The sequence below is a fragment of the Trinickia sp. Z7 genome (assembly GCF_056498045.1).
Genome location: NZ_JAUEQW010000004.1, coordinates 112,471 through 343,156, shown reverse-complemented (window position 1 = coordinate 343,156; position 230,686 = coordinate 112,471). Strand labels below are relative to the sequence as shown.

Below are 230,686 nucleotides of genomic sequence, written 5' to 3'. Positions count from 1 at the left end.
GCCAAGATCTATCCGAACGGCAAGGCCGATGTGAATCACTACCACGCAGCCGGCGGGATGGCCTTCCTGATCCGCAACCTGCTGGAAGGCGCTTTGTTGCACGAGGACGTCACGACCGTGATGGGCAAGGGCTTGGGACGCTATACGGAAGAGCCCCGGCTCGTCGACGGGCAACTGGCGTGGGTGGCAGGTCCCGAGCAGACGGGCGACGCCAAAGTGCTGCGGCCGATCGGCGAGCCGTTTCAGCCCGACGGCGGCCTACGCCTCATGCAGGGCAAGCTCGGCCGCGGCGTCATCAAAATCTCCGCGGTCGCACCCGAGCATCGCACCGTGCGGGCGCCAGCGCTCGTGTTCGATTCGCAGGAGGCCGTGCAGGAGGCGTTCGACAAGGGCGAGCTCAAGCGCGACTTCGTGGCCGTCGTCCGGTTCCAAGGCGCGCGCGCGAACGGCATGCCCGAGCTGCACCGCCTGACGCCGCTGCTCGGCGTGCTGCAGGACCAAGGCTTTCACGTCGCGCTCGTCACCGACGGGCGCATGTCGGGTGCATCGGGCAAAGTCCCGGCCGTGATTCACGTGTCTCCCGAGGCGCTGCTTGCCGGGCCGCTCGGTAAAGTGCGCGACGGCGACCCCATCGTCATCGACGCCGAGCGCGGCATTTTGGACGTCGAACTCGATGCGGCGCAGTGGGACGCACGCGAGGTCGAGCAACCGAAGCATCAAGCGCACAATGAAGTCGGCTTCGGCCGCGAGCTGTTCGGCGTCTTCCGGGCGGCGGCCGCGCCGGCCGAAATGGGCGCCTCGGTGTTCGGTCCGCTCGTGCACGAGCCGGCCGAGCGTTTCGATCCGATCCACGCAAGCAAGCAATAAGGAGCCAGCATGAAAAAGGTTGAAGACATCGTCCGCCTCGGTCCAGTCATCCCCGTGCTGGCTTTCGACACGGTCGAGCAGGGCGAGCATGTGTCGCGCGCGTTGCACGCGGGCGGCGTCAAGGTGCTCGAGATTACGTTGCGCACGCCCGCGGGCATCGGCGCGATCGAGCGCGCGGCGCAACTTTCGCCGGACATCGTCGTCGGCGTCGGCACCATCACGAAGCCCGAGCACTGCGCACAGGCGAAAAAAGCCGGGGCCCAGTTCGGGGTTTCGCCCGGGTTGACCCGCGACATCCACCAAGCTGCGCAGGACGCCGGCTTGCCGCTTTTGCCGGGCGTCATGACGCCGAGCGACATCTTGCTTGCGCTCGAGCTCGGCTACGAAACGGTGAAGTTCTTCCCGGCGCAGCAAGCCGGCGGCATGCCGATGCTGCAGGCGTTGTACGGACCGTTCCCGACGCTCAAGTTCTGTCCGACCGGCGGCATCACGACCGAGACGGCGCCAAGCTTCCTCGCATTGCCCAACGTCGTGTGTGTGGGCGGCTCCTGGCTCACGCCCAAGGCCGCGCTGGCCGCGCAAAACTGGGATGAGGTCACGCGCCTCGCCCGCGCCGCATCGGAACTGGCTGCCCACCAGCACTGATCCGCCGAGCCGCGGCAACGGGGGCTTCGCAACGTGCGCGCTCCCGCCGCCGCGGTGGGCGAATTCCATTGCCGCTGATCCCGAAGCTCGCCCTTATGCGCGCGGTGCTAGGCGCGAGATATAGGGGTTCTCGTCGATGGAACCGGTTCTATCGCCCGTTCGCGGCGCCGACTACAATGCAACGTCCGTATCGGGGCGGCGGGGCCAGCGATGCTCGCCGCATTTGTCCACCTGCCTCGCTTCAAAACAAGTAAAGGAGACTCTTCATGGGATCGGTCCACGGCGGCCTCTTGTTGCTTTACGCCCTCATAGCGATTGCGGCGCTCATCCTGCTCATTGCGCGGTACAAGGTCTATCCGTTTCTGGTCCTGATCGTGGTCTCGTTGCTGCTCGGCCTCGCGGCCGGCATGCCGGTGGGCCAGATCGTCAAATCGTTCGAAGCCGGCAACGGCGGCACCTTGGGCCATATCGCGATCGTCGTGGGCTTGGGCACGATGCTCGGCAAGATGATGGCCGAATCGGGCGGCGCGGAGCGCATTGCGACCACCCTGATTCGTTGGTTCGGTGAGAAGCACATTCACTGGGCGATGATGTTCGTGGCGATCATCGTCGGTTTGCCGGTGTTCTTCGAGGTCGGTTTCGTCTTGTTGATCCCGATCGCCTTCAACGTCGCCAAGCGCACGGGCAAATCGCTGCTGCTGATCGGTTTGCCGATGGTAGCGGGGCTGTCGGTCGTGCATGGGTTGATCCCGCCGCACCCAGCCGCGTTGCTCGCGGTGCAAGCCTACGGCGCCGACATCGGCAAAACCATCGCATATGGGCTCATCGTGGGCATTCCGACCGCGATCGTGGCAGGCCCCTTGTTCGCCTTGCTCGTCCATCGGCATGTCAAGCTGCCCGAAAACAACCCGCTTGCGGCGCAATTCATCGAATCGGCCGACGATGCGGCCGAGAATCGGCGCGATATGCCGGGGTTCGGGATTACGCTGTTCACGATTTTGCTGCCGGTGCTGCTGATGCTCGTCGGCAGTTGGGCCGATCTGGTTTTCGCGCCCAAGTCGATGCCGAACGATCTGCTGCGTTTCATCGGCAATTCGGACGTGGCGCTCTTGATCGCGGTGATCTTCAGCTTCTGGACCTTCGGCGCGCAGCGCGGGTTCACGCGCGAGCAGATCCAAAAGTTCTGCGGGGAATGCCTAGCGCCGATCGCCGGCATTACGTTGATCGTGGGTGCGGGCGGCGGCTTCGGTGGCGTATTGCGCGACAGCGGCATTTCGCGCGAAATCGTGGCGGTCGCCACGCAGGCGCATTTCTCGCCGCTGCTGTTCGGCTGGTTCGCCGCCGCGCTGATTCGTTTGGCGACGGGTTCGGCCACGGTGGCCATGACGACCGCGTGCGGCATCGTCGCGCCAATCGCCAAGGCCGGCGTGATTCAAGTGCGGCCCGAATTGCTCGTGCTCGCGACCGGCTCCGGTTCGCTGATTTTCTCGCATGTGAACGACGGCGGCTTCTGGCTGATCAAAGAGTATTTCGGCATGACGGTGGGGCAGACCTTCAAGACGTGGTCGTTGTGCGAGACGATCATCTCGCTGCTCGGTCTCGGGTTGACCTTCGCGTTGGCCGCGGTTTTGTAATTGGAACGAAAATGATCCTGATCGTGATGGGCGTCTCGGGCGCCGGCAAGACCCTTATCGGCGAGTTGTTGGCCGAGCGCCTCGGTTGCAGCTTCGTGGATGGCGACGTGTTTCATAGCGCCGCCAACAAAGAGAAGATGGCGCAAGGCATCGCGCTGACCGACGACGACCGCTGGCCGTGGCTGGCGTCCATTCGCTCGGCGATCGAGGACAAGGTGCGTGCGGGCGAGTCGCTCGTCGTGGGCTGCTCGGCGCTCAAGCGCGTGTATCGCGACGTGTTGCGCGGCGGGGCGCAGGGCGATGGCGTCGTGCGCTTCGTGTACTTGAAGGGTTCGTTCGAGGTGCTGCACGAGCGCCTCGCTACGCGCGGCCGGCATTTCTTCAACCCGTCGCTGCTACAAAGCCAGCTCGATACGCTCGAGGAACCGGGCGACGACGAAGCGATCACGGTCGGGATCGAGCTGTCGCCGGAGCAGATCGTCGAAGAGGTGGTGAAGCGGCTCGGTTCAGCCGCTTGAATCCGATGCTCGCTGCGAGACCGGCGAGCCGCCGACGGGCTCGAGCGGGCCTTCGCGGCACGTCAGCCAACATCAAACGCAGCCGAGCATGCAACCCCGGGCGAAATACCGCGCAACGAGGGAGTAGGGCATCCCGACCCTAACCGCCGCAGCCCGCGCCGTGGGAAACGAAGATGGCCGAACGGCGTAACGCGCAATCGCCGCCGCCGCTCGAGCCTTGTCGATCACCCGATCCGTTTCGCCAACTCGGCCGCCTTGCCCGTATACGACGCGGGCGTCATTGCGCTGAGCAGCGCCTTCGCATCGTCGGGGATCCCGAGCGTGGCGATGAACTGCTGCAGCGCTTCGCGGGTGATGCCCTTGCCGCGCGTGAGCTCTTTCAACTGCTCGTACGGGTTCTCGATGCCGAAGCGGCGCATGACCGTTTGCACGGGCTCGGCCAGCACTTCCCAGCAGGCGTCTAGATCTTCGTTCAGGCGGGCCGGGTTGACTTCGAGCTTATCGATGCCGCGGATCAGCGCATCGTAAGCGAGCAGCGAGTAGCCGAGCGCGACGCCCATGTTGCGCAGCACCGTCGAGTCGGTCAGGTCGCGCTGCCAGCGCGAGACGGGCAGCTTTTCCGCGAGATGGCGCAGCAGCGCGTTCGCGAGCCCCAAGTTGCCTTCCGAATTTTCGAAATCGATCGGGTTGACCTTGTGCGGCATCGTCGACGATCCGATTTCGCCTGCTTTGGTCCGCTGCTTGAAATAGCCGAGCGAAATGTAGCCCCACACGTCGCGATCGAGATCGAGCAGGATCGTGTTGGCGCGGGCGAGCGCATCGAACAATTCCGCCATGTAATCGTGCGGCTCGATCTGGATCGTGTACGGATTGAACGCGAGCTTGAGCCGTTGTTCGATCACGTTGCGCGAGAACGCTTCCCAATCGAAGCTCGGGTAAGCCGACAGGTGCGCGTTGTAGTTGCCCACCGCCCCGTTCATCTTGCCTAGGATTTCGACGTTTGCAATGCGCTCGATCGCGCGCGCGAGGCGCGCGGCGACATTCGCGATTTCCTTGCCGAGCGTCGTGGGGCTGGCCGGCTGGCCGTGCGTGCGCGAGAGCATCGGCTGCTCGGCCTGTGCGTGCGCGAGCGCCACGAGGCGGCCATGCACCGAGCGCAGCGCCGGCAGGATGACGTGCTCGCGCGCGCCGGCGAGCATCATGCCGTGCGAGGTATTGTTGATGTCTTCCGAGGTGCAGGCGAAGTGAATGAACTCGCTCGCGCGTTCGAGCTCGGGCTGGCCTTTCACCGATTCCTTGAGCCAATATTCGACGGCTTTGACGTCGTGATTGGTGACGCGCTCGATGTCCTTGATGCGCGCGGCGTCGTGCGCCGAAAAGCGCGCGACGAGATCGAGCAGGAATTGTTCGGCGGCAGCGGAGAAGCGCGGCATTTCCGCGAAGCCGGCTTGCGACAGCGCGATGAGCCAATGGACCTCGACCGTCACGCGGTGGCGCATGAACGCGGCTTCGGAAAGCCAATCGCGAAGCGCTTCGGTCTTGGCGGCGTAGCGCCCGTCGAGCGGTGACAGGGCGGTGAGGGCAAACAGCGTTTCGGCGCGGGTATCGGACATGATCGGACGTAGCGCTCGAAGGCGCGGGTTCGGGGCAGGAGAGAACCCGCGATTTTACCACCGCTGCGACCGGCCTTCGGCGCTTCGTCCCGGCGGGCGCGCACGCGAGTGCGCCCGCCGCCTCGCATTATTTCCCTGCGGCGGCCGGTTGTCCGACGCGCGCCGGGTTGGCCACGTGCGCGAGTTCCGACGCCGCGGCGGCCGGGTTGGCCCAGACCAGCCACTGTGCACGCAACGCAAGCATCGCGACACACGCGCAGGCTGCGAGCGCGCCGAACGTGGCGAAGCCCATTTGATAGCTGCCGGTGCTTTCCTTGGCGATGCCCATCACGACCGGCAGATAGAAGCCGCCGATGCCGCCGGCCGCGCCGATCACGCCGGAGAGCAAGCCCGTCTTGCCTTTCCAACGATGGGGGACGAGTTGAAACGTCGCGCCGTTGCCCAGGCCGAAGGCGAGGTAGAGGCACACCAGGACGGCGATGCCGCCCGCGAGCGGCGGCATCCAGGCGGCGAAAGCGAAATCGGCGAGCGAAATCGCCGCGAGCAAGCCCGTCAGCGCCCGTACGCCGGTGATGCGATCGGCCAAATAGCCGCCCATCGGACGCACGATGGCGCCGAGAAACGCCAGCAGCGACATGAACAAGCCGGCTTCCAGTTTCGGCATCTGATAGAGCGTCGTCAGCAGCAGCGTCACATACGACGACATTCCGACGAACCCGCCGAACGTGATGCTGTAGACGAGCATCATGACCCACGTGTCGCGCTCGGTGAGCACGGCTCGATAGCGGGCGGGCAACAAGGCGATGGCGCCGGCCGCGCCGAGCACGGGCAGCAGCAGCACGCCTGTTTTGCCCGAGCCGAACACGCCCGCGTGCACGGCCAGCACGAGCACGATCAAGCCCGCGAGCATCGTCGCGAAGCCCGCGAGCGCCCGGACCGGGCTGCCGGCCTTTTCACCGCGGTCGTCACCCCAAGCGAACAGCGCGATGCCTGCAATGGCCAGCAGCGGCAGCGCGGCCGCCGTGGCGTACTGCCAGCCGAACGCGTCGGCTACGTGCGGAAACAGGAAGCCGTCGAGCACGGCGCCGATGTTGCCCGCGGCGGCCAAACCCAGGACGAGCCCTTGGACCTTGGGCGGATAGCTGCTTCCGGCCATCGGCAAGGCAACGGCGAAGCTCGCGCCGCCGACGCCGAGGAACACGCCGAGCACGAGCAGCAGGGTGTAGGACGGCGTCGTCGGCAACAGCGGCAACACGATCGCCGGCAGGGCCGAGATCACCACGCCCATCAACGCCACGCGCCGGCCGTCGGTGGTCTGATAAAGGTTGCCGAGGGCGACGCGCAAAATCGCGGCGGAGAGCACCGGCACCGCCACCAAAAAGCCTTGTTGAGCAGCCGTCATGGCGATGCTCTTGCCGATGAAAGGCGCGAGCGGTCCGTACAGGACCCATACCGTGAAGCCGGTGTCGAAATAGAGGAAGCAGGCGACGAGCGAGCGCCAGTTGCCACTGCTCAACGCGTGTTTCAGGTTCTTCATGGTCGTCCTCGCATCGAAAGTCGGATGAAACGTTTGGGGGCGATGAGCTACGGCGCCCGGCTGCAGCGCAGCGACGGCTCGCCAATGCAAGCCCCATGCCATCGGCGAGCGCGCCGTTCGCGGCGCTCGGCTGCGCGCCATGCGCCATCTGCCGTTGCGCCTTTCGAACCCCTTGCTCGGCCGTCGGCGATTGGGCCGGCGACGATCGCAAGCGGTGCGCGCCTGCGCACCTGCGTCGCGCCCAGGGCACTGTCGATGTGCCCCGAGCGCGTCGATGGTGCACTGCATCAACGTTGCCACTGGAATGACGCAAACGGAGCGTGTCTGCGTCGTTGCACCGCGCGGCATGGTGGCCGCGGATTCGCGCTGCGGTGCGTCATACGAACTCCATGCACGCTCGGGGCGCGCACGGAAGGGGAAACGGGCGGGAGGCAGGCAGGAGCGGGAGCATGCCTCGCCGCCGAACGGGCGCGCGGCGCCCGCCCGAACACGTCCCGGTACAATGCGGGCGTCGCTTCACGCTCGGCCTTGCCCGGCCCATTCGCATGGAACTCAAATGGCTCGAAGATTTCGTTTCGCTCGCTGAGACGCGCAGCTTCAGCCGTTCCGCCGAGTTGCGGCACGTGACGCAACCTGCGTTCTCGCGTCGCATCCAAGCGCTCGAGGCATGGCTCGGCACCGAACTCATCGATCGTTCGGTCTATCCGACCCGGCTCACGCAGGCGGGCGAGGTGTTCCACGAGCAGGCGCTCGCGATGCTCTCGCACATGCACGAGTCGCGCATTCTGCTGCGCGGACACGTGCGCTCGCCGGCGCCGACGATCGAATTCGCCGTGCCGCACACGCTTTCGCTGACCTACTTTCCGCTGTGGCTGCAACGGATCGAAGCGCAGATGGGGCCGATTCATACGCGCTTGCGCGCGCTCAACGTTCACGATGCCGTGCTCTCGCTCGTCGAAGGCGGGTGCGACCTCGTGATGGCCTACCACCATCCGAGCCAACCGGTCGCGCTCGATCCTGGCCGCTACGACATGCTCACGCTCGGCGCCGAGCCGATCAGCGCGTTTTCGGCGCCGGTGCGTGCGGGCCGCGCTCGCTATACGTTGCCCGGCGCGGCCGATGCGCCCGTTCCGTACTTGTCCTACACGCCCAATGCGTACCTGGGGCGCATGACGGAAGTCATCGTCGCCAACGCGCCGGAACCGCTCTATCTCGATCGCATCTACGAAACCGATATGGCGGAGGCGCTCAAGGCCATGGCGCTGGCCGGCCACGGGGTCGCCTTCTTGCCGCACAGCGCCGTCGAAGACGCCGTTGCGGCGGGCGATCTGATTCGCCTGGACCGCACCGCCTCGCGCGCTTTGCCCGCCGATCGCTTCACGCTGACGATGGAAATCCGCCTGTACCGCGACAAACTCGCAGGCACCAGCGACGATCCGCGCCAGCAACTCGTGCGTCGCCTATGGCAAGTCGTGGCCGAGGAACTGGGCGTCGACCGCCCCTGACGGGGGATAGGGAAAACGGCGGCCGCATGCACGTTATGCAAGAAATGCATAATGGGATGACCAAACGGCATTGGATTTCAAAATGGGCTTTTTCGACAATGGCGCACAATTTCCGTGACCGTTGGAGTGTCCATGTCCTCGCAATTGCAGTCCACCACGTCTGCACAATCGATCCCCTCGTACCTTCATGCCGACGATCTCGGCCCGTGGGGAAACTATCTGCGTCAAGTCGATCGCGTCGCGCCGTACCTCGGTTCGTCGTCGCGTTGGCTCGAAACACTCAAGCGTCCGAAGCGTATCTTGATCGTGGACGTGCCTATCGAGCTCGATGATGGCACGGTGGCGCATTTCGAGGGCTATCGCGTTCAGCACAATGTCTCGCGCGGCCCCGGCAAAGGCGGCGTGCGTTATCACCAGGACGTCACGCTGTCCGAAGTGATGGCATTGTCGGCGTGGATGTCGGTCAAGAACGCGGCCGTGAACGTGCCGTACGGCGGCGCGAAGGGCGGCATTCGCGTCGATCCGCGCAAGCTCTCGCGTGGCGAGCTCGAGCGCGTGACGCGCCGCTACACGAGCGAGATCGGCATCATCATCGGACCGAACACGGATATTCCCGCGCCTGACGTCAACACGAACGAGCAGATCATGGCGTGGATGATGGACACCTACTCGATGAACCAGGGCCAAACGGCCACGGGCGTCGTGACGGGCAAGCCGATCGCGCTCGGCGGCTCGCTGGGCCGCCGCGAAGCGACGGGCCGCGGCGTATTCGTCGTCGGCACGGAAGCGGCGCGCCGCGTGGGACTCGAAATCAAAGGTGCGCGCGTTGCGGTGCAAGGCTTCGGCAACGTCGGCGGCATTGCCGCACGTCTGTTCGAAGAAGCGGGCGCCAAAGTCGTGGCCGTGCAGGATCACACGGGCTCGATCTACAAGTCGAGCGGCATCGATACGACGGCACTGCTCGAGCACGTGGCGAACACGGGCGGCGTGGGCGGTTTCAAGGGCGCCGATCCGATGGCGAACGACGAGTTCTGGACGATCGAAAGCGACATCCTGATCCCGGCCGCGCTCGAAAACCAGATCACCGAGAAGAACGCAGCCAAGATCAAGACGAAGATCATCGTCGAAGGCGCGAACGGCCCGACCACGACGGCGGCCGACGATATCCTGCACGACAAGGGCGTGTTGATCATCCCCGACGTGGTGGCCAACGCGGGCGGCGTGACGGTTTCCTACTTCGAGTGGGTGCAGGACTTCTCGAGCTTCTTCTGGACCGAGGACGAGATCAACCAGCGCCTGGAGCGCGTGATGCGCGAAGCGTTCGGCGCGGTCTGGCAGGTGGCGAGCGACAACAAGGTGTCGATGCGCACGGCGGCGTTCATCGTCGCATGTAAGCGGATTTTGATGGCGCGCGAAATGCGTGGCCTGTATCCCTGATTCCCTCTTCGCCACAAGCGAAACGGGTTTGACTTGCCGGTGCGCCTCACGGCGCTTCCGGCTTCCCCTGGACGGGCGGCACCGACAAGGTGTCGCCCGTTTTTAACGCACGGTTTCCTCGCATCGAGCGTTGCAGTTACGCGCGGTCGGTACCTGTGCGGATGCTTTCAAATAGATAACTTGGTACACTGGCGCCGTTTTTAGGCCACGGAGACTCCTGGAATGAAGATCATGAAGACGGCGCTTCTTGTCGCCACGTTGTCCGCGCTTGCCGCGGGAAGCGCATTTGCGCAGGAATCGGGCACACTGAAGAAGATCAAGGACACGGGTGTCATCGCGCTCGGTCATCGTGAATCGTCGATTCCGTTCTCGTATTACGATGACAAGCAGCAAGTCGTGGGCTACGCGCGCGACTTCCAGATGAAGGTCGTCGATGCCGTGAAGAAGAAGCTGAACCTGCCGAATCTGCAAGTGCGCAACATCCCCGTGACGTCGCAAAACCGCATTCCGCTGGTGCAGAACGGCACCGTGGACATCGAGTGCGGCTCGACGACGAACAACAAGGAGCGTCAGCAGCAGGCGGCCTTCTCGAACACGATCTTCGTGATCGGCACGCGCCTCATGACGAAGAAAGAGTCGGGCGTGAAGGATTGGGCCGACCTCAAGGGCAAGACCGTCGTGACGACGGCGGGCACGACGTCCGAGCGTCTGCTGCGCAAGATGAACGAAGACAAGAAGATGGGCATGTCCATCATCAGTGCGAAGGACCACGGCGAATCGTTCCAAACGCTCGAGACGGGCCGCGCGGTCGCGTTCATGATGGATGACGCGCTGCTCGCGGGCGAACGCGCGAAGTCGCGCACGCCGAACGATTACGTGATCGTCGGCGCGCCGCAGTCGAAGGAGGCCTACGGCTGCATGATGCGCAAGGACGACGCCGAGTTCAAGAAGGTGGTGGACGAGGCCATCGCGCAGGTCGAGAAGTCGGGCGAGGCGGATCAGATCTACAAGCGGTGGTTCGAATCGCCGATTCCGCCGAAGGGCCTGAACTTGGCCTTCCCCGAAAGCGACGACATGAAAGCGCTGTTCAAGAATCCGAACGATAAGGCAATCGATTAAACGTCTGTCGGCAATCGGAAGTTGAATCGAACGGAAGAAGGGCAAACCAGCTTCTTCCGTTCTTTTCGTTGGAGGTCACATCATGTCGTATCACTGGAACTGGGGCGTTTTGCTTCAGCCGGTCGCAACGGGCGAGGCCGCGACCTACCTCGGATGGCTGCTCTCGGGCATGCGCGTCACGGTGACGGTGTCGCTCGCCGCATGGGTGATCGCTTTGGTCGTCGGCTCGCTGTTCGGTGTGCTGCGCACGGTGCAGGACCGCCGTCTCGCGGCGCTCGGCACCGTCTACGTCGCCGTCTTCCGCAACGTGCCGCTCATCGTGCAGTTCTTCGTCTGGTACCTGGTCGTGCCCGAGCTCTTGCCCGTGTCGATGGGCGACTGGTTCAAGCAGTTGCCGCCGGGCGCACAGTTCTTTTCGTCGTCGATCATCTGCCTGGGCCTTTTTACCGCTGCCCGCGTATGCGAGCAAGTGCGCTCGGGCATCGAGGCGCTGCCGCGCGGCCAGCGCGCCGCGGGCTTCGCGCTCGGCCTCAGTCAATGGCAAACGTATCGCTACGTGCTTCTGCCTGTGGCGTATCGCATCATCGTCCCGCCGCTGACGTCCGAATTTCTCAACGTCTTCAAGAATTCGGCCGTCGCCTCGACGATCGGTCTGCTCGACCTGTCGGCTCAGGCACGCCAACTCGTCGATTACACTGCGCAAACCTACGAATCGTTCATCGCGGTGACGCTCGCCTACGTGTTGATCAACCTCGTCGTCATGGGCGTCATGCGCATCATCGAGCAGAAGAGCCGCCTACCCGGCTACGTGGGAGGCAAGTGATGCATCATTTCGATTGGAGCGGCATTCCCGGCGCGCTGCCGACATTGTGGAGCGGCGCCGTCATCACGCTGGAAATCACGGTGCTTGCGATCGTGGTCGGCGTGGTCTGGGGCACCGTGCTCGCGCTGATGCGCTTGTCGGGCTTCGCGCCCCTCGGTTGGTTCGCGAAGGCGTACGTTACCGTGTTCCGCTCGATTCCGCTCGTCATGGTGCTGCTGTGGTTCTTTTTGATCGTGCCGCAGTTCCTGCAAAGCGTGCTCGGGCTTTCGGCGAATATCGACATTCGACTCGCTTCGGCCATGGTTGCGTTCTCGCTTTTCGAGGCCGCGTACTATTCCGAAATCATCCGGGCCGGCATCCAGTCGGTATCGCGTGGGCAGGCCAACGCGTCGTTTGCGCTCGGCATGACCTACGGGCAGTCGATGCGCTACGTGATCCTGCCTCAGGCGTTTCGCGCAATGGTGCCGCTCCTGGTGACGCAGGCGATCGTGCTCTTTCAGGACACCTCGCTCGTCTACGTCATCAGCCTCGCGGATTTCTTCCGCACGGCCACGAATATCGGGGATCGCGACGGCACGATGGTCGAAATGGTGCTGTTTGCCGGCGCCGCTTACTTCGTTGTTTGCACGGTCGCATCGAGCATTGTGAAAGGACTTCGGAAAAAGGTCGCATGATGATTTCAATCAAGAACGTATCGAAGTGGTACGGCACCTTTCAGGTGCTGTCCGACTGCACCACGGAAGTCGCGAAGGGCGAGGTCGTCGTCGTTTGCGGGCCGTCCGGATCGGGTAAATCGACGTTGATCAAGACCGTGAACGGCTTGGAGCCGTTTCAGAAAGGCGAAATCATCGTGAACGGCCAATCGCTCGGCGACAAGCAAACGAACTTGTCGAAGCTGCGAGCCAAAGTCGGCATGGTGTTCCAGCACTTCGAATTGTTTCCGCATCTGTCGATCATGGAAAACTTGACGCTCGCGCAGGTCAAGGTACTGGGCCGCGGGAAGGACGAAGCGGCCGACAAGGGCTTGAAGCTGCTCGATCGCGTGGGGTTGAGAGCGCAGGCCGACAAGTTTCCGGCTCAGTTGTCGGGCGGCCAGCAACAGCGCGTGGCGATTGCACGCGCGCTGTCGATGGACCCGGTGGCGATGCTGTTCGACGAGCCCACCTCGGCGCTCGACCCGGAGATGATCAACGAGGTGCTCGACGTCATGGTCGAACTCGCACAAGAGGGGATGACGATGATGTGCGTCACGCACGAGATGGGCTTCGCGAAGAAAGTCGCGCATCGCGTCATCTTCATGGACCGCGGCGCCATCGTCGAGGATGATCGTAAGGACGCGTTCTTCGCGAACCCGAAGTCCGATCGGGCAAAGGAATTCCTAGCGAAGATTCTTCACTGAGCGAAGCGGCGACGCGCCGCTTCGCTCAGGATTCGAACGCGGCGATGTCGTCGGCGTCCGCGTCGGCACCGAACGCGGCGGCACAGGCGCGCGTCGACGCAGAAGCGCTCGGATCGCAAGCGGGGTTGCGCGCTTTTTCGAGCACCGACGCGGGCACGGGAAAATGCGCCCGCGCCGCCACTTCGCCGTCTTGGAACATCAGCAGATCGCCCGGAGCGAACGCCGTCCAGGTCTCGTCGTCGGTGAGCGGTTGCGTCGCTATGACGGCGACCCGGTCCTCCGGCGTGGTGTATTGCGCGAAATCGATCGACATATCGGCGTCGATCAGATGGGCGGTCGAGAATGGCCAACGCCGAACGATGTAATGCAGATGCGTCGAACAATGCGCGAATAGCGCCTGTCCGTTGGACATCAAGAAATTGAATACGCCGTAATCGGTGATGTCCCGCGTGAGCGCGCCCACGGCGTCGAACAGCTCCTGCAGGGGCGGCTGAGCCCCCGGAAACGCGCGGCGCAAGCCCTGCATCAAGGCACAAAACGCCACTTCGCTGTCGGTCGTGCCTACCGGCTGATAAACGCCGGTGATCTCGGGGCGATAGTCCTGCAAATCGCCGTTATGGGCGAAGATCCAATGCCTGCCCCACAACTCGCGCATGAACGGGTGGCAGTTCTCGAGCAGAATGTGCCCCTGCGTCGCCTTGCGGATATGCGCGATCGTGTTTTTCGATTTGATCGGATAACGCTTGACCATCTCGGCGATCGGCGAGGTGGCCGACGATTGATGGTCGATGAACAGGCGGCAGGCTTTGTCTTCGAAGAAGGCGATGCCCCAGCCGTCGGCGTGGTGATCGGTGATGCCCCCGCGTGCGGCGAAGCCCGTGAAGGAGAACGTGACGTCCGTCGGTGCGGCGCAGTTCATTCCGAGGAGTTGGCACATGGTACGGGCTAGCGGTGCGTGTGAACGTGCGGGTGCGCAATCCGAACCCGCTACAATATGTTTTTTTGAAGCATATACCGAGCCGTCGGCCGAAAAAAGCGAAATGGCGGGCCCGAGCGGGCGTCCGTTGCTGTTTTTCCACGATGGGTGGGCGGCATGCTTCGTTCGATCGTACTCGCTGCTCGTCGCGCAGCGGCATTCTTGCCGGCTTTCTTGCCAGATCCATCGCCATGACCGTTTCCGATTTGTCCCCGAACGCCCCTCAACAGCCGGGCGCGCCGTCCTCGCTCACCTTGGCCCGCCCTGACGATTGGCACCTGCACTTGCGCGACGGCGAAATGCTCGCGGCGGTCTTGCCGCATACGGCCCGCCAGTTCGGCCGCGCGATCGTCATGCCGAACCTCAAGCCGCCGGTGACGACGGTCGACGCCGCGCGTGCGTACCGGGAGCGCATCCTCGCGGCGCTGCCGGCGGGCGCTACGTTCGAGCCGCTGATGACGCTGTACTTGACCGACAACACGCCGCCCGACGAAATCCGCCGCGCCAAAGAGAGCGGTTTCATCCATGGCGTGAAGCTCTATCCGGCTGGAGCGACGACGAATTCGGACTTCGGCGTGACCAATCTCGCCAAGTGCGCGAAAGCGCTCGAGGCGATGCAAGCCGTCGGCTTGCCGCTGCTCGTCCATGGTGAGGTCACCGATCCCGCGATCGATTTATTCGATCGCGAGATGGTGTTCATCGATCGCGTGATGACGCCGCTGCGCCGCGATTTCCCGGCGCTCAAGGTCGTCTTCGAGCACATCACGACGAAGGACGCCGCTCAGTATGTGCGCGACGATGGTGCGCCCGCGGGCCTGCTTGGCGCGACGATCACGGCGCACCATCTGCTCTACAACCGTAACGCGATCTTCCAGGGCGGGATCCGCCCGCATTATTACTGCCTACCGGTGCTCAAGCGTGAGACGCATCGCGTCGCGCTCGTCGAAGCGGCGACTTCCGGCAATCCGCGTTTCTTCCTCGGCACCGATAGCGCGCCGCATCCGAAGGGGTTGAAGGAGCACGCGTGCGGTTGCGCGGGCTGCTACACGGCGTTGCACGCCCTCGAACTCTACGCCGAGGCGTTCGACGCCGCCGGTGCGCTCGACCGGCTCGAGGGGTTCGCCAGCTTCTTCGGGGCGGATTTTTACGGTCTGCCGCGCAGCAGCGAGCGCGTGACGCTCGTGCGCGAGGCCTGGACGCTGCCGGCCGAGATCGTGGCGGGTGAAGCCGCGGTGGTGCCGCTGCGCGGCGGCGAGCCGATCGGTTGGCGTCTGGCCTGAGCGTCGGCTCGACGGGGAAGGCGGTGAATACCGTGGCGGCGGTTCGGCGAGCGAGCGGGATCGAGATGACACCCATTGCGAATCTGGAGCGGATCGACTGGTCCGCGCCTTGGCTCGAGCCGCTAGCCGAGCGCGGCGTGCGCTGGCAACACTGTGCGCGGCACGACAGCGCAGATTTCGTCGCCATGCTCGCGCGCGAGGCCCGCTCGTGCGGTCATGTCACGGGCAACGGGTCGCCGCTAACCTTCATCGAGCAATGGGAGCTTCCGGACGCAACCGCATACGAGGCGCACATCGCCGCGACGGGCGGCGTGCCGACGCGCCGCAATCTGCATGACTTCTTCAACGCGCTCGTTTGGTTCGCCCATCCTCGCGTGAAGTCGACGCTCAATGCACGCCAGGCACGGGCGATCGAGCGTGACGGCATTGCCGGGGCGCGTGGCGCGGAACGCGATTTTCTGACGCTGTTCGACGAAAACGCGGTGCTCTTCGTTTCGTCGGATCCCGCGTTGAGCGCTGCGTTGATCGCATTCGACTGGCGCGGCTTGTTCGTCGATCAGCGCGCGGCGTGGGGGGGCGCGGTGCGAAGCGCGCGTGTTCGGCCATGCGTTGCTCGAAAAGCTCGTGACGCCGTACAAAGCTTGCACGGGGCATGCGTGGATCGTCGCCGCGCCGGCCGACTACTTTGGCTGGCCGCCGGCGCGCAAGGCGGCATGGTTGGACCAAGCGGTGGCGGCCTCGCTCGCCGAGGGCGAGCTGGAGAACGGCCGCTACGCGCCGTTGCCGGTCCTCGGGGTGCCCGGATTTTGGCAGGACAATGCCGATCCGGCGTTCTACTCGGATCCCGCGGTGTTTAGGGCGGGACGGCGCTCGCGCAGCGCCGAAGGGGCGCGCGAGCAGGGCAATGCGCGCGCGGCGGCGGTGGGTGCCGAGGTGGTAGACTTCCAGGTTGCGAAGTAGGCCAGGCAGTCGCGGCTTTCCCGGTTTGCGCCGGGAGGGGCGAGGAAAGTCCGGACTCCAACGGGCAGGGTGATGGCTAACGGCCATCCGTGGCGACACGCGGAACAGGGCAACAGAAAGCAAACCGCCGATGGCCCGGTGCAAGCCGGGATCAGGTAAGGGTGAAACGGTGCGGTAAGAGCGCACCGCGGCTGCGGCGACGCAGCCGGCACGGTAACCTCCACCCGGAGCAATTCCAAATAGGCAGGCGCGCATCTCCGGATGCAGGGCGGGGCCCCCGTCTCGCCTGCGGGTAGGAAGCTCGAGCGCGTCAGCAATGGCGCGCCTAGAGGAATGGCTGCCACGTTCGGGGCGCCTTGCGGCGCCGCGAACGCACAGAATCCGGCTTACCGGCCTGCTTCGCTCCCCAATTCGAAATGAAAAAACGCCGGCCCCGCTCGGAGGCCGGCATTTTTTTAGCTTTCCACGATCTCGAACGAATGCGAGAGCTCGGCCGTCTTGGCGAGCATGATCGAGGCGGAGCAATACTTGTCGTGCGACAAATTGATCGCCCGCTCGACGGTGTTCGGGTTGAGATTCTTGCCCGTCACCGTGAAATGGAAGTGGATCTTCGTGAAGATCTTCGGGTCTTCGCTGGCGCGCTCGGCCTTGAGCGTGACAGAGCAGCCGGCAATTTCCTGGCGGCTCTTCTTCAGGATCATGACGACGTCGTAGGCCGTGCAGCCCCCTGTGCCGAGCAGCACCATCTCCATCGGCCGGGGGGCGAGATTGCGCCCGCCGCCTTCCGGCGCGCCGTCCATCATCGCCAGATGGCCGCTACCGGTCTCGGCCGCAAAGGCCATGCCGTCCGGCCCCATCCAGCTCACTTTGCATTCCATAGCGACTCCACTGTTGTACGCCAATACTAGTGTCGGACTGGCATTGTAGCCTCGCCCAATGCGATGGGCAGGGCTCGCCTTTCGCGCCGCGCCGCCCTCACTCGATTTGTCACATTATGAGATGCGTTTTCGCGATGCAAATTTTCTTGCCTGCTCGCCATTCGGTCTGTACAATGCCTCACATTGATTGTCGCTTTTGGCAATCTCCGCATGTCTCCTCCACCCTCCTCCTTAGGTGGATTAAGCCCGAGCCCAGAGTTCGGGCTTTTTTTTGCGCAGCGGCGCGCGGCACGCCCGTGAGCCTTGTCACGCGGCGCAGCGCCCTGGGACCGTCACATTGGGCGGCTACCGGCAGAGCTGGGCCATCGCCCGGCTCGCGGGCGGCGAGCGAGCCTTTCGCCATGCGCTTTAGGCTTGCCTCGCCCGCTGTTTGCCGCAGTGATCGCCGCCTTTGACGGCGCCTCCCAAATTCCTTTATAATTCAGGGCTTTTCCGCATCTATGCCCGCGGAAGAAGAACAGGGAGAGCCTGCACGGCGCCTCGATGCGCCAAACTAAGCAGGAAAAATACGAAGGGCAGGTCAATTTTTTGGATCGATCATGAAGACGTTTTCCGCCAAAGCCGAAGAGGTGACGCGCGAATGGTACGTGATTGACGCGACGGATAAGGTTCTCGGCCGTGTCGCCAGCGAAGTGGCACGCCGTCTTCGCGGCAAGCACAAGCCTGAGTTCACCCCGCACGTCGACACCGGTGATTTCATCATCGTCATCAACGCCGGCAAGCTGAAGGTCACGGGCAACAAGACCACGGACAAGAAGTACTACCGTCACTCGGGCTACCCGGGCGGCATTTACGAAACGACGTTCGGCAAGATGCAAGAACGCTTCCCGGGCCGTGCGCTCGAGAAAGCGGTCAAGGGCATGCTGCCGAAGGGCCCGCTCGGCTACGCCATGATCAAGAAGCTGAAGGTCTACGCTGAAGCCACGCATCCGCATTCGGCGCAACAGCCGAAGGCACTCGAGATCTAAGGGGAGCCCATATGATCGGTAATTGGAATTACGGTACGGGCCGCCGCAAGAGCGCTGTCGCTCGTGTCTTCATCAAGGCTGGCAAGGGCGACATCGTCGTCAACGGCAAGCCCATCGCGGATTACTTCTCGCGCGAAACGTCACTGATGATCGTGCGTCAGCCGCTCGAGCTCACGAACCACGGCACGACGTTCGACATCAAGGTCAACGTCTCGGGCGGTGGTGAAACGGGCCAAGCCGGCGCAGTTCGTCACGGCATCACGCGTGCGCTGATGGATTACGACGCAACGCTGAAGCCGGCTCTGTCGAGCGCTGGCTTCGTGACGCGCGACGCGCGCGAAGTCGAACGTAAGAAGGTCGGCTTCCACAAGGCACGTCGCCGGAAGCAATTCTCGAAGCGTTAATCGTTTCGATGCGCCCGCCTCCCGGCGGGTCGCTGCCGAAAAAGCCGCCGCTGCGCATGCACGGCGGCTTTTTTCGCTTTTTCGCTCCCTTCGTTTTTTTGCTTTCTGCGCGATGGCCGAGCTTCGCCGCTGCGCCTCCCTTCTGCGCCAGGCTCAGCGGGCCAGCGCTCAATTCACGGGTAAGCTAGAATCCATTGCAATCATAGGGTTACCGGATCGCGGTACAGCACGAGTCGGCGAACAGCCATACAATAGCGCTTAGAAGCTTTTTTTGGAGATTCCGAATGACCGCCGTCACCGACACCCCTGTGACCGAAATGCCGAGCCCCTTCGTCTTTACGGACGCGGCGGCCGAGAAGGTGAAACAACTGATCGACGAGGAAGGCAATCCCGATCTCAAGCTTCGTGTTTTCGTGCAAGGTGGCGGCTGCTCGGGCTTCCAGTACGGCTTCACGTTCGACGAAGCGATCAACGAAGACGATACGGTCATGAACAAGGCCGGCGTGCAATTGCTGATCGATTCGATGAGCTATCAGTATTTGGTCGGCGCCGAGATCGACTATAAGGACGATATCAACGGCGCGCAGTTCGTCATCAAGAACCCGACCGCGGCGACGACATGCGGCTGTGGCTCGTCGTTCTCGGTCTGACGCTAGATTTCGAGTGCATGAGCGAAGCGGCACGACCCGCTTCGCATCGCTGAACGGGGCTGCGGCCCCGTTTTTCGTTGGGTGCGGCGCGCCGCACGCTTTCCTACCGCGGGTAGATCGCGCCGAGCACGCGCTCGCCGGCTGCGCCCGTAACCGTCGGCAAGTTGCCTGCCGCGCGCTCCACACACCGCATCGCGAGCCACGCAAATGCGAGTGCCTCGACATGATGGGGAGGCACCCCGAGGACTTCGGTCGTCATGACGGGTACCCCGCTCACGCCGCTTTGGTCGAGCGCGCGCTCGAGCGCCTTCAACAGTTCGGGATTGCGGGCGCCGCCGCCGCAAACGTAGACGGCGCGACACCCAGGCGCGTGCCGCTCGATCTCGCGTGCCACGCTCACGGCGGTGAGCGTAGTGAGCGTCGCTTGCACGTCCGCGGGAGCGAGCGATGCGAAGCCGGCGAGTTTGGCATCGAGCCATTCGCTGTTGAATAGGTCTCGCCCGGTGCTCTTGGGCGGCGCTTGCTCGAAAAAGGGCTCGTCGAGCAGGGTGTTCAGCAGCGCTTGGTTCACAGCCCCACCTGCCGCGAATCGTCCTGCTTCGTCGTACGGGGTTCCCAGATGGCGATGCGCCCATTCGTCGAGCAGCACGTTTGCCGGGCCGCAATCGAAGCCGCGCACGGCATGGCCGTCCGCCGCTGTCACTGGCTCGCCGCCGCGGGACTGCGCTCGTGCGCGCGCGGGCGGCAACACGGTGATGTTGCTGATGCCGCCCAGATTGCAGACAACGCGCGTTTCGTCCTCGGCGCCGAAAACCTGAGCGTGAAAGGCGGGCACGAGCGGTGCGCCTTGGCCGCCTGCAGCGACGTCGCGGCTACGGAAATCCGCCACGACATCGATATGGGTCATTTCCGCGAGCAAGGCGGGGTTGTTGATTTGGCGTGTGTAGCCTTTCTCGGGACGGTGGCGCACCGTTTGTCCGTGCACGCCGATCGCCCGCACGCTAGTGGGCGCGAGGTTGGCGCTACGCAGCAGTTCGTGGCAGCAGACGGCGTACCGAGCCGCGAGCGCCGAGGCGGCCAGCGCTTCGCGCTCGATTTCGTTGTCGCCCGGCTGCTGCAGTGCGAATAGCGCATCGCGCAGGCCGTCGGCAAAGCCGACGAACGCATCGGCCAGCACGCGCGGCGCCTCGCCGGTGCGCAATTGAACGGCGATGCCGTCGACCCCGTCCATGCTCGTGCCCGACATCAGGCCGAAGTACACGCCGTCGGCGCCCGTTTGCTGCGTGCTCGCCACCAATTGCCGCTCCTCGTCGTGATTACGGGCCATGATCTGACCCGAACAAGGCGTCCCGCGCCCGTTTGCCAGGCCGATTATCCGCGAGATCGAGAGGGCGCGCTAACGGCCGCGCATCGTTGCACGTGCGACCCGGAACGCTAGCAGGCGGCCCAGATATGGGACAATTACGGCTTTTGCACTATCCGCCAGCCGGATCAACGCGGACCAACCGATTTCAAGATGAGCACCGAGTCTTCCTCCAAGCCTGCCATGCCGCTGCCGATCACCGATGAAGTGCGGCACGCGCTCGCCGTCGCCAAACGCGGCGCCGATGAACTCCTGATCGAAGACGAGTTCGCGCAGAAGCTCGCGCGCAGCGCGGCGACGGGTACGCCGCTGCGCATCAAGCTCGGGCTCGACCCGACTGCGCCCGACATCCACATCGGGCACACGGTCGTGCTGAACAAGATGCGGCAGCTGCAAGATCTCGGCCATCACGTCATTTTCCTGATCGGCGATTTCACCTCGTTGATCGGCGATCCTTCGGGCCGTAACGCAACCCGTCCGCCGCTCACGCGCGAGCAGATCGAATCGAACGCCAAGACGTACTTCGAGCAGGCCGCGCTGGTGCTCGACCGGGAAAAGACCGAGATCCGCTACAACAGCGAATGGTCGATGCCGCTCGGCGCCGACGGCATGATCAAGCTTGCTTCGCGCTACACCGTGGCGCGCATGCTCGAGCGCGACGATTTCACGAAGCGCTTTCAAAGCGGCGTGCCGATCTCGGTCCACGAATTTCTCTACCCGCTGATGCAAGGCTACGATTCGGTTGCGCTCAACGCCGACCTCGAGCTTGGCGGCACCGATCAGAAGTTCAACCTGCTCGTCGGGCGGGAATTGCAAAAGCAGTACGGGCAGGAACAGCAATGCATTTTGACGATGCCGTTGCTCGAAGGCCTCGACGGCGTCGACAAGATGTCCAAGTCGAAGAACAACTACGTCGGCATCAGCGAAAAGCCGGGCGACATGTTCGGCAAGCTCATGAGCATTTCCGACACGCTGATGTGGCGCTACTTCGAATTGCTCTCGTTTCGCAGCCTGGACGAAATCGCGCGCTTTCGGCGCGAAGCGGAAGAGGGACGCAACCCTCGCGACTTCAAAGTCATGCTCGCCCAGGAGATCGTCGCCCGTTTTCATTCGCAAGCCGACGCCGAGCGCGCGCTCGAGGATTTCAATCACCGCGCCAAGGGCGGGGTGCCCGATGACATCGTTTCGGTCACGCTCGGCGGCGCGCCGCTCGGCATCGGCCAATTGCTCAAGCAGGCCGGGCTCGTGCCGTCCACGAGCGAGGCGCTGCGCAATATCGATCAAAGTGGCGTGCGGATCGATGGCACGGTGATTTCCGATAGAGCGCTCAAGCTCGAAGCGGGCGAATACGTGGTTCAGGTCGGCAAGCGCCGCTTCGCGCGCGTCACGCTGACCGCATGAAGGGCTGGGGCGCGATGACGATCCGCCGTTCGAGCAAGCGTCGCGGCACGGGCGCACATCGCTGCGGAGCGGGGCGATGATCGCGCTGATACAGCGTGTAGCCGAAGCCAGCGTGCGAGTGGGCGAGCGCGTCACCGGGCAGATCGGCCCGGGCCTGCTGGCGCTCGTCTGCGCCGAGCGCGGCGACACCGAGGCAAGCGCCGACAAGTTGCTTGCCAAAGTTCTCGGGTACCGGGTCTTCAGCGATGCGGCCGGCAAGATGAACCTGCCGGTCACGAACATCGATGGCGCGGGCCAAGCCGGCGGCTTGCTGCTCGTGTCCCAATTCACGCTGGCAGCCGAAACGAACAGCGGTTTGCGGCCGAGCTTCACGCCGGCCGCGGCGCCGGAGGAGGGCAAGCGACTGTTCGACTACTTCGTCGCGTCCGCGCGCGCTCGCCATTCGATCGTCGAAACCGGCGAATTCGGTGCGATGATGCGGGTTTCGCTCGTCAACGACGGCCCCGTGACGTTCTGGCTGCAAACGCGGCCCTGACTTCCCCCCGTTCGCTATTTTCCCGCTGGCGCTGCCGATGCCTACCCAAGTGCTTTTCATTCGACATGGCGAGACGGACTGGAATCGTATCAAGCGCATTCAAGGCCATATCGATATCCCGTTGGCCGAAAGCGGTATCGAGCAGGCGCAGCGCCTGGCCGAACGGCTGGCGCGCGACGCCCGCGATGTCGCGCGCCTCGATGCGATTTATTCGAGCGATTTACGGCGTGCTAAGCAAACGGCGCAGGGCGTGGCAACTGCGCTCGGCTTAAGTCTGAGGCTGGTCGAAGGGTTGCGCGAGCGCGCATACGGCGTGTTCCAAGGGCACGACAGCCGCGAGATCGCGCAACGCTATCCCGACGACTATGCGCGCTGGCAAACGCGCGACCCGGGGTTTGCGCCGCAGGGCGGCGAATCGGTGCGCTCGTTCTACCACCGAGTGCTGCATGCCGTGGACGAGATCGTGCGCGCGCATCCTGACAGCCGTATCGCCTGTGTGACGCATGGCGGGGTGCTCGATTGCGTGTACCGACATGCCTGCGGCCTGCCGCTCGACGCTGCGCGCAATTATCCGCTGCTCAATACGAGCATCAACACCGTCGAGTATGCCGAAGACGGCACGGCGCGTGTGCTGGGTTGGGCCGACATCGCGCACTTGTCCGCCGCGAGCGATGACGACGGACTGGCGAGGCGGGAGGGCTAGGGCGATGACGCCGCTGCCCGCCGCCGCGCGCGCTTGGAAACGGCATTCACGTGCGCCCATCGAATGACGGGCGCCACCATCCGCACGCCGGGACGCGCCAGCGCTGCCCGCATCCGTGCCAACGAGTTGAAACCGAGCATCGCCTGAGCCCAATCGGGCAGCAGATCGACGCCGGCGTTCAGCATCAGCTTCACCGCCGGCCGCATGAGCGGACGGTCGGGCGGCGCGGCGCGCCGCAAAATGCGCACGACTTCGAGCGTGCGCGAGTTGGCCTCGAGCTGCGGCCGCATCGATTCCAGGTAGGCGGCCACCTGCTCACGCGTTTCGGGCACGTCGGTCGCACCGAGCATATTGGCGATGGAGGCCACTTCCGCGTAGTAGCGGTCTTGCTGCTCGGCGGAAAGCGATGGGTCCACGTAACGCAGATACGCCGCCAGAAAGCTCGACACTTCCGCGACATGAACCCAGGTCAAGAGCGCCGGGTCGCTCGCGCGGTAGGGGCGGCCGTCGGGCGCGATGCCTGTCACCGAGAGATGGATGCGCTTGACGCGTTCGATCAGTGCGAGGGCGTCCTTGCGCGCGCCGTAAGTCGTGCCCGCGATGAAGGTGGCCGTGCGCCGCAGACGCCCACGCATGTCGGTGCGAAACGACGAATGGTCCCATACCCCGGCCAGTGCGAGCGGATGCAGCGCCTGAAGCATCAAGGCGCTCACGCCGCCGATCATCATCGATGTGAAATCGGCATGCACGCGCCAGCAGACGGAATCGGGGCCGAACAGGCCGGGATCGCCCGGCGGGTTCGCATAATCGAGCGTGGGGCCGCTGCCGCTAGTCACACTGAGGACGCTTTGCGAGACACGCTCGCGCATGCGCATGATCCAGGGGGCCTGCGCCATGTGGTGCCGGTCTCGGTGGCGGTTTGCCTGCTCGTACATGGCGATACGGCCTCGCGGGTTTGAGCGGGACGACGTGAGAGACGCGCGCCTATCCGTTCGCTTCGTCGTCCCACAGCGTACGCACGGTGCTCGATGCATCGGGCGCGGCGAGGCCGAAGTGGCGATAGGCGGCCAGCGTCGCGACGCGCCCGCGCGGCGTGCGCTGCAAATAGCCTTGCTGGATTAGATAAGGCTCGAGCACGTCTTCGATCGTGTCGCGCTCTTCGCCGATAGCGGCAGCGAGATTGTCGACGCCGACAGGGCCGCCGTCGAACTTGTGCAAGATCGCTTCGAGCAACTTGCGGTCCATCAGATCGAAACCGACCGGGTCGACGTCGAGCATGGCCAACGCCGCATCGGCTACGCCCGCCGTGATCGTACCGTCGGCCTTGACCTCGGCATAGTCGCGCACGCGGCGCAGCAGACGGTTGGCGATCCGCGGCGTGCCCCGGGACCGCTTGGCGATTTCGAACGCGCCTTCGGAATGAAGTTGCGCACCGAGCAGCGCTGCGGAGCGTCGTACGATGCGCGAGAGTTGCTCGGCGTCATAAAACTCCAGCCGCGCGACGATGCCGAAGCGATCGCGCAGAGGGTTCGTCAACATGCCAGCGCGCGTCGTCGCGCCGACGAGCGTAAACGGCTGCAGATCGAGCTTGACGCTGCGCGCGGCCGGCCCTTCGCCGATCATGATGTCGATCTGGTAATCCTCCAGCGCCGGGTACAGGATTTCCTCGACCACGGGCGAGAGCCGGTGAATTTCGTCGATGAACAGAACGTCGTTCGCTTCCAAATTCGTGAGCAGCGCCGCCAAATCGCCCGCGCGTTCGAGCACCGGCCCCGACGTTTGGCGCAGGTTGACACCCATTTCGCGCGCGATGATGTGCGCAAGCGTGGTCTTGCCTAGGCCGGGCGGCCCGAACAGCAAGACGTGGTCGAGCGCTTCGGAGCGTCGTTTTGCCGCTTCGATGAAGATTTCGAGCTGCCCGCGCACCTTTTCCTGGCCGACGTATTCGTCGAGTTGACGCGGACGCAGCGCCCGCTCGAAGGCCTCTTCGTGCGTTGACGCGGGTGTCGCGGAAATGATGCGCTCGGCGGCGAGCTTGTCGGTTTCGATCATATGGGCGATTGTACCGCGCGCGCCGGCTGCTTAGCCGAGCGCGTGGGAAAGCGCTTGCGAGCGCTTTCCTGGCCGCATGGCGCAGCTATTTGCGCTCGGCCCAGGCGCCCAAGGCGAGCGGCCCGGCGTGCGCGCGGGGCCGCCCGGCGCTACGCCTTCGACAGCGCCTTGAGGGCGAGCTTGATGCCCTCGGAGACGCCGGTGCCCGCCGGTACGTTTTTGATCGCCGCGAGCGCTTCCTTCTCCGAATAGCCGAGTGAGAGTAGGGCGTTCAGGATGTCCGACGCGTGATCCGACTGCGATGCGGCCGCTGCTGCCGCGCCTATATCGGCGCCGAGCTTGCCCTTCAGTTCGAGTAGCAGCCGTTCGGCCGTTTTTTTACCGATGCCCGGAACGCGCGTGAGACGCGCAGCATCCTGCAACGTGACCGCATGAGCGAGCTCTTGCACGCTCATGCCCGAGAGCACCGCCAACGCCATGCGTGCGCCGATGCCGCTGATCTTGAGCAACTCGCGGAACGTGGCGCGTTCTTGCGCCGTGCCGAAGCCGTACAGCAGGTGCGCGTCTTCGCGCACGATGAGCTGCGTCAGCAGGACGACTCTCTCGCCCGTGGACGGCAAGTTGTAAAAGGTGCTCATCGGCACGTCGACTTCATAGCCGACGCCGTTGCAATCGACGAGCAGGTGGGGCGGGTTCTTTTCGAGCAGGATGCCGGCGATACGACCGATCATGGCGGGGAGCGCTTAGCGTGACGTGACTGTGATTGAAGGCGATCGCTTCGAGCGTGACGATGCATTGCTGGTTCGTAGGATAACGAAAGGGGCACGGTCAGGCCGGTGGCGAGCACGAACTGTAGCACCAGACGTTTCACCTGAGCTCGGCGGTCCCGAAATATTCGACCTCGCGCCAGGGCCGCGAACGAGCCCTAGCCCACCAGCCGCCCGCGACGCACGCGCAAGCCTTTCTTGGCGAGGGCGGGCGCAATGCCCCCCAGCGTTTCGAGCGTGCTGCCCCCGTGCGCGTGGCAAATGGCCATGCCCAGTGCGTCGGCGGCGTCGGTTCCCGGCATGCCCGATAGGCTCAGCAAGCGCACCACCATTTGCTGCATCTGCTCCTTCGTTGCGCGGCCGTAGCCCACGACAGCCTGTTTCAGTTGCAGCGCGGTGTATTCGGCCACCGGCACCCCGCCCGCGACGAGGCCGCAAATCGCGGCGCCGCGCGCTTGACCGAGCAGCAGCGTCGATTGCGGGTTGACGTTGACGAACACCTTTTCGATGGCCGACTGATCGGGGGTGTGCTGGCGGATCAGCGCCGAGATGCCGTCGAAGATCGTGCCGAGGCGGGACGGCAGATCGCCGTCGGTCGTGCGAATGACGCCGCTCGTCACATAGGTGAGCCGTTGCCCCGTTTGCTCGATGACGCCAAAACCCGTCACACGCAAACCAGGATCGATGCCGAGGATTCTCATGAATAAAAATCGGACGAAGTGCCTGAGATACTACAGGGAACCGCGCGGCGCGCCTATTGCGGCGCCGGATACCGATGGCGTTACGCCACGGTAGCGGGGGAAGCATCGGACCGACAGATGAAGGCGACGACGTATTGCGGGCATAAAAAAACCCGGCGGTTCGACTGCCGGGTTTCGTCACGCTGCGATGCGCTGTTTGGCAACGCCGTCTACGGCTCGTCAATGACGGAAATGTCTGACGCCCGTCACCACCATCGCGATATTGTGTTCGTCGGCCGCGGCGATCACTTCGTCGTCGCGCACCGAGCCGCCCGGCTGGATGACGCAGCTCGCGCCGGCGGCGACGACAACGTCGAGGCCGTCGCGGAACGGGAAAAACGCATCGGATGCCACGGCGGAGCCCTGCAACGAAAGCCCCGCGTTTTCCGCCTTGATGCTCGCAATGCGCGCCGAATCGACACGGCTCATCTGACCCGCGCCTACCCCGAGCGTCATGCCCTTGCCGCAGAACACGATCGCATTGGACTTCACGAACTTGGCGACGCGCCAAGCGAACATCAGATCGTCCATCTCCTGCGGAGTCGGATGACGCTTGGTCACCACGCGCAAATCGCGCGGCAGGACGTTCTTCGCATCGGGCGACTGCACGAGCAGGCCGCCGCCGACGCGCTTGAAATCGAACGCATTTTGACCGTCGCCCAATGCGATCTCGAGCACGCGCACGTTTTGCTTGGCGGCGAGCACTTGCTTGGCACCGTCGCTCAGCGACGGTGCGATCAGCACTTCGACGAACTGTTTCGAGACGGCCTGAGCTGCCGCTTCGTCCACTTCGCGGTTGAACGCGATGATGCCCCCGAACGCGGAGGTGGGATCGGTCTGGAATGCTTTTGCGTAGGCCTCGGCCGGGCCCGCGGCAACCGCCACGCCGCACGGGTTCGCGTGCTTGATGATGACGCAAGCGGGCGCATCGAACGTCTTCACGCACTCCCACGCCGCATCGGCATCGGCGATGTTGTTGTACGACAGCTCTTTACCCTGCAATTGGCGATAACCGGCTAACGCGCCGGCGGGCACCTTCAGCTCGCGATAGAACGCCGCGCTCTGATGCGGATTCTCGCCATAACGCAAGTCCTGAACCTTGTCGAACGCGAGGTTCAGCGTGTTCGGATACGCCACGCGCGACGAATGTTGCAGCGTGTCGGTCAGGCTCGTCAGGTAGTTCGTGATCGCGCCGTCGTATTGCGCCGTATGCGCGAACACTTTCGTCGCCAGACGGAAATTCGTGGCGTAACCGACGGTGTTGCCGTTCGCGCGCATCTCCTCGAGCACCGTCTCGTAGTCGGCCGGATCGACGACGACCGTGACGTCGCGGTGGTTCTTGGCCGCCGAGCGCAGCATCGTCGGGCCGCCGATATCGATGTTCTCGATTGCGTCTTCGAGCGTGCATTCGTCTTTCGACACGGTGGCGACGAACGGGTACAGGTTCACGACGAGCAGATCGATCGTCGGAATCGAATGGGCTTCGAGCGCGGCCATGTGCTCGGGCAGATCGCGCCGCGCGAGGATGCCGCCGTGAACTTTCGGGTGGAGCGTTTTCACGCGGCCGTCGAGCATCTCGGGAAAGCCGGTGTAATCGGCCACTTCCGTGACCTGGAGGCCGGCGTCGGCGAGCAGCTTCGCCGTGCCGCCCGTGGACAGAATCTTGACGCCGAGCGCCGACAACGAACGAGCGAATTGCACGATGCCGGACTTATCGGAAACGGAAATGAGCGCTTGCTTGATCATGATGAGAACGAAGGCCGAAAGGGAACGAGGCGGCGCACGTCACAGCAGCCCATGCTGCTGCAGCTTCTTGCGCAACGTGTTGCGGTTGATGCCGAGGTAATCGGCGGCCAGCGACTGATTGCCGCCGGCCCGCTCGAGCACCACCTCGAGCATCGGTTTCTCGACGCATGACATCACCATGTCATAGACGTCGTGCGGATTGGCGCCGTCGAGGTCCTGGAAGTACATGCCCAGGCTGTCGCGGACGCATTGTTCGATATTGTGCTTGCTCATGCTGCTAAGGGTTCGTTTCGGTTCGGCTCGGCGCGTTCGGCGGCTTCATCGACATAGACGAGGCGGTCCGACAAGGCCTCTTGCTCGTCGAAAAATCCGTTGACGGCATCGAGCTGGTCGCGTGTGGTATCGAGCGTGTTCATCCGGTGCCGGAACGAATTGGCGCCGGAAAGGCCGCGAGTGTACCAGCCGATGTGCTTGCGCGCCGTGCGCACGCCCGTGAACTCGCCGTAAAACGCGTAGTGATCTTCGAGGTGCTCGTTCATCACTTGTCGGATTTCGGCGATGCGCGGCGGCGGCAGCAACTCGCCCGTCGCCAAGAAATGCTCGATTTCCCGAAAGAGCCACGGCCGTCCTTGGGCCGCCCGGCCGATCATGATCGCGTCGGCGCCCGTCGCGGCCAGCACGGCGCGCGCCTTGGGCGGCGAATCGATGTCGCCGTTCGCGACGACTGGAATGCGCACGGCCGCTTTCACGGCCGCGATCGTGTCGTACTCCGCCTCGCCGTGGTAGAGATCGGCGCGGGTGCGGCCGTGGACGGTCAGCATCGACACGCCGGCGGCCTCGGCCAGTTGCGCGATGCGCACCGCATTGCGGTTCTCGCGGTTCCAACCCGTGCGAATCTTCAGCGTCACGGGCACGGCGTCGGGGCCGACGCCCACTGCATTCACCACGGCCTCGACGATGCGCACGACGAGCGGCTCGTTTTGCAACAACGCCGATCCGGCGGCGACGTTGCACACCTTCTTGGCTGGGCAGCCCATGTTGATGTCGATGATCTGCGCGCCGTTTTGAACGTTGTAGCGGGCCGCCTCGGCCATCATCGAGGGATCGGCCCCGGCGATTTGCACGGCGATCGGTTCGACCTCGCCCGCATGGTTCGCGCGGCGCATGGTCTTCTCGCTTTTCCAGAGCTGGGCGTTGGAGGCGACCATCTCCGATACCGCATAGCCCGCGCCGAGCCGCTTGCACAGTTGACGGAACGGCCGATCCGTCACGCCCGCCATCGGGGCGACGAAAAGGTTGTTGCGCAGAGTGTGCGAGCCGAGGAGCGTAGGCATCATGGAAAGGAGCGGCTGCCCGCGCGGCGGTGGCGCGGGCGCGGGAAGGCGACCAGGGAAACGTGCATTTTACCGTTAACCGCGGACCGGGAGCGCGCCGGGCCGGTACGAACGACATAGCCGGGTGGCGGCCGGCCGCAATATCGGACCGGGCGGGCTAACGCCGCTGGCCGAACATCATCTGCCGCGCGAGCGCCGTTTTGGCGGCAGGCAGGCACTCGAGGGCGGTCAGGGCAACGCCGCGCAAGGCCGCGAGCGGGCCGAAGTCGACGGTGAACAGCCGCGCGAGCGCATCCGTTGCCCCGATCGTCAGGCGGCGGTCGAGCGCACGTCTGCGCGCGAATTCCGCCAGCGCTTCGGGCGTCGCGCCCGCGTGGGCCAGCGCATCGGCAAGGGCGTGCGCGTCGCGCAGACCCAAATTGAGCCCCTGTCCGGCAACGGGATGCAGCGTTTGCGCCGCATTGCCGATGAAGGCCATGCGCCCCTCGACCAACGTTTGCGCCGCGACGAGTCCGAGCGGAAACGCCGCCCGCCCCTTGATCGATTCGAAGCGGCCCATGCGCTCGCCGAAGGCTGCGCCCAGTTCGGTCAGTAGCTGCGCATCGGATAGTGCGCCGCGGCGCGCCGCCTGCGCCGGCTGCATACACCAGACGAGCGCGTAGTCTGCCTGCCGCACGCCCCCCATCGGCAGCAGGGCGATGGGGCCTTCGTCCGTGAAGCGCTCCCACGCCACGTGCGGTTGCGCAGCCGAGACGCTGACGATACCGACAATGGCGGTTTGGCCGTAGTCGCGCGCAGCACGCTTGGCGTTCGAGGTCTCGCCGTAAAGCCCCCCTTCGGCGTTGATCAGCACTCGCGTGCGCAGCGTTCGCTGCACGTGCGCGCTTTGGATCGGCAGCGTCGCGAATTCGTCGCCGGCGTCAACCTGCGGCGGCAACGCGCGGCATGGCGTGAACCAATGCGTTCGAGTGCGGCGCACGGCGAGCGCCAAGGCGTGAACGATCGAACCGTAGCGTGCCACGTAGCCGAGCGCCGGCAAGCCGTGCTCGGCGCGCTCGATCAACGTTCGGCCGAAGCGGCCGCGCTGGGATACATGGATGCGCTCGATCGCGTTGGCGTCGGCCGGCCAGGCGCCGAACGGCTCGAGCAGCATGCGGCTGCCCTCGGAAATGGCGATCGCGCGTGGATCGCCCGCGGCCGCCTCGGGCTCGCGCGCGTCGACGAGCGCAACCGAAAGCGACGCACTCGCGCCGCGCCGCGCGAGCCAGGCTGCCAGCGCGAGGCCGACCGGCCCCGCGCCGACGATCGTCACGTCGAATTCATGCGGACTGGGCAAGGGGCGAACGTCGCTCATGGTTCACGCCGCGCCGGGTTCCTGGACGGCCTCGCGCATGAGCGCTTCGATCGCGTCGGCTTCGACCGGGACGTCGCGGGTAAGCAGCACGCAGCCGCCTTCGGTGACGATCGCGTCGTCCTCGATGCGGATGCCGATGTTCCAATAGGCTTCGGGCACGTCGGCCGCGGCGCGCACGTACAGTCCCGGCTCGATCGTCAGCGCCATCGACGCACGCAACGTGCGCCAGGGCAGGGCGCCTTCGGCGTCGGGCAGGGCCGTGCGCTCGCGGTAGTCGCCGCAGTCATGCACGTCCATGCCGATCCAATGGCCCGTGCGATGCATGTAAAAGCGCGAATAGGCGCGTTCGGCGACCACATCGTCGACCGTCGAGAACTTGCTGCGATCGACGATGCCGGTATCGAGCAGCCCTTGCGCGAGCACGCGCACGGCCGCGTCGTGCGGCGCTTCGAAGCTGACGCCGGGGCGTGTGGCGTCGATGGCGGCCTGCTGCGCGGCGAGCACGATGTCGTACAGCTCGCGCTGCGGCCCCGAGAAGCGGCCGTTCGCCGGAAACGTGCGCGTGATGTCCGAAGCGTAGCCGTCGAGCTCGCAGGCGGCGTCGATCAGCACGAGGTCGCCGTCGCGCAACACGGCATTGCCCGCGGGGTAGTGCAGCACGCACGCGTTGGCGCCTGCCGCGACGATCGACCCGTACGCCGGCGCCTGGGCGCCATGGCGGCGGAACGTGTAAAGCAGCTCGGCTTCGAGCTCGTATTCGCGCATGCCCGGACGGCATGCCTGCATGGCCCGCCGATGCCCTCGAGCGGAAATGCGCGCGGCCTCGTGCATGATCGCCAGTTCGTGCTCTTCCTTGATGAGGCGCATGTCGTCGAGCAGCGGCATCAAGTCGATGAGCTTCAGTGGCGGGACGACACCGCTGCGGCTCTGCCCGCGAACGGCGTCGAGCCAGCGCCGCACTTGGCCGTCTAGCTCCCCGGAGCGGCCGAAGCCGTAGAAGAGCGCCGGTGCGTTGCCGATGATGCGCGGCAACTGTGTGTCGAGCGCCTCGATCGGAAACGCGGCGTCGAAGCCGAATGCTTCGCGCGCCGCCTCGGGGCCGTAGTGGAACCCCTCCCACGTTTCGCGCTCGGCGTCTTTCGTTCGGCAAAACAGGATCGAGGCCGGCTCCCCTGCCTGCGCGGTCGCATCGAGGACCACGAACGACTGCGGCTCGGTAAAGCCGCTCAGGTAGTAGAAATAGCTGTCGTGGCGGTACGGATAGTCGGTATCGCGGTTGCGCAGCGCTTCGGGCGCCGTCGGCACGAGCGCGACGCCGCCGCCCGCGGCGCGCATGGCGGCGAGCAGGCGTTCGCGCCGTGCTTGGTAGACGGAGACGGCAATGGGGAATTCGGTCGGCGTGTTCATGGCGCGATTGTACTGCTCAATTGGGGCGGGTTAGCCAGGCACGCGCGGCGCCTAGGTGGCGGCCGAATAGACATGTTGGCGCGGGCACACGCCGTTTTGGGCGTCGGCGACGTTATACTCTTTCTCGCACTTCAGAGGGCCTGCCCGACTGGCGTTGCGCGAGGCCCCCGTCGCCTGCGCAGCGCAAGCGCGCCGCGCGCACGACGCGGCGGACGCGAAAGCCGTTTCGAGGGCGGTCCGGTGTTTTCATGAGAGAAAGGCAGATGATGAAATTAATCGGTTCGCTGGCGAGCCCCTTCGTCCGTAAGGCGCGGATCGTGCTCGCCGAAAAGAAGATCGACTATCAATTCGTGCTCGAGGATGTCTGGTCGCCCGAGTCGACCATTCATACGTTCAATCCCATCGGCAAGGTGCCGTGTCTCGTGATGGAAGATGGGGAAGCCGTATTCGATTCGCGCGTGATTTGCGAGTATGTCGATATGCTTTCGCCCGTCGGAAAGCTGATTCCGCAGTCGGGCCGAGAGCGGGTCGAAGTGCGCTGCTGGGAAGCGCTCGCCGACGGCATGCTGGACGCGGCCGTGCTGATCCGGCTCGAGGGCACCCAGCGCGAGGCAAGCCAACGCAACGAAGGCTGGGTGGCGCGCCAGCAGCGCAAAATCGACGAGGGGCTCGTGGCCATGTCGCAAGGGCTCGCCGGTCAGCCGTGGTGCGCGAACAACCACTACACATTGGCCGATGTCGCCGTCGGCTGCGCACTCGGTTATCTCGATTTCCGCATGCCCGATTTGGATTGGCGGGGGCAGTATCCGAATTTGGACAAGCACTTCGCCAAGCTTTCGCAGCGGCAATCGTTCGTCGACACACAACCCAATCCCAATTGACGCGCATCGCCCGGCGCTAGCCGGTGCGATTGCCCGCGTCGCGCTTTCGCTAGCTGGATGCGCGGCCTTGGCCGACACCTATCGACCCTCACGCCTAAACCCATGCCTCACTTGATACTCGAGTACTCAGCAACCCTCGGCGCCTTCGATGCCGAGGCCACTTTGCTTGCGCTCAACGAATCGCTGGCTACCTCCGGCCATTTCCCCGTCGAGATCGACATCAAGAGCCGGTGCGTTCGGCGCGACGCCTTTCTTGTGGGCACGTCGAGCGAGCCCCGCGCATTCGTTCATACGACGCTCTCGATACTGAGCGGGCGGACGCTCGAGACTCGGCGCGCGTTGTCGGAGCGAGTGCTGTCCGTCTTGAAGGCGCGCTGCGGCGCGCCGTCGGGCGTTCACCTTCAGCTTTCCGCGCAAGTCGTCGAAATCGAACGCGAATCGTACGCGAAGGCATCCATCGAGCCGGCGGCTTGATCGTCGCGGCTCACCCCGCAGCCGGCATCGCCACTCGCGCGTTGGTGCTTGAAGGAGCGGTCGCGCCGGCGCCCGTTTGCGCCGATTCGATGATTCCTCCGCCGAGGCACACGTCGCCGTCGTAGAGCACGGCGGACTGGCCGGGCGTGACGGCCCATTGCGGTTCGTCGAATGCCAGAGTGAAGCGTTCGCCGTCGCCGCTCGCATCCAACCCGGCGAACGCGCACGCGGCGTCGGCTTGCCGATATCGCGTTTTCGCGCCGAAGCGCATGCCCGGCTCGGGCGCGGCGCCCGACACCCAGCTCGTATTGCCGGCAACGAGCGTGCGCGAGAGCAGCCAATCGTGGTCGTGGCCCTGCACGACGTACAGCGTGTTGCTGGCCATGTCTTTGCTCGCGACGAACCACGGTTCCCCGCTGCCAGCCTTGCTGCCGCCGATCCCGATCCCCTTGCGCTGCCCGAGCGTATAGAACGCGAGCCCGACGTGCTCGCCCACGATCGTGCCGTCCGGCGTCTTCATCGGGCCCGGCTGGGTGGGCAGGTAGCGATTGAGGAAATCTCGAAACGGCCGCTCGCCGATGAAGCAAATGCCCGTCGAATCCTTTTTCTTCGCATTGGGCAGGCCGATCGATGCGGCGATCGCCCGCACTTCGGTCTTCGGAATCTCGCCTAGCGGGAACAGCGTCTTGGACAACTGGGCCTGGTTCAGCCGATGCAGGAAATACGACTGATCTTTCGTGAGGTCCTTCGCCTTGAGCAGCTCGAAGCGGCCGCCCACCTCGCGCACGCGCGCATAGTGGCCCGTTGCGATGGTCTCGGCGCCGAGCGCCATCGCGTGATCGAGGAACGCCTTGAACTTGATTTCGGCATTGCACAGCACGTCGGGATTCGGCGTGCGGCCGGCCGAGTATTCGCGCAGGAATTCGGAGAACACGCGCTCCTTGTACTCGGCCGCGAAATTGACGGCTTCGACATCGATGCCGATCAAATCGGCCACCGAGACGACGTCGATCCAGTCCTGCCGCGTAGAGCAGTACTCGCTGTCGTCGTCGTCTTCCCAGTTCTTCATGAACAGGCCGACGACGTCGTACCCGGCTTGCTTGAGCAGCCACGCGGTCACCGACGAATCGACGCCCCCCGACATGCCCACCACGACTCTTTGCTTACCCATTGAACGCATGACCGACTGCTTGGCTGTTACTTGCCGTTGGAAGGCCCGACCGAGTGCGTATGCACGAAGTCGAGCGGAAAACGCCGGCCCGCGAGGTAATCGTCGAGCGAGCGCATGACGAGCGGCGTGCGATGCCGCTCGCGACAGGCGCGCAGCTCGTCGGCCGTGAGCCACAAGGTGCGCACGATGCCTTCGTCGAGCGCACCCGCGGCAGCCGCCGGCTCCGGCTGGCCGCAAAACGTGAAGCGCAGGTAGGTGGCGGCTCGGCCGTCCGAGCGCTCGACATGCATCATGTAAGCGCCGACGAGCGCTTGCGGCACGAACCGATGCGCGGTTTCCTCGATCGTTTCGCGCACGACGGCCTGCGTCAGCGTCTCGCCCGGCTCGAGGTGCCCGGCTGGCTGATTGATGCGCAAACCTTCGGACGTTCGTTCCTCGACGACCAGAAAACGGCCTTCTCGTTCGACGACTGCCGCCACGGTCACGTGGGGCGCCCAGCGTTCCTGTTTCATGGGCGCCATTTTACCGGTTGACGGACGGCGCTGCCGGGCAGGCTCGCGCCCGGCCCCGGTCCGGTGCCCGTCGATCACCGAATGACGCGAATCACGCGCGCCACTGCTTGCGAGAGCGGCGGCGGCTTGGGCGGCTCGGCACCGCTTCAGGCCGCGTTCGGCTGTCTCCTGCTTTATGGCACCGATTTTTTTCGAGTCGGGGCGACTTCGGTTAAAGTGACGCTCAGCGTGCCGTGGCCGTGCCAGGCGCGCATGGCGCCATCGCCAAGGGGGCCTGCCCGCGAGCAGAGCGCCCGCTTGGCGCGGCCCAGCGTGTTCTTGCAGCCGTGTAATCGTATTCAAACGATGGAGTCGGCGCAGCATCGTCGGCCCATCTTCGCTTCAATCACGAGCAGGTGAGGAGGATTCAACGATGCACATCGGAGTGCCAGCCGAGACGCATGCGCACGAAGCGCGCGTCGCCGCGACGCCCGAGACGGTCAAGAAGTACGTCCAGGCAGGGCATCGCGTCACGATCGAGCGCGGCGCGGGAGCGGCCGCCAGCTTCACCGACGACGCTTACGCAGCCGCCGGTGCCGAACTTGTCGAAGCCGACGCGGCGTTGGGCGCCGATCTCGTCCTCAAAGTGCAGTCGCCCAGCGAAACCGAGCTTGCATTCGTCAAGCGCGGCGCCGTCTTGGTGGGCATGCTCGATCCGTTCAACGCCTCGAATGCCGAGCGCATCGCGCAAGCGGGCCTCACGGCGTTCGCGCTCGAAGCCGCGCCGCGTACGACGCGCGCACAAAGCCTCGACGTCTTGTCCTCCCAGGCGAATATCGCGGGCTACAAGGCCGTGCTGATCGCGGCGGATCTCTATCCGCGTTTCATGCCGATGCTGATGACGGCCGCGGGCACCGTCAAGGCCGCGCGCGTGCTGATTCTCGGCGCCGGCGTCGCGGGCTTGCAGGCGATCGCCACGGCGCGACGCCTGGGCGCCGTGATCGAGGCGTCCGACGTGCGCCCCGCCGTCAAGGAGCAAATCGAATCGCTCGGCGCGAAGTTCATCGACGTGCCGTTCGAGACGCAGGAGGAGCGCGAAGCGGCCGAAGGCGTCGGCGGCTACGCTCGGCCCATGCCGCCCTCGTGGCTCGCACGCCAGTCCGCGGCCGTTCACGAGCGCGCCAAGGCGGCCGACATCGTCATCACGACGGCATTGATCCCCGGGCGTGACGCTCCCACGCTGTTGCCGCCCGAAACGGTGCAGGCCATGCGTCCCGGCTCGGTCGTCGTCGATTTGGCCGCAGGCCGCGGCGCCGAGCTGGCGGGCGTGCCGGGCGTGCGCGGCGGCAATTGCCCGCTCACCGAGCCCGATAAGGTCGTGACCAAGCACGGGGTCACCATCGTGGGCCATACGAACCTGCCGGCGATGGTCGCGGCCGACGCTTCTTCGCTCTATGCGCGCAATCTGTTCGACTTTCTGAAGTTGATCGTCACGAAGGAGGGTGCGCTGAACATCGACATGAACGACGACATCGTTGCGGCCACGTTGCTGGCCCGCGACGGCGCCGTGACCCGCAAGCCGGCATAAGGAGCGAGGCGATGGAACTCATCAACCATACCGTCATCAACCTGATCATCTTCGTGCTGGCCGTCTATGTCGGCTATCACGTGGTCTGGAACGTGACGCCCGCGCTGCATACGCCGCTCATGGCCGTGACCAATGCGATTTCTGCCATCGTGATCGTCGGCGCCATGCTCGCAACCGGTCTCACCATCGGCGGCCCGGGTAAGTTCTTCGGCACGTTCGCCGTGCTGCTTGCGGCCGTCAACGTGTTCGGCGGCTTTCTCGTGACGCGGCGCATGCTCGAGATGTTCAAGAAAAAAGAGCCGAAGAAAGAGACGAAGAAGGGGGGTGCGTAAATGAGCATGAACCTCGTTACGCTGCTGTATCTGCTCGCGTCGGTCTGTTTCATTCAAGCGCTCAAGGGGCTGTCCAACCCGAAGAGCGCGCGCGCCGGCAATCTATTCGGCATGGCCGGCATGGCGATCGCGATCCTGACCACGATCGCGCTCATCGTCAAACAAGCGGCGCTGCTCGGCTCGAACCTCGCGCTCGGGCTCGGCTTGCTGTTCGCGGCGCTCGTCGTGGGCGGGGCGGTAGGCGCCTATGTGGCCGCGCGCGTCGAAATGACGAAGATGCCTGAACTCGTTGCCGCCATGCATTCGCTCATCGGTTTGGCCGCCGTGGCGATTGCCTATGCCGTCGTCAGCGAGCCGGCTGCGTTCGGGCTCGTGCCGCCCGATGCGCCCGATGCGAGCTTCCTGCCGTACGGCAACCGCATCGAGTTGTTCATCGGCACGTTCGTTGGCGCCATCACGTTCAGCGGTTCGGTCATCGCGTTCGGCAAGCTGTCGGGCAAATACAAGTTCCGCTTGTTTCAGGGCGCGCCGGTGGTCTATCCGGGCCAGCATCTGATCAATCTGATGCTCGCGCTCGGCATGCTCGGCTTCGGCATCATCTTCTTCCTGACGCAATCGTGGCTGCCGTTCATCATCATGACGCTCATCGCGTTCGCGCTCGGGGTGCTCATCATCATCCCGATCGGCGGCGCGGACATGCCCGTCGTCGTGTCGATGCTCAACTCCTATTCGGGGTGGGCCGCGGCCGGTATCGGCTTTTCGCTGAACAACGCGATGCTGATCATTGCGGGCTCGCTCGTCGGCTCCTCGGGTGCGATCCTGTCGTACATCATGTGCCATGCGATGAATCGCTCGTTCTTCAACGTGTTGCTCGGCGGGTTCGGTGCAGAGCCGGGTGCGACGGCTGCCGGCGGGACGGGGGAACAGCGGCCCGTGAAGTCGGGTTCGGCCGAAGACGCCTCGTTCATGCTCGGCAACGCGGAGTCGGTCGTCATCGTGCCCGGCTATGGGTTGGCCGTGGCGCGCGCGCAGCATGCGCTCAAGGAGTTGACCGACAAGCTCATCGAGAAGGGCGTGGACGTGCGTTACGCCATTCACCCGGTCGCGGGCCGGATGCCGGGACACATGAACGTGCTGCTTGCCGAGGCCGAAGTGCCGTACGACCTCGTCTACGAGATGGAGGACATCAACAACGAGTTCGGCCAGACCGATGTCGTGCTGGTGCTCGGCGCCAACGACGTCGTCAATCCCGCGGCCAAGAACGATCCGAAATCGCCGATCGCCGGCATGCCGATCATCGAGGCGTACAAGGCACGCACGGTGATCGTCAACAAGCGGTCGATGGCGGCGGGCTATGCCGGGCTCGACAACGAGCTGTTCTATATGGACAAGACGATGATGGTCTTCGGCGATGCGAAGAAAGTCATCGAAGATATGGTGAAGGCTGTCGAATGAGGCCCCTGCGCCGGCTGCCGTTCGGGCGTTGACCGGCGCCGCGACGAGGGTCCCGTTCCGTCAGCCGGTTCGGACCCGCAGGTTGGCGTGAGCGCGCGCTAGGTTTTCACCGACGCGCGCGCGTGTGACGCCTTTTGCTCCGATGGCGCTTCGACCCGCCGTAGGTAATCGGCGAGCCGCCGTCCTTCGATGTCGGGAAACGACTCGTTTTGCTCGACGCTCGTCATTTGCGCGATGTCGAAATTGCGGAAATCGCCGCGTAGCTCGCACCAAGCGCCGACGGTCCAGCGTCCGCCCCAATAGACGAGGCTGAGCGGCCAGATCCGCCGCTGCGTGCAAGCGCCCTGCCGATCGCGGTAGGCGAAGCTGACGATATGGCGCGTATCGACGGCGCGGTGCAGCGTGTCGACCTTCTCGGAAAACTCGCGGTCGATGTGAAACGACGGCGCGAAGACGGCAAGTCGCTCGAGGGTCGCGCGTTTGTCGGCCGGCATGGCCGAAGCCACCTTCGCCAGGGCGCTGCGCGCGCCGCTCGCCAGCGCGGCGCCGCCCCAGGTCTCGATCATGCGCGCGCCCGCCGCCAGCGCCGCCAGCTCCTCGGCCGTAAAGGTCAAGGGCGGCAGGCTGGCCGAGCGGCTGAGCCGGTAGCCGATACCGGCTTCGCCCTCGATCGGCACGCCCGACAATTGCAGGTCGCGCACGTCCCGATACACGGTGCGCTGCGATACCCGCAGCCATTCGGCCAATTGCTGCGCGGTCGTCAAACGCCGGCCGCGCAGCAATTCGGCGATTTGGAACAAGCGATCGGCGCGTCGGCTCATGGCGCAAGTGTAATGCTCAACGCAGATGACGCGAATGCAGGCCGACCCGGTTGCCCTCCGTATCGATGAAGAAGGCGATGTACCCGATGTCGTTCGGCAATTCGACGATCGAGCCGTCGATCTTGCCGCCGGCCGGCTCGATTCGATCGAGTGTGGCCTGTAGCGTGGGTTCGGCGTTCAGGTAGACGGCAACGCCGTCACCCGTCACCGACGGTCGCATATCGCGCGGGTTGCAGACGATGGCGCCGCCCGTCGCTTCGTGTTCGTGCGCGAACACGGCCATCGGCATGCCGCCGAACACTTCTCGCCGCAGCGGAGCGTCGAGTGCGGCCTCGTAGAAACGCACGGCGCGCGCGAAATCGAGTGCGGGAATTTCGAACCAGGCAAGCACGCGCGTGGCAGTGGCAACAGCTGTCATGACAGTCTCCGTCGAAGGTGGGAAAGCAAGCTGGGCAAGGCGCCGGTTGGCGTAAGAGAGAGTCTGCGCCGGCGCTGCTGACAACGTTCTGTCAGCAGCTTGTCCCTATTTCGCGGAGCGTGTCAGCCTGCGGGCGGTGTCACTGGCCGGCCGCGTCCTGCGGGTCTTGCTGCGCCGGACGCGCCTTGACGCTGCCCGCCACGAGATCGAAACGGAACAACCGGCATTCGAGCGCGCCGTTGAACAGCGGCGTCTTCGTCGATTCGCGCAACCGCATTTGTCCCGGCAGGGAGCGATCGACAGTCAAGACGAAGGCGCGCCAGCCGGTGAAGCGCTGCTTGAGCGCATCGCCGAAGGCGCGGAAGAATTCGCTGTCGGCAGCATCGGGCTGAGCGCGGCTGAACGATTCGACGCCCGGTTCGCGGCCGCCGTGACGCGGCTCGCGCACTTCGCCGCGCGGACCGCGTCCGCGCACCGCAATGCGCTCGCCGTAAGGCGGGTTCGCGACGATGATGCCCGGCTCGTCGGTTGGCGGCACGATCGCGCGCGCGTCGAGCTGCTTGAGCCAAAGGCCGGGCACCCCGGCGCGCGCCAGGTTCGCTCGCGCTTTCTCGAGCATGTCGCCCGAGATGTCGCTGCCGAAGATCGGCAGTTGCGCGCGGTTCGCGCCGGCGGCGCGCTTGGCGTCCAGGGCGGCCACCTTCATCGCCTGCCAGGCCGACACGTCGTACTGCTTGAGCTTTTCGAAACCGAAGCGGCGCTCCACGCCGGGGGGCACGCCGAGCGAGATTTGCGCGGCTTCGGCGATGAACGTGCCGCTGCCGCACATCGGATCGTAGAGCGGCGTGCCGGGCGTCCAACCGGTTACGCGCAAGATTCCTGCTGCCAAGTTTTCGCGCAGGGGCGCGGCGCCTTTGTCCAGGCGCCAGCCACGCTTGAACAGCGGTTCGCCCGACGTATCGAGGTAGAGCGTGCAGGCCGTCGCCGTCAGGAATGCGAAGACGCGCACGTCCGGCTGCGCCGTGTCGATGCTCGGCCGCGCGCCGCTGACGCCGCGCAGACGATCGCAGATGGCGTCTTTCACGCGCAGCGTCGCGAATTCGAGGCTGCGCAGCGGCGATTTGATGGCGGTGACGTCCACGCGCAACGTTTCGTTCGCCGAAAACCAGCGTTCCCACTGCTGCTCGGCTGCCAGCGCGTAAATGTCTTGCTCGTTGCGATAGGGCCGCTCGGCAATTTTGAGCAGCACGCGGCTCGCGATGCGCGAGTGCAGATTCGCCGCCATGCCCTCCGTCCAACCGCCGCGGAAGTGGACCCCGCCGGGCACTTGCGCGCCCGGTGCGAAGCGCGGCGCGCCGGCTGCGCTCGGCAAGCGCTGCGCAATCTCCGCAAGTTCGGCGGCGAGCGCGGCTTCGAGCCCGCGTGGGCAGGGGGCAAAAAAATCGAACGCAGTGGGGGAGGACATGGGGGAAACCGAGCGTGCAAAGGCGTCATTGTACGCGGCGGCGCTCGGCGCCGGCCGCCTTGCTGCTAGGTCCCACCGCCCTTCGCCGCGGAGGGCGCTCCTATTGCGCAGGTGTTCGCGCCGGACACGGGCTGGCGCCCGCCCGAGGCCAAGGCCCGCACGGTCGATGCAATCGTATCCGCGAGCCGGCCGATCGCGCGCCGGTGCCCCGCAACGAGCGCGTCGTAGCCGGGCCCGACGGTTTCCGTTTGGACGGTGTTGCACGTCACCAAGGCTTGCGTGCTCAGTGAGCGCACACTCCAGACGGTGTCGAGCACGGCCCGCGAGCCGGGCCACGATTCGAACCGGCGCACGTTCACCGCGATCCGATAGACGGGCACGTTCTCCGGGTGCGGCGAGCCGAAAACGTCCAAGGTCCTGAGCCGCGCCGCCAGATCGCCCGAGAGCGCCCGTCGCAGTTCGTCGGCCGGGGGCGAGGCCCAGCGTTCTTGCTCGAGGACGGTCACACGCGTCGCGTCGTCTTGCACGACGAGCTGATTGCGCGCGACCTGTGCAGGCATCTGCACTGTCGGCACTTCGATCAGAAGCGCGGGCTGGGTCGCTTCGTCGGCGGCGGGCCGCGCGGCATCCGTGTCCGTGCCGAGCGTATAGAACCGGCTTTCGGGCGGCGAGGCGCACCCCGAGAGGAGCGTCGCGCCGATCAGCGCGGCGCAGACGGCGGCCGATCCGGCCGGGCGCGCGAGGAGAGCGAATCGGTCGAGCTTCATGGCTGTTTCGGATCCTTGTTTTTGCCGCGCAGCAGCGATTCCGGATGGCGTTCCAAGTAGTCTGCAAGCGCATTGAGCGTTTGCAGCGTCTGCGTGAGTTGCGTCAGCGCCTGATGCATGTCCGACTGCAGCGGGGAGTCCTGTTGCAGCGTGGACTGCGCCGCGCCGAACGTGCGCTGTGCTGCCGCCAGCGTCTCGCGCGCCTGCGGCGCCAACTGCGTGTCGAGCTGCTTGAACAGGCTGTTCGCGCTTCGCAGCGTGCCGTTCAGGTTCTTGCTCAGTTGGTCGAACGGAATTTGGTCGAGCTTTCTCGCGATGTCGGCCACTTGCACTTGTAGTTCTTCGAGCGCATTGGGCACCGTCGGCAGCTCGAACGGCACGCGGTTGACGTCGAGCGAAACGGGCGCGGCCTTCGGGAACAGATCGAGCGCCACGTACAGTTGGCTGGTCAGCAAGTTACCGGTGCGCAATTGGCCGCGCAAGCCGTGCGCGACGAGCGTGCGCAGCAACTCTTTGCCCGCCGCTTCGCCGCCGCGCTCGACCGATTCGCGGAACTTCTGGCCGAGGCGGTCAGGGTACAGATTCATCGTGACCGGCATCGTGAAGTCGCGCGCCTTCGGATCGTACTGAACGCCGATGCCCGTGACCTCGCCCAGCTCGATGCCGCGGAAATCGACCGTTGCGCCGACCGACAGGCCGCGCAGCGACTGATTGAAGTTCATGACCACGGTGAGCGGGGGGCCGTCGGGCGCGCGCATCGCATCGCCCTCGTTCGCCGCCAGCGTGAAGACCGTATCGTCGGGCGCTTCGTTGCCGACGCGCTCACCGGGCGGAGATTGAAACGCGAGCCCGCCGATCACGACCGTTGCGAGCGATTGCGTGTTCAGCTTGAGCCCGTTCGAGTCGAGCCGCAGATCGACGCCGCTTGCGTGCCACCAACGCGAATTGAGGCCGACGTACTGATCGTAGGGTGCATCGACGAACACATCGATCGACACGCCCGTGCCGTCTCGATCGAGCGCAAAGCCGACCACTTGTCCCACCTGCACGCGCCGGTAATAGACGGGCGAGCCGATGTCGATCGATCCTAGCGAGGCGCCGTGCAACGAGAAACGGCGCCCTTTCAAATCGCCCGTGACGGCCGGCGGCTTCTCCAGACCGACGAAGTCCGATTGCGATTCGTGCGAGCGGCCCGCATCGACGCCGATATAGGCGCCCGACAGCAAGGTGCCGAGCCCCGTGATGCCGGTCGTGCCGATGCGCGGGCGCACGATCCAGAACCGCGTGTCTTCCACCGCGAAGTCTTCGGCTTCCTTGGTGAGCTGCACCGAAACCAGGACGCGCGAATGATCGCGCGAGAGCCGAATCGTCTTCACCGAGCCGATGTCGACGTCCTTGTACTTGACCTTCGTCTTGCCCGGTTCGAGCCCCTCGGCGGTGGTGAAGCTGATGGTGATCGTGGGGCCGCGATCGAAGACGGATTTGGCGACGAGCGCGATACCGATGAGCGCAGCGACGAGCGGCACGAGCCAGACCAGCGACGGCAGCCAACCGCCGCGCGGCGCGACGACCGGTTCCGGCAGGTCGGGCGGCAACTCGGGGCCTTGCGGCGGGCCGCCGTTGGAGGAAGGGCTTTGACCTTGCGGGCTATTCATGTGGGGGGTCTCGTCGAAAAGCGTCCGTGCCGCGCGTCTGCGCGCAATCCCAGATCAAGCGCGGATCGAATTGGAGCGCCGCCATCATCGTGAGCACGACGACACAGGCGAAGGCGAGCGCGCCCCAGCCCGCGGTGATGACCGCTAGCGACTTGAAGCGCACGAGCGCGACGGTCAGCGTCACGACGAAGACGTCGAGCATCGACCATCGTCCGATGCGCTCCACGATGCGATAGAGCTTGGTGCGCTCGAGCGGGCGCCAGTCGGAGCCGCGCTGCGTCGTCCATGCGAGCAGCGCGAGCACGCTCAGTTTGAGCATCGGCACGAGGATGCTCGCGACGAACACGATCACGGCGAGCGGCCAATCGCCCGATACCCAGAAGTAGACGACGCCGCTCATGATGGTGTCGTCTTCGTTGCCGAACAGCGAAGCCGTGTGCAGCACCGGCAGCAGGTTCGCGGGGATGTAGAGAATCGCGGCGGCGATGAGCAGCGCCCAAGTTCGCCTGATGCTGTCGGGGTTGCGCGCATGAAGCGTCGCGCCGCATCGAGCGCAGCGCTGCGGGGGGCGCCCGCGCGCCGCCGCCTCGCGCGCCTGCACTTGTCCGCAGGCGTGGCAGCCGATCATGCCGGAACGGACGGCGCTCAGATATCTCATGGGGCGCGCGTGCCTCGACGAGGGGCGCCCGCCGTCGCGTCGTGCCGCCGCTGGGCGTTGCGAGACCTGCGTTGCTCGATGCCGTCGGCGATGTCCCACAGGGCGCGCGGATCGAACAGCACGACGACGGCCAGCATCAGCGTCAACGCGCCGAACGCGAACAGCGCGGCTTCCGGGACCACGCGCGCAAGGCTCGTCATTTTCACGATGGTCACTAGGATGCCGAGCATCAAGACTTCGATCATCCCCCAGGGCCTCACGAATTGGATTGCCCGCAGCACGAGATTGAAGCCGGGCGGCACGACGCCGGCACGGATCGGCATCAACACGTAGAGCAGCGCGGTCAATTCGATCAGCGGAAACAAGATCGTCGAACAAAACACGGCTACCGCGACGAGCTCCATCCCTTCGCTCCATAGGGCGACGAGCGCACCGGTGAGCGTCGTCTGGGAGGTCACCCCGTTCAGTTCCAACTCGACGATCGGAAAGCCTTGGGCGATGAGAAACGTGAATAAGGCTGCGAGCGTGAGCGCGCTGATCCGCTCGAGTTGAACCGCGCTCGGGCGATAGAGCAATGCGTCGCAGCGCGGGCACCGTGCGCTTCCCTTCACGCAATGAAGCGATTTTCGCAACAGTGCGTCGCAGTCGTGACATGCAATAAGGTCGTTTCGGTTCATAAGGGTTGCGTGTCGCCTTCATAGACCGGAGCCTTCGGTGCGCGGCTCGGAAAACGCGCCGACGCCCCGCAAACCCGCGCCCATCTTACCAAATGGGGTGCAATGCGCACGCGCGCGGGGCGATCCGCGCTGGGCAGGCCATTACATCGCAGTGTGGACGGGGCAACTTTCGCGCCACGCTCGGCCGTCACTCGAACGCTTTGCATGCCGGGCGCGGCTCCACAAGAATTAGCGGCTTCGGGTAGCATGGCAACCGTACCCTATTCGCAGCACGGCAATGACACACCGCGATTTGTTTACCGTCGATTACGACGAGCGTTATACATCCACGGCGATCGGCCTGCATTGGCTCATCGCCGCGCTGATGATCTGCGGCTTCGCGCTCGGCTGGATCATGACGAGCATCCATGGCTTCACGCCGGCCAAGCTGCGCTACGTCTCCTGGCACAAGTGGATCGGGGTGACGGTGTTCGCGCTCGCGACACTGCGCATTCTATGGCGCGCCACGCACCGCGCGCCGCCTTTGCCGCTCGGCATGCCCGCGTGGCAGCGAGCGGCCGCGAACCTCGTTCATGTGTTGCTGTACGTGCTGATGATCGTCATCCCGATCACCGGGTACTTGTTCAGCTCGGCGTCGAACGTGCCCGTCGTGTATCTGGGCATCGTACCGTTGCCGCGGCTGATCGCGCCCGATCCGACGCTCAAGGTGGTGTTCAAGACGGCGCACCTCGCGCTGAACTATACGTTGGCGGCGCTCGTGCTGGCCCACGTCGGCGCCGCGCTCAAGCATCAGTGGGTGGATCGAGACCGCTTGCTGTCTCGGATGCTGCCGTTTTTGAAATAAAGCAGAGATAGAGCGGGTTCGCTATCGAGATCGATCAATCCGATTGCGCCGCCCACAAGCAACCTGAAAGCAAAACGACGTCAACCAGCAAGGATCGTTATGAAAGCTTCGTTTTACCGCTACATGATCGCCGCATTCGCGGCCGCGTCGATGGCGGCCACGGGCCTCGCCTTTGCGCAGGTCGATGCGGCCAAGAGCACGATCAGCGCCACCTCCAAACAAATGAACGTGCCGGTCGAAGGCAAGTTCAAGAAGTTCGACGCCAAGGTGAGCTTCGATCCGGCCAAGCCGGCGGCGGCAAACGCGCAGTTGAGCGTCGACGTCGGCAGCTACGACCTGGGTGACGACAGCTACAACGAACAGGTGCGCGGCAAAGAGTGGTTCGATGCGAAGACGTATCCGAAGGCGACGTTCGTGTCGTCGTCGATCGCCTCCGCGGGGCCGAACAAATACAACGTGACCGGTACGCTCACGATCAAGGGCAAATCGCAGGCCGTCACCTTCCCGATGACGGTCGCTCAGCAGGCCGGCGCGCAGACATTCGACGGTGCCGTGCCGATCAGCCGCTTGAAGTTCGATGTCGGCACCGGCGAGTGGAAGGACACGTCCACGGTTGCCGACGAAGTCACCATCAAGTTTCATATCGTCGTACCCAAGAAGTCGTGAAGCCGCTGCCAAGATCGCACTGCATCGGACTTGCATCGTGATCGTTTGCTCGCCGCCCGGCCGGGCGGCTACCCATTAGGAGAATTCATTGAAGATCCATACGCTCGTTAGCGCAGCGCTGGCCGCTGCTTCGATCGGCTCGCTTACCCCGGCCTTCGCGGCCGACACGTATCAACTCGACCCGAGTCATACGTACCCGAGCTTCGCCGCGGACCACTTCGGCGGCCTGTCCGTCTGGCGCGGCAAATTTACGAAGACCACGGGCACGGTCACGCTCGATCGCAAGAGCAAGACCGGCACGGTGGACGTGACGATCGACGCCGCTTCGATCGACACCGGCAATGCGACGCTCAACGAGCATTTGCAAGAGGCCAATTTCTTCGACGTGAAGGAATATCCGACGGCAACTTACAAAGGCACGCAAATCAAGTTCGATGGCGACAAGCCCGTCGAGGTGATCGGCACCTTGACGTTGCACGGCGTGAGCAAGCCCGTCAATCTGAAGATCGGATCGTTCAAGTGCATGCAGCATCCGATGCTCAAGCGTGAAGTGTGCGGCGTCGAGGCGGCGGCCGATTTCCCGCGCGATGAGTTCGGCCTCGATTTCGGTAAGACGTACGGTTTCAACATGGACACCAAGCTCGAGATTCAAGCGGAAGGCATCAAGCAGTAACCGCCGAACTTCGCTCCGGCCGCCGGGCCGGGCGTGGCTGCGGCGGTGCGCAGCCGCCCCGGCGCGCCGCGTTGCCGCCACGCAAACGCGTAGTCGAGAACCGCCCGCGAGTCCTTCGCTTCGGGCGGTTTTTTTCATCCCGTGAGAATCGGCGCGTTGCATGTGTCATTTTTGCGGGCGATACTTGGCGCCAGCCGCCAAGCGGGGTGCGTTTGGTTGCGTACGCACCTAATTCGGCGCAACGGCGAAGCGCTCGCTGCACGCGGCGCTACGCCGATGATTCCTTTGAGGGAGACAGGCATGAGTGATACGTTGGCGGCAGCATCGATGACTTCGCGCGGCCATATTTGGCGCGCCGTCGTGGCTACCTCGATCGGCAATGCGCTCGAGTGGTTCGATCTCGTCGTGTACGGTTTCTTCGCAGTCGTCATCGCTAAGTTGTTCTTTCCCGCGGGCAGCGACGCCGTCTCCCTCTTGCTCACGCTCGGCACCTTCGGCGTGTCCTTCTTCATGCGCCCGCTCGGCGCGATCGTGATCGGCGCTTATGCCGATCGCGCCGGCCGCAAAGCGGCTCTCACGCTCTCGATTCTATTGATGATGCTGGGCACGGCGATCATCGTCGTGTTGCCGACCTACCGGCAGATCGGCATTGCGGCGCCACTCATTCTCGTCCTCGCGCGTTTGATGCAGGGCTTCTCGGCCGGTGGCGAGTTCGGCAGCGCGACGGCGTTTCTCGCCGAACACGTGCCGCATCGACGCGGTTTCTTCGCGAGTTGGCAGGTGGCGAGCCAAGGGCTCACGACCGTGCTGGCGGCTGTGTTCGGCACCGTGCTGACGAGTACGCTCACGCCCGACCAGTTGATGGCTTGGGGCTGGCGCGTGCCGTTCGCGTTCGGATTGCTGCTCGGGCCGATCGCTTATTACATTCGCACTCGTGTAGACGAATCCCCCGAATTTCTCGCCGCGGAAACGACGCAATCGCCGCTGCGAGATACCTTAGCCGGGCAGAAGGTGCGCCTCTTGATTGCGATCGGCATCGTCGTGCTCGGGACGGTGGCGACTTACTTGGTGTTGTTCATGCCCACCTACGGGGTGAAGCAGTTGGGCTTGCCGCCGTCGGTGGCGTTTTCGGCCGTCGTGCTGACGGGACTGATCCAGATGGTCGGTTCGCCGATAGTCGGCCATTGGTCCGATAAGATTGGCCGCACAGGCCTGATGCTGACCTCGGCCGCCCTCATGCTCGTGCTCGTCTATCCCGCGTTCGCCTGGCTCGTTGCGCGGCCGAGCGCAGCGGCGCTGATTGCCGTGCAAGTAGCCATGGGCGTGATGGTCACCGGCTATTTTGCGGCGTTGCCGGGCCTGCTGTCGGAGATCTTCCCCGTGGCGACGCGCACGACCGGGATGTCCCTGGCCTATAACATCGCCGTGACGATCTTCGGCGGCTTCGGGCCGTTCATCATTGCTTGGCTGATTCGAGCGACCGGTGAGAAGGTCGCGCCCAGCTTTTACTTGATGTTCGCCGCGCTGGTGAGCTTCGTCGCGCTCGTTGCGGCGCGCAGGACGCTTGGGTTCAGGTAAGGGTGCGCTTGGGATCGGCGAATAATAAGAGATGTGAAGAGTGTGACTTGATGAGACGGCCGACGCCGCAAAAACCGCCGCTCCATATAAGAAACTGCGCCGTCGGCGTTCATCCTGTTGCGTCCCGAAACAACCCGTAACTTGTGAGAGCGAAGCGTCTTCATAGAATCCACTCACCGCAACTTGTTTTAGGAGATTCGGATGATGAAGACGAAGCGTTGGACGCTCTTGGCGGCAACCGGTGTGACGGTGCTTGCATCGACGATGGCATTCGCTGCGGGCAGCGATACGGGCAGCACGGCGGCTCCCGGCACACTGGGCGGCCAAACCTCGCTCAGCGCGACCTCGGGCGCCGATACGAGCGGCACGGGCGGCATGGCGACCGGCGCGGGCGCCGGTGCAAAAGCAGGCGTGGATTCCGGCGCGAATGCAGGGGTGAAGACGCCGGGCGCTGCCGATACCGGTGCCGGTGCGACGACATCCGGGCAAATGGGAGCGCAGGGCGCCGTTCAGCCGAACGGGCAGGACGCGGCGAATACGGACAAGAGCGCCACCGGCGCCGACGCCAGCACGCGCACGCACGCGGCAGGAAAAGCAAGCAGTCACGCCCGCACTTCGGCCAGGCATCACCATCACGCCGCCAAGTCGGCCACCACTGACCCTAGCGGAACTTAATCGCTGAGCGTGCTTCGCCGAAAGAGCGGGCAAAGAAAAACGGCGCGCAGCGGTAAGACCGCATTGCGCGCCGTTTTCACATCTTTTTCGCAGTAGTGCCGAAGCTTTTGTGTCGAAGCTTTTAGAACAGGCTACGGGTTAGCTAGCGCCCAGAGAGGTCAGCGCTCAAACTTCCGCACCGGCGTTCGGATCGCTCGGGTCGTGGCGAGGCTTCTTTTCCTTGAGCAAATCTTCACGTTTCACGCCGAGCCACATCGCCAGCGCCGCGGCGACGAACACGGACGAGTAAATGCCGAAGCAGATACCGATCGTCAGCGCGAGCGCGAAATAGTGCAGTGTCGGCCCGCCGAACAAGAACATCGACAGCACCATCATCTGCGTGCAACCGTGCGTGATGACCGTGCGCGACATCGTGCTCGTAATCGCGTGGTTGATGACTTCCATCACCGTCATCCTGCGTTCGCGGCGGAACGTCTCGCGGATCCGGTCGAAGATCACGACCGATTCGTTCACCGAGTAGCCGAGCACGGCCAGCACGGCAGCGAGGACCGACAGCGAGAACTCCCATTGGAAGAACGCGAAGAAGCCGAGAATGATCACGACGTCGTGCAAGTTCGCGATGACGCCGGCCACGGCGTACTTCCATTCGAAGCGAAACGACAGATAGATGACGATGCCCGCTACGACGCACGCGAGCGCGAGCAAGCCGTCGGTGGCGAGCTCCTTGCCCACCTGAGGGCCGACGAATTCGACGCGCTGCAGTTGCACGGACGCGTTTTGCGTCTTGAGCGCCGTCATGACCTGCTCGCTCTGTTGCGAGGAGGTCAAGCCTTGCTTCAACGGCAGTCGAATCATGACGTCGCGCGACGTGCCGAACGTCTGCACTTGCGCGTCGCCATAGCCCAGCGTGCCGAGCGTCGCGCGGACCGGTTCGAGCTGTGCGGCTTGCGGATATTGAACTTCAATGACGGTGCCGCCAGTGAATTCCACCGACAGGTGCAGCCCGCGATGCAGCAGAAAAAACACCGCCGCGAAGAAGGTCAAAAACGAGATCGCGTTGAAGATCAACGCGCGCTGCATGAAGGGAATATCTTTGCGGATGCGGAAAAATTCCATGTTCCTTGTCTCCCGGTCCTCGTGAACCGATTAGCGGGACGAGCCCGGTTTGCGCGGCGCCGCGTTCTCGCGCGCGCGATTGCGCAGGACCGGCTTCGGGCCGCTGCGTCCGCCTTTGCTCTTCGGTTGCGCGGCGATCGCTTTGGTTGCTCGCATCGTGTCCGTATCCGCATCGGCTTCCGCGCCGAGGCTTGCTTGCGGTTGCGAATAACCCATCGCTTCGGCGCCTGCCGGGCGCCACACTTGGCCGATCGCGAGCGTCTTCAGCTTTTTCTTGCCGCCGTACCAGGCGTTGACGATACCGCGCGAGAAGAACACGGCCGAGAACATGGACGTCAAGATGCCGATGCAGTGGACGATGGCGAAGCCGCGCACCGGGCCCGAGCCGAAGGCGAGCAGTGCGAGGCCGGCGATCAGCGTGGTCACGTTCGAATCGAGAATCGTCGCCCAAGCGTGCGCATAGCCGTTCTGAATCGCCAACTGCGGCGGTGCGCCGTGGCGCAGTTCTTCGCGCACGCGCTCGTTGATGAGCACGTTCGAATCGATCGCCATACCGAGCGCGAGTGCGATAGCGGCGATACCGGGCAGCGTGAGCGTCGCTTGCAGCATCGAGAGCACGGCGATCAGCAAGAGCAGGTTCACCGACAGGCCGATCACCGAGACGAGACCGAACAGCAGGTAGTAGGCGACCATGAAGACGGCGATCGCGGCAAAGCCGTAAATGACCGAATCGAAGCCCTTCTTGATGTTGTCGGCGCCGAGGCTCGGCCCGATCGTGCGCTCTTCGATGATATCCATCGGTGCGGCGAGCGAGCCCGCGCGCAGCAGCAGTGCGAGATCGGTGGCCGCTTGCGGCGTGGGCTGGCCGGTGATTTGGAAGCGATCACCGAGTTCCGACTGGATCGTCGCGACCGTCAGCACCTGGCCCTTGCCCTTCTCGAACAGCACCATCGCCATCGGCTTGCCGATGTTGTCGCGCGAAACGCTCGCCACCGCACGGCCCGCCGACGAGTTCAGGCGGATGTTGACGGACGGGCGCTGGTGCTCGTCGAAGCCGGCCGAGGCGTCGATGATGCTGTCGCCGGTGAAGATCACTTGCTTGCGCAGCAGCACCGGCGCTTGGCTGCCTTCGGTGAAGAGCTCGTCGCCCGGGGGCACCGCCTCGCCGGGGGCGGGATGGGTGTTGACCGGATCGGCCAAGCGCGCCTCGAGCGTGGCCGTGCGGCCGATGATTTCCTTGGCCTTCGCCGTGTCTTGCACGCCCGGCAGTTCGACGACGATTCGATCGGCGCCTTGCTGCTGGATCACGGGCTCGGCCACGCCCAGCTCGTTGACGCGGTTGTGCAACGTCGTGATGTTTTGCTTGACGGCCGCTTCCTCGACCGCGCGCTGCTGCGCCGGCGCGAACGTGCCGACCACCTGCACGCCGCCCGCGGCGGCCGCTTGCGTGGTCCATTGCAATTCCGTGACCGCGCGGGTGAGCTGAGCGCGGGCTGCGTCGGCCGTCGCTTGGTCGGCGAAGGCGATCACGATCGATTGACCGACGCGATTGACGCCGCCCTCGCGGATGTTCTTGTCGCGCAAGAGCGTGCGCGCATCCGATGCGTCGGAGTCGAGGCGCTTGTTCAGCGCGCCCGCCATGTCGATCTGCATCAGGAAGTGAACGCCGCCGCGCAAGTCCAGGCCGAGGTACATCGGCAGCGCGTGCAGCGCCGTGAGCCAGCGTGGCGACGCGCTTTGCAGATTCAGCGCAACGACGAACTGCGGGTCGTTGGGATCGGGGTTCAGCGCTTTTTGCAACACGTCCTTCACGCGCAACTGCGTGTCGGTGTCCTTCAAGCGAACGCGGATATTGGCGTTGGCCGAAGCCGTGTCGACCGTGATGTCGTCGGGCTTGATCTGGTTGGCCGCGAGCGCCGCTTCGACTTCAGCGAAGGTGGACGTGTCGAGCTTGACCGTCGCCTTGCCGCTGAGCACCTGCACGGCCGGCGCTTCGCCGTAGAAGTTGGGCAATGTGTAGAGAAGGCCGATGACGAGCGCCACGGCCATCAAGACATATTTCCAAAGGGGATAGCGATTCATGAGGGAGCCGAACGGGTGGGTTGGCGTGGTGGCGGTGCGCGCCGCTCGCCCGCCGGGCCGTGGGCGGCGCGCGAAGCGCTAGGCGCGCCGCGCCGCATCGGGCTGGGCAGGACGGGCGGTGAGCCGCATTAGAGCGACTTGATCGTGCCCTTCGGGAGAATCGTCGTGACGGCCGATTTTTGCACGGTGATTTCCGTGCCTTCGGCGATTTCGACGCCGACGTATGCTTCGCCGACCTTCGTCACCTTGCCGACCATGCCGCCGCTCGTCACGACTTCGTCACCCTTGGCCATCGCGGCGAGCATATTGCGATGCTCCTTTTGACGCTTCATCTGCGGGCGAATCATGATGAAGTACAGCACCGCGAACATGAGGATGAGCGGCAAAAAGCTCATCAGGCTCGACTCGGCGCCGCCGCCGGTTGCGCCTTGCGCGAATGCGTTGGGAATCAGCGACACGTTGGTTTCTCCGTAAGTGACGATCGGAACGATCTGAAGCGATCGAAAAATAGCCGCGTATTTTACCACCGAGACTGAATCGGGCGGCCGCGAAGCCTGGGTGCGCGTCCACCCGGCGCCGCCGGCCCGCTTTGCGGCGCTGGGTAAGCACGATTTCGCCCGGCGCCGCTATTCGACGCCGCGTGCGCGCTCGTCTCGAAAACGCTGACGAAATGCCTCGAAAGCGCCCGTTTCGATGGCGTCGCGCATTTCGCTCATGAGTTCGAGGTAGTAATGCAGATTGTGGATCGTATTGAGCTGCGCGCCGAGAATTTCGCCGACGCGATGCAAATGATGCAAATAACCGCGCGTGAAGTGCTGGCAGGTGTAGCAGCCGCACGTTTCGTCGAGCGGGCGCAGCGAGTTCTTGTGGGTTGCGTTGCGGATTTTCACGTCGCCGAAGCGCGTGAATAGCCAGCCGTTGCGCGCATTGCGCGTGGGCATCACGCAATCGAACATGTCGATGCCCGCGGCCACCCCGGCGACCAGATCCTCGGGTGTGCCCACGCCCATCAGGTAATGCGGTTTATCGGCCGGCAGCTTCGGGCCGATGTGCTCCAACACGCGCAGCATTTCCTCTTTCGGCTCGCCGACCGACAGGCCGCCGACAGCCAGCCCGTGAAAGCCCGCGTCCGACAAACCGGCGAGCGATTCGTCGCGCAGGTCTTCGAACATGCCGCCCTGGACGATGCCGAACAGCGCGTTCGGATTGCCGAGCCGGTCGAACTCGTCGATCGAACGCTTGGCCCAGCGCAGCGACATGCGCATCGACGCGGCGGCGTCCTCGTGCGTCGTCGGCACGCCGTCGGTTGCGTACGGCGTGCATTCGTCGAATTGCATGACGATGTCGGAGTTCAGCACCTTTTGAATTTGCATCGAGACTTCGGGCGAGAGGAACAGCTTGTCGCCGTTCACCGGAGAGGCGAACGTCACGCCGTCCTCGGTGATCTTGCGCAGATCGCCGAGCGAGAAGACTTGGAAGCCGCCCGAATCGGTCAGAATCGGGCGCCGCCAGCCCATGAAGCCGTGCAGGCCGCCATGCGCGGCGACGGTCTCGAGCCCCGGGCGCAGCCAGAGATGAAAGGTATTGCCGAGGATGATCTGCGCGCGAATCTCTTCGAGCTCGCGCGGCTGGACTGCTTTCACCGTGCCGTAGGTGCCGACCGGCATGAAGATCGGCGTTTCGACCACGCCGTGGTTCAGCGTCAAGCGGCCGCGGCGCGCGCGGCCGTCGGTCCGAAGCAGCTCGAACTTCAAACCCCCTAGGCCCGGTACGGGCGAGGGCGCGTTATCAAGGGTATGACCGTCGGTCATATTGGACTCCTATCGCAGCCGGGATACGCTTGGCGTGCGTGCCCGGCGCAGGGAAAGGGTCGCGGCCGGATCTAGGCGACCGCGTGTTAAGTAAATTCGGTCCATCTCGAGACCAAGAGACGAACGGCTTGTGTGTGCGCTGCATGCGCGCGCCGTTCGCCCTACTGGCTTGAGGCCTTCGTCAGCAACATGGCATCGCCGTAGCTGAAAAAACGATAGCGTTGTTCGATCGCGTGCCGGTACGCCTCGCGGATCGTCTCGACGCCGGCGAACGCGCTCACGAGCATGAGCAGCGTCGACTTCGGCAAATGAAAGTTCGTCACGAGCCGGTCGACCACACGGAAACGATAGCCGGGCGTGATGAAGATGTCGGTTTCCGCGCAGGTGGCGCAAAGCGGCCGGCCGGCGGCATCCGCGTCTCGCGCCGCGGCTTCGAGCGCGCGCATGGAGGTCGTGCCCACGGCGATCACCCGGCCGCCTCGCGCCTGCGTGGCAGCGATTTTATCGACGAGCGCCTGCGGCAACTGATACCACTCGCTGTGCATTTTGTGCTCGGCGATGTTCTCGACGCGCACGGGCTGGAAGGTGCCCGCGCCCACGTGCAGCGTCAGCGTCGCGCGCTCGACGCCCTGCTCATCGAGCCTGGCGAGCAGCGCCTCGTCGAAATGCAGGCCGGCGGTGGGCGCAGCCACGGCGCCGGGGTTCTGCGCGAACACCGTTTGATAGCGCGTTTCGTCGGTGGCGTCGGGATCGTGCTCGATGTAAGGCGGCAACGGCAAGCGGCCGTAGCGCTCGATGAGCGTCAGGCAGGCCTGCGGAAAGTGCAGCGTGTAGAACGGTTCGACGCGCTCGCCGACGGTCACGTCGAACGCGTCGGCCAGCCTGAGCGTGGTGCCGGGCGCCGGGCTCTTGCTCGCGCGAATTTGCGCGAGCGCCGTATGCTCGCCGGTCAGGCGTTCGACGAGCACCTCGATCTTGCCGCCGCTCGCCTTTTGACCGAAGAAGCGCGCCTTGAGCACTTTGGTATCGTTGAACACGAGCAAATCGCCGCGCCGCACGCAGTCGGGCAACTCGGCGAAACGCCGGTCGACGAAACGCGGCGGCGAGGCCGTGGCATCGACTTCGAGCAGACGGCTTGCGCTGCGCTCGGGCAGCGCCGTCTGCGCGATGAGTTCGGGCGGTAGATTGAAATCGAAATCGGAAAGCGTGAACATGCTGCGTTGATGATCGGCGGCGGGGCGCGGCGAGACGGCTCACGAGCCGCTATGATCGCAAAGCGGCGCCGATGCGGCCCGCATGCCGTTCGTCCAGAGAAAACCGTCATTGTACTTGCCAGGAGCGTAATGCCGTTGCCCCGATCGCGTCCGACCGATTCCGCCGCAGAGGCGCCGCCGGCCGCCAAGACCACCGCTAAGGCCGTCGAGACCGCCAAGGCCGCCAAGCCGGCCAAGCCGGCCAAGCCGGTCGATAAGCTCGCCAAGCTGGGGTTGACGCGCGACATCGATCTCGTGCTGCATCTGCCGATGCGCTACGAAGACGAGACGACGCTCACGCCGATCGGCGAACTGCTGCCGGGCGAGACGGCGCAAACGGAAGGCGTCGTCGTCGACAATGAAATCGCTTATCAGCCGCGCCGGCAGCTCGTCGTGAAGTTGCGCGACGCCGAAGGCGCGGAGCTGGCGCTGCGTTTTCTGAATTTTTACGGTTCGCAGGTCAAGCAAATGGCGCTCGGCGTGCGGCTACGCGTGCGCGGCGATGTGCGCGGCGGTTTCTTCGGGCTCGAAATGGTTCACCCGACGGTGCGTCCCGTCGAAGAAGACACCCCGTTGCCGCAAGCGTTGACGCCCGTATATCCCAGCACCGCGGGCGTCTCGCAGGCGTATCTGCGCAAGGCGATCGACAATGCGCTCGCCCGCACGCCGCTACCGGAAATCTTGCCCGAGCCTATCGCCAAGCAGTACTGCGCGCCGCTCGCGCTGCCGCCGCTCGAGCAGGCCGTGCGCGTGCTGCATCACCCGAGCGCGAGTGCGGACGAGGCAGCGTTGATCGACGGGACGCATCCGGCGTGGACCCGTATCAAGTTCGACGAGTTGCTTGCGCAGCAGCTCTCGCTCAAGCGCGCTCATGAGGAGCGGCGCGCCCGTTCCGCCCCGGCCATGCCGCCGGGCCGGGCCGAAGGTGCGGACGGTACGCTCGTCGCCAGGCTGTTGGCCGCGCTGCCGTTCGAACTCACGCGCGCGCAGGTGCGCGTCGTGGGCGAGATCGCGGCCGATCTGGCCGCGCCTCATCCGATGCAGCGGCTGTTGCAGGGCGACGTGGGCAGCGGCAAGACGGTTGTCGCCGCGCTGGCGGCCGCGCAGGCCATCGATTGCGGCTACCAGGCGGCCATGATGGCGCCCACCGAAATTCTCGCCGAACAGCACGCGCGCAAATTGCGCGGCTGGCTCGAGCCGCTAGGCGTAAGCGTCGCCTGGCTGGCGGGCAGCTTGAAAGCGAAGGACAAACGCGCGGCCGTGGAAGCGGCAGCTTCCGGCGCGGCGAAACTCGTGATCGGGACGCACGCGATCATCCAAGATACGGTCGAGTTCGCGCGGCTCGGTCTCGTGATCGTCGACGAGCAACATCGTTTCGGCGTCGCCCAAAGGCTGGCGCTGCGGGCCAAGGCCGATCGCGCGGCCGACGGCGCCACTGGGTTTCAGCCGCATCAGCTGATGATGTCGGCCACGCCGATCCCGCGCACGCTCGCCATGACCTATTACGCCGATCTGGACGTCTCGACGATCGACGAACTGCCCCCGGGACGCACGCCGATCGTGACGAAACTGATTTCGGACGCGCGCCGTGACGAGGTCGTCGCCCGCGTGCGCGACGCCGCATTGACGGGGCGGCAGGTGTATTGGGTGTGTCCGCTCATCGAGGAAAGCGAGACGCTGCAACTGCAGACGGCGATCGAAACATACGAGACGCTCGTCGCCGCGCTGCCCGAATTGCGCGTGGGCCTCGTGCACGGGCGGCTGCCCCCCGCCGAAAAGGCGTCCGTCATGGAAGCGTTCTCGCGCAACGAGGTGCAGTTGCTCGTGGCCACCACGGTCATCGAAGTGGGCGTGGACGTGCCCAATGCATCGCTCATGGTGATAGAACATGCTGAGCGGTTCGGCCTTGCCCAACTGCACCAGTTGCGAGGGCGCGTGGGGCGCGGCAGCGCCGCCTCGATTTGCGTGCTGCTCTACAGCAACCCGCTGTCGCTGACGGCGCGCGAGCGCTTGAAAACGATGCGCGAGACGACCGACGGCTTCGAGATCGCGCGTCGCGACTTGGAGATTCGCGGCCCGGGCGAATTCCTCGGGGCACGCCAGTCCGGCGCAGCCATGCTGCGTTTCGCCAGCTTGGAAAACGACGCCTGGCTCATCGAGCCGGCCCGCGAAGCGGCGGCACGGCTCATCGAACGTTATCCCGATGTGGTGCTGCAACACTTGGCGCGCTGGCTGGGCGGACGCGAGCACTTTTTGAAGGCGTGAGGCCGCGGCGCCGCAACCCTTTGGTAGGCGCCGGCCAATGAGCGATCGGGCTCGAGCACCGGCCCCGAAGGGCGCGTATGCCGCGCTCAGGCGCATGGCTGCTGCGCCGGGGTGGTCGACCGTGCCGGGCGGCTGACACGACCTGGCCCCCAGTTGGCGAATCGGCGTCTCGGGTGTATAAGATAAACCTATCGATTTCAATGTCCTGATTGGTCCCCCAATGACGCTCACTGAACTGAAATACATCGTGGCGGTTGCGCGCGAACGGCATTTCGGCCGCGCCGCCGAGGCGTGCTTCGTCAGCCAGCCGACCCTCTCCGTGGCTATCAAGAAGCTCGAAGACGAACTGAACGTGCAGATTTTCGAGCGTGGGACGAGCGAAGTCAGCGTGACGCCGATCGGCGAGCAAATCGTCACGCAAGCGCAGCGGGTGCTCGAGCAAACGATCGCCATCAAGGAAATCGCGAAGCAGGGCAAGGACCCGCTCGTCGGACCGTTGCGCTTGGGCGTCATTTATACGATCGGGCCTTATCTGCTGCCCACGCTCGTCAAGCAAATGATCAAGCGCGTGCCGCAGATGCCGCTGATGCTGCAGGAGAATTACACGCTCAAGTTGATCGAATTGCTCAAGCAGGGTGAGATCGACGTGGCGATCATGGCGTTGCCGTTTCCCGGGACGGGACTCATGGTGCGCCCGCTCTACGACGAACCGTTCGTGGTCGCACTGCCCGCGGGGCACGCCTGGGAGTCGCGCACGAAGATCGACGCGAGCGACCTCAAGCAAGAGACGATGCTGCTGCTCGGCACGGGACATTGCTTCCGGGACCACGTGCTGGGCGTCTGTCCCGAACTCATGCGGTTTTCCCAAACGGCCGACGGCATTCAGAAGACGTTCGAAGGGTCCTCGCTCGAAACCATACGCCATATGGTGGCGAGCGGCGTCGGCATTACGGTGCTGCCGCGCATGTCGGTATCCGAGGTGCGAGCGCATGCCGGTGGCCCCGATGCCGGGCTGCTCAGCTATGTGCCGTTCGACGAGCCGGTGCCGGATCGACGCGTCGTCCTCGCTTGGCGCAAGAGCTTCACGCGCATGCCGGCCATCGACGCCATCAGCGACGCCATCGCGGCCTGCGAGTTGCCGGGCGTGAACAAGCTCGACATGCCGGCCGTGGTCAATTGACGGACGCAGGGCCAGTCGGCAATCGGCTTGCCGAACCCCGATCCACTAAGCATCAGCTAAATCCTCCGATGTCCGGCGGCGCCTCGGCCGCAGCGACATGCCGCTTTGCCGCCCTGCCGAGCCGCGGGCGGCCGCTTCGAATGACTGCGGCTATCGAATAGATAAAAACAATTGAATTTCAATATTCAATAGCATTCTTTATTCTTCTCTCCATACCGCGCCCGCTGGAGCGCCCACGCAGAGGGAGAAAGTCATGTCGCAATTGCTTGCTCGTGTCGTTTCGTCGAGTGCCCGCGCCCGAACTGGCGCTCGGCTCGCCATCTCGCTGCGCCGCTCACGAGCGGCGGCCGTGTCGCTGCTGGCCGACCGCGCGCTTGGGGCTTGAGCCCGTGCGGCCTCCGCTTGCAACTCGCATTTGCCGTCCGGCAAGCGCCTAGACCTTGCGCGCGGCGGATGTACTTCGCCGCGTCCCTAATCCACGACACCCCGATTACCTGCTTTGCTGAGGAGCACACGATGTCCGACCGAAAATTGACGACCGCCGCAGGCGCCCCCGTTGCCGATAACCAAAACTCGTTGACCGCGGGCGTGCGCGGACCGATCGCGCTGCAGGACGTTTGGCTGCTCGAAAAGCTCGCCCATTTCGATCGCGAGGTGATTCCCGAGCGCCGCGTGCATGCGAAGGGCTCGGGCGCCTTCGGCCGATTCGTCGTCACGCACGACATCACGCAGTACACGAAGGCGAAAGTCTTCAGCGAGATCGGCAAGGAAACGCCGCTCTTCATGCGCTTTTCGACGGTGGCGGGTGAGCGCGGCGCCGCCGATGCCGAGCGCGACGTGCGCGGCTTTTCGATCAAGTTCTACACGGAGGAGGGCAACTGGGACGTCGTCGGCAATAACACGCCCGTGTTCTTCATTCGCGATCCGCTGAAGTTTCCGGACTTCATTCACTCGCAAAAGCGCGACCCGTACACCAATCTGCGCAGCAACGTCGCCGCGTGGGATTTCTGGACCCGCCATCCCGAGTCGCTGCATCAAGTCACGATTCTCATGAGCGATCGCGGTATTCCGAAGAACTACCGGCAGCAGCACGGTTTCGGTTCCCACACGTTCTCTTTCGTCAATGACAACGGCGAACGCTTTTGGGTGAAGTTTCACTTCAAGTCGCTGAACGGAATCGACAACTATACCGATGCGCAAGCTGCGCAGGTGATCGCCGGCGACCGAGAGAGCGCTCAACGCGACTTGATCGCCAGCATCGAGAGCGGCGACTTTCCGAAATGGGCGTTCCGCATTCAAGTCATGCCCGAAGCGGACGCGGCGACGCTCGCATACAACCCGTTCGACATCACGAAGGTGTGGCCGCACAAGGACTATCCATTGATCGATGTCGGCGTGATCGAACTCAATCGGAACGCGGGCAACTATTTCTCCGATGTCGAGCAGGCTGCATTCACGCCGGCCAACGTCGTGCCCGGCATCGGTTTTTCGCCCGATCGCTTACTGCAGGGGCGGCTGTTCTCGTATGGCGATGCGCAGCGCTATCGCCTCGGCGTCAATCATCATCAGATTCCCGTGAACGCGCCGAAATGCCCCGTTCATCATGCGTTCCATCGCGACGGGGCGATGCGCACGGACGGCAATCTCGGCGGGACGCCGAACTACGAGCCGAACCGCTTCGGCGAATTCGCTCAGGACGCGCGTGCGGCCGAACCGCCGCTCGCCGCCGGCGCGATCGATCGATACGACCATCGCGACGACACCGATTACTACAGCCAGGCCGGCGCGCTGTTCCGTTTGTTCGGCGAAGGCGAGCGCCAGCGGTTGTTCGACAACATCGCCCGGCATATCGACGGCGTGCCTGCCGACATCGTCGCGCGTGCGCTCGAGCATTTCAACCGCGCCGACGAGGCTTACGGTTTAGGCGTTGCAGCGGCAATCGAGCAGCGCCAGGCCGCGCGCGAAAAATAAGCCGGCGTGGAAAGCGGATACCTCGGCCCTTGTCGGGTCGGGGCCCTCACGCTCACGGGCTATCGCTGATGAAATGCAAATGAAGCGTCGCGTCGATCATCGCGTCGACTTCTGCAAAGACGGAGGCAGAAAGCCGGGCGGCGGCAAAGAGCTTGCACTTTGGGTGTCACGGCGTTGTCACGTAACTGGCGCCGTTTTATGCGCCTGGGCTACACTGGCGATCGTTCGTGTCCTACCGAGTTTCGTCGGTCCTTTCGCCGGTTCGCTCGCGAAAGGGTTATCGACGCGTTGAGCTGTTTCGCCGTTTCGCTTCATCCTTCGAAGGAATCGCCATGGCAAAGAAAAACACCGCAGTGCAAATCGACATCGGCATCAATGACAAGGACCGCAAAAAGATCGCGGAAGGTTTGTCGCGGTTGCTTGCCGATACCTACACGCTTTATTTGAAGACCCACAACTTCCATTGGAATGTGACCGGGCCGATGTTCAACACGCTGCACCTCATGTTCGAAGGCCAATACAACGAGCTCGCGCTGGCCGTCGACGCGATTGCCGAGCGCATCCGCGCGCTGGGCGTGCATGCGCCGGGCAGCTACAAGGACTTCGCGAAATTGTCGTCGATTCCGGAGGCCGACGGCGTGCCCGCGGCCGAAGAGATGATTCGCCAACTCGTGCAAGGGCAAGAGGCGGTCGCGCGCACCGCACGCGACGTCTTTGCTGCCGCGGATGCCGCCAATGATCAGCCCACGGCCGATCTGTTGACCCAGCGCCTGCAGACGCACGAGAAAACCGCATGGATGCTGCGTTCGATGCTGGCTTGACCCGCCGCGCGCGCCGTCATCATCGTTGACGAAGGCCTCCCCAACCGGGAGGCCTTCGTCGTTTCGGTGCCACGGCTCTACAATACGGCGTTCGTTTTTCGTTTACGGCCGCTTCGCCCATGTCTGCGCCCATGTTCGCCCGTCTTCCCCTTTATTTGCGTTTGATCCGCATGGATAAGCCGATCGGCAGCCTGTTGCTGCTGTGGCCCACGCTCAACGCGCTGTGGATCGCCTCGAATGGTAGGCCGTCGCTTTCGCTGTTCGCCATCTTCGTCGTGGGCACAGTGCTGATGCGCTCTGCCGGTTGTGCGATCAACGACTACGCCGACCGCGACTTCGACCGTTACGTCAAACGCACCGAATCCCGACCGATCACGTCGGGCAAGATACGCGCATGGGAGGCGCTTGCGATTGCGGCGGCCTTGTCGATCGTTTCTTTTCTGCTGATTCTGCCGCTCAATGGCTTGACGAAGGCGTTGTCGGTGGCGGCGCTGTTCGTGGCCGGGTCTTATCCGTTCACGAAACGTTTCTTTGCGATCCCGCAGGCGTATCTGGGCATCGCGTTCGGCTTCGGCATTCCGATGGCGTTCGCTGCCGTGCAGGGGCGCGTGCCGATGCTCGCGTGGGTCATGCTGCTCGCCAATGTGTTTTGGTCGGTGGCGTACGACACGGAATACGCGATGGTGGACCGCGACGACGACGTCAAAATCGGCATTCGCACGTCGGCGCTCACGTTCGGCCGATTCGACGTGGCAGCCGTGATGCTCTGTTATGCGGCCACGCTGGGCATTTACGCGGCGATCGGCGTCGTGCTGCGGTTCAACGCATTCTATTGGGCCGGATGGGTGGCTGCGCTCGGCTGCGCGCTTTACCACTACACGCTCATTCGCGGCCGCGAGCGGATGGCTTGCTTCGCGGCGTTTCGCCACAACAACTGGCTCGGCGGCGTGCTGTTCGCCGGGATTGCCGCGCACTATGCGGTGACGGCGTTCTGACGCCAGCGCGTTCGAGGAAGCCGACGGCGCGTCGGCTTCTGCGAGGCTGGTCGCGTTATTGATTGCCCAACTCGTCGCCCATTTCTTTCGCGCGGGCATCGGCCGCGAGTGCGCCTTTGACGATGGCTTCCTTGACGCCTTGCGCCTCGAATGCAGCCAACGCTGCGGCTGTCGTGCCGCCCTTCGAGGTCACGCGCTCGCGCAAAACGGCGGCGCTGTCATCCGATTGCACCGCCAGTTGCGCCGCGCCCGCGAACGTGCCGAGCGCCAGGGCGCGACCTTGTTCGTCGCTCAATCCGAGGCGGCGCGCCGCTTCCTGCATCGCCTCGATGAAATAGAACACATAGGCCGGACCGCTGCCCGAGATTGCGGTGACGGCGTCGATCTTTGCTTCGTCGTCGAACCATACCGTCGTGCCGACGGCCCCGAGGACCGCGGATGCGAGCGTACGTCCCGCTTCGTCGACGCCCGCAAGTGCGACCAGCCCCGTCACGCCTTGTCCGATCAGCGCCGGCGTGTTCGGCATGGCGCGCACGACGCGCGTATAGCCGCCGAGCCAGCGCGAGAGATCGGCGCCGCGAATGCCCGCTGCGATGCTGACGACGAGCTGCGTCGACAGATGCGGCGCGAGCGAAGCGCAGACGGCTTTGAGCACTTGCGGCTTCACCGCCAGCACGACGGCATCGTAGCCACGCAACGTTTCATCGGCTTGCGCGCCGGTCGCGACGCCGAACTGCGCGTGAGTGCGTGCCCGGGCGTCTTCGTTGACGTCGATGGCGTAGAGGCCGGCGGGCGCGACGCCGCGCTTGATCAAGCCGCCGATCAATGCCGCGGCCATGTTGCCGCCGCCGATAAATGCGATCTTCATGATGATGTCGAGCAGGAGGAAGGGGTAGGCGTAGCGGGCGATTATAGACCGCCGTCGGTTGGCGTTCCGTCGGGTGCAACCCGGAGCAGGTGCAACCGTGAGCGTGGAGTATCCGGTGCGAGGAGGCCGGGGACGCCGTCGAAGCGTCGTTCAGTGAGCGTAGTCGCGTTTGCCGAAGATGGCCGTGCCGATGCGGACCATCGTCGCGCCTTCGAGCACGGCCGCCTCGAGATCGCCCGACATGCCCATCGATAGGGTATCGAGTGCAACGCCTTGCGCGCGCAACGTTTCATACAGTTCGCGTAGGGTGCGATGTGGCTCGCGCTGCGCTGCCGAATCGGCGGCGGGCTCGGGTATCGACATCAGGCCACGCAGACGAAGCTTGGGCAGACCCGCGATTTCGCGTGCGAGGGCCGGGGCGTCTTCAGGCGCGACACCGCTTTTCGATGCCTCGCCGCTGACGTTCACTTGCAGGCATACGTTCAAAGGGGGCAGCGTATCGGGGCGTTGCTCGGACAAACGTTGAGCGATCTTGAGGCGATCGATCGAATGGACCCAATCGAAATGCTCGGCCACGGGCCGCGTTTTGTTCGATTGCAGCGGGCCGATGAAATGCCACTCGATTTCGGAGCGCAGATCGGCAAGCGCTTCGATTTTGGCGACGGCTTCTTGCACGTAGTTTTCGCCGAAGGCACGCTGTCCCGCGGCGAAAGCGGTGCGGATATCGTCGGCCGGGAACGTCTTCGAGACGGCTAGCAGGCGAACGGCGTCCGTCGACCGCTGGGCGGCCTTAGCCGCGCGTTCGATGCGGGCGTGCACTTCCTGAAGATTCTCGGCGATATGGGACATGGACGGTACGGGAGCGAAGGCTCGAAGTCAGTTGCGGATTATACGGCGCACAGGTGGGCGGGGCGTTGCGTCGCGCGGCCGAGCAGAAGACGGTGCGTTTCGTGCGCACGGGCTTGCGTGACGAGTTGTCCCTCCGGCCGCGCATTTCGTCACCGCTCACCCATAAATCAAATGCTCGACAAGCTCGACCCAATGCGCGACGGGCATCGACGTCCCGCTTTGCAGATGGGCGATACAGCCCACGTTAGCCGACACGATCATCTGCGGTTCGAGCGCCTCGAGGTTCCGCACCTTCCGATCGCGCAACGTGTAAGACAAGGCCGGCTGCGTGACCGAATAGGTCCCGGCCGAGCCGCAACAAAGATGGCTGTCCACCGGCAACCGCGTCTCCACCCCGAGCGTCGCCAATAAGTGCTCGACGGTCCCGCGAATCTGTTGCCCATGCTGCAGCGTACACGGCGGATGAAACGCGATCGTATGCACGCCGCGCCGACGCGCAAGCCCCGCGAGTTCCGCTTCGTAACCGCCGAGCACCTCGGCGATGTCGCGCGACAACTCGGTGATCCGCTGCGCCTTCTCCGCATAATCGGGATCGTTGCGCAGCAAATGGCCGTACTCCTTCACCGTCGCGCCGCAACCGGACGCGTTGATGACGATCGCGTCGATCCCCGCCTCGACATGCGGCCACCAGGCGTCGATGTTGCGCCTCACGTCGTCGAGCGCTTCGTCGCGGTACCCTAGATGCAGGCGAATCGCCCCGCAGCACCCGGCCTCGGGCTCTATGACGGCCTCGATGCCCAACGCATGAAGCACGCGTGCCGTCGCAATATTGATGTTCGGCAGCATGGCCGGCTGCACGCAACCCGCGAGCAACAACATGCGGCGCGTGGTGGCGGGCGCATCCGCGATGGCGCTACTCTTGGCGGTGAGCGGCGCTCCGTTGGCCGGCCATTCGAGCAGACGCTGGCGCGGTGGAATCTTGTCGCGCAGCCGCCGCGGCAAGAACGGACGCACGAGTTGCCCCAGACGCAGCGCCGGTGCAAACACGGCGCTGTTCGGCAGCACGCTCGCCAGTAGTCGCCGCAATAGTTGTTGACGCAACGGCCGTTGCACCGTCGCTTCCACGTGCTGCCGCCCGATCTCGACGAGCCGCCCATACTGCACGCCCGAAGGGCACGTCGTTTCGCAACTGCGGCAAGTCAGGCAGCGATCGAGATGAAGTTGCGTGCTGCGTGTGACCGGCGCGCCTTCCACCATCTGCTTGATCAAATAAATGCGCCCGCGCGGGCCGTCGAGTTCGTCGCCGAGCAATTGATAAGTGGGGCAGGTGGCCGTGCAAAAACCGCAGTGGACACACTTGCGCAGAATCGCTTCGGCCTCTTCGCCGTCGGCGGTGTTGCGGATGAAGTCTGCGAGTTGGGTCTGCATCGCTGCGCTCTTATCCCTTGCTCGGTCGCATGGTTCGTGAAGGCTCGGCGCGCCCTCGGGACGAAAAGGCCCGCGGCATCAGAAGTCGGGATACATGCGCGCGCGATTGAACACGCGCGCCGGGTCGAAAGCCGCCTTCAACCCTCGATGGATCTTCATGATCGGCGCGGGCAGCGGCGTGAAGACGCCAACGCTGCGGTCGAACGCGCGACCGGCGCGGAAGATCGTCGCGTGTCCGCCCGCTTGTTTCGCGCTGATACGCACCGTCTGCGCGTCGGTATCCGTCACCCACCAGCGCTGCGCGCCACCCCATTCCATCAACTGAGCACCGGGCAACTGCAGCGGCTCGGTGATCGATGGCAGCGCGAGGCGCCACAGCGCCGCGTTCGGGGGAATCGAGGCGAAGAACGGGTCCGTTTGTTCCCGCAATCCTTCCCAAAAGCGCTCGGCCTCGACGGCGTCGACAACTTCTCCCCCAATCGCACTGCGCGCCGCTTTAACGCCGCTTTCGGCGCCCGACAACCGTACGGCGAGCGTGCCGTTGCGCCATGCGCTAGCCGTGATGGGCAATGGCCGGCCACCCCATTCGTTCAGCTTGCGCACGGCGTCGGTGCCGTTCATGTCGAACTTGAGCGTCGCTTCCACCGCCGGGCGCGGCATCACCTTGATCGATAGATCGAGCATCAACCCCAGCGTGCCTAGCGAGCCGGCCATGAGCCGTGAAACGTCGTAGCCTGCGACGTTCTTCACGACCTGGCCGCCGAAGCGCAGGACTTCGCCGGCCCCGTTCATCATCGTGACGCCCAATAGGAAATCGCGCGCCGCGCCGGCCTGCGCTCGGCGCGGCCCGGCAATGCCGGCGGCGATGCAACCGCCGAGCGTCGCCGCACGGCCGAAGTACGGAGGCTCGAACGCCAGCATTTGATCATGCTCGGCGAGCGCCGCTTCGACTTCGGCGAGCGGCGTGCCGCAGCGCGCCGTCATGACGAGTTCGGCCGGGTCGTACGCAATGATGCCCCGATAGGCACGCGTATCGAGTATTTCGCCCTGCAATTGCTGACCGTACCAGTCCTTCGTGCCAGCGCCGCGTACGCGCAACGGACGCGCCTCTGCCGTGGCCGTCCGAATCCGTTCGGACCAGTAGGCCACGATCTCTTCGTCTTGCATGCCTTCCCGCTTCGTCGTGTCGTTCATCCGGTTGTGCCGGCTTTTTGCAAGTCATGCCGTCGTTCACTTCGTTCCAGATTGTACCGACCGAGCGCCCCGAGACAAGCCGCTAGGCGCTTGCCTAGGGGTAACTACGCGTATGAGCCGATGCCGCCGGCTATTGCGGTGGCAGCCGGCAGCGACGAACCGCGCGCCGAACGAACGGGTGGTTGCGGCGACCCGGCCCTAGAATCGAGGCAACTCCGGGTGCGGCAACAAGCCGCCGCTCACGCGCATCTTCCCGTATTCGGCGCAGCGTGCGCGCGTCGGAATGCCTTTGGTGGGGTTGAGCAATTCGGCTGGATCGAATGCGCGCTTGACGGCGAAAAATGCATCGCGTTCGGCCTGCGAAAACTGCACGCACATCGAGTTGATTTTCTCGATGCCGACGCCGTGCTCGCCCGTGATCGTGCCGCCGAATTCGACGCACGTTTCGAGGATCTCGGCGCCGAATTCCTCGGCCCGTCGAAGCTCGTCCGGGTCGTTGCCGTTAAATAGGATGAGGGGGTGCATGTTGCCGTCGCCGGCATGGAACACATTGATGCAACGCAGGCCGTACTTGCCTTCCAGCGTTTCGATGCGGGCGAGCAAGGGGCCGATGCTGCGGCGTGGGACCGTCCCGTCCATGCAGTAGTAATCGGGCGAGATGCGGCCAGCGGCGGGGAATGCATTCTTGCGGCCGGACCAAAAGCGCAGGCGTTCCGCTTCGCTGCGCGATATCTGCAGGCGCGTCGCGCCATGCTCGCGCAGCACCGCCGTCATGCGCACGATCTCGTCGGCCACTTCTTCGGGCGTGCCGTCCGACTCGCACAGCAAGATGGCGGCGGCATCGAGGTCGTAGCCCGCGCCGACGAACGCTTCCACGGCCTGCGTGGCGGGCTTGTCCATCATCTCGAGGCCGGCCGGGATGATGCCGGCGGCAATAATGCCCGCCACGGCTTGCCCGCCTTTGACGACATCGTCGAAGCTCGCCATTACGACCTGCGCGGTTTGCGGCTTGGGGATCAGCTTGACCGTCACTTCGGTCACGACCGCGAACATGCCTTCGCTGCCGATCATGACGGCGAGCAAATCGAGCCCCGGCGAATCCGGCGCGAGCGAGCCGAATTCGACGATGTCGCCATCCATGGTGACGGCGCGCACACGCATGACGTTGTGAACCGTCAAGCCGTATTTCAGACAGTGCACTCCGCCCGAGTTCTCCGCGACGTTGCCACCGATCGTGCAGGCGATTTGCGACGAAGGATCGGGTGCATAGTAGAGCCCATACGGCGCTGCGGCTTCGGATACGGCCAGGTTGCGAACGCCTGGCTGGACCGTGGCCGTGCGCGCATAGGAATCGACTTCGACGATTTTCGTGAAGCGCGAGAGCGAAAGCACGACACCATGCGCGATCGGCGTGGCGCCTCCCGAGAGGCCCGTGCCTGCGCCACGTGGCACCACGGGCACGCCCAGCCGCTTGCAGATTTGCACGACGCGCTGCACTTGCGCTTCGGTTTCGGGCAGCGCGACGGCGAGCGGCAACTGACGATAGACGCTCATGCCGTCGCACTCGTACGGCGCGGTATCTTCATCGCGGTAAAGCAGGCAGTGCGCGGGCAGCGTGGCCATCAACGCTTGCACGACTTCTCGCTGGCGCTCGGCGCGGATGGCGGCGGCCGGCAAGGCAACGGCTTCCATAGGTTCCCCCGTCGGTTGGATTAGGCCGTGTACGAAAAAATCTTGCCCGGATTCATCAAATTGCGCGGATCGAACGCATGCTTGATGGCGCGCATCGCGTCCACGGCTGCGAGGCCGTGCTCTTCGAGCAGGAAATCCATCTTGTGCAAGCCTATGCCGTGCTCTCCCGTGCATGTGCCGCCCATCGACAGCGCCCGCTCCACCACGCGCCGGTTCAGCCGCTCGGCTTCGGCCAGCTCTTCAGGCTTGGCCGGATCGATCAGCATGGCGACATGGAAGTTGCCGTCGCCGACGTGGCCGACGATCGGGCAGGGCAGCGGCGAGCCGATCAGGTCCTCTTCGGTTTGAACGACGCAATCGGCGAGCCGTGAAATCGGGACGCAAACGTCGGTGGTAACGGCGCGGCACCCCGGCTTCAATTGCAGCATCGCGAAGAACGCCGTATGGCGCGCGTTCCACAGGCGGCTGCGCTCTTCGGGGCGCGTCGCCCAGGCAAAACCGCTGCCGCCGTGCTCGGCGGCCAGGGCCTCCACACGTTCGGCCTGCTCCGTGACGCTCGCCTCGGTACCGTGAAATTCGAAGAACAGCGTGGGCGATTCGGTCAGCGTGAGGTTCGAGTGCCGATTGATCGCGCGAATGGCCAGCGCGTCGACGAATTCGACCCGCGCGATCGGCACCCCAAGTTGAATGGTTTCGATGACGGTGCGCACGGCCTCGCCCATCGACGGGAAGGCGCAGACGGCTGCCGATACCGCTTCGGGCTGCGGGTAGAGCCGCACGGTGACTTCGGTGATGACGCCTAGCGTGCCTTCCGAGCCGACGAATAGGCGTGTGAGATCGTAGCCGGCCGACGACTTGCGGGCTCGCGTGCCGGTTTTGACGATCCGGCCATCGGCGAGCACGACGGTGAGCCCAAGGACGTTTTCACGCATCGTGCCGTAGCGCACGGCGTTGGTGCCCGAAGCGCGCGTGGCCGCCATGCCGCCGAGACTGGCGTCGGCGCCCGGATCGATCGGAAAGAACAGGCCCGTGTCGCGCAGCGCTTCGTTCAATGTCTTGCGTGACACCCCCGCTTGGACGGTGGCTGTCATGTCCTCGGCCGCGACCGAAACGATGCGGTTCATGCCCGATACGTCGATCGTGACGCCGCCTTCGACGGCAAGCAGTTGCCCCTCGAGCGAGGAGCCGTTGCCGTAAGCGATGATCGGCACATCGTAGCGCGCGCATAGTTCGACGGCGGTTTTCACGTCTTCGGTGCTTTGAGCGAAGACGACGGCGTCGGGCAACTGCGGGTCGAACGGCGACTCGTCGCGCCCGTGATGCGCACGCACCGCTTCCGAAACCGACACGCGCTCGCCGAACGCGGCTTGGAGCGCCGTGAGCAAGGCGGGCGGAAACGGCCGGCGAGCGGCCACGGCGGCGGGGGGCGCGGGATGGTTCACGAAGGTGTCTCCTGACGCGCGCATACCGAAACGGCTCGCGCGTCGATGTCATGCAGCTAGTGAGGCCAATCAAGCTACGAAGCGGCGCGTGCCGCGATCGCACATGGCGCGTGCACTCAGTTCAAAGGTCGGTTCATTCTACGCCCATCGCCGGCGCACCAGAATTGGCCGAACGGCCGATCCCGAGCCGGGCAAAAGGGCATCGCGGCGCGCCTATAATGATCCGCTTTCAGCTGTCGCGGCCCGCTCGCCCGTCTTCGCGGGCGCCGAGCGCCGAAGCGAATCGACCGCTGATGCCCCGGCAACGGCAAGTCAACGGCAACAAAGTCAACGGCAACAAAAAAGGGAGCAACGATATGGGCCACCGCTTGAGCAAAATCGCCACGCGCACGGGCGACGACGGCACGACCGGCCTTGGCGATGGCAGCCGCGTGCGCAAGGACGACGCACGCATCGTCGCCATGGGCGACGTCGACGAACTGAACTCGAACATAGGCGTGCTCTTGACCGAGCCGCTGCCGGAGGATGTGCGCGACGCGCTTACTGCCATCCAGCACGATCTGTTCGATCTAGGCGGTGAAATCTGCATCCCGGGCCACGTCGTGATCGGCGATGCCCATCTCGCCCGCATCGACGGTTGGCTCGCGCACTACAACGCGAGCTTGCCGCCCCTCAAAGAGTTCATCCTGCCCGGCGGCTCGCGCGCCGCCTCGCTCGCGCACGTCTGCCGCACCGTTTGCCGCCGGGCCGAGAGAGCAATCGTCACGCTCGGCCTTACTCAATCGCTCGCCGATGCCCCGCGTCGCTACGTGAACCGCTTGTCCGACCTGCTGTTCGTGCTCGCCCGCGTGCTCAATCGGGCGGATGGCGGCGCCGATGTCCTGTGGCAGCCCGAACGCCGCGTTCAATAGCGCAGCCGCAGCAGAGCGAATGGATCGATTCTGAGCAAACGACGAGCGGTTGCCGCCTGCGCGGCATGCTGCCCTGCGACAAAGTGTCGTATGGAGGCGGCGGTCTATTAAAATGTATTCTTGATACATCTTAACGACGAGCGCGAATCGATGACCTCCGCCCTTACGCCCGACCAAATTTCTCGCGTCAAAGCGACCGCCCCGGTGTTCGCCCAACATGGCGCCACGATCACCAAGCATTTCTACCGCCGCATGTTCGCGAATCGTCCCGAGTTGAGGAACTTGTTCAACCAGACGCACCAGACGAGCGGCAGTCAAGCGGACGTGCTCGCCCACGCCGTGTACGCCTATGCCGCGAACATCGACAACCTCGGCGCGCTCGGCGCCGCGGTGGGCCGCATTTCGCACAAGCATGCGAGCCTGAACATTCGTCCCGAGCACTACCCGATCGTCGGTGAGAACCTGCTTGCGTCGGTGGTCGAGGTGCTGGGCGATGCCGTGGACGAAGCGACGCTCGAAGCTTGGCGTGCCGCATATGCGCAGCTAGCCCAGATCATGATCGGGGCCGAGGCGAAGCTCTATGAGGGCGCGGCATGGAGCGGCTATCGCCCGTTCGTCGTCTCGCGCAAAGTCGTGGAAAGCGACGAGATCACTTCGTTCTATCTGACGCCCACGGACGGCGCCCCGGCAGCGAGCTTCCAGCCGGGCCAATTCGTGTCGGTGAAGCGCTACGTGGGCGAGCTCGGCGTGGATCAGCCCCGCCAATACAGCTTGTCCGACGCGCCCCACGGCAAGTGGCTGCGCATTTCGGTGAAGCGGGAAGGCGGTAACGAGGCGGTGCCCGCTGGCCGTTTGTCCACGCTGTTGCACGACGGAGTGGAAGAGGGCGCGATCGTCGAAGTGACGGCGCCGATGGGCGATTTCCGCCTCGATCGGTCGAAGTCGACCCCGGTTGTGCTCGTTTCCGGTGGCGTGGGCATCACGCCGATGGTATCGATGCTCTCGACGCTCGTCGCCGGCGGTAGCGAGCGCCGCGTCGCGTTCGTGCATGCGTGCCGCTCGGGCAATGTCCACGCGTTCAAAACGTGGCTAGCCGAAGTCGTGGCGACGCGCCCGAACGTGTCGCGCGCGGTGTTCTACGAAGAAGTGGGCGTGGCCGACCGGCCAGGCGTCGACTACGACTTCGAAGGCCGCATCGACTTCGCGAAGATCGCCGAGCAAGCCGTCGTGCCCGACGCCGATTACTACCTCTGCGGCCCGATGGGTTTCATGGAGGCGCAGCGCGACGCGCTCGTGGCCCGCGGCATCGATCCCGCGCGCATCCACAGCGAGGTGTTCGGCACGGGCGCACTCGCCTAAAGCGCGATCAGCGATCAAGGTCGCGCTACAAGCGACCGCTCGCGATGCGACGGGCCGCCAGCCTTAGGGGAAACGAACAACCCCAAGGCTGGCGGCCCGTTCGTCATGGCGGGCTCGCCTCGATACGAGTCAGTCGCGAGTCAGTTGCCGCTGCCGCGTGCGATGCGCCGTTGCTTCACGCTTTGCGCCAACCCTTCGAGCACGGCGACGCTCTCGTCCCAGCCGATGCATGCGTCGGTGATGCTTTGGCCGTATGTGAGCGGGCAGTTCGGCTGCAGGTCCTGGCGTCCGGCCACGAGATGCGACTCGACCATCACGCCCACGATGCGCTCATCGCCCGCTGCAACTTGCCGGCCGATATCGGCGCAAACCGGAATCTGGTTTTCGTGTTTCTTCGAGCTATTGGCGTGGCTCGCATCGATCATCAAGCGCGCCGCGAGGCCGGCGCGGCCGATATCGGCGCAGGCCGCATCGACGCTCGCCGCATCGTAGTTCGGCGTCTTGCCGCCGCGCAGGATCACGTGACAATCCTCGTTGCCCGCGGTGGAGACGATGGCCGAGTGGCCGCCCTTGGTCACCGACAGGAAGTGGTGCGGCTGTGAAGCCGCCTTGATCGCATCGACGGCGATCTTGACGTTGCCGTCGGTGCCGTTCTTGAAGCCGACCGGGCAGGAGAGGCCCGATGCCAGCTCGCGGTGCACTTGCGATTCGGTCGTGCGCGCGCCGATCGCGCCCCAGGACACCAAGTCCGCAATGTACTGAGGGCTGATCATGTCGAGGTACTCGGTGCCGGCGGGCAGCCCGATCTCGTTGATGCCGACGAGCAGTTCGCGTGCGGCGCGCAGCCCATCGTTGATCTTGAAGCTGTTGTCGAGATACGGATCGTTGATGAGCCCTTTCCAGCCGACCGTCGTCCGCGGCTTTTCGAAGTACACGCGCATGACGATTTCAAGCTCGCCGGCAAAGCGCTTGCGTTCGCCCACGAGCCGGCTCGCGTACTCGAGCGCGGCCTTCGGGTCGTGAATCGAGCACGGGCCGATGATGACGATGAGCCGATCGTCCATGCCGTGCAGGATGCGATGCATCGCGCGCCGCGCGCTGTAGATCAGATCGGAGACGCCCTCGCTGCACGGAAACTCGCGGATCAAATGCGCGGGCGGCGTGAGTTCTTTGAGTTCTCGAATACGGACGTCGTCGGTATTGTGCGGGGGCATGCTGCGGTTCTCCTCATCGGTTCGGTACGGTTTCGCCGGCGATCGACTGAGCCAAGGCGAAAAAAAACCGCCAGGTTCGCTGGCGGTTTTTCGGGAATTCGGGTTTGCGTTGAGCGCTAACACCCCTCTCGATCCGCCAGCGGACTGAGATGCCAAAAGAAGTAAAAATAAAACTTCGTGGACATAGCGGGGGTAAGGCTCGTCATCAAAAGGTGTGTCCCACTTTATACGCCGGTTGAGCGCGGTCTGCAACCGCCAGGCCCGAAAAATGCGGGCACCTTGCACAAAATGCCGCAGCCGCGCAAAAAAACCGCATGGGTGCCGCGACGGCCAATCGATAGGTCAGGCCGTTCCGCCCACGGTCAGGTTATCGATGCGCAAGGTCGGTTGGCCCACGCCCACGGGCACGCTTTGGCCTTCCTTGCCGCAGACGCCCACACCCGTATCGAGCGCCATGTCGTTGCCGATCATGCTCACGTACTTGAGCGACTCCGGGCCGCTGCCGATCAAGGTTGCGCCCTTGACGGGGTAGGTGACCTTGCCGTTCTCGATCATGTAGGCCTCGGACGCCGAAAACACGAACTTGCCGTTGGTGATGTCGACCTGGCCGCCGCCGAAGTTGACTGCGTAGATGCCGTGTTTGACCGATTCGATGATTTCCTGCGGCGCCTTGTCGCCGGCCAGCATGTACGTGTTCGTCATGCGCGGCATCGGCAGGGCCGCATACGATTCGCGCCGCGCGTTGCCGGTGACGGGCATCTTCATGAGCCGCGCGTTGAGGGTGTCTTGGATGTAGCCTTTGAGCACGCCGTCTTCGATCAGCGTCGTGCATTGCGTCGGGTTGCCTTCGTCGTCGATATTCAGCGAGCCGCGGCGGTTCGGCAGCGTCCCGTCATCGACCACCGTCACGCCCTTGGCCGCGACGCGCTCGCCGATGCGCCCGGCGAATGCGGACGACCCCTTGCGGTTGAAGTCGCCTTCGAGCCCGTGGCCGATCGCTTCGTGCAGCAAGACGCCGGGCCAACCCGGCCCGAGCACGACCGTCATTGCTCCGGCCGGGGCCGGGCGCGCTTCCAAATTGACGAGCGCGGCCTTGACGGCATCGTCGACGTAGCGGGCCAGGATGTCGTCGGTGAAGTATGCGTAATCGAAGCGGCCGCCGCCGCCGCCGCTGCCGATCTCGCGCCGGCCGTTCTGTTCGGCGATGACCGTCACCGACACGCGCACGAGTGGGCGGATGTCGGCCGCGAGCGCGCCGTCGCTGCGCGCGACGAGCACGACGTCGTATTCGCCGGCCAGCCCCGCCATCACCTGGGTGATGCGCGTATCGCGGCTGCGGGCCATCTGTTCGATCCGCTCGAGCAGCTTGACCTTCTCGGTCGCATCGAGCGAGGCGAGCGGATCGGCCGCCAAGTAAAGGTCACGGCCCGTCACGCCCTTGAGCGAAGTAGCCACTTGGATCTTGCGCTTGCCGCCGCCCATTTTGGCGATCGAGCGCGTGGCATGCGCGGCCTGCGCCAGGGCTTCGGGCGAAAGGTCGTCCGAGTACGCGAATGCCGTGCGGTCGCCCGCCACGGCGCGCACGCCGACGCCTTTGTCGATGCTGAAGCTGCCCGACTTCACGATCCCTTCCTCTAGGCTCCATGCCTCGCTGCGCGTCGCTTGGAAGTACAGGTCGGCATAGTCGACACGATGCGTGAAGATCTCGGCGAGCGTGCGCGTGAGCCGCGCTTCGTCGAGGCCATAAGGGGTGAGCAGGACGTCTTTCGCGGTCGCGAGATTGCGGATGCCGGGTTCGATGAGATTCATGCGGTCGTTCGATGCCAAGAAGGTTAAGCAAGCGCGCTTTAAGCCAGCACGCGGTGGCGCCACGCAGGCAGGCTGCGTCTCACCTCGTCGATGCGTGCGCGGTCGATGTCGCCCGCTACCACGCCGGGGCCTTCGTCGAGGACAGCCATGATCTCGCCCCAAGGGTCGATCAGCATGCTGTGGCCCCACGTGCGCCGCCCATTTTCGTGCGAACCGCCTTGGGCCGCGGCGAGCACGTAGCACTGATTCTCGACGGCCCGCGCGCGCAGCAACATCTCCCAATGCGCGCGGCCCGTCGTATAGGTGAAGGCCGAAGGCACGACGATCAGCGCGACATCGCCCATGCGCCGATAAAGCTCCGGGAAGCGCAAATCGTAGCAGACCGACAGCCCCACGCGTCCGAACGGTGCGTCGAAGGCGCGAACCTCGCCGCCGGGGCGGATCGTGCGGGCTTCGTCGAACGACTCCGCGCCTTTTTCGAAATTGAACAGGTGGATCTTGTCGTAGCGTGCTTTTTCCGTGCCGCTCGGATCGAATACGAGCGTCGTATTGAGCACGCGCGAGGCGTCGGGCGCCGGCTCGGTGACGGCAAGCGGCAGCGTGCCGCCTATGATCCATACGCCGTGACGGCGCGCGCTGTCGGCGAGGAAGCGTTGAACCGGGCCGTCGCCGTAAGTCTCGCGCACGGCCAGCTTGTCCGCATCCTTATGGCCCATGAAACAGAAGTACTCGGGCAGCAGCACGAGTTGGGCGCCTTCGGCCGCGGCCTGCGCGATGAGCCGTTCGGCGTCGGCGAGATTGCGCTCGCGCTCCGGCGTGCTCACCATCTGCAGCGCGGCGACGCGAAAGGGTGTCGTAGGGGCAGGTCGATCGCTCATCGATTCGATATCGGATGCTGCCGGGCAACCCGAGCGCGTGGCCCCGCGGGGAGGTCAGTGGCCCGTCGCCTCGGCCGGAGCAGCCATCTTACCCCGATCGGCCGTGAGCCGCTCGACGAGCGGATGCGACCACGACCCCGTTACCGAATAATCGTGCGCGAATGCGCGCGCGATCGACTGCGAAAGCGCGACATTGGCGACGAGTGCGCCCAAGCCGAGCAGTGGATTGACGACCGTCGCTGCGATGACGGCCGAGCCCGCGTTCAGCGTGGGCGTCAGAACCACGTGCAAATGCTGCGTCTCCTGAGCGAGATCGACGGAGCCCGACAGATCGGCGCGCATCGGTGCCGTCACGACCCGGAAGTCGTCGGTGCTGGCGATGCCGTTCGCAATCAGCGCCTTGCCCGTCACGCTCTGGAACGGAAGCCCCTCGCCGATGACGTCGCGGAAGTTCAAGGTGAGCACGCGCGTCAGGCTCTGCAGGCTCAGCACGCCGAGCAGCTTGGCGACGGCCGGATCCACCTTGAGGATTTGACCGTGATGCAGATCCATCGTGAAACGGCCGTTCAGCGTCGGGTAGTCGATCGCGGTGGGGCCGCCGCGCCAGACGACCTTGCCCGCGAGGGTGCCCGCTCCGGCCTTCACCGTTCGCGGCAGACCGAAGCGGTCGAGCAGCGCGCCCGCATCCTCGACGTCGAGCTTGAAGTCGACGATCGTGCGGCGCGGCGTGTCGGCGTCGACCTCGCTGCCGAGCCGGCGCGAAGTGCGCCAGTTCGCCGTGGCGAGCAGGTGGGCGGCCGGGTTCGAGACCTCTAGTTTGTCGACTTGCCAAACGGGCACGCCGTCCTCGTCGAAGTTGCGCGCATTCAAGGCCAGACGGCCGATGTCGTGCTGACGCACCTGCAGAGCGTCGATGACGAGATCGATCGCCGGCATGTGCTCGTTCGCGCCCGGCGTGAGCTGCCCGAGCAGTTCGTGCCCCACGGCAACCGGGATGGTGGCCTTCTGCAGTCGCGCGCGCAGCAGGCCGCCGGGGGAATCGGCGTCTCCAGGCTGCCACGATAGGTTGCCCGCGAGTTCGCCGGAAGCGACATCGGCTTGCCAGCGCTCGTCCGCGTGAGTCGCATCGATCGAGACGTTCGACCATTGGCGGTTCATGAGCTTGAGGGTTCTGAAGCGCGCGGCGATGCGGCTTGGCAGGAACGGCGATTGAACCGCCCCTGCATTCTCCCTCTTCTCTTTTCCGCGGGGCGGCCCGGCTGGCGCTTGCGCCATGACGGCTGAATTCCCCGCGGCCTGCGCGCTCTGCAGGCGGCTGGCGCGTAGCTCGTTGACCAGTGCGCGCCAGGCGTCGGCGTCGAGCGAGTCGGCGGTCAGCGCCGCCGTGACGCCGTGCGGCGGTAGTTCGGCCGGTTCGCCGAGCCCCACCGCGCCTTGCAAGACGGTCAGCGGCGAGGCGCCCTTGCCGTTTGCCGCTGCGCGCTCGACGACATAGGCTGCTTGCAACGGGCCGAGGCGCAGATCGGCGCGCGCCCGGCCGCCGTCGCTCAGCGAAGAGGCCTCGCCGTTCGCGGCGCCGAGCGGTTCGACGTCGAACGAAAACGGCATCGGGGCGCCGCGCGGCTTGCCGAGCGGCGCCGGCAGATCGAGCGCGAGACCCGACAGATCGGAATGGGCGGACACGGTCGGCAGCGACCCGCGTGCACCGCGCACGTCGATCGCGTAGGGCGCGTCGCCCGAGAGATGGCCGAGCAGCTTTGCGGCGGGGCCTTCCAGGTCCAATTGCCGAGTGCTGTCGGCGGCGATGCGGCCGGCGATGTCGAACGCATAGGTACCGTTCTCGCGCAGCGCGCCGTTCGCGCGTATGTCGCCGCCGAGCCAGCGGCCCGCGACGCGTTCGAGTGCGAGCGTCTGCTTCGTGAAATGCACGCGGCCCTTCAGCGCTTCGAGCGGCGGAAGCTGCGGCGTCGACAGCGTATTGCCTTCGAGTCCCACCGTGCCCGTGACGCCCACATGCGGCTCGTGCGTGCGCGGCACGGTCAGCGTGAGCGCCAGCGTGGCAGGCCCGCTTGCGCTCACTTTCTCGCCGATATGGCCGGACATGCCGGCGAGGGCGCTGCGGTTGACATAGTCGAGCATGTCGGCGAGGGGGCCACGGGCGTCCCCGTCGATGACGAGATCGGATCCGTGGTTGCCGAGATCGTCGATGCGGCCCGCAACGCGCGTGATCGCGACGCGTTGATAGCGCGCGCGCGTGATGTCGAAGCGCAGCAAGTTTTCCTTCAACGTGAAGACGCCGTCGATGCCGTCGAGTGCCGGCCAAACGTCCGGTGTGCCGTTCTTGAGCGTTTTCAACGGGTAGGGGGAGGGGTCGAATTTGCCTCCGGAGAACGGCGCGACGATGCGGAAAACGCCTGCCTGCGGCTCGCGCGAGTAAGGAAATTTGTCGAGGCCGCCATGGACTTCGATCGTCGCGTTGCGCGCAACGCCGTCTTGCAGCCCGTGGCTCAAATAGTGACGCAAGTGCTCGCCGATGCTCGTCGGCAAGTAGCGAGGAATCATCGGCGCTTTGGCGCGCGCGATCGTCGCCTTCAGATCGAGCGCACCGCGACCGTGGCCCGGATTGGTGTAGGTGGCCGCCAGCGTGCCCGCCGTATCGGCGTTCTCGAGGCTCAGTTCGGGCACCGTCACCGAAAACGCCTTGTGCGCCTCGCCCGGCGCACGCGCGGGGCCGACCGTCCAATTTCCGCGTGCTCGCAGCCGATCGAAGGTGAGCCTGGGATCGTCGAATTGCCCGGGAATCGTGACGGCGGCATTGACGGTGTCGATCGTCAGTTCGCCGTGCCGCTCGTCGGCATCGATACTGCCCCAAAGGTTTTCGAAGCCCGGCAGGCCCGCGCGAGGATGGCCCGCGGGCGAAAGACCGGGCGGCGGCTCCTGCGCGGCGAGGCTGATGCCCTGAAGGTCTCCCTTGAAGCGGTAGCGCACGACCGGCGCTTGCCCTGCGACGCGCTCCTCGCTTGCGGCGAGCGCACTCTCGGGGCGGGCACGTTCGACCGCGATCGTGTAATTGGCGACCATGCCGCGCGGATCGAAGCGGACGAGCTCGTCGAGGAAACGGCGCGGCACGGGCAATGCACGGCTGAACTCCGCGAGAATGCCGAGATCGACGCGATCCCCGGTCACGCTCATCAGTTGGCCGTGCTCGGTCGTCGGCACCCGGTATTCGCCCGTCAGCGTAGCGAACGTGAGCGTGCGCGAAACGGGCGTGCCGTCGGCGAGGGGCGGCTGGCCGAGCTCGGCGTGCAAGTCCGTGAGCCGCAGCTTGTAGTCGCGCTGCGCTTGGATCTGCAGCGCCCAGCCGAAACGGGCGACAGGCAAGTCGAGCTTGGGCTGCGTCGGCCGAACGCGCAATGCGATGTCCGAACCTTGAAGCGCGCCGTGCGCCGAGAGGATGTGTCCATTGCCGAATCGCGCCCAGATCGCATTGTCGACCCGGCCCGCGTAAGTCTTCACGGGCAACTTCACATAGGCGGCGAGCATCGGCAATTCGACCGGGCCCGTGGAGAGATACGCCTGGCCCGTCCAATTTTGCGGCTTGCCGACGGCCATCAACGGCGTATGGCGAAAGCGCGCGCGAAAATCGACCGGGCCTTTGAGCAAGGCGCCTTCGCCCGGGGCCTGCAGGGCGACCCGGTGCGTGAAGCCGTCGTTGAGCATGGCGATGCGCACGTCGTGCAGCGCGAGCTCGGGTGCGCCGCGCTGCGCATCGCGCCAGCGCAGCGTACCGCCGCGCAAGACGATCGCTCGTTGCGAGAGCAGCCAGCTCGAGAACGTGTCGTTGCCGTTGTGCGTGGTCGGCACGCCCACGCCGCCCACCCATAGCGAGCCGTCGCTCTCGCGCGCCGCCAATACGTCGGGCCGCTCGATCACGAGGCTCGCGAGCGCCGGCTCGAGCCGCAGCGAGGAGGCCCATGACAGGTTGGCGGTCGCATGCGGCACGGACAACGCGAGGTTGCCATTTCTATCGCGGATGGTCAGGCCGGAGACGTCGATTCCGGGCTCGAGCCCCGACCAGAACGGCGCGAGCTTGTCGATTCGCACCTGGGCGTGGAGCCGCTGCGAAACGATCGCCTCGATGCGCGGGCGGAAATCGTCGATGCGCGGCAGTACGACGTAGCGTAGGCCGATGAATAGGGCCGCGACGACGAAGTAGACGATGCACGCGATGACCAGCGCGAGATGCAGGACCCGGCGCAGCCGCCGATGTTCGTGACGCGCGTGTCCGGCAACGGCGGCTTCGGCGGATTCCTTGCTGTCGGACATACTGCGGCGAATCGGGATATGAATATGGTAGTTTGGCGTCTAGGACGACGAAATGTATCACAGCGGCCGGTCGAATCCGAGCGGGCCTCGCCCGCCGGGCGGGTGCGGCGGGCTACTCGCCGCGGCTCGCGGCAAGCGGGCACGCAGCGATCGTGCCCGCTTGCCCGGAGCCGGCGCTCGGCCTCGCGCCGATAGCCGCTGCAACACGCGACCCACACCTTCTCATGACTGCTGCCGATCTGCTGAGTTCCGCCTATTCCTCCTATGTCGCGCGCGCCATCGCCGCGCGCCCAGAGCTTGCCGAGCGCATCGCCGCATGGGCCGAAGCGCCCGTCACGCGCGAGCGCATCGACGCCCGGCTGCGCGAGCTGAGCGATGAGCATGGCGACGCGCGCGGAGAGGAGCCGTTGCGCTGCGTCTTGCGCCGCCTGCGCACAGAGGTGTTTTGCGCGGTGATGGAGCGCGATTTGGGCGGCCGGGCCGATATCGCCGAAGTGACGGGCGCGATGACCGACTTGGCCGAAGCGGCGATTCAGCATGCGCTCGCGGTGCTGTCCGCCGAACTGGAGGGGCTCTACGGGGCGCCGCGCTCGGCCGGGGGCGAGCGGCTCACGCTCGGCGTCGTCGGCATGGGCAAGCTTGGCGGCCGTGAGCTGAACGTGTCCTCCGACATCGACCTCATCTTCGTCTATGAAGACGACGGCGAGACGGCGGGCGGCAGTCGCGCCGCCATTTCGACGCAGGAGTTCTTCACCCGCCTCGGACGGCGCCTGATCGGTGCGTTGGCCGAGCCGACGGCCGACGGCTATGTGTTTCGCGTGGATATGCGCCTGCGTCCGAATGGCGACTCGGGTCCGCTCGTCTGCAGCCTGGGGATGCTCGAGGAATACTTCTACGTCCAAGGGCGCGAATGGGAGCGCTACGCGTGGATCAAGGGGCGACTCGTCTCGGAGCCGCACAGCGACGCGGCCCGGCGGCTGGCGGCCCAGCTCGAGGCGCTCGTCAAGCCGTTCGTCTATCGGCGTTATCTGGATTTCGGCGTCATCGGCGCGATTCGCGCGCTGCATGCGCAGATTCGAGAGGAGGCCCAGCGTCGCGCCACCATGCGGCCCGACAAAGCCGACGACATCAAGCTGGGGCGAGGCGGCATCCGCGAGATCGAGTTCAGCGCACAGGTGTTTCAGTTGATACGCGGCGGCCAGGACGCGGGCTTTCGTATCCGTCCCACGCTGGCCGTGCTGCGCCATGCTGCGGCGCGGGGCCTGATTGCGCCTTCCGTTTGCGCCGATCTGTCCAACGCCTATCGTTTCTTGCGCGAACTGGAGCATCGCCTTCAATACCGCAACGATGCGCAGACGCACGCGCTGCCCGTCGATGTCGATGAACGCGCGCGCCTGGCTGCCTCGCTGGGTTTTGCGGACCACGCTGCGCTGCGTGGTGTGCTGGACGGCCACCGAGAGCGAGTCGAAGCGCAATTCGATCAGATTTTTGCCGACAAGGCGCGTGCGAACGGGCTAGCGGCCGGTGCCGGCGGCCCGGACGCTCGTGCGGGCGAACTGTGGAACGGCGCGCTCGAGGACGACACGCAGGACGAGACGGCGGTCGCGCGCTTGAGCGCGGCTGGCTTCGGCGATGCAAACGAGGTGTTTGCGCGCTTGAGCGCAGTGCGCCGCTCGTCGCGCTACCAGCGGTTGCCCGAGCGCAATCGCGAACGCTTCGACAAAATCGCAGCCCGCGCGCTCGACGCCTCGGCTGCGATGGAGCCGCCCGACAAGCGCGGTCCCACGCTCGCGCGCATGCTCGATTTGCTCGAAGCGGTGAGCCGCCGCGGTGCGTACCTCGCGCTGCTCAACGAATACCCGGCGGCGCTCGATCGCGTCCTGGCCGTGCTCTCGGGCTCGCGCTGGGCGGCCGGCTATTTGATCCGGCACCCGCAACTGCTCGATGAATTGCTCGACGACGAAGCGATCGGCAGCCCGTTCGATTGGCCCGAGTTCAAAACCTCGCTGCGCGCGCGCTTGGCCGCCGCCGACGGCGTCGAGCAGCAGATGGACTTGCTGCGCCATGCGCATCAAGCCGAGGTCTTTCGCATCTTGCTGATCGATTTGGCCGGACGGCTGACGGTGGAGCAAGTCAGCGATCGCCTCTCGGACCTGGCCGATTCCGTGCTGGACGTGGCGATCGATACGGTCTGGCAGCAGTTGCCCAAACGCCATCGAGAGGCGCCGCGCTTTGCCGTCATCGCCTACGGCAAGCTAGGCGGGAAAGAGCTCGGCTATGCCTCCGATCTCGACCTCATCTTTCTTTACGACGACCCTGACGACGCGGCGGCGGATATCTATTCGACCTTTACGCGCCGGCTCATTACGTGGCTGACGACGGCGACGGGCGCGGGCACGCTGTTCGACGTCGATCTGCGGTTGCGGCCAAACGGCGAATCGGGCTTGCTGATCACCGATCTCGACGCGTTCCGGCGCTATCAATTGCGCGAGGGCGACGCGGCCAACACCGCGTGGGTGTGGGAGCATCAGGCGCTGACGCGGGCGCGCTTTTGCGCGGGCGAGCCGGAGATCGGCCGCGAATTCGAGCGAATCCGCGAACGCGTCTTGACGATGCCGCGCGAGGCCGCGCCGCTTGCGGCCGAAATCGTCGCGATGCGCGAGCGCGTGGCGGCGGGCCATCCCAACCGGAGCGAGCTGTTCGACGTCAAGCACGACCGCGGCGGCATGGTCGATATCGAATTCATCGTCCAGTACTGGGTGTTGCTGCACGCGGCGCAGGACCGCGAACTGGTGCGCAATACCGGCAACATCGCGCTGTTGCGGGAAGTCGCTCGCTTCGGGCTCATGAGTGCCGAGGAGGCCGATACGGTCGGCGCCGCCTATCGGACCTACCGCAAGCTGCAGCACCAATTGCGGCTCGACGGGATGGAGACGGCGCGCGTGCCGCATGCGCTCATCGAGCGTGAGCGCGACGCCGTGCTCAAACTATGGCAGCGCGCGTTTGCGGGAAGCGGGGCGGGCGGCGACGTTGCTTGATTCGCTCAGCAACGCAAGGCAACGCAGCGCAACGGCGGCAACGCAGCGTCGCGACGGCAACGCGGCGCCGTCGCCCATGTAGCAAACGATCAAGCCGCGAGCATTTCCTTGGCGTGCCGGCGCGTCGTGGCGGTGATCTCCAATCCGCCGAGCATACGGGCGACCTCTTCGATGCGGCTCGGGTGGTCGAGCGCGATCACGGTCGATAACGTTGCGCCTCCATTGGCAGCCGCTTTGACGACTTGGAAGTGATGATCGCCGCGCGCCGCGACTTGCGGCAGATGGGTCACGCAGAGCACTTGCCTATCGCGTCCCAATTGATGCAACAGGCGTCCGACGACTTCCGCCACGCCGCCGCCGATGCCGGTATCGACCTCGTCGAAGATCAACGTGGGGGTGGGGCTGGCGGCGCTGGCAATGACCGCCAGCGCGAGGCTGATGCGGGCCAGTTCGCCGCCCGAAGCAACCTTGGCGAGCGGCCGCAACGGAACGCCGGCATGGCCGGCGACGCGAAACTCGATCTGTTCCAGCCCGTGCACGCTGCCTTCGGCGAGCGGCACGAGCGCGACCTCGAAGCTGCCCCCCGCCATCGATAATTCCTGCATCCCGGTTGTGACCGCGGCTCCGAGCGCCTTGGCAGCCTTCGCCCGCGCCTTCGACAACTGCTTGGCCTCGGCCATATACGCTTGGCGCGCTTTGTCGACGGCGGCAGTGAGCGCATCGAGATCGGCTGCGGCATCGAGCGCCGCCAGTTGTGCGCGGCGCGCCTCGTGTTCTTGCGGCAGCGTCTCCGGTTGCAGGCGGAACTTGCGGGCAAGGGAATGCAGCGCGTCGAGACGTTGCTCGACTTGAGCGAGACGGTCCGGATCCAGGTCCAGGCGCTGTGCGTAGTGCGTGAGCGAATAGACGCCTTCGCGCAGTTGGATTTCGGCCGGCTCGAGCGCGGCTAGGGCATCGCCGAGCGCCGGATCGATCTCGGCCAGATCGCGCAACTTCGAAATGAGCGAGCCGAGCTGGCCCACCATGGCGCCGTCGGCCTCGGACAGTGTGTCGAGCGCGCCGCGCACGCCTTCGATCAAACTGGCCGAATGGGCGAGCCGCCGGTGTTCGGCGCCGATCTCCTCCCACTCTCCGGGTTGCGGCGCGAGCTTATCGAGCTCGGCGAGCTGCCAGGCCAGGCGCTCGCGCTCGAGTTGCAGTTCGCGGTCGCGCGTGGAGGCGAGTTCGAGCGCCTGCACCGCATCGCGCCACGCGCGGTGAGCTCGCGCGACGCCTGCGGCGGTCGCGGTCAAGCCCGCATGCGTGTCGAACAGCGTGCGCTGTGCGTCGGGCCGCATCAGCAGTTGGTGCGCATGCTGGCCGTGGATGTCCACCAGCATCTCGCCAACCTCGCGCAGTTGCGCAAGTGTCGCCGGGGTGCCGTTGATGAAAGCGCGCGAGCGCCCGTTGGCGTCGACGACGCGGCGCAGCAGCACGCGGCCCTCGTCGTCAGCGCCGGCCGGCTCGCCACCGAGCGCATGATCGTGCAGCCAGCACGCGAGCTCCGGGCCGGTTTCGAACTCGGCCGTCAGATCGGCGCGGGCGGCGCCCGTGCGAATGACGTCGGCGTCCGCGCGCGCGCCGAGCGTGAGTGCGAGCGCATCGATGAGAATCGATTTGCCTGCGCCGGTTTCGCCGGAAAACACGGTGAAGCCGCGGTCGAACTCGAGATCGAGCGCGGCGACGATCACGAAGTCGCGTATCGAGAGGTGGCGGAGCATGGGAATCGGGTTAACGGCTTTTTTCAGAGAGCGCCGGGCAGCGTCGAGGTGCCGCGGCTACACGGTGTTTGCATCGTTGCCTTCCTCGTCGGACGGGTGCTCGTTCCAGTGGAGCTTTTGCCGCAGCGTTGCGTAGTAGCTGTAGCCGACGGGGTGAAGGAACGGCACGGTATGCCGCGAGCGGCGCACTTCGATCGTGTCGTTGAGCTTGAGGGCGGTGAACGACTGCATATCGAAATTCACGTTCACATCGCGCCCGCCGATGATCTGAATGCCGACGTTGCAGTCGTCGGGCAGCACGATCGGACGATTCGACAGCGCGTGCGGCGCGATGGGCACCAGCACGAGCCCTTGCAACTGCGGATGCAGAATCGGCCCTTGCGACGATAGAGCGTAGGCGGTCGAGCCTGTCGGCGTGGCGACGATGAGCCCGTCCGAGCGTTGGATGTACATGAAACGACCGTCGACCGACACGCGCAATTCGGCCATACCGGAGAAGCCGCTGCGATTGACGACGACGTCGTTGAACGCAAGCGCGTGATAAATCGGCTCGCCCTCGCGCACGATGCGCGCCTCGAGCAGCGTGCGTTCCTCGCGCTCGAAGCTGCCGGTCAGCATTTGCGGCACGCGCTGGCTCATTTCGGCCACCGGGATATCGGTGATGAAGCCCAAACGCCCCAGGTTCACGCCGATGAGCGGCGTGCGATACGGGGCGAGCTGGCGGCCGATGCCGAGCATCGTGCCGTCGCCGCCGAGCACGACGGCGACGTCGGCGCGGGCGCCGATCTCGGCGGCCGTGAGCGCGACGTAATCCGTCACCCCGAGATCTTTCGCCGTATCGGCCTCGAATACGACTTCGAAGCCGCGCCTGGCGATGCAGGCGGCGAGCGCCGTCAGCGGCTCGCCGATGCCTGGGGTGTTGCTGCGCCCGACGAGCGCGACGGTCTTGAATTGGCTGCCAATTTCCATGCCGGCATTACACCATAGCTGGGAGTCGAAAAGAACCTTCGTCATCGAGGGGTGTGGGCCGGCACAACGGGGCGCTCGTCCCGCGCCGGCGATTTGTCGCTAGAATGGCGTTGTCCCGAAAGACGCCGGCGGCCTGGCGCGCCCGTCGCCGGTGCGGCGTTGCACGCGTCCGGCTCATTGATCGAGCGCGGTGCGCGGGCGAACGTTCGAGCGTCGCCATACGCTCGCGGGGGGCACGCCGTTTGGCTAAAATTTTGCGTCATGCTAGAACCCCGCGCACAAACTCTCCTCAAAACGCTGATCGAGCGCTATATTGCCGAAGGTCAGCCGGTCGGCTCGCGCACATTGTCCCGGTACTCGGGGCTCGAACTGAGCCCGGCCACGATTCGCAACGTGATGTCGGATCTCGAGGAGCTCGGGCTCGTCGCGAGTCCGCATACGTCGGCCGGGCGCATCCCGACGCCGCGCGGTTATCGGCTGTTCGTCGATACCATGTTGACTGTCGAGCCCGTCGCAGACGAACAGGCGGTCGAACGCGTGGTGCGCAAGACACTCAAGCCGGGCGAGCCGCAAAAAGTGGTCGCGGCCGCCGCGAGCGTCTTGTCGAACCTCTCGCAGTTCGCCGGCGTGATCATGACGCCGCGCCGCAGCCACGTGTTCAAGCAGGTCGAATTCATGCGCCTGTCGGACAAGCGCATTTTGCTCATCATCGTGACCCCCGAAGGGGACGTGCAAAACCGCATGATGGCGACCCAGCGCGACTATTCGCCTTCGCAGCTCATCGAAGCCTCCAATTACATCAACGCGCATTTCGGCGGCCTCTCGTTCGACGAAGTGCGTCGGCGCTTGCGCGAGGAAATCGACCAGCTGCGCGGCGATATGACGGCGCTCATGCATGCGGCCGTCACCGCCAGCACGGAGGAAAGCGACGATAGCGAGACCGTGCTGATTTCGGGCGAGCGCAATCTGCTCGAAGTGGCGGATCTGTCCTCCGATATGGCGCGCCTGCGCAAGTTGTTCGACGTATTCGACCAAAAAACCAGCCTCCTTCAATTGCTCGACGTATCGAGCCACGCACAAGGCGTGCAGATTTTTATCGGCGGCGAATCGACGCTCGTGCCGATCGAGCAAATGAGCGTCGTGACGGCGCCGTACGAGGTGAACGGCAAGATCGTCGGTACGCTGGGCGTGATCGGGCCCACCCGCATGGCCTACAACCGCGTGATCCCGATCGTCGACATCACGGCGCGTCTGCTTTCCACCGCGCTCAGCCAACAATAAGCCGCCGCTGGGCGGCCGCGGGTCGCCGGCTCGATCGGCCACGCTGCGCTGGCACCGGCGCCGGTTCGATCTTTGCGTATGGTGCCCTCGTTCGAGCGCGCCGGCCATCGTCCGAACGGACGAAGGGGCCGCGCTCGGGGCCGCCGCTATAATGGCCTTCACGTTCACTTCACCCAAGCCGGGCGGCTTCGTTGCCGCGCGTCGCTTTGCCCTCGGGCGCCTTATATCGCACATGCGTTTCGATCTCGAGTTGCCGTCGCAGCCTGCTACTTCGCATCGCGTCGCGGTGCTATTGATCAACTTGGGCACGCCGGACGCGCCCACCCCACGCGCCGTGCGGCGCTATCTCGCCCAGTTCTTGTCCGACCCGCGCGTCGTCGAAATTCCCGCGCTGGTTTGGCAACCGCTGTTGCGTGGGTTGATCTTGCCGCTGCGGGGCCGTTCGTCGGCGAAAAAGTACGCCTCCGTCTGGATGCAGGAGGGTTCGCCATTGCGCGTGTACACCGAGAAGCAGGTCGAGGCGTTGCGCCAATTGCTTCATGTCAACGGCTATCCGGTGATCGTCGATTACGCCATGCGCTACGGCACGCCCAGCATCGGCGCGATGCTGGGGCAGCTCAAATTGGCCGGCGCCGAACGGGTGTTGTTGATGCCGATGTATCCGCAATACTCGTCCTCGACCACGGCGACGGCTTTCGACGCCGCGTTCGCCGCCCTGGGGCGCATGCGCAATCAACTGGAAGTGCGCACGGTGCGTCACTACGCCGATCATCCGGCTTATGTCGCCGCGTTGGCCGAGCAGGTCCGGCGCTACTGGGCCGCGCACGGCCAGCCGGATTTCGCAGCCGGCGACAAACTCGTGTTGAGTTTTCACGGCGTGCCCAAACGTACGCTCGACTTGGGCGATCCGTATCACGATCAGTGCCGCACCACCGCGGCGTTGTTGATGGCGGCGCTCGGCCTCACGCCTACGGAGTGCCGCGTGACCTTCCAGTCGCGTTTTGGCCGCGCCGAATGGCTGCAACCGTACACGGCGCCCACCTTGCGCGAATTGGGCGCGGCGGGCGTGCGCCGCGCCGACGTGTTTTGCCCCGGCTTCACGGCCGATTGCCTCGAGACGATCGAGGAAATCGGCCTGGAAGTGCGCGATGAATTCTTGCACGCGGGCGGGAAGGAATTTCACCGTATCGCGTGCCTGAATGCCTCGCCGGCGTGGATCGCCGCGTTGGGGGAAATCGTCCTCCAGCAACTGCAGGGCTGGCCGGTGCAGGCGAGCGTTCCGGTCGGGGCGCCGGCATGATCGGCGGCACGACACCTGGCGCAAGACGGCGGCAGGCGCAATCGGCGGCGGCCGCTCGTGCTCTTGCTTGCGCTCGCGCTTCCACAAAATGGGGCTGCAGCGCTGGCCGCCATAGGCGCTGGGCGGGCAAGCTCATTGCGGGCCCTCGCGCGTGTTCGGGCGGTTTCCTTTTCGTCTCTGCACTGTCATGAATCACAAGATTTCGACCGAACCCGACGCCCGCATGCGCATAGACAAGTGGCTGTGGGCAGCGCGCTTCTTCAAGACGCGCTCGCTGGCGGCCGATGCTGTCGAAAAAGGGCGTGTGCGCGTTGCAGGCGCCACGGTCAAGCCGGCAAAGGACGTGCGGCTGGGCGATCTCGTTCAGGTCGAGATCGAGCGAATCGTGTGGGAGGTGCGGGTGCTGGGAACGTGCGAAGTGCGCGGCCCCGCGAGCGTCGCGCAAACGCTTTACGCGGAAACGCCCGAGAGTAAGACCAAACGAGCCGCGGAGGCCGAACGCCGCCGGACCTACCGCGAGCCCGCGGCGGCGTTGCAAGGGCGGCCGACCAAGCGCGACCGGCGCATCATCGACAAGCTTTCGGGTGGGGATTGAACAGCGTATCGATGGTTGCGTGGGCGCCGCCGTATTCCGTCATACAGTCGGTCAGTGCGCCGGACAAGCAGATGGTCGTGGTTCCCGCAACGAGCACCAATGCGACCACCGCGACGGCAAAGGTCAGTTTCACGGTACTCCCCTTCGCAGGAAGGCGACACGGACACGAACGTTTCGGGTGGGTGGGGCTGGCGCATTTCGCCGCCGGGCCGCCGGCACGCGAAACGCTTGAACCCAGTTTAGGGCAAACCACGATGGTGCTCAACGCACATTTAGGGCTGACGCGGTAACCGGTGTTACCGTTCGTTTCGGCCATGCTCAAATGGTGCAAAAAACGGGCGCCGGGGCTTGAAAAGACCCGTGGGCGTCCCCAATTGCCCACGCGACGCGCGGTAGCGCGGTCGTTCTCGGTTGTATGTCGGCAACGGTCGTCGGGCATTTCGGCTGCGGCGGCTCGCTCGGCCCGAACCGCGAATCGACCGGGTTACCGCTTCGATTTCACTTTTTGGACGATTTCAGCGACATGGAACCTACGCAAGACAATCCGGCCAGCTATCCGCAGCAAGCTCCCGAAGGAGCGATGCAACAACCGGCGGCCGAGAACGTCGCAGCGCAAACTGCCGCTGCGCAAGGCGAGCCGCTCGACGCTGCCGGCACTGCCGATGCCGCGCTGGCCGATGCCCAAGCGAAGCTCGCGGCGCTCAACGAGGACTTTCTGCGGGCGAAGGCCGAGACCGAGAACGTGCGCCGCCGCGCCGCGGAAGACGTGACCAAAGCACGCAAATTCGCGATCGAAAGCTTCGCGGAACACCTTCTGCCGGTGCTCGATAGCCTCGAAGCCGCGCTGGCGGATACGTCCGGCGATGCGGCCAAACTGCGCGAAGGCGTCGAATTGACGCTACGCCAGCTGTCGAGCGCGATGGAAAAAGGGCGCGTCGTTGCCGTCAATCCCCTCGGCGAGAAATTCGATCCGCATCGCCACCAGGCCATCTCGATGGTGCCTGCCGAACAGGAGCCGAACACGGTCGTTTCGGTGCTGCAAAAGGGTTATGTGATCGCCGATCGCGTGCTTCGTCCCGCGCTCGTCACGGTAGCGCAGCCGAAGTAGGCGCGCGGCGCCGCCCCGAAGGACCCATGATGAGCGCGCACGAGATCGACGCCACCGCATTCTCGGTATTCGACATGCGGGAAGTCACGGCGGAGACGATCGAAGAGGCGCTCGCCTCGAGCGGCGATGCGTTGGCCGTGGTCTTCTTCTGGGGCGTGGATTGCTTCAATTGCGAGATCGCGAAAAAGGCGATGCTGGCGCAGCCGGAGGCAATCCGCGCGCTGGGCCTCACGTGGTTTCACGCCAACGTCTACGAGCATCCCGAACTGGGGCGCCGGTTCGTGCTGCATGGCGTGCCGACTTGGTTCTTCTTTCATCGGGGCGAGCGGCTGGGGCGTGCGACGGGTTGGCACGGGCTGGCGCAATTCGCGGCGGCGGTGGCTGCGGCAAGGGCAAAAATCGAAAAAAACGGATGACCGCATGGGCCTTAGGGGCTTGAAATCGGTGCGGCGGCACTCACCTTGGGTGCAGGTATGAATTGAGGGGCGGCCGCGCGAACGAAGCGCCGTCTCGTCGAAGCGATCGGATATCTAGGAGATTACGAAAAATGGGCAAGATTATCGGTATCGACCTCGGCACCACGAACTCGTGCGTGGCGCTGATGGAAGGCAACCAGGTGAAAGTGATCGAGAACTCGGAGGGTGCACGCACGACCCCGTCGGTCATCGCTTATATGGACGACAACGAAATTCTCGTCGGCGCGCCGGCCAAGCGTCAGTCGGTCACGAACCCGAGGAACACGCTGTTCGCCGTCAAGCGCCTGATCGGCCGTCGCTTCGAAGAAAAAGAAGTGCAGAAAGACATCGGCCTGATGCCGTACAAGATCGTCAAGGCCGAGAACGGCGACGCCTGGGTCGAAGCGCACGGCCAGAAGCTTGCGCCGCCGCAGATTTCCGCGGAAGTGCTGCGCAAGATGAAGAAGACGGCCGAGGACTACCTTGGCGAGCCGGTTACGGAAGCCGTGATCACGGTGCCGGCCTACTTCAACGACAGCCAGCGACAAGCCACGAAGGACGCGGGCCGCATCGCGGGCCTCGAAGTCAAGCGGATCATCAACGAGCCGACGGCGGCCGCGCTCGCGTTCGGTCTGGACAAAGCCGAAAAGGGCGACCGCAAGATCGCGGTGTATGACCTCGGCGGCGGTACGTTCGACATCTCGATCATCGAGATCGCCGACGTTGACGGCGAGATGCAGTTCGAAGTGCTTTCGACGAACGGCGACACGTTCCTCGGCGGCGAGGATTTCGACCAGCGCATCATCGATTACATCATCGGCGAGTTCAAGAAGGAGCAGGGCGTCGATCTGTCCAAGGACGTGCTCGCATTGCAGCGTCTGAAGGAAGCCGCGGAAAAGGCGAAGATCGAGCTGTCGTCGAGCCAGCAGACCGAAATCAATCTGCCGTACATCACGGCCGATGCTTCGGGTCCGAAGCACTTGAACTTGAAGATCACGCGCGCCAAGCTCGAAGCGCTCGTCGAGGATCTGATCGCGCGTACGGTCGAGCCGTGCCGGATCGCGATCAAGGATGCCGGCGTGAAGGTCAGCGATATCGACGACGTGATTCTCGTCGGCGGCATGACGCGTATGCCGAAGGTGCAAGACACCGTCAAGGAGTTCTTCGGCAAAGAGCCGCGCCGCGACGTGAACCCGGACGAAGCCGTGGCTGTCGGCGCCGCGATCCAAGGGCAAGTGCTCTCGGGTGACCGCAAGGACGTGCTGCTGCTCGACGTGACGCCGCTCTCGCTCGGCATCGAAACGCTTGGCGGCGTGATGACGAAGATGATCAACAAGAACACCACGATTCCGACGAAGCACTCGCAGGTGTATTCGACTGCGGACGACAACCAATCGGCCGTGACGATCAAGGTGTTCCAAGGCGAGCGCGAAATGGCCGCGGGCAATAAGCTACTCGGCGAGTTCAACCTCGAAGGCATTCCGCCGGCACCGCGCGGCGTCCCGCAGATCGAAGTGACGTTCGACATCGACGCGAACGGCATCTTGCACGTAGGCGCGAAGGATAAGGCGACGGGCAAGGAAAACAAGATCACGATCAAGGCGAACTCGGGTCTGTCCGAAGCCGAGATCGAAAAGATGGTGAAGGATGCCGAGGCTAACGCCGAGGAAGATCACCGTCTGCGCGAGTTGGCCGATGCCCGGAATCAAGGCGATGCGCTCGTGCACAGCACGAAGAAGGCGCTGACCGAGTACGGCGACAAGATCGAAGCGGGCGAGAAGGAGAAGATCGAGTCGGCGCTCAAAGAACTGGAAGAGTCGCTCAAGAGCAGCTCGGCCGATAAGGCCGCGATCGAAGCGAAAATCGAAGCTGTCGCCACGGCGTCGCAAAAGCTCGGCGAGAAGATGTACGCCGACATGCAAGCGCAGGGCGCCGCGGGTGCGGCGGCCGGCGGGGCATCGGCGGGCGCGGCAGGTGCGGCCGGTGCGAGCGCGGGCCAAGGCTCGAGCAAGCCCGAAGACGACGTGGTCGACGCCGAGTTCAAGGAAGTGAAGAAGGACTGACCGACGGCTGCGGTATCGCGCCGTGAGGCGGCGGGCGCTTCGTTCTCGATCGAGAGGCGAAGCGCCTGCCGAACCAACGCCTGGCGGGCCTTCGGGTTCTCCGGGCACATTTGTTTTATGGAGGGCGGGGCTGTTGGCCGGTGGATGCGGCCGCGTGGCGCCCGCCTAACGAGTCGCAAGACTCCACAGTATGCAAAAGGAGCGGTCGCGCCCCAAAGCGCGAGCCGGCGGTATACCGATGGCGAAACGGGATTACTACGAGGTTCTGGGCGTTGCGAAGAACGCGAGCGACGACGAGATCAAGAAGGCGTATCGCAAGCTCGCGATGAAGTACCACCCCGACCGCAACCCGGACAACAAGAAGTCGGAAGAGCATTTCAAAGAGGCGAAGGAAGCCTACGAAATGCTCTCCGACGCGCAAAAGCGCGCAGCGTACGACCAATACGGCCACGCGGGCGTCGATCCGAACATGGCCGGTGCGGGTGCGCAGGGTTTCGGCGGCTTCGCGGACGCGTTCGGCGACATCTTCGGCGACATCTTCGGCCAGGCGGCCGGTGGCGCGGGGCGAGGCCGCACCGGCCCGCAGGTGTATCGTGGCGCCGATCTGCGCTACAGCATGGAGATTACGCTCGAGCAAGCTGCGCACGGTTGCGAAACGCAGATCCGTGTGCCGAGCTGGGTCTCGTGCGAGATTTGCCACGGCTCCGGCGCCAAGCCGGGCACGAAGCCGGAGACTTGCCCGACCTGTGGCGGCTCCGGCGCGGTGCGAATGTCGCAGGGCTTTTTCAGCATTCAGCAAACTTGCCCGAAGTGCCACGGCAGCGGCATGTACATCCCCGATCCCTGCACGAATTGCCACGGCGCGGGCAAGGTGAAAGAAACGAAGACGCTCGAGGTCAAGATTCCTGCCGGGATCGACGACGGCATGCGCATTCGCTCCTCGGGCAACGGCGAGCCGGGCGTGAACGGCGGGCCGCCGGGCGATCTGTACGTCGAAATTCACATCAAGCAGCATTCGGTGTTCGAGCGCGACGGCGACGATCTGCATTGCCAAATGCCGATTCCGTTTACGACGGCGGCGCTTGGCGGCGAGATCGAAGTGCCGACGCTCGCCGGACGTGCGACTTTCACGGTGCCCGAAGGCACGCAATCGGGAAAGACGTTCCGCTTGCGCGGCAAGGGTATCAAGGGCCTGCGGGCAAGCGTGCCGGGCGATTTGTACGTCCACGTGCAAGTCGAAACACCCGTGAAGCTGACCGACACGCAACGCGACCTGCTCAAGCAGTTCGAGAAGTCACTCGTCGAAGGCGGCCCGCGCCACAGCCCACAGAGCAAGAGCTGGTTCGATCGCGTAAAGAGTTTCTTCGATTGACGGGTTTATCGACCGGGCGAGCCGTTGCATGATGCGCCTTCGCACAGCGCCGATGGAAGGGTAGATGAACGCAGGAACATGCAGCGCGCTTTTCGCGCTGCTCGACGATTGCGACGCGAGCGCTGCGGCCGCCACGAGCCGCCTTTACACGGGGTTCGTCCGCGAGCACGTCTGCACCGACGCAGCGATGCTCGACGCCGTATGCGCGGCGGCCGAATGCGATATGCGCGCGGGCCTGCACGCTGTCGTGCTCGGCGACTACGAGTTCGGGCGCGATCTCGAATTGCGCGGGCGCACCGCCGCGCGTGCGGTCGTCCCCCGGCAGCGGGGCGATGCCTCGCTACGCTTTTTGTTGTTCGAACGGTGCGAAAAGCGCTCGCGCGCACAGGTCGATGCATGGCTGGCCCAACTGGACGCCGAGGCGCACGCCCCCGATGCCAGCCGGTCGGCCCCTAGGGGTGCCGCCATGCCGGCGCCTCACGATACGCCGCTGCCAGCCCCCTCGGTGGCCGGTGCGGCCAATATCGTCGAAAGCGTGACGCCCGAAGCGTTCACCGCCGCGATCGCCGCAGTGCACGATGCGCTGCGTGCCGGCGAGTCCTATCAAATCAATTACACTTACCGCCTGACGTTCGACGCATTTGGATCGCCCATCGCGCTGTATCGGCGGCTGCGTGCGCGGCAGCCCGTGCGCTATGGCGCGCTCATTGCCTTGCCGGGCGACGAGTGGGTGCTCTCTTGTTCGCCCGAGCTGTTCGTGGAGAAAGTAGGTGAGCGCTTGCGCACGCGGCCGATGAAGGGCACCACCGCGCGCGGTACGTCCCCCGGCGACGATGCGCGAGCGAAGGCGTTCCTCGGGGCCGATTCGAAAAATCGCGCCGAAAACCTGATGATCGTCGACCTGCTGCGCAACGACGTTTCGCGCGTCGCCCAGACAGGCTCCGTATGCGTGCCGGCGTTGTTTTCCATCGAAGCGTATCCGTCGATCTGGGCGATGACATCGACGATCGAGGCAAACGTGCGCGAACGAACCTCGTTCGCAGACATCATGCGGGCGCTGTTCCCCTGCGGATCGATCACAGGCGCGCCTAAGCATCGGACGATGCAACTCATCGACGAAATCGAGACGACGCCGCGCGGACTCTATACCGGGATGATCGGCTGGATCGACGCGCCGGGCGCTGCAACCGCGCAGGCGGAGCCGTGCTGCGGCGATTTCTGCCTATCGGTTGCGATTCGCACGCTCACGCTCGGCGGCGCGCCGCGCAACGATGCCGGTGGGGCGCGGCGCGGGACGATGGGGGTGGGCGGCGGCATCGTGCTCGATAGTGTGGCCGCGGACGAATACGCGGAATGCCGGCTCAAGGCGACATTCCTGACGGGTGCCGACCCGGGCTTCCAGATTTTCGAGACGATGCATGCGACGCGTGAAGCGGGTGTTCGCTATCTGGATCTCCATCTCGCGCGGCTGGGCCGCAGTGCGGCCGAACTCGGCTTTCCCTTCGATGCCGATTCGCTGCGCGCCCGACTAGCCACACACTGCGGAAATTTGCCCGAAGACACCGCTCATCGCGTGCGGCTGGCATTGAGCAAGAGCGGCGCGGTCGAGATTACGGGTGGCCCTCTGGCCGCGGTAATCCGTCTTCCGCAATCGGCGGTAGGGCAATCCGATGAGTCGGCCCCGGTCGGGGTCCTACTCGCGCGCGATCACGGCTTCGCCGCTACGCGTTCCGGCGAGTTTTTGCTGCGGCACAAGACCACCGCGCGGGCCGAATACGATCGGGCGTGGCGGTTAGCGGAAGCGAAGGGCGGCTTCGATATGCTGTTCTTCAACGAACGCGGAGAGTTGACCGAGGGCGCTCGCTCGAATGTTTTCGTCAGGCTCGACGGACATTGGTACACGCCGCCGCTCGTTGCCGGGTTGCTGCCGGGTGTGATGCGGCACGTATTGCTCGAGGACCCGGTCATGCAGGCGCGCGAGCGAACGCTTACGCGCGAGGACCTGCTATGCGCAGAAGCGCTCGTGATCTGCAACGCGCTGCGGGGTGCGTTGCCGGCGCGGCTCATCGCTGACTGCGCAGCATAGCTGGCTGCCGAGCGCCGCTTCAGCGCGCCGCCTGGTGCCGCCTCGTGCGCCTGGTGCGTTGCTGCGATTCGATATGCAACGGCGATCCTACGCGTGCGCTCACCGTCGAACCGGCTTTCAGTGGAAGCCGCTGCGCCACAGCGGCGGCAAGCCCTCGCCCTGTGCCGAAGGCGCATCCGTGCCCCCGCCCGAGCGTCGCAGCAACGAGCGCGAGCGCACGGCGACGCGTAGCGAACAGCCTCAGAAAACGTGCTCGGGCCCGGGGAACGTGCCGTCCTTTACCGCCTTCACGTAGGCCTCGATGGCAGCGCCGATGCTCGGAGCGCCTGCCATGAAATCCTTCACGAACCGAGCCGGCTTGCCGGGAAAGATACCCAGCATGTCGTGCAGCACGAGCACTTGGCCGGAGCAGTCGGCGCCCGCGCCGATGCCGATGGTCGGAATGGCGAGGGCGTCCGTGAGTTTCGCCGCGAGGGCCGGCGGCACGGCTTCGAGCACGAGCAACTGCGCGCCGGCCGCTTGCATCGCCTTGGCATCGGCGAGCAGGCGCTTCGCCCCTTCATCGGTCCTGCCCTGCACTTTGAAGCCGCCGAACGCGTGCACCGATTGCGGCGTGAGGCCTAGATGCGCGCACACGGGCACGGAGCGCTCGACCAGGAAGCGAACGGTTTCGCCGAGCCATTCGCCGCCCTCGAGCTTGACCATATGCGCGCCCGCCCGCATGAGCTCGACCGAGCTGGCGAAGGCGTCCGCCGGCGTACCGTAGGTGCCGAACGGCAAGTCGGCGACGATTAGGCCGCGCGGCTGCGCGCGCGCGACGCAGGCGGTGTGGTAGGCAATATCGGCGAGCGTCACGGGCAGCGTCGTGCTTTGACCTTGCAAGACGTTGCCGAGCGAATCGCCGATCAGCAGAACGTCGACGCCGCAGCGGTCGAGCAGCGCGGCGAAGCTTGCGTCGTAGCAGGTGAGCATCGCGATCTTTTCGCCGGCTTCACGCATTGCTTGCAGTTTCGGCACGGTGATTTTCGGCCGATTGGAGTCCTGCAAATAAGTCATCGGAAGTCTCGTATTCGGGGAAGAGGACATTGGCGCGGGCGCGCCGTCGGGCCGGATATTACTCGGCTTTGACGAAGCTCGTCTTGCGCCCGCGCATCGTCTCGATCTGCTCGAGCAGCAGTGCGAAGTCGGCATCCGATCCGAGCAAGTTCAGATGCTCGGTGTTGATGGTCAACACGGGGCTCTCGTCATAGTGATAGAAGAACTGGTCGTAGGCGTCGCTCAATTGGCGTAGGTACGCTTCCGAAATTCGACCTTCTTCGGCACGGCCGCGCTTTTCCACGCGGGCGTGCAGCGTCGGCGCGCTCGCTTGCAAATGGATCACGAGATCCGGGGCGCCCGCCGCGGTCGTATCGATCGGCGCGGTCACCGCCTGATAGAGCCGCCATTCGTCATCCGAGAGCGTGAGACGCGCGAACACCGCGCTTTTCTGCGGGATGAAATCGGTAATGACGGCAACGCCCTGGGCGAGCAAATCCGCCGTTTGACGGCTTTCTTCAGCGCGTTGCAACGTAAATTGCAGCTCGGTCGCGAGCGCATACCGGGGCATATCGGCGTAAAAGCGCGCTAGGAACGGGTTTGCCTCGGGCCGCTCGAGCAGCGTGCGCATCGGCCAGCGTTCGGCGAGCCGGTGCGCGAGCGACGTCTTGCCGGCGCCGATCGGCCCTTCGATCGCGATGTAGCGGTGCAAGGCGCGCAGATCGGGCGCGGTCACGGTGACAGGCGTTGCGTTCATGGCCCTCCCGTCTTGCCGGCGCCCGTCGCGGCCCCGCTCGCCATCGCGTCGATCTTCGGGCAGCAACAGGTTTTCACTTTCTCGATGCGCTGATGCGCCACCGCCGGCAGTAGGGCATCGGCGCGCCCGTGGCCGGGGATCGAAATGTCCGGATCGATCTCGATCAACGGCACGAGCACGAATGCACGCTCGAACGCGCGCGGATGCGGAACGACGAGATCCGGGAAGTCGATGCACGCATCGCCGTAAAGGACGATATCGAGATCGAGCGTGCGCGGCGCATTGTGGAACGGGCGCTCCCGGCCGAACTGATGTTCGATCCGATGACAGAGCGCGAGCAGCGCTTGCGCGCTGAGCGACGTTTCGAGCTTGACGACTACGTTGTAGTAATCGTCGCCGCCTGCATCGATGGGCGCAGTGCGGTAAAGGCTCGACTTCGCGAGTACGGTGATGGCGTGCTGCTGGGCGAGGCAGACGACCGCGTCCTTCAAGGATTGGCGAGCATCCCCGAGGTTCGCGCCGAGACCGAGATAAGCAACCGTCATGGCATGGCTTCCTACGACTTCATGACTTGGCAATTCTTGGCAATTGCCCGGCGCGCCGCCGCCGGGTCAGTCCTCTTGCTGGCGCGGCGCGTTCTCTGCGCCAGCCGATTCCGCTTCGCCGCCCGTGCGCGCGCGTCCGCCGCGCCGCCGCCGTTTGCGCGGCGCCCGCTCGCGGCCGCCTTGCGATAGCAGTGCTTCGCGTTCGGCAGCAGTGCCTTCGATGAAGGCGCCCCACCACGCGCCGATTGCGGGATCGAGTTCGCCCGATTCGCACCGTAATAGGAGGAAATCATAACCCGCTCTAAATCTTTGGTGTTCGATGAGCTTGAGCGGGCTGCGTCCGGAGCGTTTTTCGAGGCGTGCCTGCAAGCCCCAGATTTCGCGCATGTCGGCCGAGAATCGCTTGTGGATGGCAAGCTTCTCGGTTTGCATCTCGAGCACGTCGTCCATCGCGTGATGAAGCGCGGGCACCGCAAATTCGCCGCCGGCCTCGTATTGCTGCGCGCGCTGCTGGACGTCGTGCCAGAGCAGCGTGGCGAAGAGGAAGCCCGGCGAGATGGGCTTGCCGGCTTTGACGCGCGCGTCGGTGCTGTTCAGCGCGAGCGTAATGAACGATTCGCCATGAGGCTGCTCCAGCACGACATCGAGCAGCGGCAGAAGGCCGTGATGCAGCCCTTCCTTGCGAAGCTGCTGCAGGCACGCCAACGCATGGCCGGAGAGCAGCAGCTTGAGCATTTCGTCGAAGAGGCGAGCCGCCGGCACGTTGTGCACCAGATCGGCGAGCGGTTGGATCGGGGCACGCGTGGCCTCGTCGATTTCGAAGCCGAGCTTGGCCGCGAAACGCACGACGCGCAGCATCCGCACCGGATCCTCGCGGTAGCGCGTGGCCGGATCGCCGATCATGCGCAACACGCGGGCACGGATATCGGCCATGCCGTTGTGATAATCGAGCACCGTTTGCGTTGCCGGATCGTAGTACATGGCGTTGATCGTGAAGTCGCGCCGCGTGGCGTCTTCATGCTGTTCGCCCCAGACGTTGTCGCGTAGCACCCGCCCGCTCGCATCGACGGCGTGGGTGCGGCGATCGAGCTCTTCGCGGCGTAGGCGCTTGGGCGCCGCCGCCGCTTCGCCCTCTTCGGCGGGGGCCTGCTTCGGCGCATCCATCAGCGCGCGGAAGGTCGAGACCTCGATGATCTCTTGCCCGAACTGCACGTGCACGATCTGGAAGCGCCGGCCGATCAACCGCGCGCGGCGGAACAGGCGCTGCACTTGTTCAGGCGTTGCGTCGGTGGCGACGTCGAAATCTTTCGGGGCGATGCCGAGCAGCAGATCGCGCACGGCGCCGCCGACGATGAACGCGCGGTAGCCCGCCTGTTGCAACGTGTCCGTCACGCGTACCGCGTTGCGCGAGAGCAGTGTGGGATCGATGCCGTGGATGTCGGACGACAGGATGACGGGGGCGTCGGGGCCGGGCGCGGCGGCGCGTTTGTCGGCGCGGCCCTTTTTGCGGCGCGGCTGCTCGGGTGCCTGATCGGCGAGCTCGGCGGCGGCATCGGTCCAAACCGCTTCCTCGGCGAGCGAATCGTCTCGGACTGCCGCATCCGTATCTTGGCCGAATAGCTTGCGAATGAGTTTCTTGATCACGACGGTTGGAAAAGATCGAGGATGCGCCAGCCCTTTGCTTGCGCGTGGGCGCGGAGCGTGGCGTCGGGGTTGGTCGCGATCGGATCGGTGACTTTCTCGAGCAACGGAATGTCGTTGTGCGAATCGCTGTAGAAATAGCTGTGCTCGAAGTCGGCCCAGGTCTTGCCCAGCGAGGCCAGCCATGCCTCGACGCGCACGATCTTGCCTTCGCGATAGCTCGGTGTGCCCATGCCGCGCCCTGTGAACGGCGAATGCGGCTGGCCGTCGACGGTTTCGACTTCGCAGGCGATCAGCATGTCCACGCCGAAGGCATCGGCGATCGGGCGCGTCACGAATTCGTTCGTCGCCGTGACGATGCAGCACAGATCGCCCTTGTCTTGGTGTTCGCGCACGAGTTCGAGCGCGACCGGGACGAGGGCGGGCCGGATGACCTCATGCATGAATTGCTCGTGCCAAGCTGCGAGTTCGGCGCGCGAGCGATGCGCGAGGGGCGCGAGAATCGTCTCGAGATACGCGTGGATGTCGAGCTGCCCACGCTTGTAGTCGGCATAGAAGCGATCGATGTCACGCAGATAGCTTTCGGCATCCACGATGCCGAGCTTCACGATGAAGCGGCCCCATTCGTGGTCGCTGTCGGTCGGGATGAGCGTGTGATCGAGGTCGAAGAGTGCAAGGTTCGTCATGGAGCGCATTTTACTTGAAGCGGCTCGGCGGGGCCGGCGAGCCTTCGGGGACGGCGTCGGCGCCCGGCAAAGCGAGCATCGTGCGCAGCAGCGGCAGCGTAATGGCGCGCTTTTGCTCGAGCGAGAACCGGTCGAGCGCATCGAGCAGCGCCATGAGGCTCGGCATGTCGCGCCGGAAGTGGGTGAGCAGGTAGGCCGGGACATCGTCGGCGAGCGCGATGCCGCGCTCCTTGGCCGCGTGCTTGAGCACTGCCGTCTTGCGCTCGTCTGGCAGCGGCGCGAGGTGAAAGACGAGGCCCCAGCCGAGGCGGGTGCGCAGATCTTCGCGCACGGCGAGCCCGATCGGCGCCGCGTTGCCGGTGGCGACGAGGGCGCTCGTCGGATGGGCGCGCACCTCGTTGAACAAATTGAACAGGGCGATCTGCTGCGCGCCCGAGAGTTTGTCGCAATCGTCGACGGCGTAAATGGTCACGCTCGGGTTGAACGCGAACGCCGTCAACGCGCTTTGCGGCCCGAGGAACGAGGCGCGCCCGGGGGCGGCGCTATGCACCAGCGCCGACAGCAAATGGCTGCGGCCGCTGCCTGGCTCGCCCCAGACATAGAAGGTCCGATCGGCGAGCGGGCCCGCCGCGAGCGCGCCGTCGAGCTCGGCGAGCCGCGCCACGAGTTCGGCATTGGCGCCGGCGAAGAAATTGTCGAACGTCGACGGCGGCGGCGTGCCGAGGTCGAGCGTCAATTGGCGATGCACAGTCACGATGTAAAACGCAATCGGTCGGTTTCTTTCGAATCAGTTCTTGTAGAGCGCGCTCGCGAGATAGCCTCGGCGCATCTCGCGCAGCGCGGTGGAAATGATCGCGCTGACGGGCAGAGCGAGCAGCACGCCGAAAAAGCCGAACAGTTGGCCGAACGCGAGCAACGCGAAGATCACGGCGAGCGGATGCAGGCCGATGCGTTCACCCACGAGCCGCGGCGTGAGAAACAGGCTCTCGAGGATCTGTCCGACCCCATAGATGATCGCCACGGCCACGAAGCCGTAGAGACTGCCGAACTGCAACAGCGCCGCGAGCAGCGCGAGCGCGAGCCCGGTCGCGAAGCCGACGTATGGGATGAAGACGGCGAGCCCCGTGAAAATGCCGATCGGCAGGGCGATCTCGAAACCCGCGATCGTCAACGTCAGCGCGTAGAACACGGCCAGGACCGCCATCACCACCAACTGGCCGCGCAAGTACTGCGACAGCGTGCGGTCCATTTCGACAGCAAGCTCCAAGGTCTTGGGCAGCCAGCGCCGCGGGACGACGGCGGCGAGCCGCGCGAGCATCGTGTTCCAGTCGTAAAGCAGGTAGTAGAGCACGAGCGGCACCATGACGACGTCGCCGATCACGGTGATCATGACGTTGCCGCTCGTGCGCAGCGACTTCCACGCCGCGAGCGCGACGGTTTGCGCGCTGCTCTCGAGTTGCGTCGTCAGCATGTCGCGCAGGCTCGAGAAATCGAATACGTCGGCAAACCCGAGCAAGGCGAGCTTGGGCTGGGCCCAGTCGTGCAGATGCGAGATCAGCACGGGGATTTGCGCCTTCAATTGCGGGCCTTCTTTTTGCACGACCGCGAACACGAGCAGCGCGAGCAGGGAGACGAGGATCGCGAACACCAGCATCATCAAGAGCGCGGCGAGGGCGCGCGGGACGCGGTGGCGCACGAGCCAGGCCACGCCCGGCTGCAGGATGTAGGCGAGGATCGCGCCGAGCAAGAACGGCGTGAGCACGGGGCTGAGCAGCCAGAGCAGGATGCCCAGGCCGAGCGCGACGGCGCCCCAAAAGAGGGCTTGGCGCTGATAGGGCGTAAGAAGCGGAGAACTCTGCGACAAGGGGTGCCCCTGGTTTTATCGGATCGACGGAGAGGGAGCCGGCCGCCCGGCTGCCGCGTGTCGAGCGCCGGAAGCGAGCGGCCGCGCGAGCGCCGACTCTGGATCGGCAATCGACATCGGTTAAAATCGCATTTTACCGACCTTCTCGCCCTTCCCCATGAATCAACCGAAATCCGCTCCGGACGCCCAGGCTGGCGCCCAGGGTCTGTCCTACCGTGACGCGGGCGTCGATATCGACGCCGGCGATGCGCTCGTCGACGCCATCAAGCCGTTCGCGAAAAAGACGCTGCGCGAAGGCGTGCTCGGCGGTATCGGCGGTTTCGGCGCGCTGTTCGAAGTGCCGAAGAAGTACCGCGAGCCCGTGCTCGTGTCGGGCACGGACGGCGTCGGCACGAAGCTGAAGCTGGCGTTTCATCTGAATAAACACGATACGGTCGGCCAAGATCTCGTGGCGATGAGCGTGAACGATATCCTCGTTCAAGGCGCCGAGCCGCTGTTTTTCCTAGATTACTTCGCCTGCGGCAAGCTCGATGTCGGCACGGCATCGACCGTGGTCAAAGGCATCGCGCAAGGCTGCGAGCTGGCCGGGTGCGCGCTGATCGGCGGCGAAACGGCCGAAATGCCGGGCATGTACCCCGACGGCGAGTACGACCTCGCCGGCTTTGCGGTGGGCGCGGTGGAGAAGAGCAAGATCATCGACGGCAGCACGATCGGGCCGGGTGACGTCGTGCTCGGGCTCGCATCGAGCGGCATCCATTCGAACGGCTTCTCGCTCGTGCGCAAGATCATCGATCGTGCGAACCCCGACCTGTCGGCCGACTTCCATGGGCGCTCGCTGGCCGACGCGCTGATGGCGCCCACGCGCATCTACGTGAAGCCGTTGCTCGCGTTGATGCAAAAGATCGCCGTCAAAGGGATGGCGCACATCACGGGCGGCGGGCTGGTCGAAAACATTCCGCGCGTGCTGCGCGAGGGCCTGACGGCCGAGCTGCAGCAGTCGGCTTGGCCCATGCCGCCGCTGTTCGCCTGGTTGCAGCAGCACGGCGGCGTTGCCGATGCCGAAATGCATCGCGTCTTCAATTGCGGCATCGGAATGGCCGTCGTCGTGGCGGCAGCGGACGCCGACGACGCGGTGCGCGAGCTGACGGCGGCGGGCGAGCAGGTCTGGAAGATCGGCGTCGTGCGTGCGAGCCGCGAAGGCGAGGCGCAGACCGTCGTGGTGTGAGTGCTACGGCCTCGGAGCTCAGAGCACTGAGCTCCGAGGCGTGACCCTCGTGCGAGGGCGCGCGTCGTCGTTTCGATCCGCACTTTTGTTTTGCATAGCCGTCAAAAAAACCGCTTGGTATCGCGCCAAGCGGTTTTTTGTTGCGCTGCGCACGCCATGCGCATGAAAACGCGTTCGAGTTGGAGGCTATGCCGATGCGCTGCCGGCGTTTTCCCGGGCGATGGCTTCCAACACCCTCACCGCATCGTCGGTCGCGCTCGGCGCGCAGCAGTCGAGCGAAATCCGCTCGGGCATCGAGCGCAGCCACGTCAGTTGCCGCTTGCAGAGCTGACGCGTGGCAAAGATGCCTTTGTCGCGCATCGTCGCGTAATCGATCGAACCGTCCAGATACTCCCATACCTGCCGGTAGCCCACGCAGCGCATCGACGGCAGGCTCGGATTCAAATCGCCGCGCGCGCGCAACCGGCGAACCTCATCGACGAAGCCTGCCGCCAGCATGGCGTCGAACCGCTGGGCGATGCGATCGTGCAGCACGGCGCGATCGCTCGGCTCCAGCGCGATCGGCACGAAGCGGTAGGGGGTCTCGGCGCCGCGTTCGTGCGCAGCCAGCAGGGCCGACATCGGCTGCCCCGTCAACATGAACACTTCGAGCGCACGTTGGATCCGCTGCGCGTCGTTCGGCGCCAAGCGCGCTGCCGTCGCGGGATCGACGCCCGCCAGCCGGGCATGCAGCGACGGCCAACCGTCGCGCGCGGCATCGGCCTCGAGCGTTGCCCGAACCTCCGGGTTGGCGCAGGGCAAGTCGTTCAGCCCTTGCGTCAGCGCCTTGTAGTAGAGCAGGGTCCCGCCGACGAGCAGCGGCACGCGGCCGCGCGCGAGGATGGCCGCGATCGCCTCGAGCGCATCGTCACGAAAGTTGGCCGCACTATACGCTTCGGTCGGATCGCGGATGTCGATGAGGTGATGCGGCACGCGCGCGCGCTCCTCGAGTGTCGGCTTGGCGGTGCCGATGTCCATCTCGCGGTAGACGAGCGCCGAATCGACGCTGACGATCTCCGAAGCATGCTTGGCCGCGAACGCGAGCGCGGCAGCGGTTTTCCCCGATGCCGTCGGGCCCAGCAAACAGGCGACGGCGAGGCGGCGCGACGCATTCACGTGCTTACTGCCCGCGCAGGAAGAGCCGGTCCAGATCGGCCAGCGTCAACTGATACCAGGTGGGCCGCCCGTGATTGCATTGGTCGGCGCGCTCGGTCGCTTCCATTTGGCGCAGCAGTGCGTTCATCTCGTCGAGCGTCAGGCGCCGGTTCGCGCGCACGGCGTGGTGGCAGGCCAGCGTGCCCAGCAATTCGTGCTGGCGCTCGGTCAGCACACGCGAGCCGCCGTAGGCGTGCAAATCGGCCAGCACCGCGCGCGCGAGGACGGGCAGGTCGGCATCTTTGAGCAGCGCCGGCACCGCGCGGATCGCGAGCGTCGTGGGCGAGAGCGGGGCGAGATCGAAGCCGAGCGCTTCGAGCGCCTCGCGTTCTTCCTGAGCGGTGCCGATTTCGACCGAGTCGGCCGTCATGGATACAGGAATCAACAGCGGTTGCACGGCGATCGTGCGTTCGGCGAGCGCCCGCTTGAACTGTTCGTAGAGAATGCGCTCGTGTGCCGCGTGCATGTCGACGATGACGAGGCCGCGCGTGTTCTGGGCGAGCACGTAGACGCCATGAATCTGGCCGATGGCGAAGCCGAGCGGATGATCGAGATCGGCCGGCAGCGCGTGCGGCGATGTCATCCCGTAGGGCGGGGCGGCGCTTTCGCGCGCTTCCAAGTTCGACGCGTTCCCAACCGAGGAGGAATCGCGCGCCGGCGCGCCGCCTGTGTCCGAGGCGCTGCCGTCGGCACGCGCGGCGTCCTTGCGGCCGAACAGGGCATCGTAGAGCGCTAGCGGTTGCGCGACGGGCAGCGTGCCTTGCGTCATGCGCGAGTCGCGCATCCAGGTGGAGCCGCTGCGATTTGCCGCCGAAATCGAGGCATTGCCGTGCGCAGGGATGGTGGCGCCCGCCGCACCGCTTGTGTTCGCCGCGCCGTCGAAGGCGGCGCCCGCCCGCGGTTCGATCTGGGCGGCATGGCCTAGCGCCGTCGTCTCCGGCGACGCGCCTGCGTGGCGGGCGAGCGCGCGCTGCAGCGCGTGGAACACGAACTGATGGACGGCGCGCGAATCGCGAAAGCGCACTTCGATCTTCGACGGATGCACGTTGACGTCCACCGCTTCGGGCGGCAAGTCGAGAAACAACACATACGAGGGATAGCGATCGCCGTGCAGAACGTCTTCATACGCGGCCCGCACGGCATGCGTGAGCAACTTGTCGCGCACGAAGCGGCCGTTGACGAAAAAGTATTGCTGATCGGCGCGGCCGCGGCTTGCGGTCGGCAGGCCGGCGCAGCCGTAAAGGGCGATTTCGCCGGCGTCTTGCTCGAGCGGCAAGTGAGCGCTCGCGAAAGCCTCGCCGAGAATCTTGGCGACACGCACGGTCGGTTCGCTCGCGTTCCAATGCTCGAGCGCGCGGCCGTTGTGCATCACGGAGATGGCGACATCGGGGCGAGCCAGCGCGGCGCGCCGGATCATCTCGACGCAATGGCCGAGTTCCGTTTGTTCGCTTTTGAGGAACTTCCGGCGCGCGGGCGTGTTGAAGTAAAGCTCGCGTATTTCGATCGTCGTGCCCACGCCGCCTGCGGCCGGCGTCAATGCGCCCGTTTGCGCGTCGATGCGGGTGGCATGGGCGGCGTCATGGGTGCGGCTCGTAATGAACGTTTCGGCCACCGAAGCGATCGAAGCGAGCGCTTCGCCGCGAAAGCCGAGTGTGGCGACCGCTTCGAGTTCGGCCAGCGAGCGGATTTTGCTCGTGGCGTGGCGCATCAGCGCCAGCGGCAGTTCGGCGGAGGGAATGCCGCACCCGTCGTCGGCGATCGAAATGCGTTTGACGCCGCCTGCGTCGAGCAGAATGCGTAGCGTTTTGGCGCCCGCATCGAGCGCGTTTTCGAGCAGTTCCTTGACGACCGAGGCTGGGCGCTCGACCACCTCGCCGGCGGCGATCTGGCTGATCAGTTGGTCGGGCAGCGGCGCAATCGCGCGGCGCGCGCTCGCCGTGGCTGGCGTAGCGCGCTCGGCGCCGGCTGGCGATTCGGGGAATTCGGACATGGCGGGATTATAGCGATTCGGCGCGCCCCCAAGACCGTCGGGCGACGCTCGCACCGGGTCGTTTCGAGATCGGCCACGGGGTTTCGCGGGGTTTCGGTATGATGGCGCGATGGCGCCGGGCGGGCAGGCTTGGCTGCGCGCAATCGTGAGACGTTTTGCTCGTTTCTACTTTTTGGAAGGAAAGCCTTTGGACACGCTGCTTCATTTCGTCGCCTTGATTTTGCACATCGACAAGTTTCTCGGCGATTTCGTCCATCAATACGGCGCGTGGGTGTACGCAGTGCTGTTCGCGATCGTGTTTTGCGAGACGGGCCTCGTGATCTTGCCCTTCCTGCCGGGCGATTCGTTGCTCTTCATCGGTGGCGCATTCTGCGCGGCCGGGCAGATGAATCTGCCCTCGCTCATTGCGCTGTTGCTGGTCGCGGCAGTGGGCGGCAACACGGTCAACTACATCGTGGGGCGCGCGATCGGGCCGAAGGTCTTCAATACGCACGTTCCATTCTTAGAGCGCTTCCTCGATCGTGCCGCCTTGCAAAAGACGCACAACTTCTATGAACGGCACGGCGGCAAGACGATCGTCCTCGCCCGCTTCATCCCGGTCGTGCGCACCTTTGCTCCGTTCGTCGCGGGCGTGTCCGAGATGCGCATGGGGCGCTTCCAACTCTTCAACGTGACTGGCGCCGCGCTGTGGGTGCTGCTGCTCGTGCTGGCCGGCTATTTCTTCGGCAATATTCCGTTCATTCGGCAATATCTGAACCTGATCGTGCTGGTCGGAGTGGGCGCGGCGGTCGTGCCCGTTGCGCTCGCCGCGCTGTGGAAGCTCATGCGCAAGAAGTCGGGGGCCGGTGTGGCGCGCAATAGCGGCACGCATTAGCGGGGGCACGTGCGCGCCGCGCATTACTGGCGACACGGGTCGGACGTCGTTGGCCCGCGTGGCGCACCGGTCGTGCGTGGCTGACTAGGGAAAACGAAGAGGGGTTCACCGTGAATGGTTCGACCGCCGATGTTCGCTTGATCTCGGCCAAGCTCGAAGCACTGCGGCCCACCCAGATCACCGTGGGCTATCACGAAGTGCGCGCCAAGCGCGCGCATTGGCAATCGCTCGGCAAGAAGGCGCGCGGCCAGGCCATTGCGACGCATTGGTTCCCGGCCGTGCTGGGGCTGGGCGGGCAGCACTTCGTCGTCGATCACCATCATCTCGGGCTGGCGCTGATCGAGGAAGGCGTGAGCGAGGTTCAGATCATGGTGCTGCGCGACCTGTCGTGGCTCGAGCCCGTCATCTTTTGGCGCATGATGGAGCACTATCAGTGGGTGCATCCGTTCGGCCCCGATGGTACCCGGCACGATTACGCGCGCTTGCCGCAGAAGCTGTCGGAACTCGTCGACGACCCATATCGCAGCCTGGCCGGCGAACTGCGCCGCCTCGGCGGCTACGCGAAGGACATGACGCCCTTCAGCGAGTTTCTCTGGGCCGATTATCTACGCTTGAAGATTCCCGAAAAGCGCGTTCGCAAGGACTTCGACAAGGCGCTGGCGCAAGCGCTCGCCTATTCGCACGATGCCGACGCGCGTTACTTGCCGGGCTGGTCTGGCGCGTTGCCGGCGGGTTGAGCGCGCTCGACGCTATGACGATCGATACCGGACACGCGGCCGCCGCTCACCTGCAAGACCCCGCGCACTACGCCACGCGCCGCGCGCCGAAGCCTCCCGCACTGCGGGCCGCGAGGGACGCGCTCGCCGGCATCTCGATTGCGGGCTTGCTGTTGCCCGAGGCCGTCGCCTATGCGGGCATCGCCAATTTGCCGCCGCAGGCAGGCCTCGTCGCGTTGCTGGCCGGGCTTACCGTCTACGCCATACTCGGCAGCAGCCGCTTTGCCATCGTCTCGGCCACGTCGTCGTCGGCGGCAGTGCTCGCCGCGACCGTCAGCGCGCAGACGGGCGGGGGCGGCGCGCAACTCGCGTACGCGGCGGCGCTTGTCGCGGCGACGGGTATTTTATTCGCGCTGGCGGGCTTTGCCCGTCTCGGTGGAATGTCGGATTTCGTCGCCAAGCCCGTGCTTCGGGGCTTCGCGTTCGGCCTCGCATTGACGATTGCCGTCAAGCAATTGCCGAGCATCCTCGGCGTGACCCCGCACTTCGCCGACGTGCCTCGCGTCGCGTTCGATCTTGCCCGGCAATGGGACCGATGGAACGTGCATAGCGTTGCGCTCGGCGGTCTCGCGCTGATGATCCTGTTCGTGCTCGGCCGTCGCGCGCGTATTCCCGCGACGCTCGTCGTGATCGTGCTCGGCATCGGCGCCGGGTACTTCGTCGATTGGCATCGCTGGTCGATTGCGGTGGTCGGGACGATAGACGTGCGAGACGTGCGCGTCGGGCTGCCCGCGTTGGCGCGCGCGCAATGGCTGCAAACGGCGGAACTCGCTTTCGCGCTCATGCTCATCCTCTATGCCGAGTCTTACGGCTCCATCCGCAGTTTCGCGCTCAAACATGGCGACACCGTATCGGCCAGTCGCGACCTCGTCGCGCTCGGCGGCGCGAATATCGTTTCGGCCTTGCTGCAAGGCATGCCCGTGGGCGCTGGCTACTCGGCGACATCGGCGAATGAAGCGGCAGGCGCGCAAACACGTTGGGCGGGGCTCGTCGCCGCGGCGGTCGTCGCGCTGATCGTTGCCTTCTTGCGTCCGCAACTCGGGCGCATTCCGGAGCCGGTTTTGGCGGCGATCGTCATTTACGCCGTCAGCCATTCGCTGCATCCGGACGTGTTTCGCCCGTACTGGGTGTGGCGACGCGATCGGCTCGTTACCGTCGCATCGCTCGCGGGCGTATTGCTGCTCGGCGTGCTGCATGGGCTGCTCGTCGCGATCGGCGTGAGCCTGCTCGTCACGCTGCGCGATTTTTCCGAGCCGATGGTGAGCGTGCTTGGGCGGCTGCGCGATAGTCACGATTTCGTCGATCTCTCGGCGCATGCCGACGCGCAGCCGATCGAGGGCATCATGATCGTGCGGCCCGAGGCGCCGTTGTTTTTCGCCAACGCCGACCGCGTCCTGGGCGAGGTGCGCAAACTCGCGGCCAGCCAGGCGAACACCCCAGGCACCATCATGCTCAGCTTGGAGGAGACGCCCGATGTCGACGGCACGGCCATCGAGGCGCTACGCGTCTTCGCCGCCGAGCTGCGGGCGCACGATCAGAGGCTCGTGCTGGTGCGCCTGAAGCCGCGCGCGCTCGCGGCGCTCAGACGAGCCGTCGACGAGACGCTGCCGCTCGATGCGCTGCGCGAACTGAGCGTCGACGAATGTGTGCAATCGGTTCTCGCGGGTTCGCAGCATGCGCGATAGTGCGTCGCGGGGACGCTGTCGGCGGTCTAGAAGACCGGAAAACCAGAAGACTAGAAGATGAGCGAATTGCGCGCGGCGTCGTTCGTCGCTATGTTCACGCGTACGACGCGCATCGTTTCGTTCTTCAAACAGGACATCGCCTTCAATGAAAATAACCGAGACCCCGTTCGGCGTGACCGATTGGTCCGACGTCGATCCGCAAGCCCATCCCGGCGAGGCGGGCACGGCTTTCTGGCGCACGCGCCGGTTCGGCGATATCCGCGTTCGCCAGGTCGAATACACCCCCGGCTACCTGGCCGATCATTGGTGCGTGAAAGGGCACATCCTGTATGTGCTCGAGGGCGAGCTGCACACCGAGCTTCAGGATGGTCGCCGCTTTGTGCTCAAGGCGGGCCAGAGCTACCAGGTCGCGGACGATGCCGAACCCCATCGTTCGAGTACGCCGGTCGGGGCGAAGCTGTTCATCGTGGATTGACGGCGATCGCCGGGGCACGGCGAACGCCCAGCTGGGCGACACATAGAGACGAAAGAGGAGACCCGTACACATGAATCATCGGTTCCCCGGCAGATTCGGCGAGGTTCGACTCGCTGCCCGTGAGCGCGCGCACACGCGCTTCGCCTTATCCTCCGCATGGCGCGCTCGAAGGTGGAAGGCCGTTTGCATCGGCGTGTCGGTCTTCGCTGCGCCGGCGCTGCCGACGGCAGCGGCCGAGGCCGGCGCGACGCCAATCGCTGCGCCGAACGGTAGCGCCACGCCCACACTCACCGCCGAGACCCTGGAAGCACGACTCGCTGCATTGCCGGCGGGGCCCGACAAAGATGCCGTCATGCTCGGTTATCACCTGAGCGTCGACACGCCGCACTATGCGCAAGGCCACGTGCCCGGCGCCGCGGTGTCGTGCGCGAGCTGCCACATCGGCGCCGGCACGACGCCGCATGCGTCGCCCTGGTACGGCATGACCGGCGTCACGCCTGCGTACACGGCGCGCAGCGCCATGGTCGAGTCGCTGGCGCAGCGCATCAACAACTGCTTCCGCCGCTCCGAAAACGGCACGCCGCTCGCACTCGATTCGGCGGAAATGAACGGTTTTCTGGCCTATATGACGTTCGTTTCGCAAGGGGTGCCGAGCGGCGCGTTCGGCCCGGGGCGCGGCATGGGAAAAATCGAGAACGTCGCAAAGATGACCCCGGACCCCGTGCACGGCAAGGCGATTTACGGTGAGCGCTGCGCCTCGTGTCACGGCGCCAACGGGCAGGGCGTGCAAAGCGACGGCCGCTATGTCTTCCCGCCGCTGTGGGGCGACGCCTCGTTCAATATCGGTGCGAGCATGGCGCGCATCGGCACGGCTGCGGCGTTCATCAAGCACAACATGCCGCTCGGCAATCCGAACCTTGGCGATCAAGACGCGCTCGACGTGGCGGCTTATGTGACGCATCAGCCGCGCCCCGATTTCGTGGGCAAAGAGAACGATTGGCCCAAGGGCGGCAAGCCCGCGGACGCCAGGTACTGACATCGACATCGAGGCCCGGATCGAGGCGGATCTAGGGCCCGCGTCGTTCGCGGGCCGCGTTTTACGGCAGAGAAATCGTGAGATTGGCCGATTCGGCCTCGGGCTTGACGAGTTGCGAATAAGGCGCGAGCGTGCGCATGGTGGAGTCGCGCAGGTACGTGTTCAGCCCGAGGTACGCCAGTAGCCCGACGAGAGCGAAAACGGCGCCGATCGTCCACAGCGGCAACTCGTGCTTGAGCCGGTGCGCGATTTGATCGGGCAGTGGCCAGTGCGGCGCGAACTGCGCTCGCTTGCCTTTCATTTGCGCGATTTCATCGCCGAGCCGCCCGGTGAGATAAGCGAGCTTTTCCGGTCCCTCGAGCAAGTACTTGCCTTGGAAGCCGAGCAACAGGCACATGTGGAAGACCTCGAGCGACTGCAGTCGCGCGGCGCCTTGCGCACGGCACTCTTCCAATAGCTCGAAAAATTTCTCGCCCGCGAGTTGTTCGCCGAACAGCACGAGTTGCAGCGGGCGGCGCTCCCATTCGGCGCGGATCTTGAACGAAGAAGCGAGCACGGCTTCGTCGATCGCCGCGCAAAACGCGAACTTCGAGGCGTAGACATCGTCGGCGGGCACGTTGAGCTTTTTGGCGCCGCGTTCGAAATCGGCGAGAAACGCTTGCACGCGCGAGACGAATTCGCCGGCGCCCTCGGGCTCCCGGCCCTCTTTGAGCAGGAACAGCATGAAGAAGCCGTCGTAGAGCAGATCGCGCAGCGAACGCGCCTGAAAGCCGCCCTCGGTGGGAGCCGAGGCCGGGGACGGCGCGGAAGGCGCGTTCGCGCCGAACAGCGAAGGCATTTGAGTCATGACGTGACCGCGATGAGTTCGAGTTTGAGATCGTTGATGCCCGACGGCGCGTAGATCATGGCCGACTGCGCTTGCAGCATGCGGTCATACAGGCCGCTGCGCGATTCGAACGCGAAGTAGCATGCGCCGGGGCGCACGGGCACTGCCGGCGGCACTTGCGGCGTATAGACGAGCCGCACGCCGGGCATGGCCGAGAGCACGAGCTTGTCGACATCGTCGGGTGCGCCCACCTTGAAGCGTGCGGGCACGGCTTCGACGAGTTCCACCGCCGGCATGTCGGCCGACACGGCCAAGAAGAACGTGGTTTTCTCGTCGATCTTGCCCGAGTCGAGCCGGCCCGCATAAAACGACGGGCGCACTTCTTCGAGGGCGATCGCGAAGTAGCGCGTCGAGATCACGGTTTCGAGCAAGTCGCGCACGATGGTGTCGAGTTGTGCGAAACCGGGCCCGGGGTCGTCATGGCGGTACGCGGGCAATTCGGCGAGCGCATAGCGCTTGGAGAACGTCATGAGTTGCCCGGCGAGCCGCAGCAGTTCTTGAAAGAGCCGCTCGGGGTGCAGCGTGGGCTGCTGCAGTAAATGGACGAGCGAGGCGACGGCGCCGTTGGCCGTATGCAGCAGCCAGAACGAGGCGATATCGCCGGAGCGGAATTCGATGATGTTCTTCGTCGGTTCGCGATGAAAGCCGTAGAGCGCGCTCACCTTCGCCTGCAGCGCGTCGATCAGTTGCCGCAGCCGCTGATGGAGGACGGGCGATGCTTCGACGGCGAGGCACGGCGGCACGAAGTTTTCGTCGATCTCGAAACCGGAGGTGGCCGTGCGCCGCAACCGCGCGAGCGGCACCGCCAGCAATTGCGCGCGCGGCTCCGTGTGGCTGATCAGCTTCACGCGCGTTTTGAGAAACGTCAGATTGGCGACGGCCGCGTCGGTGAATTGATCGGCGACGTTTTGCTGCTTGGGCGCGTAACGCGAGACGAAGGCGTCGGCCGATTCGTTCGCGTAGTTGCCGCCCGTTTCGCGCAGCGGATGCAGCGCGAGATAGAAGGTGAATTCGCCCACGCCTTCGGGCAACGTGTCGAGCGCGACGGGCTGCGGCAGTTCGTCGGCGAGCGGCGCCGCGTAGAGCGTGCCGTCGGGGAAGACGAGCGAGAGCTCGGTCAGCCGCAGCAGATTATTGCCGAGCGAATCGGTATCGAAGCGCACGCTGCGCACGCCCCAGTTGAACGGCTGGATCGCCCGTATCGACTCGAACAGCCGCGCCTCGTGATACGCGTCCTGTTGCTGGAAATGCTGGGGCCGCAAAAATAGGCCCTCGCCCCAAAGCAATTTCGCCGAATAACTCATCTCAATTTCACTATCTAGGTTTTGTGTATCCGCGAGCGTGCTTGCATGGCGCCGGCATTGACCTGCGCCTTACGGCTCAATGGCCATGCGCTAGCCGCAACTGATGGACGAAAGCATATTGAGCTGCTGCATCGGCAATCGCGGATCGGGCGCAATGACCGCACCGCTCGTAACGGTCATCGCACAGTTGTGAAGGCCGATCATTATGCCGGATTTCTCGGATTTAGCCGGATCGAAGGCGAATTTCCAGCGCTGCAGCGCTGGGTCGCGAAACAATGCGACGACACCGAATGCTTGGGCCTCGCGGGTGACTTTCTCCGTCATCTGGTAATGCTGCCCAGGAATTAGAGTGACCTCTCGCACGCTTAGCAAATCCGCGCCGAGCGCTGTCTTTTCCTTGGCCGGATCGGTAAAAGTGTCGAACGGCGCTTGCTGGAACGAGGTCGGATCCTTGAGCGCATAGAGCCGCACCACGAGCGCGAGGGGATGATGGTCTTGGGCCGCATTCAGATTGGACGCGGCCGCTAGCGTCAAGGGAATGTCGCGCGGTGGCTTTTGCGAATCGGGCACGGGCGGCTTGCCGATCCCGGCGGCCTGCAGCGCGGTCGAGGCGGCGGCCCCCAGCACGGAGATGCCCGCCGCGCACCCGCTCAGCAGCAACGAGAGCGCGAGCGGCCAGGCGAAGCGCGATAGATACCAATAACCAAAAGCTCGACGACTCACACTGCACCCCGTCCAAGATGATCCATTGCTCGAATGCTCGATTCCCGATGCGCGTGAACGACTGGCGACGTTCGATATGCGTCGTTGCGCGGAGAATAACGTACAACTTTGTCTAGTTGGTTGGCAGGAAATTTTTCCCGATATTTAATCTTCCTGTCATCGAGTCGGAAATTATTTCAGCATTACTTGCCTGGGATATCAAACGTTTCAAAACAGGACGAATCTGATTCGAACTCAGCCCTGTTGAATTATGGAAAATTGGCCGGTACTATACGCCGCACTCGCCGCAAAGCAAAGTTGCGGTTTCCCTCGGCGAATTAATAAACGGCTTCGCTGTAAGAAGAAAGAAACGATGAAACAACGACTTTCCCTATTTTCCGCGACGGTGCTCGTGTGTGCCGCTATGGTTGGCTGCGCGACGCAAAACGGCAACCCGGCCGCTTCTTCTCCCGAAGCCTTCAACAAAGCGCTGGCCGACGCCGACGCAGTGGCGAAGGGGGGCGACCAAACGCGCGCGCTTGCGCTCTACGATCAGTTGACGAAGGCCGATCCCACACGTGAGGAGCCGTGGTCGCGCATGGCGCAGATCCAATTCTCGCAATCGCATTACGGGCAGGCCATCGTCGCCGCGCAGGAAGCGCTCTCGCGTGACCAGACCGATCGCGCGGCCAAGAGCGTGCTGGCCGTGAGCGGCCTGCGCGTGGCCACCGAATCGCTCGGGCAATTGCGCCAGGACGCGGGGCTGACCGGCGATGCGAAGGCCGACGCATCCGTGCTCGCGCACCAACTGCGCGATACCCTCGGCGAAAGCACGCTCTTTCCGGAAGAAGCCGACGAGAAAAAACCGGTGGTGAAGAAGCGGCGCGTGGTGCGCCGCCCCGTCGCCGCCGCGCAGAAACCGGCTGAAAAGGCCGCGGAAGGCGCCGCGGCTGCTGCGCCGAGCGCGCCCGCGCCGGCTCAAAAAGCTGCGCCGGCTCAGGCTGCGAAAAGCGGCGGTGCGGCGGATCCTTTCAGTGCGCTTCGCTGATCGGCCCGTGTGATTCAGATTCCTTTGGGAGCCATCGATGGCGAAGAAAGAAAGCATCCAGAAGCGCCTGCAGAAGGTGCGGCCGCCGCGCGTCCAACTGACCTACGAGGTCGAGCGCGGCGATGCGATCGAAGTCAAAGAGCTGCCGTTCGTGGTCGGCGTCATCGCCGATCTGGCCGGGCAGTCCGAGGTGGAGCAACCGAAGCTGCGCGACCGCAAGTTCGTGAGCGTCGATCGTGACAATTTCGACGATGTCATGAAGGGCCTCGAGCCGCGCGCCGCTTTCCAGGTCAAGAACGAGTTGACCGAGGCGGGCGGCTCCTTCGGCGTCGATCTGCGATTCCGTTCGATGGACGACTTCGGGCCCGATGCGGTGGTCCAGCAGATCGAGCCGCTGCGGCGCTTGCTCGATGCGCGCTCCAAGCTTGCCGATCTGCGCAACAAGCTGGCCGGCAACGACCAGCTCGAGAGCCTGCTGAGCGAAGTGCTCGCCAATACCCAGCAATTGCAAACGCTGGCGGGCGAAACGGGCGCGAGCGGCAACGGCGAAGACAAGCAAGGCGAATAACGTAAGCGGGGTGTGAGGATGAATCAGCAAACGGCTGCGGCCCCCGTCGGGGCGGCGCAAGCAGGCGCCGCACCGTCGTTGCTCGACGAAATCGTCGAAAAGAGCAAAGTTGCAAAATCCGAGTCCGAGCACGCGCGTGCCAAGGATCTGATCGGCGAGCTCGTGCATCAAGTGATGGACGGCACGGTCGTCGTCTCCGATAACCTGTCGGCGACGATCGACGCCCGCATTGCCGAGCTCGACCGCCTCCTCTCGGCGCAGTTGAGCGAAGTCATGCATGCGCCCGAGTTCCAGCGCATGGAAAGCACCTGGCGCGGGCTCAATTACCTGTGCAAGGAGAGCAACACCGGCTCCACCATCAAGATTCGCGTGCTCAACGCGGGCAAGCGCGAGATCGTTCGCGATTTCAAGGCTGCCTCGGAATTCGATCAGAGCGCGCTGTTCAAGAAGATCTACGAAGAAGAATTCGGCACCTTCGGTGGTGCGCCGTTCGGTGCGCTGATCGGCGATTTCGAGCTCACGCGCCAGCCCGAGGACATGTATTTCATCGAGCAGATGTCGCACGTCGCGGCGGCCGCGCATGCGCCGTTCATCGCGTCGACTTCGCCCGAATTGCTCGGTCTCGAATCGTTCGCCGACCTGGGCAAGCCGCGCGATCTCGCCAAGGTGTTCGATACGGTCGAATACGCCAAGTGGAAGTCGTTCCGCGAATCCGAAGATTCGCGTTACGTGGGCTTGACGCTGCCGCGCTACCTTGGCCGGCTACCGTTTCACCCGCGGGACGGACTCGTTGCCGAAGCGTTCAATTTCGTCGAGAACGTCGACGGCTCGGACCACAGCAAGTATCTGTGGTGCAACGCGGCTTGGGCGTTCGCAGCACGGCTGACGGCGGCGTTCGACGATTTCGGCTGGTGCGCGGCGATTCGCGGCGTGGAAGGGGGCGGGCTCGTGGAAGACCTGCCCACGCACACGTTCAAAACCGACGATGGCGAGATCGCATTGAAGTGCCCGACCGAAATCGCCATTACCGATCGGCGCGAGAAGGAACTGAGCGATCTGGGCTTCATCCCGCTCGTGCACTGCAAGAATTCCGACTATGCGGCGTTCTTCGCCGCGCAGTCGGTGCAAAGGCCGAAGAAGTACAACACCGACAGCGCCAATGCCAATGCCGTGCTGTCGGCGCAGTTGCAATACATTTTTTCGGTCTCTCGCATCGCTCATTATTTGAAGGCGATGATGCGCGACAAGATCGGCAGTTTTGCCTCGGCGCAAAACGTCGAGCAGTTCTTGAATCGCTGGGTCGCACAGTACGTGTTGCTCGACGACAACGCTTCGCAAGAACAAAAAGCGCAGTTTCCGCTGCGCGAGGCGTCGATTCAGGTATCCGAGATCCCCGGCAAGCCCGGCTCGTACCGGTCCGTCGCCTTCCTGCGCCCGCATTTCCAGTTGGACGAGTTGTCGATTTCGCTGCGGCTCGTTGCCGACCTGCCGAAAACCGCTGGCGCATAACCACAAGTTATTCCGAGCGCGGCTCGGGCCGACAGCTCGAGCCGCATATAACCGCTACCTGGGAGTCGCGAAGTCATGAAAGACATTTACTTGAAGTTTGGCAATCCCGCCATCAAGGGTGAATCTGCCGATAAAGATCACAAGGACTGCATCGAGATCAACTCGTGGAGTCATTCGATCCGGCAGCCGCGCTCCGCTACGTCGGGCACCGCTGGCGGCGCGACGGCCGAGCGTTGCGAGCATGGCGACATGACCTTCTCGAAGGATATCGACCTCGTTAGCCCGCTCCTGTATCAACATGCTTCGGGCGGCACGACGTTCGACGAAGTGACGGTCGACTTCATGCGCGCGGACGGCGAAGGCAACCGCGTCAAGTACCTCGAGATCAAGATGAAGTACGTCATCATCTCGTCGGTTACGCCGAGCGTGGTCGGCGAAGGTTTGCCCACCGAAGAGTTCTCGCTGAAGTACGCCGCCATCCAGTGGAAGTACACGCAGCAAAAGACGGGCGGCGGCGTGGCCGGTAATGCGCAAGGCGCATGGAGCCTGACGAAGAACGACAAGACCTACGCGGTCTAAGCCTTCGGTGTTGCGCCGCCCGCTTCGGCTGCGAAGCGGGCGGCTCGTTCGTTCTCCGTCAGCATGATTCGCCCCTTTACATGGTTCCATGAAGCGCTTTGAACCGAGCTTGCTCGATAAGCTCTTCGATGACGATCCGCGCTCGCCGGCGCCTGCCGCGATGCGTCAGTGGTCGCTCGACGAGCTCAAGGGCCGAGTGGCGCGCGATGTCGAGGCGCTGCTCAATACGCGGATCGTCCTGACGGAGCACGATCTGGCGGCGCTCCCGCAGTGTCATCGCTCCGTGCTGACCTACGGTCTGAATGATTTCTCCGGCCTGAGCCTCGCGAGTCACGTCGATCGCACGTTCATTTGCGATTCCATCACGCAGGCGATCGCGCGGCACGAGCCGCGCTTGCGCGACGTGCGTGTTTCGCTGGAAATCAACGAGCAATCGACGAACGTTTTGTATTTCGTCATTCGCGCCAAGCTCGTCGTTCATCCTGCCGAAGAGCCGGTCAGCTTCGACGCGATGCTACAAGCCTCTACGTTGCAATATTCGGTCACGCGGTCGCGGCGTGCGACGGATGCCACCCGCTCCCGCGTACGCGAACCCGGACTCAGCTAGTTGAGATAGCGAGAGAAGAGCGAGCACGCTCGGGGAAGATTGATGGAAGCGTTGCTGCCTTACTATGAGCGCGAGTTGGCGTTTTTGCGCCGCTATTCGCTCGAGTTCGCCGAGCGGTATCCCAAGATCGCTGCCCGCCTCGCCCCTCAGGGGGCGCACGGCGACGATCCGCACGTCGAACGCATGATCGAAGGGTTCGGGTTGCTCACCGCTCGCATCAATAAAAAGCTGGACGACGACCTGCCGGAATTCACCGAGGCGCTCGTCGAGGTGTTGTATCCGCACTATCTGCGGCCGTTTCCTTCATGCTCGATCGCGCAGTTGAGTTCGCCCCGCGACGCGCTAGCGGCGCAGCCCGTCACCATCGCGCGCGGCACGCCGCTTGCCGCCCGCGAAATACGCGGCGTTCGGTGCCAGTTCCGTACGGCCTACGAGGTCTCGCTGGCGCCCGTGCGTTTGGCACACGCGCGGTATACGCCGCTCGCCGAGGTGCCCGCGTCCGCTGTCACGCTGCCGGGGGACGTTTCCGCGTTGCTCTCGTTCACCTTCGAGGCGACGGGGCCGGACGCGACGCTGGGCGCGCTGAACTTGGGCGCGCTGCGCGCCTACCTGCATGGCGAACAGTCGTTCGTCGCGGCGCTGACCGATTCGCTGTTCATGAAGGCGATCGGCGCCTATATCCAAACGGAGGAGAGCCGCCTCTGGCGCCCGCTAGCCGATATGCCCATTGTGCCGGCGGGCTTCGCCGAAGCCGATGCGCTCGTCGACTATCCGGCCAAGTCGCACCCCGCCTACCGCGTGCTGGCGGAGTACTTCGCCTTTCCCGAAAAATTCGATTTCATCGATTTCGACATGGCCGAGATGGTTCGCGTCGCGGGGCGCTGCCGGCGCCTGACGTTGCACGTGGCGCTCGGCGAACTGCGTGACGAGCCGCATATCGAACGGCTCGTCGAATCGCTGAGCGCCAACCACGTCCGGCTCTTCTGCACGCCCGTCGTCAATCTGTTCGAACGGCGCGGCGAGCCGATCCACGTCAGTCACGAGACCGTGTCCTACCCGGTGGTCGCAAACGCGCGCCATGCGCGCGCGTACGAGGTCTATTCGATCGATGACGTGCGCTGTGTGCGAACGCGCGAGCAAGGGCAGACCATCACCGAATTTCGGCCGTTCTATTCGCTCCACCACGATGAACCGGCTCGCGTGGGCCGTTACTGGTTTGCGCGCCGCAACGATTGGGTGGCGCAGCATAGCCCCGGCTACGAGACCGAAATTTCCGTCGTCGATGCCGATTTCGACCCGCTCGATGCGCGCACGGACACGCTGAGCGTTGCGCTGACCTGCACGAACCGCGATTTGCCGGCACAGTTGGCGGTCGGTCTCGAAGGCGGCGATTTGTTCGCGTCGCCCGATGTGCGCGTCGGTCCTATCGCTTTGCTGTCCCGGCCCAGCCCGACGCTGCGTGTGCCGCGCGGCGCCGCGTTGCGCTGGCGGCTCATCTCGCATTTGGCGCTCAATCGAGTCTCGTTATCGTCCAACGGCCTCGCTGCGCTCAAAGAGTTGCTCGCGCTCTACGACGCGCGTCGCACGGCCGTATCGGCTCGGCACATCGCGGGCATCGTCGGCATCGAGCAACGGCCGGCCGTGCATTGGCTGGCCGGCCGGCCTTTCGCCACGTTCGTGCGGGGTGTCGAGATCCGCTTGACGTTCGACGAGGCGCATTACGTCGGCACGAGCCTCGCCACCTTCGTGCGCGTGCTCGATACGTTCTTCGGCCTGTTCGTACGCTTGAACAGCTTTGTGCAACTCGTGGCCGTGGCAGGCCGCACAGGCGAGGAGATCATGCGATGCAAGCCGCGCAGCGCGGAATCGACGCTGGCGTAGTCGAGCGCTTGCTCGACGAGCCGTACCGGTTCCAATTCTTTCAAGCGGTCAGGGTGCTCGACACTTGGTTTTCGCGCGAGCGCGTGAACGCCGGCGGGCGCCGGGCCGGCGAACGCAGCACGACTTCCGTGGCGTTTCGCAATAGCCTGACCGTGACCTTTCCGCCAAGCGAGATCGAGCGGGCCGTGCCGTACGACGAAGCCGGGGAGGCCTTGGCCGAGCCCGATGCCCGGCGCGCCGCGCTCGCGCAGCGCCAGGTCGGGCGCGTCGAACTCACGCCCGCGTTCTTTGGCTTGCTGGGCGGGCAGGGGGCGCTCCCGTTGCATTACACGGAGCAGTTGATCGGGCGCGCGCACCTGCAGCGCGATCATGCGGCGCGCGAGTTTTTCGACGTCTTCGCCAATCGCGCGACCGCGCTCTTTTATGCCGCGTGGAAAAAGTACCGGCTGCCGCTTCACTACGAACTGAATCGCGACGAGCGCTATGTGCCGCTATTGCTTGCGCTGGCGGGCGCGCCCGACGCGCCGACGCGCTCGCACTTGCAAGGCGGCAGTGGCGCACTGATCGACGAAGCGCTGGCCGGCTATGCGTTGCCGGCCCGCCACCGGCCGATGTCGGCCGCCTTCCTTCAGCGTGTGCTGGCCGACTACTTTCGCGTCAGGGTGCGCGTCGATCAATTCGCCGGCCGGTGGTACGCCGTGCCGCAAGAGCGCATGACGGTGCTCGGGCGCGTGAATGCGATGCTTGGCGCAACGGCATTGGCCGGCGAGCGTGTGTGGCAGCGCGATATGCGTGCGCGCATCGTCGTCGGCCCGCTGACCAAGCGCGACTACGAAGGCTTTTTGCCCGGCGAGGCGCGCGCCATTGCGCTCGAACGCATGCTGACGCTGCTCGCGGGCACGACGATCGAGTATGAAGTGTCGCTCGTCCTCGCACGAGAGGAGGTTGGTGCGAGCTGTCTCGGCGCCGGCGCCCGGCTCGGCTACGACGCGTTCCTTTGCACGCGCGAAGCCGAGCGCGACCGCGACGACGCGCGCTACGAGTTGAACGTCATTCATTGAACGAACCCTGGCCCGCGCAACGCGCGGAGCGACATCCGGAACCCCAATCCAAAGCGAGAAGCGACCGAACATGAGCACCCCACTGAAGACTCTCATCGCCAAGCTCGATACCTTGTGCTTGAACGCCGCGACGCGCGCGGCGAGCCTTTGTCTCGGGCGCGGCCACTACGAGGTCGATCTCGAGCATTTGCTGCTGGCGCTCATCGAGCAAAGCGCGAGCGACCTGTGCGTGGTATTGCGCGGCAACGATCTGAGTACGGAAACCCTGCGCGCCGATCTAGAACGCGAACTCGGACGCATGAAGACGGGCAACACGCGCACCCCCGTGTTTTCGCAGCACCTGATCGCGCTGTTCGAGCAAGCGTGGCTCATTGCGTCGCTCGATTCGCACGTCGCACGCATTCGCTCGGGGCACCTGTTGCTCGCACTGCTCGCCTCGCCCGAACTTGCTCAATTCGCCGAACGCATGTCGCCGGTTTTAGCGCGCGTGCCGGTCGAGCAACTCAAGCATCGATTCGACGAGGCCACGGCCGGTTCGATCGAGGTCGAGCGCGTCCCGCACGAGGCCGCGGCGAATGCGGAAGCGGGCGAAACGGCACAGCCCGGGCCCTCGAAGACGCCTGCGCTCGACACGTACACCACCAATTTGACGCAGCGCGCGCGCGACGGTCACGTCGACCCGGTCATTGGCCGCGAGGCCGAGATTCGACAGACGATCGACATCCTCATGCGCCGCCGCCAGAACAATCCGATCCTGACGGGGGAAGCGGGTGTGGGCAAAACCGCCGTGGTCGAGGGGCTCGCGCTGCGCATCGCTGCGGGCGACGTGCCGCCCCCGCTCGTCGGGGTGGCGTTGCATGTCCTCGATATGGGCTTGCTACAGGCTGGCGCGAGCGTGAAAGGCGAGTTCGAAAATCGCTTGAAGAGTGTCATCGACGAAGTCAAGAAGAGCACGGTGCCGATCATTCTCTTCATCGACGAAGCGCACACGATCATCGGTGCAGGCGGGCAAGCGGGGCAGAACGACGCCGCGAACTTGCTCAAGCCTGCACTCGCTCGCGGCGAGTTGCGCACGATCGCGGCGACGACGTGGAGCGAGTACCGCAAGTATTTCGAAAAGGACGTCGCGCTGGCTCGCCGTTTCCAAGTGGTGAAGATCGACGAACCGAGCGAGGCGCTTGCTTGCGCGATGGTGCGAGGCCTCGCCGCGCGCATGGAGTCGCATTTCAACGTGCGCATTCTCGACGAAGCGATCACCGAAGCCGTGCGCCTGTCGCATCGGTATATCACCGGCCGCCAGTTGCCCGACAAGGCGATCGGCGTGCTCGATACCGCCTGTGCGAAGGTCGCGCTGGCGCAAGGTTCGACCCCGGCCCTCATCGACGACACGCGCAAGCGCATCGAGCGGACCGACGTCGAGATCGCGGCGCTCGAACGCGAGCGGGCGACGGGCACCAGCGATTGCGCGCACGAGGAGCGGCTCGCACAGTTGCGCTCGATGCGCGAGGCCGACGTCGCGGCGCTGACGGCCGACGAGGCGCGCTACGAGCAAGAGCGTACGCTGGCACAGCGGATCGAGCGCCTGCGTAGCCAACTCGCTCCTGCAAAAAAGGCCAATGAACGCGGTGAAGGCGGCAAAGGCGATGAAGGGGGCGAAGGCGGCCTCATGCGCGAGCAGGCCAGCGCGGTCGACACCGGCGCTTTGCGCGACGAACTGGGCCGCCTCACTGCCGAACTGCAAGCATTGCAACAACCCAGCCCTATGGTGCCGCTGCAAGTCGACGGGCATGTCGTCGCGGAAATCGTTGCGGCCTGGACCGGCATTCCGCTGGGCCGGATGATCAAAGACGAGATCGACACCGTTTTGTCGCTGAAGGATCTGCTCGCCGCGCGCGTGATCGGCCAGGACCACGCGCTCGAGGCGATCGCGCAACGTGTGCGAACGGCGAGCGCCAGTTTGGAGGACCCCAACAAGCCGCGCGGTGTGTTCCTGTTCGTGGGGCCGTCGGGCGTCGGGAAGACCGAGACTGCACTCGCGCTGGCCGATATCCTCTATGGCGGCGAACGCAAGCTCATCACCATCAACATGAGCGAGTACCAGGAAGCGCACAGCGTTTCGGGCTTGAAAGGTTCGCCGCCGGGGTATGTCGGCTATGGCGAGGGCGGCGTGCTCACGGAGGCCGTGCGGCGCAATCCGTATTCGGTGGTGCTGCTCGACGAAATCGAGAAGGCGCACCCCGATGTGCTCGAGATGTTTTTTCAGGTGTTCGATAAAGGCACGCTGGACGATGCCGAAGGGCGCGAGATCGATTTTCGCCATGCGCTGATCATCCTCACGTCGAACGTCGGGTCGGCTGCCGTCATGCAAGCCTGTTTGAATCAGGAAGCCGAAGCGCTGCCCGATGCACAGGCGCTGACGGAACTGCTGCGGCCGCAACTCTACAAGGCGTTCAAGCCCGCGTTCCTCGGGCGCGTGAAGGTCGTGCCGTACTATCCCATCTCCGACGACGTGCTTGCCGAAATCATCGAGTTGAAGCTCGAGCGAATTCGCGCACGGGTCGCCGCGAACCATCGCGCCGCATTCGCATGGGACGAATCACTCGTCGATGCGGTTCACGCTCGGTGCACGGAGGTCGACTCGGGCGCGCGCAATGTCGACCACATTCTGAACGGCACGCTTTTGCCCGAACTCGCGCAGCACGTGCTCGGCCATATCGCTCAAGGCGAACGGATCGAGCGCATCGATGTGCGCGCGCTGGAGTCGGGCGACTTCGAATACAAGGTTTGCTGACATGCCGATCGACCTCGCACCGCTTATTGCCCCGCTTCAAGGCGCATCGCCCTGCGGCGACGACCTGCTGTTTTCTTCCGACTTCGATGCGATCCAGCACGCGCGCCGCTTCGACGACCCGACGCTCGATCAGGGCGAGTGGATCACCGATATCAAGGAAGCCGATTGGGGCTTCGTGATCGAGCGTTGCACGCTGCTGTTGAAGACGCAGACGAAGGACCTGCGTCTGGCCGCATGGCTGACCGAAGCGCTGGCGATGAAGCAGGGCCTGGCCGGCCTATCGCAAGGTTATGCGCTGCTGGCAACGCTGAGCGAACGCTATTGGGACAGCGTGCATCCGCTTCCCGAGGGCGACGACGCCGAATACCGGCTCGGCAATGTCGCATGGCTCGTCGGGCGCACGTCGCAGTTGCTGCGCGAAGTGCCGCTCACCCAGGCGGCGAGCGGCGCATTCACGGGGCTCGATTGGGAGGTGGCGACGAACGTCGCGCAGGGGATCCGTCGCGACCCGGATCGTGCCGACGATCTCGCCCGGGGCAAGCCGTCGATCGAGCAGATCGATGCGGCCAAGCGTGGGACGCCGCCTGCGTTTTACCGCACCCTGCTCACGGACTTGAAAGCGTTCGAGGCCGCGATGCTCGCGCTCGAACGCGAACTGGACACGCGCGCCGGCACGGCGGCGCCCAGCTTCCGGCAAGTGAAGGATGCCTACGAGTTCGTCTTTGCGCTTGCCGAGCGATTCGCGCGCGACGTGGGCGCGAAGATAGAGCCCGTGACGGAGCAACCCGCGCCTCCGACCGAGCGCGCCGAGCCCAGTTTCAAGACGGCTCTTTCTCTCGAGACTTCGATGCTAGCCAACGCCGATGCACCTGCTGCCGTGCGCCCGACAGGCCCGATTCAAACCCGTGCCGACGCCGTAGCGCAACTGCGCGCGGTCGCGCGTTTCTTTCGCTCGACCGAGCCGCACAGCCCCGCTGCCTATCTTGCCGAGAAGGCCGCCGAGTGGGCCGACATGCCGTTGCATCAGTGGCTCTCCGCCGTGGTCAAGGACGACGGCTCGCTCGCGCATATTCGCGAGTTGCTCGGGGTCAAGCCGGACGACGCGAGCTGAACCCCGAGGCGACGCTGGGCGGCGATAGGCCGCCCTTCGCCGCTACTGGCCGACGCGGAACTCGATGCGCCGGTTGCGCGCCCGGCCGTCGTCGGTGCCGTTCGATGCGATGGGCTGGTCGGGGCCGACGCCCATCGTCGTCATCGAGCGCGGCGCAACGCCCTTCGTCACGAGATAGCCTTTAACGGCATCGGCGCGCGCCTGGCTCAGCGTAATGTTCGAGGCGCGATTGCCCGAGTTGTCGGTGTGGCCGATGATCTCCACCGTCTTGCCCGAGATTTTGGCGAGCACTGTCGCCATCTGGTCGAGGATCGCGCGGCCCTGCGGGGTCAAGGTCGCGCTGCCGGTTTCGAATTCGATCGTGCGATTCGCGAGCGTGTTGTCGAGCAGGCCTTGCTCCGACGCGCTCACGCGCAACCCGTTGCGGATCGTATAAGTCGGGTTCAGCGCGTTGGCCATGTCGCTCGCGATTTGCTGGCGCTGCGATTCGTTCGGCACCTCGCCCTTCACCTCGATTTGCGTGCCGTCGATCTTCAGTTGTCCTTTGCTGATCTGCTTCAGTTGCGGACCGAGCAGCTTCTGCACGTTCGCGCTCCAATTGGGCGGCGTCGCGACGCCGCCGACCTCGATCTGATCGACCACATTGCCCGCGCCGTACGTCTCTCGCAAGCGCTGCAGGACGGCGCTGTGCGTGGCTTCGTCGGGCACCTTGCCGCTCGCGACGACTTGGCCGGGGGCCGCATCGGCGGGGGCGGGAACATGCGTGGGACCGCTCGTCGAGCCCGACGTGCTCGCGCCCCCGATCTGCCCCTGCGGGGGCAGCGTCGCGACGCGAACGCGTACGCCGTTGTTGTCCACGGGCGACACCATGGCCGGGCTGCCGTTCTCGGCAAAGGCGGCGCCGGCCGTCAAGCAGCCGGCCGCCGTGATCACCGCGGCTACCACGGTGAGCGCGAAGCGGCTCAAACCCGTTCGCCGCGGCTCGCTCGCAAGCCGCGGCGAATCGCGATGCCGCTGCTCGATCGATGCGCTCGTGCGCACGTCACGCCCCGACATACGCTTCGCGGAACGTATCGATCGCGATGCGCAGCGACAGTTGCGGCTGTTCGAGATAGCTGACGAGCTTGCTGATTCCATGTTCGTTCTGGGCGTGGTCGTCGACCCATTCCGGGTCGTCGATGTCGATGTTGTGAGCCGCATAAGCTTGGGGATCGATGACGCTGTGCAAGGTCTTCGCCGAGGCGCCGTTGAAGCCGACGACGAGCCGCTCGCGTTCGGCGATCGTGCCGATGAAGATCGCCAGTTCGAAATCGGCCTGCGCGAGGAACGGTGCGATCAGTTCGAGCCAGAATGCGGCCACGAGGCTGCGGTAGAACATGTCGCTCGGCAGGGGCAGCGTGAGGCCGCGCTCGAGGTTCGGCGCATGGCTGAGCATGACGGGCTTGAGCAGCGAGCCGAGCGCGAGCATCGCGCCGCGAAGCCGCACGGGATGGCCGCTGGCGAGCAGCATCTGCTCGAGACCGGCGAGCGTTTGATGCTCGACGAAATCGGAAAACGTGCCGTCATGCGAGTTCGCGGTGCCGACGTCGATCGACACCTGGGTATCGCCCAGCGCTTGCAGCGCCGCGGCGGGTTCGTCGCTGTCATAGACGGTGCGCATTTGCGTCGAGGCGCGCGCCCATAGCCGCGCGAATGCAAGCGGGCTGCGCGCAAGAAAGGCGAGGGGGCGCTCGACTTCGAGCGCCGTCGCGGCGAGCAGCGGAAAGCGGCGCGAGGAGACGTCGTGGCTCGACATCATGTGGCCTGCAATCGCCAGCCGGCTTTGCGAGCCGAGGAACGCGAAATGCATGGGCTTCGCGTTCTCATAGACGATCTTCCAGCGTGGATCTTCGGCGAGCAACTCCATGGCCTGCGCAACCCAATGGTCGAGCGTCTGCAGCAGTTGCGGATTGTGTGTGCTCTTGACGAAGTCCCCGCGCGAAGGAATCTTGCCGAAGTAGGCGAGTTGCGCCTGCACGGTTTGCGTCATTGCGCGGCTCCTGTATTCGAGACGGCCGGATTGGCGGCCGAGGGCGTGAGAGTGTTCGACGGCGCCGCGGCTGCCGCGTCCGACGCGGCGAGCGCCGGAGCCGCGCCGCTCGCTTGCGCGGCGGCCGTGCGCGCCGCCGCGGCGTCGGCGACCGACTCGGGCAGGCGTGTGCCGCGCAGGCTCTGCTGTTGCGGGGCGTCGCCGCCGCCGCTGCCGCCGTTCGAAGGCTGCGACGTGCTGATGATCCGCATGCTGAGCGCCACGGTCACGCTGCCCTGGTTCCACGTCAGCGAGAACGTGCCGTCGGGGTTGCGCGTGCGCTTGGCCGAATTGATCAGCTTTTCGAGCCCGTAGCGGCCGGGCTCGTTGACGAGTTCGATCGTCCGGCCGTCGAACGACGTGGCCGTCAGCGTGGCCCCGGGGGCGCCTTGCGGGTTCGGCCAGACGAAGTTCGTCCATTGCGGCGGCGTATTGCGATAACGCAACTGCTGGCCGTCGATGGCAATCGTGTACTCGGTCGTGCCTTGGCCCGGCTGCGGCAGGATCTGGAACACCGTTTGCGGTTCGGCCGCCGCGCCGCCGCTGGCGGCCGCCGCACCCGAGAGCGGAGCGACCCAGCGAGCGAAGCCGCTCGTGAATTCGGGCGAAAGCACGATGCCCATCCCGCCCCACGTGCGCGGCGAGAGCGTATCGCCCCGCCGCACGGCGAGCGGCCCGAGGGTCGTGCCGACGAACTTGGAAATCGCGCCGTCCGGACCGAACACTTGTGCAATCTCGCTTGCACCGGCTTCGACCTTCGCGTCGCCAGAGAACGGATACTTGTTCGCGAGCGAGGTTTGGAAGGTTTGGTACACCTGCGCGTTCCAGACTTTATTGACCTCGTTGCTGGCCGGCTCGATCGCGACCGCGAACGCTTGCATCAGCGGCCTGACCAGCAACGGGCGCAGCGCCTTGCGCTGATCGTCGGTCAGCCCCGTGAGCATTTGCTCGTCGACGAACTTGAGCGAATCGGCAAGTTCGGAGCCGTTGCCGTCGAGCGTCTGCTGCATGAGCTCGCGCGCGCCGGGGCCGGGATCGCCTTGATTCTTGAGGACGTTAAAGCGCGTGCGCACCTTCGATAGCGTATCCATATAGCCGTTCAGCAAGGACGCGTTCTCTTGCTTGGCCACGATGCGTGCGAGCCCGCTGAAGGCAATGCCGACGGGGCCTGCCGTGGGCGAGCCGCCGGCCAAATCGACGTCGATGCCGGCGTTTTGCGCCGCCTGCGTCTTCGACGAAAACAGCCGCTTGAACCATCCCGTGACGCCGTTCTGCGCCTTCTGCAAGGTGGTGGATGCAAGCGCCGGATTGTCCCAGGCCGTTTGGGCGTAGGCCGTTTCGAGGATCTTGCGGATCGGCGAATCCTGCGGATCGCCGAGCCGGTTCATCGCATCGACGGCCTGGCCGAAGCTGCCGAAGTCGCGCACGGCAATGCCTTGCATGAAGCGCTGCCAATGCTGAGCGTACTCGGTCTTGTACATACCGACCAGCGCCTTTTGGATCTGCTCGGGGCTGCCTTCGAGCGTGAGATCGTCCTGCGAAGACGTGTTCAACACCCAATCCTTCGCTTGCAGCTCCTTCGTGGCGGCGTCGCGAATCGCGGGCTTGACGTAGTCGAACCACGCTTCGCGCGTGAACGTGCCGGGGATCGCATAGCTGCCGCCGACGAGGCCGGTGTTGTTCTCCCCGACGATGCGCGCGATCGTCATCGGCGCATAGCGTGTGGAGGCGCGCGCCTTGATTTCCTCGTAGACGCGTTGACGCGCCGGCATGCCGCGCACGACGTGGCGCAAGTTCTCGCGCGTCTGGTCGATCAGCGAGAGGTTGGCGTCGATCATCGGCCAATCGTCGTCCGACACGCGCGCGAGATAGAACGTGATCATGCGCTCGGCGCTCTTGATCATTTCGTCGCGCGACATGTTTCCGCGATTCGTCTCGAGCCAGCCGCGCCAGAAGCGTGCGAGCTGATCGGTGAGGTGCGCCGCTTCGACATGACGCTTGTCCGACAGCATCAGGTAGGTCTTCAACGCGTTGTAGGCGTCTTCCACGTTGGTGGGCGACGCATCGCTATAGAGGCCACCCTGCGCGCCGTTGGCCGCGGGAGCTTGCGTGCTTGCGCGCGCCGACACGGGAATGGCCCCCGATTCGGGCGGACGCGTGAGCGGGGCGAGTTGATCAGGGTGTGCGTCGACCTCCTTGAGGAAGGCGGCCAGATTTTGCGAGACCGGGTCGAGCATCAACTGTTTGACGCCGCGGTAGTACTCGGCCAGAAGACGCTGCTCGATCCGATCGCCTTGGTACAGGCCCAGCGAGACCGAGATTGGGCGGTCGTGGCGGAACTGCTCGAGTTGCGTGATGCGATCTTCGAGAATGTCCATCGCTTGCAGCCGCGACTGCAGATCGTTGCGGTTCTGCTGGAGGCGCACGATGTTGTCGAGGTCGGCTTGCACGTTCGAGGCGAGCTGTTCGTTGCCGAGCGCGGACCATGTCCACCCCCCGAGCGCCAGCGCCAGTGCGGCGACGAACGCGAAGAACGTGCCGTAGCGGAACCGCGTTTTCGCGGGGCTGGCGAATTGGCGTACGGTCTGGCGATCGGCGAAGATGACCTTCGAGAACAAATCGCGCAAGAAGAACCCGTTCTTGGAAGAGGCCGCTTGCGGCTTGGGCAGGTTGTCCACCGCAAGCCCGAAGCGGGCGCCGATGCGCTGCGCGGCGGCGCTGCTCGTCTCGCCTTCCTGCAGGGCGCTCGTGAAGTAAAAGCCGCGCAGGATCGGCTTGTATTGGAACGGGTTGTTTTCGAACAGCGTCGCAAGGAACACGCGCAGCGCGGGCTTGATGGCGAGAAATTCGAGCGGAAAGCTCAACTGCCCCGGCGAGAGCATGTTGCCGCGATTGATCGACATCTGCGCGACGCTGATTTCCTTCAGGCCCTCGTAGAGTTCTTCGAAGCGCTCGTCGAACAGGCCGACGATGTCGCGCTTCTCGTCGGGCTCGTACGGCAGCGTGGCGCCCCAGACGCGTTCGTACTCGTGACGCTCGCCCCCGCTGAAGAATTCGGCGAAGCCCGTGATCAGATCGGCCTTCGTGAACATCACGTAGACAGGCGCAAATACTTCGAGCTTCTCGGTCAACTCTTGGACGCGCTGGCGCAGGCTGCGCGCGAGGTTGATCGTGGCGTCGGGGCGGCTGCTCGTGAGCTCGGCGATGCTGGCCGTCACGATGATGCCGTTGATCGGCGCCTTGGGCCGGTAGCGCTTGAGCAGATTCAAGAAGCCTAGCCACTCGGTGCGGTCTTCCTCGTGGACCGAATAGCGGCCCGCCGTATCGAGCAGGATGCCCTCGGTCGTGAAGAACCAGTCGCAATTGCGCGTGCCGCCGATGCCGTGCACGACCGCGTCGTTCTTTTCCGCGAACGGAAACTGCAGTCCCGAATTGAGCACGGCGCTGCTCTTGCCGGCCGCCGGATTGCCGATGACGATGTACCACGGCAAGTCGTAGAGCGCCGAGCCCCCCGAGGCCTGACCGATCTTCGACGTTTTGATCGTGCGCACGGCCTCGGTCAAGCGCGTGCGCAGGACATCGAGATCGGCCGGCTTGGCGCCGGCGGCCTGGGGCGCCTTGCCCGTTTCCGCCTGTTGCTCGAGCATATCGCCCAGCTTGCGGCTGGCGCGGCGCGCGGCAACGCGCCGCCAGAGCCAAGCGACGAACAGCAGAACGAGCAAGCCGGCCACCGCGAGCGCGGGCCAAAGCGGCGGGAGGTCGAGCCAAGAGGCGAGGCCGAACAGAATCGCCGCGATGACGACCACCCCGACCACAGTCATCGTCCGTTTGCTGATCAGCGCATTGAGGAAGCGTTGCATAAGGCTTTAACTTTCTTGAGTCTTCGAATGGCCCGGCGCACGGCGGCGAAAGGCATTGCGTGTCGGTGCTCGGCGGACGAGCTTCGCATTATTGCCGGGCGACCGTACCGCTTGGCGGCCGTCCTAGGACGAATCCCGGCTTGTGATATTCAACGTGTCCGAAATCCATCAATTTCCATCGTCCGCCCCATGTCAAGCCGACTTGCTCGGCCGTTTTCCCATAAAGCTCATAGCCTCGCATGGCCCAGGGATCTTTCTCGGAAATGACGATCTTGCCGTCGCGCAAAAACGCGTTGTCGGCGGCAAGGCCGTATTGGTGATAGCTCTGAAATGCTGCCGCATTGGTCACGCCCCCCAGCTGCGCGAGTCGGTTTTGCCTCTCCGGGCTTCGATATCCTTCCAACAACGCCATGTCGTACCCGTACTGCTCGTGCATGATCTTATAGACGAGCAATAGGCGTGTTCTGAAATCGGCATCAAGCAAATTCCAATCGCGGCTGGCGTCGCGCAATGCTGGACGGACCTGTTCGACTTCCCGTGTCGCGAATACCTCGGGCGGCAGCGGCGGCGGTGGAACGAGCTGCTCCCCATTGAGCAAAGCGGCGATTTTCTCGTCCGGCACGCGGGCTTCGCCATCAAACTGAAATAATTGGCGACCGCCCAACGCAATTGCGATCAATGGAGGCGCCGCAAGGATACCTGCGGTAATCAAAATCAGCAAGCGTTGCCGAATCAGTATTTTTTGCGCGTCTTTAAAGGTGATGCGAGAAATTCTTACTGATTCATCGATGCCGTTACGCGCATGAGAGAGGCCGCGGGCGGCGCGCTTCGATATGTGCCGGTGAAATTGGGCGGCCGCCGACATTAGTGCGGCGCGTGCAGGCGGCAATAGGAACAACGCCGCGATGGTCACGGCGACGGCGAAATAAGCGGCGAGTGCAACGGCAATCAAGATCGGCCCCGGGAGGGAAATAAATTGTATTTTGTAATGCTTGCTCTTAGAATCTGGCCTGCTTGCGAGGGAGGCCGGATCGTATTATCGCGGCGAATTAAACAAAGAGCTAACGAGATACTGAATGAGTGCGCCGGAAAGTTCCAGTTCCAAAGGGCGGCCGAGCCTGCTTTCCGAGACGGCCCCCGGGCCCGTAGACAACAACTCCCGCATTTTGGCGAGTCTGGAGGGGCGCGTCGTCGCGCAACAGCCCCCACGGCGCCGTTCGAAGAAGCCGGCGATCGCCGCCGGCGCGGCTGTCGTCGCCTTCGCGGCGCTCGGCGCCTGGCAGTGGTTGCGCGGTCAACAGAATGAGCCACCGGTAGCCGCGGCGGCGCCCGCGGCCACCGTTGTGGCAAAAGCATCTCCTGCTAGCGGTGCCGCACCGAGCGCGGGCGCCGCTTCGTCGGTGCAAGCTGCACAGGCAGCGGCGGCTTCGGGGCCGCAGGCTGCCGTGATCGTCGCCGACGATACCGTTCGAGTGGGCGCCGATGCCGGTAGCGCCGGCGCGGGCGCTTCGTCGCCACACAGCGCCGATGCAGACCGGCTATCCCAGGCGCTCGCGAGCGGCGCGGCGCCTGTCCAGAACGTGGATAAGGCGGCCTCCGCTGCGGTGGCGGCCGCGGCGGCGAGCGCGCCCGTTGCCAAACAACAGGCGCCGGTCAAAACGATGGCCGGGCGGACGCAGCGTGAGAGCGCCAAACAGAACCCGAGAGACAGCGCCAAAGCACGTCATACCGAGAAGCTGGCCGCTGCGCATGCGAGCAAGCATGTCAAAGCGCGGCCGAGCGCAGCCAAAGACGATCCCGATGTCGATCTGCTAGCGGCGCTCGTCGCGCGCACGAAACGCTACGATGCCAAGGCGGCCAGCGCCCCTGCGGTCGCCGGCAAGACGGCCGCGTCGAAGGCCGGCGCAGCGAGTCTGGCCGATCAGGTGAAGGCGTGCGACAACGGCAATTTCTTCGAAGCGCAAAGTTGCCGCTGGCATGCGTGCTCGGGCCATTGGGGCAAAGATCCGGCCTGTCCGAGCACGGCTTCCGCAGCGCAGGCGCAACAGCAGGCGCAGTAGTGGTGGCAGTGCACGCTTGTCGACGCCGCCGCGCACCTGCCGATGCGACCGCATCGCGTTCGGCCCGATGCGCTCACTTGGCGCGACGAGCGGCTTTTGTTAGCGTGAGCGGATGCGCATCGATCCGCCTCTTCCCGAAATTTTATTGATCACGCCCGAGCCGCCCGAGCCGGCACGGTTCGATGTGTTTCTCGAACGCTTGCGCCACGCGGTTTCGTCGGGCGTCGCGCTCGTGCAGCTGCGCGCGAAACACCTCGATGCCGTGGCCTACTGCGAGTTGGCCGAGCGCGCGTGCGCGATATGTCACCGCCACGCGGCGCGCCTCGTCCTGAACGGTCCGCTGGACGATCTGCCGAGCGCCCACGCCGACGGCGTGCATTTGCCGAGCGCCCAGCTCATGCGATGCCAGGCGCGCCCGAGCGGCGCACGCCCCAAGCTGCTATCGGCGGCATGCCATTCTCGCGAGCAGCTTCTGCATGCCCAAGCGATCGGCGTCGATTTCGTCACGCTCTCGCCCGTCTTGCCGACCGCAAGCCACCCCGGCGAGCCGACGCTCGGCTGGGCGCGATTCCAAGCGCTTACCGCGCAGGTGTCGATGCCCGTTTTTGCGCTCGGCGGCATGACGCGGGAGGCGCTGCAGACGGCTCGCGCCCGCGGCGCCTACGGGATTGCCGGGATTTCTGCCTTTTGGTGATTGCCTCTTGGCGGATGATGCGTGGCAGACGACGCGCGAGCGAGTCCGTCCGCACCACAACCTAAGTGCGCAGAGGGGCACCGGCGCACCGGCGCGACGAGTGCCTGCCCGCGACAGTCGCCCATCACCCGCCCACCACCCACTCACGGCATTTGTTCGATGGCCGCGTGTCCTTGCAATTTCGCGCAGGATGAAAAAGAAACAAGTGCAGTGTGCGGTTTCGAGGGGCGGCGCAGCAGGCGGCAACGGCCGTTGCCCTGCGTTGCAAGACCCGCGGTGAAGGCACGTGCGTTGCGGTAGTGCGGCAGGACTTCGCTCCGGCCCTCGGCTACGCACTGTTTCACCGGCGCCGGCGCGAAGAGGACTCACGCTTGACATAGAGGACTCGCATCATGGCACGCAAGACACTCGAGGATCTTTTCATTCATTCGCTGTCCGATATCTACAGCGCAGAGAAACAGTTGACCAAGGCGCTCGGCAAACTCGCCCGCGCGGCGACCAACGAGCAACTGTCGCAAGCGTTCGAGACCCACCTGCAAGAGACGCATGGCCAGATCGAGCGCATCGATCAAGTGGTCGAGAAATGCGGGCTTCGTCTGAAGAGAATGAAGTGCGCGGCGATGGAGGGGCTGATCGAGGAAGGCGCCGAGCTCATCGACGAAATCGAGAAAGGTTCCGTGCTCGATGCAGGGTTGATCGGCGCGGCGCAGAAGGTCGAGCACTACGAGATCGCGTCGTACGGAACGCTGTGCGCGCTCGCCAAGCAGCTCGGTAAGCCCGAGGCCGTGACGCTGCTCAAGGAAACGCTCGAAGAAGAGAAGGCAACCGATAAGAAGCTCAGCGAGTTTGCTGAAAAAGTCGGCAATCCCGAAGCGGCGAGAAAGTAGTGCGGCGCTTCGATCCCAATTCGTTTCACCTTCCGATGGAGTCAAAACGATGAGCTCACCTGCAATGGGCTACCCCGTCGAGGCCGGTCATGCCGGGCGAGCGGCCTTCACTTCGCTGGCCGACATCGCCAATCAAACGTTCGACGGCTTCGAGCGGCTCGCGCGCCTCAATCTGCAAACGATGAAGACGACGCTGGCCGAGCAACACGGCATTGCGCTGGAAGCGGTCGATTCGCGCTCGTTCGACTGGCTCTCGACGTTGCCCGTGGCGCAGGCGCAAGCCGGCTTGAAGAAGACGCTCGCCTATTGGCAGCACGTCAATGCAATTGCTGTCGAGACGGCGGCGAACAATGCCGGGGCCGGTTGGGAGGGCTTCACCGAATGCACACAATGGTGGAGCACTGCGCTCGCGGATGCGGGACGGGCGCGAGCGGGTTCACCGCTCGTGTTGACCTCTCCGGAAGCGAACTTGCCGGTTTCGACAGGCTCCGATTCGGCGGAAATGCCGAGGACGGGCGGTAAGAAACGCTCGGTCGATATTGTCGACAGCTCCGGGAATGTCGTTTCGTCGGTGAAGCAATAAAAGAGAAACGTTCACGCGATGGTAATCCAGCGGCGGCCCTAGGGGCCGCCGTTTCTCGTGCCGGACCGAGACCGTGGTTTCTGTGCGGCGACCGCCTAGCGTCGCCGGTCGCGCTCAACGGCCAGACGACGGGAAAGTCGATTCGGGTATGTACGGAGGCAACGGTCCGTAGGCTCAGTTGCTAGTGCACATTGTCTAGACTAATATCCACGGGGCGATTACAAGCTTTTCATAAGCCGATCGACATGGATTAATCGATTGGCCCCTCCTTTTGCGAGGACTGGAGATTTCAAATGGCCAACGGATCCAGCCCTGCTGTCGAGGAGCGGCGTGCTCGCGTCGAGGGTGCGGGCGGTGCCGTCCGGCTTCGCGGTGCATGTGAAAGCGATCGGGCCTTTTTACTGGAGGTTTTCGAAAGCACGCGCGTGCATGAGTTTGCGCAACTCGAATGGAATGGCGAGCGCATATCGGCGCTGCTGGCAGAACAGTTTGCGATGCAGGACGCCTATTACCGGCAGCATTACCCCCATGGCCGATTCGACGTGATTATGTTGGGGGAGGCGGCGATTGGCCGGCTGTATCACGACTGGCACGGCAATGAGGCGCGCCTGATCGACATCGCACTGTTGCCGGTATATCGTGGCGCCGGGATTGGCACGCAGCTTTTGCATGCGTTCGTCGCGCGCGCGGCAGCCCGAGCGATGCCGATCGTGCTCTACGTCGAAATGAATAATCCGGTGCAAGGGCTTTATCGCCGGCTCGGGTTTGAATCGGTCGGAGAGAACGGCGTGTATCTGAAGATGCGCCGTCCCGCGGCGGCCTTCGAGCATGAAAGCGGTATATCGATCGAAGGGCTCGTATCGAGGAACTAGCATGAGCGACGCGCAGCGATGCGCGAGCGTAGATGCGATTCGCCGGTGCGCGGGTCGTTCCGATAAGGCGGTAACGATAGAGACCATGGTCGGCAGCATCGACCACACACAATGAACAACGAGCGGGGCTTGCTTGCTGTCGATCCCAACCCACGAAGAAATGCTCGACGCGCTCGGGCAACGATTCACCTTCGCCTTGGCCGACGGGCAAACCGTCGACGCCGTGCTCTCGCATGCGCCCGCGGGCGTTGCCATGAGCGACAGTTTCGTCTGCTACGCAGCGACCTTTGAGCTGCCCGCAGGCGTTGCGCTGCCTCAGGACGTTTATCGCATCGGTTCGCCGACCGGCCGAACCTGGGATCTGCTCGCGACGCCGACGCGACCGACCGAGGACGGCCGATCGACGCTCACTGTCGTCGTGCATACGCATACCGATGAGCTGGACAAAGCGGCCGGCTCGCCGGACGCGAAATAGGCGCTTTTCTCTTTTTCGACAGGAGGCGTGTGATGAGTGATCCGTTTTTGGGCGAAATCCGCATGATGGGGTTCAACTTTGCTCCCACTGGCTGGGCGCAGTGTCAGGGACAACTGATGCCGATCTCGCAGAACCAGGCTTTGTTCGCGCTGCTCGGCACGTTCTACGGCGGTAACGGCACGTCGAACTACCAACTGCCGAACCTGCAGAGCCGCACGCCTGTGGGCATCGGGCAGGGGCTCGGGCTCTCGACCATCGACATCGGCGAGCAAGGCGGCACGGAGAGCGTCACGCTGACGACGGCGAACATGCCGCAGCATACGCACGTGGCGACGCAAGGGCCTGGCACTGCGACGGGCAACATCGCGCTACCCGCAACGACATCGACCGACACGACGGGCGACGGCGGCGTGCCCGGCCCCACCGCCGTGCTGGGACCGGTCAGCTCCGGCGGGCGCCCCCTTGGTCTGTACAGCACCGCAACCGACCACGCCACGACGCTCAAGCCTTTCAGTGTGACGCTGCAGACCACGGCGCCGACGATTACCAACAGCCTTGTCGGGAACAATATTCCCGTTGAGACGCGTAATCCGTATCTGGGTGTCAATTTCTGTATTGCGCTGCAAGGGGTTTTCCCGTCGCGCTCGTAATGAAATGAGTGCGTGCCGCGCGAGCGGCACGCCTTTAAGGATGTGAAGCGATGAAACTCGCCGCCGGCCTCTCCAAACTTCTCGGCGCCATGCGCTCGCCTGCCACCCACGCACGCAGGGAACGCGCAGCGCTTCCCGCGCCGCTGCTCGTTGCGCTCGAGCCGCGCATCGTCTATGACGCATCGGCTGCGTCCATCGGTGCGGCGGCGGTGGTCGCGCAGCATCACGCGAATGTCGATGGCCATCCGGCGAGCCTTGCGCAAGAGGGGGCGTCCCCGGCTGCCCAGGCGCAGAGCGCGACGGCAGCGCGCACGTCGAACCTGTCGGACGCGACGCCTCGTCATGGGTATATGACGCCGGCTGCGGGCGACACCACGGCTGCTTCGTCGACGATGCGGGCGGTGCACGGTTTCACCGATGCGGTGGCCCAGTCGGCGGACAAACAGGTCGTCTTCATCAATTCGAACGTCACCGGCTACCAGACACTCGTCGCGGGCCTGCCGCAGGGCACGCAATATGTGATCCTCGATTCGACGAAGGATGGCCTCGCGCAAATCGAGCAGTATCTGCAGCAGCACCCGGGTGTCAGCGCGATCCATCTCGTTTCGCACGGTTCCGACGGCAACGTGCAGATCGGCGGCACCTGGCTCAACCAAGGCGATATCGCGACGTATAGCGCGGAACTGGCGCAGATCGGCGCGGCGATGCGGCCGGGCGGCGACTTCTTGATTTACGGCTGCGATGTCGCCCAAAACGCCGACGGCAAGGCGCTCGTGCAGCAGATTGCCTCGATCTCGGGATTGAACGTGGCGGCATCGACCGATGCCACCGGGGCGGCCGCGCTCGGCGGCGACTGGGCGCTCGAGTACGACGCCGGCGCGGTCCGTACGTCGGTGATTTTTTCGCAGGCTGCCGAGCAGCAATATGCCGGACTATTGGCCGTCACCGATGAAACATACGATGGACTGGTCGGCTTTGACACGGCCGGCGGTGCGGCGGGCGTCACATCGTTCGACCTGGACGGCATTCACTACACGTTGGACCAGGCTGCGGAATTTGCCGTCGACACCACGACCGTCAACCAGTTCGGCCCTCCGCCGCTCAGTACAGGCCCCAGCGATGGGGTGTTGTTCGGCAACGTGCAAGGCACTTCGCTGACATCGATGACCATGTCGCTGCAAAACGGCGACAAGATGGCCGTGCAGAGCTTCGATATCGACATCAATGCGCCGTCGGTAGTCGCGGTCGAGGCGCTGAATTCCTCCGGAGTCGTGGTAGGCACGCTCACGCTCGATACGTCGGCGAATGGCGGCAGCTCGGTGTTTCACGTCAATTTGTCGGGCAACGCTGCTTTCGCAGGCGTCACGAGCCTGAGATTGCGCGAGACGGATTCGGCGTTTCTCACGCCGACGCTCAACAACTTTACGTATGTCGACCTTTCTTCACCACCGGCCTTGACGGCTTCCGGCGGCAGCACGTCCTTCGTCGAAGCGGATAACGCCACCTCCACGCCGGTCGCGGTCGACAGTGGTATCACGTTGACCGACGGCGATACAACGACTGCGAAGCAGGGAACGGTCAGCATCACGGGGAACTTTTCGAGCGGCCAGGACGTGTTGGCGTTCACGAATACGAGTGCCGCGACGTACGGCGACATCAGCGCTTCGTACTCTGCCGGCTCCGGTATCCTGACGCTCACTTCGGCGAGCGGCACGGCCACGATTGCGCAATGGCAGAACGCGTTTCGCGCGGTGACCTATACCGATACGGCTGTAACGCCGACCACTAGCACGCGTACGGTCAGCTTCCAACTGACGAGCGACGCCTACCAATCGTCCAGCAATGCGGTCACGAAAAGCGTGACCGTCACGGGAACCGATCAAACGCCGATTGTGACGACGACGGGGGGCACAACGAGCTTCAGCGGTGGGGCGTCCGCTATCACCATCGACGGCGGTATCACGGTCAGCGATCTCGACAATACGACACAATCGTCGGGAACGGTGTCGGTTTCGGGCGGCTTCCATAGCGGCGACACGCTGAGCTTCACGAACGATGGCGCGACGATGGGCAACGTCTCGGCCTCATACAACGCGGCGACGGGTGTGTTGACGCTGACCTCGGCGGGTGCGACGGCGTCCGATGCGCAGTGGGCCGACGCGCTGAAAGCCGTGAAGTTCTCGAGCACGAGCACGACGTACGGCAGTCGCACGATTTCGTTCGCGACGAGCGACGGCACGAAGACGAGCACCGCGGCGACCGATACGATCAATGTCGTGAACCCGGTGCAAGTGACGACCGATTCGGGCTCGGCCGCGTTCGTGGCCGGCGACAACACGGCATCGACGCCGGTGGCGATCGATTCCGGCTTGACGGTGAGCGACACTGCCGCCACGACGCTCGGTTCGGCGACGGTGGCCATCACGGGCAACTTCCATAGCGGTGAGGACGTGCTCGCGTTCACCAACAACGGCTCGACGATGGGCAACGTCTCGGGTTCGTACAACGCGGCGACGGGCGTGTTGACGCTGACGTCGGCGGGTGCGACGGCGACGCTCGCGCAATGGCAGAGCGCGCTCGATTCGGTGACTTACACCGACACGGCGGTTACGCCGAACAATGCGACACGCACGGTGAGTTTCACCGTCGTCGATAGCGCGAGCAACACGAGCAATGCGGCGACGCGCACGGTGACGGTGACCGATATCGATCAAACGCCGATCGTGACGACGACGGGCGGCACGACGAGTTATGTTGGCGCATCGGGGGGGGTAGTCATCGATACCGGCGTGTCGGTGAGCGACCTCGATAATGCGACGCAGTCGGCCGCGACCGTGTCGATCGGCGCGGGCTTTCACAGCGGCGACGTATTGAGCTTCACCAACAACGGTTCGACGATGGGCAACATCGCCGCCTCGTACGACGGGAGCTCCGGTGTGTTGCTGCTGACATCGATAGGTTCCACCGCGACCGACGCTCAGTGGGCCACGGCCTTGAGCGCCGTGACTTTCTCGAGCACGAGTACGACCTACGGCAGCCGCACGATTTCGTTCGCCACCAACGACGGTTCAAAGAACAGCGCCTTCGCGAACGATACGGTCAACATGACCGCGCCGCCCGTCATCACGACCGATGCGGGCTCGGCGGCATTCGTCGCGGCAGACAATACCGCATCGACGCCGGTCGCGATCGATCCGGGCTTGACCGTGACCGACGGTAGCGCCACGACGCTCGCGTCGACGACGGTGGCGATCACGAGCGGTTTCCATCCAACGGAGGACGTCCTCGGGTTCACGAACGACGGCTCGACGATGGGCAACATTGCGGCGTCGTACAACGCGGCGACTGGAGTGCTGACGCTCACGTCGGCGGGCGCGACGGCGACGCTGGCGCAATGGCAAAGCGCGCTGCGCGCGGTCACGTATACCGATACGCTCGTTACACCAGCTACTCCCACACGCACGGTGAGTTTCTCGACCGTCGATGGCGCCGGTAATACGAGCGCCACGGCCACGCGCACCGTGACGGTGACCGACACCGATCAAACGCCGATCGTCACGACGACGAGCGGCACGACGAACTACGTCGGCGGCACCTCTGCCGTCACGATCGACGGTGGCATCACGGTGAGCGATCTCGACAATACGACGCAATCGGCGGCGACGGTATCGGTAACGGGCGGCTTCCACAGTGGCGACACGCTCACGTTCGTCAATACGAATTCGACGACGTTCGGCAATATCGTGAGTTCGTTCAACTCCGCGACGGGCGTGTTGACGCTGACGTCCTCGGGCGCGACGGCCACCGACGCGCAGTGGGCGAGCGCATTGTCGGCCGTGACCTTTTCCTCCGGTTCGAGCGCCACGCCGGGCAACCGCACGATATCGTTCGCAACCAGCGACGGCACGAAGGCGAGCGCAGGAGCTACCGACACGGTGGCGGTGCTCGGCCCGCCGACGATCACGACCGATTTGGGTTCGGCCTCGTTCATAGCCGGCGACAACACGGCATCGACACCCGTCGCGATCGATTCCGGGCTGACCGTGACCGATGGCGCGGCCTCAACGTTGTCGTCGGCGACGGTTGCGATCACGGGCAACTTCCATTCGGGCGAAGACGTCCTTGGCTTCGCAAACACGAATTCGACGACGTACGGCAACATCGCCGCTGCGTACAACTCGGCGACGGGCGTGTTGACGCTTTCGTCCTCGGGCAATACGGCGACGCTCGCCCAATGGCAGGCTGCGCTCGATGCGGTGACGTACACGGACACGGCGGTGACGCCGAATGCTGCGACGCGCACGATCAGCTTCTCCGTCGTCGATACGGCGAGCGTCACGAGCAATACGGCCACGCGCACCGTGACGGTGACCGACACCGATCAAACGCCGATCGTCACGACGACGGGCGGCACGACGAACTACGTCGGCGGCACCTCTGCCGTCACGATCGACGGCGGCATCACGGTGAGCGATCTCGACAATACGACGCAATCGGCGGCGACGGTATCGGTAACGGGCGGCTTCCACAGTGGCGACACGCTCACGTTCGTCAATACGAATTCGACGACGTTCGGCAATATCGTGAGTTCGTTCAACTCCGCGACGGGCGTGTTGACGCTGACGTCTTCGGGCGCGACGGCCACCGACGCGCAGTGGGCGAGCGCATTGTCTGCAGTCACGTTCTCGGCGAGTGCTAGCGCCACGCCGGGCAATCGCACGATATCGTTCGCAACCAGCGACGGCACGAAGACGAGCGCAGGAGCTACCGACACGGTGGCGGTGCTCGGCCCGCCGGCGATCACCACGGATGCCGGTTCGGCCGCTTTCGTGCAAGCCGATAACACGGCGTCTACGCCGGTGGCGATCGATTCGGGGTTGACGCTAACCGATGGGACATCGCCGACGCTGGCCTCCGCTACCGTGGCAATCACGGGCAACTTCCATAGCGGCGAGGACGTGCTGGCGTTCAACAATACGAGCGCGGCCACGTATGGCGACATCGCCGCTTCGTACAACGCGGGGACGGGGGTGCTCACGCTGACCTCGGCCGGCGCGACGGCTACGCTGGCACAGTGGCAAGCGGCGCTGGAAGCGGTGACGTACACCGATACCGCGCCCCTACCGAACACGGCGACGCGCACGATCAGCTTCGCGGCCGTCGATACGGGCGCGTTCACGAGCAATACGGCAACGCGCACGGTAACGGTGACGCGCACCGATCAAACGCCGATCGTGACGACGACGGGCGGCACGACGAACCATGTGGCGGGCACGTCGGCGACGACCGTCAATCCGGGCGTGGGGGTCACCGATCTCGACAACCCCACGCAGTCCTCGGCGACCGTCGCGATCACGGGCAACTTCCACACCGGCGAGGACGTGCTCGCGTTCACGAACGGCAGTGCCGCGACGTTCGGCAACATCGCCGCGACCTACGACGGGGCAACAGGCGTGCTGACCTTGTCTTCGGCTGGCGCCACGGCCACGGATGCTCAATGGGCGAGCGCGCTCTCGGCCGTGACGTTCTCGAGCAACGGCACGCACTTCGGCAATCGCACGATTTCATTCACGACCAACGACGGCGTCAAGACGAGCGCGGCGGCGAGCGCTACGGTGGCCGTGCTGGATCGGCCGCACGTCGGCACCGAGGCGGGTGCGGCCTCGTTCGTCGCGGGCGACAACGTGGCGTCGACGCCGGTCGTCGTTTCCCCGGGTTTGACGCTGACCGACATCAGCAGTACCGCGGCGACGTCGGCGACGGTAGCGATCACGGGCGGCTTCCATGCCGGCGAAGACGTGCTCGCGTTCAAGAACGACGGTGCGACGATGAGCAACATCGCTGCGAGCTACGACGCCAACACCGGCGTGATGACGCTGAGCTCGGCCGGCGGTGCGGCCACGCTCGCGCAGTGGCAGGCCGCGTTGGCTTCCGTGACTTATACCGATACGGCCATCACTCCCGATAACGCGACGCGCACGGTCAGCTTCACGGTGACCGACGGCAACGGCACGACGAGCGACGCGCAAACGCGCAGCGTGACCGTGGCCGATACCGATCAAACGCCGATCGTTACGACGTCGGGCAGCGTGTCGTTCACGGCGCGCGGCAACGGCTCGACCCCGGTGGCAGTGGCTCCGCAACTGACGATCGGCGACCGGGACAACGCCACGCTCGCATCGGCCCAAGTGTCGATCGGCACAGGTTTCGATGCAGCCAACGATAGGCTCGCATTCGCGAGCAGCGCGGCGACGGGCAACATCACGGCCAACTACGACGCCGCGACCGGCGTGTTGACTTTGACCTCGGCCGGCGGCACGGCCACGATCGCGCAATGGACCGCCGCGCTGCAGTCGGTCACCTACGCGAACGCAGCGCTCAACGCGGGCAGTAGCCGCACGGTGACGTTCACGGTGAACGACGGCGTGAAGACGAGCGCCGCCGCGTCCAGCACGATCGCGATCACCAACGCGCCGGCATTCCCGCCGATCGTGCCTTCGCCGCCGCCGCCGATCATCGTCGCGCCCGCGCAGACGCATTCGTCGTTGTTCACGGGTGACGACAATACGGCGCCGCCCGACGTGCTCGAGGAGTTCGCTCAGCCGCTGCCGATCGGCTCGGTGCCTGTCGTTTCGACCATGACGTTTACCGATCCGAGCGCCCCGGCGCATACCTATTCGTTGGATCGTACGTCGGTGTCGCGCACGGATATGACGGCGCTCAACGCGTCGATCGCCGTGCTGCCCATCGACGCGCCGCTCGCATTGCCCGACGTTTCGTTCGAGATGGCGCCGAACGATCCGTTCTCCATCAGCGTGGCGACATTGCTGCCGCCTTCGGAGGCGATGCACGGCGGCTCCGACGTCACCGTCCAACTCGCCAACGGCCACACGCTGCCGGGCTGGATCCACTACGACGCAGCGAACGGCGTCTTGCGCGGCAAGCTGCCGCCGGGCGTCGAGGACGTGCATATCGTCGTTCGAACGCGCGATGCGTCCGGGCATGAAACGCGTCGCGAACTCGTGCTGGCGCCGCACGAGAAGCACGGCGGCTCGCATGGCGCTGCACGCGGCGTCGCCCATCCGAAGGCGCCGGGGCATGCGGCGCTCGCGGAGCCGTCCGTCGCGCGCGCGGCGCACCCGGTCGGCAAGCCTTCGCTCGATCAACAGTTCGCCAAGGCGCGCGCGGCGTTGCACGTATCGAATCCGGGCGGCGCTGCGCGCCGCGTATGAATCTCCGTCATCCTTCAACACCAATGAGACTACAACCCTCTGTTGCCGAAACAATGCCCGCGCCTCCCATGGCGCTTGCGGCAAACGCCGCGCGCGAGCCGCATTCCAAGCGTGCATTGCGTCCGTCGCTGATCGCCCTCTCGGTGGCGGCATTGTGGCTGTCGGGCTGCGCGATCAAGCCGACGCCGTTCACCGATGCCGAGCGCGCACAAAGCGCACGAGCCGATCGCACGGCGATGTTCGCGGATCAACCGCCGCTCAGCGGCCCCGTCACGCTCGAAGAAGCCATGGCGCGCGCGATTCGCTACAACCTCGATCATCGTCTGAAGATGATGGAAGAGGCGCTCGCGCAAAAGCAACTCGATGTGGCGAATTTCGACATGCTGCCGCGCTTGACGGCCGCGGCCGGCTATACGCATCGGGACCATCCGCTCGCGTCGGAGTCCATCTCGCTGCAGACGCATCAGGTGTCGTTGGAGCCGTCGTATTCGACCGATCAGAACGATCGCACGGCCGATCTCACGTTCTCGTGGAACGTGCTCGACTTCGGCGTAAGCTACTTCGAGGCCAAGGAACAGGCCGATCGGGTGCTCGTCGTCGAGCAGCGCCGGCGCAAGGTCGTGCAGTTGATGATGCAGCAAGTGCGCGAAGCATACTGGCAAGCGGTGGGCGCGCAACGCCTCGAGAAGCGGGTCGGCCCGCTGCTCGCGCAGGCCCGCCAAGCGCTCGAGGATTCGCGCAAATCGCAGCAGGAGGGGCTGCGCTCGCCGCTCGATACGCTGGCCTATCAGCACGCGCTGCTCGACATCATGCGCCAGCTCGAAGCCGTGCGCGACCTGCTCGACGAGGCCAAGCCGCGGCTCGCCTCGCTCATGAACGTCGCACCCGGGACCGACATCACGCTCGCGCCGCCCGAGGACTTTACGGTGCCGCAGTTCGACATGCCGATGGACCGCATGGAAGAGACGGCGCTCGAGCGCCGGCCCGAACTCGTCGAAGCGAGCTACAACGAGCGGATCAGCATCAACGAGACGCACAAGGCGATCGCCAAGCTGCTGCCCGGCATCGAATTCCAGTTGGGCACGCACTACGATAGCAACAGCTTCCTCGCCTATCACGCATGGCGTGCGGCGGGCATCAACGTGAGCTGGAATCTCTTGAACCTGCTCAATGCGAAGAACATCCGCGGTATGGCGGACGCGCAGCGCGACGTCGCTCATGCACAGCAGCTCGCGCTGTCGATGGCCGTGCTCACGCAAGTGCACGTCGCGCGCGCCGAGTTGAGCGCCAAGCAGCGCCAGTTCGATCTATTCAAGCAGATCAACGATGTGGACGGCCAGATCCTGCAGCACACGCACAACGCCACCATGGCGAACGCGCAAGGCAAGCTCGAAGAGATTCGCGCGGCAACTTCGGCAATGATGTCGGAGTTGCGCCTGTATCAAAGTTACGGTGAACTCGAAAGCGCTTACGGTCAGATGTTGGCGACGCTCGGGCTCGACCCGCTGCCCGCGGATGCCGGCAAGGGAGATTTGAAATCGATCGAGCAGTCGATCGGCACGGAGCAAGCGCGTTGGGCCCAATTCGGCCGCGCGGACGGAGCAAAAACGCAATGAATCGATGGTGCAGGGCAGGGCGGCGCGGTACGGCCCTGATGGTAGTGGTTTGCAGCTCGTTAGCCGGCGGCGTGCAGGCAGCGGGGCATCAGGCCGTGGCGCCGCATGCGTTGCCGGCGGCGCCGAATGCGTCGATGGCTACGGCTGTGCCCGGCGTGTCTTCGGCCGCGCATGCCGACGAAGACGGCCGGATTCGCGTTCAGCTCGTCGCGCGCGATCAAGTCGACATATCGAGTGAAATCAGCGCGAAGATCGCCTCGATGCCGTTTCGCGACGGCGATGCGTTTCGCGCCGGGCAGACGCTCGTCTCGCTCGATTGCTCGCTGTATGCCGCGCAGTTGCACAAGGCCCAGGCGGAAGCCGATGCGGCCGTGCAGCTAAGACGTGTCAACGATCGCCTCTCGCAACTGCATTCGATCGGCGAGATCGAGGTGCAGCAAGCCGAGGCGAAGGCGAAAGCGAGCGCGGCCGAAGTCGCTTATATGCAGGCGACGGTGCGAAAGTGCGGTATCGCCGCGCCGTTCGACGGGCGCGTGGTCAAACGCAGCGCCTCGGCGCAGCAGTTCGCCGAGCCCGGCAAACCGCTGCTGACGATCGTCGACACGGGCCGTCTGGAACTGAAGATGATCGTGCCGTCGAAGTGGCTCGCCTGGCTCAAGCCCGGGCACGCGCTGACGGTGGACGTCGATGAAGTCGGCAAGCGCTATCCCGCCACGGTCGCGCGCATCGGGGCGCGGGTCGACCCCGTGACGCAGACCGTCGACGTGACGGCCGCGCTGGCCGCCCACACGCCCGAGTTGTTGCCGGGCATGAGCGGCTGGGCGCGCTTCACCGCCCCCGGTCGCTAGACGGTAGCCGCATCATGAACGCCCCGCTGCGGATCGAGGCGAGCGCGCTCGCCTTGCTCTGGCAATTGTCCGCGCGTGCACGCGAAGCGTCGAGCGAGGAGACGCTCGGCTTCGTCATCGTCAACGAAACGCTTGCGCTCGCGCCCTACCGCCAGGCGGCATGGTGGCGCGCGCCCGTGCACGTGCCCGGCGCCGTCGCGGCCGTCTCGGGCTTGCCGCAGAGCGACCCGGGCGCGCCCTACGTGCAGTGGCTCGGAGAAGTATGCCGCGCGCTCGAACGTCGTGAGCGTGCTGCTTCGAATGGAACGGCCGGAGCGCAGGCCGCGCAGGCGGCAAGTCCGGGCGAAGCGGCCGCCAATGCAGCGGGGCCGAAAGCATCGGCGCAGAACCCACCGGCGCAGAACGCCGGCCCTGCGGCATCCGCTTGGCCTCATGCGTTCGCCGCCCACGACCTGCCTGATCCGCTCGCAGCCGAATGGGACGCCTGGTGGCCGGCGCACGCGCTATGGGTACCGCTCGTCGATCGGACGGGCCGCTCGTTCGGCGGGGTGGTGTTCGCGCGTGAGCAGCCATGGACGCCCGTGGACGAAGCGCTGCTCGCGGAACTCGCGCGAGTCTGGTCCCATGCGCTCGCGGCGTTTTCTCCTCGTGCGTCATGGGCGGAACGCGCCAAGCTCGCGCTGCGTGCCGGCAAGCAGCGGCGCCGCGTGCTCGTGGCAGCCACCTGCGCGCTCGTCCTGCCCGTGCCGTTGACGGTGCTCGCGCCGGCCGAGGTTACGCCGAAGGACCCGTTCGTCGTGCGCGCGCCGCTCGACGGCGTCATCGACCGCTTGTTGGCGCAGCCCAACCAGCGCGTGGAAGCGGGCACGCCGCTGTTCGCGCTCGACGCCACCGCGCTTGCCTCGCGTTACGCGCTTGCCAACAAGAACTACGCGACGGCGCAGGAGGAATATCGACAGACCGCGCAGCTCGCCGTCACGGACGACAAGGACCGGCTCGACATGGCGCTGCGCAAGGGCAAGCTCGATCAAAGCGCGGTCGAACTCGACTACACGGCGCGCGAACTCGCGCGCGTGAACGTGAACGCGCCGCGTGCCGGCGTGGCCGTCTTCTCCGATCCGAACGATTGGAACGGCAAAGCGGTGTCGATCGGCGAAAAGGTGATGTTGCTCGCCGATCCGGCTCGCGTCGAATTGACGGCCTATGTGCCTGTCGCCGACAACGTCGACGTCGTGCCGGGCGCGAACGTCACGCTCTTCCCGAAAAGCTCGCCGCTCGCTTCGTACGATGCGCGCATCGATACCGTGGCCTATCGTGCCGAGCCGACGACCGAGGGCGTCGTCGCCTATCGCGTGAAGGCCACGTTCACCGGCAACGTCAGACCGCCCCTTGGCGTGATGGGCACCGCGCGCATTCACGGCCGCTGGGTGCCGCTTGCCTACTATCTGCTGCGCCGCCCGCTGGCGAGCGCGCGGCAGTGGCTCGGCTGGTAGGCCGTGCGCGGCCTTCGCTATCACTGACGCGACGCATCGATGTCACGCCTTCCCTCTCTGCGCCAAGAACTGAGCCTGACGTCCGGCGCGCCGACGCCCGACGGCGCGCCGACGTGGACGCTCCACGATCCCGCGGGCAATCGCTTCTTCCAGATCGGCTGGCCGGCGTTCGAGATGCTCTCGCGCTGGTCGCTCGACGACCCCGAGGCGATCGTTGCATCGGTCAACGCGGAGACCACGCTTCGACTGACGCTGGACGACTTCGAGGCGCTTGCGCGGATGCTGCAGCATCAGCATTTGCTCGTTGCGGCGAACCCGGCCGATACGGGGCGGCTCGCGAACGCGGCAGCGGCGCACAAGCTCTCGCACGCGATGTGGCTGCTCAAGCACTACTTGATGATCCGCGTGCCGCTTTGGCGCCCGATGCCGTTCTTGGGACGCTTCGCGGGCTACGCCGAGATTGCCTACCAGCCGGCGTTTTGGACCGCGGTGACGGTGATGGCCCTGACCGGCCTCGTGCTCGTGTCGCAGCGCTGGGATGAGTTCATCCATACCTTCCATGGCTACGCCGACTTGCGGGGACTCGTCGCGATTGGGGCGGCCATCGGCTGCGCGAAGCTATTGCACGAGTTCGGGCACGCGTTCACGGCGCACCGCTACGGCTGCCGCGTGCCGACGATGGGCATCGCGCTGCTCGTGATGGTGCCGGTGCTCTATACCGATACGACCGAGGCCTGGAAGGTGCCGGGGCGCGCGCAGCGCCTGCGCATCGGCGCGGCCGGCATGCTCGCAGAGCTCGCGTTGGCCGCTTTGGCGACGCTTGCGTGGAGCGTGCTGCCCGATGGACCGTTGCGCGCGGGCGCATTTCTGCTCGCGACGACCACCTGGATCGGCACGTTGACGATCAACGCGAGCCCGTTCATGCGCTTCGACGGCTACTTCCTGTTGTCGGACTGGCTCGACATGCCGAACCTGCACGACCGGGCGTTCGCGTTCGGCCGGTGGTGGCTGCGCGAGCGGCTGTTCGGCTTCGGAGATCCGCAGCCTGAACCCTGCGCGCCCAAGCGCCGCCGCTTTCTGATCGCGTTTTCGTTCGCGACTTGGCTCTATCGGCTCGTCGTGTTCTTCTCGATCGCGCTCGTCGTCTACCACGCATTTTTCAAGGCGCTCGGCTTGATGCTGTTTTTCGTGGAGTTCGGCTGGTTCATCGTGCGCCCGATCGCGCGCGAAATCGGCGCATGCTGGCGTCGCCGCTCCGATCTGCCTTGGCGTCGCGAGACGCGGCGCACCGCGGTCATCGGCGCCCTGCTGCTCGGCTTTTTCGTGCTGCCCTGGCACGGCGGCGTCAGCGCACCCGCGGTGCTCGGGCCGTTGCGTGCGCAAGGGCTTTATGCGCCCGAGGCGGGCTTTGTGACGGAGCAGGCGCCAATCGCACGCGACGGACAGCGCGTTCGCGCGGGCGATGTCCTCGCCGTGCTGGCTTCGCCCGATCTCACGCACCGGTTGCAAGCGGCGCAGGCCGATGAGGCGCTGCTCGGCTGGCAGGTCGAGCAACAGCCATTCGACGAGCGCTTGCTCGAACAAGGGGTGGCGCTGCGGCGTCGCTGGGAAGCGGCGCGCGAGACCGAGGCCGGACTCACCGCGCAAGTGGCGCAACTGACGCTGCGCGCCCCCTTCGACGGCGTCGTGCAAACCGATGACGCGCTTGCGCAGGGCGCCTGGCTGCCGCGCGGCGAGCACGTGTTCGACGTCGTCGGGCCGATCGGCGTGAAGGGCGAAGCGTTCATCGGCGAAGACGACGCCGCACGCGTGGCGGCGGGCGATCCCGTGGATTTCGTCGCATCGGTGCCCGAACTCGGTTCGGTGCATTGCCGCGTCATGGCGGTCGATCGCGTGAACGTGGCCACGCTCGACGCCCCCTCGCTCGCGAGCGTCTATGGCGGGCCGCTGCCCGTGCAGCAGCAGAGCGGCACGCATCAGCTCGTGCCGCTCGCGGCGCTCTACCGCGTGCGCATCGGCGATTGCCCGGCCAACGCGGCGTGGCCGCGCGAGATCGACGGTACCGCGACGATCGGCGGTGCGCGGCAAAGCTTCGCGTGGCGTGGGCTCGAGCACCTCGCATCGGTGCTTCGGCGAGAGGGGGGCGCGTAGGGCGAAGGCTCGAACCGTGCGCCGCCTCGCGCGCGGTCCGGTCACGCCGGGTGTCACCGGTCGATTCGGCGTGCGGTCAAGCGGGGGGCGGCCGGCGACGGCACGATTGATGCTTCTGGGTTCGGATGCGGATTTTTTTTGGAGGCCCCATGCCGAACCGTGAGCAACGTGAAGGCAAAACCGAGCGCGCCCAGCAAGCCGATGCAAGCGTCGGGCGCGTACACGTGGAACCCGAGCCTGTGCCCGGCCATACGGAAAACATACCGGTGGACGGCGACATGCGGCAGGCGCCCGGCGCAAGCTCCGACGCCGGCCCGGTGGCGGGTCCCGTCGAAGGGGGCGCGCCCAGCACCGACCCGGATACCGAACCTGGGACCCCGCCGGGGACGCAAAGCGAGCGAGACCGGTCGCGCGGGTCCAATTAGTCGAGGCGGCGATGAGAACAATGACAAGACTGCTGAGTGGCGCGACCTACGCATTCAATGTGCCGTTCGTGCGCCGCGCGTGCGCATCGGGTACCGTCGCGGGCCTAGGCGCGGCAGGCGCTGCCGCTTACGGTGCGCGCAAAGAAGGGGGTACCGCCTGTGCACCCATGAACGCCGTCACGCATTACATCTGGCCCGAGCGAGCCGTGCGCGAACGCGGGTTCAGCGTGCGCCATACCGTGCTGGGCCTAGGCATTCATCAGGCGGCCGCCATCTTTTGGGCGTTGCTGTTCGAGCGCATCGTGCCGCGCGCACCGCGAGCTCACCCCACGCGCGTCATCGCGGCGGCGGCTGCGACTGCTGCCACCGCTTACTGCGTGGATTATCACTTCGTGCCCAAACGCTTGGCGCCGGGTTTCGAGGCGCATCTGGGGCCGCGATCGATGGCGGGCGTGTACGTCGGCATCGCGGTAGGATTGGCCGCCGTTGCGCTGCTTCGCCGTGAAGGACGCTAGTGCAGGGAGACGACGGCGGATTGCGGTGGTGGCAAGGGAGGCGTTCCGCCATCGGAAGTTTTCATGCGGTCTCGGCCTACTCTACGATTGCGCCACTTGCGCGAGGAGATCGCGCAGCCACACGCTGGCCGGGTCCAAATGGCTGCGCGGATGCCACGCGGCGAACATCGAAAAGCCGCGCGCCTCGAATGGCAACTCGAACACGTCGAGCGCGTCGCGATAGCGTGTGGCCAGGCGCATGGGCAAGGTGGAGACGTAATCGGTCAGTGCGAGCAATTCCGGCACGACGGTGAAATGCTGCACCGAGAGGACGACGCGGCGCGCTCGACCCAGCGCTTGCAAATGCTCGTCCATGAACCCGAAGAAACTCCCGCCGCTCGTCGACACGAGCACATGCTCGAGCGAGCAGTACGTATCGAGGTCGAGCGGTGCGACGCCACGCGGGTGCCCCTTGCGCTGCACGCAGACGAAGCGCTCGTCGTAGAGCTTGCGCGCCTTCGCCCACGCCGGAACCATTCGCTCGGAGCCGATCAAGACATCGATCTCTCCACGCTCGAGCCGGTCGATGCTCACGGCCGACTCCGCCGCGACGAACGCGAGTTGTGCGTTCGGCCCAGCCTGCGTGGGCCACGACTGCATCAAACGAAACCCGAGCACGGCTACGGCTTGATCGCTTCCGGCGATGACGAACCGGCGCGTATCGACGAACGGATCGAACGACGCCTGCCCGCGCACGACCGCTTCGACTTGCGCGAGCGCAGCCTTGAGCGGCGCCATCAACTCGGTCCCACGCGCGCTGCGCGTCATACCGCGACCGCTCGGGGAAGGAATCAGCAGCGGATCGCCGAATAGCTGCCGCAACCGGGCCAACTGGGTCGAGACGGCGGGCTGCGTCAGATGCAGCCGCGCGGCCGCGCGGGTCACATTCGATTCCTCGAGCAGCGCATCGAGCGAAACGAGCAGGTTTAGGTCGACGCCCTTTAGATCAATCACGTTTATGGGTCGAATCTTTAGAATTGATTTCAAGAATACCTAGCCGAGGCCTAGAGTTCAATCGTCCGATTTCATTTCCCTACTCGACCACACCGGAGGAACCGACGATGAAGGCCTGGATGCTCGACCAACCTGGCAAGCCCTTGGCGCTGCGCGAAGAGCCTACGCCGCAACCGCGGCGCGGCGCCGTGCTGCTGCGCATGCAAGCCGTGCCGCTGCTCAGTTACACCCGCGCATACGTAGAGGGCAAGCTGCCGTATGCCTTTCCGCCCGGGCCGTTTTCCCCGGGAACGAACGGCGTCGGCTGCATCGAAGCGGTGGGAGAGGGTGTATTCGGTTTTCGCGCTGGCCAGCGCGTGGCCGTCAATCCCTATTGGCGCGCCGACGAAACCGTTGCGGAGCCCGAGCAAGTGCTGATCGGGCTGACAGGGATCAGTGCCGGGAGCGCATCGCTACTCGAGGACTATCGCCACGGCACGCTGCGAGAATTGGCCGAGTTCCCCGCTTCGACGGTCATCGCCTTGGATGGGCTCGATGCGGTGCCGTCTTCGCGCCTCGCGGCGCTCGGCAAGTTCTCGGTCCCATTCGGCGGTTTGCGGCGCGGGCGCTTGAGCGCAGGTGAAACGGTGGCCGTCAACGGCGCCACGGGTTACTTCGGCTCGGCCGCAGTACTGGCCGCGCTGGCGCTCGGCGCGGGCCGCGTCATCGCGCTGGGCCGCCGTGCGCAAGCGCTGACCAAGCTCGTCGAATTGGGCGCGGGGCGCGTGCGCCCTGTCGTGCTCACGGGCGATGGCGCGCGCGACGTCGCCGCGATTCGCGAAGCCGCGGGCGGCGGGGTGGATCTCGCCTTCGACATGGTCGGCCACGCGTCCGATGCCGGTGCGACGCTCGCCGCGCTGCGCAGCTTGCGCCGCAACGGCCGGCTCGTGCTGATGGGCAGCATGCAGGTGGAACTGCCGATTCCCTACGGCGAGATGCTGCTCAACAACTGGGAGCTGATCGGCAACTTCATGTACACGCGGGCCGATTATTTGGCGCTGGTTTCGCTCGTGGCTTCAGGGCAGCTCTCGCTCGATGCGGTTGACGTGACGGGCTACCCGTTCGCTCAACTGGAAGCCGCGATCGATCGTGCCGGCGAGGCGCAGGGCCTGCAATGCACGGTCGTCGAGGCCGAAGACGAGCGCGCCTGGGGCGCCCCGCCGGCGCGCCCCGCGGCGCAGGCCGTCAGTTGACGAGCATCCCCGTCAGCCAATAGGCCTGAACCACCGTCATCACGCACACGATGAGCGCGAAGAACAGGCTGTGCCGCAGAGTGAAGCGAAACAGCGACGCCTCCTGCCCCGCGAGGCCCGTTGCGGCGCACGCCACGGCGATCGATTGCGGCGAGATCATCTTGCCGGTTACGCCGCCTGTCGTGTTCGCCGCGACGAGCAACGTGTCGGACACGCCGATCTGATGGGCGGTCGTATGTTGCAGCGAGCAGAACAGCGCGTTCGACGAAGTGTCCGAGCCGGTCAAAAACACCCCCAGCCACCCGAGCAGCGGCGAGAAGAACGGGAACGCCGCGCCGGTGCCCGCGAGCAACAGGGCGAGGGTGGAGGACATGCCCGAGTAGTTTTCGACGAAAGCGAAAGCGAGCACGAGGCCGATCGACAACACGGGGCGGCGCAGCTCGCCGATCGTTTCCGCGAGCGTGGCGGCGGCCTCGCGCGGCTTGACGCGAAGCAGTGCGGCCGAGATCAGTGCCGTGAGCAGAATGGCCGTGCCGACTGCCGAGACGAGGTCGAGTTTGAAGACGGCATCGTAAGCCTTCGGCGCGGCGACGATCGGCGCGGTTTTGAGCACCAGCCGATCGAGCCCCGGAACGTGCACCGAGAAGACCGTACCGGCCAGCGCGCCGTGCGCCGCGAACAGCGCTTTGAACGCAGGCAAGCTCCAGATCGTAACGATGATCGTTAGGAGTACGAACGGCATCCACGCGCGTAGCGTCTGCGCGGCGGTATAGGGCGAGGGCTGGCGGCTGCGGGCCGCGATCTGTGCGCCGTTGCCGCCTGCGCCGAAGCCGGTGAGGGCGGCCGCGCCGCCGCCCGTGGCGCCCACGGCTGCTTGCGACGCCGCGCGCGGCTGCCAGACTTTGAGGAAGGCCGTGAGCGAGACGAGGCTCACGAGCGCCGAGGTGATGTCGGGCAGCTCCGGTCCGATGTGATTGGACGTGAAGTACTGCGTGACGGCGAAGCTGCCGCCGGCGACGAGCGCTGCGGGCCACGTTTGTTTGACGCCGCGCAGGCCGTCCATGACGAACACGAGCCAGAACGGCACGAACAGCGAGAGCAGCGGCAACTGCCGGCCCGCCATCGCGCCGATGTGGAACGGATCGAGGCCCGTCACTTGACCGGCGACGATGATGGGGATGCCCATCGCACCGAAGGCGACGGGCGCGGTATTGGCCATGAGGCACAGGCCCGCGGCGTAGAGCGGATTGAAGCCCAGGCCAACGAGCAATGCGGCCGTGATGGCCACGGGTGCGCCGAAGCCCGCGGCGCCTTCGAGAAACGCGCCGAAGGAAAACCCGACCAACAGCATCTGCAAGCGGCGATCGTCGGTGATCGACAGGACCGAGGCGCGAATGATTTCGAATTGCCCGGCTTTCACGACGATCTTATAAAGGAACACGGCCGTCACGATGATCCAGGCGATCGGCCATATGCCGTAGGCAAAGCCGTAGCCCGCGGCGGCGAAAGCTTGCGTGGCCGGCATGTGATAAGCGGCGATCGCCACCGCGAGCGAAAGCGCTAGGGTAATCGCGGCCGCGACGTGCCCCTTGAGCTTGAACCCTGCCAGCGCGACGAAATAAAACACGACGGGGATGCCGGCCGCGAGGGCGGATAGCCCTAAGCTGCCGAGCGGCATATACGTTTGACTCCAAGCCTGCATGTCGGTCTCCTCCGAAGATGCATAAAAAAGCGGGAGCGCCGTCGGCGAGCGCGCAGGACAGGCAGCCCCCTGCTCGACGGCAAGCGTCGAGCGTCGAACGGGGAGTGCGGGCGCGTTCGCGTCGGTCGCGTTATTCGGGTTGGCCGCGGCTGCGCAGCAAATCGGCGAGGCTGCGCGGCGCGGGTTTGAGCGGCGTGCGGTGCTGCGTCCATCCCATCTGCCGCCGCGGCGTGAAGGCGGATAGGCGCGTTGCCGCCCAGCGGAACAATCGATAGACGCGCGGGTGCGCGAACGCACCGCGCCAAAAGCGCCAGACGATTTGCTCGCGCTGGCTGTAGTTCGCGCCTTGGCCGCGCAGCGGGTGCGATACGGCTTCGGTCGGTGCGCGATTCGCTTCCGTGCGCAGCCGCACCAGCAATTGCGGAATCGGAATGCGCACGGGGCAGACCTCGCCGCAGGCGCCGCACAGCGACGATGCGGTCGGCAAATCCGCCGTCGCCTCGAGCCCGAGCAAATGCGGCGAGATGATCTTGCCGATGGGGCCGGGATAGGTCGTGCCGTAAGCATGTCCGCCGATGCGCGTATACACCGGGCAGTGGTTCATGCACGCGCCGCAGCGGATGCATTGCAACGTCGCACGCAATTGCTCGTCGGCATAGGCCTGGGTGCGGCCGTTGTCGAGCAGGACGAGATGCATCTCGCGTGGCCCGTCACGTTCGCCTTCGCGGCGCGGCCCCGAGATCAGGTTGAAGTAGGTGGTGATGGCCTGTCCCGTAGCGGAGCGCGTGAGCAGACTCGCGAGCGGCACGATGTGTTCGAGCTTCTCCACGACTTTCTCGATGCCCATCACCGCGATATGCACGTCGGGCACGGTGGTGGATAGCCGCCCGTTGCCTTCGTTCTCCACGAGCCAGAGCGTTCCTGTATCGGCCGCCGCGAAATTCACGCCCGACAGTCCGATGTCGGCATCGACGAAGGCATGGCGCAGCGCGCGCCGGCCCGTCTGCAGCAATGCATCGACGTCCTCGGTGTAGGCCGCATCGGCGATCTTCGCCTCGAACAAGCGGGCGATATCGGCCTTGGTTTTGTGAATCGCGGGCATGACGATGTGCGATGGCTTCTCGTCGGCCAACTGAACGATGAATTCGCCCAGATCGGACTCGGTGCAGGTCACGCCGTGTTCTGCAAGGTAATCGTTGAGTTCGATCTCCTCGCTCGCCATCGATTTGCCTTTGATGATGCGTTTGGCGCGATGAGCCCGTGCGATGTCGAGGATGATCGCATTCGCCTCGGCCGGCGTCTCCGCCCAATGCACGCGCACGCCGCGCGCGACGAGCGCGGTCTCGAGCGTCTGCAGCAACTCGGGCAGGCGTGCGAGCGCGTGTTGACGAATGGCTTCGCCCAAATCGCGCAGCGCTTCGAGCTCGTCGGCATCGGGAAACTGAACGGCGCGTTTCGCTTGCAAGAAATCCATCGCGCCGCGAAAGCTGGCGCGTAACTGGGGATCGTCGAGCGCCGCGCGCGCGCGTGCCTTGAAGTCGCCGGGCGGGACGAAATGAAGCGCTTGAGTGCTCATCGATCTTCCTCTCGTTGCGCGTGATCCGTGCCGTCTTCGTCGGTGACGATGACGACCCATAGCGCGCGGGGACCGTGTGCGCCGTAAGCTAGCGTTTGTTGAATGTCCGACGTTTTCGACGGGCCGGAGACGAGCACGAGGTTCGTCGGCATTCCTTCGCGCCAGCGTTCCGTATGCGCAGCTTCATGCAAGTCGCGGTGCAGCGTGTCGGCATGGACGAGGGCGATGTGCAGCGGCGGGGCGAGCGACATCGTGCGAGGCGAGCCGCGGTCCGGGCACAGGACGATCGTTCCCGTCGCGGCGATGCCCGAGCGCGCGACCGTGAAGCCGGCTTCGACCGTATCGAAGAGTTCGGCCTTCCACTGTTCGAGCGGCTTCGCGAACGCGAGCGGCTCGACGGTCGCGGGCAACGCGGCTGCGAGCGCCGCGCCTTCGGGTCGGTCCGTATCCAACAGCAAGCGCCGCACGCCGGCTTGCGCGATGCGCTGGGCGAGTTGCGCCTGCCAGGTCGCCGCGCTTGCGCGCCACACGTCTGCGTGCGCGGCCGTGAGGGCGGCCTCGAAAGCATCGATGCGGGCCGCACGGGTAGCCCCGAGCAACGCGCCCCATTGACTGTAGTGCGCGTCGATACGGCCATCCAACTGGGTTCCGGCAACACTCGGAGGTGTCGGCTGCGTCGGCTGGGCCGCGCGAAGCCGCCCGAGAATACGCTCGCGTGCGCCGATCATGATTGACGCTCCAGCTTGCGCTGGGCCTCATCGGACGGCGTCGCCGCCAGCGTTTGCCCAGCGCGGGAACGCGCGGGCCGAGGCGCGGCGGCGGGGCTGCGTACGGCCCGTGCGTCGCCGCCGGTGCGCCGCCACAGAAAACTCGCCAAATGCTCGACGGCGAGCGGCGCGCCCTCGTGTTCGGCCGCATGGCCGATGTTGAGCAGACAGCCGCAGTCGGCCGACACGAGCCGCTCGCATCCTGTCGCACAGGCCGAGGCGACCTTGTCGCGCACCATGGCGCCCGAAATATCCGGATGTTTGAGCGAGAACGTGCCGCCGAAGCCGCAGCATTCCGATTCGCGTTCGTGCTCGACGCGCGTCACGCCCGGCAAGGTATCGACGAGCGCCACACCATGCGCACGCGTGCCCATTTCACGGCGCGCCGCGCACGACGTATGCAGCACCACGCGTTCGTCGCCAAGCGGTGCGGCCATGGCTTCGTCGCCATAGTCCACGTCGAGCACATGAACGAGAAATTCGGTGAGTTCGAAAACGCGCTCGGCCAATTGCCGGGCTTTCGCCTCTTCGGCCGGATGCTCGGCGAACAAGGGCGCCCAATGATGGCGCATCATGCCCGCGCACGAGCCCGACGGCACGACGATCGGCCAGGGTTCGCTGAACATGTCCAGTTGCGCCCGTGCCACGGCGCGCGCTTGCTCGGGATTGCCGCTGCTGTATGCGGGTTGGCCGCAGCAGCTTTGCGCCCGGGGAAAATGGACGACGAGCCCTTCGCGCTCGAGCAGGCGCACCGCATCGAGCCCGGCTTGCGGCACGAACAGATCGACCAAACAGGTGGCGAAAAGATAGACGTCGGTGGGCCGGCGCGTGGGGTAATGCCGTTGCTGCATGTCTCTCTCCTGTGCCATTCGAAGTGCGGCGGACGCGGCGATGGCGATCTGGGCGCATAATTGCCGCAACCGCGGGCGGGTGCAAATTGGTTGGACCAATCGGCGGCGCCGCTGCGGCAGTTCGATGATGCGAGGACGAAGATGGGACAGATCGGAGCCGTGCGTTCTTCGCGCGTGCAAGCGACGATGCGCAAGCTCGAAACGGCTTTGCTCGACGGCACCTGGCCGGCGGGGACGCGCCTGCCTGCCGAGCGCGCGCTTGCCGAACGGTATGCGGTGTCCCGCAACACCATTCGCGAAGCGATCCAACGGCTGGCGGCGCGGGACCTGCTGCAAAGCCGGCGCGGCGCGGGGGTTTACGTGACGGACCGCTTACGCACGAGCGTGGCGTCGCCCTGGGGCGAACTCGTGAGCGACCATCCGGCCCTGCGCGAGGACATCCTCGAATTTCGCCGCGTGCTCGAAGGCGCGACGGCTTACTTTGCCGCGATGCGGGCGACGAAAGAAGAAATCAGAGCGATCACCGGGCTGATGCGCACGCTCGAGCAGGCGCGGCGCGCCGACGACAAGGCGGCCGAGGCGCAGGCCGACGCCAAGCTGCACGAAGCGATTGCGAAGGCGTCGCACAACGCGATGTTCTTGCATCTGCATGCGGGCGTCCTCGGCGTGCTGCGCGAGCACATCACGGCCAACGGCACGGGGCTGCGCGAGCAGGAGGAGAGCGCATCGGAGATGTTGCTGCAGCAGCATCGCATGCTGTGCGAGGCGATTTGCGCCCGCCGGCCCGAAGAAGCGCGCACGGCAATGCAAACGCATATCGACTTCGTGCGCAGCAAGAAGTGAGGCGTAACGCCAACGCAACGACTTCCGCCTCCAGAGAGATTGGTCCAACCACGGGCCGATTTCAGGCAAGGCCGCCGTCGATTCTCCAGATGAGAACATGCCCGGCAACGAGGCCGGGCATCTTCAAGCGAAACAACGCAATCCAAGTGCGGCGCTCAGGCGGTTGGCTTTGGGGCGCGCGCAACCGATGCGGCGGTGCGCGGCAGCTTGGACCAGCGCAGAAGCAGGGGGAACGCCACGCAGCCGATCGCGGCAACGGCGGTGACGAACCCGGCGAGCGCCGACACGGTGCCCGGCATCGCGGCGATCAGATAGATCGCGAGCGAACCCGCCATCAGGTGCATCGCGCCCATCAGGCCCGATGCGGCGCCGGCGTTGTCGGGGAAGCTCGTGACGCCGCCCGCGAACGACAAGGGCACGATGAATCCATTGGCGAGCGTGACGACCGATATCGCGAGAATCATGGGCAGGGGCGTCATTCCGCCGAACCAGCCGGCCGCGAGCAAGCACGCCGCGCCTGCGGCGAGGATAGCGAAGCCGAAGCCGAGCAAGCGATCGATGCCGTGGGTTCTTGCGAAATGACGCGAAGTCAGATTCCCAAAAATATAGGTGGCCGACAGTGTCAGGTAACAGTAGCTGATGGCCTTCGTCGATAGGCCCATGCTGACGAGGATGACGGGCGAGGCGGCGAGGTAGCCGAGATAGGCGGCATAGCCCACGCACAAATTGAGCGCATACGACCAAAAGCGCGGCTGGCCGAGCAGCATCGGATAGCTGCGGAAGGTGCGCATGACATCGTTGTGGCGATTGGACTTGGGCACCGTTTCGGGAATATGGACGGCCAACAGCACGACGGCGAGCACGCCCAGTGCGGCCGTGAATAGGAACGGCGCGCGCCACGAAACATAGGTCGTGATATAGCCCCCGACGAGCGGGGAGAGCGCGGGCGAAGCGCCGACGATCGGCATGATGGTCGTGAACGTGCGCGCGGCGGTCTTCGCGTCGAAGATGTCGCTGACGATCGCGCGCCCGATGACCATGCCGGCGCCCGCGCCGAAAGCCTGGACGATGCGCGCGAGGCCGAACGCCGTCACGTTCGGTGCGAGCGAGCACGCGACCGAGGCGACCGTATAGAGGACCATCCCGCCGATCACGAGACGGCGCCGGCCATAGGCGTCGGACAGCGGGCCGTACACCGCTTGTGCGAGCGCGAGCCCGACGACGTAGACGCTGAACGTGCGCTGTAGCGCCGAGATGGGTGTGCCGAACGCCTGTGCGGCGAGCGGCATGCCGGGGAGATTGATGTCGGAGGCGAGCAGCCCGCTCGCGCTGAGCAAGACCAGCGTCACGAGCAAGATGCCATGCGGAATGGCAAAGCGTGGTTGGTTCATCGATGGATTCCTTTTCTGCTTTCTGCGGTCCCCGGGGTGATCGGGGGAGAGAGATGCGCCATTTGAATGAAGGCGATCTGCCCAGGGATCGGATGCGACGATGTCAGGCGAAAGCTTAGCGGCCGGATATAATGCCGTCCAAGACTTAATTGATCAGAGATGTTGCTGAAAAGGACATAACGATGGAGCTGCAGCAACTGCGGTACTTCGTGGCAGTGGCGGAAACCGAGCATGTGGCGCGCGCGGCGGAGCGGCTGCACATCTCGCAGTCGCCGCTTTCGCGGCAGATTCGGCAGTTGGAAGAGCAGTTGGGGCTGCAATTGTTCGAGCGAATCAAACAGCGCGTGCGCCTGACGCCCGCTGGGCGCGATTTTCTCGAGCAGGCGCGCGATCTGTTGAGCCAGGCTGAGCGTATCGAGGAGCGGGCGCGGCAGGTCGGCAAGGGCGAGGCGTGTTCGGTCTCGATCGGATATTGCGAGGGCGTCATCCACAACGGCCGCCTGCCTGCGGCGTTGCGCCGGTTTCGGGCGACGCATCCGCGGGTCAAGCTGAAATTGTCGGCGATGCGCTCCGGGGAGCAGATCGATGCGCTCGAGCGCTCGATGATCGACGTCGCGTTGGTCTACAACCTTCCCAAGCCGAACGAATCGCTGCAGAGCCGCTTGTTGACGAGCGAGCCGTTCGTCCTGGCGCTGGCGGACGATCACCCGCTTGCCGCGCGCCCGACCATCGCGCCGAGCGATCTCGACGGCATGCCTTGGATTGCGCTGCCCAAGTCGATCAATCCCGCGGCGCGCGAGCGATTTTTGGCGGCGTGCGCGGCTTGCGGTTTCGCGCCGGATATTCAATTCGAAGTCGCGCACGTATCGACGACGCTCGGGCTCGTGAGCGCCGGGCTCGGCCTGGCGGTCATGCAGTCGAGCATGCAGCGTATGAGGCCGCCTGGCGTGGTCTTCAGGCCGATGGACTGGTTGCCGCTGCTCGTCGAGATTCACGTGTTGTGGCGCGCGCGCGCGCAGACGGCGGGCGTGCGGCATTTCATGCGGGCGCTGGAGGAGGTCGAAGAGCGTGCGGTGACGGCCGAGGTTTGAGTTGGCGTGCGGCATTCAAAGCGTCTGATTTTGGGCCGCTGGGGATTGACGGCGCCTGTTCTCTCCTATACTGAGCCCCGCTTATTAGACAAACGAAGGCCAAACCAACGTATTTTCGCTGCGATCGTGCGGCGCAGGATGGTTGTGTGGAGGGCTTCGGTGACACTGAAGGCGAACGCGCGATCGGTTAGCATGCCGCGCTTCGCTATCCAGGCACTGCTCGTCGTGCGCTCCGGCGAAGAGTCGGGCAAGTTCGGCCCCATCGTGCAGCCGTCGACGCCGCAACACTGGGTCGCGCGGCGCTAGCTCGAGAGGCTGTGACAGAATAAATGCACTGGCGCCGCCGCGCTGCGCCAGGCACTAGATAACAAAGAATCTGAGAGATAGATGGAAGAGTTGCTTCCGTATTACGAGCGGGAACTGGCCTATTTGCGGCGCTATTCCGAGGATTTCTGTGTAGAATCGCCCGACTTTGAACGTTGGCGTTTTGTTGGGCCTGACAATGAATACCAACCTGTCTATCCAGGATCTGCGAAACATCGCCACGGGAATGCAGAATATACGCGCGCGAAAGGAGAGGTTGCTGCTTGTCAGCGTGCCGCTCCCCGCCAGACAGCCACCGTCGGGACCAAAGGTGTAGGCCCGAAATCCCGGGATCTCGATGTCATGTCTTGAGTCGTTCATGCTGCCCCGTGCAGTTTTGCGATTCGATTTATTGCTTGTAGTGGACATCTGTGACTTTGCCGATTACTTTTTTTGAGCGTCTGGCCCGGCGGCATTGAGAAGTTTAGTCGGAGGCGTGCCGCCGGAGAAATTCCGTTTGAGCTTTTCTCGGCGCGGGTGCCATCGCAAAGGAGGCTGTATGCAATGCGGAACAGCGGACCTATTGGCAGCGCCGTGGGCGCTCTTGCCCAATCGCCTGGGGGCCATCAGGCGATCACCCACTTGGTCCAGGCAGGAATCGATCTACCTACCGTGAAGCGCATTAGCGGGCACAAGACATTGGCGATGGTGGAGCGGTACGCTCACCAGAACGGAGAGCATATCCAGGCCGCGATGGACACCTTGCAGACCCGGCTAAGGTTGGCGTGACGATCGGCGCCGTTTGCTCGGCACGATTACACAGGAATTACACAAAAGACAAAGGGCTTACGACGCTCGCGCGTGTAAGCCCTTGAATTTCTTGGTAGGCCGTACTGGATTCGAACCAGTGACCAACGGATTAAAAGTCCGCTGCTCTACCAGCTGAGCTAACGACCCGAAGAGGCGAGATTGTAGCGTGGGAGACAGGCATCGTCAACACCGTGCCGCCCGCGCACCTCGCTTTGCTGCTTACTTAACCTGCGCCAGCTTTTGCTGGGCGCTCTGCGCCACGTCCGATCCCGGGTACTGCGAAACGATCTGCTGCAACGTCTTGCGAGCCGCCGCCTTCTGGCCTTGCTCCAATTGGTTGTTCGCGATCGCGAGCAGCGCTTCGGGGGCGCGCGGGTGCTGCGGGTAGTTCTTTACGATGCCCTGCCAAACCGTCGTCGATCCCTTGTAGTCGCGCAGGGCATACAGCGCGTTGCCGAGCCAGTACTGCGCCGTCGGCTGGTAGGGACTTTGCGGGTACTTCGCGACGAAATCGCGAAATGCCGCCGCGGCCCCTTTGTAATCGCCGCTGCGAAACTGCTGCGACGCCGCGTTGAACGCCTCCGTTTCACCGGGCTGCACCGCGCCTTGGACGCCGTCCACCGTCTGTTGCTGCGGCTCGAACTTCTTGAGCCGCGTATCCAGATCGGTGTAGTAGTCCTTCTGTTGCTTCTGCAGCGTGGCGACCTGGTTCGTCAAATCCTCGTTCTGCCCGCGCACCGTCGCGATCTGCTGGTTCAGCTGATCGATGCGCCCCTGCTGATCGAGCAGCGTGCGCTGCGCGGCGGCCAGTTGGCTCGTGAGGTTGTCGGTCTTTGCGCGCAGGTCGAGAATGGCCTGGCGCGCCTGGTCGTCGTCGAACAGGCCCGCGTGCGCCGGCCCGGCGACAAGCGCCGAGGCGGCCACGCATACGGCTGCGGTGCCTCGCAGCCAGGAGAAACGGTGCGTCATACGCGTTGTCACCCGTTACGAATTACTGATAGACGATATCCGCGCGGCGGTTTTGCGCCCACGAAGCTTCGTCGTGACCCGTCGCCAACGGCTTTTCTTTGCCCAGGCTAACGGCTTCGATTTGCGAATCCTGCACGCCCAGGGTCTCCAGGCCTTGCTTGACCGCTTCCGCACGCTTTTGGCCCAGCGCGAGGTTGTACTCGCTCGTACCGCGCTCGTCGGTATTGCCTTGGATCAGAACGTGGCGTTGCGGATGGCTCTTCAGGTAAGCCGCGTGCGATTGCAACAGCGATTGATATTCCGGCTTGACCGAGTAGCTGTCGAAGTCGAAATACACACTGCGCTTGGCCAGCGGGCTGTTCGGATTGTTCAGCTCGTCGACCGTCACCGGCGCGACTGCGTTCGGGTTCGGCTGCGTGCCGACCGCACCCTGCGAGGGGTTCTCGTTGAGCTTCGTGCCCGAATGGCAGGCCGCCAGCGCGCCGACCAACATTACCGCAAACGCGAAACGAAGTTTGGACATCATTTTTTTACTCTCCTTGTGTGTCATTGCATAAAAGGACCCCAAGACGGCTCGCGCACGCTGCCGCCCTGAACGGACAGGATTTGCCGAGTCCGACCGTCGGTCGAAACCGCAGCCAAGACGCCACGGCCGTTCACCTGAGTGGCGTAAAGAATGTACTGACCGTTCGCCGCGAAACTCGGCGATTCGTCATGGACGGTGTCCGTCAGGGCCGTTGCGACGCCGGTCTGGAGGTCCTGGACATAAAGCTTGAACGCTCCGCCGACGCGCGAGATATAGGCGAGTTCCTTGCCGTCCGGGCTCACGCGCGGGCTCGTGTTATAGCTGCCGGTGAAGGTCACGCGCTGCGCGGCGCCCGCGCTTTCGCCCGCGGCCGGCATCTTGTAGATCTGCGGCTGGCCGCCGCGATCGCTCGTGAAATAGATCCACTGGCCGTCGGGAGAGTAGAACGGCTCCGTATCGATCGACGTGCTCTGCGACAGGCGGTGCAGGCCGCCGCCGTTGGCGTTGACGGCCCAAATCTGGGTGTTGCCCGTGCGCGAGAGCGCAACGGCCACGGTGCGGCCATCGGGTGACCACGCGGGCGCGCTGTTGTTGCCCTTCTGATCGGAGACGACGACGCGGCGGCCCGTGGGCAAGTCGTGAATGTAGACGATGGGCTTGCGTTTCTCGAACGAGACGTAGGCCACCTTCGTGCCGTCGGGCGACCAGGCCGGCGAGATGATCGGCTCGGGGCTGGACAGGGCGACGTGCGCGTCTTGGCCGTCCGAATCGGAAATTTGCAGTTGATACCGGCTGCCGACCTTGATCACGTACGACAGCCGCGTCGCGAACACGCCCCGGGTGCCGAGCAGTTTTTGATAGATGTAGTCGGAGATCTTGTGTGCCGTGAGCCGCAAGCTGTCTTGAGGCGTCGTAAACGACAAGCCGCCCAGGCTTTGCCCCTTCACCGTATCGTAAAGGCGGAATCGCACGTCGTATTGGCCGTTGGCGGCGCGCGTCACGCTGCCGGCCACGAACGCGTTGGCGCCTTTCGCTTTCCATGCGCCCAGATCGACGGAGTCGTTTTCCGAGACGGGGGCGGAGCCTGCGTCGATGTTCGTGAACTTGCCGCTACGCTGCAAGTCTTGGCGAACGATCTCGCTGATCGATGTCTGAGCGCTCGATTCCCCTGCGAAATTGGCCGTTGCGATTGGGTACTGTGTGGAGCCGACGCCCGTCACGAGCACGTTCAACTGCGCATGCGCGGCACTGGCCGACGCAATCAGGCACGACGCCAGCAATGTCCTCAAGCCTAGTTTCGTCATCAAACTCATGCTGAAAATCCCATAAAGCGAAAAAATGGCACGACAGCAAAGAGACTACGGGATGCAGGAATCGTTCCTGACAATGCGTAGTGCACGGCGTCTCTCACGTCTGTCCCTCAGCTCGAGCCGGCCGGCCGCAACGTGATCAAGAACGAGGCCGGCGCTTTCCCGTTGATGTCGAGGGGCATCGGGTTCGACGCGTTCACGGCATTGGCCGCCGCCGCATCCCACTGAGGATTGCCGCTGCTCTTTTGGATCGAAACGGACAGCAATTGGCCATCGGGCGCGCAATGCACGGAAACGACGGTTTCGAGCCCTTCGGTCGCACCGGCCCAAATGATATTGGGCTTGACGCGCCTGCGCACTTTGTCGGCGTAGCCGGGCGAGGCCGACGTCCCGCCCGAGCCGCTGCCCGTGCCGCTTTTCGCAAGGCCGTTGCCGCCTTCACTTTGACCCGCCATGCCTTGCAATTGCGAAAGCCGCGCGCGCCGCTCCTGTTCGAGCTGCTGCTTCTGCTTGGCTTGCTGCTGCGCGAGCGCCTTCGCCTTGGCGGCCTTTTCCTCGGCGGCTTTTTCCGCTTCCGCCTTCTTTTCCGCTTCCGCCTTTTGTTGGGCTTCGAGCTGCTGTTGCTTCAGTTGCGCTTGCTTCTGTTGCTCCGCCTGTTGCTGCTCTCGCTGTTTCTGAGCTTGCGCCTGCTGCTGCTTGAGCTTGTCGGCAGCGGCCTTTTGCGCGGCGAGACGCACCGCTTGTTCGCGCGCCTGCGCTTCCTGGCGCTTGGCCTGCTCTTGTTGCTCTTGCAGCGCCTTCTGACGCTGTTGTTCCGCGAGCTGCGCGGCCCGCTGCGCAGCTTCCTGCTCCTTGCGTTTCTTCTCCTGCAGCGCGATGTCCGCCTGCTCTTGATCGACGGGCGGCGCAGGTTGCACACGCACGGGCGGGGCGGGCGGGGCAGGGGGCTGCGTAGGCGTGGGCGTGGGCGGAATGTCCGTCCAGATCTCGGCTTCCGCGCCCGCGGGCGTGCTGTTCTGCCAATGGATGCCGTGATAGAGGAACAGGCCCAGCAACACGTGCATGACGAGCGCAAGCGCGAACGCGCGCCAAGTGCCGCGCTCGCGAGGCGGTTGCAGCGGGTAGACGGACTGCTTGCGGTTCATTGCGGTTTGACGAGCAGGCCCACGCGCTTGACGCCGCGCGCCTTCAAGTCGGACATCACGTTCATGACCGCTTCGTATTGCACGGTCTTATCGGCGGCGATCACGACGGGTTGGTCCGGGTGCGAGGCCTCGCGTTCGGTCACGAAGGCGGCCAGATCGGCGCGCGTCATCTGTTGCTCTTGCGAGCCGCCCGCGTCGTCTTTGTAGCGAACGGTCATCTTCCCGTCGCCGCGAACGTTGACGACGACGGGCGGTGTTTGCTGCTGGGGCGCGGCGCCGCCGACCGTGGGCAGATTCACGATCGAAGGCGCGACGAGCGGCGCCGTCACCATGAAGATGACGAGCAGCACCAGCATGACGTCGATATACGGCACGACGTTGATGTCGGCCATCGCCCGGCGGGAACGGCCGCCGCGCATGCTGGAACGATTGGTGGAGCCGGCCATCGCGTACTCCTTAATGCGCCTGGCGCTGCAAGATGTTCGAGAATTCTTCGATGAACGTTTCGAAGCGGATCGCGAGGCGATCGATGTCGTGCGCGTAACGGTTGTAGGCGACGACAGCCGGGATCGCCGCGAACAGGCCGATGGCCGTGGCCGTCAGCGCTTCCGCGATACCCGGCGCGACATTGGCGAGCGTCGCCTGCTGCACGTTGGCCAGGCCGCGGAACGCGTTCATGATGCCCCAAACCGTGCCGAACAAACCGATGTACGGGCTCACGGAACCGACCGAGGCCAGAAAAGCGAGGTTCGCTTCGAGCACATCCATTTCGCGTTGGAACGCGGCGCGCATCGCGCGGCGCGCGCCATCGAGAATCGCGCCCGGATCGTTGATCCGCCTTTCTTTTCCCTTCAAGAACTCGCGCATGCCCGACTCGAAGATTCGCTCGAGCCCGCCGATCGTGTGGCGATTGTTCGCCGCGCTTTGATACAGCGCCTGCAGGTCGCCGCCCGACCAGAAGTCGCGTTCGAATTGTTCAGTTTGCGCCCGCGCGCGCCGGATGGCAAACCACTTGCGGAAGATGAACGTCCACGACATCAGCGACAGCAAGAGCAGCAGCCCCATCACCGCTTGCGCGAGCACGCTCGCATTGAGGACTAGGGAAACGATCGATAAGTCTTGTGCGTTGTTCATAAAGGATGGGCTTATGCGTCGGAACGGGCAGGGCTCGCTGCAAGGCGCGAATAGGGTTTTAGTCGGGCAATTGAAAGCGCCGCCGCTTCAACGCCACACCCCGCTTGGTATCGACCGGCACGATACAAGTTCATGGACGTAGACTCAACGGAAATTAAGCGCCTGCCGTTGACATGCCCGCTGCAACTGCTAGCGGGTCGCTTCGTAGCGCCGCCGATATCGAATCCGGCAAGGCGACGGGCTTGAGTGTGACACGATCGACGCAGCCGACGCGCACTTTGCCCACGGCTAAGACGCCGCCGGCGCGATGCGCTTCCTGGACGAACTCGACGCTCGCTTTGCCGAGCCGCTCGATGCGGCTCGCGATCGTCAGCATGTCGTCCAGGCGCGCCGGCGAGCGATATTGCACAGCCGTTTCGCTGACGACGAAGACGATGCCGCACTGCTCGGCCAGCTTGCGTTGATCGATGCCGCATGCGCGAAGCCATTCGGTGCGAGCGCGCTCGAAAAACTTCAGGTAATTGGCAAAAAAGACAATGCCGCCTGCGTCGGTATCTTCGTAGTACACGCGTAGCGGCCAGTCGAAAGTGAATTGCACGCCGCCATGGCTGGTAGGCTGGTTCATGGCCCGGCATTTTACCGGATCGCGCGCCCCGGTCTCGAAATTGCGTAAAAACTTCCCCAATTGCCTATTGGTGGCGCTTCCAATACACTATCGCGCTCATCCCTGCGTGACTGGCGATAAGACCCTAGGGGTCAAGGTGGAGCAACCCACCGTGAAGCGCAGGGTGCCGTTTTGCCGTTCGCCTGGGCAGCCGAATATTGCGCGCCGTCGTTTGCGCCGCCAGCGGTTGCCTTGCCCGCGTAACGGAATCCTCCGCCACGCCAGGGCTGGCTTACCGCCAGCAGCGCGAGCGTACGACCGGTACGTGTCCCGCGCGCGATTCGGCCAACCTGTACACCCTTAACGGAACGCGTATGTTTGACAGAGCCCAAAGCACGATCGCCAACGTCGATCCCGAGATCTGGAACGCCATCCAGCAAGAAAATCACCGCCAAGAAGAGCACATCGAGCTCATCGCGTCGGAAAATTACACGAGTCCGGCCGTGATGGCCGCGCAAGGCTCGCAGCTCACCAACAAATACGCCGAGGGCTATCCCGGCAAGCGCTATTACGGCGGCTGCGAGTACGTCGACGTGGTGGAGCAGCTCGCGATCGACCGCGTGAAGGCGCTGTTCGGCGCCGAAGCCGCGAACGTGCAGCCGAATTCGGGCTCGCAGGCGAACCAGGGCGTGTTCTTCGCGATGCTCAAGCCCGGCGACACGATCATGGGCATGAGCCTGGCCGAAGGCGGTCACTTGACGCACGGCTCGCCCGTGAATATGTCGGGCAAGTGGTTCAACGTCGTGAGCTACGGGCTGAACGAAGCGGAAGACATCGATTACGACGCCGCCGAAAAGCTGGCGCAGGAGCACAAGCCGAAACTGATCGTCGCGGGCGCATCGGCATTCGCGCTGCGCATCGACTTCGAACGTCTGGCGAAGATCGCGAAGTCGGTGGGCGCGTACCTGATGGTCGACATGGCGCACTACGCCGGCCTCATCGCGGCAGGCGTGTATCCGAACCCGGTGCCGCACGCCGATTTCGTCACCACCACCACGCACAAGAGCCTGCGCGGCCCGCGCGGCGGTGTGATCCTGATGAAGGCCGAGTACGAGAAGCAGATCAACTCGGCTATCTTCCCCGGGATTCAAGGCGGCCCGCTCATGCACGTGATCGCCGGCAAGGCCGTTGCGTTCAAGGAAGCGGCTTCGCCCGAGTTCAAGGTCTACCAGCAGCAAGTCGTGGATAACGCGCGCGTATTGGCTGAAACGCTCGTCAAGCGCGGCCTGCGCATCGTCTCGGGGCGCACGGAAAGCCACGTGATGCTCGTCGATCTGCGTGCGAAGAAGATCACCGGCAAGGCGGCCGAGGCGGCGCTCGGCGCGGCGCACATCACCGTCAACAAGAACGCGATTCCGAACGACCCGGAAAAGCCGTTCGTGACGAGCGGGGTTCGTCTGGGCTCGCCCGCCATGACCACGCGCGGCTTCGGCACGAAGGAAGCCGAGCAGGTGGGCAACTTGATCGCCGACGTGCTCGACAATCCGGAAGACGCCGCTACGATCGAACGCGTGCGCGCCCAGGTGGCCGAGCTGACGAAGCGGTTCCCGGTCTATCGTTGATCGGCCATGCGCTGCCCCTTCTGCCGGCACGAAGATACGCAAGTGGTCGACTCGCGCGTATCGGAGGACGGCGCCGCGATTCGGCGGCGCCGCCGCTGCCCAGCCTGCGATAAGCGTTTTACGACGTACGAGCGGGTTGAGCTGACGCTGCCGGCGGTCGTCAAGAAGGACGGCAGCCGCAGTGAGTTCGACCGCCGCAAGATTGCCGCGAGCATGCAGCTCGCATTGCGCAAGCGCCCGGTTTCCGCCGAGGCGATCGACGCGGCGGTGGCGCGCATCGAGTATCAACTGCTCGGCAGCGGCGAGCGCGAAGTGCGCAGCGAACGGCTTGGCGAACTCGTCATGAACGAACTGCTGCAGTTGGACAAGATCGCCTATGTGCGTTTCGCTTCCGTCTACCGGCGCTTCGAAGACGTGTCCGATTTCGAGGACGTGATCGAGGAGTTTCGCCGGCCGAAACCCGAAAAGCCCACCCGCAAGCGCTGATTTCCCTTCTCGCTTCATCCTGCTGTTCCCCGCTGTCCGCAATCGATAGATACGACGCGTCATTGTCGGATTGGTCGCATGCGCGCGCCATTCGGCCGAACGGCATATGGTGGCGCATGCCTTCACGCGATAGATTGGGCTCCTGCCGATGACGGGAAGGAGGAGAGATGCCGGGCGTATCCGAGTGTGGGCGTATTGCACGGCGGGGCCGGTCGCGGCGCGGCGGTTTTTCGCTGGTCGAGCTGCTGGTCGTCACCGTGCTCGTGGCGTCGAGCGCATTGATCGCGACGCCGGTCTTCTCCGCTTGGCACACGCGGGACCGAATCGATGCCGCGGCTAGGGCATTGCTCGCCGGTCTGACGCTCGCGCGCGGCGAGGCCATGGCGCGCGGCACGCGTGTCGTCGTCTGTCCTGCCGATGCGCAAGCCCAGTGCTTGCCGAAGGGACATCGCTGCACGGGCGGGGTGCAGGGCTGGTCCTGCGGCTGGATGGTGGTTGTCGACCCCGAGCGTGCCGCCCAGGTGCTGCGTGTGTATCGACGTCCGTCCGGCGTCTCGATCGCAGCCGCTGCGGGTGCTGTCGAATTCACTCCGCCGGCCGGGCAAGTGATCGGCGGCTTTCGGAAATTCGAGCTCGCGGCCGCGGGCCGGACGGTGATCGGGCAGAGCGGCGCCTGGAACCGCTGCATCCGCATCGCCGCGGGTGGGAGAGTGCGGCTGGAGCACGGCGCCTGCACCGGACGGGCGCGAGCATGAGAAGCCGCTTTTCGCCTGCTCGGCGGCGCGCCGGCACGTCTTTGCTCGAAGTGCTCATCGCGCTTTCGCTCGTGGCAAGTGCCGTCCTGGGCGCGGCTGCCGCGCAACTCGCGGCGCTGCGCGGCGCCGGTTCGGCTGCCCATCGCGAGCAAGCAGCGTGGATTGCCGCGTCCGTTGCCGAGGCAATGGCGGCCGGGCAAGGGCTTTCGTTCCGCTTGGCTCATATGCGCGAGCGCGCCGGTGCAGTCCTGCCGGGTGCTCGCGTATCGATGGTCGCCGAAGCGGGCGGCGCCGGCACGGCCGTCGTGCAGTGGCCGCACGAGCCGGACCAGCCCGAGCAGGGCCGAGCGTCTCGGCACGGCTCGTGTTCGCCTCTGGACAGCGGCGCCCCTTCGCGCTGCATCGCACTGCCGTTTGCGAGCCGCCCATGACGGCAGCCGAGATTGCGCCTCGGCCCTCGCAGCGGCTGCAAGCGGGGCACACGCTGCTCGAATGGCTCATCGCGGCGGCGCTGGGACTCGTCGTGCTCGCCGGTGCGTTGACGTTGTATCGATCGCAGCGCGACGCCTTCGCGCGAGCGGCCGATGCCGCATGGATGCGCGAGGCTGGCACGGCGGCGCTGACGATCGTCGGTCAGCACGTTCAATTGGCTGGGTTCGCACCGGTCGATCAGTCGGCGCTGCGTTCGAATGTGACGCCGGGCCTCTTCGGTTGCCAAGGCATGCGGGCCGTTCCGGGCGCACCCGCCGACGACTTCCGCTGCGTGCTTCGTGCGTCCGACCCGGCGGACTCGGACGGTATCGTCGTGCGCTACGCGGACAACGCGATAGCCACCTGGGCCAGCGCGTCGGGCGAACCAACCGATTGCCTCGGGCAAGGCGTCGAACGCCAGGGCGAATACGCCGTGATCGTCAACCGGTTTTATGTCTCCCAGCCGCCCGGGCGGGAGGAGCCCGAGCTCTACTGCTTCGGCAACGGGCACGCTAGGACGCCGCAGCCGCTCGTCGAGGGCATCGAGCGCCTGTCGCTGCGCTACTGGCTGCGTGGGGCGGCCGAGCCGGTCGGCGCCCGCTCGATCGTACCCGCGCAGTGGGCGGACGTGGCGGCGGTCGATGTATGCGTCGTCGTTCGCGGCCGGCGGCCCGCGGTGGGCACGTCGTTCGTCGATTGCGACGGCCGGCGTGCAAAGGGCAAAGACGGGCGGGGGCGCCTTTCTCTGTTGCGCCACGTCGTCGTGCGCAATCATGAGGTGGCGCGATGAGCGTTGCACGAGACCGTGCGGGCCGACCGTGCGAGCGGCGCGAACGACGCGGTGGCGTCGATCGCGTTCGGTGCGCCGAAGCGACCGCCCGCGCGCGCAAGCAGGGGCGTACGTTGCGTGAACGCGCGCCGGCTGTGCATCGTGGCGTTGCGCTGCCGAGCGCGCTCATGCTCGCCGCGATGATGCTGGCTACGTCGGCGGCTTGGCTGGAAGCGTCGATTGCGCAAACCCGCCGCGCAGCGAATGTCCATGAGTACTTGCGCGCGAGCCAGGCTGCGCAGAGCGCGTTGACGTTATGCGACGACGCGTTGCGCGCCGGGGCCGCGCCCGTCATGTCCGCGCCGCACGGGCGGCCCCCGCATTGGACGACGGCCGCAGCGTTCGATCGTCTCGCCGCATACGAGCCGGTTCCTTTTTGGCCAGGATCGGCACGGCCGCCGCAATGCCTGATCGAAGAGGCGCGCTTCGAAGGAAATGCCGATGCATACGGTTATTGGATCACCGCTCGCGGCTTCGGTGCGAATGAGGGGACGCGAGCGGTGCTGCAACTCGTGATCAGGCGGGAAGGGGAGCACGAGCGACGCGCGTGGAGACGCATCGTTGCCGAAGGAGCCGCACGGTGATGCGACCGTACACGCGCGGGGTGCAGCGCCGCGGCTTTTCGATGCTGGAACTCGTCATCGCATTGGCTATGCTGGCGGTGTTGGCGAGCTATGGGATGCCGGCATACGTCGCCTATGCGGCCCGCGGTCATCGTATCGAAGCGGTAGTCGCGCTCCATCGGGCCGCCCAGTATGCGGCTGTCCGAATGGCCGAATTTGGCGTCCATGCCGAACTCGCATTGCCGGCTGGCCTCGATCGGGCGCCCGAGCATGGCCGCATCGCCTACCGCATCGAATGGGTGCCGGGCGCGGATAGCCGCGGCGGCTATGAAATTTGGGCGATACCGGTCGATGGCGGGCCTATGCATGGCGACGCGTGCGGGACGTTCGTGCTCGACCAGTTCGGTGTGCGCTCCAATCGCGATGCACGGGCAACGGGCGTCGATGCGCAGGCGTGCTGGGCCGGACGTGCGGCATAGGCAGAGAAGCAGAGAACTGCGCCGTACAGCCGCCGCTTCTCGGGTGTGCTTGTTGGGTTCTCGCTCAGCCTACACGCCCGCCAACGGGACACCTGCTACGACGCATCGCTCGCGCCGTCCGCCGTGTCCTGCTCGTTCGGCTTGCGCGACGACAAGTAGCTCCACAGGCGCAGCCCGGCCCAACTGGCGGCGCCGAGCGCTCCCCACTTCAGCAGTGGTTTTGCGCCGGCTGCCACGGTGGCGCGCAGCGGCTTGGTCAAGACGACCGACGCGAGCGAACTGACCAGCGGATGACTGAGCACCCAGTCACTCAGCGTTGCATTCACGCCGCGGCCCGTGGTCTTGGCGCGCGCGCGGCCGGGCCCGAAGCCGGGCACGAGCAGCTTGAGCCAACTCAGATTGGCGAACTTGCGGTGCAGCTCCAAGCGCGCCTGGACGAATTCGGATCGTTCCACCTCGGCGCGCAGCAGCAGCAACTCTTTGTGGACCGCGCGCATCTGCGGAGTGCTCGAATCGTGCACCGGCGAGCTGCGGCGGTGCGTGGAGCTAGGCGATGGGGTTTGGCTCATGGGGCAGGGGGTCGTCCAAAAGGCCGGCGGTTGTGCTCAGGGCTCACGGAACATCTCGCGATCCTTCTCGAACTCGCGCAGCGTGGCTGCGAAGACGATCGGCGCGACATGCAGGCCCGCACGAGCGCGCAACGCGCAGATCACGGCGCCGATCGCATAGACGGCGGTGATGCCGGCCAGCACTTGCCAACGGTAGCTGTCCCAGAAGGCGACCGCGATCAGCGCGGTGAGGCTGATCAGGGCCAACATGGCGAACATCACGGCGACGAGCCCCAGAAAAATCACGGCGACGATGCGTTCGCGCTCCTCGGCAAGCTCGACGCCGATCAACTCGAGCCGAGTGTGCAGGAGAGCGAACACCGATGAGATCATGCGGCGCAGCGGCCCGTGGCTAGGGTGCGGCGAATGGGTATCGTTTGGCATGGATTGGCGAGAAAGCATGCAATGCGACAGCCGGGTGCGGCAACGGCGCCTAACGCGAACATGCGAACATGCGCGCTCGACGCCGGCCGTATCCGGCAAAAGCTCGCGGGGAAAGGACGCGAGCCGCCCTTCGCGTGAGCGAGTTTACTTGCGGTTGATGAGCAAGCCGACGACTACGCCGATGCCCGCCGCGACGCCGATAGCGGTCCAAGGATGTTCGTGGACGTAATCGTCGGTGGCGCGCGCCGCCTTCTTACCTTTTTCTACAACGACGACTTGCACGTCCGCCGCTTTTTCCTTCGCTTGCTTCAAACGGCTCAATGCCGTTTCGCGCAGCTCGGAGGCGCGCTCGCCCGTCGCACTAGCGGCCTGTTTCAGCAGATCCTCGGCGTCCGAGAGGACGGTTCTGATATCGGACATCAATCTCTCCTTGTTGACTTCTGACATTAGAGCTCCCTTTTGTTTCATGCATGCATCGTATCAAAGATAGGTCACTTGGCGGCGCGCCGCGCTATAGCTCGCATCCCGCATGAACCGTTCCCGACGCACGCATGATCAGCATGCGCGTCCTATCGCGTGAGGAGATGACCTGGGTCAAAAGGCGAAAGCGCCGCGCAGCCCTAGCGAACTTGCAAAGCGGTTGCGGCGGCCGGCGGCGCGCGCACCTCGAGGCGGCGAACGGGCAGCGAACGCGAAGCCTTCGCGAAGCGAGCGGCTCCGGTTCGCCGGTTTGATCAGAAGAAAGCTTGGATCCCGGTTTGCGCGCGCCCGAGGATCAGGGCGTGGATATCGTGGGTGCCTTCGTACGTGTTGACGACTTCGAGGTTCACGAGGTGACGCGCTACGCCGAATTCGTCGGAAATACCGTTGCCGCCGAGCATGTCGCGCGCGAGCCGGGCGATATCGAGCGCCTTGCCGCATGAATTGCGCTTCATGATCGACGTGATTTCGGTCGCGGCCGTGCCCTCGTCCTTCATGCGGCCCAGACGCAACACGCCTTGCAAGCCTAGCGTGATCTCTGTCTGCATGTCGGCCAATTTCTTCTGGATCAACTGGTTCGCGGCGAGCGGGCGGCCGAACTGCTTGCGATCGAGCACGTACTGACGCGCCGTGTGCCAGCATGCCTCGGCCGCCCCGAGCGCACCCCAAGCAATGCCGTAGCGGGCCGAGTTCAGGCACGTGAACGGGCCGCGCAGGCCGCTCACGTGGGGCAGCATGTTCTCCTGCGGCACGAAGACTTCATCCAGCACGATTTCGCCCGTGATCGACGCACGCAAGCCCACCTTGCCGTGGATGGCCGGCGCCGTCAGTCCTTTCCAGCCCTTTTCGAGGATGAAGCCGCGGATCGTGTCCGAGCCGTTTTCTTCGAGCTTCGCCCAGACCACGAAGACATCGGCGATCGGCGAATTCGTGATCCACATCTTCGCGCCGGAGAGGGAATAGCCGCCGTCGACCTGGCGCGCTCGTGTGACCATGCTGCCCGGGTCCGAGCCGTGATTGGGCTCGGTCAAGCCGAAGCAGCCGATCCATTCGCCCGTCGCGAGCTTGGGCAGATACTTCGCCTTTTGCGCGTCCGAGCCGAATTCGAAGATCGGCACCATGACGAGCGACGATTGGACCGACATCATCGACCGATACCCCGAATCCACGCGCTCCACTTCGCGCGCGATCAAGCCGTAGCTGACGTAGTTCAGGCCGGGGCCGCCGTACGCCTCGGGAATCGTGGGGCCGAGCAGCCCCAGTTCGCCCATTTCGCGAAAGATCTCGACGTCGGTTCGCTCGTGGCGGAACGCCTCGGTGACGCGCGGCAGCAGCTTGTCCTGCGCGTAGGCGTGCGCGGCATCGCGCACCATCCGTTCTTCTTCGGCCAGTTGCTGATCGAGCAGCAGCGGATCATCCCAATGGAAGCGGGCGGCGTCGGCCATCGTCATCTCCTTTCGATGCTTGATTAGATGCTTGACTAAAGTTCCGCTGTGCGAAACACTGTTTTGCAAATTACACATGACGGAGTTTATCACCCACCAATGGCTGCATCCACTGCCGTTTCTTTGACTACGTCTTCCTCGGAAGCATCGGCGCTGCCAGAGGGCGTCGATGAGCGCAAATTCGTCGTCGCGCTCGCCCGCGGGCTCGAATTGCTGCGCGCTTTTCGGCCCGGGGACACGCTGCTCGGCAATCGCGACTTCGTCGCGCGCACGGGTTTGCCCAAGGCAACCGTCAATCGTCTGGCGTATACGCTGACGGTGCTCGGCTATTTGCGATTCGACGAAGCGCTTGGTAAATACGCCCTCGACGCCGGCGTGCTCTCGCTCGGGTTCGGCCTATTGGCGGGCACCGACACGCTCGAACTCGCGCGCTCGCACATGCGCGAGCTGGCGCGCGAGGTGGGTGCCGCAGTGTCGCTCGGGTGTCGTGACGGGCTCGACATGATCTATCTCGAGACGATACGCAGCGAGACGGCGCTCACGCTGGGGCTTGCGTCGGGCTCGCGGTTGTCCATGCTGACGAGTTCGATGGGCCGCGCCTATCTCGCCGTCATCGGCGGCGAGGAACGCGAGGCGCTGCTCACGGAACTGACGCACGCGGCGGGTGACGGGCCGACCGGCGCGGCGCTGGCCGACGCTGCGCGGCGCGAAATTGCGGCGTTCGCGCAGCAAGGCTGCTGCTTTTCGTTTCGCGACTGGCATGAGGACGTCAACGCCGTGGCAGTGCCGTTTCGCGATCCGCGAGACGGCCGCTGGCTCGTGTTCAGTTGTAGCGGGCCGGCGTCGTCGATGGGCGAGGATGTATTTCGCGAGCGCGTTGCGCCGCGTCTGCGCGCCTTGGCGCGCCGGCTGGGTCACGCGCGCTGACGGTGTTCGCGCGTCTAGTCGCGCGTGGACAGCGCCTGCGTTGGGACGGTGAGTGTCGAGGGCCGCGGGGTGGAGGCTCAGAGGCTCAACGGCCCAGCGCTCAGCGGCTTAGCGCCTCAGCAGCTTAGCGGTTTAGCCGCTCAGCGTTCGGCGCAGGCTTTCTTGGGTTCGAACAGCGGGCCTTGAACGAAGCGGGCGCCGAACTGCTGCAGCGAGTCGAACTGAATTTCGTTGGCGACGCGGTCGAAGATCAGCGGAATGCCGAGCCGGTTGGCATAACTGAGCAGGGGTTTGGCCATCGCGTCGCGCAACACCGCGCCGCCGTCGATCTTGATGAAGTCCAGCCGCGCCATGTCGGACACCGACAAGATGTGCCCCGCATTGGGCAGATTGCCCGCCACCTTGAAACCGTAGCGCTGGTAATTGTTGACCAGATAGCCGAGGAACGTGCGATGCGCGACGGCCGCACTCGGCAATTCGATCACGACGCGAGAGGGGTTGAGCCCGAACCCGAGCAGCACCGACGAAAAGTGCTGCCCATGATCGTATTTGACGCTCTTGAGCAAGCGCTCGTGAACGCGCAAGAACAGCAAGCCGTGGCGCTGCGCCCCGAAGAAATTGATGGCGTGCAGGGTGCGCGCGAGCCGGTCGAGCGCAACGAGTTCGCGATCGTCGGCCACGGTGTCGAACGGGTCGAAGGCGGCGCCGTCCGTCCGCTCGGTCAGCCCCTGGAACCCAAGCTCGTCGCCGAAGCGGTCCGCGCGCTCGGGCGAGGTCCACAACGTTTGAATCCCGTTCATGCTGACGTCGAAGATCGGCTGATAAGCGCTCTCCAGCCGCACGCCCCGAAAGCCCGCGTAGGCGGTCCCCTCGCGCTCGTCGAGCGAGACGTATTCGCGCAGAGAGGGGTGATCGGCGGCTCGGGTGACGAGCGCGGGAATAGTGGGCGAGATCATCGGGAAGAAAAGGGCACGCAGCGACGATAGTAGCAGGCTGCGCGATATCGGCATCAGCCGAATACTTATATCGATAGTTGCGCGGTTTCTTCCATCGGGGTTTACGTTTATTTAACTATGCGTAATTCGTTTTACTATGCGTAAATTCCGCGACGCGACGGATCGTCGCGCGGCGAACCGCACCCCTGTCCCATGGAGGCTCCGTCGATGACCTCATCTTCGGGTCGCGCCCATTTGCGCACCGACGCCCGACTGATCGATCCCGATGCGTTCTACGAAGCGTTGATCGACATGCATCGCGATTTATCGGACGAAACGAGCGCGCTCGTGAACGCGAAGCTCATTCTCTTGCTGGCCAACCACATCGGCGACATCGCCGTGTTGCGCGAAGCGATGGCGTTGGCGCGGCAAGACGCGCCGGTCGGCGGTTCCGGCTCACCTTCAGCCGCCCAGAAAAATACGGAGACATAACCGATGAACACCGAGCCGGCGAAAGCCGACGTCATTGAAGTGGAGCGCGTGCTAGACGGCACGCGCCACCCCGCATTTCATTTCATGCTGCTGTTGCTCACGGCGCTCTCGCTCGTCATCGACGGGTTCGACGCGCAGGCAATGGGCTACGTGGCCCCGAGCGTGATCGCCGAGTGGCATGTCTCGAAGGCGGCGCTCGGCCCCGTCTTCAGCGCTAGCTTGTTCGGCATGCTGCTTGGCGCGTTGGGCCTGTCGGTGCTGGCCGATCGCGTCGGACGACGGCCCGTGCTGATCGGCGCGACCCTCGCATTCGCGGCGCTGATGCTCGCGACGCCGTTCGCCACGTCGATTCCCGCCTTGATCGCTCTGCGCTTCGTTACCGGCCTGGGCCTGGGCTGCATCATGCCCAATGCGATGGCGCTCGTCGGCGAGTTCTCGCCGCAGGCGCATCGCGTCAAGCGAATGATGCTGATCTCTTGCGGTTTCACGGTGGGCGCCGCGCTGGGCGGCTTCGTCAGTGCGGCGCTGATTCCTTCCTACGGCTGGCGCGCGGTGTTCTACGTGGGCGGAATCGTGCCGCTCGCGCTCGGGGTGGCCATGGTGTTCGCACTGCCCGAATCGCTGCAGTTTCTCGTTCTGAAAGGCCGGATGGAACGAGCCAAAGCGTGGCTAAGGAAGTTCGATCCGGCGCTCGCCATCGGCGCGCACACGCGGCTTGCCGTGCGCGAGCGCAACGACGAGGGCGCCCCCGTCGCCGAGCTGTTTCGGGCAGGCCGCACACCCGTGACGCTGCTCCTGTGGGCGATCAGTTTCATGAATCTGATCGATTTGTACTTCCTCTCCAACTGGCTGCCGACCGTGATGCGCTCGGCCGGCTACACGCCGGGCACCGCTGTGCTCGTCGGCACGACGCTGCAGACGGGCGGCGTCATCGGCACGCTCACGCTCGGATGGCTCATCGAACGCTACGGCTTCGTGCGCGTGTTGTTCGGCGCGTTTGCTTGCGCCGTCGTGTTCGTCGGGATCATCGGCAGCGTCGCTCACCTGCTGCCTTGGTTGCTGGCCGCCGTATTCGCCGCGGGCTTTTGCATCGTGGGCGGTCAGCCCGCCGTCAATGCGCTGGCGGGGCAGTACTACCCCACCGCGCTGCGCTCGACGGGCATCGGTTGGAGCCTTGGCATCGGCCGCGTCGGCTCGGTGCTCGGCCCGCTCGTCGGCGGCCAGTTGATCGCGCTTCAGTGGTCCGATGCGGCGCTGTTTCATGCGGCTGCCGCGCCCGTGCTCTGTTCGGCGCTTTTCGTCGTCGTGCTTGCCGGTGCGACGCGCGGGCGCGGGGTGCAAGCGCCTGCCATCGTATAGGACCGCGCTTTACCGGTTCGTTGCTCTATTGGAGAACTCAATCATGCAGGACCTCTCTCGCCTCGATGCCGCGCCCGGCTATCAGTCGGGCTTCGCGAACGAATGGGCCACCGAGGCGCTGCCCGGGGCGCTGCCCGTCGGCCGCAATTCCCCGCAGCGCGCACCTTATGGGCTCTACGCCGAGCAGCTTTCGGGCAGCGCCTTCACTGCGCCGCGCGCGCATAACCGGCGCACGTGGCTGTACCGCATCCGCCCCGCGGCCGTGCATCGGCCGTTCGTGCCGTTCGTGCCGTCTGCGCTGCACGGCGACCAGAACGCGGCGCAACCACGGCTCGTCGCCAACTTCGCAGATACGCCGCCCACTCCCCCGAATCAACTGCGCTGGGACCCGCTGCCGATGCCCGCGGCCCCGACCGATTTCGTCGAGGGCCTCGTCACCATGGCCGGCAACGGCGCGGCCGAGGCGATGTCGGGCTGCGCCATCCATCTCTACGCCGCGAACCGGTCCATGCAGGATCGTTTCTTCTACAACGCCGACGGCGAGCTGTTGATCGTGCCGCAGGAAGGCCGTTTGCGGATCGCGACGGAAATGGGCCTGCTCGAAATCGAGCCGTGCGAAATCGCCGTGGTGCCGCGCGGCGTGCGCTTCGCCGTCACGCTCGTCGATGGCCAAGCGCGCGGCTATGTGTGCGAGAACTTCGGCGCGTTGCTGCGCTTGCCCGATCTGGGCCCCATCGGCTCGAACGGTCTTGCCAATCCGCGCGATTTCCTGACGCCGCACGCGGCCTACGAGGACCGCGAGGGCGCCTTCGAACTGGTGACCAAGCTCAATGGACGTCTGTGGCGCGCCGACATCGGCCATTCGCCGCTGGACGTCGTCGCGTGGCACGGCAACTATGCCCCGTACAAGTACGACCTGCGCCGCTTCAATACGATCGGCTCGATCAGCTTCGATCATCCCGATCCCTCGATCTTCCTCGTCCTGCAATCGCAAAGCGATACGCCCGGCGTCGATGCAATCGACTTCGTGATCTTCCCCCCGCGCTGGCTCACCGGCGAGGATACGTTCCGCCCGCCGTGGTTCCACCGCAATGTCGCGAGCGAGTTCATGGGCCTCGTGCATGGCGTCTACGATGCGAAGGCCGAAGGCTTCCTGCCGGGCGGCGCGAGCCTGCACAACTGCATGTCGGGGCATGGCCCCGACGCCGATACGTTCGAGAAGGCTAGCGCCATCGACACCTCCAAGCCGCAAAAGGTGGCCGACACGCTGGCGTTCATGTTCGAAACGCGCACCCTGCTCAAGCCGACGCACTATGCGCTCGGCTGCGCGCAGTTGCAGGCGGATTACTTCGAATGCTGGCAGGGCCTGACGAAACACTTCAATCCGGAGCAGCGATAAGCATGGCGCGCGATCTCACTAATGACCTCGCTGCGACGCGCGAGCCGGGCAAACGTAGCTGGCTCGAAGCGGCCAACGATCCGGCCTGCGATTTTTCGATTCAAAACCTGCCGTTCGGCATCTTCAGCGATATGCGCAATGGCGCGCGGCGCGCCGGGGTTGCGATCGGCGATGCGATCGTCGATCTCGCCGCGTTGCAAGCAACTGGGCTGCTCTCGCTCGATGGCGTGCCGGCGGATGTGTTCGCTCGGCCGGCGCTCAATGCGTTCATTGCCCTTGGCCGCGATGCCTGGCGCAGCGTGCGCGTGCAGTTGTCGCAGTTGCTCGATGCGCAGTGTGCGACGGTGCGCGGCGATGCGGCGCTGCGTGAGCGCGTGCTCGTGCCGATGGCCGATGCGACGATGCATTTGCCGGTCGAGATTCCCGGATACACCGATTTCTACTCGTCCAAAGAGCATGCGACGAACGTCGGCGCGATGTTTCGCGATCCGAAGAACGCGCTGCTGCCGAATTGGACCGAAATGCCGATCGGCTACAACGGCCGCGCATCGTCGGTCGTCGTCAGCGGCACGCCGGTGCGCCGGCCGATGGGCCAACTGAAGCTGCCCGATCAGGAGCGTCCGGTCTATGGCGCTTGCCGCAAGCTCGACATCGAGTTGGAGACGGGTTTCATCATCGGACGCGGCAATGCTCTGGGCGAGCCGATCGCCTGCGGCGAGGCCGAGGCGCATATCTTCGGCATGGTGTTGCTCAACGATTGGAGCGCACGCGATATCCAGCAGTGGGAATACGTGCCGCTCGGCCCGTTCAATTCCAAGACGTTCGCGACGACGATCTCGCCTTGGATCGTCACGCTCGATGCGCTCCAGCCGTTTCGCGCCCAGCAGCCGCAGCAGAGCCCCGAGCCGTTGCCTTACTTGCGGCACGCGGGCCGGCACGCGTTCGACATCGCGCTCGAAGTGCGTTTGCGGCCCGAAGGCGTCGATACGGCGACGACCATCGCGCGCACGAACTTCAAGTTCATGTATTGGACGATGGCGCAGCAATTGGCGCATCACACCATCTCGGGATGCAACACGCGCGTGGGCGATCTGATGGGTTCGGGCACGATCAGCGGCGCCACGCCCGATTCGTTCGGCTCGCTGCTCGAACTCACGTGGAACGGGGCGCGTCCGCTCGAGCTGGAAGGCGGAGACAAGCGCACGTTCATCGTGGACGGCGACGAGCTGACGCTGGCCGGGTGGTGCCAAGGCGACGGTTATCGCGTCGGCTTCGGCTCGTGCGCGGGCAAGATTCTGCCGGCGCGCGGGTGAAGGCGCGGGCGGCGAATCGCTTCGAGTTCGATCGCTTGGGCGTGCCATTTCCGCCGCACAGCGCGCCATCGCCCCACCGGGTCGCCTCGAAGCGTGCGAACGCGGTAGGGCTCGCCGCGGCGGTTGGCCCGTCGATGGGGTTTGAGCGTTGCTCCATCGGGCCGGCCGAGCACGATGGTTGCTGCGTCGTGGGTGCGCGCCTCGGCCGTCGCGTGCGCGTCCAAGTGTCCTGTCACGGCGCCGTCCCGCTGCATGGGACTCGCGCCCATCGACATTCAGACGAAACTGTCATCTTCGTCACGAATTTGTCATGATCGGACGATAGTCTTCGCGACTTCCTCGGTGAAACGACCGCCGGGGGCGGGCGCAGAGGCGCCACGCTGTTCAACGATCATACGTTCGTCATGTCTACGTCCGCATCCCCTCATGCGGTTGCTCTCGTGCCCTCGGTCGAGCCCGGCCCGGTTTGGCACGTCCCGCTCGGCAATCATCCGTACTACGATCACGTGCGCCTGAAACGCGTGTTCGAGGACGACCAGAGCCGCCATCGCGTCGTGGTGGTCGATGCGCGCAAGCTGCTCGAATGCGCCAATCGCGACGACACCGACTACGTTCTGCCGCCCGTGGGCAACTGGCACAGCGGCAAAGCGAAGGGAATTCGCGCGTTTCTCGATCCCGCCAACGAGCGCATTCCCGCCATGCCCTACGTCACGGTGCAAAGGCGGCGTGTGCCAGGGCTGCTCGGCTGGCTACGGATGCTGCATGAGGGCGTGGTCGGCTTTCGCAACGGGCAGCACCGGGCGCGCTATTTGGCCTATGCTGGCGCCGTGGCGTTTCCCGTCGAAGTGCATGAGCGCGAAGCTGCACTGCTCGCGGGGCTGTGCGGTTTCGACGGCCCGACCGGCGTGGCCGCCGGCGAACTGCCGCCGCGGGTGCCGGGCGCGCCGGCCGAGTAGGGCGAGCGCGCCCGCCAGGTGCGCCGCCCGACGCCGCCTTCGGTCGAAAACGCTTGCACGCGCGTGTAATTGGGGCAATGATCGAGTTTCCCGTCGCCGCACCGCACCATTTCTTCGAAGCGAAGCGCTGCTTTGCGTTCGCGGCGGGCGCCGCTTTCTTTCTCGAAACCATCGCCGCCCAAGCCTCATGTCCAGCACAGCGCCATCCATCCCTTGTCCCGACGTCGTCTCGCTCGACGCGATCCTCCCCGAAGAACCGTTGTTGATGATGGGCGCCGGTCCCGTGCCGATTCCGGCCGCCGTTGCCAAGGCGAACGCGATCGTCATCAATCACCTGGGCGCGACGATGTCGAAGGTCATCGGGCAAGTGAAGGACATGGCGCGCTATGTCTTCCAGACGCGTTCGAAGTGGGTCCTCGGCGTGGCCGGTCCCGGCTCGGCGGCGATGGAAATGGCAATCTCGAATCTGGCGTGGTCCGGCACGCGCGTGCTGTCGATCAAGAACGGGTTCTTCAGTGCGCGCATGGCGGAGATGGCCAAGCGCTGCGGCGCGCAGGTCGCGACGCTCGACGTGCCGGACGGCGAAGTCGCGGCGTTGGCCGACATCGAAGCCGCCCTGGCGCGCGAGCGGCCCGAGGTCGTCACCATCGTGCAAGGCGAGACCTCCAATACCGTCTGGAACCATCAACTGCGGCAGATTGCGGCCCTGGCGAAGGCGGCCGGCGCACTCGTCATCGTCGATGCAGTCTGCACGTTGAGCACGATGCCGCTCGAAATGGACGCTTGGGGCATCGACGCCGTCATCACGGGCGGGCAAAAAGGCCTGTCGTCGATCCCCGGCGTCTCGTTGGTCGCATTCTCGGACGCCGCTTGGCAGAGGCTGAAGACGCGCGATCAAGCGAACGCGCATTGGTGCCTCGATGCCTCGTTGGCGGAGAACTTTTGGCACAACGCCGGTTATCACTACACGGCGCCCGTGTCGGGCGTGCTGGCTTTACACGAGGCGTTGCGCCTCGTGTGCGCCGAGACGCTCGAAAAGCGCTTCGCGCGCCACCAGAAATGCTCGCTTGCGCTGCAAGCAGGGGTTTCGGCGATGGGGCTCGCGCTATTTGCCCCGGAGCCGTGCCGGCTGAACTCGGTCGTCGGCATTTCCACGCCCGCTGGGCTGAGCCCCGCCGATGTCTGCGGTCACATCTCGCGTCATCATCAGGTCGAAATCTCGGGCTCGTTCGGCTTGCCGATCGTCCGTATCGGCCAAATGGGCGAGCAGTGCCGCGAGCACAACCTGTTTCGCACGGTTCATGCGCTCGGCCGCACGATGCTCGAGCTCGGCGCGCGCGTCGACCTGCCGGCGGGCGTCGCCGCGCTCGAGCAGTCGTTGTCGGAGAACGCGCGCGGGCGTTAGTGCGTTAGTGCGTCAGAGCGCGAGGCACGCGCCGCAACGGCGCTTCAGGCGACCAGTAGCACCGCCGCGCCGGTGACGAAGAGCGCGGCCGACCAGATCCAATCGAAGTTGATCCAGCCGCGTCGCAGCATGGCAAGGCCCAAGTACTCGTACGCGGCGAACGCGATCGCTGCGCTCGTCGCCGAGGCGATGGCCGTGTGAACGAGCGTGACGAGCGCCGCGGGGCCGAGCGCACCCGATAAGCTCGTTTGACCGGCCGCGCCGCAGATCGGCATCAAGGCGGGAACGAGCATGAGCCCCGCGCCGTGGACGGTGGCCGTCACGGCCGACCATAACGCTAGGCCCAGAAAGCCGGCCGTCATGCCGACGCGCAGGTGGTGCCGATGGCCATACAGCAAGTGATAGCCCGCCCATCCGAGCAAAACGACGCCCGTTGCGAGCCGCAGCGAGGCCGCATGCAGGGCGAGCCCAAGCACGAGCGCCGAAGAAGTCACGATGAAGATCGACACGGCATGGCCCAGCGCAAGGGGCGGCAGCGCCGCGGCCAACGCGGTGCGCGTACCGCGCTGCAATCCGAGCGCGGTGGCAAAGAGCCAACCCATCGCGGGATTGACGCCGTGGAACACGCCGCTGCCCATCACGGCGAGCCAAAGCGTTGCGGTGTGCGTGTCGACGTTCATCGTAAAACCGACTCCCGCTCGAGAACCTGTGCTTCAAGGCGATCGGCCGCGCCGCCGAGCCGAACCGTGCCGGGCGGCGCGAAGCCCCGTGCTCGATCGATCGCCGCTCGCCGCCGCGCGGTTTTCCTTCACGTAGCCTGTGCCGCTGCGTGCGGCGCGCCCGCCCTGGGCGAGCCGCCGGGCTAGCCGATTAACGGTAGTGCAGTCACGGGTAGCAATACGAATCCGAGGACGCATCGCCGCCCTCGAGCCGAATCTGGTGCGGCCGATGCGTCTTCGGCCATTCCAGATAGAACTCCCGGTCGAACGACAAGCCGCCGCCGTCGGGCGCATCGAGCTTGACCATCCAGCCGTCGATGCCGTCGGGGTAGAACTGCTCGTCGATCGCGCCGTACAGCGAATTCGTGAAATAGACGCGATGGCCGTCGCGGCTCACTTCGACCATCTGTGGGCCGCCGTTCAACGGCTGGTTGCCGGCACTCGGGTGGCTGGCGCGCTCGACGATGCCACCGATGCGCACCGAACCCACGAGCTCCGGGTGATGCGGATCGCTGACGTCGTAGCGGCGCATTTCCCCCGTGCCCCAGCATGCGACGTACAGAAATTCATCGTCGAGCGACAGCGCGATGTCGGTCACGAGCGGCGGGACGGCCCCGAAACGCTTGAGCATGGGCGGCAAGCGTGCGGGATCGGCCGGCTCGGCCGGAATTTCGATGACTTTGCGCGCGGCCCACCGATCCCCTTCGCGATACCAGGTCCAGATCGACGCGGAGAGGTCTTTCAGGCTGATGACCGAGTTGACGAAGCCATGCGCCCGGGTGGGATCGTGCGCGGGACGCAGTTCGAATACGAGTTGATTTTCCTCGCCGAAATCGATCGTTTGTTTGTGCTTGCGCGTATTCAAGTCCCAAAAGTGAAGTCGGTGGCCGTACTTGCCGCCGAGCAGCACTTCGGGCACGAGTCCGTTTTCGAAGGTGGCCGGCAAGCCCCATTCGCTCGAGACCAGCGTGTCGTAGCCCAGGTGCCACCAAGCGTCGTAGGCCAACTGTTGCGGGCCGCGGTCGATTTCCCACTGCCCGCGAATGTCGAACGTGTCGTGGTCCATGAGGAAAATGCCGCCGGGCGCGTCGCCTTCGGCATTCGCGAGCGACACGACGAAGATGCCCTGCGGGCCGCAGTGGATCGTATGGGGGCGCGAGTAGCCGGACTTGCGCATGACTTCGTCCGGTTCGAGTACGCGAACGATGCGCGGACGGCGCGGGTCGGGCTTCGTATCGAGTACGTGAAGCCGCGAACTGCGCAAACCGGGGACGATCAAATAACGCCGCTCGGAATGCGGGTGCGGCGCATTCGGACAAAGATGGGAACTGCAGGCATTCCAACCGAAATGATGCAATTCGTCGCCGGTATTGGGCATGGCGACGCGCTCTACGATCTTGCCGTGATCGGGCGAGCCGGGATCGAGATCGACGACGACGAGCTCGTCGGGGACGCGGCGTGTCGGATCGAAGCTCGCGACATAGGCCAGGGTTTCCTTGGGCGCTTGTGCGGCAAGGCGCGCGGAAGGGTAGAACGTCGGATCGGGTTTCCAGGACGACATAGGCCGCTTCCTCATCTCGTGAATGGGGTAGGCGGCTATCGTAGGAGCCGATCTCGCAAAACTGCAAGGAACAAAATGGAATAAGAATAAAAGAAATTTGCAGCGTGTTTTTACGTGATAAGCCTATCAACTCTGGGGGTTGTTATTTAAAAACAACTCGCCGCAGCGCCCCCCATTCTATTCGACTGCGACCGATATGACCGCACCGCGGGGCGGATCGAACCGTCCCGAGCGCGTCTGGCATTCGTGCTGCCTCGACCTCGTCTCCCCAAGCGCGAATCAGCCCGCATCGAGCGCGCCGCGGCCTGCGAGCGGCCGCCGGCTGCGCGTCTGGCGCAGGTAAAGACTGACCGACAACACCGCCGCCGCGGCCGCCGCAATTGCCGCCACCAGGAACACCGAGGGATAGCCGAACTCACCGGCGACATAGCCCGCTAGCGGCCCCATGATGCCGAGCGACAGATCGAAGAACACCGAGTACGCGGCGAGCGCCGCGCCGCGGCTGGCCGGCGGCACGAGTTCGACCGCTTCGACGCCGAGCGACGGGAAAACGAGCGCAAAGCCGAAGCCGGTCACGGCCGCACCGACCAGCGCGGCGGCGGGCGTTGGCGCGAGCCAGAGCGTCAAAAGGCCCGCGCATTCGAACGCGAACGAGACGAGCGCGACGCGGAACCCGCCGTAGCTGCGGATGGCATTGGCGAACAACAACCGCGCGCCGACGAAGAAACCGCCGAACAGCGTGAGCGCCAGCGCGGCATGCGGCCAGCCGCGCGCCGCGTAATACAGCGCGATGAAGGTCGCGATGGAACCGAATCCGGCGGTGCCGAGCGCCAGCCCGACGCCGTGCGGCAGGACGCGCACGAACACGCTCGCATAGCCCATGCGTTCGCCGTGAACGAGCGGCACCGCTTCGAGCCGGCGCGCGAGCCAATAGCCTAAGGCAGCAAGCGCGATGGTGGTGGCGCCAAGCGCCCAAGCGCCCACCGAATGTGCGAGCGTTGCGCCCACGGGTGCGCCGATCGCCAGCGCGCCGTAGGTGGCGATACCGTTCCAGGAAATGACGCGCGCGTTGTGCGTGGCGCCGACGCGGCCGATGCCCCACAAAATGGCCCCCGTGCCGACACAGCTCTCGCCGAAACCGAGCGCGAGGCGGCTCGCAACCAACACGCACAGGCTCACGGCGGGCCAGCCGCGGCAGGCGACGGCCGCGGCCAACAACGCGCCGCTGACGCCGCACGCAAGGAGCCCGATCCCGACCGTGCGTTTGGGGCCGAGGGTGTCGGAGAAGCGGCCCGCGTGCGCGCGAGAGAACAGCGTCGCCACGTACTGAACGCTGACCGCCGCGCCAGCCAACACCGAACCGAGGCCGAGCTGGCTTTGCACGAAGCCGGGCAGCACGGGCAGCGGCAGCCCGATGATCAAATAGCAAACGAACGTGAAAAAAACGACGGGAACGATACGAGCCGTGGCGGCGCGGTCAGATAGGGCGGGCGAGGCGGCAGACATGGGCTTTGAGGCGATGACCAAGCACTACACCAGGGAAAACGACAGTTGAAGCGCGGTCGACTTTGTGAAATAGCTTTGCATTGTCTCATGGAACCGGTTTTTGTGCGGCGCCGCATCGCCATCGACGGTCGAAGACGCTCTCCGCATATCGGCGCAAGAATATAAGCGGCATGTCAGGCCGCCTATGGGTTGGCTATATTGGCGGTGATAGCTTTGGATCGAACGATGACACCGCGCGCTTTTCGATTTTTCCGCTTACAACCATGAGCCAACCGATCCGTTTCTATCACCGCAATGCAATCCGCGAAGTCGGCGACGCGGCCGTGACCCGTACGGTTTTGCAGTACCTGCGCGAGGACGCGCACTGCACGGGCACGAAGGAGGGCTGCGCCGAAGGCGATTGCGGCGCTTGCACCGTCGTCGTCGCCGAGCGCGACGAGGCCGGCGGCGTGCGATTCTCGTCCGTGAATGCCTGCATCCAATTTCTGCCGACGCTGGACGGCAAAGCGCTGTTCACGGTGGAAGATCTGCGCCAGAGCGACGGCTCGCTGCATCCGGTGCAGCAAGCGATGGTCGAGTGCCACGGCTCGCAATGCGGCTTTTGTACGCCTGGCTTCGTGATGTCGATGTGGGCCCTTTATCGCAACCAGGGCGCCGAAGAGGCCGCGACGCAGGGCGCGGCAACCGCTTGCCGCGCGCCCTCGCGCGAGGAGATCGCCGATGCGCTCACCGGCAACCTGTGCCGCTGCACCGGCTACCGCCCCATCGTCGATGCCGCCGAACGGATGTTCGAATTGCCGCCCCCCCGCACGCCGATCGAGGTCGCCGCGGTGGAGCGGGCGTTGGCGACGCTCGAGCGCGACGACACCTTCCACTACGAGCACGACGGCGCGGCATTCGATGCGCCGCGCACCGTCGATGCGCTCGCCGCCATCAAGGCCGAGCGGCCGGCGGCGAGGGTGCTCGCCGGCAGCACCGACATCGGCTTGTGGGTCACCAAGCAAATGCGCGCGCTCGGCGACATCGTCTACGTGGGCCGCGTCGCCGAACTGCAGCGGATATCGGCGTCGGACGACTGGATCGAAATCGGCGCGGCCGTCAGCGTCGAGCGCGCCTATGCGGCGCTGGCTCGCCACTATCCCGAACTCACGGAGATGTGGAAGCGCTTCGCCTCGCTGCCGATCCGCAATGCGGGCACCTTGGGCGGCAACGTGGCGAACGGCTCGCCGATCGGCGATTCGATGCCGGGCCTGATCGCGCTGGGCGCTCGCGTCGTGCTACGCGGCGGCGAGACCGAGCGCGAATTGCCGCTCGAGGACCTCTACCTCGGTTATCAAAAGAAGGACATGGCCGAGCACGAATTCGTCCTCGCGCTGAAAGTGCCGACGCCAACCGGCGCGCGCGCGGCGCTCAAATTTCGCACTTACAAGGTGTCCAAGCGATTCGATTCGGACATTTCGGCCGTCTGCGCCGCCTTCTCGTTCATCGCGGACGGTGACACGATCCGCTCCCCGCGCATCGCCTTCGGCGGCATGGCGGCAACGCCCAAGCGAGCCGCCCACGCCGAAAGCGTCCTGGCCGATGCGGCCTGGCACGAAGCGACGGCGCAAGCGGCCATGCAAGCGCTCGCGCGCGACTACGCGCCGCTCACCGATATGCGCGCGACCGACGCGTACCGGCTGCAGTCCGCGCAGAACCTGCTCTATCGCTTCTGGCTCGAGACGCGGCCTCACGACCCGCTGCCGCCGCAGGCGTTGAACGTTCGGATGGTCGACCTTCCGACGCCGGCATAAGGAGCGACACGCCCTGCAACGGGCGAGAGCGCAACGTCGAACGAATGAAGCGTCGAAGCGCCGCGCCGTCTGCAGGGATGCAAAGCGATAGCCAGATAGATAGATCGAGACGAGATAGATCGAGACGAGCAATGAATCAGCAAGCCGAACCGTTCATGACCGAGTTGGCCCCTGGCGAACGCCAACGCGAAGGCGCTGCGCAGCGCCAAGTGCATGTTTCGCGTCCGCACGAATCCGCGCACTTGCATGTGAGCGGCCGCGCCACGTACACGGACGACATACCGCTCGTGGCGGGCACGCTGCACGCCGCGCTCGGCTTATCCGCCAAGCCTCACGCGAAGATCGTCTCGCTCGATCTGGATGCCGTGCGGGCGACGCCTGGCGTCGTGGCCGTGTTCACGGCGGAAGATATCCCCGGCGCCAACGATTGCGGGCCGATCTTGCATGACGATCCGATCCTGGCCGACGGCGTCGTGCAATACGTCGGACAACCGATATTTCTCGTCGTGGCGACTTCGCACGACAGGGCGCGGCTGGCCGCGCGCCAAGCAAAGGTCCGATACGAGGATTTGCCTGCGGTGCTGACTGCGCAAGCGGCGCGCGCAGCCAATCAGTCCGTGCTGCCGCCGATGAAGCTCGCTCGCGGCGAGCCTGCGGCGAAGATCGCCCGCTCGCCCCATCGCGAGGCTGGCGAAATGCTGCTGGGCGGCCAGGAGCAATTTTATCTGGAAGGGCAAATTGCGTATGCCGTGCCGAAGGACGATGACGGCATGCATGTCTGGTGCTCGACCCAGCACCCGACGGAGATGCAACACCATGTCGCGCACTCGCTCGGGCTTGCCTCGCACCAGGTCGTGATCGAGTGCCGGCGGATGGGCGGCGGCTTCGGCGGCAAGGAATCGCAGTCGGCGCTATTCGCGTGCTGCGCGGCGCTGGCCGCGTGGAAGCTGATGTGTCCGGTCAAGCTGCGCCCGGACCGAGACGACGACATGTTGATCACGGGCAAGCGCCACGATTTCCATTACCGCTACGAAGTGGGGTACGGCGACGACGGCACGATCGAAGGCGTCTCTGTCGATATGACGTCACGCTGTGGGTTCTCGGCCGACTTGTCAGGTCCGGTCATGACGCGCGCGATTTGCCACTTCGATAACGCCTATTGGTTGTCCGATGTCGCCATCGAAGGCTTCTGCGGCAAAACGAACACGCAGTCGAACACGGCGTTCCGCGGCTTCGGCGGGCCGCAGGGTGCGTTTGCGATCGAATACGTCATCGATAACATCGCGCGCTCGCTCAAGCTCGATCCGCTCGATGTGCGCCGGCGCAATTTGTACGGCAAGACCGAGCGCAACGTGACGCCGTACGGGCAGACGATCGACGACAACGTGATCCACGAGCTCGTCGACGAGCTCGAAACGTCGAGCGGCTATCGCCGCCGGCGCGAGCAAGTGCGCGAGTTCAATGCGCGCAATGCGGTGCTCAAGAAGGGTATTGCGCTCACGCCGGTCAAGTTCGGTATCGCGTTCAACGTGACGCATTTCAATCAAGCCGGCGCACTCGTGCACATCTATACGGACGGCTCCGTGCTCGTCAATCACGGCGGGACCGAAATGGGCCAGGGGCTCAACACGAAGGTGGCGCAGGTGGTCGCGCAGGAACTGGGCATCGGCTTCGCCCGCGTGCGCGTGACGGCAACCGACACCAGCAAGGTGGCCAATACTTCGGCCACGGCGGCGTCGACGGGCTCCGATCTGAACGGCAAGGCCGCGCAGGATGCCGCGCGCCAATTGCGCGAGCGGCTCGCGACGTTCGCTGCGCAGCGGTTCGGGACGGGCGGCATCGAACCGGGCGAGGTCGTGTTCGAGAACGATACGGTTCATGTCGGCGAACGCGCGATCGCGTTCGAAGAGATCGTCGCCAACGCATATTTGGCGCGCGTGCAGTTGTGGTCCGACGGCTTTTATGCGACGCCGAAGCTTCACTGGGATCAACAAAAATTGCAAGGCCATCCGTTCTTCTACTACGCGTATGGCGCGGCCGTGTCGGAAGTGGTCATCGATACGTTGACGGGTGAAATGCGCGTGTTGCGCGCGGACGTGCTGCACGACGTCGGGGCCTCGCTCAATCCGGCGATCGACATCGGGCAGGTCGAAGGCGCCTTCATTCAAGGGATGGGCTGGCTCACGACCGAGGAACTCTGGTGGAACGCGGACGGCAAGCTCATGACCCATGCGCCGTCCACCTACAAGATTCCGACCGTCAACGATTGTCCGCCCGATCTGCGCGTGCGGCTGTTCGACAACCGCAATGCGCAAGACAGCATTCATCGCTCGAAGGCGGTCGGCGAGCCGCCGCTCTTGCTGCCGTTTTCGGTCTTCTTCGCGATCCGCGACGCGGTGGCGAGCGTGGGCGATTACGAGGTCAATCCGCCGTTGAACGCGCCCGCTACGGGTGAAGAGATTTTGAAGGCCGTGGCCGCGGTGCGCGCGGCCCGGGCAGGCCGTGCGCCCGGTGCGGCCTGCTCGCCGCAGGCGGCGCATGGCACGGGAGCCCTCGCATGAAAGCATGTCCGCCCGCCGCCCATATGCCGGCGCGGCCGCTTCACATCGTGCTGTTCGGCGCCGGGCACGTCGGCCACGCGCTCGTGACGCTGCTCGGTGCGCTGCCCTGTGTCGTCCACTGGATCGATGGGCGTGACGAGTGCTTCCCCGACGAAGTACCCGCCAACGTGCAGATCGAAGCCACCGATACGCCCGAAGCCGTGATCGACTCGGCGCCGCCGGGCAGCTGTTTTCTGGTCATGACGCACAATCACGCGCTCGACTTGGCGTTGGCCGAGCGCATCATGCGTCGGCGCGACTTTGCCTACTTCGGCATGATCGGCTCTAAAACCAAGCGCGTGAAGTTCGAGCGGCGCTTGATCGAACGCGGCGTCGAACCCGAACGGCTGCGGCAGATGATCTGCCCGATCGGCGTGCCGGGCATCGCCGATAAGGCGCCCGAGGCGATCGCCGTCGCCGTCTGCGCGCAATTGATGCAGGTACGCACGCGTGTCGCGAAGGCGGCAAGCTGCATGGCGCCGTTCGTTTCGACCACGGCTTAGCGCACCCGCCCCTGAGCTTTTTTCCCCTCGTCGACGCGACCTAGTTCCCGGAACGCAGCATTTTCCCGCCGCATCCCTTATGCTGCGGCGTGTACCGCGCGACACCCGCCGTGCGCCCGTGCCCGCCTGCTTTCGTAGAGGTCCGTGCCCGTGCGTGCTTGCCGCGAGCGTGAACCGACCGAGGAATCCGCCATGAGCCGTTTGTTCGAGCCGATGTCTATCGGCAACCTTGCTTTGCCCAACCGCATCGTGATCGCGCCGATGTGTCAGTACTCGGCCGAAGGCGGGTCGGCCACGGATTGGCACATGATCCACCTCGGCCATCTCGCGCTGTCGGGCGCTGCGATGCTGATCCTGGAGGCGACGGCCGTCTCACCCGAGGGCCGCATTTCGGCCGGCGACCTGGGGCTCTATACCGACGAAAACGAAGCGGCGCTGGCGCGCGTGCTCAAGGCCGTGCGCACGTATTCGCCGATCGCCGTCGCGGTGCAACTCGCCCACGCCGGCCGCAAAGGGTCGAGCCGTGCGCCGTGGGACGGCGGCGCGCAGGTCCGCTCGAGCGAGCCGCTCGGCTGGAAGACGGTGGCGCCTTCGCCGGTGCCGCATGCCAAGGACGAAGAGCCTCCCACGATGCTCGACCGGGCCGGGCTCGACAAGGTGCGCGACGATTTCGTCGCCGCCGCGCAGCGCGCCGCGCGGCTCGGCATCGACGGCATCGAGATCCACGCGGCCCACGGCTACCTGCTGCACCAATTTCTTTCGCCGATCGCCAATTTCCGCGACGACGAGTATGGCGGGACGCTCGAAAACCGCATGCGTTTTCCGCTCGAAGTCTTCGATGCGGTGCGGGCGGCCTTCCCGGCCGAACGTCCCGTATGGGCGCGGATTTCCGCGACCGATTGGGTGCCGGGCGGATGGGATATCGATGGCACCGTCGCGTTGTCGAAGGCGCTCAAAGCGCGCGGATGCGCCGCCATTCATGTGACCACGGGCGGGGTCTCGCCCGAGCAGGCGATCAAGCTCGGCCCCGGGTATCAAGTGCCGTACGCTCAGCGCGTGAAAGCCGAGGTGGGCTTGCCGACGATCGCGGTCGGCCTCATCACCGATCCGGAGCAAGCCGAGGCGATCGTCGAGGGCGGCGAAGCGGACGCCGTTTCGCTAGCGCGCGCGATGCTCTACGATCCGCGTTGGCCTTGGCATGCGGCGGCTAGGCTCGGCGCGCAGGTGCAGGCGCCGAAACAGTATTGGCGCTCGCAGCCGCGCGAGTACAAGGATCTGTTTTTGGGCGCGGGATTCGGGCAGCGTTGACGATGTCCGATCCGCACCGTCCTTCGCGCAAGCCGCGTCTGCCGCGCATGCCGAGCATGGCGCGCATGCTGCGCCCGCCGCGTCCGCCACGCTTCGTCGCGCGGGTCATCGCCGTTTCCTGGCGCGATCTCTTGGTCTCGATGGGGCCGATCGTCGCGATCTCGGCCGCCGCGATCTGGCTGGCGATTCGGCTGATTCAGCCCGCGCCGCCCGATACGCTGACGATCACGGCCGGCCCGCCCGGCAGCTCGTTCTGGAATGCGGCCGAACGTTACAAGGCGATACTCGCGCGCAACGGCATTACGCTGAAGGTGCTGCCGTCGGCGGGATCGATGGAAAACCTGGAGCGGTTGTCCGATTCCGATATGGCAGTGGACGTCGGCTTCGTCCAGAGCGGCGTGACGCTCGCCGCGCAAGCAGCTTCGGCGGCGAGTGCGGCCGAGGCCTCGGGCGCATCGGCAACGCTGCCCGCCGAACAGCAGACGAGCGGGGCGCCGGATAGGGCAGCGCCGGCCTCGGATTTGGGCTCGGGATCGGGGTCCGCGTTGAAGTCGACATCGACATCGACGTCGGCATCGGCTACGGCCCGGCAGTCCGAATCGGCTTCGGCATTGTCCTCATCCTCATCCTCGTCCGCAGGGGCGCACCCGCCGCAACCGGCCCACGCGTCCGATACGGCAGCGAGCGGCCATGGCACGGCGCGTCTGGTCTCACTCGGCAGCGTTTCCTACGTGCCGCTCGCGATCTTCTACGAGGGGCCCAAGCGCTCGCGTTTGTCGGGCTTTGCGGGCCAGCGCATCGCGATCGGGCCGGAGGGCAGCGGCACGCGGGCGTTGGCGCTCGCGCTGCTCAAGGCGAACGGCATCGAGCCGGGCGGGGCCACGAGCTTGCTGCCGCTGACCGGAGAAGACGCGGCCCGCGCGCTGACGGCGCACGAGATCGACGCGGCTTTCCTCGCCGGTGATTCGGCTCAGCCGCCCGTGATGGCCCGGCTGTTGCGCACGCCCGGCGTACGGCTGTTTTCGTTCGACCAGGCGCGTGCCTATGCGCGGCGTTTTCCGTATCTGACCGATATCGAGTTGCCGATGGGCGCGTTCGATCTCGGCAAGAACCTGCCGCCCCAGCCCGTGCATACGATCGCGCCGACGGCCGAACTCGTTGCGCGCGACTCGTTGCATCCGGCGCTCTCGGACCTGCTGGTCGAGGCGGCCAAAGAAGTCCATGGGCGCGCCAATCTCCTGCAACACGCCGGCGAGTTTCCGTCGCCGGTGATGCACGATTTCCCCATCAGCGACGACGCCGCGCGTTACTACAAGTCCGGCAAGAGTTTCCTATACCGCGTGCTGCCGTTTTGGCTCGCCAGCCTGGCCGATCGGCTGATCGTGCTCGTCGTGCCGATCGTCGTCGTGCTGATTCCGGGCGCGAGGCTCATCCCCTCGCTCTACGCCTGGCGCGTGAAGTCGCGCATCTACCGCTGGTACGGCGCGCTGATCGCGATCGAGCGCGCCGCGCTCGACGAAACCTCGACCGAGGAGGAGCGTGCCGCCTCGCTGGCGAAGCTGGCCGAAATCGAAGGCGCCGTGAATCGGCTCAAGATGCCGCTCGCGTACGCCGATCAGTTCTACGTGCTGCGCGAGCATATCGGCTTCGTGCGGGCGCGGCTCACCCAAGTGTATGACGAGCAATCGCACACGGAGGCGGGCGGCGCGTAAGATGCTTCCGATACGGGTGCCGAACGCCCCCGTGCGCCGAGCAGCAACCGGATCCACCGGAGACCTTCATGACTCAACCGATCGACGCGGCCTCGCCGCTTTGGTTCTACGATTTCGTGTCGCCGTTCTCGTATCTGCTGCTCGAGCAGCACGACAAATGGCCGAGCATGCCATTCTCGCTCGTGCCCGTCTCGGTCTATGCGCTCTATCGGCATTGGGGCCAGCGCCCCTCGAACGAGGTGCCGCAAAAGCGCTTGTTCACCTACCGCCATGCCCTGTTTCGGGCCGAGCAGCTCGGCATTGCATTCCGGATGCCGCCGGTCCATCCGTTCGATTCGTCCAAAGCACTGCTGCTCGCCACCGCGATCGACGCCGATGTGCCGACCGTCTGCACGATTTTCCGGTTCATTTGGCGCGACGGGCGCGACCCTTCCACGCCGGACGGTTTCGCCGATCTGTGCCAGTTGCTGAACGTGCCGCACGGTGAGCGGCTGATCGAGCATCCCGATACGAAAGCGCGCCTGCAGCGCAACCTCGACGATGCCGTGGCGCTGGGCGTGTTCGGCGTGCCGACGTTCCGGCTGCATCGGCAGTTGTTTTGGGGCGAAGACGCGTTGCCGATGGTGCTCTATTGCGCGCGTTCGCCGGGCTGGCTCGAATCGCCCGAGGTCAAGCGCATCAGCACGTTGCCGGACGGGATCGCTTCGTAATGCAACCGACGCGCCGCGACGCCGGCCCGCTAGAAGCGGGCCCTCCCGAGCGGGGCGCCGACGCACTCGACATTTGGCTGCTGCGCGTGTTGCGCACGCTGCTGACCGAGCGCAGCGTGACGCAGGCGGCGTTGCGGCTGAATCAAACCCAGCCCGCCATCAGCACGGCGCTGCGCAAGCTGCGCGAAGCGCTCGGCGATCCGATCCTCGTGCGCGGCAAGACGGGCATGGTGCCGACCGAATTCGGCGAATCGCTGCTCGGGCCGGCGCAGCGCATATTGCACGAGGTCGATTTCGTCGCCACGCCGCACGGCGATTTCGATCCGGCAGCGGCGCGGCGCACGTTCAGAATCGCCGCGCCCGATTATCTGAACGACTTTTTCATGCCGACGCTGATTGCGCGGTTTCGCACGGCGGCGCCGCAAGCGCGGCTCGAGATCGATTCGCTCAATCCGGCGCTCGATCACGCGGCGATGCTCGAAGCGGGCGAACTCGATCTCGTGGTCGGCAATTGGCCGCAGCCCGATGCGCGGTTCGCGCGCAGCGATTTGTTCAGCGATACCGTCGTATGCTTGATGCGCGCCGATCACCCGCTCGCGCAAACGCCGCTCACGCCGCAGGCGTATTTCGCTGCCGCGCACCTGGCGCCGACGCCCTATAGCGGCGCGCGGCGCAATGCGATCGAGATCGGGCTCGCACGCGCGGGCCTCTCGCGCCATGTCGTCACCACGCTGCCGTATTTCGGCCTCGTGCCGCAGGTGCTGCTGCGCTCGGACCTCATCTTCACGACGACGCGCCGCTTCGCTACGCACTACGCGCGCCTATTGCCGCTTGCCGTGCGCGATGCGCCGATTCCGTTTCCACGGATCAAGTGCTACCAGCTTTGGCATCCGCAGCCCGACCGGCCGCAGGACATCGCCTGGCTGCGCTCGCTCGTCGCCGACGTATCGGCGCAGTTGACGGCGCGCGCGCCGCACCGCCGGGAACCGTGAGCGCGGCGGCGCCGTGCGATAAGCGCGCCGCCCCATGCCGCCCGCTACTGCGAACGGCGCCGCTCGGCGATTCGATACTCGGTCGGCGAAATCGACAGCCGCTTGCGGAACATCTTGGCCAGTCCGTCGCCGCTGCCCACACCGCAACGCCGTGCGATCTTGTCGACGGGCAGATCGGTCGAGACGAGCAGCCGACAGGTCGCATCGAGCCGCGCGCGCAGCAAATACTCCGACGGCGTGATGCCGATCTGCGATTTGAAGCGGCGCAGGAAGCTGCGCTCGCTCATTTGCGCCACCTCGGCAGCCTTGGCCACCGAGATCGGTTGCACGAAGTTTTCGCGAATCCAGCGGGCCGCCGCCTCGATCTTCTCGTGCGTGCCGCCTCCGTCGAGTTCGTCGAGCACCGCGCCTAGCCGCCGCCGCGCGCCGGGCGCCGATCGGTCGGCGATTTCGCGCGCCGCTTGCGCGCCGCGATCGGTTTTGACGATCCACAGGGCGCACGCGATGGGGCCGAACGGGTCGTCGATCGCGACGGCTTGTTGGCCGTGCGGGGCGGTCATGGCTGTGGCTGCCGCGAACGGCGCGGGGACCGGTGCAAGGGTCGCGCCCTGCTCATCTCTCGCAGCAGCTGCAGCGACGATCGCACTGCCCGTGCCGATCGCCTTGACGATGTCCGTATGCGCCATCACCGCACGCAGGCGGCGCAGGAACGATTCGTCGGTGGCCAGACGCGCGGCCTCGCGCCCGCCGGGCACGATGAGCGCATGCAAACCCACCGCGGCGTAGGCGTCGAGATTGTCGGACCATACGCGCATGGTGGCGCTGCTTGCGATGCTGCCGCCTGTAGACGACATCACGACCAACGCATAGGGCTCGGCCGGTTCTCGGGGCAGGACGGGGGGCAGCCCCGCGGCGAGCGGGTCGGGCGCGTCGGGCATGGGTATGCCGCGCCGCCGCGCCGGCGCGGGCTCCGCGCGGAGGCGTTCGCCCTCGATCTCGTCGGCGAGCCTGAACACTTCCGCGATGGAGCTTGCTTCCGCGAGCGAAAATCCGTCGAATATGAGGATAGCGATGCGTTTGGCCATGTGAGCGCAATCGAGCAGCAGCTAGTGCGGTGTTCGGCGCTTCGCACCGCTTCCCACCGAACACTGCACGAGGCAGCGGATGGTCGCGAGTCGAAATCGCGGCGAACGAGCGACGCGCATTCGCCAAGCGTCGTGTGCGCGCCCATTCGGTCGCATGGTATGCGTGGGCCGCGCACATACCGCCTCCTAGTCGGAAAAACGCGAGATGTTGTCAGTTCGCTTCGATACAGAGCATGGCGAGTGGAGCGAGAGGCGCAAGCGCGAGGAAGACGAACGCACTAATGTTCTCACCTGAGCGTGAGGGGCGGCTTCCTACTTGGAGACGTATCCCGCGGGCGCGACGACGTTCGCCTTCATGACGGCTGCGTTGGTCGAAACGACGTAAACCGGCGATTCGCTCAGCACGAGCGCGACGCGACCATCTGCATAGGGCAGTGCGCCGGCATTGCCCATCGCATCGAAAACGGTGACCTGTCCCGACGTTCCGCTGCTGTCCACTTGCAACGTATAGGCGGCGGTGTACTGCGCGCTGAAGCCCTGCGCCGCGTTCCAATGGGCATTGTCGTGAGCCCACAGCGCGGTGACGACCTTGCCGCCGTTCAGTCTCTGGAACGCATAGCCGTAGATGCCGGGCGGTGTGTCGTGCAGATAGCCCATGGTGGTCGTGCCGTCGACGAGGCGCGTCATCGCAGCCACTTCCATCGCCGCCGGCTTGGGACTGATGGCGCTCGATCCGAAGGCGCCGTTCGAATGATCGAGATCGAAGAACAGACCATAACCCGGCGGCGATTCGGGGATGTCCGACGAATAAAAGACGTAGGTCATGTCGGCCCCTTCGCCGAGTAAGATCAAATGGGTACGGGCGACGAGCGCGCCTTGAGCGAAGAGGACGTTGTGCGTTGGATAGTCGGGGCCGTAAGCCGTGCCCACGTCGTAGCTGATGCCGGTCTCGGTGACGAAAAGTTTGGCGCCGGGCTCGAGCAGCTTGGTCATCGACGCACGCAGCGCGCGCATCGACGCCGGCAGCGCATTGGCGGCCACGGCGCGATCCCGATCCGCGGCCAATCGCTCGGGCGGATGCGAGGGCGAGGTGCCCGCATCGTAGTAGCCGTGGATCGCTACGCCGTCCAGGTACCGGCCGATGCCGAGCGGCGCAAGGCGTTCGAGCCAACGCACGTTTTCGCGCACGGACGCGTTCGCGGGACCCATGACGACCGCATGCGGGTCGCTCGCATGAATCGCTTCATACGTCGCACGATAGAGATCGACGAAATGGGCGTCGGTGTCGCGCCAGGGTAGGCCGCTGTCGTAGTCGGGCTCCCACGTGACTTGATAGTAGTTGCTCGATTGATGCGGAAAATAGGCCGCTCGAATCTGCGCCGAGTCGGCACCGACCCGGCTCAAGTAGGCGCGGTAGGCCGCCTCCGACTTGGGCGCGTAGCTATGCGTCGGCGCGCCGGTCGGGCTGGCCCAGCCGGGAATGCCGTCGAGCTGGATCAGCCGCATGATGTCGCCCTGCCGGAAATACGATGCGAGCGTGTCCGGCCCGGGCGTGAAGCTGTTGGCGCGATCGGGTTCTTCCACGTACCAATTGCGCATATCGTTGGCCCACGACAATCCCAGTACCGTGTAGAGCGGACGATAGCCGTCGCCGTCGCAGCAGCGCTCGCCGGGCCGCAGATAGTTGGCGCCTTGGCCGCCGAAGCGATGCTGATCCTGGCGGGCATACGTCACTGCGGGCAGGACGCTCGAAACGTCGGGCAGCACGCCGAACGTTGCGATGCCGGCGGGCCGTGTGCCGCGGCGCGGCAACCGTTGGCCGCCGTGAACGAGCGAGGCGATCACGGCGAAGTATCCCGCCCGCGACGAGGTGCAGCGCAACGCGAAGGTTTGTACGCCCTCGGCGACGGTGAGCCGTCCGCTCGCGCGCACGAAGTCCCAAGCATCGCGGATCTGCCATTCGACGGTATCGGTTTTCGGCGTGTGCGTCGTGAGCGCGATGGTGAACGGCGCACCGAGCGCGAACGTGCGCGTGCCGTCGCTTTCGGGCGTGTCGGCATCGATGCCGTCGCCAAGCATGCGTGCACGCCCTTGCGTTTCGGACGCCGGTGAGGCCGCGGACGCCGGGGACGCTCGGGACGCCGCGACGGGCGCGGCGCAACTGAGCGCGCCGCCCGTGAGCAGCGCGCTCGCGCCAACGGACGATGCGGCGGCATCCGCTGCGGCTTCGCCGCTGCGCGCGTCGGGGCCGCTGCGCCCACAGGCAAGGAGCGAGACACAGGACAGTGCGGTGAAGATGATGAAGACGCTCGCGGCGCAAGCCCGGTCCCGGCCGCCGAGACCAGCATTGCGACGCTCGCGGAGCGCGTCGTCCTCGAGGCGAGCGGCGAAGGTAGCGGGGCGCATGGGAGGGAGCCGGGTTTTGAGTGACCCTAGAGTCCATCATGCGGCGTGCGCCGCGTCCGTGGCCCAGCGCACAGAAGGCCCGGGCGCGCTCATCTAGCGCGCCCGGCCTTCATGGGGTCATTGCCCCACGTACCCCGTTGGCGCCGTCACATTCGCCTTCATCACGGACGCATTGTTGGAGACCACGTAAATCGGCGACTCCGTCAGCGTAAGCGCGATCTGCCCGTTGCTGTAGGGCTGCACCGTGGCATTGCCCATCGCATCGAAGACGGTCACCTGCCCCGACGCGCCTGCGGCATCGACCTGCAGCGTGTACGGCACGCTATAGGTCGTGCTGAATCCCGAGGCCGCGCTCCAATATGCATTGTCGTGCGTCCACAAGGCCGCGATCACCTTGCCGCCGTTCAGCCGCTGAAACGCGTAGCCGTAGACGCCGGCCGGCACGCCGTTCAGATGCCCCAGGGTCGTGGTGCCGTCGATGATACGCGTCATCGCCGCCACCTCCATGGCAGCGGGCTTCGGGCTGATATTGCTGGCGCCGTACGTCCCGTTCGCGTGATCGAGATCGAAGAACATCCCGTATCCCGGCGGCGCATCGGGCGTGTCCGATGCATAGAAGACGTAGGTCATGTCGGCGCCTTCGCCCAGCAGAATCAAATGCGAGCGCGCCACCACCGCGCCGTGCGCGAACAGCACGTTCGGCGTCGGATAGTTGGGACCGTACGAGGTGCCGATGTCGTAGCTGATGCCCGTTTCCGTGGCAAACAGTTTCGCGCCGGGCCTGAGCGTTTGCGCCATGGTCGCGCGCAGTTCGCGCATCGAAGCGGGCAGCGCGTTCGCGGCCGTGGCCGGATCGGGATCGGTCGCGAGGCGCTCGGGCGGATGCGAGGGCGAGGTGCCCGCATCGTAGTAGCCGTGAATCGTCAGACCATCGAGATATTGCCCGATGCCCAGCGGCGCGAGCCGCTTGAGCCACGCCGTATTCGTGCGCACCATCGCGGCGGTGACGCCCATCACGACGGCGTTCGGATCCGTCGAATGCAAGCCCTTGTATGCGGCCTGATACATGGCCACGAAGTTCGCGTCCGTGTCGGACCATTGGGTCGGGCCGCCGCCGTCGGGCTCCCAGGTGATCTGGTAGTAGTTGCTCGATTGCGTGGGGAAGTAGGCGGCGCGGATCTGCGCCGAGTCGGTGCCGACGCGGCTCGCATAGTCCTGGAAGGCCGCCTCCGATGCCGGCGCGTAGCCTTCGGTCTGCCCGCCGGTGGGACTGGCCCAAGCCGGAATGCCGTCGAGCTGGATCAGCCGCATGATGTCGCCTTGCTTCAGGTACGGCGCCAGCGTGCTCGTGCCGGGGGCGAACGTGTTCGGCCCGTTGGGCTCTTCCACGTACCAGCTGCGTGTATCGTTGGCCCACGACAAGCCGAGGTCGGTATCGAGCGGACGATAGCCGTCGCCGCTGCAGCAGGTTTGGCCCGGCTTCAGGTAGTCGGTGCCCTGGCCGCCGAAACGATGCTGATCTTCGTGCGCGTAGGTGGCGGGCGGCAGCACGTTCGAAACGTCGGGGCGCACGCCGAATGTCGCGATGCCGGCAGGGCGCGTGCCGAGCGAGGCCAGCGCAGTGCCCGATGCGGAGAGCGAGGCCGATACGGAAAAGTAGCCGGCGAGCGTGGACGAACAACTGAGCGTCACCGTTTGGGGGCCTGCCTTCACGGCGAAGTGGCCGCTCGCGCGCACGGTATCCCAGTCGTCGCGTACCTGCCACGAGACGGTATCGTCCTGGGCCGCGCGGGTGGTGACGGCGAGATTGAATGTGCTGCCCAGTGCGAATGTCCGCGTGCCGTCGCTGTCCGGCGTATCGGCTTCGATCGGCGCGCCCGTGCCGGCGGCGCTGGCCGGCGCAGACGGCTGGCCGCAGGTCAGCGCTTGGCCGCCCGCTGCGGCGACCGGCGCAGACGAGGCCGTTTGCCCTGCGGGCGCAGCGCCTCGAAAGTTCGCATTGGCGCCGGTGGCCGAGCTCGAGCCGCTGCCGTTCGAGCCGCCGCCACAGGCGGCCAACAGCGAGAGAATCGCAACGGCCGCAGTGTGCGGCAAGCGCATGCGGCGAGCGTGTAGAAGCAAGTGATAGGTCATCGATCGTGGTCGTATTCAGTGCGCCGGCGCTTTGAAAAGGCAAAGGAAGGGCGCCGCGCATCGGCGAAGCGATGCGCGTGGGGCCGCCGAAGCGACATGAACCAAGAAGGCGCGCCCCCAGCCGCGATACGAGTGCATGCCGGGAAGGGGTGAGCCGCGAGATGCCCGCGCGGCGTTCAATTGCCGCGACGAACGGTCGAAGAATCGAATGAAGAATAGGATTGCTCGCCAGTGCGTCACATCTGACGAAACCCTGATTTCATACGAATCGCAGGGCGAAAGGTTACAAGCTTTGCGGACTTTTTTGCAGCGTTCGATTTAGTCGATTTGCGCACGCTGCGTGGCGGATTTTTCCGCTGTAGTGGGGGTAGGACTAGCGGGGCTGGATCGTGCGGCGCTTGGATGTTGCGTCGCCGCGAGAGGCGAGAGCGGCCTGACGAGGGTCCATCGGGGCCCTTTCCGATGACTACCGGATTAGAAATGGGATTGCCGTTCTTTAATGGAACTTATAGGGGGAGATCGATGATTTCGATGAGCCGAAAATGAATCACGAATGAAACATCGTGCAATCTTTTCCGTTCGATTTTTTATGATAAGAAAGACGAAATCGGGAAAAAGGTGTTGCTCTAATCCGCCAACGCGCCTGTCTTTGTTTTGCTTCAACGTGGGTTTAACAACACAACGACATCGGCGCAGCGTCTATCGTGCGCATTGTGCGTTCGGGCTTTGGCAGCCGACTACGACGGCCAAGCGCCGCCGGGGTCCGCGGCGATGCCGCCGCACACCAATGAACGGTTGTCCCGATCGGTTCGATCGAAGGCGACTGCAAGCACCGCACCACATTAGCTGCACCGAGTCGCTCCGGGGAATTTTCGCACGGCGGCGTCCTTTAGCGCTCGGCATGCCTTTTGCCAGAGCGCCGTGGCGCTAATTCGCTAAACGATGGGTGAAAGTCACGGCTTTCACGAAGCTTTGTCCGATTTGCCTAGTCATGGGAAAGGGGCCGTCCGCATCGGTCGACGCATCAGGCGATATCTGTTGGAAGCTTTCCGACAAGATCTCGCCGAATTACGTCACGACACACGCGCCGCATATTGGCGCTGCCTACGATGCAGTGCAATACGAACGGAATCGTCCCACGCCGGCAATGACTATCGAGGGTAATGCCATGCCTTACGCGAGTACCGAACCCGCACTCATGGGATGGTGGCGAGCTCGGGCGCAAAACGCACCGAGTGCCACGCGCCGGATCGCAATCGTGCTGTACGAGGGCTTTTCGTTGCTCGGGGCGGGTCTCGTCGCCGAGGTCTTCAACCTGGCCAACGAACTTGCATCTCCGGGCGCCGATCGCGCACAAACGTACGACATTTCGTTCTTGTCCGCCGACGGCGGCAACGTACGCTGCGCCTCGATGGTACGTGTGTGGACCGACGGCCTCGACGCGCGTCACTACACGGGCTTCGATGCGCTGTTCGTCGCCGGAGGCAAGGGCGCGCGCGCCGCCGCAAGCGACGAGCGTCTGATCGGTTGGCTGCGGCGCGTGCAGACGAAGACGATCAACATTCGCTCGATCGGAGAAGGCCGGCTGCTGCTCGACGCGGCGGGCATCGGCGCCGTCGAGAAGATCTACCAGTTCGGATCGTGCTTGCGCCAAGACGGTGGCGATGACGTGTCCGCCCAAACCGACGAACGGTTCGAGCCGATGAAGCTCGCGCTGTCGATGGTCAAGCGCGACCTCGGGCTCGACGTGGCGCGCGCCATCGCGGAGCGCCTGGCCCCGGGGTCGAGCGCACGCTTCGGGCCGCTGTTGAGCGACGGCGGCGTGATCAGCGCCGGCGACAAGATTCGTGCAGCTGCGCGTTGGCTGCAGGAGAACTGCGAGCGACCGATTTCGATTGCCGACGCCGCGCAAGTGGCCGCGATGAGCGAGCGCAATTTCCTGCGGCGCTTCAAGCTCGAGCTGCGCATGACGCCGTCCGACTATTTGCTCCAGGCCCGCCTGGCGATTACCTGCAGTTTGCTGGTCGATTCCGAGCTTCCCGTCGACAAGATTGCGCGGCGAAGCGGTATGGGCAACGGCGATCGTCTCGCGAAGATCTTCCGCAAACGGATGATGATTTCGCCGACCGAATACCGGATGCAACGCCGTCGTGCGACAGGCGGCTGACCGGAGGAGCACCGACATGAGGTTCGATTTGCGAGGATACGAGCGCGCGCAGCCGGGACGCGGCGCGCCACCGCTCGGCGCCGCGTTGCCAGAGCAGGCGCGCTCGGACGAAGGCGGCGAGCCGCAGGAGTATGTCCCACCCCCGGCGCAAAGCAAGAGCGCCGCCGCGTTCGAACCGAGTGCGGCGCTCGCACCGGAGCCGTGCCGGCGATTGATTGCCGTCGTGCTGGCGGGCGGCTCGGGCACGCGCCTGTGGCCGATGTCGCGCGAGCACTATCCGAAGCAGCTCATCGACGTGATCGGTTCCGACACGCTGTTGCAGGCTACCGTGCGCCGCATGGATGGATTTGCCGAAGGCTGGGATGTGGCCGATGCGCCGCTCGTCGTGTGCGGCGCCGAGCACGGCTTCATCATCGACGACCAATTGCGCGCCAACGGCGTGACGCCACGCCTGATCGTCGAGCCCGCTCGGCGCGACACGGCGCCCGCACTGACGCTCGCCGCGGCGCTTGCGAGCGCGAACGGCGAGGACGCGATTCTCGTGGTCATGCCCGCCGACCATGCCATTGCCGACGTGAAGGCGCTGCAACGCGCGATCGAATTGGCCGCACGCCATGCGCAGCAGGGCGCGATCGCGACGCTGGGCGTGCCGCCTACGCGTCCCGATACGGGATTCGGCTATGTGCGCATCGGCGAGCCGCTTGGCGACGGCGCGCACCGCATCGAGCGCTTCGTCGAAAAGCCGCCGGCCGAGCTGGCCGCGCAATACCTCGCCGACGGCGCCTATTGGTGGAACAGCGGCATCTTCGTGATGCGAGCGACGGTTTGGCTCGACGCCTTGCGGCAATTGCGCCCCGAGATGCTCGCCACCTGTTTGGCGGCCGTCGCTCAGGGTGCGGCGCACGGTGAGCGCTTCGATCCGGCGGCGAGCGCGTTCGAGCGATCCCCGGCGGATTCGATCGACTATGCGGTGATGGAATGCCTGGGCGGCCCGGATGCGCCGTGCGCGGGCATCGTCGTGCCGCTCGAGGCCGGCTGGTCGGATTTGGGCTCGTGGGATGCCGTCTGGGATGCGTTGAGCAAAGACTGCGACGGCAACGTTGTGCGCGGGCGCGTGGTGCTCGAGGGCGCGAGCTCGACATTCGTGCATGCCGAGAGCCGCTTGGTCGCCTGCGTCGGCACGACGAACCTGGTCGTCGTGGAGACGCCCGACGCCGTGCTCGTGGCCGACCGCGCGAACGTGCAGCGCGTGAAAGGGCTCGTCGCGCGCATCAAGGCGGAGCACGCGCCCGAGGCCGAGGCGCACCGGAAAGTGCGTCGTCCATGGGGCTTTTACGACTCGATCGATCACGGCGATCGCTTCCAGGTCAAACGTATCGTGGTCGCGCCGGGCGCGCGTTTGTCGCTGCAGATGCATCACCACCGCGCCGAGCATTGGGTGGTCGTGCGCGGGACGGCGATCGTCACGCGCGGCGACGAGGAGTTCTTGTTGAGCGAAAACGAATCGACCTTCATTCCGCTCGGCGTTCGGCACCGGCTCGCCAATCCGGGCAAGGTCCCGCTCGAAATCATCGAAGTGCAGTCGGGCGCTTATCTAGGCGAGGACGACATCGTTCGCTTCGAAGACAACTACGGTCGATGTCCGAGTCACCCTGCGGGGCCGTGACGCAAGCGGCGGGCGGTTCTTTTCGGTGCGGAGAACGAAGATGCGTGAGATTCAAGGCTTACTGACCCGGGTGTTCGACGTCGCGCTCGTGATCGCGTCGGCAGCGCTCGCGTCGAAGATGCGCTTTGCCGATTGGGGGCGGCACGATTTCGTCGCGCCGTTCGTCATGCTGACCGCGGCATGCGTGCTCGTGCTGTTCCCCGCCTTCGGCGTCTACGATTCATGGCGGGGCCGCTCCAAGCGCATGCTGTCCGGACAGGTCGCGCTTGCCTGGCTCGTCGCGCAAGGCTGCGCGTTGACGGCCATGTTCTCGTTGCGCGAGATCGACTACGTCTCGCGTTTGTGGTTCGTCTACTGGAGTGCGATGTCCGGTGCGCTGCTGATCGGCTACCGGCTCGCGGCGCATGCCGTGCTCGCGCGCCTGCGTCATGCCGGCATCAATCTGCATCGCGTCGCGATCGTCGGGGCGGGGCCGCATTGCGATGCGATCTTGCGCCGGATCGAAGCCGCACCGGCGACGGGTTTTCGGGTGGCGGCCGTCTACGTGCCGCAAGCGCAGAAACAGCGAGCGACGCTGCCCCCGGGCGCCGCAACGCTGCCGCGCTTCTACGATCTGAACGCATTCGCGCGCTATGTGCGCCGCACCGATCTGCACGAAGTTTGGCTTGCGCTGCCGCTTTCGGAAGACCGCACGATTTTGCGCGTCGTTGCGATGTTCCGCGACGATCTGGTCAATATTCGATTCATGCCGGACGTGCGCTCGCTGGCGCTGTTCGAAAGCGGCGGTGTGATCGACTTGCTCGGCGTGCCCGCCATCAATCTCGTCGCCTCGCCGTTGTCGCCGGGGGGGCTGCTCGCCAAGGAGATCTTCGATCGCATTTTCGCCGCTTGTGCGCTGATCGGCCTCGCGCCGCTGCTCATCGCGATCGCGGTGGCCGTGAAGCTTTCTTCGCCGGGCCCTGTGCTGTTCAAGCAAAAGCGCAAGGGAGCGGACGGCCGCGTCTTCACCATTTACAAGTTTCGCTCGATGCGCTTGCATGTCCAGGAGGCGGGCGTCTTGCACCAGGCGGTGCGCCGCGACCCGCGCGTGACCAAGCTCGGCGCATTCCTGCGGCGCACGAGCCTGGACGAGTTGCCGCAATTTTTCAACGTGTTGCGCGGCGATATGTCCGTGGTCGGGCCGCGTCCGCACGCGCTCGAGCACGACGATCTCTATCAGAAGGTCGTCACGGGCTATATCCATCGTTATCGGATCAAGCCCGGGATCACGGGGTGGGCGCAGATCAACGGCTATCGCGGCGAAACCGACCGCATCGAAAAGATGGAGCGGCGCGTGGCGCACGACCTCTATTACCTCGGCAATTGGTCGTTCGCCCTCGATATGCGGATCATAGCGGCGACGATCGTGAAAGGGTTCATGCATAGCAATGCCTATTAGCGCACGCGCTCATCGCGGCACGCGCCGCGAAGAACGCCTGCAACCGATGTGCGTCGCGCACCGGCTCGATCGGCGATCGAGCCCGCGCGGCGCACGTCACGAATGTCACGAATAACCGGCACGGAGGCCACATCATGTCCGACTCGAGCGCGCGCAGTCGCAGCGCCTTATCGTTAGCACTCCTTACTTTCGCTTTCGCACTGTCCGCATGCTCGATCGTGCCGGGTCAACGCATGGTGACGCCGCCTACCGTCGACGAGGCGGGCGGCGAGTACAGCACGGAGCCGAGGCAAGAGGTGAAGGTGCCGATTACCGACATCAACCTGAAGCTGATTCGGCAGATGAACGAACAGACGGCGCAGCATCCTATCGCCGATCGAACCCAGAGCTTGTTCGGCAAGCCCGGTCCCTACCGCGTCGGCCCCGGCGACGTGCTTCAGATCACCGTCTGGGATCACCCCGAGCTCGCCGCCGCGCTGGGGCAGCCGGCGCCCACCAACCGCACGGAAGACGCGGCGCCGGGCTTCGTCGTCGATGAAGGCGGCAACGTGCAATTCCCCTACGCGGGCGTCGTGCACGTGGCCGGCGACAGCGTCGAGCAGATCCGGCGCAAGATCGTCTCGCGCATCAGCAAGGTGTTCAAGAGCCCGGAAGTCACCGTGCGTATCGCCTCGTTCCGCGCTCAAGACATTTACGTCGACGGCGAGGTGGGCAAGCCCGGCGCCGTGCAGATCACCGACATACCGATGACGCTGACCGAAGCGATCGGGCGCGCGGGCGGCTTCACCGCGGCTGCCGATCAAAGCCGCGTGACGCTGGTGCGCGAAGGCAACAGCTATCCGATCAGTTTCTCCCATCTGCTCAAGGCGGGGCGCAATCCGTCGGACATCGTGCTCAAGCCCGGCGACATGGTGCGCATCGGCTCGCGCGAGGAGAACGGCGTCTACGTCATGGGCGAGGTGAACAAGCCCGCGACCATCATGCCGATGCGCAGCGGCCGGCTCTCGCTGGCCGAGGCGCTGTCGCAGGCGGGCAGCCTCAATCCGGGAACGTCCAACGCGAAGCAATTGTTCGTGATTCGCGACTCGACGGGCAGCAACCCGCAAATCTTTCACCTGGATGCGACCTCGCCGGTTTCGATGGTGCTCGCCAACCAGTTCGAGCTGCAGCCGAAGGACGTCGTCTACGTCGATAACGGTGCACTCGTGAAATTCAATCGCGTGCTGAACCTGTTCTTGCCCGCGATCAACGCAGGCTTGACGGCCGCGATCGTGACGAAGTGACCCAACCGGCGCGCCCGCCCGCGCATCGCGGCGGCGCGCATTCGATGCGAGCAACAAACATGGCTATGAACTTCGAGCGTCGCTACACCGATTTCACGCCCGGCGACGAGTTGCGGCTGTCCGACTATCTGCAGTCGATCGTGATCAATTGGCGCTTGATCGCAATGGTGACGTTAGCGGTGACCGCGCTCGGCTCGGCCTACGCGTTTCTTGCAACGCCCGTCTATAAGGCGGACGCGATCATCCAAGTGGAGGAGGCGGCGAACGCCGATAACGGCGGGGCCAACCCGCAACGGCAGATCGAACCGCTGTCGCGCATGTTCGAAACCAAAGCGACGACGGCCGCGCAGATCGAGTTGCTCAAGTCGCGGCTCGTGACGGAGGCGGCCGTGCGCAATTTGCATCTCGACATTGCCGCGCAACCTCATACCTTGCCCGTGGTCGGTAATCTGCTCACGGCCCTGACGACGGGCAAGCTCGGCTTCAAGATCGCGCCCTTCGCGGATCTTCCCGGCTTCGCCTGGGGCAACGAAACGATCGAAGTGTCGCGCATGGAGACGCCGAGCGCCCTCTACGACAAATCGTTCTCGCTGACGGCGGGCCCCGACGGCACTTTCACGCTGAGCGACCCGGACGGCATCGCGATCGCGAGCGGCCGGGTGGGCGAAGACGTCACGGGCACGACCGCGGCGGGTCCCGTGCTGGTGCGCGTCGATCGGCTCACGGGCCGCAGCGGCACGCGCTTCGATCTGACGCGCTCGTCTACGCTCGATGCGCTCGAACGCTTGCAGAAGCAACTGAGCGTCAAAGAAACGGCGTTGCAATCGGGCGTCATCGCGCTCACCTTGCAAGGCGCGAACCCGGCGCTCACGGCCGATGTCGTCAATGGCATTGCGCGTCAGTTCATCCAGCAGGACGTCGACCGGCGCTCGGCCGAGGCAGAGCATACGCTCGCGTTCCTCGACCAGCAGTTACCGCAGCTGCGACACGAACTCGATGCGGCCGAGCAGCGCTACAACACCTTCCGCAACAATCACGGCACGGTCGATCTCAGCGAGGAAAGCAAGCTGCTCTTGCAGCAGATCGTCGACAACAAGACGAAGCTCGCCGATCTGCTGCGGCAGCGCGCCGATCTCTCGCAGCGCTTCACCGCGCACCATCCGGCCGTCGCGGCGCTCGACGCTCAAATCGCGCAATTGCAGGCCGCGCAGTCGGTGATGTCCAAAGACATCGCCGTGCTGCCCGACACCGAGCAGACCGCGCTGCGTTTGCTGCGAGACGTGCGCGTGGACACCGAGCTCTATACGAACATGCTCAATAGCGCGCAGCAATTGCGCGTGGCGAAGGCGGGGCAAATCGGCAACGTGCGCGTGGTGGACTTCGCCCAGATCCCGGACAAGCCCGTATGGCCCAAGCGCTTCGTCGTGATTCTGATCGCCTTCGGCGGCGGCCTTTTCATCGGCATCGTCGCGGCCTTCGTGAGGAAGTCGCTGTACGGCGGGGTCGAGCGCGCCGAGGAGATCGAAAGCACGCTGGGCGTGCCCGTGTTCGCCATCGTTCCGCGCAGCGGCTTGCAACTGCGGTTGCAGCAAGAGGTGACGATGCGTCGCCAAGGGTTGCACGTGCTTGCCGCGCAATCGCCTCAGGACATCGCCGTCGAAGGCGTGCGCAGCTTGCGCACGTCGCTGCAGCTCTCGCTCGACCAGGCGCGCAACAACATCGTCATGCTCACGGGCTCGCGTCCCGATGCGGGCAAATCGTTCCTGTCGGTCAATCTCGCGGCGCTCGTCGCCTCGGCCGGCAAGCGCGTGCTCGTGATCGACGGCGATATGCGGCGCGGCCAAGTCCATTCCCATTTCGGGGTGCGGCACCAGCCCGGGTTGTCCGATGTGCTGAGCGGCGCCGATGTCGATGCCGTGATCCGGCGCGAGGTGCTGCCGGGGCTCGATCTGCTGAGCAAGGGGTCGATGCCGATGCATCCGTCGGAATTATTGATGAGCGAGCGCTTTCGCGAACTGCTCGAAACGCTGTCGCGCCGCTACGAGCTCGTGATCATCGACACGCCGCCGGTGCTTGCCGTGACCGATTCGACGGTCATCGGCAAGTATGCGGGCACGACGCTGCTCGTCGTGCGCTATGGACGGCATCCGATCGGCGAGATCAGCGAAACGGCGAAGCGGCTCGAGACGGGCGGGGTGAACGTGAAGGGCGTGCTGCTGACCGACGTGCCGCCGGCCATGCCGCTGTTCGGCGGCTCGTACAAGGGCGGGTACTACGGTTACGACAGCGTTGCCGACTGACACGAGCCCGAGAGGCGCACGAACCAGACGAACCACGGAGCCGCACGAGCAGCATGGGCCGAGCGGCCGGCTACCGACACCGTTGAACAACGAAAAGGAAACGACGATGAAGCGCAAGGTCGCATTGATTACGGGCGTGACGGGACAGGATGGGGCTTACCTTGCCGAGTTGCTGCTCGGCAAGGGGTACGAAGTGCATGGCGTGAAACGCCGCACTTCGCTGTTCAATACCGATCGCATCGATCACCTTTATCGCGATCCGCACGAAGTCGAGGATGCCGACAGCCAATTGCACTTGCACCACGGCGACCTCACGGATTCGACGAGCCTCGTGCGCATCATTCAAAGCGTCGAGCCCGACGAGATCTACAACCTCGCGGCGCAGAGCCACGTGGCCGTATCGTTCGAGGAGCCCGAGTACACCGCCAATGCGGACGGGCTCGGTGCGCTGCGCATCCTCGAGGCGATTCATATGCTGGGCAGGATCGAGCGCACGCGCTTTTATCAAGCGTCGACCTCGGAGCTATTCGGCCTCGTGCAGGAGACGCCGCAGCGCGAAACCACGCCGTTCTACCCGCGCAGCCCGTATGCCGTGGCCAAGTTGTTCGCCTATTGGACTACCGTCAATTACCGCGAGGCTTACGGCATCTACGCCTGCAACGGCATTCTGTTCAATCACGAATCTCCCGTTCGCGGCGAGACCTTCGTGACGCGCAAGATCACGCGCGGTCTCGCACGCATTGCCGTTGGGCTGCAACGCGAGCTCTACCTCGGCAACTTGTCGGCGCTGCGCGATTGGGGGCATGCGCGCGACTACGTCGAAATGCAGTGGCTGATGCTGCAGCAAGATGCACCGGAGGATTTCGTCATCGCGACGGGCGAGCAATACAGCGTGCGCGAGTTCGTCCAGCGCGCGGCGCAAGAGCTGGGTATCTCCGTGCGCTTCGAGGGCAGCGGGGTCGAGGAGGTGGGCATCGTCGATCACGTGGCGAGCCGCGAGACGCGCGTGTCGCCGGGCGATGTCATCGTGCGCGTCGATCCGCGCTATTTCCGCCCGACGGAAGTCCAATCGCTGCTCGGCGATAGCACGAAGGCGCGCGAGAAACTCGGCTGGACCCCCAGCACGCCTTTCCCCGCGCTCGTGCGCGAGATGGCGCTGGCGGACTATCAGATCGCGCGACGCGATGCGCTCGTGACGATGGCCGGCTTCAAAGCGCTAGAGCATCACGAATGAGTGAGAGACGATGGATCCGCAAGCACGCATTTTCGTTGCCGGCCACCGTGGCATGGTGGGTTCCGCGCTCGTGCGCGAACTCACGGTGCACGGTTACCGCAATCTCGTCACCCGCACGCACGATGCGCTCGACTTGCTCGATCAGCATGCCGTGCGCGCGTTCTTTTCCAATGAGCGGATCGACGTCGTGCTGCTTGCGGCCGCGCGCGTCGGCGGCATCCTCGCCAATTCGACGCGGCCCGCGACGTTCCTCTACGAAAACCTCGCGATCGAGACGAACGTGATCGATGCGGCTTATCGCGCCGGTGTGAAACGCCTCGTGTTCTTCGGTTCTTCTTGCATCTATCCGAAGCTGTGCCCGCAGCCGATCCGCGAATCGTATTTGCTGAGCGCCCCCTTGGAGCCCACCAACGAGCCCTACGCGATAGCGAAGATTGCCGGCGTGAAGCTGTGCGAGGCCTATAACCGCCAATACGGCACGCGCTACGTGGCGCTGATGCCGACCAACCTTTACGGTCCGAACGACAACTACGATCTTGCCGGCAGCCACGTGCTGCCGGCGCTGATACGCAAAGCGCACGAGGCGAAGCTCGCGGGGGAGGCGACGCTGACGGTGTGGGGGACGGGCGAGCCGCGGCGCGAGTTTCTGCATGTCGACGACTTGGCTGCGGCGACGCGATTCGTGCTGGAGCAGGACGTGGGCGAAGGCGTGTTCAACGTCGGCGCCGGAGAGGATTTGACGATACGCGAGCTCGCGCAGTGCATCGCGGGCGTGGTCGGCTTCGAGGGCGAACTCGTGTTCGACCGGTCCAAGCCCGACGGCACGCCGCGCAAGCTGCTCGACGTCTCGAGGCTGGCCGAGATGGGGTGGCGGGCGACGATCGGTCTTACCGACGGCGTCCGCGACACTTACGCGCGCTATACCGCGCAGCATCGCGAGCACGATGCGGCTTCCAACGGATAAGAGAGCATGACAGCCACAGTGACGATCTTTCACAACGTCGTCTGGTCGCGCCACAAGGGGGCCGTGTTTTCCGCGCTCCATACTTTGTCGGACGTGGGGACGATACGCTATTGCATGGTGCAAATCGCCGATACGGAAACGGATCGGATCGGGTTTTCCGACGTCGACTATTCGTTTCATCGTTATCCGATGCGAAAACTGTTCGACGGCTGCTACGAGGACGTGCCGACATGGAAGATGGTGGTTCGGCTCACGACCGAAGTGTTGAAGGCGAAGTCGGAACTCGTCGTGCTGCCCGGCTATCACCGGCCCGAGTATTGGGCGATGCTCGCCGCATGCATCGTGACGCGCAAGCGGCGCGCCGTGTTTTGCGATTCGACCGCGTTCGATCGGCCGCGCCGGCTCCTGACATCGATCCCGAAGCGCATCTTCTTCTCGCTCTGCGACGGCTATTTCGGTTTCGGAGAGCGCAGCCGGCAGTACTTGATGTCGCTCGGCGCCAAGCACGAGCGCATTTTCGTGCCGTGCCAAGCCGCGGCATTGCCGCGCTCGTTCTTGCCCGAGCGAGCGCTCTCCGAGCGTTTGGCGGCGCGCCGCGATGGCGGCCCGGTGTTCTTGTACGTCGGCCGGCTATCTGAAGAGAAAGGGATCGACACGCTGCTCGATGCGTTCGCGCGCGTTCATGAAACGCGGCCGGCCGCCACCTTGCGCATCGTCGGAACCGGCGCGTTGGATGGGGCATTGCGCGCCCGCGTGCGATCGCTCGGGCTCGACGGCGCGGTGCATTTTCTCGGCAGCTTGCAAGACGCGCCGCTCTCGCGCGAGTACTTCGGCGCGACTTGCCTCGTGCTGCCGAGCCATAGCGAGCCGTGGGGGCTCGTCGTCAATGAAGCGTTGAGCCATGGATGCCCGGCGGTCGTCAGCGATCGCTGCGGCTGCGTGCCCGAACTCATCGTCGAGGGCGAGACGGGATCCTCGTTTCCTGCCGGCGACGTGCAAGCCTTGGCGGTGACGCTGCTCGATGCCGCATGGCGCTTTCGCGACGTCGAGCATACGGCGCGCGCTTGCATCGCGCGCATTGCGCAATTCGACCCGCGGGCGGCGGCGGTCAACATCGAGCGCGGCTGCGCGACGATGCTGCGTAAGTTCACCGGTGGCGGAGTGGCCGCTCATAGCGGAGGCGTGCGCCCATGAAACTGCTCGTCTACGGTCTGAATTACGCGCCCGAACTGACGGGCACGGGTAAGTACACGGCCGAGATGGCCGAGGCGCTGGCGTTGCGGGGGCATGAGATTCGAGTCGTCTGCGCGCCGCCGTACTATCCGGCATGGCATGTGACGCAGGGCTGGTCGGCTTGGCGCTATGGGCGCGAACTGCGCGGGGGCGTTCAGGTGCGGCGCGCGCCGCTGTGGGTGCCGTCGCATCCGAGCGGGGCGACGCGCGTGGCGCACTTGGCATCGTTCGCGGCGACATCGCTGTTGCCGCTGCTCGGGCAGTGGCGCTGGCGGCCGGACGTGGTGATGACGATCGCACCGACGCTCTTGTGCGCGCCGGCTGCGTTGGCGCTTGCGCGCGCGACGGGCGCGAAAAGCTGGCTGCACGTGCAGGATTTCGAGGTCGATGCCGCCTTCGAACTCGGGCTGCTGCGTCGGTCGCGTGGGGCGCGCGCCGCGCACGCTTTCGAGCGCGCCGTGCTGCGCCGCTTCGACGTCGTATCTTCGATTTCGGAGCGGATGGTCGAGAAGTTGTCGACGCTGGGTGTCGAGGCCCCGCGGGCGATGTGCTTGCCCAATTGGGTCGATGTCGATGCGATTCATCATCTCGACCGGCCGAGCGCATATCGGCAGGCATTGTCGATCGGAGAAGACGAGAAGGTCGTGCTGTATGCGGGCAACATGGGGGCGAAGCAAGGGCTCGAGCATTTGGTGACGGCGGCGACTTTGCTCACCCGGCGCACGGATATCCGTTTCGTGTTTTGCGGCGACGGACTGTTGCGTGAGGAATTGGCGCGCCGATGCGCGCACCTTCCCAATTGCAAGTTGATCGGGTTGCAGCCGGCGGAGCGGCTCAACGAGCTGCTCAATATCGCCGACGTGCATGTGTTGCCGCAGCGAGACGGCGCGGCCGATCTCGTGATGCCGTCGAAGCTGACCGGCATGATGGCGAGCGGACGCGCGATCGTCGCGATGGCGCGCGAGGGGACCGAGCTGCACGACGTGGTGACGGGGCGCGGCGCGATCGTCGCGCCCGAGGATGGAGGCGCGCTGGCGGCGGCGATCGAGGCGCTGGCGGACGATGCGAGCGCGCGTGCGCGGCTCGGCGCCGCAGCGAGGGACTATGCGGTGCGCGCGTTGTCGCCCCGCGTGGTGATGGAGCGATTGGAGCAACGCCTCTTTGCGTGCCGGAACGGGATCGGCGCGAGCGCCGTAGCTGGCGAGGTGCAACAGATCGAGGCGTGCGACGAGGGCGCGAGCGAGGCTCAGCCGCTCGTATGGACGCAGGGTATCTCGGCGCCGCCGCAGGGCTTGAGCGGCCCGGTCATGGATCAAACCGCACCGCTGCATGAAACCGCCGCGCCCATGTTTCGTCAGCCTTGACGAGGGGGCGGGCGAGACGCCTTCACCAAGGCATTTTATAAACTCGCGCCACCTCTTTCCCGACATCTCCCGGCCCGCGATATAGCGACATCGCGGCGCCCATGGGCGTTTGCGTTCCCGGATCGGCCGGGTTGACCTTCGGCGCGCGCGCATCGTCTTGACCCGCGATACCGCGAAGAGGCGCGCCTTTGCCTCCTTTCCCTTGTTCTTGCGCATCCGGTTGCGGCCCATATCGCCCGCCCGCCAGCGCGCCGCGCGGCACCCGCTGCGTGTTGGTCAGGGCATCCTGCGCCTGGCCCGCGGCATCGTAGGCCGAGCGATACGGATCGTCGAAGTCGGCCGGCGCACCCAGTAGCGCCTCGGGATTGCCGTGCAACCCTTGCAGACGATCCGCCGCGCCTCGCGCCGCGGCATCGCGATCCTCGGGGGCGATCCGTTGCGCCGCAGTCTCGTCGTCCGCGCGGCCGGCCATGTTCCGCTGCGCTTGCGCATCGGCCATGCAGGCGAGGCCGAGCACCGCACCGAGCAGTATCGAACGCATCACCGCAGCCGCAGCATCCACATCGGTCTCCTTGGCGTACATCGCCACGCTGTTCATGCTCGCGCGCGCGGGGGCGCACGCCCCGCCAAAACACCGGCGCTCTCGGCCATACGCGTCGATCGTCGTACGCAAGCGCGAGCGGGGCGAACGATAATCGTCGACATAGTCTCGTGCAACGCCGTGCCGCTCACACCAAATGGACCGCCCGCTCGAACCCGCCGTCATCGATCTAAGCCGAGCCGGAAAAGGCAACTACGTCGCCAAGCGCGGCCTGCCCGTGCAAGCGCTCTGGTTCGTAGTCGAGGCATGTCTCATCAACAACAAACTGAACCCGAGCTCGGCCGTGCGCGTCGCCGCGCTGCGACTGTTCGGCGCCAAGATCGGAGAAGGCTGCCGGTTTCCGCATCCGCTGCGCGTCAAAGCACCGTGGAATCTCGAAGTGGGCGACCACTGCTGGTTCGGGGTCGATGTCTGGCTCTACAATCAAGCCCCGATTCGCATCGGCTCGCACGTGTGCATTTCGCAGGGGACGTTCCTCACGACGGGCTCGCACGACGCGGGCACGACGATGGATCTGCGCGTCGCGCCGATCGTCATCGAAGACGGCGTTTGGATCACCTCGAAGTGTGTCGTGCAAATGGGCGTGCGCATCGGGCGCTCGGCCCTCGTTACGCCGCTCTCGGTCGTGCATCGGTCGCTCGCGCCGGGAGGTGTCTACGGCGGCAATCCGTGCCGCTTCCTTCGTCCTCGCTTTCCTGCTCAGGGACGGCCGCGCCCGGTTTCAACGGCATAGTTCCGCTAAAACGTCCACCCGAGCTGCGCCCAGCCGCGCATCGGGCTATCGGGTTCCGCCTGTGCATGTTGCGCGCCGCGAAATGCGAGCGCGACGCTCCAGGCGAAACGGCCGCGGCTGCCGCGCACCCCGAGGCCATAATCGCGCAATACACGTGAATTCGCGCCGTCGAGATAGGGATGCTTGTTGATCGCCACGCCGCCGAGATCGTAGAACACGCTCGGGATCAGCATGGCGTTCACCTTGTAGGACAACTCGGCTGAGGTCAGCCAGCCCTCGTCGCCGCTGCCTTCGCCGGCAGGATACGCGCGCACGCCGCCCGGGCCGCCGAGCACGAACTTCTGATAGGAATCGAGGTTGCGCGAGGCAAGCTGCGCGTGAGCGCTCAGAAGCAGGGTCCATCGTTCGCCGAGCTGCTGATTGCGCTGCAAATCGAGATTGAAGGTTTCGTAGTGCCCTGCGGAGCGTGCGCCCGCGGCATCGATCGCTGCGGCAGGCTGCGAGCGGATCGTGAGCGTACCCTCGCCCAAGCGCAGCGCCGCTTGCGTATCCGCGTTACCCAGGCCGATCAGATCGTCTCTGCCGCTAAAGAGCAGATTGAAGCTTTGATGCAGGGCTCGCTTGTGCGTGTCGCTCGAAGTCGCACCGACTTCGTCGAACAGGTCGCGGTACTCGGAGGTGAACTGCCCAATGACGTTGACCGGCACACTGCGAAGCAGCGCGTAGGCGACACTCCATTGGACGACGTCCGCGCGTCCGCGCGCGTCGAGGGCGGCAAAATCCGATCCGAGCAGATATTGCGTGTGCGTCACGCTCAAGCCGGTGTTCGACCCCGGCAAGCCCAACGGCACTTGTCCGGTGAGCTGCCCGTAGTAGAGGCTTTTATCGCTTGCAAGCACGCGCGCGGTGAGTCGTTCGCCATAGCCGAACGGACTGTTCAGATTCACTAGACCGCCGGCGCGCGCTTGGCCGGTGTAGCGCGAACCGTAGTTGTCCATCGTCAACCCGCCGCTCAGCAGCGGCGTCGCCGCATTGTGCACGACGAGCGACGTTTCCCCGGGGCCCGCGCCGGCGGTCAGGTTCGCGCTCAGGCGCGCGCCGCTCAAATCGGAGAGCAGGAGAAGGGCGCGGTCGGCTTGATCCTGGTTCAGGGGCGCGCCGCGCTTCACCGGCGCCAGATAGGCGTCGATGACGCTCGCGCGCAAGCGGCTGTGCGTATCGGTGCTCACCTGTACATCCGAGAGCACGCCTTCGACGACGCGAATCTCGACTTCGCCATCCTTGATCGACTGAGCCGGCAGATACGCGTGCGCCAGCGTCCACCCGTGTGTGCGATAAAAGCGTGTAATGCGCGCCGCGCCCTGCGAGAGATCGGCCAGCGTGCGTTCGCCGTTGTTCGAGCCGGCCACGAGTGCCTCGAGCACCGTCGCCGGATAGAGCCGCGCGCCCGTGACACGCACATGGCGCACGGCAATCGGCGTCTTGTCCCTCGGCACATCGCGGGCGTCGTCGATATTGTTCGGTGTGGCCAGGGAGCTATCCGAAGAGGGCGCGGGCAGCGCATCGACGGGCGCTACGTCTCGGGCGACGCCACCGGCGTCGGGCGCGCGCAATTGCGCCAGCGCGGGGTGACCGGCGAGCGCCAGCAGTGCCCCTTGAATAGCGGCGCACAGGACGGTGCGGACGAATCCGGCGAAGCGCCGTCGCGTGGGAGAGTGCGTGACGGTACTCATCGCAGCATGGCGGAAGACCGGTCCGGCGGCTCGTCTGAGCGGGTGTCGCCGGCTTGGAACGTCGCAGACGGGGCGCGCCATCCCTGCTCGAATGCCTGGGCGGGCGTGGGGGCATCGAGCAAGCCGGCCGCACGCGCCTTCGCTTCCATGTTCGCGACGGCATTGCTGTACGAAGGGTCCATGGAGGCGGAGTTCAGCATCACGGTGGCAAGGCTCGCGGGCCGCACGCTCAGTGTGCCGGCGGCGTAGCCGATGCTGTAATTTCCGCTCGTCAGGCCGCTCGCCGAAACGGCGTAGCTGCCGGGTGCGGACATGGAGGTGGCGGTCGTGAAGAACGCCAACTGGCCTTGCAGCCCCGCGCTTTGCATGGTTTCGCCGCCTACGAAGCCGCGATACGAAACGCCGAACGATGGGTTTTGCTGGCCGACGTAACGATTCGAATCGTTGACGGTGATGAGCAGCGGCGCGGGCGTGATGCCGAAGGTATGCCCGGGAGCGAACACGACCTGATAGCCGAGCTGATCGGCGAGCGTGCCGGACGTCATGGCGTAGCTGCCGACGTTTTGTCCCGGCGCGCGCCCAAGCGACCCCGTGAAGATCTGCGCGGCCGTATCGCCGTGCAATTGTCCGTCGATGCCGTACGCGAGCGGCGGGTCGGCGCCCGCGCCGTTGTAGACCTTGATGTTGTTGGCGTCGGTCGGCGTGACGGTGACGCTCGGTCGGTCGCGGTACATCACGTAGGTCGTGCCGTCGCCGACATTCGCGGCGCCGGGCGCATCCCCGTCCTGGCGGTCGTAACGGAAGTTTCCCGAGCCGGAAGTCGCGCGCTGCGCGAGCGAGCCGCCGAGCACCGTCGATCCGGTCGAGCCGGTGTAGACCGTGAGGATTCTGCCCGCGTCCATCGCGAACGCGGCGGCGCTGTTCACGTCGCCGCCGGCGGCCACGCCGCGCGCGGAAGCCGCGCCCGCGGACAGCGTCAGATCGCCGTTCGAAATGGACCAGTTGCCGGTCGCGTTCAAGTCGCCGGCCAGCGTCGTCAGGCGAACGCTCCCCGTGGCGTCGATGCCTGTCACGGTAAAGCCGTGTGCGGCGGCAATCGTCGCGCCGGCGGCACTGCCGACCGACATCAGATTGAAATCGTTGTTGCCGTTCGTCAGCGAAATCGCGCCGCCACCGGCGCTGAGCGTGGTCGTGCCGCCTACGCTCAGCGCACCCGTTTGAGAGATACCGGCCGCACTCAGATTCAGCGCGCCGCTCAGCGTCGAAGCCGCCATGCTCAGCGCGCCGCTGTTGGTCAGCGTCGCGTTTCCGGCCGTCAACGCGACCGGACCGGCGAAGCATTGCCGGCATCGTCGAGCGTGACGGCGTGGCTGCCTGCATCGAGCGTCGTTGCGCCGCCGACGGCCACCGCACCCGTCTGCGCGATGCCCGGGGCGGTCAGCGCCAAGTCGCCGGTTATCGTCGATGCGCCCAGCGTCAACGCCGTGCCGTTGAACAATGTGGCGCGGGCTGCGCTCAGCGAAAGGGCGCCGTTCAATGCGTTACCGCTGTTGGTCAAGCTGATGGCATTGCCCGGGCCGCTGCTCGTGATCGTCGTCGCGCCCGCGATGTTGAAATAGCCGCCGTAGGTCGTGTCGTCGGCAATGGCCCCCCCGGTCGAGACGATGCTCACGCTGCCGGGGGAGATCAAGCCGCCCTTGTTCCACACTGCATTGCGCGTGGCCACTGCGCTGAGTGCAGTTATGTCGACGGGCGCCGCCGTCGAGAACGTCAGCGTCGCGCCGCTGCCGCCGATATAAAAACCGCTGTACCCGCTCACCGCATCGAGCGACTGCGCGGTGATGCCGATCGACGACGAGGCTGGTGCGCTCATCGTCACGGCGCCGGTTCCGGACCCCCATACGCCGTCGCCGCCGGCATTGACGCCGGCAAGCGAGATCGCGCCGCTCGTCGACGTCACGTTCACCTTGCCGCGAATCTTCACGGCCGCGTTGCCGTTGCTCGTGCTGGCGGCGCCGCCCACCACCTGATTCGTGCCCGTGATCGTGACCGTGCCGCCAGTCAGGCTGGCTGCGTTCGACGACGTTCCGGCAATGTCCACGGTGGATAGCTGATTGCGGTAAGTCGTCGAGGTAGGGTTGCTGGCGGTGCCGCTCACCGTGAGCGCTCCCGATGTCGAGAGACTATCGAGCGCGCCGATGGCCACGCCGCTGCCCGCCCAGGTGTCGGTCGCGCCGGTTGCGGTGCCTGTCAGCGTGATCGCGCCGCCGCTCGTGCTACGCACCGTATTGCCGCCGGCCAAATCGACGCCGATGTCGTTCGTGGAGAACAGCGGCGCGCCGTTGCCGTTGTGGCCCGTTACCGTGGCAAGGCCGCCGCTGGCGCCCGCAATCGAAATGGCCCCGGAGGCCGTGCTCAGCGTCGTGGATTTCAGATAGACGCCTTGGCTATTGCCGTTGCCGGGCATCGTTCCCGACAAGCTGATCGCGCCGCTGCCCGAGGTGGCCCAGGTGCTGCTCTCGAGATCGAGCGCGGCAGCGGTTCCCGACTGAGCGCCCGCGGCCACCGCATGAATGTCGCCGCCATTGGCGGAAATATCGAAATAGCTGAGCTTGATGCCGCTGGTGCTCGCAGCGCTCGATGTCGCATTTGCCGTCATCGACACCGAGAGCGCGCCGCTCGTGCTCGTAATCGATCTGTGCCCGCCCTGGCTGGCGTTGGTCGTGATGCGCCCGTCGGCGATCAGCGTCAGCGCCGCATCGCCGCCGGCCGTCTTGGCGAGGCTGCCGTTGACCGCGATATTGCCTTCCTGCGCACCGGCGCCGGCCGTCGTAATCGTGACGCTGCCGCCGCTGTTCAGGATGCTTTCGATACTCGAGACATTCACGAGCGAGCCTGTCGCACTAGGCGTCCAGACGCCGCTCGAAAACGAGCCCCCCGTCTGCGTCCCCGTCGAGATCGTGACGTTGTATGGGTCGAGCAGCCACGATCCGCCTGCTGCGCCCGTGGTTCGCGCCGCGACGCTTACCGAAATCCCTTCTGTATCCAGAACATGTCCGGACGTCTCGACGCTGCCTCCGGCGCCGCCCGACACGCCTCCATTGGCGCTGAGCGTGCCATGCACGTTCGCGCTGTCGGTGCCCCAGACCACCACCTTGCCGCCGTCGCCGTTCTGAAGCGCATCGGCGTCGATCGTCGCGCCGGGCGCCACGTAGGTCGCCGACGCATTGGGCTGGGGACCTGCACCGCGCGGGTTTCCACCGATCAGCGCGACTCCGCCGCCGGCTGCTCCGCTGACGTCGACCCGCGCCCCGTCGAATAGGCCCACTTTCGCGCCCAGCACGCTCACGGCACCGCCGGTGCCGCCGGCTTCTTGTGCGCTCGCATCGAGCGCTGCGCTGACCGTCGTGACGCCGGACTCGGCGTCGCCGACGAGTTCGATGGAGCCTTGCTTGTTCGCCACGGTGCGCGCGCGCACGACGCCGCTCGAGTTGACGACTGCCTCGCTCAGTGCGTCGAGGCCTTTGGCGGTTAGCACGACGCGACCGCCATCGGCCTCGATCAGACCGCCGTTGGCGGCCAGCGCGCGGGCCGCGCCTTGGCTGATCGTATAACCGATGGGGCTGCCGTCCACGAGCGTGAGGGTGAGCTCGCTTGCGCCGGCAAGCAGCACGCCGCCTTGCGGCGCATGGATGGCGCCGGCGTTGTTCACGGTCGCCGCGATCAACGCGACTTTGCCGCCTTCGGGTACGGCGATGCTGCCTTGATTGACGACGCTGGCGGCACTGTTGCCGCGAAAGACGTACCGGCCGGCGATGAAATCGTCGTCGCTCAGGCCGAGCGTGCTCGCGACGAGCCCGCCGACATTCACTTGCGCACCGGAGCCGAACAACACGCCGTTCGGATTGAGGATAAAGACGGTGCCATTGGCGTTGAGGTTGCCGTAAATCGCGCTGGATTGCGTGCCGGTGACGCGATTGAGCACGATCGCCCCGCGGCCCGGTTGCACGAAATTGACGGTTTCGCCGGACTGCACGTCGAACTTCGACCAGTCGATGGCGAGCTTGCCCGAGTCCTGCGTGACGGTGGTGGTGGAGCCGACTTGGCTGATGCTGCCCCGGCCGGTCGTGACCGTTCCGCCGGACGGCGCCGGAAAGGCCGATGCACACCAAGCTAGCGAACAGGCGAGCGCGATTGCCGAGCGGGTATGGCGGGTCGATGGATTCTCGCGCTTGGTCTGTCGGCGCGGATAATGGGGCGGCATAAGAAGCTGAATACGGAATTCGCCGGAGTCGAATAGCTCGTTTATCGGCGAGCGAAATCCATACTTAAGCGATGAGCGGCGTTTCGACGATAAATCGTCATCATTCGACGAAAAACGCCGCACGCTCGCGATGACCGGCGAGCGGCAGATCCGCGCAGCAAGACGGCGGCGTTCGTTACGCCGGACGCGCGCTTGCCGGGGGATGGCTGGCGAGCAACGCCGCGCAGCGCTCGCTCAGGAAGGCATGCAACTCGACGATCGCCGGTGTCAATTGCGCACGGTGAGCGCAAATCAAGTGCAGCGGCGCAGGCTCGCAATGCTCCGGCGGAAATAATTCCACCAGACGTCCGGCTTTCAGATCGTCGATGAGATCCAGCCGCGATTTATAGACGATGCCTTCCCCGGCGATCGCCCAGCGCCGAACCGCATCGGCGTCGTCGCTGATGCGATTGCCCGTGACCGCCACGGTGCGTTCGCCGCCCGGCTGCGTGAAGCGCCAGCGTTCGTGTATCTGCTCGCTCCAGACATAGCGAAGACAATTGTGTCGCCGCAAGTCCTCCACTTTGGACGGCGCGCCGTGTCGTCGGACGTATGACGGCGCGGCGCACAAGGCCCGGCGGTTGTTCTCGACCAGCTTCAGGGCGAGCAGAGACGAATCGGGTAGCGCCCCGTAGCGCACGACGGCATCCAGCGGCTGGCGGATGAGGTCGGCCGCGCGGTCGCTCATTTTGAGGTGCAGCGACAAGCCCGGGTGCCGGTGCTGAAATTCATCCAGCCACGGCAACAGCAGGTTTCGCCCGAAGTCGGACGGAGCCGACAGCCGCAGCGGCCCGGACAGCGCCCCCCGGCCGCTCGCCAGGGCCTGCTCGCCTTGCACGAGCGCGCCGAGCATGGCGCGCGCGTGCGGCAGATAACGCTCGCCGGCTTCCGACAGTTGCATGCTTCGCGTCGACCGGGTGAACAGACGCGTGTTCAGGGCCCGTTCGAGCCGCTGCACCGACGCACTCGCATGTGCGGGTGCGATATTGAGCTGACGCGCCGCCTCCGAGAAGCTCCCGTGATCCACCGTGTGCACGAAGATCTGAACGTCGTCGAGTCGAATCATTTTCGTCAAAACACCGAAAGTGTTTGAGGTCGACGGATATTTATCCGTGTTTCGACGAAAGATAACATGACCTTGAACCTCACTTGGAGAACAGCTATGAAAGCCATCGGTTTCTATCAGAACCATCCCATCGGCCACCCGGAGGCACTGCGCGATATCGAGCTGCCCACGCCGCAATTGCGTGACCACGATCTGCTGGTGGAAGTGAAAGCGGTGTCGGTCAACCCCGTCGACACCAAAATCCGGCGCGGCGGCGACATTCCGGAAGGGACGGCGCGTATCGCCGGTTGGGACGCGGCGGGAATCGTCCGCGCAACCGGTGCGTTGGCCTCGCGTTTCAAGCCAGGCGATCGGGTCTGGTACGCGGGCGACATCACGCGGCCCGGCAGCAACAGCGAACTGCACGCCGTGGACGAACGTATCGTCGGCCCCATGCCCACCTCGCTGGACTTCGCGCAAGCCGCGTCGTTGCCGCTGACGACGATCACTGCGTGGGAACTGCTGTTCGACCGCCTGCGTGTTCAGGCAGCGGACCCGGCCGACAATAACGTGCTGCTCGTGATCGGAGCGGCGGGCGGCGTCGGCTCGATCCTCACCCAACTGGCACGCGAGCTGACCGGCATGACCGTCATCGGCACGGCCTCGCGGCCGGAAACCCGCGAATGGACGCTGGCTCATGGCGCGCATCACGTCCTCGACCACCGGCAACCATGGGCGCCCCAGTTAGCCGCGCTCGGTATCGAGCACGTCACCCACGTTGCCGGATTGAACAATAGCGCCGCCTATGTGCCTCAAATCGCCGCCGTGCTGCGCCCTGAAGGTCAATTTGCGCTGATCGACGACCCGGTGGGACTGGACATCGGCCCATTCAAGGGCAAATCTATTTCGATTCATTGGGAGCTGATGTTCACGCGCGCCATGTTCGACACCGAGACCATGGCACGGCAGCACGCCTTGTTGCGCCGCGCGGCGGAACTGGTGGACCAGGGCCGCCTCGAGCACACCGCGACCCGACGCATCGAAGGCATCAATGCCGCAAGTCTCATCGAAGCGCACGCGCTGGTCGAGGCCGGCGACATGATCGGCAAGGTTGTCGTGGCTAACCCCTGAACCCGTTCGAAAAGGAGCATCAAGATGAAATCGCCAATCGTCAGCACGGCCACGATTAGCCTCGAAGCCGCGCAAGCATTGCTGGCAGAAGCACGTCAAGCGTGCGCCGACCGCGGGTTCGCCGCGACGATCGCCATTACCGATGCAGGCGGCCACCTGCGGGCGTTCGAGCGCTCGGATTCGGTCCCGTTCCTGACCGTCGACGTAGCGATCGACAAGGCATGGACCGCCGCGTCGTTCGGCATGGCCACGCATCAATGGAACCAGTACATGGCCGAGCCTGCCGTCGCCCCGCTGGCAAACCATCCGCGGCTCATGCCGGTTGGCGGCGGCATGCCGATCTTTCACGAAGGGCGTCTGATAGGCGGTATCGGCATTTCTGGCGGAACATCGGTTCAAGACCATGAGGCCGCTGAGGAAGCGCTGCGTCGCGCAGGGCTCGCACAGAGCCCGTCATGAAGCTGGGGGCGTCGGGGCTGGCGGATCGGAGCCGACGTCCACCGATATTCGTGCGTACGGCACGCAGGATCGAACGCCTGATTTCTCGTTTCTCGTTCGCTTATCTGATGTGCGACGGAATGGTCGGAGGCTTTC

At 65.2% G+C, this 230,686-nt stretch carries 193 protein-coding genes, 1 tRNA gene, 1 other RNA gene, 4 pseudogenes and 1 riboswitch (1 of these 200 cut by a window edge); of the genes and pseudogenes, 112 read left to right on the top strand and 87 right to left on the bottom strand.

Annotated features, from left to right (window positions below; genetic code table 11):
* The 4 genes from edd to QQS38_RS10335 all read left to right on the top strand — a co-directional run.
* Positions 1-867, top strand: partial view of a phosphogluconate dehydratase gene (edd, locus tag QQS38_RS10350; RefSeq protein ID WP_479645269.1) — the 3' end only. The gene continues 1,008 nt to the left of window position 1, outside the view; the window shows 867 of its 1,875 coding nt (coding positions 1,009-1,875); the start codon falls outside the window, past its left edge; the stop codon is at positions 865-867.
* Between the two features lie 9 nt (positions 868-876).
* Positions 877-1,512 carry a bifunctional 4-hydroxy-2-oxoglutarate aldolase/2-dehydro-3-deoxy-phosphogluconate aldolase gene (locus tag QQS38_RS10345; protein ID WP_479645268.1) on the top strand — a complete coding sequence of 212 codons (636 nt, stop codon included), beginning with the start codon at positions 877-879 and terminating at the stop codon, positions 1,510-1,512.
* Positions 1,513-1,778: 266 nt separating this feature from the next.
* Positions 1,779-3,146 carry a GntT/GntP/DsdX family permease gene (locus tag QQS38_RS10340; RefSeq protein ID WP_479645267.1) on the top strand — a complete coding sequence of 456 codons (1,368 nt, stop codon included), beginning with the start codon at positions 1,779-1,781 and terminating at the stop codon, positions 3,144-3,146.
* 11 nt (positions 3,147-3,157) lie between these two features.
* Positions 3,158-3,664 carry a gluconokinase gene (locus tag QQS38_RS10335; RefSeq protein ID WP_479645266.1) on the top strand — a complete coding sequence of 169 codons (507 nt, stop codon included), beginning with the start codon at positions 3,158-3,160 and terminating at the stop codon, positions 3,662-3,664.
* Positions 3,665-3,888: 224 nt separating this feature from the next.
* Here QQS38_RS10335 and purB read toward each other — a convergent pair whose 3' ends face one another.
* Together purB and QQS38_RS10325 are read right to left on the bottom strand one after the other, a co-directional pair.
* Positions 3,889-5,277: an adenylosuccinate lyase gene (gene purB, locus QQS38_RS10330; RefSeq protein WP_479645265.1), complete on the bottom strand. Its 1,389-nt coding sequence runs from the start codon at positions 5,275-5,277 to the stop codon at positions 3,889-3,891.
* Between the two features lie 127 nt (positions 5,278-5,404).
* Complete coding sequence (locus QQS38_RS10325) at positions 5,405-6,814, bottom strand: MFS transporter (protein WP_479645264.1); 1,410 nt, start codon at positions 6,812-6,814, stop codon at positions 5,405-5,407.
* Between the two features lie 545 nt (positions 6,815-7,359).
* Between QQS38_RS10325 and QQS38_RS10320 the strand changes: the two genes are divergently transcribed.
* From QQS38_RS10320 to QQS38_RS10295, 6 genes are all read left to right on the top strand, one after another.
* Positions 7,360-8,319, top strand: coding sequence for a LysR family transcriptional regulator (locus tag QQS38_RS10320; protein ID WP_479645381.1), 960 nt, complete (start codon positions 7,360-7,362; stop codon positions 8,317-8,319).
* Positions 8,320-8,451: 132 nt separating this feature from the next.
* Positions 8,452-9,756: a Glu/Leu/Phe/Val family dehydrogenase gene (locus tag QQS38_RS10315; RefSeq protein ID WP_479645263.1), complete on the top strand. Its 1,305-nt coding sequence runs from the start codon at positions 8,452-8,454 to the stop codon at positions 9,754-9,756.
* Between the two features lie 222 nt (positions 9,757-9,978).
* Positions 9,979-10,875, top strand: a complete 897-nt coding sequence (locus tag QQS38_RS10310) for a glutamate/aspartate ABC transporter substrate-binding protein (protein WP_479645262.1) — start codon at positions 9,979-9,981, stop codon at positions 10,873-10,875.
* Positions 10,876-10,957: 82 nt separating this feature from the next.
* The gene (locus QQS38_RS10305) at positions 10,958-11,698 is read left to right on the top strand and encodes an amino acid ABC transporter permease (RefSeq protein ID WP_479645261.1); all 741 of its coding nucleotides are present in this window, start codon (positions 10,958-10,960) and stop codon (positions 11,696-11,698) included.
* Positions 11,698-12,372 (top strand): glutamate/aspartate ABC transporter permease GltK, encoded by a 675-nt coding sequence (gene gltK, locus QQS38_RS10300; RefSeq protein ID WP_479645260.1) that lies wholly within the window; start codon positions 11,698-11,700, stop codon positions 12,370-12,372. The genes QQS38_RS10305 and gltK overlap by 1 nt, the downstream gene beginning before the upstream one ends.
* The gene (locus QQS38_RS10295) at positions 12,372-13,097 is read left to right on the top strand and encodes an amino acid ABC transporter ATP-binding protein (protein WP_479645380.1); all 726 of its coding nucleotides are present in this window, start codon (positions 12,372-12,374) and stop codon (positions 13,095-13,097) included. Before gltK ends, QQS38_RS10295 begins: the two co-directional genes overlap by 1 nt.
* Before the next feature lie 25 nt (positions 13,098-13,122).
* On the opposite strand, the gene QQS38_RS10290 is transcribed toward QQS38_RS10295, so the two are convergent.
* The gene (locus tag QQS38_RS10290; RefSeq protein ID WP_479645259.1) at positions 13,123-14,034 is read right to left on the bottom strand and encodes a class II glutamine amidotransferase; all 912 of its coding nucleotides are present in this window, start codon (positions 14,032-14,034) and stop codon (positions 13,123-13,125) included.
* 230 nt (positions 14,035-14,264) lie between these two features.
* Between QQS38_RS10290 and pyrC the strand changes: the two genes are divergently transcribed.
* From pyrC to rnpB, 3 genes and pseudogenes are all read left to right on the top strand, one after another.
* The gene (pyrC, locus tag QQS38_RS10285; protein ID WP_479645258.1) at positions 14,265-15,353 is read left to right on the top strand and encodes a dihydroorotase; all 1,089 of its coding nucleotides are present in this window, start codon (positions 14,265-14,267) and stop codon (positions 15,351-15,353) included.
* A 65-nt stretch (positions 15,354-15,418) separates the two neighbouring features.
* Positions 15,419-16,313: pseudogene (locus QQS38_RS10280) on the top strand (DUF3025 domain-containing protein).
* Positions 16,307-16,718: RNase P RNA component class A (gene rnpB / locus QQS38_RS10275), an RNA gene on the top strand. Before QQS38_RS10280 ends, rnpB begins: the two are co-directional and overlap by 7 nt.
* Before the next feature lie 50 nt (positions 16,719-16,768).
* Here rnpB and QQS38_RS10270 read toward each other — a convergent pair.
* Entirely contained in the window at positions 16,769-17,191 is a 423-nt protein-coding gene (locus QQS38_RS10270) for an OsmC family protein (RefSeq protein ID WP_325338646.1), read from the bottom strand.
* Between the two features lie 599 nt (positions 17,192-17,790).
* On the opposite strand from QQS38_RS10270, the gene rplM reads away from it, so the two are divergent.
* From rplM to erpA, 3 genes are all read left to right on the top strand, one after another.
* A complete protein-coding gene (gene rplM / locus QQS38_RS10265) occupies positions 17,791-18,219 on the top strand; it encodes a 50S ribosomal protein L13 (protein ID WP_102609495.1) in 429 nt (142 codons plus the stop codon).
* Positions 18,220-18,230: 11 nt separating this feature from the next.
* Positions 18,231-18,623: a 30S ribosomal protein S9 gene (gene rpsI, locus QQS38_RS10260; RefSeq protein WP_173255276.1), complete on the top strand. Its 393-nt coding sequence runs from the start codon at positions 18,231-18,233 to the stop codon at positions 18,621-18,623.
* A 284-nt stretch (positions 18,624-18,907) separates the two neighbouring features.
* Positions 18,908-19,273, top strand: coding sequence for an iron-sulfur cluster insertion protein ErpA (gene erpA, locus QQS38_RS10255; RefSeq protein ID WP_479645257.1), 366 nt, complete (start codon positions 18,908-18,910; stop codon positions 19,271-19,273).
* Between the two features lie 103 nt (positions 19,274-19,376).
* On the opposite strand, the gene QQS38_RS10250 is transcribed toward erpA, so the two are convergent.
* Complete coding sequence (locus tag QQS38_RS10250; RefSeq protein WP_479645256.1) at positions 19,377-20,600, bottom strand: anhydro-N-acetylmuramic acid kinase; 1,224 nt, start codon at positions 20,598-20,600, stop codon at positions 19,377-19,379.
* A 189-nt stretch (positions 20,601-20,789) separates the two neighbouring features.
* On the opposite strand from QQS38_RS10250, the gene tyrS reads away from it, so the two are divergent.
* The 3 genes from tyrS to QQS38_RS10235 all read left to right on the top strand — a co-directional run bounded on the left by tyrS (position 20,790) and on the right by QQS38_RS10235 (position 23,275).
* Positions 20,790-22,037 (top strand): tyrosine--tRNA ligase, encoded by a 1,248-nt coding sequence (tyrS, locus tag QQS38_RS10245; protein WP_479645255.1) that lies wholly within the window; start codon positions 20,790-20,792, stop codon positions 22,035-22,037.
* 76 nt (positions 22,038-22,113) lie between these two features.
* Positions 22,114-22,572: a D-aminoacyl-tRNA deacylase gene (dtd, locus tag QQS38_RS10240; protein ID WP_479645254.1), complete on the top strand. Its 459-nt coding sequence runs from the start codon at positions 22,114-22,116 to the stop codon at positions 22,570-22,572.
* Positions 22,573-22,609: 37 nt separating this feature from the next.
* Positions 22,610-23,275, top strand: coding sequence for a histidine phosphatase family protein (locus QQS38_RS10235; RefSeq protein ID WP_479645253.1), 666 nt, complete (start codon positions 22,610-22,612; stop codon positions 23,273-23,275).
* Here QQS38_RS10235 and QQS38_RS10230 read toward each other — a convergent pair.
* From QQS38_RS10230 to QQS38_RS10190, 9 genes are all read right to left on the bottom strand, one after another.
* Positions 23,272-24,171: an oxygenase MpaB family protein gene (locus tag QQS38_RS10230; RefSeq protein WP_479645252.1), complete on the bottom strand. Its 900-nt coding sequence runs from the start codon at positions 24,169-24,171 to the stop codon at positions 23,272-23,274. The two genes, QQS38_RS10235 and QQS38_RS10230, sit on opposite strands and share 4 nt — an antisense overlap.
* Positions 24,172-24,259: 88 nt before the next feature.
* Positions 24,260-25,327: a Holliday junction branch migration DNA helicase RuvB gene (gene ruvB, locus QQS38_RS10225; protein ID WP_479645251.1), complete on the bottom strand. Its 1,068-nt coding sequence runs from the start codon at positions 25,325-25,327 to the stop codon at positions 24,260-24,262.
* Positions 25,328-25,476: 149 nt separating this feature from the next.
* Positions 25,477-26,058 (bottom strand): Holliday junction branch migration protein RuvA, encoded by a 582-nt coding sequence (ruvA, locus tag QQS38_RS10220; RefSeq protein WP_479645250.1) that lies wholly within the window; start codon positions 26,056-26,058, stop codon positions 25,477-25,479.
* A 194-nt stretch (positions 26,059-26,252) separates the two neighbouring features.
* A complete protein-coding gene (ruvC, locus tag QQS38_RS10215) occupies positions 26,253-26,795 on the bottom strand; it encodes a crossover junction endodeoxyribonuclease RuvC (RefSeq protein ID WP_479645249.1) in 543 nt (180 codons plus the stop codon).
* A 219-nt stretch (positions 26,796-27,014) separates the two neighbouring features.
* Entirely contained in the window at positions 27,015-28,580 is a 1,566-nt protein-coding gene (gene purH / locus QQS38_RS10210) for a bifunctional phosphoribosylaminoimidazolecarboxamide formyltransferase/IMP cyclohydrolase (RefSeq protein WP_479645248.1), read from the bottom strand.
* Between the two features lie 39 nt (positions 28,581-28,619).
* Positions 28,620-28,853: a Fis family transcriptional regulator gene (locus QQS38_RS10205; protein WP_102609481.1), complete on the bottom strand. Its 234-nt coding sequence runs from the start codon at positions 28,851-28,853 to the stop codon at positions 28,620-28,622.
* Positions 28,850-29,914: a tRNA dihydrouridine synthase DusB gene (dusB, locus tag QQS38_RS10200; protein WP_479645379.1), complete on the bottom strand. Its 1,065-nt coding sequence runs from the start codon at positions 29,912-29,914 to the stop codon at positions 28,850-28,852. Before dusB ends, QQS38_RS10205 begins: the two co-directional genes overlap by 4 nt.
* A gap of 157 nt (positions 29,915-30,071) precedes the next feature.
* Positions 30,072-31,268 carry a UbiH/UbiF/VisC/COQ6 family ubiquinone biosynthesis hydroxylase gene (locus QQS38_RS10195; RefSeq protein WP_479645247.1) on the bottom strand — a complete coding sequence of 399 codons (1,197 nt, stop codon included), beginning with the start codon at positions 31,266-31,268 and terminating at the stop codon, positions 30,072-30,074.
* A 3-nt stretch (positions 31,269-31,271) separates the two neighbouring features.
* Positions 31,272-32,675, bottom strand: a complete 1,404-nt coding sequence (locus tag QQS38_RS10190) for an aminopeptidase P N-terminal domain-containing protein (RefSeq protein ID WP_479645246.1) — start codon at positions 32,673-32,675, stop codon at positions 31,272-31,274.
* A 263-nt stretch (positions 32,676-32,938) separates the two neighbouring features.
* Here QQS38_RS10190 and QQS38_RS10185 point away from each other — a divergent pair, with 263 nt between their 5' ends.
* Together QQS38_RS10185 and QQS38_RS10180 are read left to right on the top strand one after the other, a co-directional pair.
* Complete coding sequence (locus tag QQS38_RS10185) at positions 32,939-33,556, top strand: glutathione S-transferase C-terminal domain-containing protein (RefSeq protein WP_479645245.1); 618 nt, start codon at positions 32,939-32,941, stop codon at positions 33,554-33,556.
* A 102-nt stretch (positions 33,557-33,658) separates the two neighbouring features.
* Positions 33,659-34,030 (top strand): 5-carboxymethyl-2-hydroxymuconate Delta-isomerase, encoded by a 372-nt coding sequence (locus tag QQS38_RS10180; RefSeq protein ID WP_479645244.1) that lies wholly within the window; start codon positions 33,659-33,661, stop codon positions 34,028-34,030.
* Positions 34,031-34,040: 10 nt separating this feature from the next.
* Here QQS38_RS10180 and mnmA read toward each other — a convergent pair whose 3' ends face one another.
* Both mnmA and QQS38_RS10170 read right to left on the bottom strand, forming a co-directional pair.
* Positions 34,041-35,201, bottom strand: coding sequence for a tRNA 2-thiouridine(34) synthase MnmA (mnmA, locus tag QQS38_RS10175; RefSeq protein WP_479645378.1), 1,161 nt, complete (start codon positions 35,199-35,201; stop codon positions 34,041-34,043).
* Positions 35,194-35,713 (bottom strand): annotated as a pseudogene (locus tag QQS38_RS10170) (NUDIX hydrolase). The gene mnmA and the pseudogene QQS38_RS10170 overlap by 8 nt, the downstream one beginning before the upstream one ends.
* Positions 35,714-36,125: 412 nt before the next feature.
* On the opposite strand from QQS38_RS10170, the gene QQS38_RS10165 reads away from it, so the two are divergent.
* From QQS38_RS10165 to QQS38_RS10155, 3 genes are read left to right on the top strand one after another with little or no spacing between them, the layout of a single operon-like run.
* On the top strand, positions 36,126-37,280 hold the full coding sequence (locus QQS38_RS10165; protein WP_479645243.1) for a Re/Si-specific NAD(P)(+) transhydrogenase subunit alpha: 1,155 nt from the start codon (positions 36,126-36,128) through the stop codon (positions 37,278-37,280).
* 11 nt (positions 37,281-37,291) lie between these two features.
* Positions 37,292-37,612: a proton-translocating transhydrogenase family protein gene (locus tag QQS38_RS10160; protein WP_479645242.1), complete on the top strand. Its 321-nt coding sequence runs from the start codon at positions 37,292-37,294 to the stop codon at positions 37,610-37,612.
* Positions 37,613-39,067: an NAD(P)(+) transhydrogenase (Re/Si-specific) subunit beta gene (locus tag QQS38_RS10155; protein WP_479645241.1), complete on the top strand. Its 1,455-nt coding sequence runs from the start codon at positions 37,613-37,615 to the stop codon at positions 39,065-39,067.
* Between the two features lie 98 nt (positions 39,068-39,165).
* Here QQS38_RS10155 and QQS38_RS10150 read toward each other — a convergent pair.
* From QQS38_RS10150 to QQS38_RS10120, 7 genes and pseudogenes are all read right to left on the bottom strand, one after another.
* Positions 39,166-39,891, bottom strand: a pseudogene (locus tag QQS38_RS10150) (helix-turn-helix transcriptional regulator); the annotation flags it as partial.
* Between the two features lie 13 nt (positions 39,892-39,904).
* A complete protein-coding gene (locus tag QQS38_RS10145; protein ID WP_479645240.1) occupies positions 39,905-40,306 on the bottom strand; it encodes a VOC family protein in 402 nt (133 codons plus the stop codon).
* 139 nt (positions 40,307-40,445) lie between these two features.
* Positions 40,446-41,771, bottom strand: coding sequence for a THUMP domain-containing class I SAM-dependent RNA methyltransferase (locus tag QQS38_RS10140; protein WP_479645239.1), 1,326 nt, complete (start codon positions 41,769-41,771; stop codon positions 40,446-40,448).
* Between the two features lie 65 nt (positions 41,772-41,836).
* On the bottom strand, positions 41,837-42,538 hold the full coding sequence (locus tag QQS38_RS10135; RefSeq protein ID WP_479645238.1) for a PqiC family protein: 702 nt from the start codon (positions 42,536-42,538) through the stop codon (positions 41,837-41,839).
* Positions 42,535-44,193 carry a PqiB family protein gene (locus QQS38_RS10130; RefSeq protein WP_479645237.1) on the bottom strand — a complete coding sequence of 553 codons (1,659 nt, stop codon included), beginning with the start codon at positions 44,191-44,193 and terminating at the stop codon, positions 42,535-42,537. The genes QQS38_RS10135 and QQS38_RS10130 overlap by 4 nt, the downstream gene beginning before the upstream one ends.
* Complete coding sequence (locus QQS38_RS10125; protein ID WP_479645236.1) at positions 44,186-44,851, bottom strand: paraquat-inducible protein A; 666 nt, start codon at positions 44,849-44,851, stop codon at positions 44,186-44,188. Before QQS38_RS10125 ends, QQS38_RS10130 begins: the two co-directional genes overlap by 8 nt.
* A complete protein-coding gene (locus tag QQS38_RS10120; RefSeq protein ID WP_479645235.1) occupies positions 44,848-45,528 on the bottom strand; it encodes a paraquat-inducible protein A in 681 nt (226 codons plus the stop codon). Before QQS38_RS10120 ends, QQS38_RS10125 begins: the two co-directional genes overlap by 4 nt.
* A gap of 277 nt (positions 45,529-45,805) precedes the next feature.
* On the opposite strand from QQS38_RS10120, the gene QQS38_RS10115 reads away from it, so the two are divergent.
* From QQS38_RS10115 to QQS38_RS10095, 5 genes are all read left to right on the top strand, one after another.
* Positions 45,806-46,372, top strand: coding sequence for a cytochrome b (locus tag QQS38_RS10115; protein ID WP_479645234.1), 567 nt, complete (start codon positions 45,806-45,808; stop codon positions 46,370-46,372).
* A gap of 99 nt (positions 46,373-46,471) precedes the next feature.
* Positions 46,472-47,038: a YceI family protein gene (locus tag QQS38_RS10110; RefSeq protein WP_479645233.1), complete on the top strand. Its 567-nt coding sequence runs from the start codon at positions 46,472-46,474 to the stop codon at positions 47,036-47,038.
* 94 nt (positions 47,039-47,132) lie between these two features.
* Positions 47,133-47,711: a YceI family protein gene (locus tag QQS38_RS10105; protein WP_479645377.1), complete on the top strand. Its 579-nt coding sequence runs from the start codon at positions 47,133-47,135 to the stop codon at positions 47,709-47,711.
* A gap of 300 nt (positions 47,712-48,011) precedes the next feature.
* Positions 48,012-49,289 (top strand): MFS transporter, encoded by a 1,278-nt coding sequence (locus QQS38_RS10100; RefSeq protein ID WP_479645232.1) that lies wholly within the window; start codon positions 48,012-48,014, stop codon positions 49,287-49,289.
* Positions 49,290-49,490: 201 nt separating this feature from the next.
* A complete protein-coding gene (locus QQS38_RS10095) occupies positions 49,491-49,964 on the top strand; it encodes a hypothetical protein (protein ID WP_479645231.1) in 474 nt (157 codons plus the stop codon).
* A gap of 165 nt (positions 49,965-50,129) precedes the next feature.
* Here QQS38_RS10095 and secF read toward each other — a convergent pair whose 3' ends face one another.
* The 5 genes from secF to queA all read right to left on the bottom strand — a co-directional run bounded on the left by secF (position 50,130) and on the right by queA (position 56,187).
* Complete coding sequence (gene secF, locus QQS38_RS10090) at positions 50,130-51,080, bottom strand: protein translocase subunit SecF (protein ID WP_479645230.1); 951 nt, start codon at positions 51,078-51,080, stop codon at positions 50,130-50,132.
* A 30-nt stretch (positions 51,081-51,110) separates the two neighbouring features.
* Positions 51,111-53,162, bottom strand: coding sequence for a protein translocase subunit SecD (secD, locus tag QQS38_RS10085; RefSeq protein ID WP_479645229.1), 2,052 nt, complete (start codon positions 53,160-53,162; stop codon positions 51,111-51,113).
* A gap of 128 nt (positions 53,163-53,290) precedes the next feature.
* Positions 53,291-53,620, bottom strand: a complete 330-nt coding sequence (gene yajC / locus QQS38_RS10080) for a preprotein translocase subunit YajC (RefSeq protein ID WP_479645228.1) — start codon at positions 53,618-53,620, stop codon at positions 53,291-53,293.
* Between the two features lie 168 nt (positions 53,621-53,788).
* Positions 53,789-54,973, bottom strand: coding sequence for a tRNA guanosine(34) transglycosylase Tgt (tgt, locus tag QQS38_RS10075; protein ID WP_479645227.1), 1,185 nt, complete (start codon positions 54,971-54,973; stop codon positions 53,789-53,791).
* A 161-nt stretch (positions 54,974-55,134) separates the two neighbouring features.
* On the bottom strand, positions 55,135-56,187 hold the full coding sequence (gene queA / locus QQS38_RS10070; RefSeq protein WP_479645226.1) for a tRNA preQ1(34) S-adenosylmethionine ribosyltransferase-isomerase QueA: 1,053 nt from the start codon (positions 56,185-56,187) through the stop codon (positions 55,135-55,137).
* A gap of 129 nt (positions 56,188-56,316) precedes the next feature.
* Here queA and recG point away from each other — a divergent pair, with 129 nt between their 5' ends.
* The 5 genes from recG to ubiA all read left to right on the top strand — a co-directional run bounded on the left by recG (position 56,317) and on the right by ubiA (position 63,458).
* Positions 56,317-58,491 (top strand): ATP-dependent DNA helicase RecG, encoded by a 2,175-nt coding sequence (recG, locus tag QQS38_RS10065; protein ID WP_479645225.1) that lies wholly within the window; start codon positions 56,317-56,319, stop codon positions 58,489-58,491.
* Positions 58,492-58,711: 220 nt separating this feature from the next.
* Positions 58,712-59,671, top strand: a complete 960-nt coding sequence (locus QQS38_RS10060) for a hydrogen peroxide-inducible genes activator (RefSeq protein ID WP_479645224.1) — start codon at positions 58,712-58,714, stop codon at positions 59,669-59,671.
* Between the two features lie 516 nt (positions 59,672-60,187).
* Positions 60,188-61,642, top strand: coding sequence for a catalase (locus QQS38_RS10055; RefSeq protein ID WP_479645223.1), 1,455 nt, complete (start codon positions 60,188-60,190; stop codon positions 61,640-61,642).
* A 332-nt stretch (positions 61,643-61,974) separates the two neighbouring features.
* On the top strand, positions 61,975-62,463 hold the full coding sequence (locus QQS38_RS10050) for a Dps family protein (RefSeq protein ID WP_479645222.1): 489 nt from the start codon (positions 61,975-61,977) through the stop codon (positions 62,461-62,463).
* Between the two features lie 131 nt (positions 62,464-62,594).
* Positions 62,595-63,458, top strand: coding sequence for a 4-hydroxybenzoate octaprenyltransferase (gene ubiA / locus QQS38_RS10045; protein WP_479645376.1), 864 nt, complete (start codon positions 62,595-62,597; stop codon positions 63,456-63,458).
* A gap of 55 nt (positions 63,459-63,513) precedes the next feature.
* Here the strand turns inward: ubiA and proC are convergent, their stop codons facing one another.
* From proC to QQS38_RS10015, 6 genes are all read right to left on the bottom strand, one after another.
* On the bottom strand, positions 63,514-64,326 hold the full coding sequence (proC, locus tag QQS38_RS10040) for a pyrroline-5-carboxylate reductase (protein WP_479645221.1): 813 nt from the start codon (positions 64,324-64,326) through the stop codon (positions 63,514-63,516).
* Positions 64,327-64,476: 150 nt separating this feature from the next.
* Positions 64,477-65,175, bottom strand: coding sequence for a YggS family pyridoxal phosphate-dependent enzyme (locus QQS38_RS10035; protein WP_479645220.1), 699 nt, complete (start codon positions 65,173-65,175; stop codon positions 64,477-64,479).
* Positions 65,176-65,331: 156 nt separating this feature from the next.
* Positions 65,332-66,603 carry a glycolate oxidase subunit GlcF gene (glcF, locus tag QQS38_RS10030; RefSeq protein ID WP_479645219.1) on the bottom strand — a complete coding sequence of 424 codons (1,272 nt, stop codon included), beginning with the start codon at positions 66,601-66,603 and terminating at the stop codon, positions 65,332-65,334.
* 78 nt (positions 66,604-66,681) lie between these two features.
* Positions 66,682-67,770 (bottom strand): glycolate oxidase subunit GlcE, encoded by a 1,089-nt coding sequence (gene glcE, locus QQS38_RS10025; protein ID WP_479645375.1) that lies wholly within the window; start codon positions 67,768-67,770, stop codon positions 66,682-66,684.
* Between the two features lie 225 nt (positions 67,771-67,995).
* A complete protein-coding gene (locus QQS38_RS10020) occupies positions 67,996-69,489 on the bottom strand; it encodes an FAD-linked oxidase C-terminal domain-containing protein (RefSeq protein WP_479645218.1) in 1,494 nt (497 codons plus the stop codon).
* A gap of 20 nt (positions 69,490-69,509) precedes the next feature.
* Positions 69,510-70,931 carry an FAD-binding oxidoreductase gene (locus QQS38_RS10015; RefSeq protein ID WP_479645217.1) on the bottom strand — a complete coding sequence of 474 codons (1,422 nt, stop codon included), beginning with the start codon at positions 70,929-70,931 and terminating at the stop codon, positions 69,510-69,512.
* Between the two features lie 356 nt (positions 70,932-71,287).
* Here QQS38_RS10015 and QQS38_RS10010 point away from each other — a divergent pair, with 356 nt between their 5' ends.
* Positions 71,288-71,842 carry a cob(I)yrinic acid a,c-diamide adenosyltransferase gene (locus QQS38_RS10010; RefSeq protein WP_479645216.1) on the top strand — a complete coding sequence of 185 codons (555 nt, stop codon included), beginning with the start codon at positions 71,288-71,290 and terminating at the stop codon, positions 71,840-71,842.
* A 150-nt stretch (positions 71,843-71,992) separates the two neighbouring features.
* Entirely contained in the window at positions 71,993-73,201 is a 1,209-nt protein-coding gene (hmpA, locus tag QQS38_RS10005; RefSeq protein WP_479645215.1) for an NO-inducible flavohemoprotein, read from the top strand.
* A 140-nt stretch (positions 73,202-73,341) separates the two neighbouring features.
* Here the strand turns inward: hmpA and aroG are convergent, their stop codons facing one another.
* The 4 genes from aroG to QQS38_RS09985 all read right to left on the bottom strand — a co-directional run bounded on the left by aroG (position 73,342) and on the right by QQS38_RS09985 (position 81,428).
* Positions 73,342-74,415, bottom strand: coding sequence for a 3-deoxy-7-phosphoheptulonate synthase AroG (aroG, locus tag QQS38_RS10000; RefSeq protein ID WP_277429093.1), 1,074 nt, complete (start codon positions 74,413-74,415; stop codon positions 73,342-73,344).
* 342 nt (positions 74,416-74,757) lie between these two features.
* A complete protein-coding gene (gene tldD / locus QQS38_RS09995) occupies positions 74,758-76,224 on the bottom strand; it encodes a metalloprotease TldD (protein WP_479645214.1) in 1,467 nt (488 codons plus the stop codon).
* Positions 76,225-76,262: 38 nt separating this feature from the next.
* Positions 76,263-77,102 carry a carbon-nitrogen hydrolase family protein gene (locus tag QQS38_RS09990; protein ID WP_479645213.1) on the bottom strand — a complete coding sequence of 280 codons (840 nt, stop codon included), beginning with the start codon at positions 77,100-77,102 and terminating at the stop codon, positions 76,263-76,265.
* A gap of 54 nt (positions 77,103-77,156) precedes the next feature.
* A complete protein-coding gene (locus QQS38_RS09985; RefSeq protein WP_479645212.1) occupies positions 77,157-81,428 on the bottom strand; it encodes a YhdP family phospholipid transporter in 4,272 nt (1,423 codons plus the stop codon).
* A gap of 224 nt (positions 81,429-81,652) precedes the next feature.
* On the opposite strand from QQS38_RS09985, the gene glnE reads away from it, so the two are divergent.
* Positions 81,653-84,466: a bifunctional [glutamate--ammonia ligase]-adenylyl-L-tyrosine phosphorylase/[glutamate--ammonia-ligase] adenylyltransferase gene (glnE, locus tag QQS38_RS09980; protein ID WP_479645211.1), complete on the top strand. Its 2,814-nt coding sequence runs from the start codon at positions 81,653-81,655 to the stop codon at positions 84,464-84,466.
* 89 nt (positions 84,467-84,555) lie between these two features.
* On the opposite strand, the gene recN is transcribed toward glnE, so the two are convergent.
* Together recN and QQS38_RS09970 are read right to left on the bottom strand one after the other, a co-directional pair.
* Positions 84,556-86,226 carry a DNA repair protein RecN gene (recN, locus tag QQS38_RS09975; protein WP_479645210.1) on the bottom strand — a complete coding sequence of 557 codons (1,671 nt, stop codon included), beginning with the start codon at positions 86,224-86,226 and terminating at the stop codon, positions 84,556-84,558.
* A 57-nt stretch (positions 86,227-86,283) separates the two neighbouring features.
* Complete coding sequence (locus tag QQS38_RS09970; RefSeq protein WP_479645209.1) at positions 86,284-87,195, bottom strand: NAD kinase; 912 nt, start codon at positions 87,193-87,195, stop codon at positions 86,284-86,286.
* A 261-nt stretch (positions 87,196-87,456) separates the two neighbouring features.
* On the opposite strand from QQS38_RS09970, the gene hrcA reads away from it, so the two are divergent.
* From hrcA to QQS38_RS09955, 3 genes are all read left to right on the top strand, one after another.
* A complete protein-coding gene (gene hrcA, locus QQS38_RS09965) occupies positions 87,457-88,476 on the top strand; it encodes a heat-inducible transcriptional repressor HrcA (RefSeq protein WP_479645208.1) in 1,020 nt (339 codons plus the stop codon).
* 232 nt (positions 88,477-88,708) lie between these two features.
* Positions 88,709-89,776: a ferrochelatase gene (hemH, locus tag QQS38_RS09960; protein ID WP_479645207.1), complete on the top strand. Its 1,068-nt coding sequence runs from the start codon at positions 88,709-88,711 to the stop codon at positions 89,774-89,776.
* 187 nt (positions 89,777-89,963) lie between these two features.
* Positions 89,964-90,371 (top strand): RNA-binding S4 domain-containing protein, encoded by a 408-nt coding sequence (locus QQS38_RS09955; RefSeq protein ID WP_479645206.1) that lies wholly within the window; start codon positions 89,964-89,966, stop codon positions 90,369-90,371.
* Here QQS38_RS09955 and QQS38_RS09950 read toward each other — a convergent pair.
* Positions 90,343-90,504, bottom strand: a complete 162-nt coding sequence (locus QQS38_RS09950; RefSeq protein WP_479645205.1) for a hypothetical protein — start codon at positions 90,502-90,504, stop codon at positions 90,343-90,345. The two genes, QQS38_RS09955 and QQS38_RS09950, sit on opposite strands and share 29 nt — an antisense overlap.
* A gap of 390 nt (positions 90,505-90,894) precedes the next feature.
* Here QQS38_RS09950 and grpE point away from each other — a divergent pair, with 390 nt between their 5' ends.
* The 5 genes from grpE to pabB all read left to right on the top strand — a co-directional run bounded on the left by grpE (position 90,895) and on the right by pabB (position 97,455).
* Positions 90,895-91,479 carry a nucleotide exchange factor GrpE gene (grpE, locus tag QQS38_RS09945; protein ID WP_479645204.1) on the top strand — a complete coding sequence of 195 codons (585 nt, stop codon included), beginning with the start codon at positions 90,895-90,897 and terminating at the stop codon, positions 91,477-91,479.
* A gap of 29 nt (positions 91,480-91,508) precedes the next feature.
* Entirely contained in the window at positions 91,509-91,895 is a 387-nt protein-coding gene (locus QQS38_RS09940; protein ID WP_479645374.1) for a thioredoxin family protein, read from the top strand.
* A 131-nt stretch (positions 91,896-92,026) separates the two neighbouring features.
* Positions 92,027-93,997 (top strand): molecular chaperone DnaK, encoded by a 1,971-nt coding sequence (dnaK, locus tag QQS38_RS09935; protein WP_479645203.1) that lies wholly within the window; start codon positions 92,027-92,029, stop codon positions 93,995-93,997.
* 238 nt (positions 93,998-94,235) lie between these two features.
* Entirely contained in the window at positions 94,236-95,369 is a 1,134-nt protein-coding gene (dnaJ, locus tag QQS38_RS09930; protein ID WP_479645202.1) for a molecular chaperone DnaJ, read from the top strand.
* Positions 95,370-95,433: 64 nt separating this feature from the next.
* Positions 95,434-97,455, top strand: coding sequence for an aminodeoxychorismate synthase component I (gene pabB, locus QQS38_RS09925; RefSeq protein WP_479645201.1), 2,022 nt, complete (start codon positions 95,434-95,436; stop codon positions 97,453-97,455).
* A 240-nt stretch (positions 97,456-97,695) separates the two neighbouring features.
* Here the strand turns inward: pabB and panB are convergent, their stop codons facing one another.
* The 7 genes from panB to QQS38_RS09890 form a co-directional block, all read right to left on the bottom strand.
* Positions 97,696-98,511, bottom strand: a complete 816-nt coding sequence (gene panB, locus QQS38_RS09920; protein ID WP_479645200.1) for a 3-methyl-2-oxobutanoate hydroxymethyltransferase — start codon at positions 98,509-98,511, stop codon at positions 97,696-97,698.
* 58 nt (positions 98,512-98,569) lie between these two features.
* Positions 98,570-99,247, bottom strand: a complete 678-nt coding sequence (locus QQS38_RS09915) for a deoxynucleoside kinase (protein ID WP_479645199.1) — start codon at positions 99,245-99,247, stop codon at positions 98,570-98,572.
* Complete coding sequence (folK, locus tag QQS38_RS09910; protein ID WP_479645198.1) at positions 99,244-99,792, bottom strand: 2-amino-4-hydroxy-6-hydroxymethyldihydropteridine diphosphokinase; 549 nt, start codon at positions 99,790-99,792, stop codon at positions 99,244-99,246. Before folK ends, QQS38_RS09915 begins: the two co-directional genes overlap by 4 nt.
* A gap of 66 nt (positions 99,793-99,858) precedes the next feature.
* Positions 99,859-101,436 carry a polynucleotide adenylyltransferase PcnB gene (gene pcnB, locus QQS38_RS09905; protein ID WP_479645197.1) on the bottom strand — a complete coding sequence of 526 codons (1,578 nt, stop codon included), beginning with the start codon at positions 101,434-101,436 and terminating at the stop codon, positions 99,859-99,861.
* On the bottom strand, positions 101,433-102,119 hold the full coding sequence (locus QQS38_RS09900; protein WP_479645196.1) for a histidinol-phosphatase: 687 nt from the start codon (positions 102,117-102,119) through the stop codon (positions 101,433-101,435). Before QQS38_RS09900 ends, pcnB begins: the two co-directional genes overlap by 4 nt.
* Before the next feature lie 10 nt (positions 102,120-102,129).
* Positions 102,130-102,873 (bottom strand): DnaA regulatory inactivator Hda, encoded by a 744-nt coding sequence (gene hda / locus QQS38_RS09895; protein WP_479645195.1) that lies wholly within the window; start codon positions 102,871-102,873, stop codon positions 102,130-102,132.
* Between the two features lie 33 nt (positions 102,874-102,906).
* Positions 102,907-103,983 (bottom strand): AI-2E family transporter, encoded by a 1,077-nt coding sequence (locus QQS38_RS09890; protein WP_479645194.1) that lies wholly within the window; start codon positions 103,981-103,983, stop codon positions 102,907-102,909.
* 157 nt (positions 103,984-104,140) lie between these two features.
* On the opposite strand from QQS38_RS09890, the gene purM reads away from it, so the two are divergent.
* The gene (purM, locus tag QQS38_RS09885; RefSeq protein WP_479645193.1) at positions 104,141-105,208 is read left to right on the top strand and encodes a phosphoribosylformylglycinamidine cyclo-ligase; all 1,068 of its coding nucleotides are present in this window, start codon (positions 104,141-104,143) and stop codon (positions 105,206-105,208) included.
* Between the two features lie 186 nt (positions 105,209-105,394).
* On the opposite strand, the gene miaA is transcribed toward purM, so the two are convergent.
* Both miaA and mutL read right to left on the bottom strand, forming a co-directional pair.
* Entirely contained in the window at positions 105,395-106,363 is a 969-nt protein-coding gene (gene miaA / locus QQS38_RS09880) for a tRNA (adenosine(37)-N6)-dimethylallyltransferase MiaA (RefSeq protein ID WP_479645192.1), read from the bottom strand.
* 4 nt (positions 106,364-106,367) lie between these two features.
* Positions 106,368-108,392, bottom strand: coding sequence for a DNA mismatch repair endonuclease MutL (gene mutL / locus QQS38_RS09875; protein ID WP_479645191.1), 2,025 nt, complete (start codon positions 108,390-108,392; stop codon positions 106,368-106,370).
* Between the two features lie 187 nt (positions 108,393-108,579).
* Here mutL and QQS38_RS09870 point away from each other — a divergent pair, with 187 nt between their 5' ends.
* The 5 genes from QQS38_RS09870 to QQS38_RS09850 all read left to right on the top strand — a co-directional run bounded on the left by QQS38_RS09870 (position 108,580) and on the right by QQS38_RS09850 (position 113,238).
* The gene (locus tag QQS38_RS09870; protein ID WP_479645190.1) at positions 108,580-109,266 is read left to right on the top strand and encodes a DedA family protein; all 687 of its coding nucleotides are present in this window, start codon (positions 108,580-108,582) and stop codon (positions 109,264-109,266) included.
* Positions 109,267-109,376: 110 nt separating this feature from the next.
* Positions 109,377-110,003 (top strand): ParB-like protein, encoded by a 627-nt coding sequence (locus QQS38_RS09865; protein WP_479645189.1) that lies wholly within the window; start codon positions 109,377-109,379, stop codon positions 110,001-110,003.
* Between the two features lie 14 nt (positions 110,004-110,017).
* On the top strand, positions 110,018-111,727 hold the full coding sequence (locus tag QQS38_RS09860) for a SulP family inorganic anion transporter (RefSeq protein WP_479645188.1): 1,710 nt from the start codon (positions 110,018-110,020) through the stop codon (positions 111,725-111,727).
* A 145-nt stretch (positions 111,728-111,872) separates the two neighbouring features.
* Positions 111,873-112,202 (top strand): DHCW motif cupin fold protein, encoded by a 330-nt coding sequence (locus QQS38_RS09855; protein WP_479645187.1) that lies wholly within the window; start codon positions 111,873-111,875, stop codon positions 112,200-112,202.
* A 70-nt stretch (positions 112,203-112,272) separates the two neighbouring features.
* Positions 112,273-113,238, top strand: a complete 966-nt coding sequence (locus tag QQS38_RS09850; protein WP_479645186.1) for a c-type cytochrome — start codon at positions 112,273-112,275, stop codon at positions 113,236-113,238.
* A 61-nt stretch (positions 113,239-113,299) separates the two neighbouring features.
* Here the strand turns inward: QQS38_RS09850 and icmH are convergent, their stop codons facing one another.
* From icmH to tssJ, 3 genes are all read right to left on the bottom strand, one after another.
* On the bottom strand, positions 113,300-114,085 hold the full coding sequence (gene icmH, locus QQS38_RS09845) for a type IVB secretion system protein IcmH/DotU (protein WP_479645185.1): 786 nt from the start codon (positions 114,083-114,085) through the stop codon (positions 113,300-113,302).
* Positions 114,082-115,428 (bottom strand): type VI secretion system baseplate subunit TssK, encoded by a 1,347-nt coding sequence (gene tssK / locus QQS38_RS09840; protein WP_479645184.1) that lies wholly within the window; start codon positions 115,426-115,428, stop codon positions 114,082-114,084. Before tssK ends, icmH begins: the two co-directional genes overlap by 4 nt.
* Positions 115,429-115,518: 90 nt before the next feature.
* Positions 115,519-116,151: a type VI secretion system lipoprotein TssJ gene (gene tssJ / locus QQS38_RS09835; protein WP_479645183.1), complete on the bottom strand. Its 633-nt coding sequence runs from the start codon at positions 116,149-116,151 to the stop codon at positions 115,519-115,521.
* A 352-nt stretch (positions 116,152-116,503) separates the two neighbouring features.
* Here tssJ and QQS38_RS09830 point away from each other — a divergent pair, with 352 nt between their 5' ends.
* From QQS38_RS09830 to tssA, 9 genes are all read left to right on the top strand, one after another.
* Positions 116,504-117,178, top strand: coding sequence for a tetratricopeptide repeat protein (locus tag QQS38_RS09830; RefSeq protein ID WP_479645182.1), 675 nt, complete (start codon positions 116,504-116,506; stop codon positions 117,176-117,178).
* A 37-nt stretch (positions 117,179-117,215) separates the two neighbouring features.
* Positions 117,216-117,746 carry a type VI secretion system contractile sheath small subunit gene (gene tssB, locus QQS38_RS09825; protein WP_479645181.1) on the top strand — a complete coding sequence of 177 codons (531 nt, stop codon included), beginning with the start codon at positions 117,216-117,218 and terminating at the stop codon, positions 117,744-117,746.
* Positions 117,747-117,764: 18 nt separating this feature from the next.
* Positions 117,765-119,255 carry a type VI secretion system contractile sheath large subunit gene (gene tssC / locus QQS38_RS09820; protein WP_479645180.1) on the top strand — a complete coding sequence of 497 codons (1,491 nt, stop codon included), beginning with the start codon at positions 117,765-117,767 and terminating at the stop codon, positions 119,253-119,255.
* A gap of 75 nt (positions 119,256-119,330) precedes the next feature.
* Entirely contained in the window at positions 119,331-119,834 is a 504-nt protein-coding gene (locus tag QQS38_RS09815) for an Hcp family type VI secretion system effector (RefSeq protein ID WP_479645179.1), read from the top strand.
* Positions 119,835-119,922: 88 nt separating this feature from the next.
* Positions 119,923-120,441, top strand: a complete 519-nt coding sequence (tssE, locus tag QQS38_RS09810) for a type VI secretion system baseplate subunit TssE (RefSeq protein WP_479645178.1) — start codon at positions 119,923-119,925, stop codon at positions 120,439-120,441.
* A gap of 42 nt (positions 120,442-120,483) precedes the next feature.
* Positions 120,484-122,322: a type VI secretion system baseplate subunit TssF gene (tssF, locus tag QQS38_RS09805; RefSeq protein ID WP_479645177.1), complete on the top strand. Its 1,839-nt coding sequence runs from the start codon at positions 120,484-120,486 to the stop codon at positions 122,320-122,322.
* Positions 122,286-123,383: a type VI secretion system baseplate subunit TssG gene (tssG, locus tag QQS38_RS09800; protein WP_479645176.1), complete on the top strand. Its 1,098-nt coding sequence runs from the start codon at positions 122,286-122,288 to the stop codon at positions 123,381-123,383. The genes tssF and tssG overlap by 37 nt, the downstream gene beginning before the upstream one ends.
* A gap of 70 nt (positions 123,384-123,453) precedes the next feature.
* Positions 123,454-126,174: a type VI secretion system ATPase TssH gene (gene tssH, locus QQS38_RS09795; RefSeq protein ID WP_479645175.1), complete on the top strand. Its 2,721-nt coding sequence runs from the start codon at positions 123,454-123,456 to the stop codon at positions 126,172-126,174.
* 1 nt (position 126,175) lies between these two features.
* Entirely contained in the window at positions 126,176-127,285 is a 1,110-nt protein-coding gene (tssA, locus tag QQS38_RS09790) for a type VI secretion system protein TssA (RefSeq protein WP_479645174.1), read from the top strand.
* A gap of 42 nt (positions 127,286-127,327) precedes the next feature.
* On the opposite strand, the gene QQS38_RS09785 is transcribed toward tssA, so the two are convergent.
* The 4 genes from QQS38_RS09785 to QQS38_RS09770 form a co-directional block, all read right to left on the bottom strand.
* On the bottom strand, positions 127,328-128,341 hold the full coding sequence (locus QQS38_RS09785) for an OmpA family protein (RefSeq protein ID WP_479645173.1): 1,014 nt from the start codon (positions 128,339-128,341) through the stop codon (positions 127,328-127,330).
* On the bottom strand, positions 128,328-129,314 hold the full coding sequence (gene tagF / locus QQS38_RS09780; RefSeq protein ID WP_479645172.1) for a type VI secretion system-associated protein TagF: 987 nt from the start codon (positions 129,312-129,314) through the stop codon (positions 128,328-128,330). The genes QQS38_RS09785 and tagF overlap by 14 nt, the downstream gene beginning before the upstream one ends.
* Positions 129,311-133,213, bottom strand: a complete 3,903-nt coding sequence (gene tssM, locus QQS38_RS09775; protein WP_479645171.1) for a type VI secretion system membrane subunit TssM — start codon at positions 133,211-133,213, stop codon at positions 129,311-129,313. Before tssM ends, tagF begins: the two co-directional genes overlap by 4 nt.
* Positions 133,214-133,301: 88 nt before the next feature.
* Entirely contained in the window at positions 133,302-134,165 is an 864-nt protein-coding gene (locus QQS38_RS09770; RefSeq protein WP_479645170.1) for a M15 family metallopeptidase, read from the bottom strand.
* 124 nt (positions 134,166-134,289) lie between these two features.
* Here QQS38_RS09770 and QQS38_RS09765 point away from each other — a divergent pair, with 124 nt between their 5' ends.
* The 14 genes from QQS38_RS09765 (at position 134,290) to QQS38_RS09700 (ending at position 153,714) form a co-directional block, all read left to right on the top strand.
* A complete protein-coding gene (locus QQS38_RS09765) occupies positions 134,290-135,273 on the top strand; it encodes a phage tail protein (protein ID WP_479645169.1) in 984 nt (327 codons plus the stop codon).
* 112 nt (positions 135,274-135,385) lie between these two features.
* Complete coding sequence (locus QQS38_RS09760; RefSeq protein ID WP_479645168.1) at positions 135,386-135,967, top strand: thiamine phosphate synthase; 582 nt, start codon at positions 135,386-135,388, stop codon at positions 135,965-135,967.
* A 389-nt stretch (positions 135,968-136,356) separates the two neighbouring features.
* Entirely contained in the window at positions 136,357-136,854 is a 498-nt protein-coding gene (locus QQS38_RS09755) for a YciE/YciF ferroxidase family protein (RefSeq protein WP_479645373.1), read from the top strand.
* A gap of 49 nt (positions 136,855-136,903) precedes the next feature.
* On the top strand, positions 136,904-137,437 hold the full coding sequence (locus QQS38_RS09750) for a phasin family protein (protein ID WP_479645167.1): 534 nt from the start codon (positions 136,904-136,906) through the stop codon (positions 137,435-137,437).
* A 293-nt stretch (positions 137,438-137,730) separates the two neighbouring features.
* Positions 137,731-138,309, top strand: a complete 579-nt coding sequence (locus tag QQS38_RS09745; RefSeq protein WP_479645166.1) for a GNAT family N-acetyltransferase — start codon at positions 137,731-137,733, stop codon at positions 138,307-138,309.
* A gap of 133 nt (positions 138,310-138,442) precedes the next feature.
* A complete protein-coding gene (locus tag QQS38_RS09740; RefSeq protein ID WP_479645165.1) occupies positions 138,443-138,784 on the top strand; it encodes a DUF6916 family protein in 342 nt (113 codons plus the stop codon).
* Positions 138,785-138,816: 32 nt separating this feature from the next.
* The gene (locus QQS38_RS09735) at positions 138,817-139,434 is read left to right on the top strand and encodes a phage tail protein (RefSeq protein ID WP_479645164.1); all 618 of its coding nucleotides are present in this window, start codon (positions 138,817-138,819) and stop codon (positions 139,432-139,434) included.
* 50 nt (positions 139,435-139,484) lie between these two features.
* Positions 139,485-146,666 (top strand): DUF4347 domain-containing protein, encoded by a 7,182-nt coding sequence (locus tag QQS38_RS09730; RefSeq protein ID WP_479645163.1) that lies wholly within the window; start codon positions 139,485-139,487, stop codon positions 146,664-146,666.
* Positions 146,667-146,734: 68 nt separating this feature from the next.
* Complete coding sequence (locus QQS38_RS09725; protein WP_479645162.1) at positions 146,735-148,282, top strand: TolC family protein; 1,548 nt, start codon at positions 146,735-146,737, stop codon at positions 148,280-148,282.
* On the top strand, positions 148,279-149,130 hold the full coding sequence (locus QQS38_RS09720; RefSeq protein ID WP_479645161.1) for an efflux RND transporter periplasmic adaptor subunit: 852 nt from the start codon (positions 148,279-148,281) through the stop codon (positions 149,128-149,130). The genes QQS38_RS09725 and QQS38_RS09720 overlap by 4 nt, the downstream gene beginning before the upstream one ends.
* A gap of 14 nt (positions 149,131-149,144) precedes the next feature.
* Positions 149,145-150,623: an efflux RND transporter periplasmic adaptor subunit gene (locus QQS38_RS09715; protein WP_479645160.1), complete on the top strand. Its 1,479-nt coding sequence runs from the start codon at positions 149,145-149,147 to the stop codon at positions 150,621-150,623.
* A 39-nt stretch (positions 150,624-150,662) separates the two neighbouring features.
* Entirely contained in the window at positions 150,663-152,774 is a 2,112-nt protein-coding gene (locus QQS38_RS09710; RefSeq protein ID WP_479645159.1) for an efflux RND transporter periplasmic adaptor subunit, read from the top strand.
* Positions 152,775-152,923: 149 nt separating this feature from the next.
* Positions 152,924-153,199, top strand: coding sequence for a hypothetical protein (locus QQS38_RS09705; protein WP_479645158.1), 276 nt, complete (start codon positions 152,924-152,926; stop codon positions 153,197-153,199).
* Positions 153,200-153,219: 20 nt separating this feature from the next.
* Positions 153,220-153,714: a hypothetical protein gene (locus QQS38_RS09700; RefSeq protein WP_479645157.1), complete on the top strand. Its 495-nt coding sequence runs from the start codon at positions 153,220-153,222 to the stop codon at positions 153,712-153,714.
* Between the two features lie 81 nt (positions 153,715-153,795).
* Here the strand turns inward: QQS38_RS09700 and QQS38_RS09695 are convergent, their stop codons facing one another.
* Positions 153,796-154,707, bottom strand: a complete 912-nt coding sequence (locus QQS38_RS09695; protein WP_479645156.1) for a LysR family transcriptional regulator — start codon at positions 154,705-154,707, stop codon at positions 153,796-153,798.
* Positions 154,708-154,814: 107 nt separating this feature from the next.
* Here QQS38_RS09695 and QQS38_RS09690 point away from each other — a divergent pair, with 107 nt between their 5' ends.
* Positions 154,815-155,939 carry a zinc-binding dehydrogenase gene (locus QQS38_RS09690; protein ID WP_479645155.1) on the top strand — a complete coding sequence of 375 codons (1,125 nt, stop codon included), beginning with the start codon at positions 154,815-154,817 and terminating at the stop codon, positions 155,937-155,939.
* On the opposite strand, the gene QQS38_RS09685 is transcribed toward QQS38_RS09690, so the two are convergent.
* The 4 genes and pseudogenes from QQS38_RS09685 to QQS38_RS09670 all read right to left on the bottom strand — a co-directional run.
* Positions 155,932-157,641, bottom strand: coding sequence for a lactate permease LctP family transporter (locus QQS38_RS09685; RefSeq protein WP_479645154.1), 1,710 nt, complete (start codon positions 157,639-157,641; stop codon positions 155,932-155,934). The genes QQS38_RS09690 and QQS38_RS09685 overlap by 8 nt on opposite strands.
* Before the next feature lie 130 nt (positions 157,642-157,771).
* Positions 157,772-159,217, bottom strand: coding sequence for a LutB/LldF family L-lactate oxidation iron-sulfur protein (locus QQS38_RS09680; RefSeq protein ID WP_479645153.1), 1,446 nt, complete (start codon positions 159,215-159,217; stop codon positions 157,772-157,774).
* Complete coding sequence (locus tag QQS38_RS09675) at positions 159,214-159,942, bottom strand: LutC/YkgG family protein (RefSeq protein ID WP_479645372.1); 729 nt, start codon at positions 159,940-159,942, stop codon at positions 159,214-159,216. The genes QQS38_RS09680 and QQS38_RS09675 overlap by 4 nt, the downstream gene beginning before the upstream one ends.
* A gap of 113 nt (positions 159,943-160,055) precedes the next feature.
* Positions 160,056-160,835, bottom strand: a pseudogene (locus tag QQS38_RS09670) ((Fe-S)-binding protein); the annotation flags it as partial.
* A gap of 141 nt (positions 160,836-160,976) precedes the next feature.
* On the opposite strand from QQS38_RS09670, the gene QQS38_RS09665 reads away from it, so the two are divergent.
* Complete coding sequence (locus QQS38_RS09665; RefSeq protein ID WP_479645152.1) at positions 160,977-161,678, top strand: FadR/GntR family transcriptional regulator; 702 nt, start codon at positions 160,977-160,979, stop codon at positions 161,676-161,678.
* Positions 161,679-161,833: 155 nt separating this feature from the next.
* On the opposite strand, the gene QQS38_RS09660 is transcribed toward QQS38_RS09665, so the two are convergent.
* On the bottom strand, positions 161,834-163,069 hold the full coding sequence (locus QQS38_RS09660; protein WP_479645151.1) for a multidrug effflux MFS transporter: 1,236 nt from the start codon (positions 163,067-163,069) through the stop codon (positions 161,834-161,836).
* Positions 163,070-163,251: 182 nt separating this feature from the next.
* Between QQS38_RS09660 and QQS38_RS09655 the strand changes: the two genes are divergently transcribed.
* The 3 genes from QQS38_RS09655 (at position 163,252) to QQS38_RS09645 (ending at position 165,252) form a co-directional block, all read left to right on the top strand.
* The gene (locus QQS38_RS09655; protein ID WP_479645150.1) at positions 163,252-164,160 is read left to right on the top strand and encodes a LysR substrate-binding domain-containing protein; all 909 of its coding nucleotides are present in this window, start codon (positions 163,252-163,254) and stop codon (positions 164,158-164,160) included.
* 387 nt (positions 164,161-164,547) lie between these two features.
* Positions 164,548-164,835, top strand: a complete 288-nt coding sequence (locus tag QQS38_RS09650; protein WP_479645387.1) for a hypothetical protein — start codon at positions 164,548-164,550, stop codon at positions 164,833-164,835.
* 192 nt (positions 164,836-165,027) lie between these two features.
* A complete protein-coding gene (locus QQS38_RS09645; protein ID WP_479645149.1) occupies positions 165,028-165,252 on the top strand; it encodes a tyrosine-type recombinase/integrase in 225 nt (74 codons plus the stop codon).
* Between the two features lie 92 nt (positions 165,253-165,344).
* Here the strand turns inward: QQS38_RS09645 and QQS38_RS09640 are convergent.
* From QQS38_RS09640 to ybgC, 8 genes are all read right to left on the bottom strand, one after another.
* Positions 165,345-165,420, bottom strand: a tRNA-Lys gene (locus QQS38_RS09640).
* Positions 165,421-165,492: 72 nt separating this feature from the next.
* The gene (gene ybgF / locus QQS38_RS09635; RefSeq protein WP_479645148.1) at positions 165,493-166,242 is read right to left on the bottom strand and encodes a tol-pal system protein YbgF; all 750 of its coding nucleotides are present in this window, start codon (positions 166,240-166,242) and stop codon (positions 165,493-165,495) included.
* A gap of 22 nt (positions 166,243-166,264) precedes the next feature.
* Positions 166,265-166,768, bottom strand: a complete 504-nt coding sequence (gene pal, locus QQS38_RS09630) for a peptidoglycan-associated lipoprotein Pal (protein WP_479645147.1) — start codon at positions 166,766-166,768, stop codon at positions 166,265-166,267.
* A 20-nt stretch (positions 166,769-166,788) separates the two neighbouring features.
* Positions 166,789-168,081, bottom strand: coding sequence for a Tol-Pal system beta propeller repeat protein TolB (tolB, locus tag QQS38_RS09625; RefSeq protein ID WP_479645146.1), 1,293 nt, complete (start codon positions 168,079-168,081; stop codon positions 166,789-166,791).
* A gap of 107 nt (positions 168,082-168,188) precedes the next feature.
* Positions 168,189-169,223 carry a cell envelope integrity protein TolA gene (gene tolA, locus QQS38_RS09620; protein WP_479645145.1) on the bottom strand — a complete coding sequence of 345 codons (1,035 nt, stop codon included), beginning with the start codon at positions 169,221-169,223 and terminating at the stop codon, positions 168,189-168,191.
* Complete coding sequence (gene tolR / locus QQS38_RS09615) at positions 169,220-169,669, bottom strand: protein TolR (RefSeq protein ID WP_479645144.1); 450 nt, start codon at positions 169,667-169,669, stop codon at positions 169,220-169,222. Before tolR ends, tolA begins: the two co-directional genes overlap by 4 nt.
* Before the next feature lie 10 nt (positions 169,670-169,679).
* A complete protein-coding gene (gene tolQ, locus QQS38_RS09610; protein ID WP_102608820.1) occupies positions 169,680-170,357 on the bottom strand; it encodes a protein TolQ in 678 nt (225 codons plus the stop codon).
* A 154-nt stretch (positions 170,358-170,511) separates the two neighbouring features.
* Entirely contained in the window at positions 170,512-170,982 is a 471-nt protein-coding gene (gene ybgC / locus QQS38_RS09605; RefSeq protein ID WP_479645143.1) for a tol-pal system-associated acyl-CoA thioesterase, read from the bottom strand.
* A gap of 96 nt (positions 170,983-171,078) precedes the next feature.
* A riboswitch (ZMP/ZTP riboswitch) is annotated at positions 171,079-171,177 on the top strand.
* A gap of 158 nt (positions 171,178-171,335) precedes the next feature.
* Here ybgC and glyA point away from each other — a divergent pair.
* The 7 genes from glyA (at position 171,336) to QQS38_RS09570 (ending at position 176,166) form a co-directional block, all read left to right on the top strand.
* Complete coding sequence (gene glyA / locus QQS38_RS09600) at positions 171,336-172,583, top strand: serine hydroxymethyltransferase (protein WP_479645142.1); 1,248 nt, start codon at positions 171,336-171,338, stop codon at positions 172,581-172,583.
* A gap of 6 nt (positions 172,584-172,589) precedes the next feature.
* Positions 172,590-173,069 carry a transcriptional regulator NrdR gene (gene nrdR, locus QQS38_RS09595; protein WP_479645141.1) on the top strand — a complete coding sequence of 160 codons (480 nt, stop codon included), beginning with the start codon at positions 172,590-172,592 and terminating at the stop codon, positions 173,067-173,069.
* Between the two features lie 167 nt (positions 173,070-173,236).
* On the top strand, positions 173,237-173,824 hold the full coding sequence (locus QQS38_RS09590; protein WP_479645140.1) for a GspH/FimT family protein: 588 nt from the start codon (positions 173,237-173,239) through the stop codon (positions 173,822-173,824).
* Positions 173,821-174,255: a hypothetical protein gene (locus tag QQS38_RS09585; protein WP_479645139.1), complete on the top strand. Its 435-nt coding sequence runs from the start codon at positions 173,821-173,823 to the stop codon at positions 174,253-174,255. Before QQS38_RS09590 ends, QQS38_RS09585 begins: the two co-directional genes overlap by 4 nt.
* On the top strand, positions 174,252-175,085 hold the full coding sequence (locus QQS38_RS09580) for a PilW family protein (RefSeq protein ID WP_479645138.1): 834 nt from the start codon (positions 174,252-174,254) through the stop codon (positions 175,083-175,085). Before QQS38_RS09585 ends, QQS38_RS09580 begins: the two co-directional genes overlap by 4 nt.
* Entirely contained in the window at positions 175,082-175,708 is a 627-nt protein-coding gene (locus QQS38_RS09575) for a pilus assembly PilX family protein (protein WP_479645137.1), read from the top strand. The genes QQS38_RS09580 and QQS38_RS09575 overlap by 4 nt, the downstream gene beginning before the upstream one ends.
* Positions 175,708-176,166 (top strand): type IV pilin protein, encoded by a 459-nt coding sequence (locus QQS38_RS09570; protein WP_479645371.1) that lies wholly within the window; start codon positions 175,708-175,710, stop codon positions 176,164-176,166. Before QQS38_RS09575 ends, QQS38_RS09570 begins: the two co-directional genes overlap by 1 nt.
* 95 nt (positions 176,167-176,261) lie before the next feature.
* Here QQS38_RS09570 and QQS38_RS09565 read toward each other — a convergent pair whose 3' ends face one another.
* From QQS38_RS09565 to QQS38_RS09550, 4 genes are all read right to left on the bottom strand, one after another.
* The gene (locus QQS38_RS09565) at positions 176,262-176,735 is read right to left on the bottom strand and encodes a DUF3318 domain-containing protein (protein ID WP_479645136.1); all 474 of its coding nucleotides are present in this window, start codon (positions 176,733-176,735) and stop codon (positions 176,262-176,264) included.
* Between the two features lie 36 nt (positions 176,736-176,771).
* Positions 176,772-177,158: a phage holin family protein gene (locus QQS38_RS09560; protein WP_479645135.1), complete on the bottom strand. Its 387-nt coding sequence runs from the start codon at positions 177,156-177,158 to the stop codon at positions 176,772-176,774.
* Positions 177,159-177,302: 144 nt separating this feature from the next.
* Positions 177,303-177,605, bottom strand: a complete 303-nt coding sequence (locus QQS38_RS09555; RefSeq protein ID WP_479645134.1) for an ElaB/YgaM/YqjD family protein — start codon at positions 177,603-177,605, stop codon at positions 177,303-177,305.
* 287 nt (positions 177,606-177,892) lie between these two features.
* On the bottom strand, positions 177,893-179,083 hold the full coding sequence (locus QQS38_RS09550) for an acyl-CoA dehydrogenase (protein ID WP_479645133.1): 1,191 nt from the start codon (positions 179,081-179,083) through the stop codon (positions 177,893-177,895).
* Positions 179,084-179,182: 99 nt separating this feature from the next.
* Between QQS38_RS09550 and QQS38_RS09545 the strand changes: the two genes are divergently transcribed.
* A complete protein-coding gene (locus tag QQS38_RS09545; protein WP_479645132.1) occupies positions 179,183-180,010 on the top strand; it encodes an IclR family transcriptional regulator in 828 nt (275 codons plus the stop codon).
* A gap of 140 nt (positions 180,011-180,150) precedes the next feature.
* On the opposite strand, the gene QQS38_RS09540 is transcribed toward QQS38_RS09545, so the two are convergent.
* On the bottom strand, positions 180,151-180,966 hold the full coding sequence (locus QQS38_RS09540) for an EAL domain-containing protein (protein WP_479645370.1): 816 nt from the start codon (positions 180,964-180,966) through the stop codon (positions 180,151-180,153).
* A gap of 207 nt (positions 180,967-181,173) precedes the next feature.
* Between QQS38_RS09540 and QQS38_RS09535 the strand changes: the two genes are divergently transcribed.
* From QQS38_RS09535 to QQS38_RS09510, 6 genes are all read left to right on the top strand, one after another.
* Positions 181,174-181,437 carry a DUF2783 domain-containing protein gene (locus tag QQS38_RS09535; protein WP_479645131.1) on the top strand — a complete coding sequence of 88 codons (264 nt, stop codon included), beginning with the start codon at positions 181,174-181,176 and terminating at the stop codon, positions 181,435-181,437.
* A 3-nt stretch (positions 181,438-181,440) separates the two neighbouring features.
* A complete protein-coding gene (locus QQS38_RS09530; RefSeq protein ID WP_479645130.1) occupies positions 181,441-182,796 on the top strand; it encodes an MFS transporter in 1,356 nt (451 codons plus the stop codon).
* 40 nt (positions 182,797-182,836) lie between these two features.
* Positions 182,837-184,195, top strand: coding sequence for a homogentisate 1,2-dioxygenase (gene hmgA, locus QQS38_RS09525; protein ID WP_479645369.1), 1,359 nt, complete (start codon positions 182,837-182,839; stop codon positions 184,193-184,195).
* A 2-nt stretch (positions 184,196-184,197) separates the two neighbouring features.
* The gene (fahA, locus tag QQS38_RS09520) at positions 184,198-185,508 is read left to right on the top strand and encodes a fumarylacetoacetase (protein WP_479645129.1); all 1,311 of its coding nucleotides are present in this window, start codon (positions 184,198-184,200) and stop codon (positions 185,506-185,508) included.
* A 404-nt stretch (positions 185,509-185,912) separates the two neighbouring features.
* Positions 185,913-186,464, top strand: coding sequence for a plasmid fertility inhibition factor family protein (locus QQS38_RS09515; protein ID WP_479645128.1), 552 nt, complete (start codon positions 185,913-185,915; stop codon positions 186,462-186,464).
* 187 nt (positions 186,465-186,651) lie between these two features.
* Positions 186,652-187,869, top strand: a complete 1,218-nt coding sequence (locus QQS38_RS09510) for a pyridoxal-phosphate-dependent aminotransferase family protein (RefSeq protein WP_479645127.1) — start codon at positions 186,652-186,654, stop codon at positions 187,867-187,869.
* A 44-nt stretch (positions 187,870-187,913) separates the two neighbouring features.
* Here QQS38_RS09510 and QQS38_RS09505 read toward each other — a convergent pair whose 3' ends face one another.
* From QQS38_RS09505 to QQS38_RS09495, 3 genes are all read right to left on the bottom strand, one after another.
* A complete protein-coding gene (locus QQS38_RS09505; protein ID WP_479645126.1) occupies positions 187,914-188,549 on the bottom strand; it encodes a hypothetical protein in 636 nt (211 codons plus the stop codon).
* A 205-nt stretch (positions 188,550-188,754) separates the two neighbouring features.
* Entirely contained in the window at positions 188,755-190,149 is a 1,395-nt protein-coding gene (locus tag QQS38_RS09500) for a selenium-binding family protein (protein ID WP_479645125.1), read from the bottom strand.
* Between the two features lie 279 nt (positions 190,150-190,428).
* Positions 190,429-191,655, bottom strand: coding sequence for an MFS transporter (locus QQS38_RS09495; RefSeq protein ID WP_479645124.1), 1,227 nt, complete (start codon positions 191,653-191,655; stop codon positions 190,429-190,431).
* A gap of 263 nt (positions 191,656-191,918) precedes the next feature.
* On the opposite strand from QQS38_RS09495, the gene xdhA reads away from it, so the two are divergent.
* The 7 genes from xdhA (at position 191,919) to QQS38_RS09460 (ending at position 201,273) form a co-directional block, all read left to right on the top strand.
* Positions 191,919-193,448 (top strand): xanthine dehydrogenase small subunit, encoded by a 1,530-nt coding sequence (gene xdhA, locus QQS38_RS09490; protein WP_479645123.1) that lies wholly within the window; start codon positions 191,919-191,921, stop codon positions 193,446-193,448.
* 131 nt (positions 193,449-193,579) lie between these two features.
* Complete coding sequence (gene xdhB, locus QQS38_RS09485; RefSeq protein WP_479645122.1) at positions 193,580-196,009, top strand: xanthine dehydrogenase molybdopterin binding subunit; 2,430 nt, start codon at positions 193,580-193,582, stop codon at positions 196,007-196,009.
* Positions 196,006-196,551, top strand: coding sequence for a xanthine dehydrogenase accessory protein XdhC (gene xdhC / locus QQS38_RS09480; RefSeq protein WP_479645121.1), 546 nt, complete (start codon positions 196,006-196,008; stop codon positions 196,549-196,551). The genes xdhB and xdhC overlap by 4 nt, the downstream gene beginning before the upstream one ends.
* Before the next feature lie 192 nt (positions 196,552-196,743).
* A complete protein-coding gene (locus QQS38_RS09475) occupies positions 196,744-197,859 on the top strand; it encodes an NADH:flavin oxidoreductase/NADH oxidase (RefSeq protein ID WP_479645120.1) in 1,116 nt (371 codons plus the stop codon).
* A gap of 2 nt (positions 197,860-197,861) precedes the next feature.
* Positions 197,862-199,571, top strand: coding sequence for a TAXI family TRAP transporter solute-binding subunit (locus tag QQS38_RS09470; RefSeq protein WP_479645119.1), 1,710 nt, complete (start codon positions 197,862-197,864; stop codon positions 199,569-199,571).
* Between the two features lie 68 nt (positions 199,572-199,639).
* Positions 199,640-200,281: a 2-hydroxychromene-2-carboxylate isomerase gene (locus QQS38_RS09465; RefSeq protein WP_479645118.1), complete on the top strand. Its 642-nt coding sequence runs from the start codon at positions 199,640-199,642 to the stop codon at positions 200,279-200,281.
* Complete coding sequence (locus QQS38_RS09460; RefSeq protein ID WP_479645117.1) at positions 200,281-201,273, top strand: LysR family transcriptional regulator; 993 nt, start codon at positions 200,281-200,283, stop codon at positions 201,271-201,273. Before QQS38_RS09465 ends, QQS38_RS09460 begins: the two co-directional genes overlap by 1 nt.
* Positions 201,274-201,317: 44 nt before the next feature.
* Here the strand turns inward: QQS38_RS09460 and QQS38_RS09455 are convergent, their stop codons facing one another.
* The 3 genes from QQS38_RS09455 to QQS38_RS09445 form a co-directional block, all read right to left on the bottom strand.
* Positions 201,318-202,358, bottom strand: a complete 1,041-nt coding sequence (locus tag QQS38_RS09455; protein ID WP_479645116.1) for a helix-turn-helix domain-containing protein — start codon at positions 202,356-202,358, stop codon at positions 201,318-201,320.
* Positions 202,359-202,670: 312 nt separating this feature from the next.
* Positions 202,671-204,764 (bottom strand): hypothetical protein, encoded by a 2,094-nt coding sequence (locus tag QQS38_RS09450; protein WP_479645115.1) that lies wholly within the window; start codon positions 204,762-204,764, stop codon positions 202,671-202,673.
* Between the two features lie 117 nt (positions 204,765-204,881).
* Positions 204,882-206,897: a hypothetical protein gene (locus QQS38_RS09445; RefSeq protein ID WP_479645114.1), complete on the bottom strand. Its 2,016-nt coding sequence runs from the start codon at positions 206,895-206,897 to the stop codon at positions 204,882-204,884.
* 1,168 nt (positions 206,898-208,065) lie between these two features.
* Here QQS38_RS09445 and QQS38_RS09440 point away from each other — a divergent pair.
* From QQS38_RS09440 to QQS38_RS09400, 9 genes are all read left to right on the top strand, one after another.
* The gene (locus tag QQS38_RS09440) at positions 208,066-209,064 is read left to right on the top strand and encodes a GlxA family transcriptional regulator (RefSeq protein WP_479645113.1); all 999 of its coding nucleotides are present in this window, start codon (positions 208,066-208,068) and stop codon (positions 209,062-209,064) included.
* Positions 209,065-209,080: 16 nt separating this feature from the next.
* Entirely contained in the window at positions 209,081-210,730 is a 1,650-nt protein-coding gene (locus QQS38_RS09435; RefSeq protein WP_479645112.1) for a mannose-1-phosphate guanylyltransferase/mannose-6-phosphate isomerase, read from the top strand.
* Positions 210,731-210,770: 40 nt separating this feature from the next.
* Complete coding sequence (locus QQS38_RS09430; RefSeq protein WP_479645111.1) at positions 210,771-212,168, top strand: undecaprenyl-phosphate glucose phosphotransferase; 1,398 nt, start codon at positions 210,771-210,773, stop codon at positions 212,166-212,168.
* A 134-nt stretch (positions 212,169-212,302) separates the two neighbouring features.
* On the top strand, positions 212,303-213,451 hold the full coding sequence (locus QQS38_RS09425; protein WP_479645110.1) for a polysaccharide biosynthesis/export family protein: 1,149 nt from the start codon (positions 212,303-212,305) through the stop codon (positions 213,449-213,451).
* A 59-nt stretch (positions 213,452-213,510) separates the two neighbouring features.
* Entirely contained in the window at positions 213,511-215,751 is a 2,241-nt protein-coding gene (locus QQS38_RS09420; RefSeq protein ID WP_479645109.1) for a polysaccharide biosynthesis tyrosine autokinase, read from the top strand.
* Positions 215,752-215,857: 106 nt separating this feature from the next.
* Positions 215,858-216,985, top strand: a complete 1,128-nt coding sequence (gmd, locus tag QQS38_RS09415) for a GDP-mannose 4,6-dehydratase (RefSeq protein WP_479645108.1) — start codon at positions 215,858-215,860, stop codon at positions 216,983-216,985.
* A gap of 10 nt (positions 216,986-216,995) precedes the next feature.
* Positions 216,996-217,949: a GDP-L-fucose synthase family protein gene (locus QQS38_RS09410; RefSeq protein ID WP_479645107.1), complete on the top strand. Its 954-nt coding sequence runs from the start codon at positions 216,996-216,998 to the stop codon at positions 217,947-217,949.
* A 6-nt stretch (positions 217,950-217,955) separates the two neighbouring features.
* On the top strand, positions 217,956-219,143 hold the full coding sequence (locus QQS38_RS09405; protein ID WP_479645106.1) for a glycosyltransferase family 4 protein: 1,188 nt from the start codon (positions 217,956-217,958) through the stop codon (positions 219,141-219,143).
* Complete coding sequence (locus QQS38_RS09400; RefSeq protein ID WP_479645105.1) at positions 219,140-220,546, top strand: WcaI family glycosyltransferase; 1,407 nt, start codon at positions 219,140-219,142, stop codon at positions 220,544-220,546. Before QQS38_RS09405 ends, QQS38_RS09400 begins: the two co-directional genes overlap by 4 nt.
* A gap of 22 nt (positions 220,547-220,568) precedes the next feature.
* On the opposite strand, the gene QQS38_RS09395 is transcribed toward QQS38_RS09400, so the two are convergent.
* A complete protein-coding gene (locus tag QQS38_RS09395; protein WP_479645104.1) occupies positions 220,569-221,144 on the bottom strand; it encodes a hypothetical protein in 576 nt (191 codons plus the stop codon).
* Between the two features lie 139 nt (positions 221,145-221,283).
* On the opposite strand from QQS38_RS09395, the gene QQS38_RS09390 reads away from it, so the two are divergent.
* Positions 221,284-221,880 carry an LbetaH domain-containing protein gene (locus QQS38_RS09390; RefSeq protein ID WP_479645103.1) on the top strand — a complete coding sequence of 199 codons (597 nt, stop codon included), beginning with the start codon at positions 221,284-221,286 and terminating at the stop codon, positions 221,878-221,880.
* 5 nt (positions 221,881-221,885) lie between these two features.
* On the opposite strand, the gene QQS38_RS09385 is transcribed toward QQS38_RS09390, so the two are convergent.
* The 4 genes from QQS38_RS09385 to QQS38_RS09370 all read right to left on the bottom strand — a co-directional run bounded on the left by QQS38_RS09385 (position 221,886) and on the right by QQS38_RS09370 (position 228,982).
* Positions 221,886-223,613 (bottom strand): ShlB/FhaC/HecB family hemolysin secretion/activation protein, encoded by a 1,728-nt coding sequence (locus QQS38_RS09385; protein ID WP_479645102.1) that lies wholly within the window; start codon positions 223,611-223,613, stop codon positions 221,886-221,888.
* A complete protein-coding gene (locus tag QQS38_RS09380; protein WP_479645101.1) occupies positions 223,610-224,932 on the bottom strand; it encodes an MBG domain-containing protein in 1,323 nt (440 codons plus the stop codon). Before QQS38_RS09380 ends, QQS38_RS09385 begins: the two co-directional genes overlap by 4 nt.
* Complete coding sequence (locus QQS38_RS09375) at positions 224,929-227,877, bottom strand: two-partner secretion domain-containing protein (RefSeq protein WP_479645100.1); 2,949 nt, start codon at positions 227,875-227,877, stop codon at positions 224,929-224,931. Before QQS38_RS09375 ends, QQS38_RS09380 begins: the two co-directional genes overlap by 4 nt.
* A 175-nt stretch (positions 227,878-228,052) precedes the next feature.
* On the bottom strand, positions 228,053-228,982 hold the full coding sequence (locus QQS38_RS09370; RefSeq protein ID WP_479645099.1) for a LysR family transcriptional regulator: 930 nt from the start codon (positions 228,980-228,982) through the stop codon (positions 228,053-228,055).
* 96 nt (positions 228,983-229,078) lie between these two features.
* Here QQS38_RS09370 and QQS38_RS09365 point away from each other — a divergent pair, with 96 nt between their 5' ends.
* The gene (locus tag QQS38_RS09365; RefSeq protein ID WP_479645098.1) at positions 229,079-230,092 is read left to right on the top strand and encodes a zinc-binding alcohol dehydrogenase family protein; all 1,014 of its coding nucleotides are present in this window, start codon (positions 229,079-229,081) and stop codon (positions 230,090-230,092) included.
* 24 nt (positions 230,093-230,116) lie between these two features.
* Entirely contained in the window at positions 230,117-230,551 is a 435-nt protein-coding gene (locus QQS38_RS09360; protein WP_479645097.1) for a GlcG/HbpS family heme-binding protein, read from the top strand.
* The last annotated feature ends 135 nt before the right edge of the window (positions 230,552-230,686 follow it).

What these genes read in the sequence shown, in the direction of transcription:
- QQS38_RS09535 (WP_479645131.1), top strand. Translation starts at nt 181,174, where the DNA reads ATGACCTCATCTTCGGGTCGCGCCCATTTGCGCACCGACGCCCGACTG.
- QQS38_RS09590 (WP_479645140.1), top strand. Translation starts at nt 173,237, where the DNA reads ATGCCGGGCGTATCCGAGTGTGGGCGTATTGCACGGCGGGGCCGGTCG.
- rplM (WP_102609495.1), top strand. Translation starts at nt 17,791, where the DNA reads ATGAAGACGTTTTCCGCCAAAGCCGAAGAGGTGACGCGCGAATGGTAC.
- QQS38_RS10335 (WP_479645266.1), top strand. Translation starts at nt 3,158, where the DNA reads ATGATCCTGATCGTGATGGGCGTCTCGGGCGCCGGCAAGACCCTTATC.
- QQS38_RS09570 (WP_479645371.1), top strand. Translation starts at nt 175,708, where the DNA reads ATGCGACCGTACACGCGCGGGGTGCAGCGCCGCGGCTTTTCGATGCTG.
- tolQ (WP_102608820.1), bottom strand. Translation starts at nt 170,357, where the DNA reads ATGAACAACGCACAAGACTTATCGATCGTTTCCCTAGTCCTCAATGCG.
- glcE (WP_479645375.1), bottom strand. Translation starts at nt 67,770, where the DNA reads ATGCAAGACGAAGAGATCGTGGCCTACTGGTCCGAACGGATTCGGACG.
- purM (WP_479645193.1), top strand. Translation starts at nt 104,141, where the DNA reads ATGAATCAACCGAAATCCGCTCCGGACGCCCAGGCTGGCGCCCAGGGT.
- tolA (WP_479645145.1), bottom strand. Translation starts at nt 169,223, where the DNA reads ATGAACCGCAAGCAGTCCGTCTACCCGCTGCAACCGCCTCGCGAGCGC.
- QQS38_RS09500 (WP_479645125.1), bottom strand. Translation starts at nt 190,149, where the DNA reads ATGTCGTCCTGGAAACCCGATCCGACGTTCTACCCTTCCGCGCGCCTT.
- QQS38_RS10320 (WP_479645381.1), top strand. Translation starts at nt 7,360, where the DNA reads ATGGAACTCAAATGGCTCGAAGATTTCGTTTCGCTCGCTGAGACGCGC.
- tgt (WP_479645227.1), bottom strand. Translation starts at nt 54,973, where the DNA reads ATGACCGACGGTCATACCCTTGATAACGCGCCCTCGCCCGTACCGGGC.
- ruvA (WP_479645250.1), bottom strand. Translation starts at nt 26,058, where the DNA reads ATGATCGGTCGTATCGCCGGCATCCTGCTCGAAAAGAACCCGCCCCAC.
- QQS38_RS09850 (WP_479645186.1), top strand. Translation starts at nt 112,273, where the DNA reads ATGAATCATCGGTTCCCCGGCAGATTCGGCGAGGTTCGACTCGCTGCC.
- QQS38_RS10305 (WP_479645261.1), top strand. Translation starts at nt 10,958, where the DNA reads ATGTCGTATCACTGGAACTGGGGCGTTTTGCTTCAGCCGGTCGCAACG.
- QQS38_RS09540 (WP_479645370.1), bottom strand. Translation starts at nt 180,966, where the DNA reads ATGATCTCGCCCACTATTCCCGCGCTCGTCACCCGAGCCGCCGATCAC.
- QQS38_RS09470 (WP_479645119.1), top strand. Translation starts at nt 197,862, where the DNA reads ATGTCCGATCCGCACCGTCCTTCGCGCAAGCCGCGTCTGCCGCGCATG.
- QQS38_RS09565 (WP_479645136.1), bottom strand. Translation starts at nt 176,735, where the DNA reads ATGAGCCAAACCCCATCGCCTAGCTCCACGCACCGCCGCAGCTCGCCG.
- QQS38_RS09650 (WP_479645387.1), top strand. Translation starts at nt 164,548, where the DNA reads ATGGAAGAGTTGCTTCCGTATTACGAGCGGGAACTGGCCTATTTGCGG.
- tssF (WP_479645177.1), top strand. Translation starts at nt 120,484, where the DNA reads ATGGAAGCGTTGCTGCCTTACTATGAGCGCGAGTTGGCGTTTTTGCGC.
- secF (WP_479645230.1), bottom strand. Translation starts at nt 51,080, where the DNA reads ATGGAATTTTTCCGCATCCGCAAAGATATTCCCTTCATGCAGCGCGCG.
- gltK (WP_479645260.1), top strand. Translation starts at nt 11,698, where the DNA reads ATGCATCATTTCGATTGGAGCGGCATTCCCGGCGCGCTGCCGACATTG.
- QQS38_RS09700 (WP_479645157.1), top strand. Translation starts at nt 153,220, where the DNA reads ATGACAAGACTGCTGAGTGGCGCGACCTACGCATTCAATGTGCCGTTC.
- QQS38_RS09400 (WP_479645105.1), top strand. Translation starts at nt 219,140, where the DNA reads ATGAAACTGCTCGTCTACGGTCTGAATTACGCGCCCGAACTGACGGGC.
- dnaK (WP_479645203.1), top strand. Translation starts at nt 92,027, where the DNA reads ATGGGCAAGATTATCGGTATCGACCTCGGCACCACGAACTCGTGCGTG.
- recG (WP_479645225.1), top strand. Translation starts at nt 56,317, where the DNA reads ATGCCGTTGCCCCGATCGCGTCCGACCGATTCCGCCGCAGAGGCGCCG.
- ruvB (WP_479645251.1), bottom strand. Translation starts at nt 25,327, where the DNA reads ATGATCGAAACCGACAAGCTCGCCGCCGAGCGCATCATTTCCGCGACA.
- QQS38_RS09460 (WP_479645117.1), top strand. Translation starts at nt 200,281, where the DNA reads ATGCAACCGACGCGCCGCGACGCCGGCCCGCTAGAAGCGGGCCCTCCC.
- QQS38_RS09735 (WP_479645164.1), top strand. Translation starts at nt 138,817, where the DNA reads ATGAGTGATCCGTTTTTGGGCGAAATCCGCATGATGGGGTTCAACTTT.
- QQS38_RS10155 (WP_479645241.1), top strand. Translation starts at nt 37,613, where the DNA reads ATGAGCATGAACCTCGTTACGCTGCTGTATCTGCTCGCGTCGGTCTGT.
- QQS38_RS09440 (WP_479645113.1), top strand. Translation starts at nt 208,066, where the DNA reads ATGCCTTACGCGAGTACCGAACCCGCACTCATGGGATGGTGGCGAGCT.
- nrdR (WP_479645141.1), top strand. Translation starts at nt 172,590, where the DNA reads ATGCGCTGCCCCTTCTGCCGGCACGAAGATACGCAAGTGGTCGACTCG.
- QQS38_RS09530 (WP_479645130.1), top strand. Translation starts at nt 181,441, where the DNA reads ATGAACACCGAGCCGGCGAAAGCCGACGTCATTGAAGTGGAGCGCGTG.
- folK (WP_479645198.1), bottom strand. Translation starts at nt 99,792, where the DNA reads ATGACGGTTGCTTATCTCGGTCTCGGCGCGAACCTCGGGGATGCTCGC.
- QQS38_RS09970 (WP_479645209.1), bottom strand. Translation starts at nt 87,195, where the DNA reads ATGGAAATTGGCAGCCAATTCAAGACCGTCGCGCTCGTCGGGCGCAGC.
- QQS38_RS09855 (WP_479645187.1), top strand. Translation starts at nt 111,873, where the DNA reads ATGAAAATAACCGAGACCCCGTTCGGCGTGACCGATTGGTCCGACGTC.
- QQS38_RS10110 (WP_479645233.1), top strand. Translation starts at nt 46,472, where the DNA reads ATGAAAGCTTCGTTTTACCGCTACATGATCGCCGCATTCGCGGCCGCG.
- QQS38_RS09405 (WP_479645106.1), top strand. Translation starts at nt 217,956, where the DNA reads ATGACAGCCACAGTGACGATCTTTCACAACGTCGTCTGGTCGCGCCAC.
- dusB (WP_479645379.1), bottom strand. Translation starts at nt 29,914, where the DNA reads ATGCCTACGCTCCTCGGCTCGCACACTCTGCGCAACAACCTTTTCGTC.
- QQS38_RS09765 (WP_479645169.1), top strand. Translation starts at nt 134,290, where the DNA reads ATGAGTGCGCCGGAAAGTTCCAGTTCCAAAGGGCGGCCGAGCCTGCTT.
- QQS38_RS10340 (WP_479645267.1), top strand. Translation starts at nt 1,779, where the DNA reads ATGGGATCGGTCCACGGCGGCCTCTTGTTGCTTTACGCCCTCATAGCG.
- QQS38_RS10185 (WP_479645245.1), top strand. Translation starts at nt 32,939, where the DNA reads ATGATGAAATTAATCGGTTCGCTGGCGAGCCCCTTCGTCCGTAAGGCG.
- tyrS (WP_479645255.1), top strand. Translation starts at nt 20,790, where the DNA reads ATGAGCACCGAGTCTTCCTCCAAGCCTGCCATGCCGCTGCCGATCACC.
- QQS38_RS10130 (WP_479645237.1), bottom strand. Translation starts at nt 44,193, where the DNA reads ATGAATAGCCCGCAAGGTCAAAGCCCTTCCTCCAACGGCGGCCCGCCG.
- glnE (WP_479645211.1), top strand. Translation starts at nt 81,653, where the DNA reads ATGACTGCTGCCGATCTGCTGAGTTCCGCCTATTCCTCCTATGTCGCG.
- QQS38_RS10190 (WP_479645246.1), bottom strand. Translation starts at nt 32,675, where the DNA reads ATGAACACGCCGACCGAATTCCCCATTGCCGTCTCCGTCTACCAAGCA.
- QQS38_RS10345 (WP_479645268.1), top strand. Translation starts at nt 877, where the DNA reads ATGAAAAAGGTTGAAGACATCGTCCGCCTCGGTCCAGTCATCCCCGTG.
- pabB (WP_479645201.1), top strand. Translation starts at nt 95,434, where the DNA reads ATGAACGCAGGAACATGCAGCGCGCTTTTCGCGCTGCTCGACGATTGC.
- QQS38_RS09725 (WP_479645162.1), top strand. Translation starts at nt 146,735, where the DNA reads ATGGCGCTTGCGGCAAACGCCGCGCGCGAGCCGCATTCCAAGCGTGCA.
- tssE (WP_479645178.1), top strand. Translation starts at nt 119,923, where the DNA reads ATGAAGCGCTTTGAACCGAGCTTGCTCGATAAGCTCTTCGATGACGAT.
- QQS38_RS09655 (WP_479645150.1), top strand. Translation starts at nt 163,252, where the DNA reads ATGGAGCTGCAGCAACTGCGGTACTTCGTGGCAGTGGCGGAAACCGAG.
- QQS38_RS09410 (WP_479645107.1), top strand. Translation starts at nt 216,996, where the DNA reads ATGGATCCGCAAGCACGCATTTTCGTTGCCGGCCACCGTGGCATGGTG.
- QQS38_RS09720 (WP_479645161.1), top strand. Translation starts at nt 148,279, where the DNA reads ATGAATCGATGGTGCAGGGCAGGGCGGCGCGGTACGGCCCTGATGGTA.
- QQS38_RS10120 (WP_479645235.1), bottom strand. Translation starts at nt 45,528, where the DNA reads ATGAACCGAAACGACCTTATTGCATGTCACGACTGCGACGCACTGTTG.
- xdhB (WP_479645122.1), top strand. Translation starts at nt 193,580, where the DNA reads ATGAATCAGCAAGCCGAACCGTTCATGACCGAGTTGGCCCCTGGCGAA.
- QQS38_RS09505 (WP_479645126.1), bottom strand. Translation starts at nt 188,549, where the DNA reads ATGAACGTCGACACGCACACCGCAACGCTTTGGCTCGCCGTGATGGGC.
- QQS38_RS09575 (WP_479645137.1), top strand. Translation starts at nt 175,082, where the DNA reads ATGAGCGTTGCACGAGACCGTGCGGGCCGACCGTGCGAGCGGCGCGAA.
- QQS38_RS10050 (WP_479645222.1), top strand. Translation starts at nt 61,975, where the DNA reads ATGGCAAAGAAAAACACCGCAGTGCAAATCGACATCGGCATCAATGAC.
- xdhC (WP_479645121.1), top strand. Translation starts at nt 196,006, where the DNA reads ATGAAAGCATGTCCGCCCGCCGCCCATATGCCGGCGCGGCCGCTTCAC.
- panB (WP_479645200.1), bottom strand. Translation starts at nt 98,511, where the DNA reads ATGACTTATTTGCAGGACTCCAATCGGCCGAAAATCACCGTGCCGAAA.
- QQS38_RS09815 (WP_479645179.1), top strand. Translation starts at nt 119,331, where the DNA reads ATGAAAGACATTTACTTGAAGTTTGGCAATCCCGCCATCAAGGGTGAA.
- QQS38_RS09745 (WP_479645166.1), top strand. Translation starts at nt 137,731, where the DNA reads ATGGCCAACGGATCCAGCCCTGCTGTCGAGGAGCGGCGTGCTCGCGTC.
- xdhA (WP_479645123.1), top strand. Translation starts at nt 191,919, where the DNA reads ATGAGCCAACCGATCCGTTTCTATCACCGCAATGCAATCCGCGAAGTC.
- QQS38_RS10145 (WP_479645240.1), bottom strand. Translation starts at nt 40,306, where the DNA reads ATGACAGCTGTTGCCACTGCCACGCGCGTGCTTGCCTGGTTCGAAATT.
- QQS38_RS09710 (WP_479645159.1), top strand. Translation starts at nt 150,663, where the DNA reads ATGTCACGCCTTCCCTCTCTGCGCCAAGAACTGAGCCTGACGTCCGGC.
- QQS38_RS09680 (WP_479645153.1), bottom strand. Translation starts at nt 159,217, where the DNA reads ATGAGCACTCAAGCGCTTCATTTCGTCCCGCCCGGCGACTTCAAGGCA.
- QQS38_RS10095 (WP_479645231.1), top strand. Translation starts at nt 49,491, where the DNA reads ATGATGAAGACGAAGCGTTGGACGCTCTTGGCGGCAACCGGTGTGACG.
- QQS38_RS09390 (WP_479645103.1), top strand. Translation starts at nt 221,284, where the DNA reads ATGGACCGCCCGCTCGAACCCGCCGTCATCGATCTAAGCCGAGCCGGA.
- QQS38_RS09375 (WP_479645100.1), bottom strand. Translation starts at nt 227,877, where the DNA reads ATGCCGCCCCATTATCCGCGCCGACAGACCAAGCGCGAGAATCCATCG.
- QQS38_RS10115 (WP_479645234.1), top strand. Translation starts at nt 45,806, where the DNA reads ATGACACACCGCGATTTGTTTACCGTCGATTACGACGAGCGTTATACA.
- tssH (WP_479645175.1), top strand. Translation starts at nt 123,454, where the DNA reads ATGAGCACCCCACTGAAGACTCTCATCGCCAAGCTCGATACCTTGTGC.
- QQS38_RS09730 (WP_479645163.1), top strand. Translation starts at nt 139,485, where the DNA reads ATGAAACTCGCCGCCGGCCTCTCCAAACTTCTCGGCGCCATGCGCTCG.
- QQS38_RS09760 (WP_479645168.1), top strand. Translation starts at nt 135,386, where the DNA reads ATGCGCATCGATCCGCCTCTTCCCGAAATTTTATTGATCACGCCCGAG.
- tssG (WP_479645176.1), top strand. Translation starts at nt 122,286, where the DNA reads ATGCAAGCCGCGCAGCGCGGAATCGACGCTGGCGTAGTCGAGCGCTTG.
- proC (WP_479645221.1), bottom strand. Translation starts at nt 64,326, where the DNA reads ATGAAGATCGCATTTATCGGCGGCGGCAACATGGCCGCGGCATTGATC.
- tolR (WP_479645144.1), bottom strand. Translation starts at nt 169,669, where the DNA reads ATGGCCGGCTCCACCAATCGTTCCAGCATGCGCGGCGGCCGTTCCCGC.
- QQS38_RS09515 (WP_479645128.1), top strand. Translation starts at nt 185,913, where the DNA reads ATGTCTACGTCCGCATCCCCTCATGCGGTTGCTCTCGTGCCCTCGGTC.
- QQS38_RS10020 (WP_479645218.1), bottom strand. Translation starts at nt 69,489, where the DNA reads ATGGAAGCCGTTGCCTTGCCGGCCGCCGCCATCCGCGCCGAGCGCCAG.
- QQS38_RS09990 (WP_479645213.1), bottom strand. Translation starts at nt 77,102, where the DNA reads ATGAGCGATCGACCTGCCCCTACGACACCCTTTCGCGTCGCCGCGCTG.
- QQS38_RS10160 (WP_479645242.1), top strand. Translation starts at nt 37,292, where the DNA reads ATGGAACTCATCAACCATACCGTCATCAACCTGATCATCTTCGTGCTG.
- QQS38_RS09705 (WP_479645158.1), top strand. Translation starts at nt 152,924, where the DNA reads ATGCCGAACCGTGAGCAACGTGAAGGCAAAACCGAGCGCGCCCAGCAA.
- glyA (WP_479645142.1), top strand. Translation starts at nt 171,336, where the DNA reads ATGTTTGACAGAGCCCAAAGCACGATCGCCAACGTCGATCCCGAGATC.
- fahA (WP_479645129.1), top strand. Translation starts at nt 184,198, where the DNA reads ATGGCGCGCGATCTCACTAATGACCTCGCTGCGACGCGCGAGCCGGGC.
- QQS38_RS09365 (WP_479645098.1), top strand. Translation starts at nt 229,079, where the DNA reads ATGAAAGCCATCGGTTTCTATCAGAACCATCCCATCGGCCACCCGGAG.
- QQS38_RS09900 (WP_479645196.1), bottom strand. Translation starts at nt 102,119, where the DNA reads ATGACGAACCTTGCACTCTTCGACCTCGATCACACGCTCATCCCGACC.
- QQS38_RS09645 (WP_479645149.1), top strand. Translation starts at nt 165,028, where the DNA reads ATGCGGAACAGCGGACCTATTGGCAGCGCCGTGGGCGCTCTTGCCCAA.
- QQS38_RS09690 (WP_479645155.1), top strand. Translation starts at nt 154,815, where the DNA reads ATGAAGGCCTGGATGCTCGACCAACCTGGCAAGCCCTTGGCGCTGCGC.
- QQS38_RS10060 (WP_479645224.1), top strand. Translation starts at nt 58,712, where the DNA reads ATGACGCTCACTGAACTGAAATACATCGTGGCGGTTGCGCGCGAACGG.
- QQS38_RS10205 (WP_102609481.1), bottom strand. Translation starts at nt 28,853, where the DNA reads ATGAGCAAGCACAATATCGAACAATGCGTCCGCGACAGCCTGGGCATG.
- QQS38_RS09435 (WP_479645112.1), top strand. Translation starts at nt 209,081, where the DNA reads ATGAGGTTCGATTTGCGAGGATACGAGCGCGCGCAGCCGGGACGCGGC.
- queA (WP_479645226.1), bottom strand. Translation starts at nt 56,187, where the DNA reads ATGTTCACGCTTTCCGATTTCGATTTCAATCTACCGCCCGAACTCATC.
- QQS38_RS09715 (WP_479645160.1), top strand. Translation starts at nt 149,145, where the DNA reads ATGAACGCCCCGCTGCGGATCGAGGCGAGCGCGCTCGCCTTGCTCTGG.
- QQS38_RS10325 (WP_479645264.1), bottom strand. Translation starts at nt 6,814, where the DNA reads ATGAAGAACCTGAAACACGCGTTGAGCAGTGGCAACTGGCGCTCGCTC.
- QQS38_RS10180 (WP_479645244.1), top strand. Translation starts at nt 33,659, where the DNA reads ATGCCTCACTTGATACTCGAGTACTCAGCAACCCTCGGCGCCTTCGAT.
- QQS38_RS10100 (WP_479645232.1), top strand. Translation starts at nt 48,012, where the DNA reads ATGAGTGATACGTTGGCGGCAGCATCGATGACTTCGCGCGGCCATATT.
- purB (WP_479645265.1), bottom strand. Translation starts at nt 5,277, where the DNA reads ATGTCCGATACCCGCGCCGAAACGCTGTTTGCCCTCACCGCCCTGTCA.
- dtd (WP_479645254.1), top strand. Translation starts at nt 22,114, where the DNA reads ATGATCGCGCTGATACAGCGTGTAGCCGAAGCCAGCGTGCGAGTGGGC.
- tagF (WP_479645172.1), bottom strand. Translation starts at nt 129,314, where the DNA reads ATGACGCAAACCGTGCAGGCGCAACTCGCCTACTTCGGCAAGATTCCT.
- QQS38_RS10010 (WP_479645216.1), top strand. Translation starts at nt 71,288, where the DNA reads ATGGGCCACCGCTTGAGCAAAATCGCCACGCGCACGGGCGACGACGGC.
- QQS38_RS09830 (WP_479645182.1), top strand. Translation starts at nt 116,504, where the DNA reads ATGAAACAACGACTTTCCCTATTTTCCGCGACGGTGCTCGTGTGTGCC.
- tssC (WP_479645180.1), top strand. Translation starts at nt 117,765, where the DNA reads ATGAATCAGCAAACGGCTGCGGCCCCCGTCGGGGCGGCGCAAGCAGGC.
- QQS38_RS09545 (WP_479645132.1), top strand. Translation starts at nt 179,183, where the DNA reads ATGGCTGCATCCACTGCCGTTTCTTTGACTACGTCTTCCTCGGAAGCA.
- grpE (WP_479645204.1), top strand. Translation starts at nt 90,895, where the DNA reads ATGGAACCTACGCAAGACAATCCGGCCAGCTATCCGCAGCAAGCTCCC.
- tolB (WP_479645146.1), bottom strand. Translation starts at nt 168,081, where the DNA reads ATGAGTTTGATGACGAAACTAGGCTTGAGGACATTGCTGGCGTCGTGC.
- QQS38_RS10295 (WP_479645380.1), top strand. Translation starts at nt 12,372, where the DNA reads ATGATTTCAATCAAGAACGTATCGAAGTGGTACGGCACCTTTCAGGTG.
- QQS38_RS10235 (WP_479645253.1), top strand. Translation starts at nt 22,610, where the DNA reads ATGCCTACCCAAGTGCTTTTCATTCGACATGGCGAGACGGACTGGAAT.
- pal (WP_479645147.1), bottom strand. Translation starts at nt 166,768, where the DNA reads ATGATGTCCAAACTTCGTTTCGCGTTTGCGGTAATGTTGGTCGGCGCG.
- tssB (WP_479645181.1), top strand. Translation starts at nt 117,216, where the DNA reads ATGGCGAAGAAAGAAAGCATCCAGAAGCGCCTGCAGAAGGTGCGGCCG.
- rpsI (WP_173255276.1), top strand. Translation starts at nt 18,231, where the DNA reads ATGATCGGTAATTGGAATTACGGTACGGGCCGCCGCAAGAGCGCTGTC.
- hemH (WP_479645207.1), top strand. Translation starts at nt 88,709, where the DNA reads ATGCGTTTCGATCTCGAGTTGCCGTCGCAGCCTGCTACTTCGCATCGC.
- QQS38_RS09455 (WP_479645116.1), bottom strand. Translation starts at nt 202,358, where the DNA reads ATGGCCAAACGCATCGCTATCCTCATATTCGACGGATTTTCGCTCGCG.
- QQS38_RS09750 (WP_479645167.1), top strand. Translation starts at nt 136,904, where the DNA reads ATGAGCTCACCTGCAATGGGCTACCCCGTCGAGGCCGGTCATGCCGGG.
- tssA (WP_479645174.1), top strand. Translation starts at nt 126,176, where the DNA reads ATGCCGATCGACCTCGCACCGCTTATTGCCCCGCTTCAAGGCGCATCG.
- QQS38_RS10270 (WP_325338646.1), bottom strand. Translation starts at nt 17,191, where the DNA reads ATGGAATGCAAAGTGAGCTGGATGGGGCCGGACGGCATGGCCTTTGCG.
- gmd (WP_479645108.1), top strand. Translation starts at nt 215,858, where the DNA reads ATGAAGCGCAAGGTCGCATTGATTACGGGCGTGACGGGACAGGATGGG.
- aroG (WP_277429093.1), bottom strand. Translation starts at nt 74,415, where the DNA reads ATGCCCCCGCACAATACCGACGACGTCCGTATTCGAGAACTCAAAGAA.
- mutL (WP_479645191.1), bottom strand. Translation starts at nt 108,392, where the DNA reads ATGTCCGAATTCCCCGAATCGCCAGCCGGCGCCGAGCGCGCTACGCCA.
- QQS38_RS10310 (WP_479645262.1), top strand. Translation starts at nt 9,979, where the DNA reads ATGAAGATCATGAAGACGGCGCTTCTTGTCGCCACGTTGTCCGCGCTT.
- QQS38_RS10165 (WP_479645243.1), top strand. Translation starts at nt 36,126, where the DNA reads ATGCACATCGGAGTGCCAGCCGAGACGCATGCGCACGAAGCGCGCGTC.
- QQS38_RS09445 (WP_479645114.1), bottom strand. Translation starts at nt 206,897, where the DNA reads ATGACCTATCACTTGCTTCTACACGCTCGCCGCATGCGCTTGCCGCAC.
- QQS38_RS09495 (WP_479645124.1), bottom strand. Translation starts at nt 191,655, where the DNA reads ATGTCTGCCGCCTCGCCCGCCCTATCTGACCGCGCCGCCACGGCTCGT.
- QQS38_RS10135 (WP_479645238.1), bottom strand. Translation starts at nt 42,538, where the DNA reads ATGAAGCTCGACCGATTCGCTCTCCTCGCGCGCCCGGCCGGATCGGCC.
- QQS38_RS09425 (WP_479645110.1), top strand. Translation starts at nt 212,303, where the DNA reads ATGTCCGACTCGAGCGCGCGCAGTCGCAGCGCCTTATCGTTAGCACTC.
- QQS38_RS10230 (WP_479645252.1), bottom strand. Translation starts at nt 24,171, where the DNA reads ATGGCGCAGGCCCCCTGGATCATGCGCATGCGCGAGCGTGTCTCGCAA.
- mnmA (WP_479645378.1), bottom strand. Translation starts at nt 35,201, where the DNA reads ATGGGTAAGCAAAGAGTCGTGGTGGGCATGTCGGGGGGCGTCGATTCG.
- purH (WP_479645248.1), bottom strand. Translation starts at nt 28,580, where the DNA reads ATGATCAAGCAAGCGCTCATTTCCGTTTCCGATAAGTCCGGCATCGTG.
- ruvC (WP_479645249.1), bottom strand. Translation starts at nt 26,795, where the DNA reads ATGAGAATCCTCGGCATCGATCCTGGTTTGCGTGTGACGGGTTTTGGC.
- hrcA (WP_479645208.1), top strand. Translation starts at nt 87,457, where the DNA reads ATGCTAGAACCCCGCGCACAAACTCTCCTCAAAACGCTGATCGAGCGC.
- QQS38_RS10125 (WP_479645236.1), bottom strand. Translation starts at nt 44,851, where the DNA reads ATGAGATATCTGAGCGCCGTCCGTTCCGGCATGATCGGCTGCCACGCC.
- QQS38_RS09510 (WP_479645127.1), top strand. Translation starts at nt 186,652, where the DNA reads ATGTCCAGCACAGCGCCATCCATCCCTTGTCCCGACGTCGTCTCGCTC.
- QQS38_RS09785 (WP_479645173.1), bottom strand. Translation starts at nt 128,341, where the DNA reads ATGTCGGGGCGTGACGTGCGCACGAGCGCATCGATCGAGCAGCGGCAT.
- QQS38_RS09550 (WP_479645133.1), bottom strand. Translation starts at nt 179,083, where the DNA reads ATGGCCGACGCCGCCCGCTTCCATTGGGATGATCCGCTGCTGCTCGAT.
- QQS38_RS09465 (WP_479645118.1), top strand. Translation starts at nt 199,640, where the DNA reads ATGACTCAACCGATCGACGCGGCCTCGCCGCTTTGGTTCTACGATTTC.
- QQS38_RS09395 (WP_479645104.1), bottom strand. Translation starts at nt 221,144, where the DNA reads ATGAACAGCGTGGCGATGTACGCCAAGGAGACCGATGTGGATGCTGCG.
- secD (WP_479645229.1), bottom strand. Translation starts at nt 53,162, where the DNA reads ATGAATCGCTATCCCCTTTGGAAATATGTCTTGATGGCCGTGGCGCTC.
- QQS38_RS09665 (WP_479645152.1), top strand. Translation starts at nt 160,977, where the DNA reads ATGGGACAGATCGGAGCCGTGCGTTCTTCGCGCGTGCAAGCGACGATG.
- QQS38_RS10250 (WP_479645256.1), bottom strand. Translation starts at nt 20,600, where the DNA reads ATGGCCCGTAATCACGACGAGGAGCGGCAATTGGTGGCGAGCACGCAG.
- QQS38_RS10290 (WP_479645259.1), bottom strand. Translation starts at nt 14,034, where the DNA reads ATGTGCCAACTCCTCGGAATGAACTGCGCCGCACCGACGGACGTCACG.
- QQS38_RS09660 (WP_479645151.1), bottom strand. Translation starts at nt 163,069, where the DNA reads ATGAACCAACCACGCTTTGCCATTCCGCATGGCATCTTGCTCGTGACG.
- tssM (WP_479645171.1), bottom strand. Translation starts at nt 133,213, where the DNA reads ATGCAACGCTTCCTCAATGCGCTGATCAGCAAACGGACGATGACTGTG.
- QQS38_RS10035 (WP_479645220.1), bottom strand. Translation starts at nt 65,175, where the DNA reads ATGTCCCATATCGCCGAGAATCTTCAGGAAGTGCACGCCCGCATCGAA.
- tssK (WP_479645184.1), bottom strand. Translation starts at nt 115,428, where the DNA reads ATGAGTTATTCGGCGAAATTGCTTTGGGGCGAGGGCCTATTTTTGCGG.
- QQS38_RS09580 (WP_479645138.1), top strand. Translation starts at nt 174,252, where the DNA reads ATGACGGCAGCCGAGATTGCGCCTCGGCCCTCGCAGCGGCTGCAAGCG.
- tldD (WP_479645214.1), bottom strand. Translation starts at nt 76,224, where the DNA reads ATGAATCTCATCGAACCCGGCATCCGCAATCTCGCGACCGCGAAAGAC.
- QQS38_RS09940 (WP_479645374.1), top strand. Translation starts at nt 91,509, where the DNA reads ATGAGCGCGCACGAGATCGACGCCACCGCATTCTCGGTATTCGACATG.
- hmpA (WP_479645215.1), top strand. Translation starts at nt 71,993, where the DNA reads ATGACCTCCGCCCTTACGCCCGACCAAATTTCTCGCGTCAAAGCGACC.
- QQS38_RS09385 (WP_479645102.1), bottom strand. Translation starts at nt 223,613, where the DNA reads ATGAGTACCGTCACGCACTCTCCCACGCGACGGCGCTTCGCCGGATTC.
- QQS38_RS10055 (WP_479645223.1), top strand. Translation starts at nt 60,188, where the DNA reads ATGTCCGACCGAAAATTGACGACCGCCGCAGGCGCCCCCGTTGCCGAT.
- QQS38_RS09860 (WP_479645188.1), top strand. Translation starts at nt 110,018, where the DNA reads ATGACGATCGATACCGGACACGCGGCCGCCGCTCACCTGCAAGACCCC.
- glcF (WP_479645219.1), bottom strand. Translation starts at nt 66,603, where the DNA reads ATGCAGACCCAACTCGCAGACTTCATCCGCAACACCGCCGACGGCGAA.
- QQS38_RS09430 (WP_479645111.1), top strand. Translation starts at nt 210,771, where the DNA reads ATGCGTGAGATTCAAGGCTTACTGACCCGGGTGTTCGACGTCGCGCTC.
- QQS38_RS09555 (WP_479645134.1), bottom strand. Translation starts at nt 177,605, where the DNA reads ATGTCAGAAGTCAACAAGGAGAGATTGATGTCCGATATCAGAACCGTC.
- QQS38_RS09420 (WP_479645109.1), top strand. Translation starts at nt 213,511, where the DNA reads ATGGCTATGAACTTCGAGCGTCGCTACACCGATTTCACGCCCGGCGAC.
- QQS38_RS10140 (WP_479645239.1), bottom strand. Translation starts at nt 41,771, where the DNA reads ATGTCCTCCCCCACTGCGTTCGATTTTTTTGCCCCCTGCCCACGCGGG.
- QQS38_RS09450 (WP_479645115.1), bottom strand. Translation starts at nt 204,764, where the DNA reads ATGCGCCCCGCTACCTTCGCCGCTCGCCTCGAGGACGACGCGCTCCGC.
- QQS38_RS09360 (WP_479645097.1), top strand. Translation starts at nt 230,117, where the DNA reads ATGAAATCGCCAATCGTCAGCACGGCCACGATTAGCCTCGAAGCCGCG.
- ybgC (WP_479645143.1), bottom strand. Translation starts at nt 170,982, where the DNA reads ATGAACCAGCCTACCAGCCATGGCGGCGTGCAATTCACTTTCGACTGG.
- QQS38_RS09560 (WP_479645135.1), bottom strand. Translation starts at nt 177,158, where the DNA reads ATGCCAAACGATACCCATTCGCCGCACCCTAGCCACGGGCCGCTGCGC.
- pyrC (WP_479645258.1), top strand. Translation starts at nt 14,265, where the DNA reads ATGACCGTTTCCGATTTGTCCCCGAACGCCCCTCAACAGCCGGGCGCG.
- QQS38_RS09370 (WP_479645099.1), bottom strand. Translation starts at nt 228,982, where the DNA reads ATGATTCGACTCGACGACGTTCAGATCTTCGTGCACACGGTGGATCAC.
- dnaJ (WP_479645202.1), top strand. Translation starts at nt 94,236, where the DNA reads ATGGCGAAACGGGATTACTACGAGGTTCTGGGCGTTGCGAAGAACGCG.
- QQS38_RS10195 (WP_479645247.1), bottom strand. Translation starts at nt 31,268, where the DNA reads ATGAGCGACGTTCGCCCCTTGCCCAGTCCGCATGAATTCGACGTGACG.
- QQS38_RS10315 (WP_479645263.1), top strand. Translation starts at nt 8,452, where the DNA reads ATGTCCTCGCAATTGCAGTCCACCACGTCTGCACAATCGATCCCCTCG.
- QQS38_RS09585 (WP_479645139.1), top strand. Translation starts at nt 173,821, where the DNA reads ATGAGAAGCCGCTTTTCGCCTGCTCGGCGGCGCGCCGGCACGTCTTTG.
- QQS38_RS09685 (WP_479645154.1), bottom strand. Translation starts at nt 157,641, where the DNA reads ATGCAGGCTTGGAGTCAAACGTATATGCCGCTCGGCAGCTTAGGGCTA.
- icmH (WP_479645185.1), bottom strand. Translation starts at nt 114,085, where the DNA reads ATGACTCAAATGCCTTCGCTGTTCGGCGCGAACGCGCCTTCCGCGCCG.
- QQS38_RS09475 (WP_479645120.1), top strand. Translation starts at nt 196,744, where the DNA reads ATGAGCCGTTTGTTCGAGCCGATGTCTATCGGCAACCTTGCTTTGCCC.
- QQS38_RS09985 (WP_479645212.1), bottom strand. Translation starts at nt 81,428, where the DNA reads ATGTCCGACAGCAAGGAATCCGCCGAAGCCGCCGTTGCCGGACACGCG.
- QQS38_RS09915 (WP_479645199.1), bottom strand. Translation starts at nt 99,247, where the DNA reads ATGAACGCAACGCCTGTCACCGTGACCGCGCCCGATCTGCGCGCCTTG.
- QQS38_RS09955 (WP_479645206.1), top strand. Translation starts at nt 89,964, where the DNA reads ATGAATCACAAGATTTCGACCGAACCCGACGCCCGCATGCGCATAGAC.
- erpA (WP_479645257.1), top strand. Translation starts at nt 18,908, where the DNA reads ATGACCGCCGTCACCGACACCCCTGTGACCGAAATGCCGAGCCCCTTC.
- recN (WP_479645210.1), bottom strand. Translation starts at nt 86,226, where the DNA reads ATGCTCCGCCACCTCTCGATACGCGACTTCGTGATCGTCGCCGCGCTC.
- ybgF (WP_479645148.1), bottom strand. Translation starts at nt 166,242, where the DNA reads ATGACGCACCGTTTCTCCTGGCTGCGAGGCACCGCAGCCGTATGCGTG.
- ubiA (WP_479645376.1), top strand. Translation starts at nt 62,595, where the DNA reads ATGTTCGCCCGTCTTCCCCTTTATTTGCGTTTGATCCGCATGGATAAG.